221 protein-coding genes and 1 riboswitch (2 of these 222 only partly in view) are annotated in these 223,317 nt (G+C 72.8%); of the genes, 125 read left to right on the top strand and 96 right to left on the bottom strand.

From position 1 onward, the window contains the following. On the top strand, positions 1-562 hold the 3' portion of the coding sequence (locus AB0J97_RS15170) for a CAP domain-containing protein (protein ID WP_364088533.1). Its footprint begins 167 nt before the window's first position; the window shows 562 of its 729 coding nt (coding positions 168-729); its start codon lies beyond the left edge, outside the window; the stop codon is at positions 560-562. A gap of 197 nt (positions 563-759) precedes the next feature. Here the strand turns inward: AB0J97_RS15170 and AB0J97_RS15165 are convergent, their stop codons facing one another. Continuing rightward, positions 760-1,629 carry a hypothetical protein gene (locus AB0J97_RS15165; RefSeq protein ID WP_364088531.1) on the bottom strand — a complete coding sequence of 290 codons (870 nt, stop codon included), beginning with the start codon at positions 1,627-1,629 and terminating at the stop codon, positions 760-762. Positions 1,630-1,811: 182 nt separating this feature from the next. Here AB0J97_RS15165 and AB0J97_RS15160 point away from each other — a divergent pair, with 182 nt between their 5' ends. Then, the gene (locus AB0J97_RS15160) at positions 1,812-2,522 is read left to right on the top strand and encodes a DUF6082 family protein (protein WP_364088529.1); all 711 of its coding nucleotides are present in this window, start codon (positions 1,812-1,814) and stop codon (positions 2,520-2,522) included. 118 nt (positions 2,523-2,640) lie between these two features. Here the strand turns inward: AB0J97_RS15160 and AB0J97_RS15155 are convergent, their stop codons facing one another. From AB0J97_RS15155 to AB0J97_RS15140, 4 genes are all read right to left on the bottom strand, one after another. Then, entirely contained in the window at positions 2,641-3,606 is a 966-nt protein-coding gene (locus AB0J97_RS15155; protein WP_364088527.1) for a tyrosine-type recombinase/integrase, read from the bottom strand. Next, positions 3,603-3,896, bottom strand: coding sequence for a hypothetical protein (locus AB0J97_RS15150; RefSeq protein ID WP_364088525.1), 294 nt, complete (start codon positions 3,894-3,896; stop codon positions 3,603-3,605). Before AB0J97_RS15150 ends, AB0J97_RS15155 begins: the two co-directional genes overlap by 4 nt. Positions 3,897-4,263: 367 nt before the next feature. Then, positions 4,264-4,518 (bottom strand): hypothetical protein, encoded by a 255-nt coding sequence (locus tag AB0J97_RS15145; RefSeq protein WP_364088523.1) that lies wholly within the window; start codon positions 4,516-4,518, stop codon positions 4,264-4,266. Positions 4,519-4,590: 72 nt separating this feature from the next. Beyond that, positions 4,591-4,902, bottom strand: a complete 312-nt coding sequence (locus AB0J97_RS15140; protein WP_364088521.1) for a helix-turn-helix domain-containing protein — start codon at positions 4,900-4,902, stop codon at positions 4,591-4,593. 149 nt (positions 4,903-5,051) lie between these two features. On the opposite strand from AB0J97_RS15140, the gene AB0J97_RS15135 reads away from it, so the two are divergent. After that, on the top strand, positions 5,052-5,414 hold the full coding sequence (locus AB0J97_RS15135; RefSeq protein ID WP_364088518.1) for a hypothetical protein: 363 nt from the start codon (positions 5,052-5,054) through the stop codon (positions 5,412-5,414). Between the two features lie 32 nt (positions 5,415-5,446). Here the strand turns inward: AB0J97_RS15135 and AB0J97_RS15130 are convergent, their stop codons facing one another. Both AB0J97_RS15130 and AB0J97_RS15125 read right to left on the bottom strand, forming a co-directional pair. Then, on the bottom strand, positions 5,447-6,544 hold the full coding sequence (locus AB0J97_RS15130) for a recombinase family protein (protein WP_364088808.1): 1,098 nt from the start codon (positions 6,542-6,544) through the stop codon (positions 5,447-5,449). Continuing rightward, complete coding sequence (locus AB0J97_RS15125) at positions 6,504-9,758, bottom strand: efflux RND transporter permease subunit (protein ID WP_364088516.1); 3,255 nt, start codon at positions 9,756-9,758, stop codon at positions 6,504-6,506. The genes AB0J97_RS15130 and AB0J97_RS15125 overlap by 41 nt, the downstream gene beginning before the upstream one ends. Before the next feature lie 98 nt (positions 9,759-9,856). On the opposite strand from AB0J97_RS15125, the gene AB0J97_RS15120 reads away from it, so the two are divergent. Next, entirely contained in the window at positions 9,857-10,309 is a 453-nt protein-coding gene (locus AB0J97_RS15120; protein WP_357709741.1) for a MarR family transcriptional regulator, read from the top strand. A gap of 89 nt (positions 10,310-10,398) precedes the next feature. Here the strand turns inward: AB0J97_RS15120 and AB0J97_RS15115 are convergent, their stop codons facing one another. Further along, a complete protein-coding gene (locus AB0J97_RS15115; RefSeq protein ID WP_364088514.1) occupies positions 10,399-12,687 on the bottom strand; it encodes an ATP-binding domain-containing protein in 2,289 nt (762 codons plus the stop codon). 138 nt (positions 12,688-12,825) lie between these two features. Between AB0J97_RS15115 and AB0J97_RS15110 the strand changes: the two genes are divergently transcribed. Next, positions 12,826-13,587: an SDR family oxidoreductase gene (locus tag AB0J97_RS15110; protein ID WP_364088512.1), complete on the top strand. Its 762-nt coding sequence runs from the start codon at positions 12,826-12,828 to the stop codon at positions 13,585-13,587. A gap of 40 nt (positions 13,588-13,627) precedes the next feature. Here the strand turns inward: AB0J97_RS15110 and AB0J97_RS15105 are convergent, their stop codons facing one another. Then, on the bottom strand, positions 13,628-14,143 hold the full coding sequence (locus AB0J97_RS15105; RefSeq protein WP_364088510.1) for a CGNR zinc finger domain-containing protein: 516 nt from the start codon (positions 14,141-14,143) through the stop codon (positions 13,628-13,630). A gap of 128 nt (positions 14,144-14,271) precedes the next feature. On the opposite strand from AB0J97_RS15105, the gene AB0J97_RS15100 reads away from it, so the two are divergent. After that, positions 14,272-15,120, top strand: coding sequence for a hypothetical protein (locus tag AB0J97_RS15100; RefSeq protein ID WP_364088508.1), 849 nt, complete (start codon positions 14,272-14,274; stop codon positions 15,118-15,120). Between the two features lie 21 nt (positions 15,121-15,141). Here AB0J97_RS15100 and AB0J97_RS15095 read toward each other — a convergent pair whose 3' ends face one another. Beyond that, entirely contained in the window at positions 15,142-15,483 is a 342-nt protein-coding gene (locus AB0J97_RS15095; RefSeq protein WP_357709729.1) for a VOC family protein, read from the bottom strand. 65 nt (positions 15,484-15,548) lie between these two features. Here AB0J97_RS15095 and AB0J97_RS15090 point away from each other — a divergent pair, with 65 nt between their 5' ends. Both AB0J97_RS15090 and AB0J97_RS15085 read left to right on the top strand, forming a co-directional pair. After that, positions 15,549-15,884 (top strand): metalloregulator ArsR/SmtB family transcription factor, encoded by a 336-nt coding sequence (locus AB0J97_RS15090; RefSeq protein ID WP_364088806.1) that lies wholly within the window; start codon positions 15,549-15,551, stop codon positions 15,882-15,884. Then, positions 15,881-16,306, top strand: a complete 426-nt coding sequence (locus AB0J97_RS15085) for an SRPBCC domain-containing protein (RefSeq protein WP_364088506.1) — start codon at positions 15,881-15,883, stop codon at positions 16,304-16,306. Before AB0J97_RS15090 ends, AB0J97_RS15085 begins: the two co-directional genes overlap by 4 nt. Here AB0J97_RS15085 and AB0J97_RS15080 read toward each other — a convergent pair whose 3' ends face one another. The 3 genes from AB0J97_RS15080 to AB0J97_RS15070 form a co-directional block, all read right to left on the bottom strand. After that, entirely contained in the window at positions 16,307-16,519 is a 213-nt protein-coding gene (locus AB0J97_RS15080; RefSeq protein WP_352328267.1) for a hypothetical protein, read from the bottom strand. A 40-nt stretch (positions 16,520-16,559) separates the two neighbouring features. Beyond that, the gene (locus AB0J97_RS15075) at positions 16,560-17,171 is read right to left on the bottom strand and encodes a LysE family translocator (RefSeq protein ID WP_364088503.1); all 612 of its coding nucleotides are present in this window, start codon (positions 17,169-17,171) and stop codon (positions 16,560-16,562) included. A gap of 67 nt (positions 17,172-17,238) precedes the next feature. After that, complete coding sequence (locus AB0J97_RS15070) at positions 17,239-18,210, bottom strand: transcriptional regulator (RefSeq protein ID WP_357709721.1); 972 nt, start codon at positions 18,208-18,210, stop codon at positions 17,239-17,241. 8 nt (positions 18,211-18,218) lie between these two features. Here AB0J97_RS15070 and AB0J97_RS15065 point away from each other — a divergent pair, with 8 nt between their 5' ends. Both AB0J97_RS15065 and AB0J97_RS15060 read left to right on the top strand, forming a co-directional pair. Further along, positions 18,219-19,007, top strand: coding sequence for a DeoR/GlpR family DNA-binding transcription regulator (locus AB0J97_RS15065; protein WP_364088500.1), 789 nt, complete (start codon positions 18,219-18,221; stop codon positions 19,005-19,007). After that, the gene (locus tag AB0J97_RS15060) at positions 19,004-20,137 is read left to right on the top strand and encodes an MFS transporter (protein WP_364088498.1); all 1,134 of its coding nucleotides are present in this window, start codon (positions 19,004-19,006) and stop codon (positions 20,135-20,137) included. The genes AB0J97_RS15065 and AB0J97_RS15060 overlap by 4 nt, the downstream gene beginning before the upstream one ends. 78 nt (positions 20,138-20,215) lie before the next feature. Here AB0J97_RS15060 and AB0J97_RS15055 read toward each other — a convergent pair whose 3' ends face one another. Both AB0J97_RS15055 and AB0J97_RS15050 read right to left on the bottom strand, forming a co-directional pair. Continuing rightward, positions 20,216-20,977 (bottom strand): TSUP family transporter, encoded by a 762-nt coding sequence (locus tag AB0J97_RS15055; RefSeq protein WP_364088496.1) that lies wholly within the window; start codon positions 20,975-20,977, stop codon positions 20,216-20,218. Between the two features lie 177 nt (positions 20,978-21,154). Beyond that, positions 21,155-22,192 carry an FAD-dependent monooxygenase gene (locus AB0J97_RS15050; RefSeq protein ID WP_364088494.1) on the bottom strand — a complete coding sequence of 346 codons (1,038 nt, stop codon included), beginning with the start codon at positions 22,190-22,192 and terminating at the stop codon, positions 21,155-21,157. Positions 22,193-22,270: 78 nt separating this feature from the next. Between AB0J97_RS15050 and AB0J97_RS15045 the strand changes: the two genes are divergently transcribed. Continuing rightward, positions 22,271-22,858: a TetR family transcriptional regulator gene (locus AB0J97_RS15045; protein WP_364088492.1), complete on the top strand. Its 588-nt coding sequence runs from the start codon at positions 22,271-22,273 to the stop codon at positions 22,856-22,858. A gap of 163 nt (positions 22,859-23,021) precedes the next feature. Here AB0J97_RS15045 and AB0J97_RS15040 read toward each other — a convergent pair whose 3' ends face one another. Next, complete coding sequence (locus AB0J97_RS15040; protein WP_364088490.1) at positions 23,022-23,639, bottom strand: ATP-dependent Clp protease proteolytic subunit; 618 nt, start codon at positions 23,637-23,639, stop codon at positions 23,022-23,024. Between the two features lie 2 nt (positions 23,640-23,641). Next, a complete protein-coding gene (locus AB0J97_RS15035) occupies positions 23,642-24,205 on the bottom strand; it encodes an ATP-dependent Clp protease proteolytic subunit (protein ID WP_357709708.1) in 564 nt (187 codons plus the stop codon). A gap of 144 nt (positions 24,206-24,349) precedes the next feature. Between AB0J97_RS15035 and AB0J97_RS15030 the strand changes: the two genes are divergently transcribed. Both AB0J97_RS15030 and AB0J97_RS15025 read left to right on the top strand, forming a co-directional pair. Continuing rightward, positions 24,350-25,579, top strand: coding sequence for a histidine kinase (locus AB0J97_RS15030; protein WP_364088488.1), 1,230 nt, complete (start codon positions 24,350-24,352; stop codon positions 25,577-25,579). Between the two features lie 117 nt (positions 25,580-25,696). Continuing rightward, positions 25,697-26,335, top strand: coding sequence for a response regulator transcription factor (locus tag AB0J97_RS15025; protein ID WP_364088486.1), 639 nt, complete (start codon positions 25,697-25,699; stop codon positions 26,333-26,335). Here the strand turns inward: AB0J97_RS15025 and AB0J97_RS15020 are convergent. Further along, on the bottom strand, positions 26,305-27,183 hold the full coding sequence (locus tag AB0J97_RS15020) for a DUF2268 domain-containing putative Zn-dependent protease (protein ID WP_364088484.1): 879 nt from the start codon (positions 27,181-27,183) through the stop codon (positions 26,305-26,307). The genes AB0J97_RS15025 and AB0J97_RS15020 overlap by 31 nt on opposite strands. Before the next feature lie 45 nt (positions 27,184-27,228). After that, entirely contained in the window at positions 27,229-27,990 is a 762-nt protein-coding gene (locus AB0J97_RS15015; RefSeq protein ID WP_364088482.1) for a hypothetical protein, read from the bottom strand. A 55-nt stretch (positions 27,991-28,045) separates the two neighbouring features. Between AB0J97_RS15015 and AB0J97_RS15010 the strand changes: the two genes are divergently transcribed. The 7 genes from AB0J97_RS15010 to AB0J97_RS14980 all read left to right on the top strand — a co-directional run bounded on the left by AB0J97_RS15010 (position 28,046) and on the right by AB0J97_RS14980 (position 34,509). Then, a complete protein-coding gene (locus tag AB0J97_RS15010; protein ID WP_364088480.1) occupies positions 28,046-29,047 on the top strand; it encodes a MoxR family ATPase in 1,002 nt (333 codons plus the stop codon). Beyond that, positions 29,044-29,976, top strand: coding sequence for a DUF58 domain-containing protein (locus tag AB0J97_RS15005; RefSeq protein WP_357709690.1), 933 nt, complete (start codon positions 29,044-29,046; stop codon positions 29,974-29,976). The genes AB0J97_RS15010 and AB0J97_RS15005 overlap by 4 nt, the downstream gene beginning before the upstream one ends. Continuing rightward, complete coding sequence (locus AB0J97_RS15000; protein WP_357709687.1) at positions 29,973-30,920, top strand: VWA domain-containing protein; 948 nt, start codon at positions 29,973-29,975, stop codon at positions 30,918-30,920. Before AB0J97_RS15005 ends, AB0J97_RS15000 begins: the two co-directional genes overlap by 4 nt. An 11-nt stretch (positions 30,921-30,931) precedes the next feature. Then, complete coding sequence (locus tag AB0J97_RS14995; protein WP_364088477.1) at positions 30,932-31,522, top strand: methyltransferase; 591 nt, start codon at positions 30,932-30,934, stop codon at positions 31,520-31,522. Then, positions 31,519-32,058: a TrmH family RNA methyltransferase gene (locus AB0J97_RS14990; protein ID WP_357709681.1), complete on the top strand. Its 540-nt coding sequence runs from the start codon at positions 31,519-31,521 to the stop codon at positions 32,056-32,058. Before AB0J97_RS14995 ends, AB0J97_RS14990 begins: the two co-directional genes overlap by 4 nt. After that, complete coding sequence (locus tag AB0J97_RS14985) at positions 32,055-32,894, top strand: glycerophosphodiester phosphodiesterase (RefSeq protein ID WP_364088474.1); 840 nt, start codon at positions 32,055-32,057, stop codon at positions 32,892-32,894. The genes AB0J97_RS14990 and AB0J97_RS14985 overlap by 4 nt, the downstream gene beginning before the upstream one ends. 181 nt (positions 32,895-33,075) lie before the next feature. Continuing rightward, positions 33,076-34,509: an MFS transporter gene (locus tag AB0J97_RS14980; protein ID WP_364088472.1), complete on the top strand. Its 1,434-nt coding sequence runs from the start codon at positions 33,076-33,078 to the stop codon at positions 34,507-34,509. A 6-nt stretch (positions 34,510-34,515) separates the two neighbouring features. Here the strand turns inward: AB0J97_RS14980 and AB0J97_RS14975 are convergent, their stop codons facing one another. Next, positions 34,516-34,974, bottom strand: coding sequence for a hypothetical protein (locus tag AB0J97_RS14975; protein WP_364088470.1), 459 nt, complete (start codon positions 34,972-34,974; stop codon positions 34,516-34,518). Positions 34,975-35,087: 113 nt separating this feature from the next. Next, positions 35,088-35,567, bottom strand: a complete 480-nt coding sequence (locus AB0J97_RS14970; protein ID WP_357709670.1) for a helix-turn-helix domain-containing protein — start codon at positions 35,565-35,567, stop codon at positions 35,088-35,090. Between the two features lie 33 nt (positions 35,568-35,600). On the opposite strand from AB0J97_RS14970, the gene AB0J97_RS14965 reads away from it, so the two are divergent. The 3 genes from AB0J97_RS14965 to AB0J97_RS14955 all read left to right on the top strand — a co-directional run bounded on the left by AB0J97_RS14965 (position 35,601) and on the right by AB0J97_RS14955 (position 37,320). Then, complete coding sequence (locus AB0J97_RS14965; RefSeq protein ID WP_357709665.1) at positions 35,601-36,095, top strand: nuclear transport factor 2 family protein; 495 nt, start codon at positions 35,601-35,603, stop codon at positions 36,093-36,095. 112 nt (positions 36,096-36,207) lie between these two features. Continuing rightward, a complete protein-coding gene (locus tag AB0J97_RS14960) occupies positions 36,208-36,822 on the top strand; it encodes a hypothetical protein (RefSeq protein WP_364088465.1) in 615 nt (204 codons plus the stop codon). Positions 36,823-36,975: 153 nt separating this feature from the next. After that, complete coding sequence (locus AB0J97_RS14955) at positions 36,976-37,320, top strand: RNA polymerase-binding protein RbpA (RefSeq protein WP_043625492.1); 345 nt, start codon at positions 36,976-36,978, stop codon at positions 37,318-37,320. 60 nt (positions 37,321-37,380) lie between these two features. Here the strand turns inward: AB0J97_RS14955 and AB0J97_RS14950 are convergent, their stop codons facing one another. The 4 genes from AB0J97_RS14950 to AB0J97_RS14935 are packed head-to-tail and all read right to left on the bottom strand — an operon-like array spanning position 37,381 to position 42,952. After that, entirely contained in the window at positions 37,381-38,364 is a 984-nt protein-coding gene (locus AB0J97_RS14950; RefSeq protein ID WP_364088462.1) for a DUF2804 domain-containing protein, read from the bottom strand. Then, positions 38,351-40,057, bottom strand: coding sequence for a sugar-binding domain-containing protein (locus AB0J97_RS14945; RefSeq protein ID WP_364088460.1), 1,707 nt, complete (start codon positions 40,055-40,057; stop codon positions 38,351-38,353). Before AB0J97_RS14945 ends, AB0J97_RS14950 begins: the two co-directional genes overlap by 14 nt. Further along, positions 40,054-41,664, bottom strand: a complete 1,611-nt coding sequence (locus AB0J97_RS14940) for a glycoside hydrolase family 13 protein (protein ID WP_364088458.1) — start codon at positions 41,662-41,664, stop codon at positions 40,054-40,056. The genes AB0J97_RS14945 and AB0J97_RS14940 overlap by 4 nt, the downstream gene beginning before the upstream one ends. Before the next feature lie 37 nt (positions 41,665-41,701). Next, positions 41,702-42,952, bottom strand: a complete 1,251-nt coding sequence (locus AB0J97_RS14935) for an MFS transporter (RefSeq protein ID WP_364088456.1) — start codon at positions 42,950-42,952, stop codon at positions 41,702-41,704. A gap of 72 nt (positions 42,953-43,024) precedes the next feature. Here AB0J97_RS14935 and AB0J97_RS14930 point away from each other — a divergent pair, with 72 nt between their 5' ends. The 9 genes from AB0J97_RS14930 to AB0J97_RS14890 all read left to right on the top strand — a co-directional run bounded on the left by AB0J97_RS14930 (position 43,025) and on the right by AB0J97_RS14890 (position 52,212). Continuing rightward, complete coding sequence (locus AB0J97_RS14930) at positions 43,025-43,660, top strand: TetR/AcrR family transcriptional regulator (RefSeq protein WP_364088803.1); 636 nt, start codon at positions 43,025-43,027, stop codon at positions 43,658-43,660. A gap of 76 nt (positions 43,661-43,736) precedes the next feature. Beyond that, on the top strand, positions 43,737-44,861 hold the full coding sequence (locus AB0J97_RS14925) for an alcohol dehydrogenase catalytic domain-containing protein (protein WP_364088454.1): 1,125 nt from the start codon (positions 43,737-43,739) through the stop codon (positions 44,859-44,861). Positions 44,862-44,891: 30 nt separating this feature from the next. Beyond that, positions 44,892-46,250: a sugar ABC transporter substrate-binding protein gene (locus tag AB0J97_RS14920; protein WP_364088452.1), complete on the top strand. Its 1,359-nt coding sequence runs from the start codon at positions 44,892-44,894 to the stop codon at positions 46,248-46,250. After that, positions 46,247-47,131, top strand: coding sequence for a sugar ABC transporter permease (locus tag AB0J97_RS14915; protein ID WP_364088450.1), 885 nt, complete (start codon positions 46,247-46,249; stop codon positions 47,129-47,131). The genes AB0J97_RS14920 and AB0J97_RS14915 overlap by 4 nt, the downstream gene beginning before the upstream one ends. Then, positions 47,125-47,943: a carbohydrate ABC transporter permease gene (locus AB0J97_RS14910; RefSeq protein WP_357704931.1), complete on the top strand. Its 819-nt coding sequence runs from the start codon at positions 47,125-47,127 to the stop codon at positions 47,941-47,943. The genes AB0J97_RS14915 and AB0J97_RS14910 overlap by 7 nt, the downstream gene beginning before the upstream one ends. Positions 47,944-47,950: 7 nt before the next feature. Then, on the top strand, positions 47,951-49,111 hold the full coding sequence (locus AB0J97_RS14905; RefSeq protein WP_357704928.1) for a mandelate racemase/muconate lactonizing enzyme family protein: 1,161 nt from the start codon (positions 47,951-47,953) through the stop codon (positions 49,109-49,111). 14 nt (positions 49,112-49,125) lie between these two features. Next, positions 49,126-49,791, top strand: coding sequence for a GntR family transcriptional regulator (locus tag AB0J97_RS14900; protein ID WP_125637421.1), 666 nt, complete (start codon positions 49,126-49,128; stop codon positions 49,789-49,791). Next, the gene (locus tag AB0J97_RS14895) at positions 49,784-51,187 is read left to right on the top strand and encodes an NAD-dependent succinate-semialdehyde dehydrogenase (RefSeq protein WP_364088446.1); all 1,404 of its coding nucleotides are present in this window, start codon (positions 49,784-49,786) and stop codon (positions 51,185-51,187) included. Before AB0J97_RS14900 ends, AB0J97_RS14895 begins: the two co-directional genes overlap by 8 nt. Before the next feature lie 11 nt (positions 51,188-51,198). After that, positions 51,199-52,212, top strand: coding sequence for a DUF2804 domain-containing protein (locus tag AB0J97_RS14890; protein ID WP_364088441.1), 1,014 nt, complete (start codon positions 51,199-51,201; stop codon positions 52,210-52,212). 7 nt (positions 52,213-52,219) lie between these two features. Here the strand turns inward: AB0J97_RS14890 and AB0J97_RS14885 are convergent, their stop codons facing one another. The 3 genes from AB0J97_RS14885 to lnt all read right to left on the bottom strand — a co-directional run bounded on the left by AB0J97_RS14885 (position 52,220) and on the right by lnt (position 55,008). Continuing rightward, positions 52,220-52,702: an FxsA family protein gene (locus tag AB0J97_RS14885; RefSeq protein ID WP_357704919.1), complete on the bottom strand. Its 483-nt coding sequence runs from the start codon at positions 52,700-52,702 to the stop codon at positions 52,220-52,222. Between the two features lie 84 nt (positions 52,703-52,786). Further along, complete coding sequence (locus AB0J97_RS14880; RefSeq protein WP_357704917.1) at positions 52,787-53,533, bottom strand: polyprenol monophosphomannose synthase; 747 nt, start codon at positions 53,531-53,533, stop codon at positions 52,787-52,789. Continuing rightward, positions 53,530-55,008 carry an apolipoprotein N-acyltransferase gene (gene lnt / locus AB0J97_RS14875; protein WP_364088800.1) on the bottom strand — a complete coding sequence of 493 codons (1,479 nt, stop codon included), beginning with the start codon at positions 55,006-55,008 and terminating at the stop codon, positions 53,530-53,532. Before lnt ends, AB0J97_RS14880 begins: the two co-directional genes overlap by 4 nt. Before the next feature lie 112 nt (positions 55,009-55,120). Between lnt and AB0J97_RS14870 the strand changes: the two genes are divergently transcribed. Continuing rightward, a complete protein-coding gene (locus AB0J97_RS14870) occupies positions 55,121-55,294 on the top strand; it encodes a pentapeptide repeat-containing protein (RefSeq protein WP_364088797.1) in 174 nt (57 codons plus the stop codon). A gap of 533 nt (positions 55,295-55,827) precedes the next feature. Here the strand turns inward: AB0J97_RS14870 and AB0J97_RS14865 are convergent. Then, complete coding sequence (locus tag AB0J97_RS14865; protein ID WP_364088438.1) at positions 55,828-57,993, bottom strand: ATP-binding domain-containing protein; 2,166 nt, start codon at positions 57,991-57,993, stop codon at positions 55,828-55,830. A 341-nt stretch (positions 57,994-58,334) separates the two neighbouring features. On the opposite strand from AB0J97_RS14865, the gene AB0J97_RS14860 reads away from it, so the two are divergent. Genes AB0J97_RS14860 through AB0J97_RS14835 form a run of 6 tightly spaced genes read left to right on the top strand, consistent with a single transcriptional unit; the run spans position 58,335 to position 65,015 of the window. Continuing rightward, positions 58,335-59,531 carry an ROK family transcriptional regulator gene (locus tag AB0J97_RS14860; RefSeq protein ID WP_364088436.1) on the top strand — a complete coding sequence of 399 codons (1,197 nt, stop codon included), beginning with the start codon at positions 58,335-58,337 and terminating at the stop codon, positions 59,529-59,531. Positions 59,532-59,591: 60 nt separating this feature from the next. After that, positions 59,592-60,923, top strand: a complete 1,332-nt coding sequence (locus tag AB0J97_RS14855) for an ABC transporter substrate-binding protein (RefSeq protein ID WP_364088434.1) — start codon at positions 59,592-59,594, stop codon at positions 60,921-60,923. Between the two features lie 6 nt (positions 60,924-60,929). Continuing rightward, positions 60,930-61,898: a sugar ABC transporter permease gene (locus tag AB0J97_RS14850; protein ID WP_364088432.1), complete on the top strand. Its 969-nt coding sequence runs from the start codon at positions 60,930-60,932 to the stop codon at positions 61,896-61,898. After that, positions 61,895-62,785 carry a carbohydrate ABC transporter permease gene (locus AB0J97_RS14845; protein WP_357704903.1) on the top strand — a complete coding sequence of 297 codons (891 nt, stop codon included), beginning with the start codon at positions 61,895-61,897 and terminating at the stop codon, positions 62,783-62,785. Before AB0J97_RS14850 ends, AB0J97_RS14845 begins: the two co-directional genes overlap by 4 nt. Next, positions 62,782-64,041 carry a 6-phospho-beta-glucosidase gene (locus tag AB0J97_RS14840; RefSeq protein ID WP_357704901.1) on the top strand — a complete coding sequence of 420 codons (1,260 nt, stop codon included), beginning with the start codon at positions 62,782-62,784 and terminating at the stop codon, positions 64,039-64,041. Before AB0J97_RS14845 ends, AB0J97_RS14840 begins: the two co-directional genes overlap by 4 nt. Beyond that, complete coding sequence (locus tag AB0J97_RS14835; protein WP_364088429.1) at positions 64,041-65,015, top strand: BadF/BadG/BcrA/BcrD ATPase family protein; 975 nt, start codon at positions 64,041-64,043, stop codon at positions 65,013-65,015. The genes AB0J97_RS14840 and AB0J97_RS14835 overlap by 1 nt, the downstream gene beginning before the upstream one ends. 13 nt (positions 65,016-65,028) lie before the next feature. On the opposite strand, the gene AB0J97_RS14830 is transcribed toward AB0J97_RS14835, so the two are convergent. The 5 genes from AB0J97_RS14830 to AB0J97_RS14810 form a co-directional block, all read right to left on the bottom strand. Then, positions 65,029-65,514 carry an Lrp/AsnC family transcriptional regulator gene (locus AB0J97_RS14830; RefSeq protein WP_364088427.1) on the bottom strand — a complete coding sequence of 162 codons (486 nt, stop codon included), beginning with the start codon at positions 65,512-65,514 and terminating at the stop codon, positions 65,029-65,031. Between the two features lie 23 nt (positions 65,515-65,537). Continuing rightward, positions 65,538-66,131 carry an ATP/GTP-binding protein gene (locus tag AB0J97_RS14825; RefSeq protein WP_357704895.1) on the bottom strand — a complete coding sequence of 198 codons (594 nt, stop codon included), beginning with the start codon at positions 66,129-66,131 and terminating at the stop codon, positions 65,538-65,540. Positions 66,132-66,378: 247 nt separating this feature from the next. Further along, entirely contained in the window at positions 66,379-67,245 is an 867-nt protein-coding gene (locus AB0J97_RS14820; protein WP_364088424.1) for a terpene synthase family protein, read from the bottom strand. A 240-nt stretch (positions 67,246-67,485) separates the two neighbouring features. Further along, complete coding sequence (locus AB0J97_RS14815; protein WP_364088422.1) at positions 67,486-68,253, bottom strand: protein phosphatase 2C domain-containing protein; 768 nt, start codon at positions 68,251-68,253, stop codon at positions 67,486-67,488. A gap of 5 nt (positions 68,254-68,258) precedes the next feature. Continuing rightward, entirely contained in the window at positions 68,259-69,374 is a 1,116-nt protein-coding gene (locus tag AB0J97_RS14810) for a Xaa-Pro peptidase family protein (protein ID WP_357704889.1), read from the bottom strand. A gap of 176 nt (positions 69,375-69,550) precedes the next feature. On the opposite strand from AB0J97_RS14810, the gene AB0J97_RS14805 reads away from it, so the two are divergent. Continuing rightward, complete coding sequence (locus AB0J97_RS14805; RefSeq protein ID WP_364088419.1) at positions 69,551-70,798, top strand: SpoIIE family protein phosphatase; 1,248 nt, start codon at positions 69,551-69,553, stop codon at positions 70,796-70,798. A 10-nt stretch (positions 70,799-70,808) separates the two neighbouring features. Further along, positions 70,809-71,702 (top strand): 5'-3' exonuclease H3TH domain-containing protein, encoded by an 894-nt coding sequence (locus AB0J97_RS14800; RefSeq protein ID WP_357704951.1) that lies wholly within the window; start codon positions 70,809-70,811, stop codon positions 71,700-71,702. Here the strand turns inward: AB0J97_RS14800 and menD are convergent. Continuing rightward, positions 71,692-73,353, bottom strand: coding sequence for a 2-succinyl-5-enolpyruvyl-6-hydroxy-3-cyclohexene-1-carboxylic-acid synthase (menD, locus tag AB0J97_RS14795; RefSeq protein ID WP_364088417.1), 1,662 nt, complete (start codon positions 73,351-73,353; stop codon positions 71,692-71,694). The two genes, AB0J97_RS14800 and menD, sit on opposite strands and share 11 nt — an antisense overlap. Beyond that, positions 73,350-74,276: an o-succinylbenzoate synthase gene (locus AB0J97_RS14790; RefSeq protein ID WP_364088415.1), complete on the bottom strand. Its 927-nt coding sequence runs from the start codon at positions 74,274-74,276 to the stop codon at positions 73,350-73,352. Before AB0J97_RS14790 ends, menD begins: the two co-directional genes overlap by 4 nt. Before the next feature lie 49 nt (positions 74,277-74,325). Here AB0J97_RS14790 and AB0J97_RS14785 point away from each other — a divergent pair, with 49 nt between their 5' ends. From AB0J97_RS14785 to AB0J97_RS14775, 3 genes are all read left to right on the top strand, one after another. Further along, a complete protein-coding gene (locus AB0J97_RS14785) occupies positions 74,326-75,471 on the top strand; it encodes an AMP-binding protein (protein ID WP_364088410.1) in 1,146 nt (381 codons plus the stop codon). A gap of 44 nt (positions 75,472-75,515) precedes the next feature. Further along, the gene (locus AB0J97_RS14780; protein ID WP_357704879.1) at positions 75,516-75,830 is read left to right on the top strand and encodes a hypothetical protein; all 315 of its coding nucleotides are present in this window, start codon (positions 75,516-75,518) and stop codon (positions 75,828-75,830) included. Between the two features lie 173 nt (positions 75,831-76,003). After that, positions 76,004-77,329 (top strand): RNA polymerase sigma factor, encoded by a 1,326-nt coding sequence (locus tag AB0J97_RS14775; protein ID WP_364088408.1) that lies wholly within the window; start codon positions 76,004-76,006, stop codon positions 77,327-77,329. Positions 77,330-77,528: 199 nt separating this feature from the next. On the opposite strand, the gene AB0J97_RS14770 is transcribed toward AB0J97_RS14775, so the two are convergent. Continuing rightward, entirely contained in the window at positions 77,529-77,906 is a 378-nt protein-coding gene (locus AB0J97_RS14770) for a hypothetical protein (protein WP_357704876.1), read from the bottom strand. Positions 77,907-78,036: 130 nt separating this feature from the next. Here AB0J97_RS14770 and AB0J97_RS14765 point away from each other — a divergent pair, with 130 nt between their 5' ends. Continuing rightward, positions 78,037-78,597 carry a TetR/AcrR family transcriptional regulator C-terminal domain-containing protein gene (locus AB0J97_RS14765; protein ID WP_364088405.1) on the top strand — a complete coding sequence of 187 codons (561 nt, stop codon included), beginning with the start codon at positions 78,037-78,039 and terminating at the stop codon, positions 78,595-78,597. A gap of 198 nt (positions 78,598-78,795) precedes the next feature. After that, positions 78,796-78,993, top strand: coding sequence for a DUF5999 family protein (locus AB0J97_RS14760; protein WP_125637444.1), 198 nt, complete (start codon positions 78,796-78,798; stop codon positions 78,991-78,993). Here the strand turns inward: AB0J97_RS14760 and AB0J97_RS14755 are convergent. After that, positions 78,950-79,585 carry an alpha/beta family hydrolase gene (locus AB0J97_RS14755; protein ID WP_364088403.1) on the bottom strand — a complete coding sequence of 212 codons (636 nt, stop codon included), beginning with the start codon at positions 79,583-79,585 and terminating at the stop codon, positions 78,950-78,952. The two genes, AB0J97_RS14760 and AB0J97_RS14755, sit on opposite strands and share 44 nt — an antisense overlap. Positions 79,586-79,667: 82 nt before the next feature. On the opposite strand from AB0J97_RS14755, the gene AB0J97_RS14750 reads away from it, so the two are divergent. Continuing rightward, complete coding sequence (locus AB0J97_RS14750) at positions 79,668-80,024, top strand: hypothetical protein (RefSeq protein ID WP_364088401.1); 357 nt, start codon at positions 79,668-79,670, stop codon at positions 80,022-80,024. Between the two features lie 20 nt (positions 80,025-80,044). Here the strand turns inward: AB0J97_RS14750 and AB0J97_RS14745 are convergent, their stop codons facing one another. The 8 genes from AB0J97_RS14745 to AB0J97_RS14710 form a co-directional block, all read right to left on the bottom strand. Further along, positions 80,045-80,845, bottom strand: coding sequence for a hypothetical protein (locus AB0J97_RS14745; RefSeq protein ID WP_357704867.1), 801 nt, complete (start codon positions 80,843-80,845; stop codon positions 80,045-80,047). 126 nt (positions 80,846-80,971) lie between these two features. Beyond that, on the bottom strand, positions 80,972-83,803 hold the full coding sequence (gene gcvP, locus AB0J97_RS14740) for an aminomethyl-transferring glycine dehydrogenase (protein WP_364088398.1): 2,832 nt from the start codon (positions 83,801-83,803) through the stop codon (positions 80,972-80,974). Positions 83,804-83,969: 166 nt separating this feature from the next. Then, positions 83,970-84,066, bottom strand: a riboswitch (glycine riboswitch). Between the two features lie 48 nt (positions 84,067-84,114). Continuing rightward, a complete protein-coding gene (locus tag AB0J97_RS14735) occupies positions 84,115-84,735 on the bottom strand; it encodes a MerR family transcriptional regulator (RefSeq protein WP_357704863.1) in 621 nt (206 codons plus the stop codon). A 147-nt stretch (positions 84,736-84,882) separates the two neighbouring features. Next, positions 84,883-85,353: a bifunctional nuclease family protein gene (locus AB0J97_RS14730; RefSeq protein WP_090771501.1), complete on the bottom strand. Its 471-nt coding sequence runs from the start codon at positions 85,351-85,353 to the stop codon at positions 84,883-84,885. A 132-nt stretch (positions 85,354-85,485) separates the two neighbouring features. Next, positions 85,486-86,112: a MerR family transcriptional regulator gene (locus tag AB0J97_RS14725; RefSeq protein ID WP_357704861.1), complete on the bottom strand. Its 627-nt coding sequence runs from the start codon at positions 86,110-86,112 to the stop codon at positions 85,486-85,488. A gap of 23 nt (positions 86,113-86,135) precedes the next feature. After that, positions 86,136-86,648, bottom strand: a complete 513-nt coding sequence (locus AB0J97_RS14720) for an FHA domain-containing protein (protein ID WP_357704859.1) — start codon at positions 86,646-86,648, stop codon at positions 86,136-86,138. Between the two features lie 262 nt (positions 86,649-86,910). Further along, the gene (locus AB0J97_RS14715) at positions 86,911-89,415 is read right to left on the bottom strand and encodes a mannose-1-phosphate guanyltransferase (RefSeq protein ID WP_357704857.1); all 2,505 of its coding nucleotides are present in this window, start codon (positions 89,413-89,415) and stop codon (positions 86,911-86,913) included. Positions 89,416-89,419: 4 nt separating this feature from the next. After that, complete coding sequence (locus AB0J97_RS14710; RefSeq protein WP_364088394.1) at positions 89,420-90,001, bottom strand: CDP-alcohol phosphatidyltransferase family protein; 582 nt, start codon at positions 89,999-90,001, stop codon at positions 89,420-89,422. A 166-nt stretch (positions 90,002-90,167) separates the two neighbouring features. Here AB0J97_RS14710 and AB0J97_RS14705 point away from each other — a divergent pair, with 166 nt between their 5' ends. Continuing rightward, positions 90,168-91,802 carry a hypothetical protein gene (locus AB0J97_RS14705; protein WP_364088392.1) on the top strand — a complete coding sequence of 545 codons (1,635 nt, stop codon included), beginning with the start codon at positions 90,168-90,170 and terminating at the stop codon, positions 91,800-91,802. A 25-nt stretch (positions 91,803-91,827) separates the two neighbouring features. Here the strand turns inward: AB0J97_RS14705 and AB0J97_RS14700 are convergent, their stop codons facing one another. The 5 genes from AB0J97_RS14700 to AB0J97_RS14680 form a co-directional block, all read right to left on the bottom strand. Beyond that, positions 91,828-92,577, bottom strand: coding sequence for a GNAT family N-acetyltransferase (locus AB0J97_RS14700; protein ID WP_364088390.1), 750 nt, complete (start codon positions 92,575-92,577; stop codon positions 91,828-91,830). Further along, positions 92,570-93,160 (bottom strand): phosphoribosylanthranilate isomerase, encoded by a 591-nt coding sequence (locus AB0J97_RS14695; RefSeq protein WP_364088388.1) that lies wholly within the window; start codon positions 93,158-93,160, stop codon positions 92,570-92,572. The genes AB0J97_RS14700 and AB0J97_RS14695 overlap by 8 nt, the downstream gene beginning before the upstream one ends. A gap of 10 nt (positions 93,161-93,170) precedes the next feature. After that, positions 93,171-93,590, bottom strand: coding sequence for a hypothetical protein (locus tag AB0J97_RS14690; RefSeq protein WP_364088386.1), 420 nt, complete (start codon positions 93,588-93,590; stop codon positions 93,171-93,173). Between the two features lie 62 nt (positions 93,591-93,652). Continuing rightward, on the bottom strand, positions 93,653-94,351 hold the full coding sequence (locus tag AB0J97_RS14685; protein ID WP_364088384.1) for a response regulator transcription factor: 699 nt from the start codon (positions 94,349-94,351) through the stop codon (positions 93,653-93,655). Beyond that, the gene (locus AB0J97_RS14680; protein ID WP_364088382.1) at positions 94,348-95,940 is read right to left on the bottom strand and encodes a histidine kinase; all 1,593 of its coding nucleotides are present in this window, start codon (positions 95,938-95,940) and stop codon (positions 94,348-94,350) included. The genes AB0J97_RS14685 and AB0J97_RS14680 overlap by 4 nt, the downstream gene beginning before the upstream one ends. A 128-nt stretch (positions 95,941-96,068) precedes the next feature. Between AB0J97_RS14680 and AB0J97_RS14675 the strand changes: the two genes are divergently transcribed. After that, complete coding sequence (locus AB0J97_RS14675; protein ID WP_357704841.1) at positions 96,069-96,659, top strand: SAM-dependent methyltransferase; 591 nt, start codon at positions 96,069-96,071, stop codon at positions 96,657-96,659. A 26-nt stretch (positions 96,660-96,685) separates the two neighbouring features. After that, positions 96,686-97,867 carry an acyl-CoA dehydrogenase family protein gene (locus AB0J97_RS14670; RefSeq protein ID WP_364088379.1) on the top strand — a complete coding sequence of 394 codons (1,182 nt, stop codon included), beginning with the start codon at positions 96,686-96,688 and terminating at the stop codon, positions 97,865-97,867. 6 nt (positions 97,868-97,873) lie between these two features. On the opposite strand, the gene AB0J97_RS14665 is transcribed toward AB0J97_RS14670, so the two are convergent. The 4 genes from AB0J97_RS14665 to AB0J97_RS14650 are packed head-to-tail and all read right to left on the bottom strand — an operon-like array spanning position 97,874 to position 100,855. Beyond that, positions 97,874-98,425 carry a hemerythrin domain-containing protein gene (locus AB0J97_RS14665; protein WP_364088377.1) on the bottom strand — a complete coding sequence of 184 codons (552 nt, stop codon included), beginning with the start codon at positions 98,423-98,425 and terminating at the stop codon, positions 97,874-97,876. Positions 98,426-98,468: 43 nt separating this feature from the next. Continuing rightward, positions 98,469-99,248: an enoyl-CoA hydratase/isomerase family protein gene (locus tag AB0J97_RS14660; protein WP_364088374.1), complete on the bottom strand. Its 780-nt coding sequence runs from the start codon at positions 99,246-99,248 to the stop codon at positions 98,469-98,471. Further along, the gene (locus AB0J97_RS14655; RefSeq protein ID WP_364088372.1) at positions 99,245-100,159 is read right to left on the bottom strand and encodes an alpha/beta hydrolase; all 915 of its coding nucleotides are present in this window, start codon (positions 100,157-100,159) and stop codon (positions 99,245-99,247) included. The genes AB0J97_RS14660 and AB0J97_RS14655 overlap by 4 nt, the downstream gene beginning before the upstream one ends. A gap of 9 nt (positions 100,160-100,168) precedes the next feature. Next, positions 100,169-100,855 (bottom strand): gamma-glutamyl-gamma-aminobutyrate hydrolase family protein, encoded by a 687-nt coding sequence (locus AB0J97_RS14650; RefSeq protein WP_364088369.1) that lies wholly within the window; start codon positions 100,853-100,855, stop codon positions 100,169-100,171. A gap of 341 nt (positions 100,856-101,196) precedes the next feature. On the opposite strand from AB0J97_RS14650, the gene AB0J97_RS14645 reads away from it, so the two are divergent. After that, entirely contained in the window at positions 101,197-102,315 is a 1,119-nt protein-coding gene (locus AB0J97_RS14645) for a globin domain-containing protein (protein WP_357704829.1), read from the top strand. Here AB0J97_RS14645 and AB0J97_RS14640 read toward each other — a convergent pair. Further along, a complete protein-coding gene (locus tag AB0J97_RS14640) occupies positions 102,312-103,082 on the bottom strand; it encodes a helix-turn-helix transcriptional regulator (RefSeq protein ID WP_364088367.1) in 771 nt (256 codons plus the stop codon). The two genes, AB0J97_RS14645 and AB0J97_RS14640, sit on opposite strands and share 4 nt — an antisense overlap. A gap of 213 nt (positions 103,083-103,295) precedes the next feature. Here AB0J97_RS14640 and AB0J97_RS14635 point away from each other — a divergent pair, with 213 nt between their 5' ends. Together AB0J97_RS14635 and AB0J97_RS14630 are read left to right on the top strand one after the other, a co-directional pair. Continuing rightward, positions 103,296-104,375 (top strand): exo-alpha-sialidase, encoded by a 1,080-nt coding sequence (locus tag AB0J97_RS14635; RefSeq protein ID WP_364088365.1) that lies wholly within the window; start codon positions 103,296-103,298, stop codon positions 104,373-104,375. Between the two features lie 3 nt (positions 104,376-104,378). Next, a complete protein-coding gene (locus AB0J97_RS14630) occupies positions 104,379-104,699 on the top strand; it encodes a hypothetical protein (RefSeq protein ID WP_357975558.1) in 321 nt (106 codons plus the stop codon). Positions 104,700-104,703: 4 nt separating this feature from the next. Here AB0J97_RS14630 and thyX read toward each other — a convergent pair whose 3' ends face one another. From thyX to AB0J97_RS14610, 4 genes are all read right to left on the bottom strand, one after another. Then, positions 104,704-105,486: an FAD-dependent thymidylate synthase gene (gene thyX, locus AB0J97_RS14625; RefSeq protein ID WP_352350875.1), complete on the bottom strand. Its 783-nt coding sequence runs from the start codon at positions 105,484-105,486 to the stop codon at positions 104,704-104,706. A 133-nt stretch (positions 105,487-105,619) separates the two neighbouring features. After that, complete coding sequence (locus AB0J97_RS14620; RefSeq protein WP_364088360.1) at positions 105,620-108,259, bottom strand: M4 family metallopeptidase; 2,640 nt, start codon at positions 108,257-108,259, stop codon at positions 105,620-105,622. Between the two features lie 180 nt (positions 108,260-108,439). Further along, on the bottom strand, positions 108,440-109,585 hold the full coding sequence (locus AB0J97_RS14615) for an amidohydrolase family protein (RefSeq protein ID WP_364088357.1): 1,146 nt from the start codon (positions 109,583-109,585) through the stop codon (positions 108,440-108,442). A 90-nt stretch (positions 109,586-109,675) separates the two neighbouring features. Further along, a complete protein-coding gene (locus AB0J97_RS14610) occupies positions 109,676-111,802 on the bottom strand; it encodes an anthranilate synthase component I (RefSeq protein WP_364088355.1) in 2,127 nt (708 codons plus the stop codon). Between the two features lie 239 nt (positions 111,803-112,041). Here AB0J97_RS14610 and AB0J97_RS14605 point away from each other — a divergent pair, with 239 nt between their 5' ends. Continuing rightward, positions 112,042-113,481 (top strand): glycosyltransferase family 39 protein, encoded by a 1,440-nt coding sequence (locus tag AB0J97_RS14605; protein ID WP_364088353.1) that lies wholly within the window; start codon positions 112,042-112,044, stop codon positions 113,479-113,481. Positions 113,482-113,619: 138 nt separating this feature from the next. After that, the gene (locus AB0J97_RS14600) at positions 113,620-117,117 is read left to right on the top strand and encodes a S8 family serine peptidase (RefSeq protein WP_364088351.1); all 3,498 of its coding nucleotides are present in this window, start codon (positions 113,620-113,622) and stop codon (positions 117,115-117,117) included. 85 nt (positions 117,118-117,202) lie between these two features. Here the strand turns inward: AB0J97_RS14600 and AB0J97_RS14595 are convergent, their stop codons facing one another. Further along, complete coding sequence (locus AB0J97_RS14595) at positions 117,203-118,003, bottom strand: SGNH/GDSL hydrolase family protein (RefSeq protein ID WP_357704812.1); 801 nt, start codon at positions 118,001-118,003, stop codon at positions 117,203-117,205. 88 nt (positions 118,004-118,091) lie between these two features. Between AB0J97_RS14595 and AB0J97_RS14590 the strand changes: the two genes are divergently transcribed. Together AB0J97_RS14590 and AB0J97_RS14585 are read left to right on the top strand one after the other, a co-directional pair. Beyond that, positions 118,092-119,693 (top strand): CocE/NonD family hydrolase, encoded by a 1,602-nt coding sequence (locus AB0J97_RS14590; protein WP_364088347.1) that lies wholly within the window; start codon positions 118,092-118,094, stop codon positions 119,691-119,693. Then, positions 119,675-120,619, top strand: coding sequence for a WYL domain-containing protein (locus tag AB0J97_RS14585; RefSeq protein WP_364088344.1), 945 nt, complete (start codon positions 119,675-119,677; stop codon positions 120,617-120,619). Before AB0J97_RS14590 ends, AB0J97_RS14585 begins: the two co-directional genes overlap by 19 nt. A 72-nt stretch (positions 120,620-120,691) precedes the next feature. Here AB0J97_RS14585 and AB0J97_RS14580 read toward each other — a convergent pair whose 3' ends face one another. After that, entirely contained in the window at positions 120,692-121,612 is a 921-nt protein-coding gene (locus tag AB0J97_RS14580) for an SDR family oxidoreductase (RefSeq protein WP_364088342.1), read from the bottom strand. A 48-nt stretch (positions 121,613-121,660) separates the two neighbouring features. Between AB0J97_RS14580 and AB0J97_RS14575 the strand changes: the two genes are divergently transcribed. The 4 genes from AB0J97_RS14575 (at position 121,661) to mctP (ending at position 124,886) form a co-directional block, all read left to right on the top strand. Next, positions 121,661-122,221 carry a VOC family protein gene (locus tag AB0J97_RS14575; RefSeq protein WP_364088339.1) on the top strand — a complete coding sequence of 187 codons (561 nt, stop codon included), beginning with the start codon at positions 121,661-121,663 and terminating at the stop codon, positions 122,219-122,221. Further along, positions 122,221-122,850 (top strand): carboxymuconolactone decarboxylase family protein, encoded by a 630-nt coding sequence (locus AB0J97_RS14570; protein ID WP_364088337.1) that lies wholly within the window; start codon positions 122,221-122,223, stop codon positions 122,848-122,850. Before AB0J97_RS14575 ends, AB0J97_RS14570 begins: the two co-directional genes overlap by 1 nt. Positions 122,851-123,081: 231 nt before the next feature. After that, positions 123,082-123,294, top strand: coding sequence for a DUF3311 domain-containing protein (locus AB0J97_RS14565; RefSeq protein WP_357704800.1), 213 nt, complete (start codon positions 123,082-123,084; stop codon positions 123,292-123,294). Next, positions 123,291-124,886, top strand: a complete 1,596-nt coding sequence (gene mctP, locus AB0J97_RS14560; RefSeq protein WP_357704798.1) for a monocarboxylate uptake permease MctP — start codon at positions 123,291-123,293, stop codon at positions 124,884-124,886. The genes AB0J97_RS14565 and mctP overlap by 4 nt, the downstream gene beginning before the upstream one ends. A 3-nt stretch (positions 124,887-124,889) precedes the next feature. Here mctP and AB0J97_RS14555 read toward each other — a convergent pair whose 3' ends face one another. After that, a complete protein-coding gene (locus AB0J97_RS14555; RefSeq protein WP_364088330.1) occupies positions 124,890-125,234 on the bottom strand; it encodes a DUF6285 domain-containing protein in 345 nt (114 codons plus the stop codon). Positions 125,235-125,575: 341 nt separating this feature from the next. Here AB0J97_RS14555 and AB0J97_RS14550 point away from each other — a divergent pair, with 341 nt between their 5' ends. The 3 genes from AB0J97_RS14550 (at position 125,576) to AB0J97_RS14540 (ending at position 128,032) form a co-directional block, all read left to right on the top strand. Next, positions 125,576-125,761, top strand: coding sequence for a hypothetical protein (locus AB0J97_RS14550; protein ID WP_357704794.1), 186 nt, complete (start codon positions 125,576-125,578; stop codon positions 125,759-125,761). A 100-nt stretch (positions 125,762-125,861) separates the two neighbouring features. After that, positions 125,862-127,052, top strand: coding sequence for an acyl-CoA dehydrogenase family protein (locus AB0J97_RS14545; protein WP_364088325.1), 1,191 nt, complete (start codon positions 125,862-125,864; stop codon positions 127,050-127,052). Further along, positions 127,049-128,032, top strand: coding sequence for a phosphotransferase family protein (locus tag AB0J97_RS14540; RefSeq protein WP_364088321.1), 984 nt, complete (start codon positions 127,049-127,051; stop codon positions 128,030-128,032). The genes AB0J97_RS14545 and AB0J97_RS14540 overlap by 4 nt, the downstream gene beginning before the upstream one ends. Positions 128,033-128,041: 9 nt before the next feature. Here AB0J97_RS14540 and AB0J97_RS14535 read toward each other — a convergent pair whose 3' ends face one another. Then, positions 128,042-128,644: a TetR/AcrR family transcriptional regulator gene (locus tag AB0J97_RS14535; RefSeq protein WP_357704788.1), complete on the bottom strand. Its 603-nt coding sequence runs from the start codon at positions 128,642-128,644 to the stop codon at positions 128,042-128,044. Beyond that, positions 128,641-129,060, bottom strand: coding sequence for a hypothetical protein (locus AB0J97_RS14530; protein WP_357704786.1), 420 nt, complete (start codon positions 129,058-129,060; stop codon positions 128,641-128,643). Before AB0J97_RS14530 ends, AB0J97_RS14535 begins: the two co-directional genes overlap by 4 nt. A gap of 55 nt (positions 129,061-129,115) precedes the next feature. Here AB0J97_RS14530 and AB0J97_RS14525 point away from each other — a divergent pair, with 55 nt between their 5' ends. The 5 genes from AB0J97_RS14525 to AB0J97_RS14505 are packed head-to-tail and all read left to right on the top strand — an operon-like array spanning position 129,116 to position 134,442. Beyond that, complete coding sequence (locus AB0J97_RS14525; RefSeq protein WP_364088318.1) at positions 129,116-129,796, top strand: class I SAM-dependent methyltransferase; 681 nt, start codon at positions 129,116-129,118, stop codon at positions 129,794-129,796. A gap of 50 nt (positions 129,797-129,846) precedes the next feature. After that, entirely contained in the window at positions 129,847-130,617 is a 771-nt protein-coding gene (locus AB0J97_RS14520) for a hypothetical protein (RefSeq protein WP_364088316.1), read from the top strand. Then, entirely contained in the window at positions 130,614-131,744 is a 1,131-nt protein-coding gene (locus tag AB0J97_RS14515; protein WP_357704780.1) for a hypothetical protein, read from the top strand. Before AB0J97_RS14520 ends, AB0J97_RS14515 begins: the two co-directional genes overlap by 4 nt. Continuing rightward, complete coding sequence (locus tag AB0J97_RS14510) at positions 131,741-133,168, top strand: hypothetical protein (protein WP_364088314.1); 1,428 nt, start codon at positions 131,741-131,743, stop codon at positions 133,166-133,168. Before AB0J97_RS14515 ends, AB0J97_RS14510 begins: the two co-directional genes overlap by 4 nt. Further along, positions 133,159-134,442 carry an AAA family ATPase gene (locus tag AB0J97_RS14505; RefSeq protein ID WP_364088312.1) on the top strand — a complete coding sequence of 428 codons (1,284 nt, stop codon included), beginning with the start codon at positions 133,159-133,161 and terminating at the stop codon, positions 134,440-134,442. The genes AB0J97_RS14510 and AB0J97_RS14505 overlap by 10 nt, the downstream gene beginning before the upstream one ends. A gap of 17 nt (positions 134,443-134,459) precedes the next feature. Here AB0J97_RS14505 and AB0J97_RS14500 read toward each other — a convergent pair whose 3' ends face one another. Next, positions 134,460-135,389 (bottom strand): GNAT family N-acetyltransferase, encoded by a 930-nt coding sequence (locus AB0J97_RS14500; RefSeq protein ID WP_364088309.1) that lies wholly within the window; start codon positions 135,387-135,389, stop codon positions 134,460-134,462. A gap of 68 nt (positions 135,390-135,457) precedes the next feature. Between AB0J97_RS14500 and AB0J97_RS14495 the strand changes: the two genes are divergently transcribed. The 3 genes from AB0J97_RS14495 to AB0J97_RS14485 all read left to right on the top strand — a co-directional run bounded on the left by AB0J97_RS14495 (position 135,458) and on the right by AB0J97_RS14485 (position 136,950). Beyond that, on the top strand, positions 135,458-135,778 hold the full coding sequence (locus AB0J97_RS14495; protein ID WP_357704772.1) for an STAS domain-containing protein: 321 nt from the start codon (positions 135,458-135,460) through the stop codon (positions 135,776-135,778). Between the two features lie 99 nt (positions 135,779-135,877). After that, the gene (locus AB0J97_RS14490; RefSeq protein ID WP_364088306.1) at positions 135,878-136,426 is read left to right on the top strand and encodes a helix-turn-helix domain-containing protein; all 549 of its coding nucleotides are present in this window, start codon (positions 135,878-135,880) and stop codon (positions 136,424-136,426) included. A 92-nt stretch (positions 136,427-136,518) separates the two neighbouring features. Next, positions 136,519-136,950 (top strand): ATP-binding protein, encoded by a 432-nt coding sequence (locus AB0J97_RS14485; RefSeq protein ID WP_357704768.1) that lies wholly within the window; start codon positions 136,519-136,521, stop codon positions 136,948-136,950. Between the two features lie 90 nt (positions 136,951-137,040). On the opposite strand, the gene AB0J97_RS14480 is transcribed toward AB0J97_RS14485, so the two are convergent. Together AB0J97_RS14480 and AB0J97_RS14475 are read right to left on the bottom strand one after the other, a co-directional pair. Next, on the bottom strand, positions 137,041-137,397 hold the full coding sequence (locus tag AB0J97_RS14480; RefSeq protein WP_357704766.1) for a hypothetical protein: 357 nt from the start codon (positions 137,395-137,397) through the stop codon (positions 137,041-137,043). 58 nt (positions 137,398-137,455) lie between these two features. Continuing rightward, positions 137,456-138,415, bottom strand: coding sequence for a Ppx/GppA phosphatase family protein (locus tag AB0J97_RS14475; RefSeq protein WP_364088303.1), 960 nt, complete (start codon positions 138,413-138,415; stop codon positions 137,456-137,458). Positions 138,416-138,561: 146 nt separating this feature from the next. On the opposite strand from AB0J97_RS14475, the gene AB0J97_RS14470 reads away from it, so the two are divergent. Both AB0J97_RS14470 and AB0J97_RS14465 read left to right on the top strand, forming a co-directional pair. Continuing rightward, positions 138,562-139,485 (top strand): formylglycine-generating enzyme family protein, encoded by a 924-nt coding sequence (locus AB0J97_RS14470; protein ID WP_364088301.1) that lies wholly within the window; start codon positions 138,562-138,564, stop codon positions 139,483-139,485. A 4-nt stretch (positions 139,486-139,489) separates the two neighbouring features. Continuing rightward, on the top strand, positions 139,490-140,716 hold the full coding sequence (locus tag AB0J97_RS14465) for a UDP-N-acetylglucosamine--N-acetylmuramyl-(pentapeptide) pyrophosphoryl-undecaprenol N-acetylglucosamine transferase (protein ID WP_364088299.1): 1,227 nt from the start codon (positions 139,490-139,492) through the stop codon (positions 140,714-140,716). On the opposite strand, the gene AB0J97_RS14460 is transcribed toward AB0J97_RS14465, so the two are convergent. From AB0J97_RS14460 to AB0J97_RS14450, 3 genes are all read right to left on the bottom strand, one after another. Continuing rightward, on the bottom strand, positions 140,686-141,591 hold the full coding sequence (locus AB0J97_RS14460) for a hypothetical protein (RefSeq protein WP_364088296.1): 906 nt from the start codon (positions 141,589-141,591) through the stop codon (positions 140,686-140,688). The two genes, AB0J97_RS14465 and AB0J97_RS14460, sit on opposite strands and share 31 nt — an antisense overlap. Positions 141,592-141,663: 72 nt before the next feature. Then, complete coding sequence (locus AB0J97_RS14455) at positions 141,664-142,551, bottom strand: hypothetical protein (RefSeq protein ID WP_364088294.1); 888 nt, start codon at positions 142,549-142,551, stop codon at positions 141,664-141,666. A gap of 225 nt (positions 142,552-142,776) precedes the next feature. Continuing rightward, positions 142,777-144,213, bottom strand: coding sequence for a hypothetical protein (locus AB0J97_RS14450; protein WP_364088292.1), 1,437 nt, complete (start codon positions 144,211-144,213; stop codon positions 142,777-142,779). A 156-nt stretch (positions 144,214-144,369) separates the two neighbouring features. Between AB0J97_RS14450 and AB0J97_RS14445 the strand changes: the two genes are divergently transcribed. Continuing rightward, positions 144,370-145,026 carry a response regulator transcription factor gene (locus AB0J97_RS14445; RefSeq protein ID WP_357704752.1) on the top strand — a complete coding sequence of 219 codons (657 nt, stop codon included), beginning with the start codon at positions 144,370-144,372 and terminating at the stop codon, positions 145,024-145,026. Further along, positions 145,023-146,159 carry a HAMP domain-containing sensor histidine kinase gene (locus tag AB0J97_RS14440; protein ID WP_364088288.1) on the top strand — a complete coding sequence of 379 codons (1,137 nt, stop codon included), beginning with the start codon at positions 145,023-145,025 and terminating at the stop codon, positions 146,157-146,159. Before AB0J97_RS14445 ends, AB0J97_RS14440 begins: the two co-directional genes overlap by 4 nt. Before the next feature lie 98 nt (positions 146,160-146,257). Here AB0J97_RS14440 and AB0J97_RS14435 read toward each other — a convergent pair whose 3' ends face one another. Together AB0J97_RS14435 and AB0J97_RS14430 are read right to left on the bottom strand one after the other, a co-directional pair. After that, positions 146,258-149,074: a hypothetical protein gene (locus AB0J97_RS14435; RefSeq protein WP_364088286.1), complete on the bottom strand. Its 2,817-nt coding sequence runs from the start codon at positions 149,072-149,074 to the stop codon at positions 146,258-146,260. A gap of 76 nt (positions 149,075-149,150) precedes the next feature. Continuing rightward, positions 149,151-151,016: a propionyl-CoA synthetase gene (locus tag AB0J97_RS14430; protein ID WP_364088284.1), complete on the bottom strand. Its 1,866-nt coding sequence runs from the start codon at positions 151,014-151,016 to the stop codon at positions 149,151-149,153. Positions 151,017-151,073: 57 nt separating this feature from the next. Between AB0J97_RS14430 and AB0J97_RS14425 the strand changes: the two genes are divergently transcribed. Continuing rightward, entirely contained in the window at positions 151,074-151,712 is a 639-nt protein-coding gene (locus AB0J97_RS14425; protein WP_364088282.1) for a nucleotidyltransferase domain-containing protein, read from the top strand. Continuing rightward, on the top strand, positions 151,709-152,452 hold the full coding sequence (locus tag AB0J97_RS14420) for a nucleotidyltransferase domain-containing protein (protein ID WP_364088280.1): 744 nt from the start codon (positions 151,709-151,711) through the stop codon (positions 152,450-152,452). The genes AB0J97_RS14425 and AB0J97_RS14420 overlap by 4 nt, the downstream gene beginning before the upstream one ends. A 31-nt stretch (positions 152,453-152,483) precedes the next feature. On the opposite strand, the gene AB0J97_RS14415 is transcribed toward AB0J97_RS14420, so the two are convergent. Then, positions 152,484-153,419 (bottom strand): GNAT family N-acetyltransferase, encoded by a 936-nt coding sequence (locus AB0J97_RS14415; protein WP_364088278.1) that lies wholly within the window; start codon positions 153,417-153,419, stop codon positions 152,484-152,486. Between the two features lie 241 nt (positions 153,420-153,660). Between AB0J97_RS14415 and AB0J97_RS14410 the strand changes: the two genes are divergently transcribed. Then, positions 153,661-154,698, top strand: a complete 1,038-nt coding sequence (locus AB0J97_RS14410; RefSeq protein WP_364088276.1) for a hypothetical protein — start codon at positions 153,661-153,663, stop codon at positions 154,696-154,698. Positions 154,699-154,748: 50 nt separating this feature from the next. Beyond that, positions 154,749-155,264 (top strand): hypothetical protein, encoded by a 516-nt coding sequence (locus tag AB0J97_RS14405; protein WP_357704736.1) that lies wholly within the window; start codon positions 154,749-154,751, stop codon positions 155,262-155,264. Between the two features lie 33 nt (positions 155,265-155,297). Here AB0J97_RS14405 and AB0J97_RS14400 read toward each other — a convergent pair whose 3' ends face one another. Beyond that, entirely contained in the window at positions 155,298-156,092 is a 795-nt protein-coding gene (locus AB0J97_RS14400; RefSeq protein WP_364088274.1) for a methyltransferase domain-containing protein, read from the bottom strand. Between the two features lie 153 nt (positions 156,093-156,245). Between AB0J97_RS14400 and def the strand changes: the two genes are divergently transcribed. The 5 genes from def to AB0J97_RS14375 all read left to right on the top strand — a co-directional run bounded on the left by def (position 156,246) and on the right by AB0J97_RS14375 (position 159,741). Next, positions 156,246-156,785: a peptide deformylase gene (gene def, locus AB0J97_RS14395; RefSeq protein WP_364088271.1), complete on the top strand. Its 540-nt coding sequence runs from the start codon at positions 156,246-156,248 to the stop codon at positions 156,783-156,785. A gap of 7 nt (positions 156,786-156,792) precedes the next feature. Next, positions 156,793-157,428, top strand: a complete 636-nt coding sequence (locus AB0J97_RS14390) for an XRE family transcriptional regulator (RefSeq protein ID WP_364088269.1) — start codon at positions 156,793-156,795, stop codon at positions 157,426-157,428. Then, the gene (locus tag AB0J97_RS14385) at positions 157,421-158,833 is read left to right on the top strand and encodes an aminotransferase class V-fold PLP-dependent enzyme (protein ID WP_364088267.1); all 1,413 of its coding nucleotides are present in this window, start codon (positions 157,421-157,423) and stop codon (positions 158,831-158,833) included. The genes AB0J97_RS14390 and AB0J97_RS14385 overlap by 8 nt, the downstream gene beginning before the upstream one ends. Before the next feature lie 131 nt (positions 158,834-158,964). Further along, positions 158,965-159,381, top strand: a complete 417-nt coding sequence (locus AB0J97_RS14380; RefSeq protein ID WP_357704726.1) for a CBS domain-containing protein — start codon at positions 158,965-158,967, stop codon at positions 159,379-159,381. Between the two features lie 9 nt (positions 159,382-159,390). Next, positions 159,391-159,741, top strand: a complete 351-nt coding sequence (locus AB0J97_RS14375; protein ID WP_364088265.1) for an MmcQ/YjbR family DNA-binding protein — start codon at positions 159,391-159,393, stop codon at positions 159,739-159,741. A gap of 60 nt (positions 159,742-159,801) precedes the next feature. On the opposite strand, the gene AB0J97_RS14370 is transcribed toward AB0J97_RS14375, so the two are convergent. Next, positions 159,802-160,656 carry a hypothetical protein gene (locus AB0J97_RS14370; RefSeq protein ID WP_357704722.1) on the bottom strand — a complete coding sequence of 285 codons (855 nt, stop codon included), beginning with the start codon at positions 160,654-160,656 and terminating at the stop codon, positions 159,802-159,804. A gap of 108 nt (positions 160,657-160,764) precedes the next feature. Between AB0J97_RS14370 and AB0J97_RS14365 the strand changes: the two genes are divergently transcribed. Genes AB0J97_RS14365 through ptsP form a run of 8 tightly spaced genes read left to right on the top strand, consistent with a single transcriptional unit; the run spans position 160,765 to position 167,393 of the window. Further along, positions 160,765-161,526, top strand: a complete 762-nt coding sequence (locus tag AB0J97_RS14365) for a DeoR/GlpR family DNA-binding transcription regulator (RefSeq protein WP_357704720.1) — start codon at positions 160,765-160,767, stop codon at positions 161,524-161,526. Further along, positions 161,523-162,518, top strand: coding sequence for a 1-phosphofructokinase (gene pfkB / locus AB0J97_RS14360; protein ID WP_364088262.1), 996 nt, complete (start codon positions 161,523-161,525; stop codon positions 162,516-162,518). Before AB0J97_RS14365 ends, pfkB begins: the two co-directional genes overlap by 4 nt. 33 nt (positions 162,519-162,551) lie before the next feature. Beyond that, positions 162,552-163,745 (top strand): PTS mannitol transporter subunit IICB, encoded by a 1,194-nt coding sequence (locus AB0J97_RS14355; RefSeq protein ID WP_364088260.1) that lies wholly within the window; start codon positions 162,552-162,554, stop codon positions 163,743-163,745. 3 nt (positions 163,746-163,748) lie between these two features. Further along, positions 163,749-164,057, top strand: a complete 309-nt coding sequence (locus tag AB0J97_RS14350; RefSeq protein WP_357704714.1) for a PTS lactose transporter subunit IIB — start codon at positions 163,749-163,751, stop codon at positions 164,055-164,057. Continuing rightward, the gene (locus AB0J97_RS14345; protein WP_364088256.1) at positions 164,050-164,475 is read left to right on the top strand and encodes a PTS sugar transporter subunit IIA; all 426 of its coding nucleotides are present in this window, start codon (positions 164,050-164,052) and stop codon (positions 164,473-164,475) included. The genes AB0J97_RS14350 and AB0J97_RS14345 overlap by 8 nt, the downstream gene beginning before the upstream one ends. Beyond that, positions 164,472-165,476: a zinc-dependent dehydrogenase gene (locus tag AB0J97_RS14340; RefSeq protein WP_357704710.1), complete on the top strand. Its 1,005-nt coding sequence runs from the start codon at positions 164,472-164,474 to the stop codon at positions 165,474-165,476. Before AB0J97_RS14345 ends, AB0J97_RS14340 begins: the two co-directional genes overlap by 4 nt. 11 nt (positions 165,477-165,487) lie before the next feature. Then, positions 165,488-165,811 (top strand): HPr family phosphocarrier protein, encoded by a 324-nt coding sequence (locus AB0J97_RS14335; RefSeq protein WP_364088252.1) that lies wholly within the window; start codon positions 165,488-165,490, stop codon positions 165,809-165,811. Then, entirely contained in the window at positions 165,804-167,393 is a 1,590-nt protein-coding gene (gene ptsP, locus AB0J97_RS14330) for a phosphoenolpyruvate--protein phosphotransferase (protein WP_364088250.1), read from the top strand. The genes AB0J97_RS14335 and ptsP overlap by 8 nt, the downstream gene beginning before the upstream one ends. Positions 167,394-167,411: 18 nt before the next feature. Here the strand turns inward: ptsP and AB0J97_RS14325 are convergent, their stop codons facing one another. After that, positions 167,412-169,916 (bottom strand): ATP-dependent Clp protease ATP-binding subunit, encoded by a 2,505-nt coding sequence (locus AB0J97_RS14325; RefSeq protein WP_357704704.1) that lies wholly within the window; start codon positions 169,914-169,916, stop codon positions 167,412-167,414. 81 nt (positions 169,917-169,997) lie between these two features. Beyond that, a complete protein-coding gene (locus tag AB0J97_RS14320; protein ID WP_357704702.1) occupies positions 169,998-170,642 on the bottom strand; it encodes an SDR family oxidoreductase in 645 nt (214 codons plus the stop codon). A gap of 24 nt (positions 170,643-170,666) precedes the next feature. Here AB0J97_RS14320 and AB0J97_RS14315 point away from each other — a divergent pair, with 24 nt between their 5' ends. Both AB0J97_RS14315 and gndA read left to right on the top strand, forming a co-directional pair. Further along, entirely contained in the window at positions 170,667-171,359 is a 693-nt protein-coding gene (locus AB0J97_RS14315; protein ID WP_364088793.1) for an HAD family hydrolase, read from the top strand. Between the two features lie 68 nt (positions 171,360-171,427). Further along, positions 171,428-172,852, top strand: a complete 1,425-nt coding sequence (gene gndA, locus AB0J97_RS14310; RefSeq protein WP_357704700.1) for an NADP-dependent phosphogluconate dehydrogenase — start codon at positions 171,428-171,430, stop codon at positions 172,850-172,852. Between the two features lie 50 nt (positions 172,853-172,902). Here the strand turns inward: gndA and AB0J97_RS14305 are convergent, their stop codons facing one another. Together AB0J97_RS14305 and AB0J97_RS14300 are read right to left on the bottom strand one after the other, a co-directional pair. Then, on the bottom strand, positions 172,903-173,676 hold the full coding sequence (locus AB0J97_RS14305) for an acyl-CoA thioesterase domain-containing protein (protein ID WP_364088246.1): 774 nt from the start codon (positions 173,674-173,676) through the stop codon (positions 172,903-172,905). A 7-nt stretch (positions 173,677-173,683) separates the two neighbouring features. Then, positions 173,684-174,628, bottom strand: a complete 945-nt coding sequence (locus AB0J97_RS14300) for a YafY family protein (protein WP_364088790.1) — start codon at positions 174,626-174,628, stop codon at positions 173,684-173,686. A gap of 51 nt (positions 174,629-174,679) precedes the next feature. Here AB0J97_RS14300 and AB0J97_RS14295 point away from each other — a divergent pair, with 51 nt between their 5' ends. After that, the gene (locus AB0J97_RS14295) at positions 174,680-175,756 is read left to right on the top strand and encodes an epoxide hydrolase family protein (protein WP_364088244.1); all 1,077 of its coding nucleotides are present in this window, start codon (positions 174,680-174,682) and stop codon (positions 175,754-175,756) included. On the opposite strand, the gene AB0J97_RS14290 is transcribed toward AB0J97_RS14295, so the two are convergent. After that, entirely contained in the window at positions 175,753-176,103 is a 351-nt protein-coding gene (locus AB0J97_RS14290; protein ID WP_364088242.1) for a VOC family protein, read from the bottom strand. The two genes, AB0J97_RS14295 and AB0J97_RS14290, sit on opposite strands and share 4 nt — an antisense overlap. A 161-nt stretch (positions 176,104-176,264) precedes the next feature. On the opposite strand from AB0J97_RS14290, the gene AB0J97_RS14285 reads away from it, so the two are divergent. The 4 genes from AB0J97_RS14285 to AB0J97_RS14270 all read left to right on the top strand — a co-directional run bounded on the left by AB0J97_RS14285 (position 176,265) and on the right by AB0J97_RS14270 (position 180,029). Next, positions 176,265-177,122, top strand: coding sequence for a helix-turn-helix transcriptional regulator (locus tag AB0J97_RS14285; protein ID WP_364088239.1), 858 nt, complete (start codon positions 176,265-176,267; stop codon positions 177,120-177,122). Between the two features lie 43 nt (positions 177,123-177,165). Further along, positions 177,166-177,594, top strand: a complete 429-nt coding sequence (locus AB0J97_RS14280) for a type II toxin-antitoxin system PemK/MazF family toxin (RefSeq protein ID WP_364088237.1) — start codon at positions 177,166-177,168, stop codon at positions 177,592-177,594. A gap of 109 nt (positions 177,595-177,703) precedes the next feature. Then, positions 177,704-179,110 (top strand): FAD-dependent oxidoreductase, encoded by a 1,407-nt coding sequence (locus AB0J97_RS14275; protein WP_364088234.1) that lies wholly within the window; start codon positions 177,704-177,706, stop codon positions 179,108-179,110. A 184-nt stretch (positions 179,111-179,294) separates the two neighbouring features. Continuing rightward, positions 179,295-180,029: a DUF3152 domain-containing protein gene (locus AB0J97_RS14270; RefSeq protein ID WP_364088232.1), complete on the top strand. Its 735-nt coding sequence runs from the start codon at positions 179,295-179,297 to the stop codon at positions 180,027-180,029. A gap of 233 nt (positions 180,030-180,262) precedes the next feature. Here AB0J97_RS14270 and AB0J97_RS14265 read toward each other — a convergent pair whose 3' ends face one another. Continuing rightward, a complete protein-coding gene (locus AB0J97_RS14265; RefSeq protein WP_364088229.1) occupies positions 180,263-180,925 on the bottom strand; it encodes a helix-turn-helix domain-containing protein in 663 nt (220 codons plus the stop codon). 105 nt (positions 180,926-181,030) lie between these two features. Between AB0J97_RS14265 and AB0J97_RS14260 the strand changes: the two genes are divergently transcribed. The 3 genes from AB0J97_RS14260 to AB0J97_RS14250 all read left to right on the top strand — a co-directional run bounded on the left by AB0J97_RS14260 (position 181,031) and on the right by AB0J97_RS14250 (position 184,019). Then, positions 181,031-181,819, top strand: a complete 789-nt coding sequence (locus AB0J97_RS14260; protein ID WP_357704682.1) for an SDR family oxidoreductase — start codon at positions 181,031-181,033, stop codon at positions 181,817-181,819. 87 nt (positions 181,820-181,906) lie between these two features. Continuing rightward, positions 181,907-183,028, top strand: a complete 1,122-nt coding sequence (locus tag AB0J97_RS14255) for an MBL fold metallo-hydrolase (RefSeq protein ID WP_357704680.1) — start codon at positions 181,907-181,909, stop codon at positions 183,026-183,028. 55 nt (positions 183,029-183,083) lie between these two features. Then, positions 183,084-184,019, top strand: coding sequence for a pirin family protein (locus AB0J97_RS14250; RefSeq protein ID WP_364088787.1), 936 nt, complete (start codon positions 183,084-183,086; stop codon positions 184,017-184,019). 91 nt (positions 184,020-184,110) lie between these two features. On the opposite strand, the gene AB0J97_RS14245 is transcribed toward AB0J97_RS14250, so the two are convergent. Further along, positions 184,111-185,106 (bottom strand): hypothetical protein, encoded by a 996-nt coding sequence (locus AB0J97_RS14245; protein WP_364088226.1) that lies wholly within the window; start codon positions 185,104-185,106, stop codon positions 184,111-184,113. Positions 185,107-185,216: 110 nt separating this feature from the next. Beyond that, entirely contained in the window at positions 185,217-186,947 is a 1,731-nt protein-coding gene (locus AB0J97_RS14240; protein WP_364088224.1) for a protein kinase, read from the bottom strand. A 136-nt stretch (positions 186,948-187,083) separates the two neighbouring features. Here AB0J97_RS14240 and AB0J97_RS14235 point away from each other — a divergent pair, with 136 nt between their 5' ends. Then, positions 187,084-187,722 (top strand): GNAT family N-acetyltransferase, encoded by a 639-nt coding sequence (locus AB0J97_RS14235; protein ID WP_364088222.1) that lies wholly within the window; start codon positions 187,084-187,086, stop codon positions 187,720-187,722. A gap of 84 nt (positions 187,723-187,806) precedes the next feature. Here AB0J97_RS14235 and AB0J97_RS14230 read toward each other — a convergent pair whose 3' ends face one another. The 4 genes from AB0J97_RS14230 to AB0J97_RS14215 are packed head-to-tail and all read right to left on the bottom strand — an operon-like array spanning position 187,807 to position 191,271. Next, positions 187,807-188,871: an FAD-dependent oxidoreductase gene (locus AB0J97_RS14230; protein WP_364088220.1), complete on the bottom strand. Its 1,065-nt coding sequence runs from the start codon at positions 188,869-188,871 to the stop codon at positions 187,807-187,809. Positions 188,872-188,930: 59 nt separating this feature from the next. Further along, positions 188,931-189,725: an aminoglycoside phosphotransferase family protein gene (locus AB0J97_RS14225; RefSeq protein ID WP_364088218.1), complete on the bottom strand. Its 795-nt coding sequence runs from the start codon at positions 189,723-189,725 to the stop codon at positions 188,931-188,933. 44 nt (positions 189,726-189,769) lie between these two features. Beyond that, positions 189,770-190,501 (bottom strand): hypothetical protein, encoded by a 732-nt coding sequence (locus tag AB0J97_RS14220; RefSeq protein WP_364088216.1) that lies wholly within the window; start codon positions 190,499-190,501, stop codon positions 189,770-189,772. Between the two features lie 2 nt (positions 190,502-190,503). Beyond that, complete coding sequence (locus AB0J97_RS14215; RefSeq protein ID WP_357704666.1) at positions 190,504-191,271, bottom strand: hypothetical protein; 768 nt, start codon at positions 191,269-191,271, stop codon at positions 190,504-190,506. A gap of 257 nt (positions 191,272-191,528) precedes the next feature. Between AB0J97_RS14215 and AB0J97_RS14210 the strand changes: the two genes are divergently transcribed. Continuing rightward, a complete protein-coding gene (locus AB0J97_RS14210; RefSeq protein WP_364088211.1) occupies positions 191,529-191,870 on the top strand; it encodes a hypothetical protein in 342 nt (113 codons plus the stop codon). 23 nt (positions 191,871-191,893) lie between these two features. On the opposite strand, the gene AB0J97_RS14205 is transcribed toward AB0J97_RS14210, so the two are convergent. Next, positions 191,894-192,445, bottom strand: coding sequence for an Lrp/AsnC family transcriptional regulator (locus AB0J97_RS14205; protein WP_357704662.1), 552 nt, complete (start codon positions 192,443-192,445; stop codon positions 191,894-191,896). Here AB0J97_RS14205 and AB0J97_RS14200 point away from each other — a divergent pair, their 5' ends adjacent. The 11 genes from AB0J97_RS14200 (at position 192,446) to tuf (ending at position 203,801) form a co-directional block, all read left to right on the top strand. Further along, positions 192,446-192,574, top strand: coding sequence for a hypothetical protein (locus AB0J97_RS14200; RefSeq protein ID WP_357704660.1), 129 nt, complete (start codon positions 192,446-192,448; stop codon positions 192,572-192,574). Positions 192,575-192,637: 63 nt separating this feature from the next. Beyond that, positions 192,638-194,218, top strand: a complete 1,581-nt coding sequence (locus AB0J97_RS14195; RefSeq protein WP_364088209.1) for an ABC transporter substrate-binding protein — start codon at positions 192,638-192,640, stop codon at positions 194,216-194,218. A gap of 12 nt (positions 194,219-194,230) precedes the next feature. Then, the gene (locus tag AB0J97_RS14190) at positions 194,231-195,361 is read left to right on the top strand and encodes an ABC transporter permease (protein ID WP_364088207.1); all 1,131 of its coding nucleotides are present in this window, start codon (positions 194,231-194,233) and stop codon (positions 195,359-195,361) included. After that, positions 195,358-196,218 carry an ABC transporter permease gene (locus AB0J97_RS14185; RefSeq protein ID WP_352328927.1) on the top strand — a complete coding sequence of 287 codons (861 nt, stop codon included), beginning with the start codon at positions 195,358-195,360 and terminating at the stop codon, positions 196,216-196,218. The genes AB0J97_RS14190 and AB0J97_RS14185 overlap by 4 nt, the downstream gene beginning before the upstream one ends. Beyond that, positions 196,215-196,997, top strand: coding sequence for an ABC transporter ATP-binding protein (locus tag AB0J97_RS14180; RefSeq protein WP_357704654.1), 783 nt, complete (start codon positions 196,215-196,217; stop codon positions 196,995-196,997). The genes AB0J97_RS14185 and AB0J97_RS14180 overlap by 4 nt, the downstream gene beginning before the upstream one ends. Next, positions 196,997-197,899 (top strand): ABC transporter ATP-binding protein, encoded by a 903-nt coding sequence (locus AB0J97_RS14175; RefSeq protein WP_364088200.1) that lies wholly within the window; start codon positions 196,997-196,999, stop codon positions 197,897-197,899. The genes AB0J97_RS14180 and AB0J97_RS14175 overlap by 1 nt, the downstream gene beginning before the upstream one ends. Next, positions 197,896-198,900, top strand: a complete 1,005-nt coding sequence (locus AB0J97_RS14170) for a M24 family metallopeptidase (RefSeq protein WP_364088198.1) — start codon at positions 197,896-197,898, stop codon at positions 198,898-198,900. The genes AB0J97_RS14175 and AB0J97_RS14170 overlap by 4 nt, the downstream gene beginning before the upstream one ends. 45 nt (positions 198,901-198,945) lie before the next feature. Then, positions 198,946-200,523: a Na+/H+ antiporter gene (locus AB0J97_RS14165; protein ID WP_364088196.1), complete on the top strand. Its 1,578-nt coding sequence runs from the start codon at positions 198,946-198,948 to the stop codon at positions 200,521-200,523. 70 nt (positions 200,524-200,593) lie between these two features. Beyond that, a complete protein-coding gene (locus AB0J97_RS14160; RefSeq protein WP_364088191.1) occupies positions 200,594-201,148 on the top strand; it encodes an acyclic terpene utilization AtuA family protein in 555 nt (184 codons plus the stop codon). A 157-nt stretch (positions 201,149-201,305) separates the two neighbouring features. Continuing rightward, positions 201,306-202,406 carry an o-succinylbenzoate synthase gene (gene menC, locus AB0J97_RS14155; RefSeq protein ID WP_364088189.1) on the top strand — a complete coding sequence of 367 codons (1,101 nt, stop codon included), beginning with the start codon at positions 201,306-201,308 and terminating at the stop codon, positions 202,404-202,406. A 225-nt stretch (positions 202,407-202,631) separates the two neighbouring features. After that, on the top strand, positions 202,632-203,801 hold the full coding sequence (gene tuf / locus AB0J97_RS14150) for an elongation factor Tu (RefSeq protein WP_364088187.1): 1,170 nt from the start codon (positions 202,632-202,634) through the stop codon (positions 203,799-203,801). Between the two features lie 66 nt (positions 203,802-203,867). Here the strand turns inward: tuf and AB0J97_RS14145 are convergent, their stop codons facing one another. The 4 genes from AB0J97_RS14145 to AB0J97_RS14130 all read right to left on the bottom strand — a co-directional run bounded on the left by AB0J97_RS14145 (position 203,868) and on the right by AB0J97_RS14130 (position 210,503). Further along, the gene (locus AB0J97_RS14145) at positions 203,868-206,798 is read right to left on the bottom strand and encodes a glycoside hydrolase family 2 TIM barrel-domain containing protein (RefSeq protein ID WP_364088185.1); all 2,931 of its coding nucleotides are present in this window, start codon (positions 206,796-206,798) and stop codon (positions 203,868-203,870) included. 113 nt (positions 206,799-206,911) lie between these two features. After that, a complete protein-coding gene (locus AB0J97_RS14140; protein ID WP_364088180.1) occupies positions 206,912-208,174 on the bottom strand; it encodes a M20 family metallopeptidase in 1,263 nt (420 codons plus the stop codon). Continuing rightward, complete coding sequence (locus AB0J97_RS14135) at positions 208,171-209,352, bottom strand: amidohydrolase family protein (RefSeq protein WP_364088177.1); 1,182 nt, start codon at positions 209,350-209,352, stop codon at positions 208,171-208,173. Before AB0J97_RS14135 ends, AB0J97_RS14140 begins: the two co-directional genes overlap by 4 nt. Before the next feature lie 62 nt (positions 209,353-209,414). Then, positions 209,415-210,503: an alpha/beta hydrolase-fold protein gene (locus AB0J97_RS14130; protein ID WP_364088175.1), complete on the bottom strand. Its 1,089-nt coding sequence runs from the start codon at positions 210,501-210,503 to the stop codon at positions 209,415-209,417. 78 nt (positions 210,504-210,581) lie between these two features. Between AB0J97_RS14130 and AB0J97_RS14125 the strand changes: the two genes are divergently transcribed. Continuing rightward, entirely contained in the window at positions 210,582-212,306 is a 1,725-nt protein-coding gene (locus AB0J97_RS14125) for a phosphatidylglycerol lysyltransferase domain-containing protein (RefSeq protein WP_364088172.1), read from the top strand. 10 nt (positions 212,307-212,316) lie between these two features. Here AB0J97_RS14125 and AB0J97_RS14120 read toward each other — a convergent pair whose 3' ends face one another. Continuing rightward, positions 212,317-212,925, bottom strand: coding sequence for a hypothetical protein (locus AB0J97_RS14120; RefSeq protein WP_357706455.1), 609 nt, complete (start codon positions 212,923-212,925; stop codon positions 212,317-212,319). 242 nt (positions 212,926-213,167) lie between these two features. On the opposite strand from AB0J97_RS14120, the gene AB0J97_RS14115 reads away from it, so the two are divergent. The 5 genes from AB0J97_RS14115 to AB0J97_RS14095 all read left to right on the top strand — a co-directional run bounded on the left by AB0J97_RS14115 (position 213,168) and on the right by AB0J97_RS14095 (position 218,694). Then, positions 213,168-213,791 (top strand): MFS transporter, encoded by a 624-nt coding sequence (locus tag AB0J97_RS14115; RefSeq protein ID WP_364088170.1) that lies wholly within the window; start codon positions 213,168-213,170, stop codon positions 213,789-213,791. Between the two features lie 138 nt (positions 213,792-213,929). Next, positions 213,930-215,003 carry an ABC transporter substrate-binding protein gene (locus AB0J97_RS14110; protein ID WP_364088168.1) on the top strand — a complete coding sequence of 358 codons (1,074 nt, stop codon included), beginning with the start codon at positions 213,930-213,932 and terminating at the stop codon, positions 215,001-215,003. Continuing rightward, positions 214,996-216,108 carry an iron ABC transporter permease gene (locus AB0J97_RS14105; protein WP_364088166.1) on the top strand — a complete coding sequence of 371 codons (1,113 nt, stop codon included), beginning with the start codon at positions 214,996-214,998 and terminating at the stop codon, positions 216,106-216,108. The genes AB0J97_RS14110 and AB0J97_RS14105 overlap by 8 nt, the downstream gene beginning before the upstream one ends. Beyond that, positions 216,098-216,883, top strand: a complete 786-nt coding sequence (locus AB0J97_RS14100; protein WP_357706460.1) for an ABC transporter ATP-binding protein — start codon at positions 216,098-216,100, stop codon at positions 216,881-216,883. The genes AB0J97_RS14105 and AB0J97_RS14100 overlap by 11 nt, the downstream gene beginning before the upstream one ends. Before the next feature lie 131 nt (positions 216,884-217,014). Beyond that, on the top strand, positions 217,015-218,694 hold the full coding sequence (locus tag AB0J97_RS14095; RefSeq protein ID WP_364088163.1) for an aromatic amino acid ammonia-lyase: 1,680 nt from the start codon (positions 217,015-217,017) through the stop codon (positions 218,692-218,694). Between the two features lie 6 nt (positions 218,695-218,700). On the opposite strand, the gene AB0J97_RS14090 is transcribed toward AB0J97_RS14095, so the two are convergent. Then, entirely contained in the window at positions 218,701-219,669 is a 969-nt protein-coding gene (locus AB0J97_RS14090; protein ID WP_364088161.1) for a TNT domain-containing protein, read from the bottom strand. A 327-nt stretch (positions 219,670-219,996) separates the two neighbouring features. Further along, a complete protein-coding gene (locus tag AB0J97_RS14085; RefSeq protein WP_364088159.1) occupies positions 219,997-221,208 on the bottom strand; it encodes a helix-turn-helix domain-containing protein in 1,212 nt (403 codons plus the stop codon). A gap of 189 nt (positions 221,209-221,397) precedes the next feature. On the opposite strand from AB0J97_RS14085, the gene AB0J97_RS14080 reads away from it, so the two are divergent. The 3 genes in view from AB0J97_RS14080 to AB0J97_RS14070 are tightly spaced (at most 23 nt apart) and all read left to right on the top strand, a layout consistent with a single transcriptional unit that may run on beyond the window. Then, the gene (locus tag AB0J97_RS14080; protein ID WP_364088157.1) at positions 221,398-222,174 is read left to right on the top strand and encodes an ABC transporter ATP-binding protein; all 777 of its coding nucleotides are present in this window, start codon (positions 221,398-221,400) and stop codon (positions 222,172-222,174) included. A gap of 23 nt (positions 222,175-222,197) precedes the next feature. Then, a complete protein-coding gene (locus tag AB0J97_RS14075; RefSeq protein WP_364088155.1) occupies positions 222,198-222,968 on the top strand; it encodes an ABC transporter ATP-binding protein in 771 nt (256 codons plus the stop codon). Then, positions 222,965-223,317: the beginning of a branched-chain amino acid ABC transporter permease gene (locus AB0J97_RS14070; RefSeq protein WP_364088153.1), read on the top strand. Its footprint extends 538 nt past the window's final position; only the first 353 of its 891 coding nucleotides appear in the window; it begins with the start codon at positions 222,965-222,967; its stop codon lies beyond the right edge, outside the window. The genes AB0J97_RS14075 and AB0J97_RS14070 overlap by 4 nt, the downstream gene beginning before the upstream one ends.

The raw sequence follows: 223,317 nt of genomic DNA, 5'->3' as shown, positions 1-223,317 counted from the left end.
CGACACGAACGCAGGCAACGTTTGGTACCGCAGGCAGTTCACAGACATCGAACTGTCGCTGTTCTGCCTGGTGAACGAACTCCGGGCGCAGTACCAAAGGCCGCCGGTGAACCGTGTGCTTCTCCTGTCCGCGAAAGTCAGGGGAATTAACGGGGCTGCGGCCGACCATGCCAGAGCTGCGGCACAACAGCGGTGGTGGGGAACGGTGGAACAGGTTCCCGGCTGCAAGCCCTATCCGCTGGACCCCAGCCGCTGCGACTCCCACTACGACCCTGTGTCGCAAACCGACCCCGTACAGCGGGCAAAGAACAACAAATACGGGAGCTCCTGTCCGACATGGTCGGTCGGTGAGAACACCTATACGGGGTGGGGAGCCGAAAAAGTAACACCTAGGGCGGCCTTCGAAGCCTGGAAGCACAGTCCGCCCCACCTGGAGAACATGCTACGCCCGGAGTTCAAGCAGATGGCCATCGGCACGGCGGCCGGAAGCGCGGACCCGAGTGCCCCCGCCGACTTCTACCCCGCCATCACCTATGTGCAGGATTTCGGGACCTGCGGCTAGCACAGCAGATGGACCAGTACGAGGTCACGCCATGATGGAATGACCAGATCAGGTGTCGCTCAACAGCCGGGACCGCATCACGGTGTGGCAGTATGCCGCACCCGGGTCATCCGGGTCCTGCCGCACCCCGTTCTCGTGATTCGATCGAGGCGGCCCCGCATCTCAGGGTGCGGGGCCACTCGCATGCGGGCGTCGCCTCACGCCGTGGCGGCGCGATGTACCCGGTCCTCCCGGTCGTCGGCGAGCAGGTCGTACACCGTCACCGGCAGACTGAACGTCACCTCGGCCAGGGTGTCCGGCGCGAGCCGCGCCCACCACCGGCGTTCCCGCAGGCCCGCCATCGCGCGCGTCCACTTCTCTGCCGCCGGCAGTTCGTACCAGCCGTCCCACACCGGCTCGTCGTCCTCGTCGAGCGGAGGTTCCCAGCCCGCGATCGTCGCGTTCGGGAACGACTCGCCCGCCGAGTACGACAACACCACCGGCTCGTCATCGCGCTCCCGCAGCAGGGCCAGCACGTCCCCCCAGCCCAGCTCGACCGTCCGCTTCGGCCCGTGCGGCACGGCCTGGGAGGTGAGCTGCTTCCGGAACGGCCCGGCCGCCAAGCCCTGGTCGACGATGTCGGCCGCCCATGCCCGGTCCGGACCCTCGATGAAGGCGTGCTGCGAACCCCACGCGGCGATCTTCGCCGCGAGCCGCATCGGGTCACTGCCGACGGCCAGCGCCGTGTTCAGGTCCACGTTGCCGGTGTTCAACCGGACCCCGGCCACATCCAGGTCCAGCCCGGACAGGCGCATCCGGACCTGTAGCGTCTGCACCAGGCGGTGCCGCAGGGCGGCGTCGTGCGGGTGAGTCTTCGCCTCGGTCAGCAGCTTGCGCAGGTCGGTCGTGCCGTCACCGTCGGCCGCTCTCGCCCAGCCGAGGATCAGCTGTACCCGGTCCAGCGAGCCGGCCCGGTCCAATGCCCACGCCGCTTCGGCAGGCTGTCCGGCCAGGTTGTGCAGCCACGCGTACTCCGCCCCCAGCAGTTCGGCGGTCCGGGTCGGGGTGTGCCAGTACAGACGGCTCACTGGCGCCTCCATGCACGCGCGGGCAGGGCTTGTCCCGGCCACTGACGTCCGGGACAAGTTACGCCAATCCGGGCCCGTCGTGCCGCCCGTCCTCCTCTGACGCCCGCTCCGCGGAGGTCGCAACAGGCACACCACCCGAGAGAGAACATCAGGAGACTAGGTTCAGCGAAGGGGACACAGCCATGACCCGTAAGACTCGGCGAACGACGCTCACTCTTTCTGTCCTGGCAGGGGCACTCCTCGGAGGAACACTGCTGCTTCTGTCACCTCTGGCCGCACAGCTCCTTGCAGAATCCATCCCGGGACTAGACTGGGCGCTTCTCAGCAACATCGGGCAGGCGTACGGGGCCGTCGCTGCGCTACTCACTGCATTGTCGCTGGTAGGCGTCATGATCTCGACGCTCGTCCAAGCCCGAAGCGTCCGCATCGCCAGCGAGCAGACCTGGCGTCTCACGCAACTGGAACTTGCGAAGCTTGTCATCGATGACCCGAAGCTCGTGCAGTTTGAGGGAGTCCCGTGGCACGGCCCAGAAGACGACCTCCCCCTTCGGCTTCGCATCCTCGTCAACCTCTGGCTTGAGCAGTGGCGCTCGATGCACAACTTCGGGCTGATGGATGACTCGGAAATCCATCGGCTTGCTTCAGGTCTCTTCGCAGGTGAGGCAGGTCGGAGACACTGGGTGGAGAACAGCGACGGGTACAGAGCCGACCGGCGAAACGTCCGCACCCGCGCTTTCTCCCGGATACTGGACGAAGAGCTGGCGAACGCTACTCGGGTACCAGCAGTACCCATAACCCTTCCACAAGCCGCACCGGGCAAGAGGCACTGGCGTGCCGCTGCGGTAGCAGGAGCTGCCCTCATCGTCGGCGTTGCGATAGGACGGCTCCGATAGCCCGTTAGGCCCGCCTGGGCACACGGCTACGCCGTGTAGCAGACCACCTGCTGGAACAACGCTGGATCAGCATGTCGGAAGGACGACTACTGATCACAGTCGTGGGCGACCTCGTGGCCTATTCGATCGATGCAGCGACGAGGTCGGATGGATCGTCCTCCAGCCGCCGAGCGGACGTCAGGTAGATGTCCGTGGTCGAGGACTGAGCGTGATCCAGCGCCTCCTGGATCTTCTTCACGCTGACGCCCGCCTCCTCGGCGAGCGTCGCGAACGTGTGCCGCAGCTTGTGCGGGTGCAGCCCCTCGATCCCGGCCTGACGACCGACGCGCCGGACCAGCTCGTACACGTCCTTGCGGTCGAGCCGCCGCCCCGTGGCGGACGCGAACAGCGGGCCGGTCAGCTCCGCCACCGCCACCCCGGCCCGCCCCGCGCGGTCAGCCAGGTACACGTCGATCGCGTGCGCCGCCGCCGGCGGGACCTTGCGCGTCTTCGGCTTGTCGCCCTTGCCGACGATGCGCAAAGTGCGGTGACCGCGCTCGTACCCGAGGTCGTCGATCTGGGCGGCCAGGGCCTCGGTCTCCCGGATGCCGGTCTGCAGGAGCAGCCGGATCAGCGCCGCGGTGCGCAGGCGTTCCCGGCCGTGGTCGTGGTCGGCCGCATGGAGCACGTCGCGGGCTTCGGCGCGGGTGAGACCGACCGTCTCGGAGTGCTGCCGGTTGACCTTCGGGCGCTTCACCCTGTCGAACGGGTTGAAGTCGGCCGCCTCCTCCTCGACCAGGTAGCGGTACCAGGACGACACGGTGGCGAGCCGCCGCGCGAGCGTCTTCGCTGGCAGGGGCTTGTGGGCTTGCAGGTCGAGCCACCGCTTGTAGACGTCGCCGTGCGGGCGTCGCACCTCGGCGATGTCGAGGTCGTGTTCGGTGAGGAAGTCGAACCACATCTCGATGTCGCGCCTGTAGGCGGCGCGGGTGTTCGCGGAGTTGTAGCTGAGGAGCCACGCCTTCGACAGGTCCTGGACGTACCCGAGCAGCTTGGGCGGGAACGCCACCTCGCCGCTGTGCCGCGGGGCCAGCTCGGCCGTCACGGCGCGTCTCCGAAGAAGTCTTCGGGGCGGTAATCGGCAACGATCACTCCCCTGTGCCGGATCTGCACAGCCTCGACCTGAACGTCGACGCGCATGAGATGTGACTTGGCCAAGAGTTCGGCAGGCTGGCGCATGGGCAAGGCGCAGACGATGGTCCATTCCCGCGTGCCGTCCTGGTGTTTTACCAGGACGGCAACCTCATGGAGGTCGTCGCGAGATGCAGGTGTTTCAAGAGTGGGAGGCCGAAGAAACGCATCTGCCTGTGGGGGTAGACCGTGAGGGTCGCTCATGATCAGTTGCTCTCTCGCGGGTATGCAACAGCGATCATGCTATACCCCCATAACGTGGATTATGAGGGGTCGAGAGGAATCATGAAGACACACCCCGACCACACAGCACCATCCGCAAGATCCCGGCTTCGATACGTGCGCAGGCCGGACGGTGTTTGATCACAGCAAGCCCCGCTCCTTAGCAAGCAGGGCCGTCTGAAACCGAGTCCTAGCACCGAGCCGCTGCATTACATTCGCCACGGCGCCTCGATAGGTCCTCGAACTGACACCCAGCGCCTCACCCGACCTGACAGAGAATCGCAGGTCAGCGACAGATCGTTACCGGTCAAAGCTCCGACCGGTAACCTGCTGAGCTGCTGCAGAGCGGTCAGTCGCCGCCGTCGCCCCCATCGCCACCGAAGCCTTCGCCGCCCCGGCCCCCGCTGTATCCGGCGCCCCCCTCGGCCTGGCGGGACTTCCTCACAAGGTTGTCGATCTCCCGCGCGCGCTTCCGTTGGACCCGCCTCGCGTACCTGTTGGCGCTGCGGGTGCTGCCGACCGAGCTACCGCCGGAGCCACTGCCTGAGCCGTCCATCGCCCAGATGACCAGACCGATCAACAGCAGTACCGCCAGAACTTCCACGGTCCACCTCCTCCAGCCACCAAGTCGGCGGCCTTGCACTGAGCTGGTATCCGCATCATCACACAGGCGTGCCTAGTACAGGGTTAGATCGCTCTCCACGGGGCGAACCCGCCGTAGGTTCGTTGCGGGGCGCGCAAGCCTCGCTGCTGCTGGTGAAGACCCCAACTCCTGGCCCAGCCGCCCCAGCTCGTCTGCAGCAGCACGCCGCTCCACATCATCCCGGCGCCGGAACTCCTCGACATCCGCCCGCGCCACCCGCCATTCACCGTCATCCACCCGCGCAGGGATCACGCCCTCCTCCAACAGCGTCACCACGAACGCCGGCGACACGTTCAACATGTCCGCCGCCTGCTGCACCGACAGCTCTCCACGCACATCCGCCACCACAACACCCCCTCGCCTGCAGCGTCTTCCAAGACACGAGACAAACGCAACCACCCCCACCTGCCCCCCCGAAACGTGGCAGACTGGACGGCGCAGCACCAAATACCAAGGGCCAACGCCGTCCCTTCCAGAACCTGGAAGGGACCAGCATGCCCTCCGCTGTTCAGGCCACCCGCGAAGCCATCGACCAGCTCATGCTGCTCATCATCGCCATCGGCGGCCTCATCGCACTCACCCTCGTCATCACCCACCTGACGATCGGCACCTACCGCGCCCTCTTCCCCACCGGCCGCGCACCCCGATTGCAGCGCCGCGCCCGCACCGCACGCTCCACCTGCAACAACCGATCAACACGCACCACCCGCCGGCCCGACGTATCCAACCGCGTCGTCACCCGCCCAGCCGCGTCCGGCCCAAACCACCCCTCCCCCACCCACCGCCGAACCGATCCCACCGACACCCCACACCGCGCAGCCGCACCCACAAGATCCACCCACACACCACCAGCATGAACCAAAAACCCGACACCAACTCCAGGCGCCCGTCAGGCGGGCTGGCGGGGGGTGGGGGCTCGCCGACACGCGGAAGCCGCGCGGCCAAGGACCGCGCGGCTTCCGGTTGGCACAGCTAGTCGGCGTAGCGCTTCACGCGTTGGATGGCGCGCTGCTGCGCGATCCCCTCGCGGCGGACAGCGAAGCGAGACAGCGTGCCGACAACTCCCGCCATCTCCGATGGCGGCGTCTCGTGGTTCTCGCACATGCGGATGAAGCCGGTGAACTCGCGCACCGAGCGCGAGGGGCGCGTGACTTTCGCGTCTCAACTTGACGTACCGATCCCACAGCTCAGCCTCGATGAGCGGTTGGTGCGCCCCGGGCCGGAACACCTTCTGCTGGCAGCGGGCCGCTCTGCGACATCTGCACTCGGGATCATGGATGCGGAGCAGACCGGCAGCGAACCCCTGATCCATGACCTGGCGAAGAGTCTCGGCGCTCCACGGCAGACCACCCTCGGTGGTGTACCCATCCCGGTTGAGCCTGCGGGCCAGGTAGGCGAAATTCTGCTCCGCCATATATGTCTCGTAGCAGCCAGCTAATGCCTCTGCCGCTCCGGAGCCGATGTCGGGTACGTAGCGTTCTTCGCCATCGGCGGGGTTTCGCAGCGTGCGCTTCGGATCCAGCGGATGAGGCTGCCGGCCTCGGCGCACGTACCCGAAGTACTGAGCGCCGAACGGCGGCAGGCCGCGGGCGAGGCGGTTGTGGTACGCCTCAGCCCACTGCTCACCAGATCGGTCGTCTCGAACGCGGGTCAGTTTCCCAACCGCAGTGCTGGCGTCCACCTCTTCGGTCGCCGACACCAGCTCGCCACCGGCGGTTTCCACCCTGGCGAGGTTGAGCTGATTGCCGGTCCGATTCCGGCCGAAACGCGAGTACTTCCAGACGAGGATCGCCTTGGCCAACCCCGACTCGACGTGGGAGACGGCCTCCATGATTGTCCGTTGGAAGCTCCTGCCGGACACGTCCAGGTCTTCGATCCAGCCGCCGTCCGGCCATGCGCCCGGCGGGATGTAGTAGCCCCGCCGGGCGGCTAATGCCTCAATGGCGTCACGCCGGATGGCTGGCGAGATCTTTTCCTCCAGCATCATCGACACTCTCACGTAGCCGATGGCCGGTATGAGTCGGGCGCGGTCCTCGATCGCGCTTCCGAGTTATAGCAACATAGAGGGTAGGCACCAGCACCAGCGTCAGAAGCGTCGACGACACCAGGCCGCCGATCACCACGATCGCCAGCGGCTGCGAGATGAACCCGCCCGACCCGGTCACCCCCAGCGCCATCGGCGTCAGCGCGCAGATCGTGGCCACCGCCGTCATCAGGATCGGCCGCAACCTGCGCCGGCCGCCCTCGATCACCGCCTCCACCACGCCCAGCCCCTGCTCCCGGTACTGGTTGATCAGGTCGATCAGCACGATCGCGTTCGTCACCACGATCCCGATCAGCATCAGCATGCCGATCAACGCCGGCACGCCCAACGCGGTGTCGGTCGCCACCAGCAGCCCCACCGCGCCGGTCGCCGCGAACGGCACCGACACCAGCAGGATCAGCGGCTGGACGAAGCTCCGGAACGTCGCCACCATGATCATGAACACGATCGCGATCGCCGCCAGCATCGCCATGCCCAGATCGGAGAACGCGTCCGCCTGGTCCGCCGACGCGCCGCCGATCTCGTACCGGGCGCCGGCGGCCAGCGCCACCGAGTCCAGCTTCGTCGTCAGCTCCTGCGTCACGGTGCCCAGATCGGCCGCTTCCACCTTGCCCGACACCGTCGCGGAACGCTCACCGTCGATCCTGGTCACCTGCGTCGGACCGGCCACCTGCTTCACCTCGGCCACCGACGACAACTTCACCAGACCCGCCGCCGTCGGCAGCTTCAGGCCCTCGATCGCCTTGAGGTCGTCGGGAGCGTCACCACCGCGCAGCACCAGGTCGCTGCTGCGGCCGTCCAGGGTGATCTGGCCCAGCGGCGCGCCACGGAACGCCTGCGCCACCGCCTGACCCACCTGCGCCTCCGACAGCCCCTTGGCCGCCGCCTTCTCCCGGTCGACCGCGACCTCGATGCGCGGCGCGCTGGCCTCCAGGTTCGACGACAGGTCACGCAGACCCTTCACCTGACCCATCGCGCTCTTGACCGAGTCGGTCGCCGTGCGCAGCGTCTCGGCGTCGGGCGCCTGCACGATCACGCTCACCGTGTCGGAGGAGAACCCGCCCCCACCGGCGCCGCCGACGGTGACCTCACCGACCCCGGACAGGCCCGTGATCTTCTCCCGGAGCTGCTGCTCCACGGTCGCCGGCTCGACGCCGTCCTTGACCGTCACCGAGTACGACGCCCGGTCCGCGCCGCCGCCCACGCCACCCTGCATGGCGTTGCCGCCGCCCACGTTCACCTGGTACGTCTCCACACCGGCCAACCCCGACAGCACGCCCTCCACCTTCTCGGCGGCCTTGTCCGTCGTGGCCAGATCGGTGCCGACCGGCATCTTCTGCGTCAGCGAGATCGTGTTCTGCCCGGAGGAGTCCAGGAAGTTCGTCCGCAGACCGCCCGCCAGGCCCATCGTCCCGACGAACACCGCCACCCCGATCAGCACCGTCACCAGCTTGAACCGCGTGGCGAACCGCAGCACCGGCAGGTACGCCCGCTGCAACGGGCTGCGCAGCTCCTTGGCCTCGGCCTCCTCACGCTGGGCCCGCGCCTGCTCCGGCGACAACGCCGGCGCCTTGAGGAACCAGTACGCCAGCACCGGCACCACCGTCAGCGACACCACCAGCGAGGCCAGCAACGCCACCGCCACCGTCACCGCGAACGGCCGGAACAGCTCGCCCACCATGCCGCCCACGATCGCGATGGGCGCGAACACCGCCACCGTCGTCAGCGTCGAGGCCGTCACCGCCCCCGACACCTCCCGCACCGCGGTCAGGATCGCCTGCAGCTTGGCCTCGCCGTAACCCAGATGGCGCTTGATGTTCTCCAGCACCACGATCGAGTCGTCGACCACCCGGCCCACCGCGATCGTCAGCGCGCCCAGCGTCAGCATGTTGAGCGAGTAGTCACCCGCCCACAGCGCGAGCAGCGCGATCACCACCGACAGCGGGATCGACACCGCCGTCACCAGCGTCGAACGCACCGACAGCAGGAACACCAGGATGACCAGCACCGCGAACGCCAGCCCCAGCAGGCCCTCGGTGGTGAGGTTCTCGATCGACTCCTCCACGTACGGCGCCTGGTCGAACACCACCGACACCTGCGTGTCGGAGGAGTCGCCCAGCGACCGCGTCAGCTCCGGCAGCTTCTCGCGGATCTCACGCGAGATCGTCACCGCGTTGCCGTCGGGCGTCATCGTCACCGACACGCCGAGGCTCGTCTTACCGTCGGTCCGGGTGATCGTCGAGGCGTCGGCCAGGCCACGCTTGATCTCGGCCACCTCGCCCAGCTTGACCGGCTTGAGCGGCTTGGGACGCACCGCCTGCTGCGGCACCGCCGTCCGGCCCGTCTGCGCCGGCTGCCCGGCCTGCGGGCGGCCCTGCGTCTGAGGCTGCTGAGGCTGCGAGGGCTGGGCGACCTGCGGCTGCGCGGGCGTCAGGTAGAGGTTCTTCAGCTTCTCCAGCGAGTCGACCCGCGAACCCACCTGCACGGTCAGCGACCTGCCGTCGGCGGTCAGCGACCCGGCCGGGATCGGCGTGCCGTTCGCCTTGAGCACCTCGGGGATCTGCGCCGCCGACACCCCGGCCAGCGCCATCTTCTTCATGTCCGGCTCGATCGTGACGACCTCGTCGCGGGTACCGGTGACCGCCGCCTCGCGCACCCCCTCGACACTCTGCAACTCCGGCACCATGATCCGGCGCAGCTTGTCGGCCATCGCCCGCTCGTCACCGCCGTCGCCCACCGCCAGCACCAGCACCGGGATGTCATCGGTGTTGCCCGCCACCACCTGCGGATCGACGCCCTGCGGGAGCGTGATCCTGGCGACGGCCTGCTGCATCTTGTTCAGCGACGCCTCGATGTCGGTGCCGTACTCGAAGGCCACCTGGATCTGGGCCAGGCCCTCCTTCGACGTGGAGGTCATCTGCTCCATGCCGGGAATCCCCTGGAAGGAGTCCTCGATCGGCTTCGTCACCTGATCTTCGACGATCTCCGGCGAGGCGCCGGGGAAGGGCGCGATGACGAACGCGCCCGGGAACGCCAACGACGGCAGGAGCTGCTGCTTCAACTGCGGAATCGTGAACGCGCCGAACGCGGTGATCACGACCGCCACCAAGATCACAAGACTGCGGTTGACCAGACTCAACCGGGCGAAAGCGGTCATAGGCTCCCCTCCAAGAGTTCGCCCCAGACTAACACTTTGCCTAATACGAATATTTAGCGTGACCTGACTTTCCTGATAACCTTCTCAGGAAGCGAGAGGTGAGCGTGGACGACGAACGCGAAGACCTGATCCGACGGATCACCGAGACACAGCGAGACCTGGGAAAACTGTTCACACAACAGCAGTCCCCCCTGTTCAGCTCCAATCTCACCATCCGCCAGCTCCACGTCGTCATGCAGCTGTCCACGCACGGCTCCGCCTCGGGCCAGGACCTCGCCCACACCCTCGGCGTCAGCCTGGCCACCGTCACCGGCATCGTCGACCGCCTGGTCGCCCAGGGCCTGGTCAGCAGGCATGAAGACCCCAACGACCGCCGGGTGCGCCGGGTCGAGCTCACCCCCGCCGGCGTCACCCTGATCGCCGAGATCAACGACGCCGGCCTCAGACACTACAAGCGCATCATGTCCCACCTGGACACCGAGGCCCTGCGCGCCCTCGACCACGCCACCCGCCGCATCCGCGAGGTCGCGGACAAGCTCTACAACGAATGACCCGCGCGGCGCGCTCCCGGTAGTCGCTGGTTTTTTGGGCGTGTTCGAGGTGAATTTTCACCGACCCAGCGGCTTTACATTGTAGATTTTCAGGCCAGGCGGGACAACATCGCCGGAAGGTCGCCCTCGTAGGCCACCGTCAGCCGCCGCGTCGCCCGCGTCACCGCCACGTACAGGTCGTGGCCGCCCATCGGCGACTGCGCCAGGATCCCGGCCGGGTCGACCACCACCACCCCGTCGAACTCCAGCCCCTTGGCCTGCGTCACCGTCAGCACCACCAGCGGCGCGTCCAGATCCTCCGCCCCCGGGAACAGCGCCGCCACCCGCGCGTGCAGCCCGTCGGACGTGACGATCCCCAACCGGCCGCCCTCGCCCGGCCCGGACAGCTCGGCCAGCTCCGCCGCCACCAGCGCCGGCAGCTCCGCCACCGGCACCCGCACCGCGCGCGGCTCGTCGCCCCCGTCGCGCACCGACTCCGGCGGCTCCTGCCCCGGCGCCACCGCCGCCAGCACGTCGGCCGCCACCCGCATGATCTCCAGTGGCGTCCGGTAGTTGACCAGCAGCCGCTCCTCCCGCCAGCGCCCCTCCAGATACGGGTCGAGCACCTCGGCCCACGACCGCGCCCCCGCCGCCGACCCCGTCTGGGCCAGGTCGCCCACCACGGTCAGCGACCGCGCCGGAACCCGCCGCACCACCATCCGCCAGGCCATCGGCGACAGCTCCTGCGCCTCGTCCACGATCACGTGCCCGTACGCCCACGTGCGGTCGGCCGCCGCCCGCTCGGCCGTCGTCAGCCCCGTGCCGTCGTCGGCCTGCCGCTCGGCCAGCACGTCGGCCCGGTCGAAGATGCCGCCCTCCAGCAGGCCCGTGGTCTCCAGCACCTCGCGCGCGTACAGCTCCTGCTCGGCCCACTCCTCCCCCGCCCGCCGCGCCGCCACCCGGTCGGCCGAGTCGTCGTGGCCCAGCAGCTCGGCCGCCTCGTCCAGCAGCGGCACGTCGCCGACCGTCCAGGGCGACTCGCGGGGGCGTACCAGCGGCGTCCAGTCCAGGCCGGGCGGGCACACCGACCACAACGTGTCCGGCGCCGAGAGCAGATCGGCGACCAGCTCCTGCGGCGTCAGCTCCGGCCACAGCTCCGCCACCGCCCGCCGCACCGGCTCCTCGCCCCACAGCCGTCCGGCCGCCAGCGCGATGTCCGTCTCGTCCAGGTCGCCCTCCAGGTCCAGCGGCTCGGCCAGCTCCGGGTCGTCGGCCGCCAGCTCCTCCAGGTGCAGCGACTCCTCCAGCGCCCGCGCCTCCGCCCTGGCCAGCTCCTTCAGCAGCTCGGTGACGTACAGCTTGCGCGCCATGTTGTGGGGCAGGCGCACCGCCCGCGCCCGCTCGCGCAGCCGCGCGCACACCGCGTGCGGCACACGCAGCCGCAGGCCGTCGAGCTCCACCTCCAGATCCCCCACCGGCACCCGCTGACGGTCGGCCACCGCCGCGGCCACCACCTCGGCCATCCGCAGGTCGCCCTTGACCACCGCGACCTCCGGCGGATCGGCGGCCACCGCCCGCACCCCCGGGAACAACTCGCCCACCGTGGCCATCACCACCTGCGTCTCCCCCAGCGCCGGCAGCACCTGCCCGATGTAGCGCAGGAACATCGGATTGGGCCCCACCACCAGCACCCCGCGCCGCTCCAGCGTGTCGCGGTGGGTGTAGAGCAGGTAGGCGGCCCGGTGCAGCGCCGCGACGGTCTTGCCGGTGCCCGGCCCGCCCTGCACCACCAGCGCCCCCTGCAACCCCGCCCTGATCACCCGGTCCTGCTCGATCTGGATCGTGGCCACCACGTCGCCCATCCGGCCGGTACGGCCCCGCCGCAGCGCCGCCAGCAGCGCCGCCTCGCCCACCAGCGTGCGCCGGTCGCCGTCGGACATGCCGTCCAGGTCGAACACCTCGTCGTCGATGCCGACCACCGTGCGGTCCTTCAGGTGCAGGTGCCGGCGCCGCACCAGGCCGCCCGGGTCGGTCGCGGTGGCCACGTAGAACGGGCGAGCCGCCGGGGCCCGCCAGTCGATCAGCACCGACTCGTGGTCCTCGTCCCGCAGCCCGATCCGGCCGACGTACGTGCTGAGGCCGCCGGAGTCGTCGATCCGGCCGAAGCACAGGCCGCGCTCGACCGCGTTGAGCTGGGCCAGCCTGCGCGCCTGCTCGGAGGCGGTCACCTCGCGCTCGACCCTGGCCTGCCGGCTGCCCATCGCGCCTCCCCCGGCGTACACCTGGCGCAGCGTGGCCTGCGCCCGCTCCCTGGCCGCGTCGAGCCTGGCGTACAGCCACTGGACCGTACGCTGCTCGCTGTCAAGGGCTTCCGCGAGACCATCTTGACGATTAGCCATTAGCTGCTATACTCCTTTACGGGAGCTCTGTGGAGCCGCTTGCAGAATGTGGAGCTCACGAGCTTAGCCCTCCTTCGCCTGTCCGGCAACCGGCACCGCCCGTCCGGCCCTGCACGGGTGCTGCTAGCTTGAACGGTCGTGTCGGACTATCTGCGTGACCTGTTCTCCCTGCACGGCCGCCGCGCCCTCGTCACCGGCGGCAGCTCCGGGATCGGCCTGGCCATGGCCGAGGCGATCGGCCGGGCCGGGGCCGAGATCGTGCTCGCCGCCCGCCGCCCCGCCGAGCTCGAACAGGCCGCCGACCGGCTGCGCGCCCACGGCGTCACCACCTCCGCCGTCAGCGCCGACCTGCACGACCGCGACGACCTCGCCCGCCTGTGCGCCGCCGCCGGCGAGATCGACATCCTGGTCAACGCCGCCGGCAACAACATCCGCAAACCCATGGCCGAGCTCACCCCCGGCGACTACGAGCAGACCATCGCCGTGCACCTGACCGCCCCCTACCTGCTCGGCCAGCACTTCGGCCCCCGCATGGCCGCCCGCGGCTGGGGACGCGTCATCAACATCGGCTCCCAGCAGACCATCAGCGCCTTCGGCCACAGCGGCGTCTACGGCGCCGCCAAGGCCGCCGTCGCCGGCCTCACCCGCTCCCAGGCCGAGGCGTGGTCGGCGCACGGCGTCTGCATCAACACGATCATCCCCGGATTCGTGCTCACCCCGCTGACCGAACCCGCCCAGGCCGTCCCGGGCCGCGTCGAGGAGCTGGCCGCCCGCCACATGGCCGGCCGCAACGGCCTGCCGGCCGACTTCGCGGGCGCGGCGGTGTTCCTGGCCGGTGACGCCTGCGCGTTCGTCACCGGCCAGATGCTCTTCGTCGACGGCGGGTTCTCCGTGCACTGACGGTCCCGATCGCGAAGGCCCAGCGCCTTTACGTTGTAGATCAGGTGCGGCGGCGGGCGCGGTAGGCGCTGGCCTTGGCGCGGTTCTGGCAGGACAGGCCGCAGAACCGGCGCGAGGCGTTGCGGGTGACGTCGAAGAAGACCACGTCGCAGGACGCCGCCTCGCACGAGCGCAGCCGCACCCCCTGGCCGACGCCGATCACCATGGCCAGGGCCGTGCCGGTGTCGGCCGCCCAGGCGTCCACCAGGTCGGCGTCCGGGCTGTGGAAGGCCAGGACGGGCGGGTCGCCGTGCAGGTTGGGGACGGCGCCGTGCCGTATCAGAGCCTGGTTCAGCACGGCCGGAGCGGCGGGACCGGCGGCGAAGGCGGGGTGCAGCTCGGCGGCCACCCCGGCCAGCCGGTCGGCGTCGGCGCCCGTCAGCGCCCTGCTGGGAACCCACCCGTGCTGGACGAACGCGGCGTCGAGCGCGGCACGCCGGTCGGCGGGCGGCACGACGGGACGGCCGCGCGCCTGGGTGACGGCCAGTTCGTTGACCAGCACGACGGCCAGATCCACCCACCTTCCGACATAACTGTCTATTTGCGATTGACCAGTGATGCGCCACGCGTCTATCGTCACTGGCATAGCTTATCTAGACAGTGAGGTGTTCCGCCGTGAGCGCATGGTCCCGACTTTCCCGCCGCATGTGGCACCAGCTCGAGCCGTTGCACGCCGTGCTGTACTTCGCACCCGAGGCGTTCGCCGAGGCCGCCGCGCTGGGCTACGACGTCGAGTCGCGCTGGCCGAGCTATTTCGCGTACCGCACCGCGCCGCTCGGCCGGGCGGGGACGCACCTGGCGACGGCCGCGTACCACAGCTTCAGCCCGCGGACGGTCGGCGAGCACGTGCCGGGCGTGTGGCAGACCGCCTCCCCGGAGCAGGTGCTGCGGGCGCGGCTGGTGGCGATCGACCGCGTCTGCCGCGGGCTGCTGGGTGACCGGCTGGACGGTCCGGAGCTCGCCGAGGCGGCCGGGCTGGCCCGGCGGGCCGCCGAGAGCGTGACGGTGGCGGGACGGCCGTTCGCCGCCGCCAACCTCGACCTGCCCTGGCCCGACGAGCCGCACCTGGTGCTGTGGCAGGCCGCGACCGTGCTGCGCGAGCACCGCGGCGACGGGCACGTGGCGGCGCTGCTGACGGCCGGGCTGGACCCGTGCGAGTCGCTGGTGTCCTTCGCCACCATCGGGGCCGCGCCGCCGGAGAACTTCGCCGGACGCGGCTGGAGCGGCCAGGAGTGGGCCGAGGCCGCCGAACGGCTGGCCGCGCGCGGCCTGCTGGACGCCGCCGGTCAGGCCACCGAGCGCGGCCGGGCACTGCGCGACCAGGTCGAACGCCTGACCGACGAACTGGCCGCGCAGCCCTGGCAGCAACTCGGCGAGGAACGCACGCAGCGGCTGGCCGACCTGTGCGCGCCGCTGCTGGGCGCGGTGTTCGGGGCCGGCCTGCTGCCCATGACCAGCACGCTCGGCATCACCACGGTCAAGGCCCCCGACTGATCCCGTGAGCGCGCGGGGGTCTCACTCGAAGCCGGGCGCGGGCTGCCACAGGCTGATCTCGGTGCCCTGGTCGTCGGTGCAGGTGCAGCCGCGTCCGGACTTGCTGTCGTAGACCTCGCCGGTCGTGCCGCCGAGCTCGCGCACCCGCTCCACCGCGGCGTCGATGTCCTCGACGTGGTAGTAGAGGTTGGGCTGCGAGGACGGGCCGAAGGCATTCAGGCCCATGGGCACGGAGGTGTTGGTGACGTGCAGGTAGCGCTCGTGCTCGCGCCTGAACTCCCAGCCGAACAGCGGCCCGTAGAAGGCCGCCGCCCGCTCCAGGTCCCGTACGGACAGGGTGTAGTAGCCCAGCTGGACACTCATGTACGCCCCCTCGCAATAATTGCCTCTACCGTTAAGGATCAACACCTTAACGGAAGGAGGCAAAGATTAACAATAACGTTAACGACCTGGACGCCACGCTGGCCGCCCTCGCCGACCCGACCAGACGCAAGGTGATCGACCTGCTGCGCGAGGGCCCGCGCCCGGCCGGCGAGCTGGCCCAGGCCGTGCAGATGAGCGCCCCCGCGCTCAGCAGGCACCTGCGCGTCCTGCGGGCCGGCGGCCTGGTCCAGGCGGAGGCGGGCGGAACCGACGCCCGGCTGCGGCTCTACACCCTGCGCCAGGAGCCGTTCGCGGCCCTGCAGGCGTGGCTGGACCAGGTGCAGGCGTTCTGGGCCGAGCAGCTCGGCTCGTTCAAGGACCATGTGGAGCGCAACCGGTGAACGCCGTACGGGCGGCGGTCGTCGTGCCGGTCGATCCGGCGACCGCGTTCCGCATGTTCACCGACGAGATCGACCAGTGGTACGTGCGCGGCCGCCACAGCTGGGTCGACCCCGACCGCGCGGTGGCCATCCGCTTCCAGGACGGCTACCTGCGCGAGCTGTGGGACGACGGCGGCCACGCGGACATGGGCCGGATCGTGCGCTGGGAGCCGCCCCGCCGCCTGGTCTGGGCCGACCTGCTCAACCCGGGCGGCCGGATGGAGATCGAGGTGGCCTTCACCGCGGTCGAGGACGGCACCGAGGTGCTGCTCGAACACCGCGGCCTGGACACCCTGCCGCCCGAGGTGGCCGGGCGCATCCGCCGCGGCTACTCCTGGAACCTCGTGCTGGGCTGGTTCGCCGCACGGTGGCCGCGGGGGTGATCAGCGCCGGCCGTACTTCTTGTGCACGGCCTGCTTGCTGACGCCGATCGCGTCGGCGATCTGCGCCCAGGGCAGGCCCGCCACCCGGGCCCGCCGCACCTGGACGGCCTCCAGGCGCTCGATCTCGCGCCGCAGGGCGGTGGTGGCGTGCAGGGCGAGCAGCGGGTCGTCGTCCTGCGCCTGCCTCATCAGGGACGCCAGGTCGTTGGTCATGCCCTAAAGGTAGTCCACGATCTCCCGTCCGCTCAGTGGGTCATCGTGCGTCCAGGACCAGGCGCACGCCCAGGCCGATGAGCACGACGCCGGAGATCTGCTCCAGGCGGCGCCTGACGGCCGGGCGGCCGAGGAAGTCCCTGGCCTTGGCGACCGTCCAGATGAGCAGGCCGTACCAGACGGTGTCCACCAGCACCCACACGACGGCGAGGGTCACCAGCGTCAGGGGCACGTTCTGCCCAGACGGCACGAACTGCGGCAGGAACGACATCGCGAACACCGCGGCCTTGGGGTTGGCCAGGCAGGTGCCCAGCCCCGACAGGTACGACCCGCGCAGCCCGGCCACCGCCTCGCCCTCCGCCGGCGGCGACCCCTTGCGCGCCTGCCACAGCGCCTGGACGCCCATGACGACCAGCACGACGGCGCCCGTCACGCGCATGACGTCGTAGGCGACCTGCGAGGCCACCAGCAGCGCCGACAGGCCGAACGCGGCGGCCAGCGCCCACAGCAGGATGCCGGTCTCGTTGCCCAGGGTGGCCGCCAGGCCGGAGCCGCGGCCGGAGCGGAGCGTCTGACGCAGGATGATGGCGGTGCTCATGCCGGGGACCATGGCCACCAGGAAGCAAGCGCCGACGAAAGCCAGAAGGTACATGGTCGGCATGTTGACAGAGAAGACGCCGGGCTTTCCGCTGATTTATCGGGAGAGCTTGCGGAGGGCGTCATCCGTACAGCTTGCCGAGGCCGGCCACCGCCTCGGCCATCAGCACCCGTAGCTCGGCCGGCTCCAGCACCTCGACGTCGGCGCCCATGCGCAGCAGCAGCCAGCGGGCGTGCGTGAGCGACTCGACCGGCACGGTGAGCACCCGCCACCCCTCGGGGTCGGGCCCGCCCGCCGCGGCCAGCGCCGCGGCGACGACGTCGGACCCCATCGTGTACGCCAGCAGGTCCTCCCGGCCCGGAGCCAGCCTGATGACGGCCTCGGCGGTGTACATACGCTCGCGGAACTCCTTGGCGTACGCCCGCCAGAACGCCGCCAGGTCGAAGTCTTCCGGCCTGAGGAACCGGCCGGGAAGCTGCTCGACGGTCAGGATGCGCGAGACCCGGTAGGTGCGCGGGGAGCCGTCGGGCGGCGCGGCGACGAGGTACCACGAGCCGCCCTTGAGCACCAGCCCGTACGGGTGGATCACCCGGTCGACCACCTGCTGGCCCCACCGGCGGTAGGTCATGCGCAGCGGTCGCCGCTCCCACACCCCGTCGGCCACGTCGCTCAGGTGCGGCACGTCGTCGGCCGAGCGGTACCAGCCGGGCACGTCCAGCAGGAAACGCTCGCGCATCCGGGAGGCGTGCGAGCGCGGCTCGGGCGGCAGCGCGGCCAGCAGCTTCAGCTCTGCGGCGGCCGCGACCTCGCCCAGTCCCAGCTCGGCGGCGGGCCCCGGCAGCCCGGCCAGGAACAGCGAGGACGCCTCCTCGGCCGTCAGCCCGGTGAGGCGGGTGCGGTAGCCATCCAGGAGCTGGTAGCCGCCCGCCGGTCCGCGGTCGGCGTACACCGGGACGCCGGCCGCCGACAGGGCCTCCACGTCGCGGTAGACCGTGCGGATCGACACCTCCAGTTCGGCGGCCAGCTCGGGCGCGGTCATGCGGCCGCGCGCCTGCAGCAGCAGGAGGAGGGAGAGCAGACGGCTGGCGCGCATATCCGTCATTGTATTGCGCACATTGTCCGTGTTTGTATGAACACCTGGAACGTTTGACAGCCATCATGAACGCCCTGCGCGCCCACGACAGCGTCTCGGTGGCCGAGCTGGCCGAGGAACACGGCGTGTCGGAGATGACGATCCGGCGCGACCTGGACGAGCTGGCCCAGCAGGGCGTGGTCCGCCGGGTCAGGGGCGGGGCGCTGTCCCTGCTGCTGCGCGGCGAGGAGCCGCCGTTCGGGGTGCGCGAGCGGGAGGCGGTGGAGGCCAAGAGGCGGATCGGCCTCCGGGTCGCGGCCCTGATCGCCGACGGGGAGGCGGTCGTGCTGGACGGCGGCACCACCGTGCTGGAGGTGGCCCGCGCCCTGACCGGACGGCGGCTGACCGTGCTGCCGCTGGCGTTGCAGGCGGTCTCGCTGCTGGCCGCCGCGCCGCGGGTGCGCCTGGTCCTGCCCGGCGGCGAGGTCCGCAAGGGCGAGCTGAACGTCATGGGCCCGCTCGCCGAGAGCTCCATCGCGGCGCTGCGCTTCGACACCGCGGTGATCGGCTGCTGCGGGCTGTCGGCCGAGCACGGCCTGACCGCGCACGACCTTCCCGAGGTCGCGGTCAAGCGGGCGGCCATCGCCGCCGCCCGGCGGGTGATCGTGGCCTGCGACTCGGGCAAGTTCTCCCGTACGGCCTTCGGCGCGGTCTGCCCGATCTCCCGCCTGGACGTCGTGGTGACCGACGAGGGTGTGCCGCCCGAGCAGCGTGACGCGCTCGTCGCGGCCGGGGTGAGCGTCAAGGAGGCCCGGTGAGACGCGAACGGACGGCCGTCTACCTGCTGTTCTTCCTGGCCGGCATGGCCATCGGCACCTGGACGGCCCGCATCCCCGCCATCAAGGAGGGCCTCGGCCTCGACGCGGGACGGCTCAGCCTGGCGCTGCTGGCCATCGCCGCGGGCGCCGTCGCGGGCATGACGACCGTCGGCCGCCTGGTGGACCGCTACGGCAGCAGCCGCGTCATGATCCCGGCCGCCCTGCTCCAGGGCGTGGTGCTGGTCCCGCCCGCCCACGCCCCGAACCTGGGCCTGCTGGCCGCCGCGCTGCTGGTCTTCGGCGTCGTCCACGGCATCCTGGACGTGTCCATGAACGCCAACGCCGTCGAGGTGGAACGCGCCTACGGGCGGCCGGTCATGTCGTCCTTCCACGCCGTCTACAGCATCGGCGGGTTCGTCGGGGCCACGACGGGCGGGGCGTTCGCGCAGGCCGGGCTGCCGCCGTCGGTGACGTTCGGATGCGTGGGGGCGGTGATCGTCGTGCTGGCGGTGTGGGCGTGGCGGTGGGCGCTTCGGTCGGTGCCCGCTCCCCTTCCGGCCGGCGGCACGGGGTCAGGCCGGCCCAAGGGCATCCTGTTCCTCGGCGTGCTGGCCTTCTGCTGCCTGGTGGGCGAGGGGGCGGCGGCCGACTGGAGCTCGGTCTACCTGCGCGAGAACCTGGCCTCCTCGGCGGGGTTCGCCGCCGCCGGATACGCCGCGTTCTCGATCATGATGACCGCGGGACGGCTGGCGGGGGATCGGCTGGCCGCCCGGTTCGGGCCTGTGGCGCTGGTGCGGTGCTGCGGGCTGCTGGCGGCGGCGGGGCTCGGGCTGGCGCTGCTCGGCGGGGGGCCGGTGGCCGGGGTGGTCGGGTTCGGCTGCTTCGGGGCGGGGTTGTCGTGCATCGTGCCGCAGGTGTTCTCGGCCGCGGGGCACCGGGACCCGGCCTTCGCGGGACGGGCGCTGGCGCGGGTGGCGTCCATCGGTTACCTGGGGTTCCTGTCGGGGCCGGTGATCATCGGAGGGGTGGCCCAGCTCGCGGGGTTGCCGCGGGCGCTGGCCGTACCGGCGCTGATGGCGGCGTTCGTCGCGATCACGGCCCCCGCCCTGCGCACCCCCGAGCCCGCCTGACCGCGCTGCGTGTTCACGCACCGGCCGCCTGATCCCTGGCCGCCTCTTGCGGTGGCGGTGTGGCGGCGTGGTCGGAGGTCAGCCGAACTGCTGCCAGCCGAGCCTGACCACCATCGCCACCACCACGCACAACAGCACGACCCGGACGAACGCCGTGCCGCGCCTGATCGCCATCCTGGCGCCGAGCTGGGCGCCCGCCACGTTGCACAGCGCCATGCCGAGCCCGAGCGCCCACTGCACGTGCCCCTGCAGCCCGAACACCGCCAGCGCCCCGAGGTTCGTCCCCACGTTGATGATCTTCGCTGAGGCGGAGGCGGAGACGAAGTCCAGGCCGAGGATGGTGGTGAAGGCGATGATGAGGAACGTGCCGGTGCCCGGCCCCATGATGCCGTCGTAGAAGGCGATGCCCACGCCCGCCACGGCCACGGCCGTCACCACCCGGGCGTTCGTCCGCAGATGCGGCTGCGGCAGCGCGCCCATCGAAGGACGCAACGTGACGAACGCCGCCACGCCGAGCAGCACCACCATCACGACCGGGCGCAACACGTCGGCCGAGATCGCCGCGGCCGCCCACGCGCCCAGCCCGGCGCTCACCGCGGCCAGCGCCGCCCCCGGCAACGCCACCTGACGGTCGATCTTGGTGGAACGCGCGTACGCCACCGCTGCGGAGGCCGTGCCGAACACCGAGGAGAACTTGTTGGTCGCCATGGCCTGGACGGGCGGCATGCCGGTCATCAGCAACGCCGGCAGTTGCACCAGTCCGCCACCGCCGACGACGGCGTCCACCCACCCGGCGCCGGCCGCCGCCGCCAGCAAAACCACAACCTGCTCCAGCGGCACACCAACCCCCCATTTCCCCCAAGAAACGCCCAGAAGACTACAACCCCTCCCCCACCCACCACCGCACCCCCACCCGATCGCCATGCCACAACGGCAGCGGGACGACAGCGGGACAGGGCCGCGACAGCCGCAGCCGGACAACCGCCCCGGAGCCGAACGAGGTCGGCGGCGAGGAGGTCAGGTGGCCAGGAGGCGGAGGAGGAGGTTGCGGGGGCCCTGGAGGTGGTGGCCGGCCACGCGGGTCATCAGGCGGGACATGGCGACCACCCGTTGCGCCGGTCTCCTGCGCAGCCCGTCGTACCGGCGCAGCGCGGAGCCCAGGTCGCGAGCCTCCCCCAGGCAGGAGGTGAGGGCGGCGGCGTCCAGGAGGGCCTGGCAGGCGCCCTGCCCGAGCGAGGGCGTCATGGCGTGCGCGGCGTCGCCCACCAGAACCGCGTTCCCGCTGACGAACGACCGCAGGCGCGGCGACAGGTCGTATATCTCGTGCCGCAGCACGCTCCCGTCGTCGGCCTCGGCCAGGACGCGGACGACACCGGAGTGCCAGCCGGAGAAGCGGGCCCGCAGTTCCTCCAGAGACTCGCGATGCCCTTCCGGGGTGGCGACGGCGGCGTACCAGTTGGTCGAGCCGGGCTCCTGGGGCGTGATGCCGAACACCTGTCCGGCGCCCCACGTCTCGCCGTAGACCGGCGGCTCGAACCCGGCGACACCGCGCCAGGCCACGATCCCGGAGTAGCGCGGACGGGCGGCGGCGCCGAAGAACGCCTCGCGAACCGTGCTGCGCAGCCCGTCCGCGCCCACGACCAGGTCGTACCGGCTGCGCAGGGCCTCGGGGACGGTGATGTCCGCGCCGGTCTCGACCGTCGAACCGCCCACGGCGTCGAGCAGCATCTCCATCAGCGAGACCCGGGACAACATCAGGACGGGCGCGCCGCCCTTGCGCTCGATGCGCTCCAGGGGCAGGTCGGTCAGTCGGCGCCCGTCCGGCCTGCGGATCTGTGCCGAACGGTAGGGCACGGTACGGCGCCGCAACTCCCCGCCCAGACCGAGCCGGTCGAGGGCGGCCTGGGCGACCGGCCGTATGCCGAGCGCCGTGCCCTCCGGACGGATCTCCGGCCAGCGTTCGAGCACGCTCACCTCCCAGCCGGCCCGCCGCAGGCCGACGGCCGTCGCCAGCCCTCCGATCCCGGCACCGACGATCACCGCGGTTCCCCTCATGGCTGCGCCTCCTTCTCGTTTCACCACAACTGTGGTACCACTGCTGTGGTGGTTCGGCAAGCTGGAAGGATGGCGGCCATGGCGGAGAACCGGGACCGGCGCGACCAGCTTCGCGACGCGGCGATCGAGGTGCTGGCCCGGGAGGGCGGCAGGGGCCTGACCCACCGGGCGCTCGACCGCGAGGCGGGCCTGCCGGAGGGCACGGCCAAGAACTACTTCGCCAGCCGCGACGCCCTGCTGCGGGCCGCCGCCGAACGTTGTGTCGAGCGCTACTGGGCCGATCTCCAGGCGGCGCCGGCGCTGGAGATCCGGGGGCGCGACGGGCTGGCCGCGTTCCTGCGCCGCCTGGTCGACCAGGCGGTCACGGCCAACAGGTCGAGGGTCCTGGCCTACGTCGAGCTGCACGCCGAGGCCGCGCGCAGGCCGGAGCTGCGCGAGACGCTGGCCGGGCTCACCCGGGCCGACCTGGCCCTGCATCTGCGCACCCACGAGGCGGCCGGCCTGCCGGCGACCCGGCGCAGCGCCGCGACGGTGACGATGGCCCTGAACACGGCCCTGATCTACCTGCTCACCCAACCCCCCGAAACACTGGCCGACTACGGCCTCGACAACCTCGACGCCTTCCTGCGCGACCTCGTCCACACCGTCTACCCACCGCAGGCATGAGCGACGAGGGGACGCCCGGCTTCCGGCGGACCGCGTGACTGAGCGGCCCCCGAGGTCCGGCTCACCTCGCGCGGACGAAGACCGGCGGGCCGCGCGCCCTTGACACCCGTGCCGTACGGCAGAGGCGGCAAGGGCGGGCAGCCCGCCGGCAGAGCCCCCGCGATCAGCGGGCGGGCACCAGGGAGCGCTTCCTGGAGGCGTAGATGTCGTCGATCAGCCGGTAGCTGCGCGCCTGCTCCGCGGTGAAGATGCGGTCGCGCTCGATGTCCTTCCTGATCTCCAGCACCCCGCGCCCGGTGTGGCGGGCCAGGATCTCCTCCTGCTGGTCGCGCATCCGCATGATCTCCCTGGCGTGGATCTCCAGGTCGCTCGACTGCCCCCTGCCGCCCTCGGTGGCCGGCTGGTGGAGCAGGACGCGCGCGTGCGGCAGGGCAGCCCGCTTGCCCGGCGTGCCCGCCGCCAGCAGGACGGCCGCCGCCGACGACGCCTCGCCGATGCAGACCGTGTGGATCTCCGGCCGGACGAACTGCATCGTGTCGTAGATGGCCGTCATCGCCGTGAACGACCCGCCCGGCGAGTTGATGTACATGTTGATGTCCTGATCGGGATCGAGCGACTCCAGCGTGAGGAGCTGGGCCATCACGTCATTGGCCACCGTGTCGTCGATCGGGGCCCCGATGAACACCACCCGGTCCTCGAACAGCTTGTTGTACGGGTTCATCTCCCGCACCCCGTACGAGGTGCGCTCGGTGAAGGAGGGCAGCACGTAACGACCGCTCATGGTCAGTTCATCCCTTCGGCGATGTGGTCGACGAACCCGTACTCCAGCGCCTCCTTGGCGGTGAACCACCGGTCGCGGTCGGAGTCGGCCTGGATGCGCTCCAGCGGCTGGCCCGTGTGGTGGGCGATGATCTCGGCCATCCTGCGCTTGGTGTAGAGCATGTTGTCGGCCTGGATCTGGATGTCGCTGGCCGAGCCGCCGATGCCGCCCAGCGGCTGGTGCATGACGACGCGGGCGTTGGGCAGGGCGTAGCGCTTGCCCGGCGCGCCCGCGGTCAGCAGCAGCTGGCCCATGGAGGCGGCGAAGCCCATCGCCACCGTCGCCACGTCGCACGGGACGAACTGCATCATGTCGTAGAGCGCCATGCCGGCCGTCACCGAGCCGCCCGGAGAATTGATGTACAGGGTTATGTCCCGCTTGGGGTCTTCGGCCGCCAGCAAAAGCAGCTCGCCGCAGAGCCGGTTGCAAATCTCGTCGTCGACCTCCTGGCCGAGAACCACGATGCGTTCCTTCAGCAGGCGCTGACTGAGCTGTTCAGGCCAGGCCGCGCGCTGGGTCTCCGTCATTGACGTCGCCTTTCTGTCGAAACTAATTCCGGGAAAAACGCTAGACCCGGCGACGGCGAATTCCGGCCCTTTTTCGCTGGGGGCGCATTTCACTCACGGCGCATTACTCCCAGCGCGAAAAAGCATCGACATACAATCCCGGATGTGAGAAGGAACCTCCCCCGCCGATGGGCATGCCTCATCCTGGGCGGCGCGCTGCTGATGCCGTACATGATGGCCGGGGTGCTGGTCGCCGGGGTGTGGAGCGGGGTGTCGGCCGACCTGCTGATGCCGATCCAGATCGGGGTGTTCGTCGCGGTGCTGCCGGTGGTGGCGGTGACCGGGCTGTTCCTGCCGGTGCGCGGCCTGGAGGTGAACGCCGCCCAGGGGCTGCTCGGGGCGCGCGTGGAGACGCCGCCGCGGCAGGCCCGCAGGTCCTGGCAGGAGCGGCGGCGCACCGCGGCGTGGTTCACGGTGCATCTGGCGGTCGGCGGCGTGGTGAGCGGGTTCACGCTGGCCGTGGTGCCGTTCACGGCGTTCACGCTGGCGTTGCCGTTCGTCGGGGAGCCGATGCCGGTGCTGGGTCTGACGGCCGAGCCGGGGTGGCCGTCCCTGCTGTGGGCGGCGGCGGGCGTGGCGGCGCTGGCGCTGCTGGTGGCGGGCGCGGCGGGCGCGGGCGCGTTGCTGGCCGCCCTGGCTCCCCCGCTGCTCGGCCCCACCCCCGCCGAACGGCTCGCCGCCGCCGAGGAGCACGCCCGTACGCTGGCCGAACGCAACCGGCTGGCCCGCGAGTTGCACGACTCGGTCGGGCACGCGCTCAGCGTCGTCACCCTGCAGGCCGCCGCGGCCGGACGCGTGCTCGACCGCGACCCGGCCACCGCCAGGACCGCCCTGGCGGCCATCGAGCAGTCGGCGCGCGCCGCGCTGGAGGACCTCGACCACGTGCTCGGCGTCCTGCGCGAGGACCGCCGCGAAAGCCACCATGAGGACGACCAGGAGGTGGAGGCGCGGCGGGCGCCGCAGGCGACGCTGGCCGACCTCGGCGCGCTGGTGGCCGCCTCCGGCGCCGACGTGCGGCAGGAGGTGGGCGACCTGTCCGGCGTGCCGGCCGTGGTCTCCAGGGAGGCGTACCGCATCGTGCAGGAGGCGCTCACCAACGCGATCAGGCACGGCGGCGGCCCGGTGCGGCTGGCCGCCGCCGTGCAGGGGGACGACCTGCGGCTGGAGGTCAGCAACCCCGGCTCGGGACGCGGCGGGCGCCGCCCCCGGGGCGGCGGCCGGGGCGTGGACGGCATGCGCGAACGCGTGCGCCTGCTCCGCGGCGACCTGCGCACCGGCCCCGACGAAGGCGGCTGGACGGTGTCGGTCCGCCTCCCGCTACGGCCGAGCCCGTGACACCCGCACCGCAGCCGATCTCCTGACACGAGAAACCCCGCCGGTCCCCTCCCGCCAGGATCTAGCCCGTGACACCCGCGACCCCCGGCCGGGCTGGCCACCTCTAAGGTCGTGCGCATGACACTCAAGGTCGTGATCGCCGACGACGAGGACCTCATCCGCGCCGGTCTGCGCGTCATCATCGACGCCGAGCCCGGCCTGGCGGTGGTCGGCGAGGCCGGGGACGGCGCCGCGGTCCTGCCGGTCGTGCGCCGCGAGCGCCCCGACGTCGTGCTGATGGACGTCCGCATGCCCGCCGTGGACGGCATCCAGGCCACCCGCCGGCTGCTGGAGCTCGACGACCCGCCCAAGGTCCTGGTCGTGACCACGTTCGAGAACGACGACCACGTCTACGACGCCCTGCGCGCCGGCGCCAGCGGCTTCCTGCTCAAACGCACCAGGCCGGACGACCTGATCCAGGCGATCAGGCTGGTGGCGGCCGGCGAGTCGCTGCTGTTCCCGGCCGCGATCCGCACCCTGGCCGGCCGCCGCCCGCGCGGCCACGTGCCGGGCATCGACCGGCTCACCGGCCGCGAGGGCGACGTGCTGCGGCTGATGACCAAGGGCATGTCCAACACCGAGATCGCCGCCGAGCTGGTCGTCAGCCAGGAGACCGTCAAGACGCACGTCGGCAACGTGCTGGCCAAGCTGGGCGCGCGCGACCGCACCCAGGCCGTGATCGCCGCCTACGAGTCCGGGTTCGTCTCCCCCGGCTGAGAACGGCCCAGCAGCCGCGCGGCCGGCAGCAGGGTGGCCTCGGCGGCGCTCAGCCCGGTCTCGGCCAGGGCCCGGTCCACCAGCCGCAGCCCCACCGCGTAACCGGCCATGTCGGGAATGCCGCGGGGCTGCTGGCCGAAGAGCCGCACGGCGCTGTCGCCCAGCACGTACGCCGGCGTGTTCCCCATGCCCCGCACGTCGAACGCGTCCATGATCAGCTCGTGGGCGCGCTCCAGCTCCGCCCCGGTCACCATCCGCGACCAGGGGCCCATGGCCTGCGGCCCCGACAGCTCCCGGACGAACGCCTCGGCCAGCCCCTCGGCCACCACGTGCTCGCCCACGGTCACCGACCCGGGGTCCCACTCGACGTTGGCGTAACGCACGTTGTGGTGGAACTCGTGCACCGCGCAGTGCGCGATCCTGCCGATGACCTCCTCCGACGGCCAGCCCAGCAGGTAGAGCCAGCCGGGCGAGCCGCCCATCCCGTAGTAGCCGCCGCTGACCTTCATCAGGTGCTCGTTGCCCGGGTCGCCGAGCACGAACATCACCTGCAGCGAAGAGGCCTGCCTGGCCTCCTTCAGCGCGTGGGAGGCGCGTTCCAGCTCCCGGCGCACCTGGCCGAGCACGTCGGCCTCGATCATCGCCCGTACGGCGGGCAGGTAGCGGGGGTCGTCGGCGTCGACGCGGAAGCCGCCGCCCTGGTGGTGGATGTCGACGATGTCGCCGGGCATCGGGATCGCCGGCCGGATCGGCGCCAGCATCTCCCGCAGCGCCTCGGGCCGGTCGGCGAGCGGCCGGGCGAGCAGGTCGGCCATGGCCGTGAGGGTGTCGTGAACGATGAACTCCATGACGCGGACGCTAAAGCCTCACGTAACGTCAGGCTCAACCGCATGTCAGAGCGGCGACTCGCCCAGTTCGTCACCCGGCGACCGCCCCGGCGTGCCGGGACCGGTACGCGTCGGCGAGGAGGACTGCGACGGCGAGGGCTCCGGCACCGTCGTGGCGGGAGTGGGCGGCGGCGTGGGCACGAACACCGTCGGCGGGAGCTGCCGGGGCATCTGCTCGCTGTCGCGCCTGCCGAACAGCAGCAACAGCAGGATCGTCGTGACCAGCACCAGCAGCAGCGCCAGCGCCAGCGCGGCCAGCAGCACCCGCCGGCGCGTCTCGGTCAGCGGCAGCCGCCGCAGCAGCGGCCCCGGCAGCGCGGGCGCGCGGTCGGTCAGCCAGTACGGCACGAAGTCCGGCCCGTGCGCCTGCCCGATGAACGTCCCGCCCACCATGACCGGGTCCAGGAAGCGTTCGGCCCCCGGCTGCCCCGGCGCGTACGGCACCGCCACCCACGGCGCCGGCCCGTCGTGCACGTCGAGCACCTCGGGCGTCCCGTCGAGCACCGACGCGCGCGCCCGGCCGAGCCCCAGCCACCCGCGGCCGCCCGAACGCCCCGACGCCTCCTTGATCGCGGTCATGAACCGGTCGCGCGCGGCGGCGTCCAGGGCCGCGCCCCGCGTGAGCACGGCCAGCGACACCGCGCGCCCGTCGGGCCCCTGGCCCAGGTAGACGAACCCGGCCGGAGCCGTGTGCAGGCGGGCCTGCACGACGTAGCGCCCCAGCCGGGGCGGATCACCGTACTGCAGGGGACTTGCCACGTTTGCCATGAAAGCACAGACGTGGCGTCGTGCACGTTCGCGGCGCGTTTGGTGGAATGGCGTCATGAGCGTCGCCGAAGAGTTGCCAGGCGGAAACGACGCGGCACTGCTGCGTCAAAGTCTCGACGAGGTCCGGCGTGTCATCGTGGGACAGGAGCACATGGTCGAGCGGCTGCTCGTGGCCCTGCTCGCCCGCGGTCACTGCCTGCTCGAAGGCGTGCCGGGCGTCGCCAAGACCCTCGCCGCCTCCACCCTGGCCACCGTCGTGGGCGGCACGTTCGCCCGGATCCAGTTCACCCCCGACCTCGTGCCGAGCGACATCGTCGGCACCCGCGTCTTCCACCCCTCCAACGAGAAGTTCGATGTCGAGCTCGGCCCGGTGTTCGTCAACTTCCTGCTGGCCGACGAGATCAACCGCGCCCCGGCCAAGGTCCAGTCCGCGCTGCTGGAGGTGATGGCCGAGCGCCAGGTCACGCTGGCCGGCGTCACCCATCCGCTGCCCCGGCCGTTCATCGTGCTGGCCACCCAGAACCCGATCGAGTCCGAGGGCGTCTACCCGCTGCCCGAGGTGCAGCGCGACCGCTTCCTGTTCCGCGTCCGGGTGCCCCATCCCAGCGCGCACGAGGAGCTGGAGATCCTCCACCGCATGAGCGTCACGCCGCCCGTGGCCGACCGCGTGCTCGACCCCGGCCGGCTGCTGGCCCTGCAGCAGGCCGCCGAGCAGGTCTCGGTGCACCAGCTCGTGGCCGACTACGTGGTGCGCCTGGTCATGTCCACCCGCGCGCCCGCCGACTACGGGCTGGGCGACCTGACCGAGACCATCGAGATCGGCGTCAGCCCCCGCGCCACGCTCGGCCTGGTCTCGGCCGGGCGCGCGCTGGCCCTGCTGCGCGGCCGCGACTACCTGCTGCCCGACGACGTGCGCGACGTGGCGGTCGACGTCATGTCCCACCGGCTCATGCTGACCTTCGACGCGCTGGCCGACGGCGTCGATCCCGAGCAGGTGGTCAAGCAGATCCTGCACGCCGTGCCGCCGCCCCTCGTCGTCTGGAACCAGAACCGTTGAACACCGCCGAGCAGGCGCTGCGGCGGCTGGAGCTGACCGTCACCCGGCGGCTCGACGGCCTGCTGCACGGCGCCCACCAGGGCCTGCTGCCCGGCACCGGCAGCGAGGCCGGCGACAGCCGCCTGTACGTGCCCGGCGAGGACGACGTACGCCGCATGGACTGGGCCGTCACCGCCCGCACGACCGTCCCCCACGTCCGCGACCTGATCGCCGACCGGGAGCTGGAGACGTGGGCGCTGGCCGACCTGTCGGCCAGCATGGACTTCGGCACCGCCGACACCGACAAGCGCGACCTGGTCGTGGCCGCCGTCGGCGCGATCGGCTTCCTGGCCAGCCGCATGGGCGACCGGTTCGGCGCGCTGGTGCTGCACGAGGAGTACATCCACCGCATGCCCGCCCGCACCGGCCGCCCGGCCCTGTACGGCCTGCTCAACTCCCTCATGGACGCCCCGCGCGGCCGGGTCGTGCCGGACGCCCCCGACCTGGCCGAGGGCATCGACGTGCTGGCGGCCACCCGGCGTCGCAGGGGCCTGCGCCTGGTCGTCTCCGACTTCCTCGACGCCCGGCCCGAGCTCGACCCCGACGCCGAACGCCCCTGGGAGCGCCCGATCAGGCGGCTGGCCTCCCGCCACCAGGTGCTGGCCGTGGAGGTCATCGACCCCCGCGAGCTGGAGCTGCCGGACGTCGGCCGGGTGGCGTTCACCGATCCCGAGACCGGGAACGTACGTGAAGTGCACCTTTCTCCCAAAGTCCGGCAAGCATATGCAGAAGCCGCCGCCCTCCAGCGTGAGGGCACCCGGCTGGCCCTGCGCCGCGCCGGGATCGCCCACCTGGTGCTGCGGACCGACAGGGACTGGGTGTTCGACGTGGCGCAGTTCGTCCTGCGCCAGCGCCGCATGAGCCACCTCGCCCACCGGAGACCCGTATGACGTTTCTCGCCCCCGGCTGGTTGTGGCTGCTCGTGCTGGTGGCGCTGCTGGTGGCCGGATACGTCGTGGCGCAGTTCGCCCGCCGCCGCTACACCGTGCGCTTCACCAACCTGGCACTGCTCGACCTCGTGGCCCCCGCCGGGCCCAGCTGGCGCCGGCACGTGCCCCCCGCGCTGTTCCTCGTCATGATGTCGCTGCTGGTCGTCGGCGCCGCCAAGCCCGCCGACCAGGTACGCGTCCCCCGCGACCGGGCCACCATCATGATCGCCCTCGACGTCTCCCTGTCCATGGACGCCGGCGACGTCCAGCCCAACCGGATCAGCGCCGCCAAGGCCGCCGCCCAGGCGTTCGCCCGGGAGCTGCCCGACCGCTTCAACGTCGGCGTGGTCTCCTTCGCCCGCTCGGCCAACGTCGTCATCTCCCCCACCACCGACCACCAGGCCGTCGTCACCGCCATCGGCAACCTGACCACCCGCCCCGGCACCGCGATCGGCGAGGCCGTCTTCAACTCCCTCGACTCGGTGCGCTCCTTCGACCAGCAGGCCGCCACCGACCCGCCGCCCGCCGCGATCGTGCTGCTGTCCGACGGCGACAACACCTCCGGCCGGTCGGTGAACGAGGCCATCGACGCCGCCCAGCAGGCCCGTGTCCCGGTCTCCACCATCGCGTACGGCACCCAGGAGGGCACTGTCGACATCGACGGCAGGCCCGTGAACGTCCCGGTCAACAAGCAGACGTTGCAGTCGCTGTCCGACGGCACCAGCGGCCGCGCCTACACCGCCGAGTCCGGCAGCGAACTGCGCGACGTCTACGAGCAGATCGGCACCTCGCTCGGGTTCAAGCTGGTCAGCCAGGAGATCACCCAGTGGTTCATCGTGGCCGCGATCGTGATCGGGCTGCTGGTGGCCGGCGCCGCGGTCTTGTTCGGCACGCGCATCCCGTAACGTTTTCCCACGTGGCCCACTACTTCTCCGAACAACCCGAGACCGCGAGCAGGCCGGGCACGGTCGACCTGGTCCTGCCCGACCTGCATCTGCGGCTGGAGACCGACAGGGGCGTGTTCTCACCCGACCGGGTCGACGTCGGCACGCGCGCGCTGCTGGAGTCCGTCCCGCCGCCGCCGCAGGAGGGCGACCTGCTCGACCTGGGCTGCGGCTACGGGCCCATCGCGTTGACGATGGCCTCGCGGGCCCCTGAGGCGACGGTGTGGGCCGTCGACGTGAACCGGCGCAGCCTGGAGCTGACCGAGCGGAACGCCCAGGCCGCCCGCCTTTACAAAGTAAGACCAGTTCATATCGATGAAGTGCCGGATGACGTGAAATTTCGGGCCATCTGGTCCAATCCCGCCATCCGGATTGGCAAGCCGGCTCTGCACGAGATGCTCACCAGGTGGCTCACCCGGCTGACGCCCGACGGCGTCGCCTACCTGGTCGTCCAGAAACACCTCGGCTCGGACTCCCTGCAGCGCTGGCTCGGCGAGCAGGGCTGGCAGGCCTCCCGAGAGGCCTCCCGAGCCGCCTACCGCATATTGAAGGTGGCCCGATGAGAAGGCAGCTGCGCCCCACCGACGTCAAGCGGCTCAACCGCACCTGGCGCAGGAACACCGACAACCGGCTCGCGCTGATCCTTGAGTCGGTGACGGGCCCGTTCAACGTCGGCTCGATCTTCCGCAGCGCCGCGGCGTTCGGCGTCGACCAGATCTGGCTGGCGGGCAACGCCACGCCCCCCACCAACCCCAAGGCGGGCAAGACGGCGCTCGGCACCGAACGCCTGGTCACCTGGCACGAGCCGGTCCCGGCCACCGACGCGGTCAAGGCCGCCAAGGAGGACGGCTACACCGTGCTGGCCATCGAGCTGACCGGCGAGGCCCTGCCGCTGCACCGCGCCGACCTGGCCCGCGACGTGTGCCTGGTGGTCGGCAGCGAGGACCACGGCTGCTCCCCCGCCCTGCTGGAGGCCGTCGACGGCGTCTGCTACATCCCGCAGGTCGGGCGGGTCGGCTCGTTCAACGTGTCGGTCGCCGCGGCCATCGCGCTGGCCGAGGCCCGCCGCCAGGAGTGGGAGAATCTTCCCGAACCGTGACCGAACCATCCAGCTCCGGAAGGGACACCCCGGTCGTGCTCAGCCGTCGTTTCGCCTTTCTCGACCATCCGGGCCCGCTGGCCTTCGCCCACCGCGGAGGCGCGCTGGAGGGCGCCGAGAACTCCTTCGCGGCCTTCGAACGCGCGGTCGCGCTCGGCTACGACTACCTGGAGACCGACGCGCACGCCACCGCCGACGGCGTGCTGCTGGCCTTCCACGACCACACCCTCGACCGGGTGACCGACCGGCGGGGCCGCCTCTCCGAGCTGCCCTACCGGGAGGTCCGGCAGGCCCGCATCGCCGGCGTGCACGAGATCCCGCTGCTGGAGGACCTGCTCGGCACCTGGCCGCAGGTGCGCTTCAACATCGACGTCAAGGAGGCCGCGGCCATCGCGCCGCTGGCCGAGGTGATCCGCCGCACCAACGCCTACGACCGCGTCTGCCTGACCTCCTTCTCCGACGAGCGCCTGGTCATGGCCAGGGCCGCGCTGGGCCGGGAGGTGTGCTCGGCGCTCGGCCCGCGTGGCGTGGCCGCGCTGCGGGCCGCCGCCACCACCTCCGGCTACGGCCGCCTGCTGGCCCGCCTGTCGCGCTCCGGCATCCCGTGCGCGCAGGTGCCGGTCGGCTTCCGCGGCCTGCGCGTCACCACCCGCCGCCTGGTCCGCACCGCCCACGCCATCGGCATGCAGGTGCACGTGTGGACGATCAACGACACCGTCCGCATGGAGCACCTGCTCGACCTCGGCGTCGACGGCATCATGACCGACAACGTCACCGGCCTGCGCGACGTCCTCGACCGCAGGGGCCTGTGGCACCCGCGCGGCATGGCGGCCTGAGCGGCCCGGCGGTCGTGACCTTCCTCTCATGAGGTGATCACTGTAAGGTCATGGGCACGACACGTGGATGTGACCCACGACCTGCGAAGACAGCCACTTCGTCAGGCTTGACCCCACCCCCCCGTTGCCGGGCAGCGCGAGGCCCGCCGGCCGCCCGGCCGCAGAGGAGCGACACGACACCATGGCCTCCACCGCATCCCCCGCGGAGCTCGACGACTCCCCCGCGGCCCGCCGTCGCGAACAGCGCGGCTGGTACTTCTACGACTGGGCCAACTCGGCCTTCTACACCACGGTCATCTCGGTCTTCCTGGGCCCGTACCTGATCCCGGTCGCCAAGACCGCCGCCTGCGCCAAGGACTTCCCGGCGCTGGCCTCCGACACGTGCGTGTCCCAGTTCGACACGCTGGTCCTGCGCCACCCCGGCCTGGGGTACGTCGACGTGCTCGGCGCCGACATCAGGCCCGCGGCCTTCTTCGGGCTGACGCTGACGGTGGCGGTCTTCCTGCAGATCGTGTTCCTGCCCATCGTGGGCGCGCTGGCCGACCACACCGGCCGCAAGCGGGAGCTGCTCGGCGGGTTCGCCTACGTCGGCGCGCTGGCCGCCATGTGCCTGTACTTCGTCGAGGGCGACCGCTACCTGCTGGGCGGCGTGCTGTTCATGGTGGCCAACCTGGCCTATGGCTCCTCGGTGGTGGTCTACGACTCCTTCCTGCCGCAGATCTCCACCCCCGAGGAGCGCGACGGGGTCTCCTCGCGCGGCTGGGCGATCGGCTACCTCGGCGGTGGGCTGCTGCTCCTGCTCAACCTGGCGCTGTTCCTGCAGCACGACAGCCTCGGGCTGAGCGAGGGCATGGCGGTGCGCATCAGCATGATGTCGGCCGGGCTGTGGTGGGCCACCTTCACGGTCATCCCGCTGCTGCGGCTGCGCAACCGTCCGGTGGCGGCGCACGAGACCACGGCGCTGCGCTCGGTGGGCGGCAGCTTCCGCCAGCTCGGCCGTACGCTGGCCGAGCTGCGGCGTTACCCGCTGACGCTGCTGTTCCTGGTGGCCTACCTGGTCTACAACGACGGCGTGCAGACGGTCATCGGCAACAGCGCGGCGTTCGCCTCCGAGGCGCTCAAGCTGGACAAGACCGTGCAGATCACGGCGATCCTGATGGTGCAGTTCGTGGCGTTCTTCGGGGCGCTGCTGCTGGGGTGGCTGGCGCGCGGCTTCGGCACCAAGCGCACGGTGCTGGCCAGCCTGGTGGTGTGGACGGCGATCGTGGTGGTGGCGATGTTCGTCGGCGAGGGGCAGGCGCTGCAGTTCTACCTGATGGCCTTCGCCATCGCGATCGTGCTGGGCGGCACGCAGGCGTTGTCGCGGTCGCTGTTCTCGCAGGTGATCCCGAAGGGGCGGGAGGCGGAGTACTTCAGCCTGCTGCAGATCAGCGACAAGGGGTCGGCGTTCATCGGGTCGCTGACCGTGACGATCGCGCTGCAGGTCACCAACAGCTACCGGATCGCCATCGTGTCCATGATCATATTCTTCGTGGCGGGCTTCGTGCTGCTCGCCCTGACGAACCTGCCCAAGGCCATCAGGGCGGCAGGCAACGAGGTCCCCTCCCGGATCTGACCCCCGTCAGGGGCCGTAGCGGCGCGAGAGCCAGTACGAGGTGCCCACCAGGGCGCCGGTGCCGAGGATGGCCAGCAGCACCATCGGGCCGACGTGCCCGCCGCCGGTCGTGGTGCCGCTCTCCAGCCGGATCTCGGCCTGCCTGGGGGCCTCCGCCGGGCCGCTGACAGGGTCGTGGGGCCGGGGGTCGCGCGCCTCCAGGCCGGGGATGCCCTCGACGTCGTCGTCGCCCCGTGGGGCGTGCGCCTGCCTCCTGACCGGTTCGCCCCGCCCGGACCGAGGGGCGGCCTCGTCATCGTCATCGTCACTGTCACTGTCATCGTCGCCCTCGTCGTCGTAGGCGGCGGCCAGGACGAGGGCCGCGGAAGGCCCGGCCGCCGCCTGGGCGGGAAGGACCATCCCTCCCCCGCCGAGGACGAACGCGAGCGCGGCGGCCAACGCCGGCCACCGTGGCATGAGATCCATCTACGCCTCCTGATCGACGTCGCGGTCCCCTCAGCCTGCGGGGCCGCCGTGGGGCGGCCGTGAGCGGGCGATGAGAGTCCTCTCACGAAGGGTCGCGCGTCAAACACGGGACGTCACAGATCGGCGGCCAGGACCATGGTGCCCGGCCCCCGGGCGGCTCCCGGGCCGGGCAGCGGCAGCACGGTCTCGGCGGTGGCCTCGCCGCCGCAGTGGGGGCAGGTGACGACCGGCGTGAACTCCCGCCCGCAGGAGTGGACCAGCAGCGCGGGCGGCCCGCCGGGCGGGGTGGACCAGCGGTCGCCCCAGGCCATGAGGGTCAGCAGCGCGGGCACGACGTCACGGCCGGCCTCGGTCAGCAGGTACTCGTGCCGCACCGGACGCTCCTGGTAGGGCCGCTTCTCCACGACCCCCGTGGCGACGAGATGGTCGAGCCGGCGGGCCAGCAGGTTGCGCGAGATGCCCAGGTCCTCGGCGAGGTCGTCGAACCTGCGCAGGCCCAGGAACAGGTCGCGCAGGATCAGCGGCGTCCAGGGCTCGCCGATGACGCCGACGGCCTGGGCGATGGAGCAGTGCATCTCACCGAACCTGTTCATGCACCCACGATAGTGGGTGGATAAAGTGAACCCATGACAGTTCACATTCAGGACTCACCCGCCGCCGCCTACCGCCAGGCCGGCGAGGCACATGACGTCGAAGCGCTCAAGGCCACGCTCGCCGACGACGTGGTGTTCCACTCCCCGCTGAGCTACCGGGCCGGATTCAACGGACTGAAGCAGGTGGGGACGCTGTTCGAGGCCGTCTTCGACGTGCTGTCGGACCTGCGCTACCAGAGCGACCTCGGGGACGCCCGCACCCGCATGCTCACCGCGACCGCCCGGGTCGGCCGCCAGCCGCTGAACGAGGTCGCCCAGCTCGAACTGGACGAGGACGGCCTGGTCCGGGAGATCACGATGTGGATCAGGCCCCTGCCCGGACTGACCGCGCTGATGGCCGCCCTGGGCCCCCGCCTCGCCAGGGACAAGGGCAAGCCCGGCCTTCCGCTGCTGGTGGGGGCGGCCTCCGCGCCGCTGGCGGCGATGACCCGCCTCGGCGACCGGACGCTGGTGCCGCTCCTGGCCTGACATGCGCGGAGGTAGGCGACGCTCTGAACAGAGAGCAGTGCTCTTGACGCGGGGATCCCGTCACGAGAGCATTGCTCTCATCAAAGAGCAACGCCCTCCTCAAGGAGCATTGATGACCTCCCCCCGCCTCACCTCCGCCGCCTTCGCCCTCACCGGCGTCCTGCTGTTCGTGTATCCGGTGGTGCGGCCGTCCACCGACGACGCCGCCGCCATGGCCTCGCCCGAGTGGGTCGCCGGCCACCTGGCCGCGATGCTCGGGTTCGTGCTGCTCGGCCTGGGCGCTCTCGGGCTGCACAAGGTGCTCGGCGACCGCCTGTCCCTGCGCGCGGCCGCGGTGACCTGGACCGGCGCCGGACTGACGCTCCCCTACTACGGCGCCGAGGACTTCGGCCTGCATGTCATAGCCGAACGTTCCCTGCGCGACGGCGCGCCCGCGCTGATGGAGCTGGCCACCCTGTTCCGCTACAACTCGCTCGCGATCACCATGTTCGCCGCCGGGCTGGCGCTGATGGGCGCCGGCGGGGTGATGGCGGCCGTGGCCGTGTGGCGCTCGGGAACCCTGCCCAAGGAGGCCGGGACGGCGCTCGCGCTGGGCCTGGCGCTGTTCATCCCGCAGTTCTTCAGCCCGTACCCGCTGCGGATCGCGCACGGCGCGCTCATCATGATCGGCGGGTTGTGGCTGGCCGCGAGCCTGCTCAGAGCCCCGCGGACGGCCTCCGCGGCCTGAGGACGCGGCCCCCGTAAGAGCGGGCTCGAATACCCGAGGCCCCAAGCGCGATTGGATCACCCCGCGGGTGGGAATCCCATCACGGTACCAAGCGTTAGACACCGTGGGAGACAGACCCCCCACGTATGGGGGCCCTGTAGGAGGCATTTAGACATGGGCGAGCGCGCGCTTCGTGGCACCCGGCTCGGGGCAACCAGCTACGAGAACGACCGTAACACGGATCTGGCCCCACGCCAGGAGGTGTCCTACACCTGTCCTAAGGGCCATCGCTTCGAGGTTCCGCTTGCCGCCGAGGCCGAGATCCCCGCGACCTGGGAGTGCCGCATGTGCGGCGCGACCGCGGTGCGGGTCGACGGTGAGCAGCCGGAGTCGAAGAAGACCAAGCCCCCACGGACCCACTGGGACATGCTGCTGGAGCGGCGGTCCATCGAGGACCTGGAAGAGGTGCTCAACGAGAGACTCGCGGTCTTGCGCGCCCAGCGACGCAAGAGCGCCTGACCACTTCTCACGGTGAAAACCCCCGGGCGACGCCCGGGGGTTTTGCTGTGCCCGCGACGGCTACCAGCGGTTGCGGGCCTCCTCGGCCCAGCCGGTCAGGCCGTCGAGGTCCACCCACACGCCGTCGTCGTCCTGGACGCGGCCGGAGAAGTGGCCGAAGCACTGGTGGGTCTCGCTGCCCACCACGACGAGCTGGGTGCGGGCCACCTTCTCGTGGAAGGGCCGGAACTCCACCTCGACCCGCGGGCCGGTGATCCGCCACGGGCGCAGCCAGTCGCCGCGGTCGTAGGTCCACTCCAGCTCGTCACCGATCTTGTGCAGCCGGCCGCCGGTGAACAGGGCGTTCTCGGTGACGCCGGTGCCGTCGGTCCACTTGCCGCCGAGCTGGACGGCCCTGCCGGGCCCGCTGCCGGCCGCCCAGTTCCAGGTGACCGCGTACGGCCACTTCCCCCGGCCGTGGTCGAGGACGGCGAAGGAGTCCGCGTCGTCGATGGCGAACTCCTTCGTCCCGAGCCGCAGCCGGCCGCGCGCCGGGCGGCCGACGTCCTTGACCGTGTACTGGAACCGGTCGGGCCCCCAGGGCACCACGACGCCGAGCGACTCGTGCCCTTCCGGCAGCGGCACCTCCAGGTCGAGGCGCACGTCGGGGGCGGCGGCGCGGATCACGGTGCCTGCCGGGTCCTGCCGGATGTCGATCGCCAGCCCGGCGCCGCGCACGGACACCGTCCCGGCGCCGCTGCGGTCGGGGAAGACGGCGCCGCGGGCCAGCGGCACCACCACGTCCTTGGCGAACTCCACGCCGGTGGCCCGGTCGAGCACGTAGAGGCCGTGCACCCCGGCGTAGTCCAGCGAGGAGGCCACCAGGCCGATGATGTGGGAGGGGGTGACGACGCCCCAGTACTCCCAGCGCTTACGGCGTCCCCAGCCGCGCAGGACGGCCCGGTGCAGCGGCGTGCGGGTCCAGCCGACCGCGGCGGGGTTCAGCCGCCCGCCGGGCAGGCACAGGTCGGTCGGAGCGGTGATCTCCCGTTCATGGGTGGTCATGGAAGGCGAGCCTCCTGGTGACGGAGCGGACGAGGTCGGCGGGCAGCTTGAGCTCGGCCCTGTCGTAGGTGAGCAGGCCGTTCAGCTCGTCCTCGACGTCGGAGAGCTGGGTGTAGACGGTGGCGCTCAGGCCCTTGGCGATGGCCGGGACGATCTGCTCCTCGTGCAGCCGGACGAACGCCGCGCCCAGCTCCTCGGCCGTGCGGTGACGCCGGTAGCCGAACTCCTTCTCGCCCCAGGTGTGCCCCTCGACGGGCAGGCTGTAGCCACCGTACTCCGACAGCACCAGGACGCGGCCGTCCGGGCGGGGCGGGCGGAAGCGGCGGAAGTACACGTGCAGGCTGAGCAGGTCGCCCGCGCGCTGGTCGTGCCAGCCGCTGGCGTGGTCGATCGTGCGGGTGGGGTCGAGGCGGGCCAGCTCGGCGGCGATCCGGGCGGCGTCGAACTGGCCCCAGCCCTCGTTGAACGGCACCCAGACCGCCAGGCTCACCACGTTGCGCAGGTGCTCGACGGTCTCGCGCAGCTCGGCCTCGAACGCGGCCCGACCTTCGGCGTCGGCCCGGCCGAAGCGGTGGTGGCGGCGGTCGTCCAAGCGCAGCGGCAGCAGCGCCGGGGTGGTGATGACCAGCGGCCGGTAGCTCTCGCCGCCGTTGACCAGGTCCTGCCAGACGAGCATGCCGAGCCGGTCGCAGTGGTGGTACCAGCGCAGCGGCTCGATCTTGATGTGCTTGCGCAGCATGGTGAAGCCGAGCCGTTTCATCATGACGATGTCGTCGACCATGGCCTCGTCCGAGGGCGGCGTGTACAGGCCGTCCGGCCAGTAGCCCTGGTCGAGGATGCCGGCGTGGAAGTACGGCCGGCCGTTCAGCAGCAGCCTGGGCACGCCCTCGGCGTCGGGGCCGACGGAGAAGGAGCGCATGCCGACGTAGCCGCGGACGCGGTCGTCGCCGAGCGAGACGGTCACGTCGTACAGGAAGGGGTCCTCGGGGCTCCACGGGCGGGCGCCGGGCAGCGGGACGCGCACCGGCCGCCCGGCCGGGACGGTGGCGCGCGCCGCCACCTGCCCGCCGGCGAGGATCTCCACCTCGGCCTCGCCGCTCACGGCGTGCACGGTCACCTCGACGCACTCCTCGGCGAGCACGGGCGTCAGCGTGAGCCGTTCCACGTGCAGGGCGGGCACGCGCTCGGCCCAGACCGTCTGCCAGATGCCCGACTGGGCGGTGTACCAGATGCCGCCGCGGCGCAGCCGCTGCTTGCCGCGCGACTGCCACCCGGTGTCGGTGTCGTCCCGTACGGCCACGTCGAGGGTGTTGGCGCCCTCGGTCAGGGCGTCGGTGACGTCGAAGGAGAAGGGCAGGTAGCCGCCGCTGTGGCCACCGACCTCGACGTCGTTGACCCACACCCGGCAGGTCTGGTCCACCGCGCCGAAATGCAGGATCACCCGGCCGCCGGCGGGCCCGGGAGGCGCCTCGAACGAGCGGCGGTACCACAGCGTCTCCCCCGGCCGCAGCTGCCGGCCCACCCCCGACAGCGGCGCCTCCGGCGAGTACGGCACGAGGATGTCGCCGTCGTGGGTCTCCGGCCGCGAGCCGTCGTTGATCGCGTACCGCCAGCGGCCGTTGAGGTTGACGTAGCTGTCGCGGACGAGCTGGGGGCGCGGGTACTCCGGCAGCGGGATCGGGTCGGCGGTCACGAGAGCCACACCGCCGTGTCGGCGGGCAGCGTGCCGCCGTCCAGGGGGCCGCTGGCCAGCAGGACGTCGTGGTGCGGGGGCAGCGGCACCGCGCCGGGGCCGAAGTTGACCATGAGGGTGAAGCCGGGCTCGCGGGTGAGGGCCAGCACGCCGGGCGGGGCGTCGAGCCAGGTCAGGTCGCCGTCGCCGAGCGCGGGGTGCTCGCGGCGCAGGGCGATCGCGCTGCGGTAGAGGGCGAGCGTGGAGGCGGGGTCGTCCCGCTGGGCGGCGACGGTGAGGGGGGCCCAGTCGGCCGGCTGGGGCAGCCAGGTGCCGCCCGTGCCGAACCCGTACGGCGCGGACGTGCCCGACCAGGGCAGCGGCACGCGGCAGCCGTCCCGGCCGATGAAGGCGCGGCCGGTGCGCTCGAACATCGGGTCCTGCCGCGCCTCGTCCGGGATGTCCAGGTACTCGGGCAGGCCCAGCTCGTCGCCCTGGTAGAGGTAGGCGCCGCCGGGCAGGGCGAGCAGCAGCAGCGCGGCGGCGCGGGCGCGCCTGAGGCCGAGCTCGCGGTCGACGGCGATCCTGCCGAGCAGCACGTCGGCGGTGGGCGCGCGGACCAGCTCCTGGTCGATGCCGAACCTGGTCGCCATGCGCGGCACGTCGTGGTTGCCCAGCACCCAGGGGATCGAGCCGCCCGTCTCGCGGGCCAGCAGGTGGGACTCCTCGATGACCGCGCGGAACTCGCCGGCCGACCACGGCAGGGGCATCAGCCGGAAGTTGAACAGCTGGGCCAGGCCGTCGCCGGTGAGGTAGGGCCGGGCCTGGGCGGGGTCGCCGAACCAGATCTCGGCCACCGTGCCGCGCGGGCCCGGGTAGGAGGCCAGGATCTTGCGCCAGGACCGGTACAGCTCCAGCAGCTCGGGCTGGTGCTCGTACGGCACCGCCGACTGTCCGGGCGCCAGCGGGGCGCCCTGGCTGCCGGGGACGACGTCCGGCAGGCCGTCCTGCTTGAACAGCATGGCGGCCACGTCGATGCGGAAGCCGGACACGCCGCGGTCCAGCCAGAACCGCAGCACGTTCTCGAACATGGCGATCACGCCGGGGTGCCGCCAGTTCCAGTCGGGCTGGGCGGAGTCGAACAGGTGCAGGTACCACTGGCCGTCGGGCGCCTGGGTCCAGGCGGGGCCGCCGAACATGGACTGCCAGTTGTTGGGCTCGTCGCGGAAGACGAACCACTCGCGTTCGGGGCTGCCGGGGCCGGCCGCCAGCGCCTGCCGGAAGCGCGGGTGGGCCGAGGAGCAGTGGTTGGGCACGATGTCGACGACGACCTTGAGGTTCCTGGCCGTGGCGGCGGCGACGTAGGCGTCGAAGTCGGCCAGGGTGCCGTAGCGGGGGTCCACGTCGGTGTAGTCGGCGACGTCGTAGCCGCCGTCGGCCAGCGGCGAGGGGTAGAACGGGCTCAGCCAGACGGCGTCCACGCCCAGGTCGGCCAGGTGGTCCAGGCGGGCCAGCGCGCCGGGCAGGTCGCCCTGGCCGTCGCCGTCGGCGTCGGCGAAGCTGCGGGGGTAGATCTGGTAGACGACGGCGTCGCGCCACCAGGCGTCGCCGTCGAAGGCGGCGGACACGGCCCTCTCAGATGCTGCGTTGTCGGTTGCTGCGGATTTATCGGACACTGCGGATTCTCCAGATGAGGCAGGCGCCGAGCGCGGCGAAGGCCGCCGCGACGGCGTACATGAGCGGGTAGCCGCCCGCGGAGGTGACGAGGGGCGCGGCGATCACCGGCCCGAGGGTGCTGGAGGCGGAGTTGGCCAGGCTGACGATGCCCAGGTCCTTGCCGCGGTCGGCGTCGGCGGGCAGGAGCTGGGTGACCATGGCCTGGTCCACGGCGGCGAACATGCCGTAGCCCGCGCCGAGCAGGACGCTGGCGGCCAGCGCGGCAGGCCAGCTCGTCAGGAACGCCAGCACGAGCCCGGAGGCGGCCATCGTGAGGCCGCCGATGAAGACGGCCGGCCGGCGGTTGCCGGACCGGTCCGACAGCCAGCCCGCCAGCAGCGTGGGCACGACACTGCTCAGCGTGAAGACCGCCACCAGCACCACGACGCCCTGCTCGACGGTGGAGCCGGGGAAAAGCGCCTCGTAGCCGACGCCGTCGCGCAGGTAGTACTGCAGGTAGCCGATGGCCATGGCGAGGGTGAGCGTGATCAGGAAGCGGCTCAGCCAGGCCCAGGCGAAGTCGGGATGCCTGCGCGGGCTGATGCGGAAGCCGCGCAGGAGTGAGCGCAGGTCGAACGGGGGCAGGTCGGCCGGCGCGGTGGCGGGCTCCCTGGTGAACAGGCTGAACGGCAGCACCAGCAGCAGGATCAGGATCGCCATGGCCACGAACCCGGCCTGCGAGCCGGTCGCCACGACGGTGACGACGACCCCGCCGAGCAGCGGCCCGGCGAGCTGGCCCACGCCGGCCAGCGCCGAGGCCTTGCCCCGCTGCTGGATCGGCACGAGGTCGGGCACGGTGGCGATGGCGGTGGCGAGCGCGGCGGTGAAGGCGAGCTGGGCGACCGCCCAGCCGACGACCAGCCCGGCCAGCGAGTCCTGGCGGGACAGGAAGACCAGGGACGCGGCGCAGACCAGCGCGCCGCCCGCGACCCAGGGGCGGCGCCGGCCCATCCGGGAGCGGGTGCGGTCGGACAGGGCGCCGAACAGCGGGTTGGCCACGATCGTGCACACGGCGGCGACGGCGAACACCACCGCCAGGGACGCCTCCTTGTGCTGGGGGTCGATGCGCGCCACGTGGGAGGGGAGCAGGATCTGGTTTCCGACGGTCATCGCCATGATGACCCCCATTTGGGCCAGTGCCAGCAGGGACATCCAGCCTGCGGTGACCCGTTTCTCAGGCGCGAGGCGCATTTCGGCCATGCATGTCCTCCGGGGGGAACGTGAGAGGATGTCACGTTAGAACATGACAGGCCGTTATGTTAAGACTTGTCCGTGGAGAACCCGGGCATCCGGCGGCGGCCGGTCCAAAGGCGCAGCATCGACAGGGTCGAACGCATCCTCGACGCCTGCGCCCGCCTGCTGGACGAGGTCGGCCTGGACGCCCTCACGATCTCCGACGTCGCCAGGAGCGCCAAGGTACCCGCCGGCACCATCTACCAGTTCTTCGACGGCAAGCCCGGCATGCTGCGCGAGCTGGCGCTGCGCAACCTGGAGGTCCTGCTGGCCCGGCTGCGCGCCCGGGTCGCCGAGGAGCCGCCGCTGACCTGGCCGCGGGCGGCCGAGCTGGTGCTGGCCGAGACGGTGGCGATGCGCAGGAGCGTGCCGGGCTTCACCGTGGTCGACTTCGCCGACACCCGGCCGGGCGGCGCGTCGTTCCTGCCCGCCGGGAGCGTGCAGGAGAGCGGGGACGTGCTGGCCGAGCGGCTCTACCAGTTCGCGCTGGAGGAGGCGGGGCTGCCGCCGCTGCCCGACCCGTACCGGGTGATGCGGCTGGCCATCCAGTGCACGGCGGCGGTGCTGTACCTGACGTTCTCGGCGACGCAGCAGGGCGATCCGGCCATGATCGAGCAGGGACGCACGCTGCTGCGGGCCTACTTCGTGGACGTGGCCTCAGAAACATTCCGGTAACAAGGATTGACCGTTCAAAACCGGACGAACTACCGTCTTCCACATTCTATAGAAAGCAGAATGCAGGAGGCGGTGCATGGACGCGACGGCACGCGCGGCGATCGTCACCGACGTCGCGGGAGCGGTGGAGGTGCGCGAGTACGCCCTGCCGGAACCCGGCCCGGGGCAGTTCGTCCTGGAGGTGGAGCTGTGCGGCATGTGCGGCACGGACGCCCACATCTACCGGGGACGGCTGGCCAGCGTGCGGTTCCCCGCGCTGCTCGGGCACGAGATCGTCGGCCGGCTGGCGGCGCTCGGTGACGGCGTCGGGACCGACCACGCCGGCCGGCCGGTGGCCGTCGGCGACCGGGTCGGCGTCTTCCCGTCGCTGAGCTGCGGCCGGTGCTTCGAGTGCCAGGTGCGCCGCAGGCCGGGGAACTGCCCGGACCGGCGGCCGTCCTACGGGTTCGCCTCCCCCGCCGACCGGCCACCGTACCTGACCGGCGGTTTCGCCACCCACCTGTACGCCTCCAACGCGGGAACGGTGTTCTACCGGACCGATCTGCCCGCCGAGGTCGCCGTGCTGCAGGAGCCGCTGTCGGTGGCCCTGCACGGCGTGGAACGTTCCGCGATCCGGATCGGCTCCACCGTCGTGGTCCAGGGCGTCGGCGCGATCGGCCTGATGGCCGTGGTCGCCGCCCGCGCCGCCGGGGCGGCCAGGGTGGTCGCCGTCGGCGCGCCCGGCGCCCGCCTGGAACTGGCCGCGCTGCTCGGCGCGGACGCCGTCGTCGGCCTCGGCGAGGAACCCGCCGCGCGCCGCTGGGCGGTCTTCGACGCGCTGGGACGCGAGGGCGCCGACGCCGTCATCGGCACGGCGGGCTCGCCCGAGGCGTTCACCGAGGCGCTCGGCCTGGTCGCCGACGGCGGCGTGCTGGCCGAGCTGGGCAACTTCACCGACCGCGGCGCCGTCCCCTTCAACCCGTACAGCGACCTGCTGAAGCGGGACCTCACGATCGCCGGCGTCTACGGCGCCGGCCCCGACATGCAGCGCCGCTACCACCAGGCGCTGACGATCCTGGAACGCGGCGGCAGCCCCTTCGAGCGCGTGGTCAGCCACCGCGTGCCGCTCGGCCGGGTCCGCGAGGCGCTCGAAGCCCTGGGCTCGGGCCACCCGCTGGACGGCCGGGACGTCGTCAAGCTCGCCGTCGCCCCCTCCGCCTGAAATCCCCCATTCCCCTCCGGGAGGACACAAGTGTTGAACAACACCCGGCTCGTCACGGCCGCGGCCGTGCTCGCGCTCAGCGTCGCCGCCTGCGGCTCGCCGTCGGAGGAGGTCGCGGCCGACGGCGGCGGCCTCGGCACGGCGCAGGCCCCGGTGTCGATCCGCGTGATCGCCAACGACGCGTTCGCCAAGCAGTGGCAGGACAAGCTCGTGCCGGAGTTCACCAAGAAGTACCCCAACATCAAGGTCACCGTCGACGGCGCGCCCTACAACGACCAGCTCCCCAAGACGATGCTGGAGCTGACCGGCACCACCGCCACCTACGACGTGGTGCTCGCCGACGACCCCTGGCTGCCGCAGCTCGCCAAGACCGGCGCCCTGTACGACCTCAAGGGCCCCGAGCTGGCCAAGTGGAACGATCCCGGCTACGACTGGGCCGACTTCAACGCCTCGCCGCTGGCCGCCGGGGAGTGGGAGGGCAAGCAGTACGCCGTGCCCGTGCGCTCGAACCTGCTGCTGATGTTCTACAACAAGGCGCTGTACAAGAAGGCCGGGGTGGCCGAGCCGACCGCGCAGACGACCTGGGAGCAGTACTTCAAAGACGCCCCCAAGCTCGTCCAGGACACCGACGGCGACGGCAAGACCGACTCCTGGGCCGTGGGCACGTACTTCACCAAGGACCCGCTCACCCCCACGGTGTGGCAGACCGTGCTCAACTCCGACGGCGGCAAGATCCTCGACGGGACGAAGGTCGCCTTCGGCACCCCCGCCGGCGTCAAGGCCCTGCAGACGCAGGTGGACCTGCTCAAGTACGCGCCGCCCGGCGCCAGCACGTACCAGTTCAACGAGCCGCTGGAGGCCTTCCGGCAGGGCAAGACGGCCACCATGTTCATGTGGGGCAGCGTCTTCAAGGGCACCGCCGTGGACAAGGAGACCACCACCCTGACCCCCGAGCAGGTGGGCATCACCACCCTGCCCGCCGGATCGGCCGCGCCCGGCGCCCACCGCGGCATCTGGACGGCGGGCATCTCCAAGAAGTCCACGCACCCGGCCGCCGCCTGGACGTGGCTGCAGTGGGTGACCTCCAAGGAGGGCGAGCAGTTCACCGGCAAGGCGTTCGGCACCTTCCCCGCCCGCAACTCCAGCCTCGACGGCACGCCGCCGGCGGAGTGGGCCGGCCCGGTCTACAAGGCGCTCAAGGACGGCTACGACGTCGTCTCCAAGGGTGAGATGTGGCGGCCCAGGCTGCCCGAGTCCGACGCCGTGCAGCAGATCCTGGCGCTGCAGACCAGCCGGGCCATGTCCGGTCAGGCCACCGCGCAGCAGGCGATCGACCAGGCCGCCAAGGAGATCACCGACCTGCTGAAGTCCAAGGGCTACAACCAGTGAGGCGTGCCCGACTGGGAGAGCCGGGCACGGCCTGGCTCTTCCTCGCCCCCGCCCTGCTCCTGCTGGCGGGCATGCTGCTCTACCCGATCCTGTACACGGCCTGGGTCAGCGTGTCCGACTTCGACCTGGCCTCCTTCCAGCCGTCCGGATGGGTCGGCTGGCGCAACTACGAGGCCGTGCTGCACGATCCGGGCTTCCTGGACTCGCTCAAGGTCACCGGGGTCTACCTGGTGATCGCGCTGCCGCTGCAGATGGTGCTCGGGTTCGCCATCGCGTTCCTGCTCAACGTCGCCTGGCGGGGGCGGGGCGTGCTGCGCGCCCTGTTCCTCATCCCGATGGTGGTGGCCCCGGTGGTCGCCGGCGGCGTGTGGCGGATGTTGCTCGACCCGCTGTGGGGCGTGGTCAACTACACCCTCGGCCTGGTCGGCGTCGGGCCGGTGGAGTGGATCGGCGACCCGACGCTGGCCATGGTCAGCCTGATCGTCATCGACACCTGGCGGTGGACGCCGTTCGTGGTGCTCATCGCCTCGGCCGGGATCATGGCCCTGCCCGGCGACGTGTACGAGGCCGCCAGGTCCGACGGCGCCGGCCGCTGGGCGATCCTGCGGCGCATCACGCTGCCGCTGCTGGTGCCGGTGATGGCCGCCGCGTTCGTGGTGCGCTGGCTGGGCGCGGTCAAGATGTTCGACATCGCGCTGGCGGCCACCAGGGGCGGGCCGGGCAACTCGACCAACGTCATCAACCTCTACATCTACGAGAAGGGGTTCCGGAGCCTGGAGTTCGGCTCGGCCTCCTCGATGGCGACGATCGTGCTGGTCCTGACCATGCTGATCACCTTTGTCCTGTTCCGTGTGACCCGGCGTCTGGAGAACCGATGGTGAGACGGTACGCGGCCGTCACCGGGGCCGTCCTGGTGACGCTGGCCTTCCTGTTCCCCGTGCTCTACATGGTCTCGATCTCGTTCAAGCTGCCCAGGGACATCTTCACGGTGCCGCCGCGGTGGCTGAGCGAGTTCACCCTCGACAACTACGTCAGCTACTTCCAGCAGGCGCGCATCCTGCCCCGAATGATCAACACGGTCATCGTGGCGGCGGGCGCCTCGGCCATCTCCATGGTCGCCGGCTCGATGGCCGGGTACGCGCTGTCGCGGCTGCGGATGCGCGGCGCGGGCGTGGTGGGCGGCCTCATCCTGGCCTCCCGCGCGGTGCCGCCGATCGCGCTGGTGGTGCCGCTGTTCCTGGTGGCCAGGAAGCTCGGGCTGACCGACCAGTACATCACCGTGATCCTGGCGTACGTGACCTTCCTGGTGCCGTACGTGGTGTGGCTGATGCGGGCCTTCTTCCGCGGGCTGCCCAAGGAGCTGGAGGAGGCGGCGATGATCGACGGCTGCTCGCGCTTCGGCGCGTTCTTCCGCATCATCGTGCCGACGAGCCTGACCGGGCTGGTCTCGACGTTGATCTTCTGCATCATCCTGGCCTGGGAGGAGCTGCTGTTCGCGCTGATCCTCACCAACGACCGGGCGGTCACCATCCCCGTCGCCATCGCCGGGATCGCGGCCGACACCGAGAAGGGCGGGATGTGGGGGCCGCTGGCCGCGGTCGGCGTGCTGACCGTGCTGCCCGTGGTGGTCTTCGCGCTGCTGGTGCAGAAGTACCTGATCAAGGGTCTCGCGGACGGCGCGACCAAGGGGTGAGGAGCCGATGAGGATCACAGACGTCCGCGCGCGGGTCATCGAACTGCCCTACCCCAGGCCGTTCGTGCCGTCGTGGGCCCCGGAGGGCGCGCACCGGGCGATGTCGGCGGTCATCGTCGAGGTCGAGACCGACGAGGGCATCGTCGGCGTGTCCGGCGGCGACATGGGGCACGGCACCGGGCCGATGCTGCTGGAGGCGATCCACGGCTGGATCCGCCCGCAGCTCGTCGGCCTGGACGCCTTCGACACCACGCACGTCGCCAACCGGCTGCGGTACGTGGCCGAGTACGTCTTCCCCCGGCCGTGGGTCGTCGGCGTCGCCGTGTGGGACGCCGTCGGCAAGGCCTGCGGGCAGCCGCTGTACAAGCTCTGGGGCGGACACTCGGGAGCTGTCCGCGCGTACGCGAGCTTCGGCGAGCTCCGCGACCCGGCCCAGCGGGCCGAGGACGCCCTGGCCGCCGTCGAGCGGGGCTTCCAGGGGATCAAGCTGCGGGTGCACGCGGCCACCGTCGCCGAGGACGTGCGGCAGGTCGCCGCCGTGCGCGAGGCGGTCGGCCCCGACGTCGCGATCATGGTGGACGCCAACCAGGCGGCCGCCCGGTGGCGCTACGCCCCCGACGGCACCCGTCTGATCTGGGACTTCGAGCGCGCCCTCACCACGGCCAGGGAACTGGCCGGACTCGGTGTGGCGTGGCTGGAGGAGCCGCTGCCCCGGCACGACTACCGCGCCCTGTGCGAGCTGACGGCGGCCTCGCCGATCCCGATCGCGGGCTGCGAGCACAACCGGGGCATCGGCCAGCTCGTGCGCATGCTGGAGGATGGTTGCTTCGACATCTTTCAGCCCGACGCGAACGAGAGCGAGGAGATCGGCGCGCTGCGCGACTTCGGCGCCATGGCCGCCGCCCGGCAGCGCAAGGTCATCCCGCACGCCTGGGCCACCGGGCTGGGCGTGGCGGGCAACCTGCAGCTTTGCGCCTCCCTGCCGAACTGCGACTGGCTGGAGTACCCCTACGATCCGCCGGTGATCGTCCCGGAGGTGTTCCACGCCATGCTGACCGAACCGCTGCTGCCCGACTCCCGCGGTCTCGTCGCCGTTCCGACGGGGCCCGGAATCGGTGTAGAGCTGGACCACGCGGCGATCGAGCCGCTCACCGTCCAGCGGGTCTGAAGGGCTCCTCAACCATGGCCGAATCGCGTTCCCCCTTCCGCACCAAGGCGGATCTGGCGGCGGAGCACATCAAACATCTGATCATGAGCGGCGAGGCGCCTCCCGGCACGAAGATCACCACCCGGGTGGTGGCCGAGGCCGTGGGCATCAGCGAGACGCCCGTCCGCGAGGCGATCAAGCAGCTGTGCTCGGAGGACTGGCTGGTCGAGCGGCCGCACGTCGGCGCCGTGGTCGCCGAGCTCACGGTGGCCAACGTGCGCGAGCTCTACAGCGTCCGGGCCGCGCTCACCGCGCTGGCGCTGGAGCTGGGCGGCGTGCCGCTGGAGGGCGCGCGGCTGGCCGAGGTCGACGCGGTGCTCGCCGAGTGCGAGACCGCCGTCGCCCGCGAGGACGTCGCCGCCTTCGCCCGCCTCAACCGGCGCTTCCACTCCCTGCTGTGCGACACCGAGCACAGCAAGCTCACCCACCGCATGCTGCAGAGCCTGTGGTCCCGTACGGAGACCGCCCAGCGCGGCTTCCGCCTGGTGCCCTGGCGGCTGCCCAAGTCGCACGCCGAGCACATCGCCATCAGGAACGCCCTGGTGGCGGGCGACATCCCGCTGGCGGGCAAGCTGCAGCACGCACATGAGATGGCCGCCATGAAGGCGCTCATCGAAGGAATCCAGGAGACACATGGCTGACATCCGCAAGGCTCTCGTCGGAGCCGCATGGCAGGAGGCCGACCAGACCTTCACCGTCCGCTCGCCCGCCACCGGCGAGCCGCTGGCGCAGGTCGCCGACTGCGGTCCCGAGCTGGCCACGCAGGCGATCGACGCCGCCGCGGCCGCGCTGCCCGGGTGGCGGGCCATGCCCGCGCACGAGCGCGCCGACCTCATGCGGGCCGCCGCGCGCGAGCTGACCGAGCGGGCCGATCAGATCGCCGCGATCATGACGGCCGAGCAGGGCAAGCCGCTCGCCGAGGCGACCGGCGAGGTGCTCTCGGGCGCCGACCACCTGCTGTGGGCCGCCGAGGAGACCCGCCGTCTGTACGGCGAGACCGTGCCCGGCGCGCACGAGGGCAACCGCATCTGGCTGCTGCCCGAGCCGGTCGGCGTGGTGGCCGGCATCACCCCGTGGAACTTCCCGGTCTCGATGATCACCCGCAAGCTCGGCCCGGCGCTGGCCGCCGGGTGCACGGTCGTGCTGAAGCCGGCCGAGCAGACGCCGCTCTCGGCGATCGCGGTGGCCGAGGCGTTCGTCGCGGCCGGGCTGCCGCCGGGCGTGTTCAACCTGGTCACCACGTCCCGCCCGGCCGGGTTCGGCCAGGCCGTGATGGGCGACCCGCGGGTGCGCAAGGTGTCCTTCACCGGCTCCACCGAGGTCGGCCGCGAGCTGATCAGGCAGAGCGCCCACGACGTCAAGCGGCTCAGCGTCGAGCTGGGCGGGCACGCGCCCGTGCTGGTCTTCCCCGACGCCGACCCGGTCGCCGCCGCCCGCGCGGTGGCCCGCAGCAAGTTCCTCAACGCCGGGCAGGCCTGCACCTCGCCCAACCGCATCTTCGTCCACTCCTCCCTGGCCGCCGACTTCACCGCCGAGCTGGTACGCCAGGCGCGGGCGGCCGAGCTGGGCCCGCTCATCGACGAGGCGGCCGTGGCCAAGGTCGCCAGGCACGTCGAGGACGCCGTCGCCCGCGGCGCGGCCGTCCTGACCGGCGGGAGCCGTCCCGAGGGGGCGGGCACGTACTACCCGGCGACCGTGCTGGGCGGGGTGAGCGAGGACATGCTGGTCTGCCGCGAGGAGACGTTCGGGCCGGTCGCGCCGGTGCTGGAGTTCGACGACTGCGACAAGGTCGTCGAACGCGCCAACGCCACCCCGTACGGGCTGACCGCGTACGTGTGGACCAACGACCTGACCAGGACCCTGCGGGTGGCCGAGGAGCTGCAGTTCGGCATGGTCACCGTGAACGGCGGCCCGCTGGCGCCGCCGCAGGCGCCCTTCGGCGGCATCAAGAGCAGCGGCTACGGACGCGAGGGCGGCCACCACGGGGTGGCCGACTACCTGGAGTACAAGTACCTCAGCGTGGGGCTGGGACGATGACGGAGAGCACGATGAAGACGAGCCCGCGCGCGGTCGCCGAGCGCGAGATCACCCGCCGGGTCGACCTGTGCCTGCCCGACGGCCGGCTCAACCCGGCCGCGGTCGGCTGGAGCCGCACCCCGCTCCACCGCGCCAACATCCGCGGCTGGGGCCGCACCATGCGCTGGGACTACTGGTGCGTCACCAGCCCCGGGCACGTGTTCGCCTTCAGCGCCAGCAGCCTCGACTACCTGGCCGGCGAGTCGGCGTTCTTCCTCGACCGGCGCACCGGCGAACAGGTCTCCAGCCGGGGGCTGCTCGTCCCGGCCAGGGGCGTGTCCTTCTCCGAGCGCGGCGGCGAGGGCAGCGTGCGCATCGGCGCCGGGCCGGTGCGCATCAGCGTCGACGAGACCGCCGACGGCACCCGGCTGCGGCTGAAGTCCGCCGAGATCACCGCCGACGTGCTCGTGCGGCGGGTTCCGGGCCGCGAGAGCCTGTCGGTCGTGGTGCCCTGGAGCCGTCGCCGCTTCCAGTACACGGTCAAGGACGTCGGCCGGCCCGCCGAGGGCACCGTCCGCGTCAACGGGGTGACCCACGAGTTCGACCCCGCCGACGCCCTCGCCACGCTCGACCTCGGGCGCGGGCGCTGGCCCGGCGACATCCGCTGGAACTGGGGCGCCGCCGCCGGACGGCCCGGCGGCCGCGACGTCGCCCTGCAGATCGGCGGCAAGTGGACCGACGGCACCGGCAGCGTGGAGAACGGCCTCATCCTCGACGGCCGCCTGCACAAGATCAGCGAGGAGCTGGTCTGGCGGTACGACACCTCCGACTGGCGCGCGCCCTGGCACATCGTCGGCGACCGCGTCGACCTGGAGTTCGTGCCCGAGCACGTGCGCGAGGCCGACGTGCGGCGCGCGTTCTACATGCGCAGCCAGGAGGCCCAGGCGTTCGGCCACTACCGCGGCACGGTCGTCGCCGACGACGGCGAGAGCGTGACGGTCGACGGCCTGTACGGCTGGGCCGAGGAGGTCTACCGGCGCTGGTAGCGCAGGGTCAGGCGTCCTGGTCGTCGCGGATGACCTCGCCGTGCACGACCCTGCCGCCCTGCGGAGCCCGGTCCACGCCGGGCGACGACGGGAACAGGTTCGCGTACGGCGAGGCCGCCGCCATCCGCTTGACCCGCCGGTCGAAGAACCACGACGACAGCCGCCGCATCAGCGGCCGGGTGAACGGCAGCACGAAGACGAAGCCGACGAGGTCGGTGAAGAAGCCCGGGATCATCAGCAGCACGCCGCCGGCCAGCACCAGGCCGCCGTCGGCCAGCTCGCGGTCGGGCACCCGGCCCTCCGACAGGGCCGCCTGCAGCCGCCGCCAGGCCCGGCGGCCCTCGCGGCGCACCAGCCAGGCGCCCAGCAGGGTACCGGCGACGAGCAGGCCCACGGTCGGCCAGCCGCCGATCATCGATCCGACCTGGATCAGCAGCCAGACCTCCAGCACCGGGACGCCCAGCAAGGCCAGGAACAGCAGCAGCCGCATCGTTTCCTCGATTCCGCGCACACGTACATCAGGAACAACGTCCGGCGGGCCGCCCGCGTTCCTGGACGCGGATCCCGGTGCCGGTCAGCCGCGCGTGCGGCGCAGGCGGCGGGGCAGGCCGGTGACGCCCCACATGCCGATGCGCCACAACGCCTCGGACATGACCTTGCCGTTCATCTTGCTCTTGCCGACCGTGCGCTCGACGAACGTGATCGGCACCTCCACCACCCGCAGCCCGTGCCTGGACGTGCGGAGCGTGAGGTCGACCTGGAAGCAGTAGCCCTGCGACTCGACCCCGGACAGGCCCACCTTCTCCAGCGTGGAGGCCCGGTAGGCGCGGAACCCGGCGGTGGCGTCGCGCACCGGCAGGCCGAGCATCACGCGGGTGTAGACGTTGGCGCCCTTGGACAGCAGCTCGCGCCGGTGGGGCCAGTTGACCACCTTGCCGCCGGGCACGTAGCGGGAGCCGATCGCCAGGTCGGCGCCGTCGGCCAGCGCCTGCAGCAGCTTGGGCAGTTCCTCGGGCTGGTGGGAGCCGTCGGCGTCCATCTCGACCAGCACGTCGTAGCCCTCGCCCAGCCCCCAGCGGAACCCGGCGATGTAGGCCGCGCCCAGCCCCTGCTTGCCCGGCCGGTGGAGCACGTGGACGTGCTCGTCGGCCTCGGCCAGGCCGTCGGCGACCTCGCCGGTGCCGTCGGGGCTGTTGTCGTCGGCCACCAGCACGTGGGCGTCCGGCAGGGCGGCGCGGACGCGCTCGACGATCGCGGGCAGGTTGTCGCGCTCGTTGTAGGTCGGGACGACGACGAGCACCCGGCCGAGAGTCTCCATCATGAGCCGTTCCCCATTCGGTCGCCTCGCCTGCCGCGCAGTGCGGCGACTCCGACAGCCACCGCTCCCATCAACATCAATGCCCATTCAGGAAGCTCGCCCACCTTTGTGGCGATCGTTTCCTGGGTGCGTACGGGCACCGTGACCACGTTCATGTCGGGGACAAGTTCACGGGTCTGCCAGGAGACTTTACCGTCAGGCGTGACATATGCGGAGATCCCAGTCGTGGCGGCGGTCACGACGGCCCTGTTGTGCTCGACGGCGCGCAGCTTGGACATCGCGAGCTGCTGCGGCGGCAGGTTGGACAGCGCGTAGCTGGCGTTGTTGGTCTGCACCACCAGCGGGGTGCCGCCGGCGCGCACGGTGCCGCGCACGGTGTCGTCGTAGGCGACCTCGTAGCAGTTGACCGCGCCGATCGTGACCGGGCCGAGCTTCAGGTCGCCCGGCTTCGTGCCCGCGACCGACTGCCTGCCGACCAGGTTGGCCCGCTCCCACAGCGCCAGCACGATCTCCTTGAACGGCGTGTACTCCCCGAACGGCACCAGGTGCTGCTTGTCGTAGTAGGCGCCGGGACCGGTCACCGGGTCCCACACCAGGCTGCGCGTGGCCCGGTTCTCGTCGCCGATGGCCACGACGGCGCCGACCAGGGTGGGGACGCCGACGTACCTGACCGACTCGTCGATGACCTGGCGGGCGAAGGCGCTGGTGTAGGGGTCGATGTCGGTGGAGTTCTCGGGCAGGACGACGAGGTCGGGCCTGGGCAGGGTGCCGGCGCGCACGGCGTCGGCCAGGCGCTTGGTCTGCTCGGCGTGGTTGCGCAGGACGACGGCCGGCTCGTCGCCGAGCGGGTGCATGCCGCGCCCCGGGACGTTGCCCTGCACGATGCCCACGTTGATCGAGCGCCCCTCGTCGCCCGGCCTCGGCAGGACGAGCGTGAGCAGCGGCACGGCCAGCGCCAGGGCCACCGGGACGGCCCTGCGCAGGGCGGCCGCGGGGCGCACCAGGACGGCGTGGGCCAGCAGCGCGCCGCACAGGGCGACGGCGAAGGACACCAGCGGCGCGCCGCCCAGCGCGGCGTAGGAGGTGAACAGGGACTCGCCCTGGCTGAAGGCCACCCGCGCCCACGGGAAGCCGCCGACGGGCACCAGGCTGCGGGCCCACTCCATCATCACCCACAGCGCGCCGAACCACAGCGGCCACAGGCGCAGCCGGAACACCAGCGCCGCCAGGGCGGCCATGACGGCGTAGAACACGCTCTCGGTGGCCACCAGCATGACCCAGACGTCGTCGCCGATCGTGCGCACCCAGGCGAGGGTGGGGAACAGGAACACGGCGGCGCCCAGGTAGCCCAGCCACGCGGCCCGGCGGGGACGGGCGCGGTGGAGGGCGGCGACGATCAGGCCGATGCCGACGGGGGCGCACAGCCACCAGTCGAGCGGCGGGAAGGCGGTGTAGAGCAGCAGCCCGCCGGCGACCACGGCCACGACCCGCGCGGCCAGGACCCACCGGCTCTCGCCCTTGGCGGGCACGCCCTTGTCCGCGGAGGGGCCGGTGTCAGCGGGCCCTTCCGGCGCGGCGCCCTCCGGCGCGATGTTCTCCGGCGCGGTGCTCTCGGGAGCGGCGCCCTCCGGCGCGGTGTTCTCCGGCGCGGTGTTCTCCGGCGCGGTGTCGTTCAGGGCGGTGTCTTCCGGCGCGGTGTCGGAGGCGTTCGCCTCGGGAGCCGGTTCGCGCCCGGGGACGGGCGGAAGGCTCGTCTTGTCCTGAACCACGCCGGGTCTCCTCGCAAAATCGCACGCCTGCTTGCGAAAACGCTACCGCCCCGGGGCCGCGCTCAAGCCAGCGGCGCACACCGAGATCGAAAACAGCCGCTCGCAGGCGGTCGGGCGGCCGGCTGGGTGATCCCGTTCGGGACGGGATCACCCGGCGCGATCCGCGATCCAGCGCACGAGAGCGGGAAGAGGGCCCGGAAACCCTTCGGACCGGACCCGTCTCGTCGGCGGCGAGCGCGGAATTCCGTTGTCTACTGGGCTCCCGGACCCGTCCCGGGTCCAACCCCCCAACCGGTCGGGGTGCCCCGACTCGACGGACCGACGGCCCTGCACCTGGCTGTGTGGACGAAGTCACGCTCCGTCACGGACGCAGGATCCGACGATGTCAGAGACGGCCAACCGGCCAAGTCCCGTGCTGGACTGCGCAGCAAACTACCGACTCCACCTCAGATGTCAACCGTGTCCCGATCAGCGGGAACATCAAGTTTCCGCAGGTGGGGCATGTTCGGCCTGCCATCCTAAAGCGGGTCAAAGCCCATTTGCCGACGTCGGGGGCCTGCCCGGCAGCCCCGACAGAGCCTCCGACAGCGGGCCTTCGTGGACGACGCCCAGCCGCTGCGTGGACCGGGTCAGAGCGACGTACAGGTCGCTCGGGCCGCGTGGCGACTGGGCGGCGATGAGGTCCGGCTCGGCCACGATCACCGAGTCGAACTCCAGGCCCTTGGCGTCGGCCACGCCCATCACCGCCAGGGGCGCGTCCAGGGCGGCCGCACCGGCGGCGCGTCCGGCGCCGGGCATGACCACCGCGGCGCCGTCCACGGCCGCTACCAGCCGCGCGCCGATGGTGTCCAGCAGCGCGTCGGGCACGACCACGGCGACCTTGCCGCCCTGCTCGACCTCCGCCCCGGCCAGCCCGTCCAGCGCGGCCAGCGGCGCCGCCCACGGCCGCGCGCCTAGCTCGCGCACGGACGCCGGTGCCTCCAGGGCAGGGTCGATGGTGGCCAGCACCCGCGCGGCCACCTCCATGAGCTCCACGGGCGTGCGGTAGTTGACCGTCAGCCGCTCCTGACGCCAGCGCCCGGCCACGTACGGGTCCAGCACCTGCGCCCACGACCGCGCCCCCGCCGCCGAGCCGGTCTGGGCGATGTCGCCGACGATCGTCATCGACCGCGTCGGGCAGCGCCGCATGACCGCCCGCCACGCCATCGGCGACAGCTCCTGGGCCTCGTCCACGATCACGTGCCCGTAGGCCCAGGTGCGGTCGGCGGCGGCGCGTTCGGCGGTGGTGAGGTAGGGGCCGTCGCCGCGCTGGCGCTCGGCCAGGCGCTCGGCCTCCATGACGTCGGACAGGCCGGTCAGCTCCAGCACCTCGCGGGCGTAGGCCAGCTCGGCCTCGCGCTGGTGCTCCTCGGCCTGGCGGGCCGCGGCCAGCTCCTCCTCGGCCTGCATCGCCGAGGCGCGGAGCACGTGCTCGTCGATGTCGCCGAGCAGTTCGGCGGCCTCGTCCAGGAGCGGGACGTCGGCGTCGGTCCACTCGGCCGACTCGCGGCGCAGCAACGCCCTCTCCGCGGGGCTGAGGACGCCCCCCGCCGCCTCCAGCCGGTCGGGCGACCCGTACAGGCCGAGCAGCAGCCGCTGGGGCGTCAGGTACGGCCACAGCCGGTTCAGGGCCGCCTTGACCACCGGCTCGGTGCGCAGTTCCTCGCGCAGGTCGGCCAGCTCGTCGTCGTCGAGGAGCCCCTTGCCGATCTTGCGGGCCTGCTGCCTGGCCAGCGCGTTCAGCAGCGACCTGACGAACACCGCGCGCGCCTGGTTGTGCGGGCGGCGCGAGCGCACGGCCTTGTTCCTGGCGGCGTCGAGCATGTTGCGGTCGACGGTGAGCGTCAGCCGGCCCACCGTCAGCTCGATGGGCTTGCGCGGCACCCTCTGCCGGTCGCGCACCGCGCGCTCGATCACCCCGGCCATCCGCGCGTCGCCCTTGACCGCGGCCACCTCCGGACGGTCACGCCGGGTGGCGGTCACGCCCGGGTACAGCTCCCCCACGGTGGACAGCAGCACGTCTGTCTCACCGAGCGAGGGCAGGACCTGCTCGATGTAGCGCAGGAAGGTGAGGTTGGGGCCGAGGATGAGCACGCCTCGGCGCTCCAGCCGCTCCCTGTGGGTGTAGAGCAGGTAGGCGGCCCGGTGGAGGGCCACCACGGTCTTGCCCGTGCCGGGGCCGCCCTGCACGACCAGGACGCCGTTGAGGTCGCCGCGGATGACGCGGTCCTGCTCGGCCTGGATGGTGGCGACGATGTCGCGCATGCGGCCGGTGCGGCGCTCGTCGAGGGCGGCCAGCAGCGCGGCCTCGCCGTTGAGGGTGGCGCGGTCGTCGTCGGTGAGCGCGTCGAGGTCGAGCAGGTCGTCGTCGACGCCGATGACGCTGCGTTCCCTGGTCTGCAGGTGACGGCGTCTGGTCAGGCCCATGGGCGCGGCGGGGGTGGCGCGGTAGAACGGCTGCGCGACCGGCGCCCGCCAGTCGATGAGCAGGCGGCGCTGCTCGTCGTCGGTGAGGCCGAGCTTGCCGATGTAGAGGCGCCCCTCGTCGACGTGGTCGAGCCGGCCGAAAACCAGGCCGCGCTCCACCGCCCAGAGCCGGGCCAGGCGGCCGGCGTACATGTCGGCGAAGGAGTCGCGCTCGGATCTGTTCTGCATCGTGCCGACGGCACCCGTGGCCAGCACCTCCTTGAGCCGGCGCTGGGTGCGCTCGCGCAGCTCGTCGAGGCGGTCGTAGAGACCGGTGACGTACGACTGCTCCTTGGCGAGCTCCGTTTGACGAGTTGCCGCCTGACCATTATTGTGGTTAATGGGACACTCCGGGCCATTCTGCTTGTTGTTGCGACAAACGATGACATTAGCACGCCTGTCGAGGCACTCCCATCTTCCCTTCCCCTTCCCGGGTCACGGCTTGGTTTCGCCCTCTTGACCAGCACGGGAGAACTCCCTATGTTCCGGAGTTAGGAAAGTTTCCTAACTTCGACGAAGGAGTCCACCTGATGACCGGTCCGGTTCCGGGAACGCCCAGCCTGCTGCGCGCGATCAACGACCGCGCGGCCCTGCGGGCGCTTCTTGAGCGCGGGTCGCTGACCCGTCCGGAGCTGGGCGCCCTGACGGGCCTGTCCAAGCCCACCGCCTCCCAGCTCCTGTCGCGCCTGCAGGAGGCCGGGCTGGTCGTGCTGGACGGCATCAGGGAGGGCCTGCCGGGCCGTACCGCCGAGGTCTACCGGATCAACCCGGCGGCCGCCTACGTGGGCGCGCTCGACGTCACCCCCGACCGCATCGAGGCCCGCGTCGCCGACATCACCGGCACGGTCGTGGGCTCGTACACGCTGCCGACGCCCCGGCGGCCGGGCGGCGAGCTGGTCGACCGGCTGGGTGCGGCGCTGGCCGGCGCGAACCCGCCGGACAAGCTGCGCAGGGTCGTGATCGGCGTGCAGGCGGCGATCGACCCGGCCACCGGCCGGCTCGGCTACGCCGCCGCCAAGGACGTGCCCGGCTGGCAGATCGACGACCTGGTGCCCACCCTCAGCGCGGGTCTCGGCGTGGCCGTGGACGTGGAGAACAACGTCAACCTCGTCGCCCTGGCCGAGCAGGCGCACGGCGCGGCGCGCGGGCACCCCGACTTCGTGCTGCTGTGGGCCGACGAGGGCATCGGCTCGGCCATCGTGCTCGGCGGGCGCATGCACAGGGGCGCGACCGGCGGCGCGGGCGAGGTCGGCTACATGCCGACGCCGGGCGCGCCGACGGCCCGCGAGGCCGGCCGCTACGCCAACCACGGCTACCAGGCGCTGACCGGCGGTCCGGCCGTGCTGCGGCTGCTGCGCTCCTACGGCGTGCACGGCACCGACTTCCGCCAGGCCATCGCCAAGGCGGTCCGCGTGGCGGAGGGCTCGGGGCAGAAGGCCGACGACGCCAAGGCGGGGCTGCGTGACATCGCCGCCCGCCTGGCGGTGGGCCTGGCGGCCGTCACGTCCGTCATCGATCCCGGGCTGATCGTGCTGACCGGCGGCGTCGTGCTGTCGGGCGGCGAGACGCTGCGCGAGCTGGTCGAGCACGAGCTGCACGCGCTGACCATCCCGCGCCCGGTCGTGCGGCTGTCGCACGTGGAGGGCAACCCGGTGCTGGCCGGCGCGCTCGACCTGGCCCTGGACACCGTGCGCGACGAGGTCTTCAGCTCGACCGTCCCTTCGTGAGCCATCTCTTCCCGTTCCACCCTCACTTCATGATCCCCCCAGCGGCAGGAGGCACCCCCCGTGCGCTTCGTCCCCCTGGCGGCCGTCGCGATCCTCGCGCTCACCGCCTGCACCGCCGGCAGGGAGGCCGGGCCCTCGCTCGGCTCCCAGCCCAGGCCCTCGGGTTCGGCCTCCGCGGCCCTCCCGGCGGCCACGATCCAGCTCTGGCACGGATTCTCCACCGACGCCGAGGTCAAGGCGTTCGAGGAGGCCATCGCCGGGTTCCAGGCCAAGTTCCCGCAGATCACCGTCAAGGCCACCAAGGGCGTCCAGGACGACCAGATCACGCAGGCCATCCGGGGCGGAAACGCGCCGGACGTGGCGGCCTCGTTCACGACGGACAACGTCGCCCAATGGTGCAGGTCGGGATCGTTCCAGGACCTCACCCCGGTGATCAAACAGGACGGCATCGACCTGTCGGTGCTGCCCGAGGTGGCACGTTCCTACACGGGCTTCGGCGGCCGGCAGTGCACGCTGCCGCTGCTGGCCGACGCGTACGGCCTCTACTACAACAAGGCCCTGATGAAGGGCAACCAGCCGCCCAGGACGCTGACCGAGCTGGCCGACCTGGCCAAGAAGCTGACCGTCCGGGACGCGAACGGCGACATCAAGGTGGCCGGGTTCGTCCCCAGCACGCAGTACTACGAGAACAGCCCCAGCCATCTGGCCCCCATGGTCGGCGCCACCTGGTACAACGCCGACGGCACCTCGGCCATCGGCACCGACCCGGCCTGGAAGGCCCTGCTGCGCTGGCAGAAGGACCTCATCGACTGGTACGGCTACGACAAGCTGGAGAAGTTCCGCAAGAGCCTGGGCGACGAGTGGAGCGCCGACCACCCGTTCTACAAGGGCAAGATCGCCATGGTCCTGGACGGCGAGTGGCGCAACGCCATGATCGCCAACGACGCCAAGAGGCTCGACTACGCCACCGCTCCCCTGCCGGTCGCCGACGACAAGCCCGACCTGTACGGCAGCGGCTTCACCGCCGGCACCGTCATCGGCGTCCCCAAGGGCGCCAAGAACCCCCAGCAGGCGTGGGAGCTGGTCAAGTACCTGACCACCGACACCAGCTCGCTGGTGACGCTCTCCAACGCCCTGCGCAACGTGCCCACGACCAAGGCCGCGATGGAATCGCCCGACCTGGCCAAGGACGCGAACTTCGCCACCTTCCTCGACGTCTTCGCCCACCCCAAGACCTCGACGCTGCCGCCGAGCGTCAACAGCGTCTTCAACCAGGAGGCGCTGGCGACCTTCGTCGTCAAGTGGGAGAAGGGCGCGGTCACCGACCTGGACGCCGGGCTCAAGGGCGTGGACAAGCAGATCGACGACAAGCTGAAGCTGTCCGGGGGCTGATCGGCGATGGTCTCCTCCCCCCACGCCGCCCCCCATGCCGCCCCCCACGCCGCGCCGTCGAGGTGGCGGCGCGGCGAGGGCCTGCGCGCCCTGCTGTGGCTGTCGCCGTGGATCGCCGGAGTGTCCATCTTCTTCGTCTATCCGCTGCTGTCCACGGTGTACTTCTCCTTCTACCGCTACGACATGACCAGCACGCCGGAGTTCATCGGGCTGGACAACTACGCGTACCTGCTGCACGACCCGCGGGTGGCGATGTCGGCGAAGAACACGCTGTGGCTGGTGGCGATCATGGTGCCGGCCACCGTGCTGTTCTCCCTGGCCCTGGCCCAGCTCGTGGTCAGGCTCAAGGCCGGAGTCGGCGTCCTGCGGACGATCTTCTACCTGCCGTCGCTGGTCCCGCTGGCGGCCGGGACGATCACGTTCGTCTTCCTGATGAACCCGGCCACCGGGCCGTGGAACAAGTTCCTGGCCCTGTTCGGGATCCACGGCCCCGACTGGTTCGGCGACCCGGCCTGGTCCAAGCCGAGCCTGACGCTGCTGTCGCTGTGGAGCTGCGGCCAGCTCGCCGTGATCTTCATGGCGGCGCTGCTGGACGTCCCCAGGCACCTGTACGAGGCCGCCGCCATCGACGGCGCCGGGGCCTGGCGGCAGTTCCGCAGCGTGACGCTGCCGACGATCGCGCCGGTGCTGATGTTCGCCCTGGTCACCAACGTCATCTACGCCCTGCAGTACTTCACTCAGGCGATGATCGCCTCCCGGGTGGCCTCGGGCGCGACCGACTCCCCCGGCTCGGCCTTCACCCCCGGCTACCCGGACGAGTCGCTGCTGACCCTGCCGCAGTGGCTCTTCCAGTCCGGCTTCCGCGACTGGACGATGGGCTACGCGTGCGTGCTGGCGCTGCTGCTGTTCGCCACGTCCATGATCTTCACGTTGATCCTGCTGCGGCAGTTCCGCCGGGCCGAGGAGGCGATATGAGCGCGACCATGACCGCCCCCGCCCCGCCCGCGGCGCCCGCGCGACGGCAGGGGGTCAGGGCCCGGCGGCGGCGCACGCTGGTGTGGATCGCCACGCACGCGGTGGCGATCGTGCTGGCCCTGATGTTCCTGGCGCCGGTGGTGTTCCTGACGCTGACCGCGCTGATGACCGACGAGCAGGCGCTGACCGGCGACCTGTGGCCGCGCACGTGGAACTTCGACAACTTCGTGGTGGTGTTCGAGAAGTCGAAGCTGCTGCGCTGGGGGATCAACACGCTGCTGTACGCCGGCCTCGGCACGGTGTTCACGCTGCTGTCCTCCGTCCCGGTGGCCTACGCCCTGGCCCGCTTCCGCTTCCGGGGGCGGCGGGCGGCCTTCCTCCTGGTGATCACCGCGATGATGCTGCCGCCGCAGGTCATCGCGGTGCCGATCTACCTGGTGTGGGCCCGGCTGGGGCTGACCGACAGCCTGTGGCCGCTGATCCTGCCGATGTTGTTCGGCGACGCGTTCTCGATCTTCCTGCTCCGCCAGTTCCTGATCACGATCCCGCGCGAGTACATCGACGCGGCGAAGGTGGACGGGTGCTCGGACTTCAGGACGCTGGTCCGGGTGATCCTGCCGATGGCCCGGCCGGCCGTGGCCGCCGTCGCCCTGTTCCAGTTCTTCTACTGCTGGAACGACTACTACGGGCCGCTGCTGTACGCCGGCGTCGAGCAGGAGGGCTGGACGCTCTCGCTCGGCCTGGCCACGTTCAAGGCGTTCCACAGCGTCCAGTGGAACCTCACCATGGCCGCCACCCTGCTGGTGACCGCGCCGGTGATCATCGTGTTCTTCTTCGCCCAGAGAGTGTTCATCGAGGGCGTGACCTTGACAGGAGTGAAGGGTTGAAACTCGCCGTGGTCGGGGGCGGCTCGACGTACACGCCGGAGCTGATCGACGGGTTCGCGCGGCTGCGTGACGAGCTGCCCGTGACGGAGATCGCCCTCATCGATCCGGATCCGTCCCGTCTTGAGCTGGTGTCGGGGATGTCGCGGCGCATGCTGGCGCACGCCGGGCATCCGGCGCGCGTGCTGGCCACCTCCTCGGTGGCCGAGGGGGTCGCGGGGGCCCAGGTCGTGCTGTTCCAGCTCCGGGTGGGCGGGCAGGCGGCCAGGAACGTGGACGAGACGCTGCCGCTGGAGTGCGGCTGCGTGGGCCAGGAGACGACCGGCGCGGGCGGCCTGGCCAAGGCGCTGCGCACGGTCCCCGTCGTGCTGGAGCTGGCCGAGACCGTACGCCGGGAGGCCCCCGACGCCTGGATCATCGACTTCACCAACCCGGTCGGCATCGTCACCAGGGCGCTGCTGGACGCCGGCCACCGGGCCATCGGCCTGTGCAACGTCGCCATCGGGTTCCAGCGCCGCTTCGCCGCCGGACTGGGCGTCGACCCCGGCCGCCTCTCGCTCGGCCACGTCGGGCTGAACCACCTGAGCTGGGAGCGTTCGGTCCATCTCGACGGCCGGGACGTGCTGCCCGAGATCATCGACCGGGCCGGCGAGGAGATCGCCGAGGCGCTCGGGCTGCGGGTGGAGCTGATCCGGCGGCTGGGCGTCATCCCGTCCTACTACCTGCGCTACTTCTACGCCCACGACGCGGTGGTGCGCGAGCAGCGCGCCAAGCCGTCGCGGGCGGCCGAGGTGGCGGCGATGGAGACGCGGCTGCTGGAGATGTACGGCGACCCGTCGGTGGTGACCAAGCCGGAGCTGCTGGACCAGCGGGGCGGCGCGTTCTACTCGGAGTCGGCGGTGGCGCTGATCGCCTCGCTGCTCGGCGACCGGGGCGACGCCCAGGTCGTCAACGTGCGCAACCAGGGCACCCTGCCCTTCCTGGACGACGACGCGGTCATCGAGGTGCCCGCCGCGATCACCGCGTCCGGCGCCGCGCCGCTGCCGGTGCCGCCCGTCGAGCCCCTGTACGCGGGGCTGATCGCGCACGTGTCGGCGTACGAGACCCTGGCCCTGGACGCGGCCCGCCGGGGCGGCGCCGACCGCGTGCGCGACGCCCTGCTGGCGCACCCGCTGATCGGCCAGGACGACGCCGCCGAGCAGCTGACCGGCCTGCTGCTGGAGGCCAACCGGGAGCACCTGCCCTGGACGGTGGGCTAGTGGCCCGCCCGCGCCTGATCCTGGCCGTCGACGGCGGCAACAGCAAGACCGACGTGGCGGTGGTCGCGGACGACGGCGAGGTGGTCGCGACCGGCCGCGCGGGCCCCTTCGAGCCGCAGAGCGCGGGCGTGGCGGCGGCCGTGGACGTGGTGGCCGAGGCGGCGGCCCGCTGCGGCCTGCCGGTCACGGCGTTCGACCACGTCTCGGCCTGCCTGGCCGGGGCCGACTTCCCGGTGGAGGAGGAGGCGCTGGCCGCCGAGTTCACCGCCCGCGGGTTCGGCGACGTGGTGGTGCGCAACGACACCTTCGCGCTGCTGCGGGCCGGCACGTCGGCCCCGTGGGGGGTGGCGGTGGTGTGCGGCGCGGGCATCAACGCGATCGGCGTCTCCCCCACCGGGCAGATCGCCCGCTTCCCCTCGCTCGGCCGCATCAGCGGCGACTGGGGCGGCGGCCAGGGCGTGGCCGAGGACGCGCTGTGGCACGCCGTGCGCGCCGAGGACGGCCGTGGCGCGCCGACGGCCCTGACGGACCTGGTCACGTCCCACTTCGGCACCGCGACCGTCGAGGAGCTGGTGCTCGGCCTGCACTTCGGACGGGTGGACGAGGGACGGCTGCACGAGCTGGCCCCCGGCGTGCTGGCCCTCGCCGCGGCCGGGGACGCGCTCGCCCGGTCGCTGGTCGAACGGCAGGCCGAGGAGGTCACCGTGATGGCCGAGGTGTGCCTGCGACGGCTCGGCCTGCTGGAGACGCCGGTCGAGGTGGTGCTCGGCGGCGGCCTGCTCACGGCCCGGGACCCGCTGCTGACGCCGCTGCTGGAGTCGGGGTTCGCGGCCAGGGCGCCGCAGGCCGAGCTGGTCGTGGCGGACCTGCCGCCGGTGGCGGGGGCGGCGCTGCTGGGGCTGGAGCACCTGGGCGTCCCGGAGCCCGCGCTGAGACGCCTGCGCGACCACTTCGAGCTCCCGGTCACCCGCTGAGGCGGCAGACGGGTCAGGCGGAGGCGTTCTGGTCGGGCTCGGCCGGGGTGACGTCGGAGGCGACGACGGGGGCGCGGTGCTCGTAGGGCGTGCTCAGGACCACGGTGGTGCGGGTGGAGACGTTGGCCGAGGCGCGGATCTGCTGCAGCAGGTCCTCCAGCGCCACCGGGGAGGCCACGCGCACCTTGAGGATGTAGCTCTCGTCGCCGGCGACGCTGTGGCAGGCCTCGATGGCGCTCAGGTGGGCCAGCCGCTCGGGGGCGTCGTCCGGCGCGGCGGGGTCGATCGGCTTGATCGAGACGAACGCGGTCAGCGACAGCCCGATCGCGTCGTGGTCGATGACGGCGGCGTAGCCGCGGACGACCCCGCGCTTCTCCAGGCGGCGTACGCGCTGGTGGACCGCGGAGACGGAGAGCCCGGTCTCCCTGGCCAGGTCGGTGAAACTCATGCGGCCGTCGTGGGCGAGCAGCGTGACGATCCGGCGGTCGATCTCCTCCATCGGTCAAAGGTAGCCGGTGATGGTCACGACATGGTCCCGACGGGAGCGACCCCTCGGTTCATCGCGTGCTCGACCAGGGTGATGAGCACCTGGCGACCGGAGTCGCGCCTGCGGGCGTCGCACAGCACGATGGGGACGTCCGGCTCCAGCCCGATGGCCGAGCGCACCTCGCCGACGGTGAAGGGCCTGGTGCCGTCGAAGCAGTTGAGCGCGATGATGAACGGCTGCTCGCGCTTCTCGAAGTAGTCGACCGCCGGGAAGCAGTCGGCCAGGCGGCGGGTGTCGGCCAGCACCACGGCGCCCAGCGCGCCCATGGCCAGCTCGTCCCACACGAACCAGAAACGTTCCTGGCCCGGGGTGCCGAACAGATAGAGCATGTAGTCGTCGCGGATGGTGATGCGGCCGAAGTCCATCGCGACGGTCGTGGTGAGCTTGCGCTCGACGCCCGACAGGTCGTCGACGTGCGTGCCGACGTGGGTGAGCGCCTCCTCCGTGCGCAGCGGGCGGGTCTCGGAGACGGCGCCCACCATGGTGGTCTTGCCCGCGCCGAATCCGCCGGCGATCAAGATCTTGATCGCGGTCGGCAGCCGCCAACGGTCGACGCGACCGAATTCCATCCAGCACCGCCCGTACAGGTCCCGCGCACGTGCGGCCTTCGCGCTTGGTCAGTGTCATCTGTCAAGACGTGTGGTGAAGGCCGTTCGACGTGCCTGGCATCGAGCCACCCTAGCAACGCCACATTTTCCACTCAAGGTACAAACTTTTACAAGGAACAAAATGTCACGATTTATCGCCGCTAGTCCCATAAATCGCCTGCGCCTTGCGCGGCGGTCAAGGGACTTGTCAGCTTATTCGACGGGATCGTTAGGTAGCGGGGTCGAAGTCCGAAATACCGGTGAAGCCGGCATTGAAGCCGATCCGTCGGCGCAGGTAGGCGGCCGTACGCGGGCTGCATCCGCGCAGCGTCTCGATCAGGCCGCTCGCCTCGCGGGCCAGGCCGGCCATCGCGTCGGCGACCTCGCCGCCGGCGACCCCGAGCGCGAGCGCGTTGAGGTCCCCCCAGCTCAGGTCCCTGCGGTAGGAGGCGAGGTCGCCGAGCAGGTGCAGGTAGCGCTGGACCCGGCGGCTGACCGCCCACAGCTCGTCCAGGTGACCCGTGGTCCAGCCGTCGCCGGTGTAGATCCAGTGGGACAGGTCCACGAAGCAGGAGCCGTGGCTGTCGGCGTTGTCGAGGTAGCGCTCCAGCGTGGGCACCGCCCGCGTGTCCCGCCACACCCAGGCCCTGGCCATCCCGGACAGCGTCCTGGCCAGCTGGTCGCGCCAGAGCTGCTGGGCCACGCCGAACCCCTCGGCGGTGGCCAGCTCGTCACGCAGGTCGGCCAGGAAGCGGGTGACCGGCGAGCGCGGCACCGCGCCGCCGGCGACCGCCAGGCACTCGCCCGTCAGCCGGTCGACCTGCTCGCGGGTGGTGGCGGCATGGTCCACCAGGCGGTCGACGGCCAGCACCCACAGGGCGCTCCGGTTGACCGCCCTCAGCCCGCCCGCGCCGGCCCAGGGGGCGCTGAAGGCGGTGGCCAGGGTCAGGGCCTGGTAGAACTCGGCGTCGAAGGCCGCGCCGGGGAACAGGCCGTCGTACAGCTGGGCGCAGCGCCGCAGATCCCTGCCGCACTCGGCGGCCAGGGCGCAGGTGCGGCCGAGCCTGAACGCCTCGTCCAGCTCCTCGCCGGGCACCCTAGGGCCACCCGCACGGTACGCAGCTCATGGGCGACGCCCCCCAACGGCCGGACGAATGCACCTGCCGGAGAATTGTTTCATGATCACGTAAGGCCGATCAAGGCGTCCCCGCCCTCACCCGCCCACCCCACCGATACCCACGAACGCCCTCCTGCCCTCGCGCCCCCTTCCTGGGACGCCAACTCACGGCAGACAGGTGGGAGGCGGTCAGGGGGGCCGGCAGTCACGGGTGGGCAGTCAGGGGGTGGGCGGGAAGGCGGCCCAGAGGGCGGTGGCGTCGTCGTGTCGTTTGCCGCGCACCGCTCCCCGCTCGACCTCCAGCCCCCGCACGGCCGCGATGAGCGCCCCCGGCCCCCCGCCGGTCAGCTCGGCCAGCACGGACTCCCAGCTCCACCCGTACCACTCCACGAGCCGGGTCACCCCGTCGGTGAACAGCCCGGCCCCCAGCAGCCCGGACGCCTCCACGACCCCGCTGACCGCCTGCCCGGCGGCCTCGGGACGGGTGGAGGCCACCCAGAACCCGCCCTCGGCGTTGCGCATGCGCCGCACCAGCTCCGGCGAGTACGGCCGCCCGCCCGGCAGCCGCTCGACCCGGTCGTCGCCGATGACCTCGGCCCCGCCGCCGGCCCGCGCGAGGACGACCGGGGAGTCACCCAGCACCAGGTACTCCACCACTCCCCCGCCGAAGCGCAGCATGGCCACGGTCGCGGACGGCGAGTCGGGGTCGCCCAGGTCGCACGTGCCGGAGTGGGCGCCCATGGTGACGGAGATGGCCTCGGCCAGGATCTCGCCCAGCGACGAGCGCCCGTCGGCGGCCAGCCCGGCCGCCAGCGCCCCGCCGAGCCGCCCGACCAGCCACGCGACGTCGTGGGCGCACCCGCCGCCGGCCCCGGGCGCCGCCGTGGCCCCGTCGAGCACGACCGCCCACGAGGGCCCGGCCACCGCCAGGTCCTCGTTGGGGTGCGCCGACCCGGGCCGGGTGGCGTACCTGACCTCGGTGAACACGACCGTTACGGCTGGACGATCACCAGCTCGCGCGGCGTGTTGTTCAGCCGCTCGCCGCCGGTCTCGGTGCACACGACGATGTCCTCGATCCGGGCGCCGTGGCGGCCGGGCAGGTAGATGCCGGGCTCGACGGAGAAGGCGAACCCGGCCTCCATCGGCTCGTCGTTGCCCGAGACGATGTAGGGCTCCTCGTGCGTCTCGATGCCGATGCCGTGGCCGGTGCGGTGGATGAAGTAGTCGCCGTAGCCCGCCTCGGCGATGACGTCGCGGGCCGCCGCGTCGATCGACTCGCACGACACGCCCGGACGCACCGCGGCGCAGGCGGCGTCCTGGGCCCGGCGCAGCACCTCGTAGTAGGCGGCGAACTCGGCGGGCGGCTCGCCCACGCTGTAGGTGCGCGTGGAGTCGGAGCAGTAGCCGTTGTGGAGCTGGCCGCCGATGTCGACCACGACCGGCTCGCCGGCCTGGATCACCCGGTCGGACACGTCGTGGTGGGGGCTGGCGCCGTTGGGCCCTGAGGCGACGATGACGAAGTCGACCGTGGCGTGGCCGGCGGCCAGGATCGCCTCGGCGATGTCGCGGCCCACCTCGCGCTCGGTACGGCCGGCGCGCAGCAGATCGGGCACCTGCCGGTGGACCGCGTCGATGGCCTCTCCCGCCTCGCGCAGGGCCGCCACCTCGGCCGGGGACTTGCGCATGCGCAGGTCGCGCAGCACCGTGCCGGCCAGCACCTGCTCGGCCTCCGGCAGCACCTCGCGGAAGCGCAGCGACGACATCGCCCACATGCGGTCGGCCAGGCCCACCTTGGCCACCCGGCCCAGCCGGGAGGCGGCGATGCGGTAGGGGTCGTCGGTCTCGTCCCAGGCCACGAACTCCAGCCCGAGCCGGGCGGCGGGCGAGGCCTGCGCGGCCGGCAGCTCCAGCCGGGGCACCATCATGTACGCCTCCCCCGAGGCGGGCACCACGAGGCAGGTCAGCCGCTCCAGCGGCTTGGCGTCGTAGCCGCTGACATAGCGCAGGTCGGGCCCGGGGGTGAGCAGCAGGGCGTCGAGACCGGCCTTGGCGGTGGCCTCCTGAGCGGCGGCAAGACGGGACACGGGATACAGGTCTGAGGACGTCACGAGCCAAATCTACTCGGACGGCCGGCGGCCTCACTCCAGCAGGCCGCTTGTCCGCCGAGGGCTAAAATCCGCGAAAACTTCTCACAACAAGAGAGCCCATGGCTACACTCCGTTGCACGTTGATCACGTATTGTGGGGTCAATTGTCCAGTTCCACTGCACTTTGAGAGTGAGGCCATGGTCGACTTCGCAGGCGCGGCAGAGCTGGTCAGGCAGGGAGCGCCGCACGGGCGGGCGCGCGGGGCCGGCGCTGAGCTGCTGGCCGTCCGGCTCGCCCACGCCGAGCGGCTGGGCAACATGGGCTGGGCCGAGTGGAACCTGCGCACTGGGGCGGCGCTCTGGTCCGACCAGGTCTACGCGATCTTCGGAAGGGACCGCGAGGAGGGGCCGCTGTCCCTTCCCGACCTGGCCGTCATGGTCGAGCCCGCCGACCTCGACGCGCTCGACCGGCTGCTGTGGCAGGTGGTGGAGGGCGTCGAGGCCGTGCACGCGGAGTTCCGCGTCCGGCGCGGCACGGGCGAGCTGCGCGACCTGCGCGTCGTGCTCGAACCGCTGATGTCCGCCGGCGGCCCGGTCGGCATGCACGGCGTCATCCAGGACATCACCGGCCGCCGCAGGGCCGAGCGCATGATGTCGGAGTCGCGCCGCCAGCTCCTGGAGGCCCGCGAGCAGGCGGCCGAGGAGCGCAACGTGATGCTGGCGCTGCGCGAGGCGATCCTGCCCGCGCCCACCGGCTGCCTCGACCTGCCGGGGGCCAGGATCGCCGTCCGCTACGTGCCGGCCGAGAAGACCGCGAGCCTGGGCGGCGACTGGTTCGAGGCCGCGACCACGCCCGACGGCCGCCTGCTGCTGGCCATCGGCGACGTGTCGGGCCACGGCCTGCCCGCCATCGCCCACATGGCCCACCTGCGCCACGCGCTCGTCGGCCTGACCATGACCGGCCGGCCCGCCGACCGCCTGCTGTCCTGGCTCAACGACCTGGTGCTCCACCAGCTCAAGGACACCACCGCCACGGCCGTCATCGGCCACCTCGACCCCGGCACGCTGCTGTTCACCTGGGGCCAGGCGGGCAACCTCGACCCCATCCTGGTGCGCGACGGCCGGGCGACCCCGCTGGGCAGGCCGCGGGGCGTGCTGCTCGGCGCGGTCTCCGGGCGGCCCTACGAGCTGGCCCACACCCGGCTGCGGCCCGGCGACCTGCTGCTGATGTTCACCGACGGGCTGGTCGAGCGGCGCACCCGCGACATCGACGTCGGCCGGGAGCTGGTCCTGGCCGCCGCCGCCGGTCTGTCCGCCCACGACCTGGAGGCCGGGCTCGACCGCCTCCTGGCCGACATCGGCGGGCCCAACCCCGAGGACGACGCGTGCCTGCTGGCCGTCGCCGTCCCGGAGCCGGACGGGAGGGCGGCGGGAGTGCGACCATAGACGGGTGCTCATGCTTCTGGACACACCGTCCCTCTACTTCCGCGCCTTCTACGGCATCCCGGAGTCGATCAAGGCGCCCGACGGCTCCCCGGTCAACGCGGTGCGCGGCCTCATCGACATGATCGCCACCCTGGTCCGCCGGCACTCCCCGGCCGCGCTCGCCGCGACCATGGACGCCGACTGGCGGCCCGCCTTCAGGGTGGCGGCGATCCCGACGTACAAGGCGCACCGGGTGGCCCACGGCGACGCCGAGGAGGTGCCCGAAGCGCTGGTGCCGCAGATCGCCGTGATCAACGAGGTCCTCGACGCCGTGGGCATCGCCCGTCCCGAGTCGCCCGGCTTCGAGGCCGACGACGTGATCGGCACCCTCACCCACCAGGCCGAGGGCGCCGTCGAGATCGTCACCGGCGACCGCGACCTGTTCCAGCTCGTCGACGACTCGCGCCCGGTCCGCGTCCTGTACACCGCGCGCGGCATCCGCAACCTGCAGTTCGTGGACGAGGCGTTCGTCACCGCCAAGTACGGCATCCCCGGCCGCGCCTACGCCGACTTCGCCACCCTGCGCGGCGACCCCAGCGACGGCCTGCCCGGCGTGCCCGGCGTCGGCGAGAAGACGGCGGCGGCCCTGATCACCCGGTTCGGCTCGCTCGCCGCGCTGCTGGAGGCGCTCGACTCCGGCGTCACCGAGGGGTTCCCGGCCGGCAGCCGCAACCGCCTGGCCGCCGCCCGCGACTACCTCGACGCCGCGCCGGCCGTGGTCGAGGTGGCCTCCGAGGCGCCGCTGCCCGCCGCCGACCTGACGTTGCCGGACAAGCCGCGCGACCCGGAGGCCCTGGTGGCCCTGGCCGACCGCTACGGGCTCGACAGCCCGCTCAACCGCCTGCTGGAGGCGCTCAGGAGTTGAGGAACTCCCGCACGGCGTCCTGGGCCGCCTCGCGCAGGCGGCCGTGCACGGCCGCGTTCTCCTCGCGGTCGGTGCGCACCTCCACCACCCGCGGCCCCTCGCCGCGCATCGCCTTGGGCAGGTCGCCGACGTCCCCGAGCAGCGTGTACGGCGTCCCGGTCGCGGCGGCGGCGTAGGCCAGGTCCACGCCGTGCGGCGTGCCGAAGACCCGCTCGAACGAGTCGCGCACCGTCGCCTGCGGCAGCAGCGAGAAGATGCCGCCGCCGTCGTTGTTGACGACGACCAGGCACAGGTCGGGCCGGGGCTCGCGGGGGCCGAGGATCAGCCCGTTCTGGTCGTGCAGGAACGACAGGTCGCCGAGCAGCGCGTACGAGGGCCCGTTGTGCGCCAGCGCGGCCCCCATGGCCGTGGACACCAGCCCGTCGATGCCGGAGGCGCCCCGGTTGGCCATCAGCCTGATGCCGCGCCGCGGCCGCATGGTCTGGTCGAGGTCCCTGATCGGCATCGAGGAGCCGCAGAACAGCAGCGCGCCGTTGGGCAGCGCGTCGACCAGGTCGCGGGCCAGGCGCGGCTCGGTGGTGCCGGAGACGTCCAGGACGGCGTCGAGGCCCGCCCGGACGGCCGCGTCGGCCTGCCGCCAGGCGTGCAGCCAGCTGTCGTCGCCGGAGGCGACCGGGATCTCCACGGCCTGCGCGACCTGCGTGGCCGATCTGGTCGGGTCGGGCCAGCGGTCGAGGTCGGGGGCGACCACGATGTGCTCCTCGGCCCGCTTCAGCCACGACAGCAGCGGGCGCGACAGTCCGGGGCGGCCCAGCGTGACGACCACGTCGGGGCGGTGGGAGTCGGCGAACTCGGAGGTGCCGAGCAGGTAGTGGTAGCTGGAGATGGAGTGGTCGCCGTAGCGGGCGCCGCCGTTGGGCTCCGAGAGCACCGGCCAGCCCGCCATGCCTGCGGCGGCGACGTACCGCCGGACGTTGGCCGCGCCGTCGCCGACGACGAGCACGCCGCGCCGGGTGGGCGGGATGTGCAGGGCGATGGGCGGGGGCGCGACGCGGGCCCGCACCCAGGGGCCGTTCGCGCCGCCGTCGAGCGGCTCGGACCAGCTCGTGTCGCCGTCGGGGATCAGCGGCTCCCTGAAGGCCATGTTGAGGTGCACCGGGCCGGGGTTGGCCGGGCCGGAGGCGCGCTGGTAGGCGCGGCAGGCCAGCGAACGCCAGTAGGCGACCATGCCGGGACGGTCTTCGGGCACGCCGACCTCGGCGAACCAGCGGGTGGCGGTGCCGTACAGCTTGACCTGGTCGATCGTCTGGTTGGCGCCGGTGCCGCGCAGCTCGGGCGGGCGGTCAGCGGTCAGGACGAGCAGCGGCACGCCCGACTCGTTCGCCTCGATCACCGCCGGGTGGAAGTTGGCCGCGGCCGTGCCGGAGGAGCAGATCAGCGCCACCGGCCGCTCGGAGCGCTTGGCCAGGCCGAGCGCCAGGAAGGAGGCCGAGCGCTCGTCGACGCGCACGTGCAGGCGCACCCGCGACTCGGCGTGCAGCGCCAGGGCGAGGGGGGCCGAGCGCGAGCCGGGCGCGAGCACCACGTCGGTCAGGCCACAGCGCACCAGCTCGTCCACGAGCACCGTGGCCAGCGCGGTTGCGGGATTCAACGTGACGCCTCCTGCATCCGGCGAAGCCACTGGGGAGATTCAATCTCAAATTCCGACAAATGCTGAAAATTCACCGACGGGCGTCGTACCGGGAGCCAGCCGTCCACGGGCGTCAGCGAGTCCTCCACCACGTCGCCCGTCAGCAGCGACATCGTGCCGAGCCCGCACGCGTACGGCAGCGACGGCAGCGCCGCCGCCAGCGCGACCCCCGCCGCCAGCCCCACGGACGTCTCCACGGCGCTGGAGACCACGGCCGGCAGCCCGCAGGCCTCCACCACCCGCAGCGCGGCGCGCACCCCGCCCAGCGGCTGCACCTTGACCACCGCGATGTCGGCCGCCTCGGCCGCCCTGACCCGCAGCGGGTCCTCGGCGCGCCGGATCGACTCGTCGGCCGCGATCGGCACGTCGACCGCCCTGCGCACCGCCGCCAGCTCCTCCAGCGTCGCGCACGGCTGCTCGGCGTACTCCAGGCCGAACCGGTCGAGGCGCTTGAGCCGGGTGACGGCCTCGTCGACCTCCCAGGCGCCGTTGACGTCGACCCTCAGCAGCCCGGACGGCCCCAACGCGTCGCGCACCGCCTCCACCCTGGCCAGGTCGTCGGCGAACGTCTGGCCGCGCTCGGCCACCTTGACCTTCGCCGTGCCGCAGCCCGAGCGTCTCACCAGCTCATGGGCCTGCTCGGCGTCGACCGCCGGGACGGTGGCGTTGACCGGGACGCGGTCGCGCACCGGCTCCGGCCACCCCTCGAAGGCGGCCTCGCGGGCGCACGCCAGCCAGCGGGCGCACTCGCGCGGGCCGTACTCGGGGAACGGGGAGAACTCCCCCCAGCCCGCCGGACCGTGCAGCAGCACGCCTTCTCTGACGGTCTGCCCGCGAAACCGCGTCCGCATCGGAATCCGGAAGACCACGGGAGAACGCGTCACGACCCTACCCTGCACCTGTGTCCGACCTGTCGCCATTAACCTTACGAGCATGTGGAGGAACCCGTCGCATCCGGACCGTCCGCTGCATGCCATTGTGCAGCCTCCGGGACCCGGCCTTTTCACCGCGATCCGCGACGCGCTCTCCGGCGACGGCCCCGCCGTCCTGCCGCTCCAGCCGGGCCACGAGCACCAGGTCCTCCAGGCGCTGCGCCCCACGCACGTCGACGGCGAGCCGCGGCCCGGCGGCGCCGGCGTCCCGGACGACGTGGCGGTCGTGATCGCCACCAGCGGCAGCACCGGCGTCCCCAAGGGCGTGCAGTTGTCGGCGTCCGCGCTGCGCGCCTCGGCGTCGGCGTCGCTGAGCAGGATCGGGGCCGGCGAGGGCGACCGGTGGTTGTGCTGCCTGCCCGTCTCCCACGTCTCGGGGCTGCAGGTGCTGGTCCGCGCCCTGCTGTCGGGCAGTGAGCCGATCATCCATCCCGCCTTCGACGCGCGGGCCGTGCTGTCCTCCGGCGCCGACCACGTCTCCCTGGTGCCGACGCAGCTCCATCGGCTGGTCGAGGCGGGCGCGGACCTGTCGGTGTTCCGCACGATCCTGCTCGGCGGCGCGGCGCCCCGGTCGGGGCTGGTCGAGCGGGCCGTGGAGCTCGGCGCGCGGGTGGTCACCACGTACGGGATGAGCGAGACGTGCGGCGGCTGCGTCTACGACGGCGAGCCCCTTTACGATGTAGATCTCAAAATCGGCGAGGACGGCCTGATCAGGATCGCCGGGCCGGTGCTCTTCTCCGGCTACCGCTTCGCCGGGCAGACGCCGCTCGACGGCGACTGGTTCGTCACCTCCGACCTCGGCGAGCTGAGCGACGGCCGGCTGCGCGTCCTCGGCCGGGCCGACGACGTCGTCAACACCGGCGGCGAGAAGGTCGTGGCCGCCGTGGTGACCGCGGTGCTCGGCGCGCACCCCGAGATCGCCGACGTGGCCGTGGCCGGCCTGCCAGACCCGGAGTGGGGTGAGGCGGTCACCGCGTTCGTGGTGCCGTCCGACCCGGCCGCGCCGCCCACGCTGGCCGAGCTGCGCGCCTTCTGCCGCGACCGGCTGCCCGCCCACGCCGCCCCGCGCGGCCTGCGCCTTCTCCCCCGCCTGCCGCTGCTGCCCAACGGCAAGACCGATCTCGTACGGCTGCGTACAGGAACCTGACGCGCCGCGGCTGCGTCATAACGGGGAGAAGGAAGGGAGCCTTCATGAACCAGACCCGCAAGATGTGGGCGTCCGTGATCGTCGTCGGCGTGATCGTCGTCGGTGGCGCGTCGGTCGCGGCGGCCGCCTCGGCGGGCAGGCTCGACGCGGTCGCGAGGAAGACCCAGGCCGAGATCGAGCAGGCGCCGCCGACCGGCCGGCCGGTCCCCGCGCCCGACCGCACCGAGGGCATCGTGGTCTCCACGGAGGTCAACCCCGACCCGCGCGAGGTCATCGACTACTGGACCGGCAACCGCATGGAGGAGGCCGAGCCGATGCCCATGCCCGAGGCGACCGGAAGCTTCGAGGTGGCGGAGTAGGTTTCCGCCTTCCCGAGGGGTGGCGCGCCCTGCGGGCGTTCCGCCCCTTTTTCATCACCCCGGGAACAAATAGCGATGAATGGCGTTATTGATACTGGTGCGCCGTGCGGAGTGACCACCGCCCCACCACAAACTGCCTGATCGCTTCGACTCCGTACGGAGGAGGTGTCCTCATGCCCAGAACCGCCGTGGCGACCCCGCCCGCGTCTCTCGACCAGCTCATTGAACGAGGGCGAGCCCAGGGTCACCTTTCTCTGGCGGAGCTGCGTGACGCGTTCGCCGAGGCCGGCATCAGCCCCTCTGAAGGCCGCACGATCCTGCGCGAGCTGTCGGAGGCCGGTGTGAGCCTGGCCGCCGAGAACGAGCCGTCCCTGGCCAAGACCGCTGCCAAGAAGACCACCCAGAAGAGCGCTCCGAAGCCGAGGAAGGCTTCTGGGGCAAAGGCTACCGGCCGCACCGCCGCCGAGGCAAAAAACCCGGCGGACGGCAAGCCGGAGCACGAGGAGGACGTGGCCCCCGACGACCTCGAACTGACCGCCGAGGACGTCGAGATCGAGAACGACGCCAATGACCTGGACGACAACCAGTCCGTCATGGGCGACTCGGTGCACACGTACCTGAAGTCGATCGGCCGCCGGACGCTGCTCACCGCCGCCCAGGAGGTCGAGCTGGCCCGCCGGATCGAGGCCGGCCTGTACGCCGAGTACAAGCTGGACTCCGACCCCGACGTGCCGTCGTCCGTACGCGACGACCTGCACCTGGTCATCGAGGACGGCCGGCAGGCCAAGGACCACATGCTGGAGGCCAACCTGCGGCTGGTGGTCTCGGTGGCCAAGAAGTACACCGACCGCGGCATGTCCCTGCTGGACGTCGTCCAGGAGGGCAACCTGGGGCTGATCAGGGCCGTGGAGAAGTTCGACTACACCAAGGGCTTCAAGTTCTCCACCTACGCCATGTGGTGGATCCGGCAGGCCATCCAGCGCGGCTTCGCCGACTCCGCCCGGACGATCCGGCTGCCCGTGCACGTGCTGGAGATGCTCTCCAAGCTGTCGCGGGTCGAGCGTGACATGCACCAGAGGCTGGGCCGCGAGCCCACGCCCGAGGAGCTGGCCGTCGAGCTCGACAGGACGCCGGACCAGATCGAGGAGCTGCTGCGCACCAGCCGCCAGCCGATCTCGCTGAACGCGACCATCGGCGAGGACGGCGAGACCACGATCGGCGACCTCATCGAGGACGTCGACTCGCCGGAGGCGTCGGAGATCGTCGACCGCCAGCTGCTGGGCGACCAGCTGCGCGGCGTGCTCGACAACCTCTCACCGCGCGAGGCGAAGATCATGGCCCTGCGGTTCGGCCTGGTGGACGGCAAGCCGCACACCCTGGACGAGATCGGCAAGCACCTCGGCCTGACCCGCGAGCGCATCCGCCAGCTGGAGAAGGAGTCGCTGTCCAAGCTGCGCCACCCGAGCAACACCCGCCCCCTGCTCGACTGGGCCAGCTGACCCACGACCGCCCCCGGCGCCCTGCCCACAGAGCGCCGGGCCGTACACAGAGCGCCGGGCCGTACACAGAGCCCCGGGCTGTACACAGAGCCCCGGCATGACGCCGGGCTCTGCTCAAGGCCCCGGGTTCCCGCCGAGAGATCCGGAACGCACGAAGAGCCCCGGCGCGCGAGGCGCCGGGGCTTTCGTGTGCCTGTGCTCAGGCGGTGGCGGGCACCGGCCGGGGCACGCGCGGGATGCCCCACATGCGGTTCTCCTCGCGCAGCGTGCGCAGCCGGTCGACCTCGGCCGTCCACAGGGCCCCGGGGGGCGTGGCCTTGGCCTTGCGGCGCGCGATGCGGTCGTCGTAGGACCGCACGCCGAACGTGGCCCGCTGCCCGGCCTCCGCGGCCCGCAGCGCCTCGGTCAGCGCGACGTCGAACGCCCGGCCCGCCGCCAGCAGCTCGATCTCGTCGGCCGCGGCGGCCCGCAGGTCGCGCACGATCGCCTCGGCCTGCCTGGCCTTGTCAAGCAGCTGCGGGAAGCCCTTGGAGATCTCCTGGTCCGCGTGGTAGCGAACCTCGGCCTCACGGCTCACCCGCGGACGGAAAAACGCCATCGACCCTGCCCTTCACGCAGTCTTTGCTGTTCAACCCACAAGGGTACGCCGTCCGACACCGCCTCCGAACACCGGGCGACGGGCGGGGCCGCCCAGTAAGATGATCACCATGCCCGCAAAGAGACCTCCCGTCCCACTCTCCCGCGAGCGCATCATCGAGGCCGCACTCCACATCGCCGACAGCCAGGGGCTGCGCCGGCTCACCATGCGCCGGCTGGGCGACGCCCTGGAGGTGGAGGCCATGGCCATCTACCACCACCTGCCCCGCGGCAAGGAGGCGCTGATGGACGCGCTGGCCGAGCACGTCACGTCGGTGCACGTGGAGCAGGCGGCCACCTGGCAGGAGACGGCCAGGGCGTGGTGCCGGGCGGGCCGGGAGCTGCTGCGCGAGCATCCGGGCGTGCTCGCGCTGGCCCTGACCAAGCCTCCCAAGGGCGCCACCTCCGTCGCCATCAGGGAGCAGACCGAACAGCTCGCCGACGGAGGCCTGGGCGACGCCCCGGAGGCCGTACGGGCGCTGCGGGCGTTCGTGTTCGGCAGCGTGGCGGTCGAAGTCCAGCAATCAGGATGGGCTGACCCAGAAGTTGATGAATGGGTCAGGCGGGACGAAAGGGCTGATGTGGACTTCGAAAGAGGGCTCGACGCTTTGCTCAAGGGGTTGCAAACGTAGTGCGCGTGTCGCGCTTGGCCCGTTATCCTGCATAAGGCACGCTGTGTCGAAGGTCACACGACCGGGGGATCCTCCTGTAACAGTCCGAACGGGCTATGTCGGACCGTGTGACGCACGTCGCACACTTGCCAGAACAACAAACCCGAGCCGCTCCCGTCCCTCTCCCGGGAGCACCCACGAGATATCGGAGGCACGCCGATGTGCCCGCACGACCCGGCCTGTCCGTCTGCCGAGGCGCCGGACCGCGAGGCAGCACGCACCCTCGCATGCCACCCCGAGCAGGGGTGGAGCCTTCTCTGCAACGGCGTCGTCCTGTTCGAGGACACCGGGGAGCTCCTGCCCAGCGGCACCGTCATCGCGCCGCACCGGCCCGACCCCCTGGTGGGCGCCGCCTGACGGCGGCGTAACCACCGATCCACCGGGCCACGACCTCGCCCACCCGGGCGGGGTCCCGCTTCAGGTCGTGGCCCTCGCCCGGCAGCACCACCAGCCGGGCGCAGTCGGCGGGATCCGGCACTCCGAACGGATCCCGGTCCCCGTTGACCACCAGCACGTCCACCCCGGCCCCGCGCAGCTCCTCGGCCCTGGAACGCTCCGGCTTGCCCGGCGGGTGCAGAGGGAAGGCCAGCGCCACCACCGCCGCCGCGCCCACCGCCGAGGCCGTACGGCAGGCCACCCGGGCGCCGTTGCTCCGGCCGCCCTGCACCAGCGGCAGCCCCGGCCACCTGGCGCGCAGCTCGCCCAGCACGATCTCCCAGGCCTCGTCCTGCCTGGCCGCCGAGCCCGGCGCCCGCGCCCCCGCGACCCGGAACGCCTGCGACACCCTGGCCACGGCGGCCCCCGCCCCGAGCGCGGCGTCGCGGACGGCCAGCAGATCGGGCGCGTCCACTCCCCCGGCCGAGCCGTGGGTCAGCACCAGCAGCAGCCGCGGCTCGGCCGCCTCCTCGACCTGCACCAGCGCCGGCCCCCGCGGAGTCATGATCTCCATGGCAGCACCGTACCTGGGGAGGATGCGCCGTTGGCCCCCAGGTACGATGACGGCGCGCCGCACAACCGCCATGATGGTTCTCATGCCAGAGATGCGCCCCATCCGCGATGACCTGCAGGCCACCCTCGACGCCCGCCGCGACCTCGGCCCCGACTACGAGGCCGCGCTCGTCGAGTCCTTCGTCGAACGGCTCGACGCCACCATCGCCGCCCGCGTCCAGGCCGAGCTGGGCGGTCACGGCGTGGCCCCGGTCAAGCCCCGGCAGCGGCAGGGCAACGGCGCCGCCATGATCCCCATCGCGCTGGGCTCGATGGGCCTCGGCATCCCGCTGACCGCCATCGCGGTCGGCAACTCGGGCCTGGTGGGCCTGACCATCACGTGGCTGGCCATCGTCGCCATCAACGTGGCCGCCGCCGTGGCCATCATGCGGCGCGGCTGAGAGCCCTCAGGGGGCCGGGGTCAGGCGTCGCGGTGGAAGCGCAGCCGGACCTCGGCGGCCATGGTCTCGTCCTCGTGTTCGAGGCCGTAGGTCCACACCTGGCCGGCATCCTCGGTGCGCCCGCGCAGCGGCAGCGTGCGGGCCAGCAGCTCGATGGCCAGCGCTCCCGTCTGGGGGTCGGCCCCGCTCTCGACGGCCTCGGCGAACTCCGCGCAGGCCAGCTCCAGGTGCGCGATGCCGAGCAGCACCCGCAGCCCCGGCAGCTCCCGCGCCGGGGCGAACTCCAGCGCGTCCAGCAGCAGGCCGGCCGCCTCGCCCGGATCGCCGTGCTCCAGCAGCGTCTCGGCGAGCTGGCGGGCCGCGTGCGCGGTGGCCTCGGCGTCGCCCACGTCGATGCCCGCGTCGAAGGCGGCGCGCAGCTCCTTGTCGGCCTCCTGCGGGCTGCCGGCCAGCCGGGCCAGCGCGAGGTGGGCCAGCGGCACGTAGGCCGGCGTGCCGACGCCGAGCACGGCCTGCCAGGCGGCCCTGGCCTGGTCGTCGCGGCCCTCACGCTCGAAGCCCTGGGCCAGGTGGCAGGCGGCCTGGGCGGCGTACTCGGGATGGCCGGTGGCCAGCGCGGTGCGGGCCGCGGCGCGGGCGGCGTCGGTGTCGCCGCGTTCGTCGAGCACCACGGCAAGCCCCACGGCCGCCTGGGCCCGGTCGGGGCTGTCGGGGTCGGCGACCAGCTCGGTCAGTATCGCCGCCGCACCGTCGAGGTCGCCGCCCTCGGCCAGGCGGCGGGCGGTGTCGAGAGGCGGGGTCTCCAGCTCTGAGAACGTCAAGAGAGCTCCTTCGGGCGACGGATCGCACCGAGCCTAACGGCTCGTCGCGATCATGTCTGCTCACTTGACGGTGTGGGACTGGGCCGTGCCGGAAGCGGGCCCCCGGGCGGGGACCCGCTTGCGGGATCAGTCCTCGTACGCCTCAAGAGGCGGGCAGGAGCACACCAGGTTGCGGTCGCCGTACGCCTGGTCGATGCGGCGCACCGGCACCCAGTACTTGCCCTCGCGCAGCGAGGCCAGCGGGTAGGCCGCCTCGGTCCGCGAGTACGGGTGCGGCCACTCGTCGGCGGTGACCGACTCGGCCGTGTGCGGCGCGTTGCGCAGCGGGTTGTCGGTCTTGTCGTAGTCGCCGGAGGCCACCTTGGCGATCTCGCCGCGGATGGCGATCATGGCGTCCACGAACCGGTCGAGCTCGTTCAGGTCCTCGCTCTCGGTCGGCTCGATCATCAGCGTGCCGGCCACCGGGAACGACATGGTGGGCGCGTGGAAACCGTAGTCGATCAGGCGCTTGGCCACGTCGTCGACGGTGACGCCGGTCTCCTTGGTGATCTGGCGCAGGTCCACGATGCACTCGTGCGCCACCAGGCCGCCGCGGCCGGTGTAGAGCACCGGGTAGTGCGGGGCCAGCCGCCTGGCCAGGTAGTTGGCCGACAGGATGGCCTGCTCGGTGGCCGCCGTGAGGCCCTCGGCGCCCATCATGCGCACGTACGCCCACGAGATCGGCAGGATGCCCGCCGAGCCGTACGGGGCGGCCGAGACCGGGCCGACCGGGCCGCCGTCGCGCAGCGGGTGGCCGGGCAGGTAGGCCGCCAGGTGGCCGCGGACCGCGACCGGACCGACGCCGGGGCCGCCGCCGCCGTGCGGGATGCAGAACGTCTTGTGCAGGTTGAGGTGGGACACGTCGGCGCCGAACTCGCCGGGCTTGGCCAGGCCCACCAGGGCGTTGAGGTTGGCGCCGTCGACGTAGACCTGGCCGCCGGCCTCGTGCACCTTGGCGCAGACCTCGGTGATCGACTCCTCGTACACGCCGTGCGTGGACGGGTACGTCACCATGATCGCGGCCAGCCGCTCGCGGTGCTTGGCGATCTTGGCGTCGAGGTCGGCCAGGTCGACGTTCCCGTCGCTGTCGCAGGCCACGACCACGACCCGCATGCCCGCCATGACGGCGCTGGCCGCGTTCGTGCCGTGCGCCGAGGACGGGATCAGGCACACGTCGCGCTCGGTGTCGCCGTTGGCCTGGTGGTAGGCGCGGATGGCCAGCAGGCCGGCGAACTCGCCCTGGGAGCCCGCGTTCGGCTGGATGGAGACCGCGTCGTAGCCGGTCACCTCGGCCAGCCAGCCCTCCAGCGTGCCGATGAGGTCCCGGTAGCCCTCGGTCTGGGCCTCCGGCGCGTACGGGTGCACGCCCGCGAACTCCGGCCAGGTGATCGGCTCCATCTCGGTGGTCGCGTTCAGCTTCATCGTGCAGGAGCCGAGCGGGATCATCGAACGGTCGAGCGCGATGTCCTTGTCCTGGAGCCTGCGCAGGTAGCGCAGCATCGCGGTCTCGGAGCGGTGGCTGTGGAAGACCGGGTGGGTCAGGAAGTCCGACTCGCGCACCAGGTCGGCCGGCAGCGCGTCGGCCGCCAGGTCCACGTCCGCGTCCGCGCGCTCGACGCCGAAGGCGGCCCACACCTTGACCAGCTCGGCCGCGCCGGTCTTCTCGTCACAGGCGACGGAGACGTGGTCGTCACCGGCCTGCCACAGGTTGACGCCCCGCTCGGCGGCGGCGGCGACCACCTCGGCGGCCCGGCCGGGCACGCGGACGAGCACGGTGTCGAAGAACTCTCCGTGCACGACCTCCAGGCCGGCCTCGCGCAGCCCGCCGGCCAGCGCGACGGCGTGCCGGTGCACCCGCCGGGCGATCCGGCGCAGGCCCTCGGGGCCGTGGTAGACGGCGTACATGCCGGCGATCACGGCCAGCAGGACCTGGGCGGTGCAGATGTTGCTGGTGGCCTTCTCGCGGCGGATGTGCTGCTCGCGGGTCTGCAGGGCCAGCCGGTAGGCGGGGTCGCCGTCGACGTCGACCGACACGCCGACCAGGCGGCCGGGCATCTGCCGCTGCAGGCCCTCGCGTACGGACATGTAGGCCGCGTGCGGCCCGCCGAAGCCGAAGGAGACGCCGAAGCGCTGGGAGGAGCCGACGGCGATGTCGGCGCCCAGCTCGCCGGGGGCGGCCACGAGCGTGAGGGCCAGCAGGTCGGCGGCGGCCACGACGAGCGCGCCCGCCTCGTGCGCCCTGGCGGCCACGTCGCGGAAGTCGCGCAGGCGGCCCGAGGCGCCCGGGTACTGCACCAGCACGCCGAAGCACTCGGGCAGGTCGCCGTCGAGGTCGTGCTCGACCAGCGTGATGCCGAGCGGCTCGGCGCGGGTGGCCAGCACGGCCTTGGTCTGGGGCAGCGTGTCGGCGTCGACGACGAACACGTCGCTCTTGGACCTGCCCGCCCGGCGGGCCAGCGTCATGGCCTCGGCCGCGGCGGTGCTCTCGTCCAGCAGGGAGGCGCCGGCGACGTCGAGGCCGGTCAGGTCGGAGACGACCGTCTGGAAGTTCAGCAGCGCCTCCAGGCGGCCCTGCGAGATCTCCGGCTGGTACGGCGTGTAGGCGGTGTACCAGCCCGGGTTCTCCAGCAGGTTGCGCCGGATGACGGCGGGCGTGACGGTGTCGTAGTAGCCCAGTCCGATCATGGAGGTCAGCACCCGGTTGCGGGAGGCCAGCTCGCGCAGCTCGGCGATGGCCTCGGTCTCGCTCGCGGCGGGCGGGAGCTGGAGCCGGTCCTTGGCCCTGATGGCCTCGGGGACGGCCACGGCCACCAGATCGCCGACGGACTCGAAGCCCACGGCCTCGAGCATGCGCTGCTGCTCGGACTCCGATGGGCCGATGTGCCGGGACGAGAACGGCGGAGCGGACAGGTCGGTCATGGAGGTTGCCTCCTGAGGCGTGGAGACCGGCGCCGGGGCGCGGGCGAGTGCCGGATCTCCCCCTCTGTCAGCGCGACGTCATCGCGACCTGAGAGCTTCACCCCGCCGTGGGGCTTGCACCGTCGGTGAGGTGCGCCTGGCGGACGCACCTGCTTTCCAGAGTTGCCTCGCCCGAGCGGTACGGGATGCCTGAGAGATTCCGGGGAGGGTTGCTCCTTCGGCGCCCCAGGACCGAGGCCCAGGGACTCTCCCGCACGGGGTCGTCAGCCTTACTCTGTCCTAGATTACTACGGTGTGTTCAGCGGTTCAGCTCACCCCGTGCGGCGTGCGCGACGCCGCTTGGCGAGCTCGTCAGTGGGATGGTCGGCCGGGACGCTGTCCTCGACCGCCGCCCGTTCCCCCGGCAGCTCCGCGAGGGAGCCCTCGACCTCGCGCCAGACCCGGCCGAGCGCGATGCCGAACACGCCCTGCCCGCCCTGGAGGAGATCGATCACCTCGTCGGCCGAGGTGCACTCGTAGACGCTGACTCCGTCGCTCATGAGCGTGATCTGCGCGAGGTCGGCGACCCCGCGGTCACGCAGGTGCTGCACCGCGGTGCGGATCTGCTGCAACGACACGCCCGTGTCGAGCAGCCGCTTGACGACCTTGAGCACCAGGATGTCGCGGAAGCTGTAGAGCCGCTGCGAACCCGAGCCGTGCGCGGCTCTTATCGTGGGCTCCACCAGGCCGGTACGCGCCCAGTAGTCGAGCTGCCTGTAGGTGATGCCGGCCGCCGAGCAGGCCGTGGGCCCGCGGTATCCGATGTCGGCGGGCAGCGTCGTGGGCTGCTCGTCGAAGAGCAGGCCCTGCTCTCCGGCACGCTGCCGCGCGCTCTCGCGCCGCACCGGATCTTCCTGGCCGGCCGTCTTTCCCTCGCCGCTGCTGACCGCCACGCGGACCTCCGGCTTTCTCTCATCCCGCGGCCTGATCTGGGGGTTCGTAAAGGGCGACCACGGGTTTCACTTGCACCGTAGGACCGTGACCATGCTCAGTCAACGATCCGGCTCGGCGCGTCGTGAAGCGTAAATGCACTGAAATACCTACCCCGCCCTGCCGAAGTCCTCGGGAGTGATCGTGTCAAGGAACTCCCTGAACTTCTCCACCTCGTCCTCCTGGTCGTCCGGGATGATCACACCGGCCTCCTGGACCACCTCTTCGCTGGCGAAGATGCGGGCGCCGGTGCGCAGGGCCAAGGCGATCGAGTCGGACGGCCTGGCGCTCACCTCCACGCCGTTGGAGAACACAAGGTCGGCGAAGAAGATACCGTCACGCAGGGCCACGATGTTGACCGCGCGCAGCCCGACGCCGAGCGCGCTCAGCACGTCCCTGAACAGGTCGTGAGTGAGCGGCCGGGGCGGCGGCTCCTCGGCCTGCGCCAGGGCGATCGCGGTCGCCTCGGTCATGCCGATCCAGATCGGAAGGAACCGTTCCCCGTGTGCCTCCTTGAGCAAGACGATCGGCTGATTTGTGGGCATCTCAACTCGAACGCCCACGACCTCCATCTGCAACACGGGCTGCTCCGTATTCGACCGGCCGGTCGCCCGGCACAGCTGTTGACTGGGTCGCTTCTGCTACACGCTTATGCATTTCAACGTAACACCCGGCAGGCCTGGAATGTGCCCCGGCCTTCCAGCTCTGTGCCCTCAGCGGCCCAGGACAGACCTGACCCCGCTGCGCACCAGAGAGGCGTGCAGGTCGAGCAGGAGCTGGGACAGCTCCCTGGCCGCCTCGTCGGCCTCGCCGATGGCTCCGGGGGCGCGCCGCTTGAGTATGGGCGCGACGGTCTGCTCGACCAGGCCGCACTCCCGCTCGGCGGCGGCCTTGACCGCGCGCAGGTGGCGGGCGTGCAGGCCGAAGCGGGCCAGGGCGCCGACGCTGCGCGCGACCTTCAGCGCCTCCTCGTCGTAGCGCCTGGCCACGGGGGCGAGCAGGCCGTAGTCCTCCAGCTCGGCGAGGGTCTCCTCGTCGATGCCGGCGGCTTCCAGCAGCTCGGCCCGGTCGAACCGGATCTCCTGCGTCTGCTGCACCGCGCGCGGAAGGCCGAAGCTCTCCGCCATCCTGTCCTTGATCACCCGCAGCGGCAGGTAGTGGTCACGCTGCTCGGTCAGGATGAAACGCAGTTGCTCGACGTGGAGGTGGGTGAACTTGCGGTAGCCCGAGGGGCTGCGCTCGGGCTCGATGAGCCCCTCACCCTCCAGGAAACGGATCTTGGACACGGTGACGTCGGGGAACTCGCCCTGCAGCAGGGCGAGCACCTCCCCGATGCTCATGTGCGAGCGTGCCGCCTGTGAGCTCATGCGCCGGCGTTGACCCTCATCAGGAAGACGAGGCGGAACTTGCCGATCTGCACCTCGTCTCCGGAGTGCAGGGGGACCTCCTCGATGCGCTCTCGGTTGACGTAGGTGCCGTTGAGGCTGCCGACGTCGCGCACGGAGAACTGGCCGCCGCGGTGGCGGTAGAACTCGACGTGGCGGCGGGAGACGGTGATGTCGTCGAGGAAGATGTCGCTCTCCGGGTGGCGCCCGGTCGTGGTGAGGTCCTTGTCGAGCCGGAACCGGCTCCCCTGGTTGGGCCCCCTGGTCACCGAGAGCAACGCCGTGCCGGGCGGGAGCTGTTCGACCAGCGCCCGTTCGGCCAGGAGCATGTCGCCTGTCTCAGCCTCGTACGCCTCGATTCCCGCGACCGAGATCGTCGATGTGGTGTCCCCGGCGACCTCGGGTCTGGTCAGCGGTGACCCACAGCGGGAACAGAAACGGGCATCCTCGGGGTTGGCGTGCCCGCACTGCGTGCAGTAGACGCTCGGCATCGATCGGCTCGGCCTCCTACCGCGAAGACGCGGCGACGGTGCTGGGGACGCGCCTGCCTTCGCTCTTCAAGTTTGCGAATGCCGCAACTTACGCTGATCAGCGGCAAAGGTCAAGGCGGGGCGCTGGACTGTTGGTTCGGACGCTGACAAAGTTACCGCCGCCCCCACCCCGTGGTCCATGCCGCCGCGCGTTTCTACATTACGATCTTGCGGCACTCCGCGCGCACATCGCGCGCGAAGGGTTTTTCGCTACTCTACGTGATCAGACGGCTGCCTGTTCGACCACGCGGGCCCAGCGTTCGAGCAACGCCTGGGCGCCGTCCATGTCGGGGGCCTCGGCCCACAGGTCGGTGACGGGCTCGGCGGCGGCGGGCAGGATCAGCACCCACGAGCCGTCGTCGCGGGCGACCCGCACGCCGTCGGTGGTGTCCACGCGCCAGCCGCCGGGCTCGGCCTCGGCCGCCTCGATGACCGAGCGCATGACCGCGCCCTTGGCCGCCCACTGGGTGGGGACGCTCCGCCGGAGCAGTTTGACCTCGGGGATCCTGGCGTCGATCTGGCTGAGCGACAGCCGGGTGCGGGCCACCAGCCCCAGCAGGCGCATGAACGCGGCCAGGCCGTCGATGGCCGGGCTGAACTCCGGCACGACGAACCCGCCGCGCCCGTCCGCCGCGAAGATCATGTCGGGGCCCTGGGCGGCGGAGGTCAGGGCGTCCAGGGCGGTCGAGGTCCACTGCACCTGCACGCCGTGGAAGCGGCAGACCTGCTCGGCGACGCGCGTGGTGGTGACCGGCAGGGCCACCCGGCCGCCCCTGCGCTCGGCCGCCACCAGGTCCAGCACGACGAGCAGGGCACGTTCCTCGCTGATGAGCTGGCCGGTCTCGTCCACCAGCGCGATGCGTTCGCCGACCGGGTCGAAGCGCACGCCGAAGGCCGCTCGCGAGGAGCTGACCAGCTCCGACAGGCGTTGCAGGCCCCGTCGGCGCTCGGCCAGCGTCTCGGTGGGCGAGACGTCGTCCAGGCGGGCGTTGACGGTGAGCACCTCGACGCCGGCCCGGCTGAGCAGCGTGGGCATCACCAGGGAGGAGGTGCCGCCGGCGCAGTCGACCACGACTTTCATGTCCTTGACGCCGGTCACGCCGATGGCCCGCATCAGCTCGTGCGTGTAGCCCTCGACGGCCCTGGCCGGGTAGTGCAGCTCGGCGATCTCGCCGGGGAAGGCCCGCCGGTACTCCTGGCGGGAGAAGACGCGCTCCAGCTTGCGCTGGGCGGCCGGGGGCAGGTCGGCGCCGCGATCGTCCATGATGACGATGTCGGCGCTCTGCGGGTCGCCCGGCGTGGTGCGCAGGGCGATGCCGCCGGCGGCCGATTCGCGGGCGGTGTGGAAGCGGGCCACCGGCAGCGGCGCGGCCTCCAGGTCCAGGACGTTGATCGCGGCGGCGGTCAGCGCGCCGATCACGGCCCGTTTGAGCGCCCTGGCGGCCAGGGAGCAGTCGCGGGAGGTGACGACGTAGGCGCCCTTGCGCAGGGTGGTGGCGTAGGCGCCGGCCAGCCGGACGCACAGCTCGGCGGTGATCTCGACGTTCACCAGGCCGCTGACGCCGCGGGGGCCGAACAGGTTGCGCTGGCCGCGCGACTCCCAGATGACGCTGGTGTTGACGACCGCGCCGGCCTCGATGGTCTTGAACGGGTAGACCTTGACGCCGCTGGAGACGTACGCCTCGGCCTCGATGACGCATTCGTCGCCGATGACGGCGTCCTCCTCGACGCGGGCGCCGCCCATGACGTCGGTGCTCTTGCCGATCACACAGCCGCGCAGGTGGGCGCCGGGGCCGAGGTAGACGTTGTCGTGGACGACCGCGCGGTGCAGGAAGGCGCCCTCACGCACGACCGCGTTGTTGCCGAGCACGGTGAACTCGCGCAGTTCGGCGCCCGCCTCCACCTTGGCGTAGTCGCCGATCAGCAGCGGGCCCTTCAGGACGGCGTCGGGGTCGACCGTGGCCGAGTCGGCCACCCAGACGCCCGGGGAGAGCTCGAAGCCGCCGATGTCGAGGCGGACCCGGCCGGACAGGGCGTCGGCCTGGGCCTTGAGGTAGCTGGCGTGGGTGCCGACGTCCTCCCAGTAGCCGTCGGCGACGTAGCCGTAGATGGGGGCGCCGCGTTCCAGGAGGGCGGGGAAGACGTCTGATGACCAGTCGACCGGTTCGCCGTCGGCCACGGCGTCGAGGACCTCGGGCTCCATGACGTAGATGCCGGTGTTGACGGTGTCGGAGAAGACCTGGCCCCAGGTGGGCTTCTCCAGGAAACGCTGCACGCGCCCGTTCTCGTCGAGGATGATGATCCCGAATTCGAGCGGGTTGGGGACGCGTTTCAGGCCGATGGTGACAAGAGCCGAATTTTCGCGATGAAAACGGATCATGTCGGATAAGTCGATATCCGTGAGGGCGTCGCCGGAGATGACCAGGAAGCGGTCGTCGCGGAGGCGGTCGGCGGCGTTCTTGACGCTGCCCGCGGTGCCCAGAGGCAGGTCCTCGGTGGCGTACTGGAGGTTCATGCCCAGCTCGTCGCCGTCGCCGAAGTAGTTGCGCACGAGGGCGGCCAGGAACTGGAGGGTGACGACCGTCTCGGTGATGCCGTGCCGTTTGAGCAGGCGCAGGACGTGTTCCATGATCGGGCGGTTGACCACGGGAAGCAGGGGCTTGGGCTGGTTGGCGGTCATCGGACGCAGCCGAGTACCCTCCCCGCCCGCCATGACGACCGCCTTCACCCGATCACTCCTTCGTGGTCGCGGTTACGAGTTGGCGCACCTGCACCACGTACAGGATCCCTGCCCACCAATACAGGCCCGTGCCCCACAACGCGAAGGCCCACCCGGCAATTCGCGCTATTTCGGCATACCACCCGGTGTGGGAGGCGAGGAAGAGCAGCGGGAAGGCGTACATGAGGTTGAACATGGCGGCCTTGCCCAGGAAATGCACCTGAAGTGCCTTATAGCCGTGTTTGCGAAGTACGGGGAACGAACAGGCGACGAAGACCTCCCGCGCCACGATGACGGCCACCAGCCACCACGGGATGACCTCCCGCAGCAGCAGCGCCAGGATGGTGGCGAAGACGTACAGCTTGTCGGCGGCCGGATCGATCACCCGGCCGAGCTTGCTGGTCTGGTTGAACGCGCGAGCGATCTTGCCGTCGAGCCAGTCGGTGAACCCGGCCACGACGAGGATGCCGATGGCCCACCCGTCCGCCCGGGGGCCCAGGACCAGCCAGAGGAACACGGGGACGCCCAGGAGGCGCAGGAAGCTCAGCAGGTTGGGAACCGTCCAGATCCGGTCCTCGGCGGAAGTTTCGCTCACGCAGAGACCCTACTGCGTGGAACTCCGGCACAGACGCCCCACCAGCGACCATTCCCCGCACGCGGGGAGGCGGGGCGGGAGGAGTGGGCGTTTCGCGGCTTGTGACGGCGGGAAAAGGCTGGGTGATCGATCCCCCCGCGGTGCCGGCCTGGCTTGGGGGGATCGGATGTGGCCCTGGGAGTCCGGCGTGCTGCGGGGCGCGCCGGAGATCGCCTTGTTCCTCTGCCTGGCCCTCGGGTTCGCCCTGGGCCGGATCAGGTTCCGCGGGGTGGCGCTCGGAGGCGTGGCCGGGACGCTGGCCGCGGCGCTGGCCGTCGGGCTGCTGACCGGCGGCGTCACGGTCCACCAGCAGGTGCGCGTGATCGCCTTCGCGATCTTCGCCTTCACCCTCGGCTACACCCTCGGGCCCGCCTTCTTCGCGGCGTTCGCCGGGCGCAACCTGCGGTACCTGTGGTTCACGGTCGCCGAGGTCGTGGGGGCGCTGGCGGTCACGGCGCTCGTGGCCGACGCGTTCGGGCTGGATCCGGGCACCACGGCCGGGCTGATCGCGGGGGCGGCGGCCGGGCCGGTGGCGCTGGGGACGTCGGCCGACGCCCTGCAGGCCGCCGGGGTCGCGCAGGCCGCGCTCGGGCCCGCGTACGTCCTGTCCTATCTCTTCGCCCTGGTCACGATCGCGCTGCTGACCGGCCGGGCCGCGCCCGCGGTGCTGCGGTTCGACCCCGGTGAGGAGGCCGCGGCGCTGTGGCGGCGGCTGGACGGCGCGGAGGAGACGCCGCCGCCGGCGGTGCTGGGCAAGGCCCACCAGGTCACCACCGGCGAGGGCAGGACCGTCGGGCAGGCGGAGATCGCGATGGGCACCCGCGTCTCGGTGGAGCGGCTGCGCAGGAACGGCCGGCCGATCCCGTTCGGCCCGGACACGTTGCTGCAGCGGGACGACGAGGTCGTGGTCGTGGGCGTGCGGCAGGACGTCGTCAACGCGGGCGCGGTGGTCGGGCCCGAGGTGCCCGGCGGGCGGGAGCTCGACCTGGACCTGGAGGTGGCCGACGTGACGCTCGCGGGCCGGCCGCCGGCGACCGTGCGGGACCTGCGCGCCGGGCTGTCCGGCCAGGGGGTGCAGGACCTGCACGTGTGCGAGGTGACGCGGGTGGGGTGCCGGTTGCCGGTCCGGCCGGGCACGGAGCTGTGCGCCGGTGACGTGGTGCGGGTGACCGGGATGAAACGGGACGTGGACCGGGCGGCCGCCTGGCTCGGGGCGCGGACGGACGCCGGACGCCGGGCCGACGTCGTCTACCTGGCCGCCGGGCTCGTCGCCGGGCTCGTGGCGGGGGTGGCGGGCGGCCTCACGGTGTCGATCGGCTGCCTGGTGGCCGGGCTGGTGTTCGGCCGGGCGCGGGCGGGACGGGCCCGCTTCGGGCAGTACGACGCGGGCGCGGCCCGGGTGGTGGGCGAGGTGTCGCTCGGCGTGTTCGTGGCGGCCCTCGGGCTGTCGGCGGGGCCGGCGGCGGTGGAGCTGGTGGGGCGGCACGCCTGGCAGGTGGCGCTCGGCGCGGTCGCCACGGCCGCGGTGCCCGTGGTGATCTCGCTGGCCATGGGGGCCAAGCTGATGATGTTGCCGCCGCCGCTGGTGCTCGGCGCGGTGACCGGGCAGCACGGCCTGACGACCGTCCTGGGCGCGGTGCGGCGGATGTCGGGGAACGGGACGCCGCTGCTGGCGTACACGGTCGTGCACGCGCTGTCGGGAGCCGTGCTGGCCCTGCTGGGCCCCGCCGCGGTGGCCCTGGCCCGCTCGGTGGGCGCCTGACCGGGCCGCCGGCTTCGCGGAAGGGTCAGGTGCGCAGGAAGGCGTGGGTGTGGCCCACGGGGACGAAGCCGAGCCGGCCGTAGAACTCGCGCGGCCAGTCGTCGGCGTCGGCGACCAGGAACGTCAGCTCGGCGCCGGCCGTGGCGGCGAGCAGCGCGGTCAGCAGCGTGCGGGCGAAGCCCCGGCCCCGGTGGCGCTGGCCGGTGTAGACGTTCTCGATCTGGGCGACGCCCTCGTGGACGTAGAGGTCGGCCCGGGCGGCGACCTGCCCGTCGGGGGCGCGTACGGCGTGGAACTCGACCAGGTCGGCGCCGGCCGGGCGGGCCGCGGCGCGCGCGGCGAGCCCTTCGACCACGCCCTCCTCCGCCTGCGGCAGCGACTCGCGCCACTCCTCGCGCAGCACGGGCACCAGCTCGGCCAGGTCGAGCCGCTGGGTGGCGGCGGCGGGCGCGGCGGGGCGGGGGCCGTGGAAGACCATGACGACGTTCGTCTCGTGCTGGTAGCCGGCGGCGCCGAACGCGGGCCGGAACTCCTGCCCCAGCCGGTCGTCGTCGACGCACACCAGCCGGTGGCCGAGCCCGGCGAGCCGCTCGTCGGCCGCCGCGAGCACCGGCCCGGGGGCGCCGCTCCAGACGACCAGCCTGTTGTCGTCGTGCGACATCGGGTAACGCTCGTCGAGCACCGCGAACCCGCCCGGGACCGGCGTGACGACGGGCGCCTTGCGGCGGGCGAAGTCGTGCACGAAGCCCAGGGCCCGCGACAGCTCGTCAGCCACCGCGGGCGGCCCGGAGGAAGGCCCTGATCAGGGCGGAGTCCTTGACCCCCGGCGCGGTCTCGACGCCGCTGGACACGTCGACCCCCCACGGGCCGGCGGCCTCGACGGCCTCGGCCACGTTCGACGGGTCGAGCCCGCCGGCCAGCATCCACCGGCCGGACGGGCGGCCGCGCACCGCCGCCCAGTCCCACGGCTCCCCCGAGCCGGGGCGCGGGGCGTCGACGATGAGCAGGTCTTCGTCGTGGGCGCCGCACCGCAGGTCGGCCGCGGCGTCGACGGCGCGCACGAGCGGGCGGCCGAGGTCTTTCAGCGCGGTGAAGTCGGCGTGGGGGTGGTTGCCGTGCAGCTGGACGGCGCGCACGCCCGAGGCCAGCGCCGCGGCCCGGACCGTCTCAGGGGCCTCCCCCCGGAAGACGCCCACGGTGAGCACGTGGGCCGGGATCGCCGCGGCCAGCTCGGCCGCCCGCTCCGGCGTCACCCTGCGCGGGCTCCGGGTGAGCACGAACCCGATGGCGTCGGCGCCGGCCTCGACGGCGGCCTCGACGTGCTCGGGCTCGCTCAACCCGCAGATCTTCACATACACACCACAGACCTTAGCGGCGCCGGGACGCCGACGGCGACCAGGACCAGATCAGCAGCGCACCGATGAGGCCGAACAGCAGCACCCCGTTGGGCACGTGGGCGCCCAGCCAGGACCAGGTGAAGTGCTGGAGGAGGCCGACGACGAGCAGTGCGACGCTGGCCCACACCGGCCAGCCGGCGCCGCGGCCCGGCCGCCAGACCAGGACGGCCAGCACGATCTGCACGAGCGCCACCAGGTGGACGACCATGCCCGCCATGACGTGCGTCTCGGCCAGCGCGCCGCCGCCCGCCGCCACGGCCTGTCCGGCGAACGAGGCGGCCACGAGCAGCGCGGCAGCCTGGGCGATGATGACGACGCGCAGGCTGTACAGCAGCCCCGCCGGCACCTGTCGTGTCGTGCCGGGGCGCGGCATGACCTGAGTCTCCCCCATGATGTGCATCCTTTCTGCGAACGAAGGACCCACATCGTGTCGAGGGCGGCCCCACAGGGTCGTCAGCCTGCGGGATGACCCCCCGGTCCCCCACGTGGCGGACGGACCGGGCGGAAGGCGGCGTCCACGAGACCGGCGCGGTGGGCGACCACGGCGGCCTGGATGCGGTTGCGCAGGCCGAGCTTGTCCATGGCGGCGGCGATGTGCGTCTTGACGGTGGTGACGCCGACGTGCAGCTGCTCGGCGATCTCGGCGTTGGACAGGCCGGTGCCGACCAGGGCGAGCACTTCCAGCTCGCGTTCGGTCAGCCCGGACGGCGGCGGCACGGCGGCCTGCTCCTCGGAGGCGAGGAAGCGTTCGACGACCCGGCGCAGCACCGAGGGGGCCAGCAGCTGCTCCCCCGCGGACGCCCTGCGCACGGCGTCGACCATGCGTTCCGGCTCGTCGTCCTTGACCAGGAAGCCGACGGCCCCGGCGCGCAGGGCGGCGTGCACGTCGGCGTCCTCGGCGAACGTGGTGAGCACGACGACGCGGGCCGCCGGGCGGGCCGCCAGCACCCGCCTGGTCGCCTCCAGGCCGTCGACGCGCGGCATGCGCAGGTCCATGAGGATGACGTCGGGCACGTGGCGTTCGGCCAGGCGGACGGCCTCGGCGCCGTCCTCGGCCTCGCCCACGACCTCCATGTCTCCCGCGGCCTGCAGCAACATGCGCACGCCCGCGCGGACCAGCGCCTGGTCGTCGGCCACCAGCACGCGGATCACGCGGCGCTCCTGGCGGGCAGGCTGGCCAGCAGCAGCCAGCCGCCGTCGCCGTCGGGGCCCGCGCTGAGGGTGCCCCCGAGGGCGCGCACGCGCTCGCGCATGCCCGCCAGGCCGCGGCCGGAGGAGGGCAGGCGCTCGATGACGGTGGGCGGGCGGCCGTTGCGGATCTCGATGGACAACCCTTCCTCGGCGGGGGCCACGATGACCCGGACCCGGGTGCCGGGTCCGGCGTGTTTGAGCACGTTGGTGAGACCTTCCTGGACGATGCGCGCGGCGGAGGCGCGGGCGATGAGCGGGGCGCGGTCGCTGGCCGGGTCGAGGTCGAGGTCGACGACGAGCCCGGCGGCGGCCATGCGTTCGGCGGATTCGCGGACCACGTCGGCGGGGTTGGCCAGCAGGTCGGGGCCGCGGTCGGGGTCGCGCAGCAGGTCGAGCAGGTCGCGCAGGTCCTGGAGCACCTGGTGGCCGGTCTCGCGGATGTCGGACAGCGCGTCGGCGACCGGCCCGTCGGGCGCAGTGTAACGGGCGGCGCTGGCGCGCAGCACCATGGCGCCGACGTGGTGGGCCACGATGTCGTGCACGTCGCGGGCGATGCGCTCGCGCTCGGCGAGCTGGTCGGCGCGCACCTGGGCGACCGCGAGCCGGGCCGACTCCTCGGCGCGCAGGCGTTCGGCGGCGGCGGCGGCACGCCGCATGCCCAGGTAGCGGCCGATGGCGATGGGCGTGGCCACCAGCGTCATCAGCACGCCGACGCGGACCGGGGTGATCTCGGTGCCGTCCCCGACCACGGCGATGGCCGACAGCAGGCAGCCGGTCAGGTACGCGGCCGCCGTCCAGGCCCAGGAGGCCACGCGCATCGCGAACACGCCGATGGCGATGAGCGTGAGGATCAGGCAGGTGTTGACGGCGTCGTTGAGATAGCTGTCGGCGGCGATCAGCAGCACGGCCTGCAGCAGGAGGACCAGGCCGGGCAGGCGCCTGGCCACGCCCAGCGACAGCCCGCCGACCACGGCGAGCAGGCCGATCACCCACACCGGAAGGGCTCCGCTGTGCCAGGAGGTCCAGGTGCTGAGCACGGTGATCGCCACGCCGCCGGCGGCCAGCAGCGCGTCGGGCGTGACGTCGCGCTCCTCCAGCCGCTCGGCCGAGCCGCGCAGGTAGGCGCCGAGCACGGTGGGGAAGACGGGCAGCAGCACCGAGTAGATCCAGGTGTTGCCGGTCAGCGCGATGCCGGGGTCGGCGATGTTGACCGCGGTGGCCAGGACGGTGGCGCCCACGCCGAGCAGGGCGGGCTTCCAGGCGACGCGGAAGCCGACCACGCCGAGCGCGACGCAGATGAGGATCTGCGCGGTGTTGGAGGTGTAGGAGCCGAGCTGGTCGCTGAGGACGAGGAAGAGGGCCAGGTAGAGGGTGACGGGCAGCGGCCATCGCCGTACCATCCCCATGGGCAGGCCCACCAGGAGGGCCATGGGGATGTTCATCGCCGCCGGCAGGTACGCGGTGTCGCCCGCGTGGGCCGTCGTCAACAGGTCCAGGCCCACACCTGATACCGCGAGCAGGACATCGAGCGGCACACCACGCCAACGCATGGGCTCACGCTATCCACCCTCGACCGATAGCTGATCCTCCGCGCGGAGGACCCCGTCTCCTCCTAGTGGCCGCCGGTTCGTCCAAAGGAGGGAGCACAGGGGGTGATCTTCCCTATACGTTCGAGGCCATGTCCAACGACACCGCAATGTTCCTCGGCCAGTTCCTGCGCGCCCCCGCCGTGATCGGCGCCGTCGCCCCGAGTTCGCGCCGGCTGGCCTCGGCCGTCTGCGCGCCGGTCCCGGAGCGCGGCGAGCCGACCGTGGTGGAGCTCGGCCCCGGCACCGGCCCGTTCACCGCGGAGATCCAGCAGCGGCTCGGCGGGCGTGGCCACCACCTGGCCGTCGAGGTGAACGGGCGGCTCGCGGCGCTGCTCGCCGAGCGTTTCCCCGGCGTGGACGTGGCCCACGCCGACGCGGCGCGCCTGGGTGAGCTGCTGAGCGGGCGCGGGCTGAGCCACGCCGACGTGGTGGTGAGCGGGCTGCCGTGGGCGGCCTTCCCCACGGGGCTGCAGCACGAGCTGCTGGACGCGGTGACGTCGGTGATGAGCCCCGGCGCGGCCTTCACCACCTTCTCCTACATCCACGCCATCCCGCTCAGCTCGGCCCGCCGGTTCCGGGCGTTGCTGGCCGAGCGGTTCGAGGAGGTCGTGCCCGGACGTACGGTGTGGCGCAACACGCCGCCGGCCTTCGTCTTCCACGCCCGCAGACCTCGACCCTGAACAGAACGAACTTCTACGATGGCGTGATGGATTTCACCCTTCCCGAGAGCGCCCAGGCCGTCCAGCGCGGTGTCGCCGAGATCTGCGCCCGCTACGACCTCGGCTACTGGCAGCGGTGCGAGAGCGACAAACGCTGGCCGGAGGAGGTCTGGGCCGACCTCGCCAAGGGCGGCTGGCTGGGCCTGGCCGTGCCGGAGGAGCACGGCGGGGGCGGGCAGGGGCTGCTGGAGCTCGCGGTGGCCACCGAGACGCTGGCGAGCTCGGGCGCGGCGGGCGGCTCGGCCTTCACGTACGTGCTGACCCCCGGTTTCGGCGCGCTCACCCTGGCCCGGCACGGCACCGCCGAGCAGCGGGCCGAGCTGCTGCCCCGGCTGGCCACGGGCGAGATCGAGACGTGCTTCGCCCTGACCGAACCGGACGCCGGCTCCAACTCCCTGGCGATCACCACCTCGGCCCGCCGCGACGGCGGCGACTACGTGGTCAACGGCCAGAAGATCTGGATCACCGGCGTGCAGCGGGCCACCTGGATGTTGCTGGTGACCAGGACGGTCCCGGCGTCGGAGGCCAAACCGCGCACCCACGGGCTGACGGTGTTCCTGGTGAACGTGCCCGAGGCGGTCGCCGCCGGGCAGCTCTCCTACCGGCCTATCCCCAAGATGGGCGCGAACACCACGCCGTCCAACATGGTCTTCCTCGACGACCTGCGGGTGCCCGCCGCGAACGTGGTCGGCGAGGTGGACGGCGGCGCGGCCGTGCTGTGGGACATCCTCAACCCCGAGCGGGTGCTGCTGGCCGCCTCCGCGCTCGGCGGCGCCGAGGTGGCGCTGCGGGTGGCGGTCGGCTACGCCAAGGAACGCGAGGTGTTCGGCCGCCCGATCGGCGCCAACCAGGCCATCGCGTTCCCGCTGGCGCAGGTCAAGGCCAAGATCGAGCTGGCGCGGCTGATGCTGTACAAGGCGGCCTGGTCCTTCGACCGGCGGCTGCCGTGCGGCACCGAGGCCAACATCGCCAAGCTGACCGCCTCCCAGGCCGCGTGGGAGGCGGCCGACGCCGCGTTCCAGACGCACGGCGGCATGGCGTACTCGCTGGAGTACCCGGTGGCCAGGCTGCTGGCCGACGCCCGTATCGGAAGGGTGGCACCCGTGACCGAGGAGCTTCTGCTCAACTACCTCGCGACACAGGTGCTCGGGTTGCCCCGGAGTTTCTGACGGCCCTCAGGCCCTGCCCGTCGCTTTGCGGATCACGTCACGGGCCCTGTCCATGATCGCGGCGGGCGGGCCCGCCAGCAGGTTCTCCGGCGCGGTCTCGACGCCGGCGTGCGGATGCGTGGGCGCGATCGCCTCGGCGGCCTTGACCCCGAGCGCCATCGCGCGCAGCTCCTTCTCGCCGGCGGCCTGCCTCAGCCTGGGGAACTCCTCGCGTTCCTCGGCCTCGGCGTGCTCGACGACGGCCTTGCGCAGCGTGGCCAGGTCGGCCGCGAACTGCGGGTCGTCGACGCCCGCCCGCTCCATCTGGGTGAGCATGTCCTTGGCCGCGTTCTCCTCGGCCAGGCGCTCGTCCACCAGGTCGTCGCCGTCGTCGACGTGGCGGCGCGCGTACGGGTGGACGATCTCCTCCTCCGCTGTCTCGTGGACGGCCAGCAGGCGCACCAGCCTCTGGAAAGCCGCTGCTTTGTCCTCGGGGGCAGCGTTCTCGACCTCCGTGAACTGGCTCCTGATCTGCTCGTGCTGGCGCACCAGCAGGTCGACCACATCGTTGTCCGTCATGAGGGTGCGCCTACCCGAGGCCCGGACAAGCACACGCGCCCGCTCAGCCGAACGACGGCGGCCGCTTCTCGCGCACCGCGCGCACGCCCTCGACCACGTCGGGGCCGGTGAAGCCGAGGAACTCCATCGCCAGCGAGGCGTCGAAGGACGGGCCGGCCAGGCGCAGCCAGTTGTTGAGCGAGTACTTGGTCAGCCGGATGGCCTCCTGGGAGCCCTGGGCCAGGCGGACCGCGATCTCCATCGCCTTGTCGTGCACCTGGTCGTCGTCGACGCACAGGCTGACCAGGCCCATGCGCTCGGCCTGCTCGCCGGTGACGGGCTCGCACAGCAGCAGGTGGTACTTGGCCTTGGCCATGCCGCACAGCAGCGGCCAGATGATCGCGGCGTGGTCGCCGGCGGCGACGCCGAGCCGGGTGTGGCCGTCGATGATCCGGGCGGTGCGGCCGGCGACCGAGACGTCGGCCAGCAGCGCCACCGCGAGCCCGGCGCCCACGGCGGGGCCCTGGACGGCCGAGACGATCGGCTTGGAGCAGTTGAGCACGTTGTAGACGATGTCGCGGGCCTCGGCGAACACCCGCATGCGGGTGGCGTGGTCGCGGGTCATCTCCTCGATCATCGACAGGTCGCCGCCGGCCGAGAACGCGGTGCCCTCGCCCCGGACGACGATCGCCCTGACGGAGTCGTCGCGGTCGGCCTCGCGCCAGATCTCGCTCAGCTCGCGGTGGCCGGTCATGTCGACGGCGTTGAGCCGGCCGGGCTCGCTGATCGTGACGCGCAGCACGCCCTCGGCCGGGGTGTCGAGCTTGAGCTTGTCGAAGGTCACAGGTGCTCCCGCAGACGGTCGGCGATGTACTGCCTGGCCTCGGTCGCCTGGTCGAACAGGCCGGGCAGGCCGAAGAAGCCGTGGACGGCGCCGTCGAACCTGCGCGCCTCCACCGGCACGCCGGCGTCGGCCAGGCGGCGGGCGTAGTGCTCGCCCTCGTCCCTGAGCACGTCGCACTCGGCGGTCAGGATGGTGGCGGGCGGCAGGCCGGTCAGGTCGGCGATGCGCAGCGGGCTCAGCAGCGGGTCGGCCGGGTCGGCGCCGGAGGCGTAGCGCTCGGCGAACCAGGCCATCTCGGCGGCGTCGAGCCCGAAGCCCTTGGCGTAGGCGTGGTAGCTCGGGGTGTCCATGGCGGCGTCGAGCACCGGGTAGACCAGCGCCTGGTGGGCCAGCCGGATGCCGGACCCGGCGGCCCGCCAGGCGGCGACGGCGGCCAGGTTGCCGCCCGCGCTGTCGCCGACGACGGCCACGCTGCCGTTGCTCTGGTAGAAGGCGGGCCTGGCGAAGACGTCGCGCACGACGGTCCAGGCGTCGTCGGCGGCGGCCGGGAAGGCGTGTTCGGGGGCCAGCCGGTAGTCGGCGGAGACGACCACGGCGCCGGTGCGCAGGGCCAGGTCGCGGCCGAGGGCGTCGTTGCGCCTGACGCTGCCGAAGACCCAGCCGCCGCCGTGGAAGTAGACCACGACGGGCAACAGGCCGTCGCCGGGGTCGGCGCGGTAGATGCGGATCGGCACGTCGCCGGCGAGCTCGTCGCGGACGAACGGGAGCGTGGTCAGGGGGCCCCGCTGGGCCGCGAAGCCGTCGTGCGCGCGCATCTCCTGGATGGTGGCCAGGTCGAGCGTGGCCAGGTCGGCGTTGAGGTCCGACGGGTAGAGGGCGACGTAGTCCCGCGCCTGGGGGTGCAGCGGCATGAGCGCAGCCTAGCGGGCCGCCTCGACGAACGCAGCGAAGAGCCGATTGTCCCCGCCGCGTTCGGGATGCCACTGGAGGCCGACGGCGAACCGGTGGCCCTGCAGCTCGACGCCCTCGACGATCTGGTCCTCGGCCCAGGCCACCGCGAGCAGGCCGCCGCCCAGCCGGCGGACGGACTGCCGGTGCGGCGCGACGGTCCTGACGTGCTCGCCGACGGCCTTGCCGAGCCTGCTGGACACGCTCACCCGGAGGTCGTGGACCCCGCCTGGCCGGCCGTGCCGGTCGTGGCCGAGCACCTCGGGCAGCCACGGGATCAGCGTGCCGCCCTGGGCGACGTTCAGGACGTGCATGCCGCGCGCGATCGCCAGGATCGGCAGGTCGGCCCGGATCGCGGCCCCGGCCAGGGCCAGCTCGAACCGGTCGCGGTGGGTCTGCGGCTCGGGGGCGCGTTCGTCCGGCTCGCCGCCGTAGGTGCCGGCGCCGAGGTCGACGCCCCCGGCCAGCAGGACGCCGGACAGGCCGCCGACGTAGTCGCCGATGCTTCGGGGGCCCAGCGGCGGCAGCACCACGGGCGCGCCGCCGGCCCGCTCGATCGCCTTGGCGTAGGAGGGCGGTGACAGCACGGCCTCGCGTACCCAGTCGCCCCAGCGGGCGGCCTCCAGGTAGGCGGTGATGCCGATCAGCGGTCGGGACATGCGGATCTCCAGGGGCGGGGTCAGGGCCGGCGGGTGCGCGTGCCTTCCCAGGTCACCCGCCTGGGGTGGAGGACCGCCATGGCGGGATGCTACGCCTCCGTCGCGCGGCGGGAAACAGCGGAAACAAAATGCGAAAATCACTTTTATTCGTTTTCTTCGCCAGAAAACCCCATACCGCATTTCGGGTGAATCGGTTGCGACGCATCAGAGGTGGTGTAAGGCTCATTTTCGAGCGCGCCGGAAGTGCCGGGGCACGCCGCGCGTTCACGACCCGGAGCTGCCAGGAGGTGGAGGAGGCGGCCGGAATCGAGTGTCCGGCCCAATAGCGTGGGGTTGAGTGCATGTCGTTGAATCCGCGACTGGTGAAGGAGAGCTTCTCACTCGTCGAGCCCGTGGCCGACAAGGCGACCGCGTACTTCTACGGACGGCTGTTCGCCGCGAGCCCGCACCTGCGAGGGATGTTCCCGCCCGCGATGGACGTCCAGCGCGACCGGCTGTTCGGCGCGCTGACCCGGATCGTGTGGAGCCTGGACAGCCCGGACGGCCTGGCCGCCTATCTGGGGCAGCTCGGCAGGGACCACCGCAAGTACGGCGTGGTCGCCGAGCACTACACGGCCGTCGGCAACGCCCTGCTGGCCACGATCCGGCGCTTCGCCGCCGAGGTGTGGAACGACGAGATCGAGGCGGCCTGGGTGTCGGCGTACACGGCGGCGGCCAATCTGATGATCGAGGCGGCCGACTCCGAGGCGGGGGTCTCCCCGGCCTGGTGGCCGGCCGAGGTCGTCGACCACGAGCTGCGGCGTCCCGACATCGCGGTGGTCACGCTGCTGCCCGCGCAGCCGCTGCCGTACACGGCCGGTCAGTACGTCACCGTGCAGACCGCGCGGTGGCCGCGGGTGTGGCGCACGTTCTCGATCGCCAACGCGCCGCGCCCGGACAACACGGTCAGGCTGCACGTGCGCTCGGTGCCGGGCGGCTGGGTGTCCACGGCGCTGACCAGGCACACCAGGATCGGCGACACGGTCATGCTCGGGCCGCCGATGGGCACGATGACGCCGCGCGAGCACAGCGCCCGCGACCTGCTGTGCGTGGCCGGCGGCACCGGGCTGGCGCCGCTGAAGGCGATCGTCGAGCACGTCATCGCCTCGGGCCTACGTCCGCGGATCCACCTGCTGCACGGCGCGCACACCGTGGACGAGCTGTACGACCTGCCCGACCTGCTGGCGATGCAGGCGTCCTTCCCCTGGTTGCAGGTGCTGCCGGTGGTCTCCGGCGACCCCTCCTACACCGGGATGCGCGGCCGGCTGTCGGAGGTGATGGGACGCTTCCACTCCTGGTCCGAGCACGACGCCTACGTCTGCGGCCCGAGTGGCATGGTGGACGCGACCGTGCGCCGCCTCCAGGCCGACGGCGTGCCGCTGTCGCGCATCCACCGCGACGTCGTCCCCGGTGAGCGCTAGGAGGCCGCCGGGTCGCGGCGGAAGGCGGCGGCGGTCTCCTCGTCGGCCGGCCAGAACGTCTCGATGGCCAGCTCCGAGACCGTCACGTCCATGGGCGTGCCGAAGGTGGCGATGGTGGTGAACATCGACAGCACGCGGTCGCCGTCGGCGATGCGCAGCGGCAGCAGGATGTCGCCGGGGCCGGGCACGTGGGCCACGTTGAGGTTGACGCCGGGGTAGGTGTAGGCGGCCAGCTCGTCGTGCAGCTCGGCCAGGCGGCCGTCGGCCGACGCCTCGGCCTGCCTGCGCAGCTGGTGCAGGAGGTAGGCGCGGACCTCGGCCAGGTTCAGCAGCCTGCCGCCCATCGCGTCGGGGTGCAGCGACAGCCGCATCACGTTGACCGGCTCGGCCAGCAGCTCGGCGGGCACGCCGGCCATGAACATGGCGGCCGCCGAGTTGGCCGCCACCAGGTTCCACGCCGCGTCCACGACCAGCGCCGGGTAGGGCTCGTGCCCAGCCAGGATCTTGTCCAGCGCCTGGCGGACGACGGCCATCTCCGGGGCGCGCACCTCGCGCTCGGGGAAGACCGGCGCGAACCCGGCCGCGACCAGCATCCTGTTGCGGTGGCGCAGCGGCACGTCCAGCTCCTCGGCCAGTCTCATCACCATCTCGCGGCTCGGCCGGGCGCGGCCGGTCTCCAGGAAGCTGACGTGCCGGGAGGAGACGTCCGCCTCGATGGCCAGGTCGAGCTGGCTCACCCGCCGCCGCTGCCGCCACGAACGCAACAAATCACCAAATGTCTCTTCTTGTATCGCAAGTGCTCCCATGCCGGAAAACCTACCGGTGACAGGGAAGCGTCACGATTACCTGCCGGGTAATGCCCGTCCTGTTCCCGTCGTCCACCGGCGGCGGGACGGTCGGCGTGCGGCAAATCTCCCAGTGCTCGGCACCGCCGCCGCCCGCGTGGCACGATGGCGGGAAGCGAACATGGGAGCGATGCTATGACTGACGCAGTCCTCGCGATCGGCACCCGCAAGGGCCTGTTCCTCGCCCGCTCGGCGGGCGGCGGCCCGTTCGAGATCGAGCCGATCCGGTTCTCCACGGTCGCGGTGCCCTCGGTGGCCATCGACACCCGGGGGCCCGCACCCCGGCTGCTGGCCGGCATCGAATACGGCCATTTCGGTCCGTCCGTGATGTATTCCGATGATCTCGGCGAGTCCTGGGGCGAGGCGCCTCAGCCGCCCATCGCCTTCCCCGACAAGACCGACACGACGCTGGCCCGGGTGTGGCAGCTCACGCCCTCGCCGTCGGAGCCGGGCGTGGTGTGGGCCGGCGTCGAGCCGGCCGCGCTGTTCCGCTCGGAGGACCACGGCGTCACCTACCGCCTGGTCGAGGGCCTGTGGGACCACCCGCACCGGCCGCAGTGGCGGCCGGGCGGCGGCGGGCTGTGCCTGCACACGATCGTCCCCCACCCCACCGACCCCGAGGTCATGGGCATCGCGGTCTCGGCCGCCGGCTTCTACCGCACCCGCGACGGCGGCATGTCGTGGGAGGCGGCCAACCAGGGCATCCGCGCACCGTTCCTGCCGGAGGGGCAGCAGTACCCCGAGTTCGGGCAGTGCGTGCACAAGGTCTGCCTCGACCCCGCCCGGCCCGACCGGCTCTACCTGCAGCACCACTTCGGCGTCTACCGCAGCGACGACTTCGGCGGGAGCTGGCACGACATCGGCTCGGCCCTGCCCTCCGACTTCGGCTTCCCCATCGTGGTCCACCCCACCCGCCCCGACACGATCTTCGTGCTGCCGCTGACGGCCGACATCGACCGCACCCCGGTCGGCCACCGCTACCGGGTCTGCCGCAGCCAGGACGCCGGCGCCACCTGGCAGGAGCTGGGCGACGGTCTGCCCGAGGGCCCGGTCCACGCCACCGTGCTGCGCGACGCGATGACCGCCTCCCCCGCCGGGCTGTTCTTCGGCACCCGCGACGGCGAGGTCTACTGCTCGCGCGACGACGGCGAGAGCTGGTCGCAGGTCGCCCGCCACCTGCCCGACGTGCTGAGCGTGCGTGCGGCGGTGCTCTGACCGATGGCCAGGTCATTCACCAAGCCCGTGACGATGGTCGTGTTCGTGCTGCCCAGCTCGCTGCGGCGGTGGGTGAGCGGGCGCACCGAGGTGAAGGTGTTCGCGGTCGGCGCCGACCGCGACTCCCCGCCCACGCTCGGCTCGGCGCTCGACATGCTCCGGCGCACCCATCCGCTGCTGGAGGAGCGGCTGCGCGACGACTACGGCCGCATCCGCCGGCACATCAGCATGATCGTGTGCGGGGAGAACGCCCGCGGGCTCGGCGACCTGGACTGTGCCCTGCCGCCGGGCGCCGAGGTCTACGTGCTGCCCGCCCTCGCCTGACGCCTCAGACCTTGCGCCACCCCGGGACCCAGGCCCCGTCCTCGACGACGTAGTCGCCGAACAGGGCGGGCGCCTCCTTGCGCATCAGCTCGCCGATGCGCTGGAACAGCAGGCGGATCTCCTCCTCCGCGCCGACGGCGGTGCGGGCCTCGATCGTGTGCCGCAGCGTGCGCACGTTGGCCGTCCAGACCAGGCCGGTGGCCAGCCCCTCGGGGGCGAACCTGCGCATGAACGAGGTGCGGTGCTTCTTCTCCGAGAACGGCACGCCCTCCTCGTCGAGCCCGAAGTGCCCGGCCATCCAGAGCTGGAACTGCTCCAGCTGCTCCAGCACGGCCGTGGCCCGCTTCATCAGCTCGGGGTCCTGCTGGGCCCACTCGGGGAACCAGAACGGCAGCTCGTCGAGCCGGACGAAGCGCAGCGACTCCTGGGAGATGGCCACGCCGGGCCGGTGGCGCACCAGCTCGTGCGTCAGGACGCGGCTGACGTTGTGCAGCACGAAGCTGAAGCTGACGTGTTCGAGGACCGAGCCGTGCGCGCTGGCCAGGATGTTGCGCAGGTAGTCGTCCTGGTTCTCCCTGATGCGCACCACGTTGGGGTTGAGGCCGGGCTCGAAGGACCGGTAGCAGAGCCGGCCGGCGAACTCGGCGAGGTTCTGGGCGTCGAGGTCGCCGCGGTCGAGCCGCTCCAGCCAGCTCTCGCCGCCGACCTCGCCCAGGTAACGGGCCAGCTCGTCGTAGTCAAGCTCGGGACGGGCGACGATGAAGACCTCGGGTTCGACACTGCGCATATGGGAGCCCCCCGCTCGGGTTCTGTGGTTTGTGACGGGCTCAAGCAAACCAGCTCGCGGGGCTGCGCGCGACTCGGCGCCCGCCGTCCCCCTCCGGAGGCACGGCGGGCGCCGAGCGGACACCCGTGGCAGGTCAGCAGCGGTGTGCGGGCCTGTCGCGGGTCACGAGGTCGGTGTCGCCGGCGGTCCCGTCGATCCACAGGACGCGGCCCGCCGAGCCGGCGGCGAACAGCGACTGCTCACCCCGGTTGCAGGAGTAGCGCTCCAGGGCTCCGCCGGTGACCGCCACCTGGTAGATCTTGGGCAGGTTCGCGTTCTCCAGCGTGGTCCCCTCCGGCTGCAGGCCGACGGTCACCCGCGACTCGCTCGCGTCGAGCCAGTTCGGGTACGGCGCCTGCGGCCCGTCCGCCACGACCGGCGTGCTGCCGGTGCCGTCCAGGGCGGCGCGCATGATGCCCATGCGGCCGTCGCGGTCGGCGTCGTAGAGCCAGACGACGTGCTTGGCGGTCAGCGCCGGGTAGATCGACATCGACGGGATCGTGCGGGTCGGTGGCACCTCGGGCACCACGACCTCGTTTCCGGTCGCCAGGTCGTGCACGACGGGCGTGCTGTGCGTGCCGCCGGTGCCGAAGCTCACCCGGACGTAGACGAGCCTGCCGCCGCTGACGGACGGCATGTACCCGCCCACGCCCTTGTCCGCGGTGAGGTTGACCGGGGCGGCGTTCCCGCGCTTGAGCCACAGCTCGGTCTCGCCGGTCGCCGGGTCCTCGCCGGACCAGGCCACGGCGTCACCGGAGACCACGACGGAGTAGACGTAGCCGGTGCTCTCGTGCAGGACGGTGGAGGGCGCCGAGGCGTCCAGCGGGCGGCTGCGGATCTGCATGACGCCCGCCGCGGGGTCGAGGGCGACCCAGACCGCGCGCCTGCCGTCGGTGGTGGGCGTCCAGTCCCAGCGGCCGTCGTCGGACACGACGGTGGCGCGGCCGCCGCTGACGCGTCCGGTCCGGATGGAGGTCGGGCCGCTCGCCTCGGGGGTGTTGTCGGTGACGACGTACCGGTCGCCGGCCAGGGCGGGCGGGTCGATGGCGTCGGTGAGCCCGTCGATGACGACGCGGCTGTCGGTGCGGATCAGCCGCTCCCAGCCCGGCCTGATGCCGTGTCGCTCGAAGGCCAGCGCGATCGCGAGCCGGTCACGCGCGGGCAGCCCGGCGGCGCGGGCGGCCGACTCGACGGCGCGGCGGCCGTCGGCGAAGTCGTCGAGCGGGGTCATGTACTCGGTCAGCGCCTTGTAGACGACCTTGTCGAAGCCGGCGCCGAGCTTCTCCCTGGCGTCCCACAGCGCGCCGGAGAAGATCGTGGAGTTGAGGTGCACGCCGCCGGCGTCACCGGCGACGGTGACGCCGAGGTAGTCCTCGGCGGCGTTCCGGTCGTCGTCGAGGTCGCGGGTGGCGCACTGGACGGGCGGGAGGCTCTTGCACAGGTCCTCGCCGAGCAGGCTGGCGTCCGGGTCGCTCATGGGGATGCCGAGCGCGCTCGTCTGGATGGCGTTGCCGAAGTAGTCGGCCAGGCCCTCGTTCATCGCGCCCGACTGGCCCTGGTAGACCAGGTCGGCGCTGTGGGTGATGACGCCGTGGGTCATCTCGTGGCCGACGACGTCGAGGCTGGCGGCGAAGGAGTGCAGGTCGGCGCCGCCGCCGCCGTAGACCATCTTGGTGCCGTCCCAGAAGGCGTTCTCGAACGGGCCGCCGTAGTAGGTGACGTTCACCACCGAGTACATGGTGCCGCCCTTGCCGTCGAGCCCGTCACGGCCGAGCGACTTGTAGAACTCGTAGACCTTGCCCGCGCCCCACTGGGCGTCCACGGCGCCGCTCTCGGTGTGCTCGGGGCCGAAGGCGGGCGTGGGCGACTTGGCGAGCTCGGTGCCCGCCGGCACACCGGGGTCGAGGAAGTCCTGGACGTCGGCGCCGGCGGCGTCGTAGGTGAGGATCTCGCCGGTGGTGCCGTTCCACATCGGGCGGGCGCGGTCGCGCAGCTCGTAGGCGCCGTCGGCCCGCTGGTAGGCGTTGAGCGGGACGGACTTGCCGTGCGCGGTCTGCCCGCTGCCGGCCGCCGGGCCCTCCATGCGCAGCCGGTCCAGGGCGAACAGCGGCTGCCCCGAGTGGGCGTCCACGTACGCGTCCAGCAGGACGGGCCGCTTCTTGACCGCGTCGGCGCCGGAGAGCGTGACGTGCCAGGCCAGCACGCCCTTGCCGCGCGGGACCACGAGCAGTTCGCCGGGCGTGGCCTTGATCGTACCGCGCACCTGGTCGTCGCGGACGAGCCGGGAGCGGGCCAGCTTGGCCGCCAGCGCGGGGGTGACCGTGGGCGTGGGGTTCACGTCGAGCTCGGTGAGGAAGCGGCCGCCGGCGCCGGTCACCTCGCGGCTTGCGCCGTCCGTGCGGAAGCGCACCAGGTACTGGGCGCCGAGGACGGGCAGGTTCCGGTAGCGCTGGGCGAACCTGACGGTCTCGTCCTGGCCGTTCACGACCGTGCGCAGCGGCACCAGGTCGGCGGGGTCGAGGTGGTAGCGCGGGTCGGCCAGGTGGGTCTTGGCCGCGGCGACGGGGTCTCCGGCGGCGGCGGGCTCGGCCAGCCCGCTCACCTCGGCGGGGGCCCGGGTGCCGGCCTGGGACTCGACCTGCGGCTGCGGCGGATCATCGGCCGCCGCGACACCGGGGACGGCCAGCGCGAGCGACAGAGCCGCGGCCGTGAGAACGAAGGGACGCCAGGACACGACACCTCCAGGTGTGGCGTAGGGGGTCTGGCGTCCTCGATCATCACAGCAATATTGACAAACAGACAAATCACAATTTGATTACCGGAAATGTAAATTTCCGATTAGCGAAGGAAATATCGTGAATTAATGACTTTTTGTGTCGGCGTCGGCGGGCCGGCCCATTCCGCTTGAGCGAGGTCAGAGCCGGTACACCCGGCGGGCGTTGCCCGAGCCGATCATGTGGGCGACCCTGGCCGCGTCGGACGGGCTCCACTCCCCCGCCTCCAGCCTGGCCAGCAGGGCCGCGCCCAGCGCCTGCCGGTAGTACAGCGCGCCGAGGTAGCCGGTCTCGGCCACGCCGTGGCAGTCGGAGCTGAACAACTGCTTGTGGAAGGGCGCCAGCTCCAGCAGCTCGTCCATGACGCGGGCCGAGGTGGCGGCCGTGTGCGGCAGGGCCAGGCCGACGTCGACGTAGACGTGCGGGTAGACGCCCGCCAGGTAGGCGGCGGTGCGGTGGTAGGGGTAGCAGTGGAGCAGGATGACCGGCACGCCGAGGGGTTGCAGCGCGTCCATGAGGGCGCTGAGCCTGGCCGGGTCCGTACGGTGCAGACCGGGGCCGCGCCCGCCGAACCCGGCCTGGAACTGCACCGGCAGCCCCCGCTCGCGGGCCACGTCGATCGCGCTCCACAGCAGGTGGCGCAGCAGCACCGGGTCGGTCAGCGTGCGCTTGGGGTCCGACAGGCGGCGGTTGGCGGCGGCGATGACCGAGCCGGTGCTCGGCCTGGCCGGGTCGAGGTCGAGCCCGCAGCGCGCGGCGATGACCGTCTTGAGCCCGACCGCCCTGGCGGCCCTGGCCGACAGCTCCTCGGCCAGGCCGTCGAGGTAGTCGACGGCGATCTGCGCCGACTCGGCGACGTCCTGCTCGATCTGCTCGATGCGCACGATCTCGTCGGCGGCGGCGCCGCCGTGGCGGCCCATCTCGGCCGCCGACAGCAGATCCATGTCCTCGTCGCCGGTGTCCACCAGGAACGCCACCACGCCGGCCCCGGCCAGCAGGCGCCGGTTGACCTCGCCGGCGCCCAGCTCGGCCCGGCGGGCGAGGTAGACCGCCGGGGGCGCGTGCGGCTCCAGGTCGAGCAGCGGCGCGCACCAGCGGCGCAGGCCCATGCCGAACGGCGAGTCGAAGTGCGTGGTGCCGGGCGGGGCCGCCGCGCCGCCGGCGTTGATCAGCGGCTCGAACCGGGCCCGGGTCAGGTCGTCCCGGTGCACCCCGTGGCAGTGGTGGTCGACGAGCGGGGCGAGCAGCGCGTCACGCACCGTGTCGGGCAGGGCTACGGGGAGCATGCGGAGACTCTAGGGGAGCTCCGCACGCCCCCGTGGACGTTTTAACCTACGACAGGAACACCCTGCCCGTTCCCAGACGAACCGGCCGGGTCAGCGCCGGGTGAGGCGCAGCACGTTCGCGATGATCTTCGCGCCCGCGCCGCCCTCCTGGGTGAGGATCGACTCCGGGTGGAACTGCACGGCGAAGCGCCGCCGCTCGACGTCCTCGATGGCCATGACGTTGCCGTCGGGCGTGAGCGCGGTCGGGGTGAAGCCGACCACGCCGGGCCGCTTGGCGTGCAGCGAGTGGTAGCGGGCCGCGGTGAACTCGTCGGGCAGCCCGTCCAGCAGTGCGCTGCCGCCGAGCCGGGCGACCTGGCCGCGCTTGCCGTGCTCGGGGTAGTCGAGCAGCTCCAGCGCGCCGCCGGCGTGCTCGACCATGGCCTGCAGGCCCAGGCACACGCCGAAGACGGGCAGGTCGCGGGCGTAGATCTCGTCGATGAGCGCCGCCATGCCGAAGTCGGACGGCCAGCCGGGGCCGGGCGAGAGCACGACCAGGTCGGGCGCGACGTCGTCGATGGTCTGGGCCGGGAAGCCGTGGCGCAGCGTCACCACGTCGGCCCCCTCCTGGCGGAAGTAGTCGGCCAGGGTGTTGACGAAGGAGTCCTCGTGGTCGACGAGCAGCACCTTCATGCCCGCGCCCGGCTGCTCCCTGACCACGGCGGGCGGGACGGCGTCGGGCTGGTTGACCGCGGCCAGGGCGCCGAGCAGGGCGCTGGCCTTGAGCTCGGTCTCGCGCTCCTCGGCCTCGGGGTCGGAGTCGAACAGCAGGGTCGCCCCGGCCCTGACGGTGGCCACGCCGTTCTTGATCTGGGCGGTGCGCAGGGTCAGCCCGGTGTTCATGGAGCCGTCGAAGCCGATGAAGCCGATGGCGCCGCCGTACCAGCGGCGGGTGGTGGCCTCGTGGTCCTCGATGAACTGCATGGCCCACGTCTTGGGGGCGCCGGTGACGGTGACGGCCCACATGTGGGTGAGGAAGGCGTCGAGGGCGTCGAACTCGGGGCGCAGGCGGCCCTCGATGTGGTCGACGGTGTGGATCAGGCGCGAGTAGAGCTCGATCTGGCGGCGGCCGATGACCCTGACCGTGCCGGGGACGCAGATGCGCGACTTGTCGTTGCGGTCGACGTCGGTGCACATGGTCAGCTCCGACTCCTCCTTGACGCTGCTCAGGAGGGTGCGGATGGCCTCGGCGTCCTCGACCGGGTTGCTGCCGCGGGCGATGGTGCCGGAGATGGGGCAGGTCTCGACGCGGTCGCCGTTGACCCGGACGTACATCTCCGGCGAGGCGCCCACCAGGTGCTCGCCGTCGCCGAGGCTGATGATGAACTCGTACGGCGCCGGGTTGCTGTTGCGCAGGCCGCGGTAGAAGGCCGACGGGTCGGTGCAGACGGCGTGGAAGACCTGGCCGGGCACGACCTCGAACAGGTCGCCGCGCTTGAACCGCTCCTTGGCCGCGGCCACGACCTTGGCGTACTCGCCGCGCTCGGGGTCCTTCGGCAGCTCGCCGGGGACGACCTGCGGGACGGAGGAGCCGGTGCGCTCAAGGCCGCGGGTGGTGGCGCCGTCGACGGTGAACTCGTAGCGGTATTCGACGCTGGTCTCGCGCTGCCGGTCGATGACGACGATCCGGTCGGGCAGGTGGAGCACCAGGTCGCGCTGGTCGTCGGGACGGGCCAGCTCCTGCCGGATGGGCTCGAACTGGAAGGCCAGGTCGTAGCCGAAGGAGCCGTAGAGGCCCAGGTGGGGGTCGTCGCCGGCGAAGGCGGCGATGACCTCGCGGATCGCGGTGAAGACGGTGGGCCGGCGGCTGCGCATCTCCTCCGGCAGCAGGTCCTCCGACTCCGGGACGTGCACCTCGACGCGGTCGGGCGTCGGCTCGCTGACCGGCTTGCCCGCGGCGAGCAGGCAGGAGGCCACGGCGGGCAGCACGACCCTGCCGCGCTCGTTGAGCGCCGTCGCCGAGATGACCCGGCCCTTGGCGACCAGTTCCAGGCAGGGGTCGACGTAGCCGAAGGCCCATCGGCTGTAGCGGCCCGGGTAGTCCATGCCCGACGAGAAGGCGCCGCCGCGCCGCTCGCCGAGCGCGGTCACGATCTCTTCCAGCGCCTCCTCGGAGACATCGCGTGCCTCACGCTCGACGCCGACGCCCCCGGCGGTGGTATATCCGCTGCTCTCCACTTGCTGCCCCTTACCACGTCACATCATGAGGCCCCGGGGGCGGACACGAGAAAGGCCGCCATCCGGGGCGGCCGTCCTTTGAGAGGAATGCGAAAAACGCGCCGCCTAGGAGCGGCGCCACCACTGGATCTGAGGGCGATTTCGCATGCCCACAGGTTAACCGCCTGACCAAGATCGCGCAACGCGACATCCCGCTCGGGCAGTGACAGATCGAGAGGAAGGATCTAGCCTCTGCGTTCATGGAGCGGCCCTGGGCGTGGCGTCCGGTGACGGTGACCGCGGTGCTGACCGCCGGGGCGGCGCTCGCGCTGAGCCCGTGGTACGGCTACCACCGCGACGAGCTGTACTTCCGGATCCTGGCCGGCCATCCGGCCTGGGGGTACGTCGACCAGCCGCCCCTGACGCCGATGCTGGCCAAGGCCGCGCTCGGGCTGTTCGGCGACACGGTGACGGCGCTGCGGGTGTTCCCCGCGCTGGCCGCGGCGGTCGTGGTCGTGCTGGTGGCGCTGGTGGCGCGGGAACTGGGCGGCGACCGGCTCGCCCAGACGATGGCCGCCGTGGGCGCGGCGACCGGGGCGTACACGCTGATCGCGGCGCACACGCTGCTGACGGTCAGCTTCGACCTGCCGCTGTGGACGGCGGCGATCCTGTTCGCGCTCAGGGCGTTGCTGCGCGGGCAGCCGCGCTGGTGGCTCGCGGCGGGCGCGGTGATCGGGCTGGCCACCTACAACAAGCACCTCATCGTGCTGCTGGTGCTGGGCCTGGCCGCGGGCCTGCTGATCGCCGGGCCGCGGCGGGCGCTGGGGAGCCCGTGGTTGTGGGCCGGGGCGCTGGTGGCCGCCGTGCTGGCCGCGCCGAACCTGCTCTACCAGGCCACGCACGGCTGGCCGCAGCTCACGATGGCCGCCGCGCTCAGCGCGGACAAGGGCGCCGAGATGCGGGTGATGTTCGTGCCGATGCAGCTCACGCTGTTCGGGCCGGTGGTGTCGGTGATCGCGGCGCTGGGGTTCGTCCGGCTGTGGCGCGACCGGCGGGTGCGGGCGGTGGCGGTGGCCTATCCGGTGACGGCGGTGCTGACGCTGGTCACCGGCGGCCGCTTCGACTACACCGCGGGGCTGATCGTGGCGCTGTTCGCGGCCGGGTGCGTGAGCGTGTCGCGGGCGCGGGCCGGATGGGTGCGCGCGGCGTGGGGTTTCCTCGCGGTCAACGCGCTGGCCTCGGCGGTGCTGGCGCTGCCGCTCGTGCCGGTGGGCGAGCTGGCGGGCACGCCGGTCCCGGCGATCAACGAGGTGGCCCGCGAGTCGGTCGGCTGGCCGGGCTTCGCCGCCGCCGTCGGCGGCGTGCTGCGGGCGCTGCCGCCGGACGAACGGGCCCGCGCGGTGGTCGTCACGGGCAACTACGGCGAGTACGGCGCCCTCGACCGGGCGGGCCTGACCCGCGTGTACTCCGGCCAGAACCAGCTCTGGGAGTACGGCCCGCCGCCGGACGACGGGACCGTGGCGATCCTGGTGAACGCGGGCGGCCGGGCCCGCGCGCTGTTCGGCTCCTGCGAGGAGAAGGCCCGCGTGGACAACGGCGTGGACGTCGACAACGAGGAGCAGGGCATGCCGGTGTGGTTGTGCCGCGACCCTCGGCAGCCGTGGTCCACCACCTGGCCGATGTGGCGACACTTCAGCTGACCACATTACATTTCGGGATTTTTCCGAGCTTGTTAGGATCAGCGCCCTTGCTTTCCCGACAGGATCTCTTCACCCTTCTCGACAGAGGCGGAAAGATCACCTCTTCCTCACCGTCGTGAACGTCGTGAAGGAGAGCACGTGCGCAACACCCTCACCTGGCGTGCGATCCTGACCGGGATCGTCACCGCCGCCGCCCTGGCCGTCCCCCAGGCCCCGGCGCACGCGGCGCCCGAACCCGGCAAGATCTCCCAGGCCGTCCGGGCCGACCTGGACCAGGACGGCAAGGCCACCTTCTGGGTCCGGATGAAGGGCAGCGCCGACCTGGCCGCCGCCCGCCGGGCCGCCACCAAGCGGGCCAAGGCCGAGCTGGTCTACGAGGCCAAGACCGAGCGGGCGAAGACCTCGCAGGCCGGGCTGGTCAAGCTGCTGGACTCCCAGAAGGCCGACTACACCTCGTACTGGATCGTCGACGCCGTACGGGTGACCGCGGACGCCAAGCTGGCCGCGGCGATCAGCGAACTGCCCGAGGTGGACCGGATCGACCCGGTCACCGTCGTCTCGCTGCCCAAGCCCGCGCCCGGCCGGGCCGAGGCCAAGGCGGGCGCGGTCGAGTGGAACATCGACCGGATCGGCGCCCCGCGCGTGTGGAGCGAGCTGGGCGACCGGGGCGAGGGCATCGTGGTCGCCTCGATCGACTCCGGCGTCCAGTACGACCACCCGGACCTGGCCGCGAGCTACCGGGGCAGGAACCCCGACGGCTCCTACACCCACGACTACAACTGGTTCGACCCGGCGCGCATCTGCCCGTCGGCCGCGCCCTGCGACAACAACGGCCACGGCACGCACGTCATGGGCACGATGGCGGGCGCGAACGGCATCGGCGTGGCGCCCGGCGTGCGCTGGATCGCCGCCAAGGGCTGCGAGGTCAACACCTGCACGGACGCCTCGCTGCTGGCCGCGGGCCAGTGGGTGCTGGCCCCGACCGACCTCGCCGGCGGCAACCCGCGGCCCGACCTCGCGCCGGACATCGTCAACAACTCCTGGGGCGGCAACGGGTTCGACCCCTGGTACGTCGAGACCGTCCAGGCGTGGGTGGCCGCCGGGATCTTCCCCGCCTTCGCCAACGGCAACGAGGGCCCGGCCTGCCGGACCAGCGGCTCGCCCGGCCAGTACGCGATCAGCTACAGCGCGGGCGGCTTCGACGTCAACAACGCGCTGTACAGCAGGTCGAGCAAGGGCGAGGGCCAGGACGGCGAGATCAAGCCGAACATCGCGGCCCCGGCCGTGAACGTGCGCTCCTCGGTTCCGGGCGGCGGCTACGACTCCTACACCGGCACCTCGATGGCCTCGCCGCACGTGGCGGCCACGGTGGCGCTGATCTGGTCGGCCGCGCCCCGATTGCAGGGCGACGTGGCCGCCACCCGGCCGCTGCTGGACCGCACGGCGATCGACGTGGCCGACACGAGCTGCGGCGGCACCGCGGCCGACAACAACGTCTGGGGCGAGGGCCGACTGGACGCCTACGCCGCCGTCCAGGCCGCCCCGGACGAGGGGCTGGGCGAGCTGCGCGGGACGGTCACGGCGGCCGGCGAGCCGGTGCCGGGCGTGACGCTCCAGGTCACCGGGCCGCTCGCGCGCACGGTCGTCACCGGCCAGGACGGCACGTACACGATTTCGCGCCTGCTGCCCGGCGAGTACACGATCACGGCCGCGAAGTTCGGCTACGACCGCGGGACCGCCACCGCGACCGTCACCGCCGAGCAGGTCACCACGGGGGACGTGACGCTCACCCGGCAGCCGTCCGGCACGCTGTCCGGCACGGTCACCACGGCCGGCGCCCCCGAGCCCGGCGCGACCGTGACCGCCGGCGGCACGCCGGTGAGCGCGGTCACCGACGCCTCCGGCCGGTACACGATGACGCTGCCGCGCGGGACGTACACGCTGACGGTCACGCCGGTCTCGCGCTGCTCCAGCGGGGCGAGCGCGCAGGTGGCCGTGGACGGCGACGTGGTCAGGGACGTCGAGCTGCCGCTGCGCGGCGACGGCTTCGGCTACACCTGCCGGGCGGCGGCGCAGCCGTACGTGGCCGGGACCGAGAAGCTGGCGCTGACCGGCGACGACGAGGCCGTGCAGGTGACGCTGCCGTTCGCGATCCCGTTCTACGGCGCCGGGCAGGCCAGGGCGTGGATCAGCACGAACGGGTTCGTCACCTTCGCCGCCGACCGGGTCACCACGGGCAGCAACAGCCGCCTGCCGGGCACCGGCACGCCGAACCACGCGGTCTACCCGTACTGGGACGACCTGAAGGTGGACGCCGAGGCGGGCGTCTACACCGGCGTGGTGGGCACGTCCCCGCACCGCCAGTACGTCGTGGAGTGGCGCAACGTCACCTTCTACAGCGAGGCCGGCGAGCGGGTGTCGTTCGCGGCGCTGCTCGGCGAGGACGGGTCGGTCTCCTTCCGGTACAAGGACGTCGAGAGCGAGCGCGACCAGGGCTCCAGCGCCACGGTCGGCATCGAGAACGCCGCCGGCACCGACGCGCTGCTGTACTCCTACGAGGAGGCCGCGCTGGCCACCGGCCGGGGCGTGACGTTCACCGCGAGCCGGCACGGCCTGGTGACCGGCGTGGTCACCGACGCCAACGACGGCGAGCCGCTGGCCGGGGCGTCGGTGAAGCTGGGCGACGCGGCGTCGTTCACGACCGGCGCGGACGGGTCGTTCTTCGGGCAGGTCCCGGCGGGCGACCACGACGTGGTGGTGGCCAAGGAGAACTACGGGACCTTCACCAAGCCCGTCACGGTCACGCCCGGCGCGCTGACCAGGATCGACACCGCCCTGGTCACCGGACGGGTGAGCGCCTCGGCCGCCGAGGTGACCGCGGTCATGCCGGCCGGGGCGACCCGGACGCGGACGCTGGAGCTGACGAACCTGGGCTCGCCCACCGCCTACACGGTGACCGGCGACGCCGCCTGGATGTCGGTCACGCCGCAGGCGGGCGAGCTGGCCAAGGGCCAGAAGGCGACGCTGAAGGTGACGGTCTCCGGCGCCGGGGTGACGCCCGGCGGGACGCGTACCGGCAAGCTGGTCGTCAAGTCCTCCAGCGGGCGGCAGCCGGCCATCGAGATCAAGGTGACCGTGGTGGTGCCCAAGTTCCAGGTGGCCGTCGACGCCGGCGGCTCGAAGGCGCTGACCGACGCCGACGGCGACGCCTGGACGCCCGACCGCCGCTACGCCCAGGGCGGGTACGGCTACGTGGCGACCTCGACCAAGACGGCGAGCACGTCCAGGACCATCGCGGGCACCGCCGACCAGGAGCTGTTCAGGACGGCCAGGGAGGGCATGCTGGAGTACCGGTTCGACGGCGTGCCCGCCGGGACGTACACGGTTGAGCTGGACTTCGCCGAGGTGAAGAGCACGCAGATGGGCAAGCGGGTCTTCGACGTGCTGGTCGAGGGGCAGCTCGCGATCCCGGCGCTGGACCTGGCGCTGGAGGCGGGCACGTACACGGCGGTGGCCAGGCAGTACACGGTGAAGGTGACCGATGGTCAGCTCAACGTGCGCTTCGCCGCCCGGCAGGGGGCCACGCTGGTCAGCGGCGTGCGCGTCTCCGAGCGCCCGGACAAGGCGCTCCCGTGACCGCCCGGGGTCCCGCCGTCCCTGGTGCGGCGGGTCCCCGGGTCTCCGCGCTCAGGCGGCTCGGCCGGGCGTCCCTGATCAGTGGTCAGTGGTCGGCGGTCGTCAGCGGGGCGAGGTCGGGGCGCTTGGGGAGGACCCCGTCGCCCGAGGAGCGCCGGTTGATGCGCCTGCCGATCCACGGGCCGAGGTAGGTCCTGGCCCAGCGCAGGTCCTCGCGGCGGGCGGCCGTCCAGACCGGCGGCCGCCTGACCGGGTACGCCTCGCGCCAGTCCTCGCCCACCGGCACGCCGAGCACCTCGGCGGCCCGCAGCGCCACCCGGCGGTGGCCGTCGGGGCTGAGGTGCAGGCGGTCGGCGTTCCAGGCGCGCGGGTCGCGCAGGACCGGCATCGGCCACAGGTCGACCAGCAGCGCGTCGTAGCGGCGGGCGATGTCGTGGATGTGCAGGTTGTAGACCTCGATCTTGGAGTGCGCCAGCCGCATCACCGGCACGTGCCGCAGGTCGAAGCCGGTGAACATGAGCACCCGGCTGCCCGCCTCGGTCAGCGTCCTGACGCCCTGTTCCAGCCGCCTGGCCACGGACGCGGGCCCGCTGCCCGGCCGCAGGATGTCGTTGCCCCCGGCGCAGAGCGAGACCAGGTCAGCGCCCAGCTCGACCGCCTTCGGCACCTGCTCCGCCACGATCTGGTCGATCAGCCGGCCGCGGACGGCGAGGTTGGCGTACCGCAGGCCGGGCTGCCGGGCCCCGAGGTTGCCGGACTCTGCGTTGTCGGCCGCGATGTGCTCGGCCAGCCGGTCGGCCCAGCCGCGGAAGCCGTACTCGGCCGGGTCTTCCAGTCCTTCGGTGAAGCTGTCCCCTAGGGCGACATACGAGGTGATTCGTCCCATGACCGGATAGTTTGCCAAGGAGATTCTCCTTACGCGACCGTAACCCCCGGCTACCGCCTATCCGGACCCATCTGTTACTGGTTATGACATGAGACGCGTGCGGCTCCGGCGGGACATCCCCGTCCCGATGCCCGACGGTGTGACGCTGCTGGCCGACCACTACGCCCCGGCTCACGGCCGGCCGGCCCCGGCGGTGCTGATCCGCTCGCCCTACGGCCGGCGCGGCCTGTTCGGCTGGATGTACGGCCGCGGCTTCGCCAGGAACGGCTTCCACGTGCTGATCCAGAGCTGCCGGGGCGGCTTCGGCTCCGGCGGCAGCCTCGACCCGCTCGGCGACGAGCACGACGACGGCCTGGCCACCATCTCCTGGCTGCGCGAGCAGCCCTGGTACGGCGGCTCGTTCGCCATGTTCGGCCCCTCCTACCTCGGTTACGCCCAGTGGGCCGTCGCCGCCGAGGCCGGGCCCGAGCTCAAGGCCATGGCCACGCAGATCACCGCCTCCCAGTTCAGGGACGCCGCGTACGTGGGCGGCGCGTTCGCGCTGGAGTCGACGCTGAGCTGGACCACGCTGACCGACACCATGACGCGCCGCTTCGTCGGCGGGGCCGCGATGCTCACCGCCCCCAGGGTGACCCGCCGGGCCGTGTTGTCGGGGCGGCCGGTGGCCGAGCTGGACGTGGCCTCGGCGGGCCGGCCGCTGCGGTTCTTCCAGGACCTGCTGGCCCACCACGCCGATCCGGCCGTGCCGTACTGGCACAAGCGGGACTTCTCCTCCAAGGTCGGCGAGGTGGAGGCGGCGGTCACCATGCTCGGCGGCTGGTACGACGTCTTCCTGCCCTGGCAGCTCAAGGACTACGCGGCGATGCGGGCGGCCGGGCGGCGGCCGTACCTGACGATCGGGCCCTGGTACCACGTCGACTCCCGGCACGGGCGGCCCTCGAAGGCCGAGGCGCTGGCCTGGTTCCGCGCGCACCTGATGGGTGACCCGTCCGGTCTGCGCCCGGACCCGGTGCGGCTCTTCGTCACCGGGGCCGGCGAGTGGCGCGACTACCCCGACTGGCCGGTGCCGGGCATGCGGGAGCAGCGCTGGCACCTGCGGTCCGGCGGTGGGCTGGCCACGCGGGAGCCGGAGGAGGCCGGGACCGACCGGTTCCGCTACCACCCCGCCCATCCCACGCCGGCGATCGGCGGGCCCGTGCTGCTGGCCGACTCCAGGCCGCGCGACCAGCGGCGTCTGGAGGCCCGGCGCGACGTGCTGGTCTACAGCTCGGCGGCGCTGGAGTCGGACGTGGAGATGATCGGCCCGGTGCACGCCGACGTGTACGTCCGCTCCAGCACGCCGTACGTGGACGTGGTGGTCCGGGTGTGCGACGTGCACCCCGACGGCCGCTCGCTCAACCTGTGCGAGGGGGTGCGGCGGCTGGGCCCGCGGGCAACCGGCGACGGGGACGGCGACGGCGTGCGCCGCGTACGGGTGGAGTTGTGGCCGATCGGGCACCGGTTCCGCCGCGACCACCGGATCCGGGTGCACGTGGCGGCCGGCGCGTACCCGACGATCGCCCGCAACCCGGGCACCGGCGAGCCGGTGGCCGCGGCGGGCGGCCCGATGACGCCCGCCGACGTCGAGGTGTTCCACTCCCCCGCCCGCCCCTCGGCCGTGGTGTTGCCGCTGTGCGCGCCGCGCGGCTGATGTCGCTGGTCCTGCTGTTGCAGGCCAGGGGCGGGATGACGGCGGCCGAGCTGGCCAAGGAGCTGGAGGTCTCCGAGCGCACGGTGCACCGGGACGTGCTGGCGCTGTCGGAGGCGGGCGTGCCGGTCTACGCCGACCGGGGGCGCGGCGGCGGCTACCGGCTGCTGGACGGCTACCGCACCCGGCTGACCGGGCTGGACCGGGCCGAGGCCGAGGCGCTGTTCCTGTCGGGGGTGCCCGCGGCGCTGCGCGAGATGGGGTTGCAGGAGGTGGCCGCGACGGCCCGGCTCAAGGCCGCCGCGGCGCTGTCCCCCTCGCTGCGCGACGCGCCTGCCACGGCCGCGCAGCGTTTCCACCTGGACGCGCCCGGCTGGTACACCGCCGACGTGCCGCCGCCCCCGGCCCTGGCGCCGCTGGCCAGGGCCGTGTGGAACGACCTGCCGGTCACGGTGGTCTACAAGGAGCGCACGCGGGAGCTGGACCCGTACGGGCTGGTGCTGAAGGCGGGCGCCTGGTACCTGGTGGCCCGTCTGGGCGAGCGGTTCCTGATCTTCCGGGTGGACCGGATGGGCGACGTCCGGGCGCGCGAGCCGCGCTTCGAGCGGGCGGCCGGCTTCGACCTGGCCGCGTTCTGGGCCGGGCAGGCGGCCGAGTTCAGCCGCTCCCTGCTCAGGGACGTGATCACGTTGCGGCTGACCCCGGCGGGCCGGCGCATGCTGCGGTACGTCGCCGACCCCGCCGCCCTGGACGACGCGCTGGCCTCGCTCCGGCCCGACGGGACCGTGCGGCTGGCCGTGGAGTCGGTGGAGGTGGCCTACACGCAGGTGCTGCGCTTCGGCCCGGAGGCCGAGGTGCTGGCGCCCGCCGAGCTGCGCGCCCTGGTCGCCGACGCCGCCGCCCGCACGGCCGCGCTCTACGAACGCTGACTTGCGGGCGCCGACCCTCGGGCGCTCGACCGCGGGCGCCGAGGGGGATCGCCGCCCGGGGCGGCGTGCGCGTCAGCGGTAGTTCTCCCAGGTGCCGTCGCCGCCCTTCTCGCCGACCTCGTCGAGGTAGCGCCACACCTGCGGCCGGCTGCCGTCCACGTCGGTGATCCCGTACGCGTCGGCCAGCTCGCCGCTGGTGACCGACGATCCCGACCACCGCCGCCGGTCGGGGTCCTGGGCCAGGGCGGCCACGCCGCGGCCGGCGTAGGCGGGGGTCTCGGAGACCATCCACGCGCCGTCCGCCTTGGCCTCGCGCCAGTTCTCCTCGGTGACGCCGAAGCCCTCCAGCATCGCCTCCGAACGCAGGAACCCCGGCGTGACCGCCACCGCCGTCCCGCCGTACGGGCGCAGTTCGTGGGACCAGGCGAAGGCCAGCCGGTTGACCGACACCTTGGCCAGGTCGTAGTAGACGTTCCCGCGGTAACGGGTCCGGTTGAACTCCCAGGTGCCGTCGGTGATCTCCACGACCAGGCCGCCCTCGTGCCGGATCAGCAGCGGCAGCAGGTGCCGGGCGCTGACGAGATGGGTGTCGACGGCCAGCCTGAGCAGGCGCAGGCCGTCGTCCTGGTCCTGCTTCCAGACGGGGGTCTCCCACTGCCACAGGTGGTCGCCGCCCCACACGTCGTTGACCAGCACGTCCAGCCGGCCCTGCTCGCGCTCGACGCGGGCGGCCAGCTCCGCCACCTGCGCCGGGTCCAGGAAGTCGGCGGGGACGGCGATGCCCGTCCCGCCCGCCGAGCTCACCAGCTCGGCGGTCTCCTCGATCGTCTCCGGACGGTTCATCTCCGAACGCCGCTCCCGCGTACTGCGTCCGGCGCAGTAGACCGTCGCCCCGGCCGCCCCGAGGGCGACCGCCATTCCTCGTCCCGTTCCGCGGGTCGCGCCCGCCACCACAACAATCACGCTGACGATCGTGTCCCGGATACCCGCCATCCTCTGTCATGTTTTACGCATGAACGCTGTGATAAGTAGTTGATTACTATGAACAGCGAATTCGAGCTCCGCGGGGTCAACCACATCGCCCTGGTCTGCTCGGACATGAAGCAGACCGTCGACTTCTACTCCGGCGTGCTGGGCATGCCGCTGATCAAGACGATCGAGCTGCCCCTGGGCTGGGGCCAGCACTTCTTCTTCGACTGCGGCGGCGGCAACGCGCTGGCCTTCTTCTGGTTCCCCGACGCCCCCGAGGGCGTGCCCGGGGTCTCCGCGCCCAGGAACCTGCCGGACCGGGGCGAGCTGCTGTCGGCGGTCGGCTCGATGAACCACATCGCCTTCGACGTGCCGCCCGAACGCATCGAGGAGTACCGCGACCGGCTGATGGCCAAGGGCATCGACGTGGGCGTGCTGCTCAACCACGACGACAGCGAGTTCGGCGTGGCGGCCGAGATGCACGAGGGCGTGTTCGTCCGGTCCATCTACTTCAAGGACCCCGACGGGATCCTGGTGGAGTTCGCCGCCTGGACCCACCCGGACGGACGGCCGGACGGGCGGCCCGGCGACGTCCGGCACGAGCCCAAGACGGCCGCCGACAGGACCGTCTGATGCCGCGCCTGCGCCGGGTGCCGCCCGAGGAGGTGACCGACCCCGTCGTCCGGTTCTTCCACGACCGGCTGCTGTCCCCCGACGGCACGGGGACCGCGACCGGCTCGCCGGGCGACTGGTGGACGGTGTTCGCCCTCGACCCCAAGATCTTCCGCCACTGCGTCAAGGGCTTCCAGATCTACCGCGAGTCACGGCTCGACCCGGTGCTGCGCGAGCTGGGGCAGACCAGGGCGGGCTGGGCGCGGCAGAGCCAGTTCGTCTACTCCCAGCACTGCAAGCAGCTCAGGGCGCTCGGCGTACCGGAGGAGAAGGTGCAGGCGGTCGCCTCCTGGCAGGTCAGCGACCGGTTCGGCGAGCTGGAACGGGCGGTGCTGGCCTACACCGACGGGCTGGTGCTGGACGGCGGCCGGGTGCACGACGAGGTGTTCGCCGTGCTGCGCGCCCACCTGCCCGACGAGCAGATCCTGGAGCTGACCTACATCGTCTGCCTGTACGAGATGCACGCCACCATGGCCCGGGCGCTGCGGCTGGAGTTCGACGACCGCCCCGACCCGATCACCGAGGTGCCCGCCCCCGAGGGCTACGGGACGCGCGACATCGCCGACGAAGTGACCGTTCGTCGCGAGTAGCCGACCATTCGCCGATCGCCCGGTTCCGCGCGACGCGGTGGCGACTTAACGTGCCGGGTGCGAGGGGTGGGCTTTGGTCTCGCCTGCCGAGAGTTGATCTCGACATTTAGGCCAAACTGTGATGTTCCGGACATTGGGTTTAATACCACCGGAAAGCTAATCTCCCTCCATTGACTACGTTGTCAGGGGCCGGTCAACAAGCCGCCCCTGATCCCCCCAATCGGAGGGTCGATGACTACCGGGGAATCCGGGCAGCCGCCGCGTACCGACCGCAGCCCATGGAACTGGCTGCTGGTCGTACCGATCGTGCTGCCGCTGCTGACGTTCCTGTTCAACTCCGACGAGCCGCGCCTGCTCGGCTTCCCGCTGTTCTACTGGCTGCAGCTCGCCTTCATCGTGATCGGCGTCGGCTGCACCACCATCGTCTACAGGATGACCAAATGAGCGGGCACGTGACCGAGCTGGTCGTCTTCGCGCTGCTGTTCGTCCTGGTCAGCGGCATGGGCTTCGTCGCGGCCCGCTGGCGGCGGCCCACCGACCTGGCCAGCCTCAACGAGTGGGGCCTGGGCGGCCGCAGCTTCGGCTCCTGGGTCACCTGGTTCCTGGTCGGCGGCGACCTCTACACCGCCTACACGTTCGTGGCCGTGCCCGCGCTGGTGTTCAGCTCCGGCGCGCTCGGCTTCTACGCGCTGCCCTACACCGTGGTGGTCTACCCGCTGGTGTTCCTGGTGCTGGCGCGGATGTGGTCGGTCTCGCACGTGCACGGGTTCGTCACGCCCGCCGACTTCGTCCGGGCGCGCTTCGGGTCGCCGACGCTGGCGCTGCTGATCGCCATCACCGGGCTGGTGGCCACGATGCCGTACATCGCGCTGCAGCTCGTCGGCATCGAGGCGGTGCTGAAGTCGATGGGCATCACCGGGCACCTGCCGATCATCATCGCGTTCGCGATCCTGGCGGCCTACACCTACCAGTCGGGCCTGCGCGCGCCGGCGCTGATCGCCTTCGTCAAGGACGCGCTGATCTACATCGTGATCCTGGCCGCGGTCATCTACATCCCGGCCAAGCTGGGCGGCTGGGGCAACATCTTCGACATGGCCCAGGCCAAGTTCGACAAGACCCCCGCGCCGGGCGACGGCATCCTGCTCAACGGCGCCAACCAGCTCCAGTACGTCACGCTGGCCTTCGGCTCGGCCCTGGCGCTGTTCCTCTACCCGCACAGCCTCACCGGCGTGCTGGCCTCCAAGAACCGCAACGTCATCAAGCGCAACATGTCGGCGCTGCCGGCCTACAGCTTCGTGCTCGGCCTGATCGCGCTGCTGGGCTTCATGGCCATCGCGGCCGGCACCAAGCCGGTCGACGGCGACCCGAACACGATCGTGCCGAACCTGTTCGACCAGCTCTTCCCCGACTGGTTCGCCGGCGTGGCGTTCGCGGCCATCGGCATCGGCGCGCTGGTGCCGGCGGCGATCATGTCGATCGCGGCGGCGAACCTGTTCACCCGCAACATCTACCGCGAGTACATCAACAAGCAGGCCACCGACGCCCAGGAGGCCAAGGTCTCCAAGGTCGTCTCGCTCGTGGTCAAGGTCGGCGCGGTGCTGTGCATCCTCCTGCTGGACCCGCAGTTCTCGATCGACCTCCAGCTCATCGGCGGCGTGATCATCCTGCAGACGCTGCCGTCGGTGGCGCTCGGCCTGTACACGCGCTGGTTCCACAAGGGCGGCCTGATGGCGGGCTGGGCCCTGGGCCTGGCGGCGGGCATGTGGATGCTCTACCTCATCCCCAACCCGGCCAAGGGCAAGGAGCACTTCGGCGGCTCGGCCTTCAGCATGGCGAACCTGGGCCTGGACACCAAGATGACGATCTACGCGGGCTTCCTCGCGCTCATCGTCAACCTGGTCGTGGCCGCGCTCGCCACGCTGATCTTCCGGGCGGCCAAGGTGGCCGACGGCACGGACACCACCCGGCGCGGCGACTACTTCGCCGACGAGGGCGACCCGGACGTCAAGGACCTGGACCTGGCCGGGTCGCACTGACGCTCACGGCCGCTGGAGGTAGCCGGGATCGGCCACCTCCAGCTTGGCCCGTACGGCCTGGACCAGCGCGGCGGTGAGCGCGTCGTCGCCGTCGAAGCGGCCCGCGCGGACGGCGACGGCCAGCTCGGCGTCGTCGGCCACGCCCAGGGCCGCCAGCCGCGCGGCGTGCTCGGCGGCCTGGTCCGGGCCCAGCTCGATCTCCCGCTCCACCATGGTCAGCACGTTGATCGCCACCCGCGTGTGGAAGCGCACCCGCCCCTCGGCCGCGGGCAGCACGTCGTCGCGCAGGAACTCGCGCACGGCCGCGACGAGCTGCGCGGCGGTGGGCACGTCATGGGGCTGCGCCATCGGCGGCACTCCCGTCACCTCGCTCCGGAGCCGTACGCCCGCGCACGGCCTGTCGTGAGCCCAGGCATAAAGATCACCGCCCTCCCTGTCAAGGCCCCGGCGCCCGGATGACCTTTCTCCACCCCCGGGACGACAGACCTCCCCCCGCGATCGGCGTGTCTCTACCGGACCGCCGACACCCCCGGTGGCGGGCCCGCGCGCGACGATGACACGCTTCCCGAGCGGCCCGGCCCTCCGGGGTCACGCGGACGGCCCGGACGGCTGGGAAAGTCGCCCGGCGCAGCTCCCAGGCCCCCGGACCCCCGGGCCGCTCAGCCGCAGTCAACCCGAGGGAGCGCAGCATGAACGACGACGTACGCGTCAAGGCCTGCCGCATCAACGACCACGTGGAGCTCATCCACGACTCCTCCCCTGACGTGGTCCTGGAGATCCCGCGCCGCGACTGGCTGCACTTCCTGGAGGCGGTCAGGTCGGGGGCGTTCGAGCTGGAGGTCCTGCCCCGCAAGGCCGAGGAGAACGCGGCCTGACCCCCGTCCCCTCCGAAGGGCCCGGCGGCCGCTGCCGGGCCCTTTCCCGTCCCGCGCGCCGGCCGTTGACCGCGCAACGGATTTCGGTTGAGATCACCCCATGAGCTTCGCCGTACCCGGGCATGTCCGGCCGATCCGCGACGCCGTGCGCGCGTTCATGACCGAGCGCGTCGAACCGGCCGAGGAGGTGCTGCACGAGGGCGGCCCCCGGGCCGCCGCCACCCTGGCCGGGCTGCGGGACGAGGCCAGGAAGGAGGGCCTGTGGGCCCTCGGCCACCCGCGCGAACTGGGCGGCGGCGGGCTGCCGTTCCTCGACTACGTCTACGTCAACGAGGTCCAGGGCCGCAGCGAGTACGGGCAGCTCGCCCTCGGCTCGTTCACCCTGCAGGACTCGCTCATGCTGCACGAGCACGCCTCCCCCGAGCAGCGCGAACGCTACCTGGAGCCGCTGGTGCGCGGCGACATCTCGCCCAGCTTCGCGATGACCGAGCCGGAGGCAGCCGGCAGCGACCCCACCCGGATCACCACCTCCGCCGTGCTCGACGGCGACACCTGGGTGATCAACGGGCACAAGTGGTTCACCACGGGCGCGTCGGCGGCGGCGTACACGACCGTGATGTGCCGGACCGAGCCGGACGCGCCGCCCCACCGGGCCTTCTCCATGATCCTCGTGCCGACGGACACGCCCGGCTACACGATCGTGCGCGAGACCCCGGTGCTCGGGCTCGGCGGCGCCCATTGCGAAGTGCGCTACGAGGACGTGCGGGTGCCCGCCGCGAACCTGCTGGGCGAGCGCGGGCGCGGCTTCGTCATCGCCCAGCAGCGCCTCGGGCCCGGCCGGATCTTCCACTGCATGCGCTGGCTCGGGCAGGCGCAGCGGGCCTTCGACCTGATGTGCCGGCGGCTGCACGCGCGCACCGCGTCCGGCGAGCCGCTGGCGGCCAAGCAGCTCATGCGGCAGCACGTGTTCGACTCCTACACCGAGATTCAGGCCGCCCGCCTGCTCACCCTCCAGGCCGCCGAGGCCGTGGACGCCGGCTCGCAGGCCCGCGTCGAGATCGGCGCGATCAAGGTGGTGGGGGCGCGCATGCTGCACAACGTCATCGACCGGGCCGTCCAGGTGTACGGCGCGGCCGGCCTGACCCCCGACACCCCACTGGACCGCATGTACCGGCACGCCCGCGCCGCACGCGTCTACGACGGCCCCGACGAGGTGCACGTGGACACGGTCGGCCGCCGCCTCCTGGGCGAGTACGCGGCCGGCGGCAACTGGGAGTTCGGCCTGCGATGAACCGTGCCGAGACGATCGCCCGCGAGGTGTACGGCCCCGGCGCGGCCGTCCCGTACGCGGTCCGGCTGCCCGGCGGGGCCTCCAGGGAGACCTGGGCCCTGGACGTGGTCACCACCGGCGGCGACCGGCACGAGCTGGTGCTCCGGCTCGACGGGCCGGGGGCCGTCCTGGAGGTGGGCGCCGGGCTGGCCGCCGAGGCGCGGCTGATGCGGGCGGCGGCCGACGCCGGAGTGCCCGTACCGCACGTCGTGGCAGCCGCCGATCCGCCCGCCGATCCGTACATCCTGATGACGCGGGTCCCCGGCGAGACCATCCCGCGCAGGATCCTGCGGGACGAGGCGTACCGGGAGGCCAGGGCCGGGCTGGCCGCCGAGTGCGGCCGGACGCTGGCGGCGATCCACCGCATGCCGCTGTCCTGCCTGCCCGCGACCGACGCGGAGACCGGAGCCGGAGCGGAAGCCGGGGCCGGGCCCGGCGACCCGCTGCGGCGCTGGCGCGACGTGCTGGACCTGACCGGCGAGCCGCACCCGGTGTTCGAGCTGGCCCTGCGCAGGCTCGCAGCCGACCGGCCGCCCGCCGCCCCCACGGGCGTCGTGCACGGCGACTTCCGCAACGGCAACCTGATCGTCGGCCCGGAGGGCATCAGGGCCGTGCTCGACTGGGAGCTGGCCCACGCCGGCGACCCGCTGGAGGACCTGGGCTGGCTGTGCGTCAAGGCGTGGCGGTTCGGCTCGCCGCTGCCCGTGGGCGGGTTCGGCGGCTACGCCGAGCTGATCGCCGCCTACGAGGAGGCCGGCGGGCGGCACGTCGACCTGGACGCGCTGCGCTGGTGGGAGACGTTCGGGGTGCTGAAGTGGGGGATCATCTGCGTCATGCAGACCATGCGGCACCTGCGCGGCGGCGCGGCGTCGGTGGAGCTGGCCGCCCTCGGCCGCCGCGTCTGCCAGACCGAGTGGGACCTGCTCGGCCTGCTGGCCTGACCGCGGCGCTCAGCCCCCGGCGACGGCCGCGCCCCGGCGGCCGGGTGCCATGGCCGCCGCGATCACGTCGACCAGCCCCTCCACCACCTGCGAGCGGTCGACCTCCGGATGCTCCAGCCACCAGTCGCCCGTCGCCTGCACCATGCCGACGAACGCGTGGCCGAGCACCTGCGCCCGCACCGGGTCGGGCACCACCCGCTCGGCCGCCAGCACCTGGCCCAGCTCCTCGCCCAGGCCGCGCACGAGCGAGGTCATGTGGGAGCGGATGCGGGTGTCCTCGGCGCCGGCCCGGTGGAACAGGAAGCGGTAGAGGTCGAGGTTGGCCGAGATCAGGTCGAGGTAGACGCCGATGGCGGCCCGTGCGCGGGCCCGCGGGTCGGCGCCGGGCCCGGCGAACTGGGGGCGGAGCCGGGCGATCACCGTGCGCACGTGGCGGTCGGCCAGCGCCTGGTAGAGGCCGCTCTTGTCGCCGAAGTGGCGGTAGAGGATGGGCTTGGTGACGCCGGCCTCGGCGGCGATGGCCGCCATCGACACCTCGGGGCCCTCGGCCAGGATGGCCCGGTCGGCGGCGTCGAGCAGCGCCCTGCGCCGGTCGGGGTCCCGTCTGCTCATCTGCTCAGGATAGATCGCAGGCGCCGCGGCAGCAGCGCCGAGAAGACCAGTAACGCGCCGGTGTAGGCGTACAGGCCGGTCGCCCCGGCGAGGGTGCCGGGCGGCTCGGCCCACGGCGGCTCCCACAGCCCGGGGAGCACGCCCGCCAGGCCGATCGCGGCCCGCAGGTCGAGGGCGAACAGCACGCCCGCCACGGCCAGCGGCAGCCCGCAGGCCAGCGCCGCCGCGGGCCAGGCGGCCAGCACGGCGACGATCAGCGCCGCGGCCGCCAGGAAGCCGAGCCCGGCGGGGGCCGGGGCGAAGGCCGCCTGGCCGGTCCGCAGGGCTCTGGCGCCCGCCTCGGTCAGGTAGTAGACGGGGGGAACGGCGGTCAGGCCCGCGCCGACGCCGATCAGAGCTCGTACCTCACCGGTCACAGAGCCCATCGTCCCCCGCCTGCGCGCGGCTCACTCGGCGGTTAGGTTTTTCGTCATGAAGAACAGTGGCACAGGCCCAGGCGCCATCACCCCCGACGGATCCCCTGTCGACTTCTACACCCTCCTCCGGCCCGGCCGGGACGCCGACCTCGTGATCCAGGAGACCCCGCCCGGCGGGTCCGTCCTGGAACTCGGGGCCGGCGTCGGCAGGGTCACCCACGCCCTCGTCGAGGCCGGGTTACAGGTCGTGGCCGTGGACGAGTCCGCCGAGATGCTGGCGCACGTGCGCGGGGCCGGGACCGTGCACGCGCGACTCCAGGAGCTGCGGCTCGACCGCCGCTTCGACACCGTCACGCTGGCCTCCCAGCTCGTCAACGTCGTCGACGGGGAGGTCAGGCGCGCCTTCCTGGCCGCGTGCGCGCGGCACGTCGAGCCGGGCGGGGCGGTGCTCGTCCAGTGGATGCCGGCCGAGCGGCACGACTCCTGGCGGGCCGGCTCGGGCAGGGCCGACGGCGACGTCACGATCACGCTGGCCGAGGTCGAGGAGACCTCCCCCGGCGTGTTCGCGGCGACCATGCGCTACGAGCACGGCGACCGGGTCTGGACGCAGTCGTTCACCTCGCGGCGGATGACGGACGACGACCTGGCCGCCGACCTGGCCGCCGAGGGGTTGCGGCTGGAGCGGTTCCTCACCGAGGACCGCACGTGGTTCCTGGCCCGGCCCTTTACAAAGTAGATTTCAATGTAAATACTGGGAAATACTGGAACTGTTGATACCCTCGCGCCATGAGTGACCGGCTGGACGAGCTGGAGCGGCGGATCGACGGGCTCCGGGCCGGCGTGCGCAAGGCCATGCGCGTCAAGGACGGCGCGACGGCCCGCGTCCTGCGCGCCGAGCTGCGCGCCGCCGAGCGTGCCTGGGACGCCCTGGTGAGCGGCGAGCAGCCGCGCGGCAGGGCGGAGGGGCCCCGGCTGGTCACCGTGCGCGAGCAGGTGCACCAGGCGCTCGCGCTGCTCGGGGCCGCCGCGCAGCCGCGCCTGGTCGTGGCGGTCAGCGGCGCGTTCTTCGCCGGCACCATCCGCAGCGCCCAGCTCACCAGCCTGCGCCGCGACGAGGAACGCTCGTTCCGGTCCACGCCGCACGGGCGGCCGTACTACCTGTGCGCGGCGCTGACCGACCGCCTCTCCCCCGCCCGCGGCCTGCTGACGCTCAGCACCTGGCCGCTGGAGCGGCGCGTCGTCGGCCCGCTCAGCCCCCGCGTCGACTTCCTGACCTGCGCCATCGCCGTGGCCTCGCACGAATGCGAGGACGAGCGGGCGCTGCGCTTACTGGCGCGGATGGCCAGGAACGTCCCCGGCGCCACGGCCGCCGACCTCGGCCCGCCCGACCGCCGGCGGATCGCCGAGGCGGCCGGGGCCGAGCTGGCCGTGCACGCGGAACGCGACACGCGCGACCGCGCCGAGCTGGCACGACGCGCCACATCCCAGCTCGGTGACGTGGCCAGGCTGTTCGGCGCCGCTACGCTGGGCACGATCAAGGAGGAGACAGCGACGTGAGCGGCTTGAGACGCGAGGACGGCCCGGCCCACCGGCTCGACGCGCTGCGCGGCACGACCCCGCCCAAGCCGCACGACGCCCGGGCGATCGCGGCCCTGGCCGCCAACCCCGGCTGCGCCCGCCGGGCCCTCATGGACGGCGCGGGCGTCGACAAGGACGCCGCCGCCCGCCATCTGGGCTTCCCCGCGCCGTTCGGCCAGTCGCCGTTCGCGATCACCCGCGGGAACGCGTTCGAGGCGCTGGTCAAGGCCGACGGCTGCGCCGAGCTGCTGCGCCTGCTGAGGGAGGTGCTCGGCCTGCCGGTCGCCGAGGTGGCCTACCACGACGTGGAGAACGTCGGCGCCCACCTGCGCCACACCCACACCCGGGCCCTGTTCGACCGGGCGGCGCGCGGCGACCAGGACGCCGGCACGCTGTTCGACCACCCGCTGCTCAGCCTGGAGATCGCCGGCCACACCGCCTTCCTCGAACCCGACGTGGTGGCCTTCCAGCTCGGCGGCCGCTTCCATGTGGTCGAGATCAAGTCGTTCGCCGTGGTGGACGGGCAGGCCGACCCCGGCGCGGTGGCCGCCGCCGCCCGCCAGGCCGCGGTCTACGTGCTGGCGCTGCGCACGATGCTGGAGGAGCTCGGGCACGACCCGCGTACCGTCTCCCACGACGTGGTGCTGGTGTGCCCCGAGAACTTCGCCAACCGGCCCGTGGCGACCCTGGTCGACGTGCGCAGGCAGCTCGCCGTGCTGCGCCGTCAGCTCACCCGGATGACCGGCCTCGACCGGCTGCTCGCGGCGCTGCCCGACGACCTCAGCTTCGACCTGCGGCCCGGCGAGGACGGCCGGCCCACCCGCCCGGTCGCCGAGCTGACCGACGCGCTGCACAGGACGACCGCCCGCTACGCCCCCGACTGCCTGTCCACGTGCGACCTGTGCTACTTCTGCCGCGACGAGGCCCGCCAGGAGGGCGCCTCCGACCTGCTCGGCCGCCAGGTGCGCGACGAGCTGGGCGGGGTCGCCTCGGTGGCCGAGGCGCTGGGCCTGGCCGACGGCCTGCGCGACCCGGCCGACGGCCAGGAGGAGATCGCCGGCCTGCTCCGCAACGCCGAACGCCTGCGCAGGGAGTGCCTCAGTTGAGCCTGCTCACCTCGCTCGCCCGGCTGCGCGCCCTGCAGGAGGGCATCGCCCAGCCCGTCGCCACGGTCCGCCACTGTCACGTGGGCGCTCGGCCGATGGTGTTCGTCCCGCTCAAGCTGTCGGGCGAGGCCGCCGCGCCGCTGGCCGCCATGCTCGGCACCGACCGCGACCGGCCGCGCCTGCTCGTCGTCGCCCAGCCGCGCAACCGCGACCTGCGCTTCGCCTGGGCCGCCGAGCTGGCCGGGGTGCTGCTGCCGTACATCGAGTCGTTCACCGCCGACACCGAGACGGTGGAGCGCAAGAACGCCGACCCCTACGAGCGGGCCCTCGACGCGCCGCAGCTCGTCGTGCCGAACCAGGCGGGGGTCGCCTTCGCCAGGCTGCTCGGCCGCTCCACGCGCTTCCGCAGGCCCGACGGGCCCTACCCGGTGCCGCCGGAGGTGCCGCTGCTGGGGCGGTGGCTGACGTACTTCGGCGAGCGGGCCGCCTACCCGGGCTCGTCGCTGACGCCGGCCGTGACCGAGGAGCTGGGCCGCCACTGGGCCAGCGGGCAGAGCGCCTTGGAGGACGCCAACCTGGCCGCGCTGCTGTCCTGGATCACCCAAGGGCCCTCCGACGACGCCGAGGACCCGCTGATCTGGCCGCCCGCCGGGCCCGCGACCGATCCCGGCTTCGACGCCGAGGTGCTCGCCCCGGCCATCGAGAGCGAGTCGCCCGAACGGGTCGCCGAGGCGCTGCGCACCCAGCTCGAACCCACCTGGCGGCTGATGTGGCAGGCGCTCGACCTGCTGTCCGGGCTGGAGCCGGGCGCGAGCGTGGCCCAGCGCTGGGAGCAGGACCGCGGCTCGTTCAGCGCCATGGCCGCCCACATCGCCGAGGGCGCGCCGCCGCAGGCCAGACGCGACGGCGCGGTGGCCGCCGCGGCCAAGCTGGCCCGCATGGAACGCGCCCAGGCCGCCTACGACGTGCAGCGCGCCTACGACGACCCGCTGGTGATGGCCGAGTACCGGCTGACCGGTGAGGCGTTCGCCGGCGAGGTGGTCGAGACCGTGCCCGACAACGTCGAGGGCGAGGGCCGCTCGCGCAAGCTGCGTCCGCTGGTGGTGCTCAAGACCGACGACCCGGTGCGCCTGGCGCCCGGCGCCTCGCTCGGCACCCCGGAGCGCCGCGGCCAGGGCGCCGAGCTGGTGGAGGCCCGCGACGGCCTGGTCACCCTGAAGATCACCAAGGGCATGGGCCGGGGGAGGACGCCCGTCCCCGGCGCCGTGCCGGAGGTCGGCGAGCGCGTCTGCTACACCTCGCTGACCGACGACTTCCAGGGCTCGCCGACGCTGCCCGAGGCCGAGGCCACGCCGTGGACGCACGGCGGGCCGCCGCAGGAGTACATCCCCGACGACGAGGACGCGCAGGAGGAATGGTCGTGAGCGAGAGCCCGGAGCAGGTGATCGCGAACGTCCTGGCCGACCTGCCCAGGAACCGCGGCGTCGTGGTCGACTCCCCGCCGGGCGCGGGCAAGTCCACCCTGGTCGTGCGCGCCGCCGCGCACATCGCCGCCACCGGCGAGCCGCTGATGATCGTCGCCCAGACCAACGAGCAGGTCGACGACCTGGTGGCCCGCATCTCCGACAAGCACCCGCACCTGAAGGTCGGACGGCTGTCGGCCGGCGGGTACGTGCCCCACCCGCGCATGCTGGAGCTGGCGGGCGTCACGATCGGCACCAGGATCCAGGACCTGGGCGACCCCGACATCGTCATCGCCACCGCCGACAAGTGGGCGTGGATCTCCGGCCGGGTGTGGCCGTGGGCGATCGTGGACGAGGCGTACCAGATGCGCTCGGACAAGCTGCTGCGCATCGCGGGGCTGTTCGAGCGGGCGCTGTTCGTGGGCGATCCCGGGCAGCTCGACCCGTTCTCGATCATCGACGGCGACCGCTGGTCGGGGCTGTCGTGGGACCCGTTGCAGAGCGCGGTGGCGGTGCTGCTGCGGCACAACCCCGGCCTGCCGGTGCACCGGCTGCCGGTGTCCTGGCGGCTGCCGGCCTCGGCCGCGCCGGTGGTGTCGCAGGCGTTCTACCCGTTCACCGGGTTCCGGTCGGGCACCTCCGAGGGCGACCGGCGGCTGGACCTGACCGCCGGCGGCATGGGCACCGTGCACGACCGGGCGCTGGAGGAGGCCGCCCGGTCGGGCTGGGCGCTGCTGGAGCTGCCCAACCGGCACACCGTGCGCACCGACGGCGAGGCCGTGCAGGCCGTGGCGCTGCTGGCGGCGCGGCTGCTCCAGCGCGGGGCCGTGGCCACCTCCGAGCAGGGCGAGCGGCCGGTGACCGCCGACCGGATCGCGGTCGGCGCGGCCCACCGCGACCAGGTCGCGGCGATCAGGAACGCCGGGCTGCCGCCGGAGATCACCGTGGACACCGCCAACCGCCTCCAGGGCCGCGAGTACGACGTGACGATCGTGCTGCACCCGCTGTCGGGCCGCCGCGACGCCACCGCCTTCCACCTGGAGTCCGGGCGGCTGTGCGTGCTGGCCTCGCGCCACCGGCACGCCTGCGTGATGGTGGCGCGGGCGGGCATCGCCGAGCTGCTGGACGCCCACCCGTCGGCCGAGCCGGTGCAGCTCGGGGTGCCGGTGAAGTTCCCCGACGGCTGGGAGGCCAACCAGTCGGTGCTGGAGCACCTGGCCCGCCACCGGGTCTGACCCCGGAGCCGCACGGGTCAGAGGCGGCGCCGCCACACGTCGATGGCCAGCACGCGGCGCATGCCCGCCGACTCGTACAGGCCCAGCGCGGGGGTGGTGTTGTTGCTGTCCACGTGCAGGATCGTGCCCTTGCGGCCTCTGGCGGCGTCGGCGGCGAAGGCGTGGCGGAGCAGGAAGCGCCCCAGGCCCCGGCCGCGGAAGCCCGGGTGCACGGCGAGCGTGGCGACGTAGCCGCAGTCCTCGTCGGAGACGAACTGGTTGCTGCCGATCAGCACGCCGGCGGGCTGCCCGTCGATCCTGGCCAGGGTGAGCTGGCTCCAGTCGGTGACGCTCTGGGCCTGGCGGCGCTCGTACCAGTGGTCGTAGTCGACCGGGACGAAGCCGAAGTGCTCGGCGAAGCCGAGCTGGTGCACCTGGTGCGCCGCGCGGCGCGTCTCCTCGCTCTCGCCCGTGTGCAGGGTGAGGCCGGGCAGCGGGACGGGCGGCTCGACGGGGGCCGCGTGGTCGACGCGCATGCGGTGGAAGCTGGTGCCGGGCTCGAAGCCCTGCTCCTTGGCGTAGGACTGCTTGTCCTGGTCGTCGCGGTAGATGCCGATGTCGATGGTGACGCCGTCGTGGCCGCGTTCGCCGCCCAGCTCGCGGGCGCGGTCGGTGACCGTACGCCACAGCTCCTCCCGCAGGCCCGTCAGGCCGGCGCGGGTGATGACCTCGATGTTGACCAGGTCGCTGTCGCCCACCCGGCACGCCCAGGCCCACCCGGTCAGCAGGCCGGTCTCGTCGCGGGCCAGCCAGCCGTCCCTGTCGAGGTCGAAGCCCGGCTCGACCAGCTCGTCGGCGACGTCGTCGAGGGTCATGTCGGGCGACCCGATGACCTCGGTGTCGTAGGACGCGACCAGCTCGTGGATGGCCGCGGCGTCGTCCACCCGGGGGCGGCTGAAGGTGTGCATGGGGCCGATTGTGCACATATGCCCGCCCCCGCGCCTCCCATTTTTCCGGTGGTGGCTAAGCTGGGCGGGTGGTCGACAGAAAGCCGCTGCACATCGAGGTCGCCACGCCGGGCGCGACGACCGTCTCGCTCGCACTCAGCGGCGACCTCGACTACGAGTCCGTGAGCCGGCTGGCCGAGCTCTCCGTCCCCGCGGGCTGCACCGCGATCGACGTCGACCTGTCCCGGCTGACCTTCGTCGACTCCTCCGGCCTGGCCGGGCTCGTCCGCCTCCAGTTGCAGGCCGCGGACGCCGGCGCCGTCGTACGGGTGGTGGCGCTGACGCCCTATCTGCGCAGCCTGTTCCTGCTGACGGCGATCGACCGGCTGTTCACCCTGCCGCCGGACTGACCGCCTCCGCCTTTAGTTGATCTTGCTTACTTGCCGACCGGCAAGCCTAGAATGGGCGGGACATCAACTTGCCGACCGTCAAGTCGAAACAGGTGCGAAGTGCGGGAAGACACGCGGGCGCGGATCCAGGAGATCGCGCTGAGGCTCTTCACGGAGCAGGGTTACGAGGCGACCTCGCTGCGCGAGATCGCCGAAGAGCTGGGCGTGACCAAGGCCGCGCTTTACTACCACTTCAAGACCAAGGACGACATCGTCGGCAGCCTGGTCGACCTCCGGGTGGCCGAGCTCCAGGAGCTGCTCGACTGGGCCAGGAGCATGCCCAAGACCCCCGAGACCCGCCGCGAGCTGCTGGCGCGTTACGCCGAACGCCTCCGCCAGCCCCGCTACCTGGCCGTCGCCCGCTTCCTGGACAGCAACCAGACGGCCATGCGCAGCCATCCCAAGCTCGCCAAGATGCGCGACACGATGATGGAGCTCACCGCCGAGATGAGCGAGCCCGGCGCCACGCCCACCGAGCGCGTCAGCCGGTCGCTGGCGCTGTTCGCACTGCACGCGGGCAAGTGGCTGACCATGGCCGGCGAGGGGCTCACCGACGAGGAGATCGACAAGGCGTGCATGGAGGTGGCGCTGCGGCTTCTGGAGCAGTAGCCGCCCTCCCGGGCTCCTGATGCCACAACGGACGATTGGCGCCCGGGATCCGGGGAAGAAGGCTCGCACGCATCCAGACGGGAGGAGACGCAGTGGAGGCGACGATAGCGCTCCGACTGCCCAGGGATGCGGCGAGCGTCCCGCTGATCAGGAAGATGCTGGACGGCACGCTGCGGTCGCTCGGCGTCGAGGCCCAGGTACGCGACGACATCGAGCTGATGCTGACCGAGGCGTGCGCCAACGTGGTCAAGCACGCGGCTCCCAGTGACGACTACACCGTCAGCGCCTGCGTGCGCGACGATCTGTGCGTCATCAAGGTCGTCGACACCGGGGGCGGTTTCGACCCGCACAAGGTGCTCGAACCCGGCCCGGGGGCCGAGCACGGCAGAGGACTGCAGATCATGCGCGCGCTCGCCGACGACATCCGGTTCACCAACGTCCGCGAGAACGGCGCGATGGTCTGCCTCGAGAAGAGGCTGCGCTTCACCCCAGGGGCGGCGGGGCAGCATCTCATCGCCAGGTGACCCGCACGAAAGGGGCCGGGGCCGCCGCTCTTCGCGGCGGCCCCGGCCCTTTCTCACTGTTCTCTCACTGTTGGCTGCCGGGAACGGCGGTCATCGTGAGGTGAGACCGGAGGGCCTGCGAAGGCGGGCGCTCCGGCCGGGACGGCTCACGTCGGGCCGCCGGTCGCCCCCGCGGACCACGGGGGCGAGGCGGATGCGGCGGCTCACCAGGGGCGTGCCGCCGCTCAGCTTCGCCCGCAGCCGCGCGGGCATCTCGGGGGCGCTGAACTTCAGCGGCAACCGTGCCCCGCGGCCGGACAGCCGCCGCCACAACGTGTGCCAGTCCACCAACGTTCCGGCCAGCGCCGCCAGCACCAGCATCGCGACCACCGCGATGACCAGGACGGCCAGGACGATGAGGACGAAGACGATCACCAGGGAGCCGATCGTACCGAGGACTGTCAACATTGGGCAAAAAGTGCCCGCTCACCAGCAAACTATGCCGATTTTCTGGGATATATCGGCCTTACTCGGCAATTCCAGTGGACTGGTCCAGTCGTCCCGGCAGGACGTCGAGCCGGCGCAGTATCACGCCCTCGCGCAACGCCCACGGGCACACCTCCAGCCGGTCCACCTCGAACAGGTCCATCGCCGCGTCGGCCACCAGCGCCCCGGCGGCCAGCTGCGCCGCCCGCCCCTCGGACACCCCGGACAGCTCGGCCCGCTCGGCGGACGTCATGCCGGTCAGCCTGGCCGCCCAGCGGGCCATGTCCTCGCGCGAGAGCGCGCGCGAGACGTACGCGCCCTCGCTGGTCGGGGCGGCCCCGGAGATCCTGGCGAGCTGCTTGAAGGTCTTGGAGGTGGCCACGGCGCGGTCGGGCTCGCCGTACCTGGCGACGTCGCCGACCGTGCGGGCGATCTCCGTACGGACGTGCCTGCGCAGCTTGCGCACCTCCTCGGCGGACGGCGGGTCGCCGGTGAACCAGTCGCGCGTCAGGCGTCCGGCGCCCAGCGGCAGCGACACGGCCACGTCGGGCTCCTCGTCCACCCCCGCGGCGATCTCCAGCGAGCCGCCGCCGATGTCGAAGGCCAGCAGCCGCCCGGACGACCAGCCGAACCACCGGCGCACCGCGAGGAACGTCAGCCGGGCCTCGTCACGCCCGGACAGCACCGCGATGTGCACGCCGCAGCGCTTGTCGATCTCGGCCAGCACCTGCTCGCCGTTGGCCGAGTCGCGCACCGCCGAGGTGGCGAAGGCGAGCAGGTCCTCCACCCCCTTGTCCTCGGCCAGGCGCACGGCCTCCTCGACGAACGCGCCGAGCCGCTCGATGCCCTCGGGGGCGAGCCTGTTGTCCGCGCCCAGGTACTGCGTGAGGCGCAGCTCTTCCTTGTGGGAGTAGGCGGGCATGGGCCGCGCGCCCCGGTGGGCGTCGACGACGAGTAAATGGACGGTGTTCGAGCCGATGTCCAGCACGCCTAGTCGCATGGGAAAACGCTACCGGTCTGCGGCTTTTCGGGCGAAGCCGACTCCGGCCCGGCCGAGCGGGGCGAACCCGGCCGGCCACGCGACCCGGACCCGGGACGGCCGCGTCTTCGTACGCATGTTCAGGGGACTACCCTTCCCATGGTGACATGACACGTTTGGGGGGTTTCGTGAGCGCGTGCTGTGGTCCGAGCAGAGGGGCCGCCGCCCCGCCGCGCCAGGTCGAGGTGATCACGCGGCGGACGGCGCCGCGTGGCATGGTGCGCATCCCCGGCGGCGCCTTCCTCATGGGCGGGGACGACCCCGACGGCCGCCCGGAGGACGGCGAGGGCCCGGTGCGCGAGGTACGCCTCGACCCGTTCATGATCGACCCGGCCTGCGTGACTAACGCCCAGTTCGCCACCTTCGTCAAGGAGACCGGGTACGTCACCGAGGCCGAGCGCATCGGCTGGTCGTTCGTGTTCGCACAGTTCGCCAAGGCCGGGGTCATGGACGCGAGCGTGCCGCAGGCCCCCTGGTGGACGGGCGTGGAGGGCGCGACGTGGCGCTCCCCCGAGGGGCCCGGCTCGACGGTCGGCGACCGGCAGAACCACCCGGTCGTGCACGTGTCGTGGAACGACGCCAACGCCTACGCCGCCTGGGCGGGCAAGCGCCTGCCGACCGAGGCCGAGTGGGAGATGGCCGCCCGCGGCGGTCTCGAACGCGCCCGCTACCCCTGGGGCGACGAGCTGACCCCCAAGGGACGGCAGCGGTGCAACATCTGGCAGGGCCACTTCCCGACCGCGCCGAGCAAGGGCACGATGCCGGTCAAGTCGTTCCAGCCGAACGGCTACGGGCTCTACAACGTCTCGGGCAACGTCTGGGAGTGGACGGCCGACTGGTGGGGCACGGCGTGGGAGCCGTCCGCCGACAACCCGGCCGGTCCGGCGGACGGGACGGCCAAGGTGATCCGGGGCGGGTCGTACATGTGCCACGATTCCTACTGCAACCGCTACCGGGTGGCCGCGCGCACGTCGAACACGCCCGACAGCTCGACCGGGCACACGGGCTTCCGCTGCGCGGCCATAGTCTGATCGCATGTCACGAACCCTGCGACTGTTGATCACCGGCGGCGGCACCGGCGGTCACACCTATCCCGCCCTGACGACCCTGTCGGCCGTCCAGCGACGTCAGGTGCCGCACGACGTGCTGTGGGTGGGCACCGAGAACGGCCTGGAGGCCCGCATCACGGCCGAGCACGGCATCCCGTTCAAGGCGATCACCACGGGCAAGCTGCGCCGCCGGCCGAACATCAAGGAGCTCGGCACCAACATCGCCGACGTGTTCCGCATCCCCGTCGGGGTGTTCCAGGCCGTGGGGCACGCCGCCCGCTACCTGCCCGACGTGGTGCTGTCCACCGGCGGGTACGTGGCGGTGCCGATCGGCGTGGCGGCCAAGCTGATCCGCCGTCCGCTGGTCATGCACGAGCAGACCACCGTGGTGGGCCTGGCCAACCGCATCCTGGCCAGGCTGGCGACCCGGATCGCGCTGTCGCACGAGTCGTCGCTGGAGTACCTGCCGCCCTCGGCGCGGGCCAAGGCCGTGGTGACGGGCAACCCGGTGCGGCCGGAGCTGCTGCAGGGCAACCGGGCGGCGGCCTACGACCTGTTCGGGCTGACGTTCGAGGTGCCGCTGATCTACGTGACCGGCGGCGCCCAGGGCAGCAAGCAGATCAACACGCTGATCGCCGAGATCCTGCCGCGGCTGCTGCCGCACGCGCAGGTCGTCCACCAGTGCGGGCCGGCCTGGATCGACCAGATGCGGGCGGTCGAGGTGCCGCCCGGCCTGGCCGACCGTTACCACCCGGTGCCGTACGTGGGGACCGAGTTGCCCGACCTGTTCGCCGCGGCCGACGTGGTGATCTCGCGCAGCGGCGCGGGCACGGTGTCGGAGCTGACCGCGATCGGCAAGCCGTCGCTGCTGATCCCGCTGATCCCGACCGGCGGCGACGAGCAGCGCAAGAACGCCGGCTACCTGGTCTCGGCGGGGGCCGCGCGGGCGCTGCTGGAGCCGCGTCCGACGGCGGAGGACCTGCTGGCCGAGCTGATGCCGATGCTGGCCGATCCGGGGCTGCGCGCGGCGATGGGGCAGGCGGCGGGCAAGCTGGGCCGCCTCGACGCCGCCGACGCCCTGTGCGACCTGCTCCTGGAGGCCGCCCACGGCGGCCAGGGCGGGCCCGGCTTCGGAGGTCAGGGCGCGGGCGGGCAGCGCTTCGGGGGTCAGGGGACGGCCGGTCACGGGCCGGGCGGGCCGGGCTCCAGGTAGCGGAAGGCCTCGTGGGCGGAGCTGACGCTCCGCCTCAGCGCCTGGTCCAGGCGGTCGGCGTCCTCGGTCAGGCGGGTCAGCTCGTCCGTCGTGGTCTCGTCGGCGCCGGTCTCGGCGACGAGCTCCTCGTACTCGTGCAGCCGCGCCCGCAGCTCGGCGATCTGTTGCCGGGCCCGATAGGCGCGTTCGGCCTCGGCGACGTTGGCGGCGTACCGTTCCAGGGCCTCCACCCGGCCCAGGACGGCGTGCTCGCTGCTGTCCAGCGCCTTGGTGAGGGGTTCGGCCACGGCCGCCACCTCGGGCGTGCTCTCCCCCGACAGGGTCTGCCGGTGCCTGGCGCGCAGCCCGGACAGCTTGGCCAGCAGGCGGGCGATCTCCCACTCCTGGGCGGGCAGCATCACCGCGTTGCGCACGTCGTCCAGCAGCCCTTCGGCGTTGACCCGCGACTGCGACACCGCGGCGACCGCCCGCTGGGCTCGGCGCAGCAGCCTGCGCGAGGGCTCGTCGAGGTCGTCGATGAGCACGTACCGGCCCTCATGGCGGACCGCCTGCGCGTGGACCCGCCGCTCGTGCTCGGCCTCCTCGCCCTCCGGCGTCTCGGTGCGGACGAACGTCACGATCATCAGCGGGACGGCGAGGAGCACGAGTAACAGCGGCCCCAGGGAACGGCCGAGCCCGCCGACACCGAGGAGCAGGCCGAGGCAGACGGTCGCCCCGCACACCGCGCCGAGCCTCCAGTACGGCGCGGCGGCCAGGCTCGGGCCGGAACGGTCCGGGACCCACCCCCTGCGCGCCCTGATCAGCAGCCGCCGGTTGTCCCGCAGCAGCCGCGCGTCGGCCGGCGGCAGGGCGGGGTCGACGATCACGTCCGCCATGATGTCGGATCGGATGGGGATTCACCTCCTGCGAGGGCGGAGCGCCTCCCGCGTGTGCCACATGGTCCGATGTCAGCTCTCCAGGTACCGGAACGCCTCGTGCGCCGACCGCACGCTGCGCCGCAGCACCTGCTCCAGCTGGTCGGCGTCCTCGGCGAGCCGGTCGATCTCCGGCACGGCCAGCGCGTCGGCGCCGGTCTCGGCCAGCAGCTCCTCGTAGCGCGGCAGGCGCGCGCGCAGTTCCTCGATCTGGCCGCGGGCGTGGTAGGCGCGTTCGGCCTCGGCGACGTGCTCGGCGTAACGTTCCAGGGCCTCGACGCGGGCGATCATGGCGGCCTCGCTGGTGGCCAGGGCCCGGTCCAGCGGCTCGATCACCGCGGCCACCTCGGGGGCGATGCCCCGGGACAGCAGGGCCTCGTGCTCGGCCCGTAAGGCCGACAGCTTGGCCAGCAGGCGGGCGATCTCCCACTCCTGGGCGGGCAGCATCACCGCGTTGCGGGCGCCGTCGAGCAGCCCCTCGGCGTTGACGTGCGAGCGCAGCACCGAGCCGATGGCCCGCTGCGCCCTGGTCAGCACGTCGGCGGCGTCCTGGTCGAAGTCCTCGGGCAGCAGGTAGCGGTCGCGGAACGGGCGGGCCCGCTCGTACACCTCGCGGTCGCGCGAGCGGTCGTGCTCGGGCAGCTCGCTCATCGAGGCGATCTTGACCAGGACGACGAAGACGAACGCCCCCAGCAACGTGAACCCGGCGGCCGGGTGCGACCAGGCCAGCAGCACGGTCATGAGCGCGACCACCGCGGGCGTGGCGGCCAGCAGCGCGACGCTGGAGACGTTCCTGAACCGGTCCGGACGCACGTCGGCCGGCGGCACCCAGCCCGACCGCATCCTGGACAGCAGCGGAGCGTTGGCCCGCAGCAACCCCGCGACCTCCGGAGGAACCCCCGGCTCGACGACCACACCCACGCTCTGTCCCGGCACCTTGGCGCCCCCAACGCTCGTGATGCAGTGGATATTACGTATTTTTTCGCAAGGATGTCAGCCTCCGCGGGGTCAGGACGGGAAACCACCAGGCCCGCTCCCCCAGCACCTCCATGACCGCGGGCACCAGCACCAGGCACACCCACCGTGGCGTCGAGCAGCACCGCGACGGCCGACCACGCAGGTCCGCGGCGGGCAGCGCGATCGTCCTCATGCCGGGACGGTAGTGCCCTCCTGCTCCGCGCGACACCGCCGTCGCCGTACGCCGGCTACGGCGAGCGCGGCGGACACGCAGGCGAAGGGGATGGCCGGCAGGACGTAGCGGTGGTCGAAGTCGAGGGCGGCCACCGGGGCGAGGAGCAGGAACGCCGCCATCGTCCACGGCAGCAGGGCGGCGCGGCGGCGTCCGGCCGAACCCAGGCCGCCGATCAGGAGCAGCACGCCGAAGGCCGTGCCGTGCAGGAACCACGGGTAGGGGTAGGCGGCCAGGATCGAGGCGTACGGCTCGACGGAGGTCATGCCGCGGATGCCGGGGTCGTACTCGGAACGCACCTTGGCGACGAGGGCCTGCTGCTCGGGCAGCGACCAGGAGCCGCGCGGGAAGGTCGTGGACGGGCTCATCCGGCGCGGGTGGGCGACCGGCTGCCAGGTGAAGGCGAGTGAGGTGTCGCGGGCCACCTCGCGCAGGTAGTCCAGCGGCTGGGCGGCGATGGCGCGCAGGGCGAAGGACCTGGCCAGGTCGTTGTAGGCGAACCGGTCGCCGGGGAGCCGGTTGAGGGACGCGCCGGGGGCCCAGACGTACTCGGAGGCGGCGTCGGCGACGGTGCCGTTCGGGCAGAGCGGGGCCTCGGCGGGCGGCGGCTCGATGATCGAGCAGTCGGCGAAGGTCATGGTGCGGGCCCACAGGGCGACGCCGTCGGAGCCGCTGAGGGCGAAGCGGCCGTGATGCTGGGCGTACCAGCCGGCGTAGGCGGCCAGCGGGAGGGCGCCGGCCAGCAGCAGCGCGGCCACCCGCCGCCAGGGCGCGCGGCGCAGCACCAGCCACCCGGCGGCCAGGGCGATCAGCGGCACGGCGGCGGTCCTGGTCAGCCCGGCGAGCGCGAGCAGCAACCCCGCCACCGCCGCCGCCCGCACCGACGGCACGCCCGGCCACAGCCCCCAGGACGGGCCGTGGCGCCACATGAGGACCGCCAGCGCGGCGGTGATCAGGAAGATGACCTGGAGGTCCGACAGCACGGCGTGCTCCAGCCGGAGGAGGGCCGGGTCGAACAGCACCGGCACGGTCGCCAGGGTCGCCCCCCAGCCGGGCAGCGAACGGCGGCGCAGCAGCGCGTAGATCATGACGCCGATCCCGAGGCCCATCGCGTGCTGCACCCCGGCGACCAGCTCGACGCTGTGGAAGGGCCGCAGCGCCCACAGGAACCACGAGTACCCGGCGGGGTGGAAGGCCGCCTGGGGCCGCAGGTGCACGGCGGTGTCGAGGTAGGTGAAGGAGTCGTACCAGTAGAGCTGCGCGGTGTCGTAGCCGAGCATGACCAGCACGCGCAGCGCGGCGGCCAGGGCCAGTGCGCAGGCGAACAGTCCGTGGCCGGGCAGGCGGCGCGCGGCGGGCGCGTGCGGGCGCGTCCGCGCCAGAGTGACTGCCATGGACTTCTCCCCCGTCGGCGACCGGGCCGGTCCCGGTCGTTCGGAGGGCAGTCCAGCGATCCGCCGATAACCTTGGCGTCACCTGAAATGGTTATGCCCGCGTTATGAGGTCTGGTCCAGACTTGGGGCATTTCGTGATCTTGTTGGGGGCTACGAGTGCGGGTATTGATCGCCGAGGACGAGCGCATGCTCGCCGACTCGATCGCCGAGGGGCTGCGGGGCGAGGCGCTGGCCGTCGACGTCGCCTACGACGGGGAGGCGGCGCTGGAGCGGCTCGGGGTGCACGACTATGACGTGCTGATCCTCGACAGGGACCTGCCGGGGGTGCACGGCGACGAGGTGTGCCGGACGGTGGTGGAGCAGGATCGGCTGGTCAGGGTGCTCATGCTGACCGCGTCCGGGGACGTGCGGTCGCGCGTGGCGGGGTTGTCGCTGGGGGCCGACGACTACCTGTCGAAGCCGTTCGCGTTCGAGGAGCTGGTGGCGCGGGTGCACGCGCTCGGGCGGCGCGCCCGCCGGGCCGACCCGCCGATGCTGGAGCGGGCGGGCGTGCGGCTGGACTGGGCGCACCGGCAGGTGTTCCGCGACGGCGTGTACGTCCCGCTGGCCCGCAAGGAGTTCGGCGTGCTGGCCGAGCTGCTGCGCGCGCAGGGCGCGGTGGTCTCGGCCGAGGTCCTGCTGGAGAAGGTCTGGGACGAGCACATCGACCCGTTCACCAACACCGTGCGGACGACGATGATGAAGCTGCGCAAGAAGCTCGGCGAGCCCCAGGTCATCGAGACCGTGCCGGGATCGGGGTACCGCATCCCATGACCGTGCGCATGCGTTTCGCCCTGGCCTGCGCCGGGGTTTTCCTCTTTCTCGGCGGCCTGGCGGTGACCGGGGTGTACTTCGTCGTCCGGTCGCAGCTGGAGTACCGGATGGACCTGATCAAGCCCGACTTCCCCCGGGAGTACTACGGCGACTCCTACGACCGCGCCTACCTCAACGGGATGCGGGTGCGCGCGGCCTACCAGCGCGAGACGCTGAGCGGCGTGCGCACCGTCGGCGGGATCATCGTGCTGGCCGCCACCGCCGCGGCGTTCGGGCTGGGCTGGCGGGCGGCGGGATGGGTGCTGCGGCCGGTCAAGACGGTGACCGAGACCGCCCGCCGGGTCGCCCAGAGCCACGACCTCACCGAGCGCATCGCCTACGAGGGCCCGCGCGACGAGGTCAAGGAGCTGACCGAGATCTACGACACCATGCTCGGCCGGCTGGCGCGCTCGTTCGACGGGCAGCGCCGGTTCGTCGCCAACGCCTCCCACGAGCTGCGTACCCCGCTGACGATCAACCGCACGCTGGTGGACGTGGCGGTGCGCCGTCCCGACGCCACCGACGACGTCAAGCGGCTCGGCGAGTCGCTGCTGCTGGTCAACACCCGGCACGAACGCCTCATCGACGGCCTGCTGGCCCTGGCCGAGGGCGAGCAGGCGGTGCTGGACCGGCGGCCCTTCGACCTGACCGACGTCGCCGAGCACGTGCTCGACCAGGCCGGGGAGGAGGCGGCCGAGCGGGAGGTGACGATCCACCGGCTGCTGGACGCGGCGCCGACGACGGGCGAGGCGGTGCTGGTCGAGCGGCTGGTGCAGAACCTGGTGGAGAACGCCGTCCGGCACAACCATCCCAAGGGCGAGGTGTGGGTGACGACGCGGCGGCGGGCCGAGCAGGTCGAGCTGGTGGTGGCCAACACCGGGCTGCACGTGCCGCCGTACGAGATCGAGACGATCTTCCAGCCGTTCCGGCGGCTGCACGGCGACCGGCTGCGCTCGGAGCGGGGCAGCGGGCTCGGCCTGTCGATCGTCCGGGTCATCGCCGAGGCCCACGACGGCACGGTCACCGCCAGGCCGCGCGACGAGGGCGGCCTGACGATCACCGTGGAACTGCCGGTGGACCAGTCGGCCCCCTGACGATCACCGCGGAGCCGGTGGACCAGTCGGCCCCCTGACGATCACCGCGGAGCCCGTGGACCGGTCGGCGCGCTGACGACCGTCGCGGAGCCGGTGGGTCAGTCGGCGCCCAGGCTGATCTGCCAGAGCTCCTCCTCCGGCACGCCCGCCCTGACCAGTTGCTCCCAGGTGGCGACGCGCTCGGTCGGGTCGGCCAGCACCAGGACCAGCAGCGGGCGCAGCTCGGCGTGGTCGGCGCCGTCCTCGCGCCACAACGCGCCCAGCGCCCGGTGCACCGCCGGGGACCGCACCTCCCCGGCCTCCAGCAGCTCCCGCAGGACGGCCACCCGGTCGCGGAAGCGCAGGGCGCGCCCCTCCCCCACGGCGAGCATCAGCAGGTCGAGCAGCCTGCGGTGGCGGGGGGCGTGGCCGGTGGCGGCGGCGACGATCACGTCGCCCATGGCGGTGCCCTCGGTGCCGCCGAGGATCACCTCCTCCCTGCCCTGCCCGGCGACGCGGTGCGCCGACAGGGCGTTGACCAGGCCCGTCCAGCCCTCGTGCCCGAGCTGGCCCTTCCACAGGTGGCCGAAGGAGGCCCAGCGGCCCAGCGGGTCGGGCCCGCCCAGGATGTGCGAGACGGGGACGGGCTCCTGCGAGGCGGCCACGATGAGCAGCGCCAGGTTGGCCGAGTAGGCGGCCAGGCGGCGGGTGACGGGATGGCGTACGGGCTCGAAGCCGGTGAAGCAGCGGCGGCGGCGCTCGTACAGGGACCGGCGCAGCAGCCCGGCCAGGTGGGTCACGCACCGGGCGCGTACGGCCGGCGGCACCTCGTCCAGCAGCTCCAGGATGAACCCGACCGTCGGCCCGCGCTCGGCCAGGCAGGAGAACGACGTGACCGCGTACAGCAGGTCGTCGTCCACGCTCTGGGCCAGGGCCAGCGGCTCGTCCCCGGCCAGGCGGCGGCGCCGGTCGAGGTCGCGCAGCGCGTACACGGTCAGCCAGGCGGTCAGGAACTCGCCGAAGGTGGAGTGGAGGAAGGAGTGGCCGTCGCGGCGGATGAAGAAGAAGCGCTCGGTGGCCCGGCGGGCCCAGTCGACGGGCGGGCGCGGCTCTTCGGGCTCGTCCTCGCCGCCCTCGCACAGGGCGGGCAGGTCGCGGCCGAGGTCGTCCTCGGTGATGACCTGGCGGCCGCGGGCGAGCATGGACAGGGCGACCGTGCCGAGCAGGACGAGCTCGCCGTCGATCAGCACCCGTTGCGGGGCGGCGGTCTCGCGTTCGGTGAAGTCGCGCAGCAGCACCTCGTACAGGCGGGCGCGGCCGATCGGGCGGTGCTCGCGCTGGAGGGCGTTGCCGCCGGCGTCGTAGAGGGCGAGCAGCAGCAGGAGCAGCGGCTGCCTGGCCATCTCGCCGTGGGCCAGGGCGGTCGCCGCGGGCAGGGGCTTCAGGTCGCGCCGGGCCAGCAGGGCGCGGTTGGCCTGGTCCCAGATGTCCAGCCACTGGCGCACCTGGTCGTCCTCGAACGGCTGGAGCTGCAGCGCCAGCAGCCCGTCGGGGAACCTGATGCGGTCGGCCACCACGGTCCGGCTGGTCACGATCACCACGACGGGCCGCCCGAGCGCGGCCTCGCGGCGCTGGAACTCCTGGACGTGCCCGAGGTAGTCGTAGCGGTTGACGCCGCCCTGCAGCAGCTCGTCGAAGCCGTCGAGGAGGATCACCGGCAGCGCGCCGTCGCCCGCGGCGACCAGGTCGGCGTAGGCGACCTCCTCCTCCAGCACGGCGGCGACGGCCTGCTCGATCTGCTCGGTGACCGGCGCGCGCGGCGAGACGCGCGGCAGCTCCACCCTGATCGGCAGGAACTCCGACCTGGCCAGGCGGGCGCCCAGCACCTCGGTCAGCTTGGACTTGCCCGAGCCGGGCTCGCCGAGCACGAGCAGCGGCGCCTGGGTGGCGCGCAGCGAGGTGAGGTGGCCGACGAGGAACGCCTCGGCGTCGGGCAGCACGCGCTGGTCCCGCCACCAGCCCACGGAGGAGGGGTCGGACTCGCCGGTCAGCTCGGCGACCCGGCAGCGCGGGCTGAGATAGCCCTCGCCGAGCAGCGGGAGCGAGACGTCCTCGGGGAGCTTGCCCGCGGCCAGCAGGGGCCGGTCGAGGGCGTTCGCGGCCATCCTGGCCCGGTGGATCATGGGACGGTCGCCGACCCGCGGCGGGGCCAGCTCGGCCAGCAACCAGGCCACCCGCGACAGGCCGGTGCCCGGCGTCTGGCGGTCGGTGACCAGGCTGCGCACGCCGAACTCGTGGCTGTCCAGGGACAGCGAGCGGAAGTCCTCGTCGTAGATGCGCAGGGCGTGCGCGGGCGGGCCCTCGGCGAGCATCCGGGGTAACAGGAGCTGGTCGTCCACGGGCAGCTCGTCCCACACGCTGAGGCCGCCGACGAACCCGGCCATCACCTCCGACATGCGCAGGTGGGCGCGTTCGACGGCCTGGCGGGTCTCGGCGAAGGGCACGTGCGGCTCGGGGGTGGGCAGGCGTTCCATGAGGAGACCGGCCACCAGGCGGGCGAAACGCTCGGGGGTGGGCACGCCGTGGGAGATCTTGTCGGCCCGGTCGAGCTGCTCCAAGGTGAAGGGCAGCTTGGCCTCCCCGAGCGCCTCGAACCAGGCCGAGACGACGATCACGGCGTGCGCGGCGGCCAGGCGCTGGGTGCGGGTGTAACGGTCCACGCCGCCCTTCAGCTCGGGCATCCGGCGGATGACCTCCTCGCCGTAGCGCACGACGTCGGAACGCATGTCGGCCAGGCCCATGGTGAGCAGCCCGCCCCCGGCCAGCGCCCAGCCCGTACGGGCGGCCGCCGCGGCGAAGCCGACCACCTTGACGAGCCTGCCCTCCTTGCAGCCGAGCACCCTCAGGGCGTCGGCGTAACTCGGGGTCTCGATCATCAGCCTTCTCTCCGGGACCGGGAGGTCCCATCATGCGCCGGGCCGCGCCCCCGGCGCCGCCCTGATGCACGCTCCGCTATGGGCCTTTCACGGCGTCGGCGATCTCCGGCAGCACGCCGGGGTCCTCGATGGTGGACGGCGTGGCGTACGGCCGGCCGTCGGCGATGTCGCGCATCGTGGCGCGCAGGATCTTGCCCGAGCGCGTCTTGGGCAGCCGGGCGACCACCACGGCCCGGCGGAAGGCGGCGACCGGCCCGACGCGCTCGCGCACCAGGGCGGTCAGCTCGCGCTCGACGTCGGCCGGGTCGCGGGCGGAGCCGGACTTGAGCACCACGAACCCGACCGGGAGCTGCCCCTTGAGCGCGTCGGCCACCCCGATCACCGCGCACTCGGCGACGTCGGGATGGGCCGCGAGCGCCTCCTCCAGCGCGCCCGTGGACAGGCGGTGGCCGGCCACGTTGATCACATCGTCGATGCGGCCCATGACGAAGAGGTAGCCGTCGGCGTCGATGTGGCCGCCGTCGCCGGTCAGGTAGTGGCCGGGATAGCGGGACAGGTAGGAGGCCGTGAAGCGCTCCTCGTCGCGGTAGAGGGTGGGCAGGCAGCCGGGCGGCAGCGGCAGCCGGACGGTGACCGCGCCCTCCACGCCGGGCGGGCACTCGCGGCCCTCGGCGTCGAGGACGCGCACGTCGTAGCCGGGGACGGGTTTCGTCGGCGAGCCCGGCTTGATCGGCAGGGTCTCGATGCCGACGCAGTTGGCCGCGACGGGCCAGCCGGTCTCGGTCTGCCACCAGTGATCGATGACCGGGACGCCGAGCAGGTCGCTCGCCCAGTGGTAGGTGTCGGGGTCGAGGCGCTCGCCGGCGAGGAAGAGATGCCGCAGCCCGGACAGGTCCCACTTTTTCGCGAAGTTCCCGGCGGGGTCCTCCTTCTTGATGGCCCTGATCGCGGTGGGCGCGGTGAACAGCGTGCGCACGCCGTGCTGGGCGGTCACCCGCCAGAACGCGCCGGGGTCGGGCGTGCCGACGGGCTTGCCCTCGTACAGGACGGTCGTGCAGCCGGTCAGCAGCGGCGCGTACACGATGTAGGAGTGGCCGACGACCCAGCCGACGTCGGAGGCGGCCCAGAAGACCTCGCCGGGGGCGGCGCCGTAGACGTTGGTCATGCTCCAGCGCAGGGCGACGGCGTGGCCGCCGTTGTCGCGCACCACGCCCTTGGGCAGGCCGGTGGTGCCGGAGGTGTAGAGCACGTAGAGCGGGTCGGTGGCGGCCACGCTCACGCACCCGGCGGGCTCGGCGGCGCGTACGGACGCGTGCCAGTCGAGGTCGCGGCCCGGCGTGAGCCCGGCCGGGCACTGCGGGCGCTGGAGGATCACGCAGTGGGCGGGCCGGTGGGCCGACTGGCCGAGGGCGGCGTCGAGCAGCGGCTTGTAGGCGACGGTCCGGGCCGGCTCGACGCCGCAGGAGGCCGAGAGCACCACCTTGGGCTCGGCGTGCTCGATGCGCAGGGCGAGCTCCCTGGCCGCGAAGCCGCCGAACACCACCGAGTGCACCGCGCCGAGCCGCGCGCAGGCCAGCATCGCGACGACCGCCTCGGGCACCATCGGCATGTAGATCACGACGGTGTCGCCGGCCGTCACGCCGAGCGCCTTCAGCATGCCCGCCGTCCGGGCCACCTCGTCGAGCAGCTCGGCGTAGGTGATCGTGCGGACCGTGCCGGTGACCGGGCTGTCGTGGATCAGCGCCGCCTGCCCGCCGCGTCCGGCCGCGACGTGCCGGTCGACCGCGTTGTGGCAGGTGTTGAGCCGTCCGTCGGGGAACCAGCGGCTCCCGTCGGTGACCACGGCGGGCGCGACGTCCCAGTCGATGTCGCGTGCCGCCTCGGCCCAGAACTCCTCCGGGTGCGAGATGCTGCGCCGGTAAGCCTCGTCATAGCCGCCCACTTTTCGATCAGATCAGCCGCCGGCCCCCGAACGCAAGCCCCGTGGGAGGGTGTCCGGATGAACTCTGACCTCATCCTGTCCGTCGTGACGGGCTCCCGGGCGTACGGGCTGGAGACCGAGGGCTCCGACACCGACCGGCGCGGCGTGTTCGCCGCCCCCACCGCGGACTTCTGGCGGCTGTCCAAGCCGCCCACCCACCGCGACGGGCCGCTGCCCGAGCAGTTCTCCTGGGAGGTGGAGCGCTTCTGCGTGCTGGCGCTGGAGAACAACCCGACGGTGCTGGAGTGCCTGTGGTCGCCGATCGTGGAGGTCGAGACCCCGGCCGGGCGGCGGCTGCGCGAGCTGCGCGAGGCGTTCGTGTCGCGGCGGGCGCGGCAGACGTTCGCCGGGTACGCCGACGACCAGTTCCGGCGGCTCGACCCGCGGGCGCCCAAGTGGAAGCAGGCCATGCACATGGTGCGGCTGCTGCTGAGCGGCCTGCACCTGGTCCGGCACGGCGAGCCGCTGGTCCAGGTCGGCCCCCACCGGGCACGGCTGCTGGCGGTCAGGCGCGGCCAGGTGCCGTGGGCCGAGGTGGACGCCTGGCGGGGGGAGCTGGCGGCGGAGCTGGCCGCCACGCCCTGCGTCCTGCCGGAGCGGCCGGACCGGGAACGTGTGGAGGACTTCCTGGTGGGCGTGCGGAAGGAGCACCTGTGAGCGCGCTGCCGTCCTGGCTGCCGGAGATCCCCGGCGAGCAGCCGTACCCGGTGGCGTTCGCCACGGTGAGCGGCGCCCACCTGTACGGCTTCCCGTCCGTGGACTCCGACGTGGACCTGCGCGGCGTGCACGTGCTGCCGGCCGAGGAGGTGGTCGGGCTGCGCACCGGGCCGCAGACGCTCGACCGGACGTGGACGCGCGACGGCGTCGAGGTGGACCTGGTCACGCACGACCTGGCCAAGTTCTGCCGCCTGCTGCTCGGCCGGAACGGATACGTGCTGGAACAGCTCCTGTCGCCGCTGGTGGTGACCTCCTCGCCGCTGCACGACGAGCTGGTGGCGCTGGCGCCCGGATGCGTGACGCGGCACCACGCCCACCACTACCTGGGGTTCGCCCGTACGCAGTGGCGGTTGTTCGGGCGTACCGGGGAGCTGAAGCCGCTGCTGTACACCTTCCGCGTGCTGGCGACGGGCACCCATCTCATGCGCAGCGGGGAGCTGGAGGCCGACCTGACGCGGCTGGCGGCGTACGGGCCGGCGTACCTGCCGGAGCTGGTGGCGGCCAAGAAGGAGGCCGAGCACGGGCACGCGCCCCAGGTGGCGGGCGTGGCCGACGACGTGGCGCGGATGACGGCCGCGCTGGAGGCGGCGCGCGAGGAGTCGGCGCTGCCCGAGCGGGCCGCCGCGGACGACGCCCTGCACGATCTGGTCGTACGGGCGCGCCTGGCGGCCCGTCCCTGACGGGGGACGCCGTCAGGGACGGGCCGGAGGGTCAGGCGGCGGCGGGATCGGCCGACAGGACGAGCCGGACCGAGACGTTCTCGTACCCGGCGCGTTCGAACGCCCGCGCCATCGGGACGTTGCCCGCGTCGGTGTCGGCCATGATGCCCGGCACGCCACGCTCGGCGTGGAAGCGGGTGATCTCGCCGAGCAGCTCGTCGACGTAGCCGCGGCCCCGGTGCGCGGGCACCACGCCGAGGTAGCCGACCACGGGCCCGGCGTCGTTGGCGGAGGGCAGCGCGACGCCCACCAGCTCGCCGCTCTTGTCGAAGGCCAGTCGCCACCAGGACCGCTCGCCCCGCATCGAGCGGTTGTCGCGGACGTCCTCGCGGGCCTGTTCCACGGGGTCCATGGTCATCAGGGCCTGGCGGGTGTGGAAGTCGAGGGTGCCCTCGGCGACCTGGCGGAAGGCGTCCACGAACACCTCGTCGTCGTCATCGCCGCGGAAGACCAGCCGGTCGGACGGCTCGGGCACCGGCGAGCCGGGCGTCCAGGCGTAGCGCAGGCGTTCCAGCTCCTCGGTCAGCCCGGCGCGGCCGGCGGCCTCCCAGCGCCAGGCGATGGCCGCCGACGCCTTCGGGTCCTCACGCCAGCCGTTGGAGACGAAGACGTGGTACTCCGGCGTCCGGCCGAACGCGGCGTGCGCGTGGCGCAGCAGCTCGGCGGCCAGGCTCACGCGGTCCTCGACCGAGGGGTGGACGTAGACGCAGTCGAGGGCGAGCGGTCGCTCCTCGCCGGCGAAGCCCCACCAGACGGCGCGGGCCAGGATCTCGCCGTTCTCCTCGGCGACCCAGATGCGGTCGTAGCGGTAGTTACGGCTCTCCAGGAAGGAGAGCAGCCGGTCGGGATGGGCCCAGCTGATGGATTCGTCGACGACGCAGCTGAGCAGACGGTCGAGGTCAGCCTCGACCGCGGGACGGAAAAGCACAGTTCCTCCGAGAAATGAAAATCACACTTACACTGCCAAACATCTCAGTGCCTCCCTTCTCCCGACATTTCGCAGCACTCTAGCCCAGCTTGCCGTCGCCCGCTCACCGTTTTCCCGGACGTGATCTTTCCCTCGTGGCCGGAGGACGACGTGAGTACGCTGGACCGCGTCCAGTTTCCGGCGTTTCGCGATCCGGCGGGACGATTCCGATCCGGCCGACGATGAGGACAGGATGGGCTCCGTGAGGTCCTACGACGACGACACGCTGCCGCTGCAACCGCCGATCCGGCTCCCCGACGCCGCCACCCTGGCCGCCGCCGTCCGCGCCGCCCCGCTCTCGGGCGAGCTGAAGGCGCTGCTCGACAGGCAAGACGAGCGCGCGGACGGGAGCGAGGGCGGGAGCGAGGGCGGGAGCGAGGGCGGGAGCGAGGGCGGGAGCGAGGGCGGGAGCGAGGGCGGGGGCGGCGACGACGCCCGGGTGCTGGAGGCGTGGGCCGAGGTGTGCCGGGCGCGGCTGGCCGCCGACCAGCGGCTGCTGCTGGAGCTCATCCGCATGTTCCTGTCCAGGGAGCCGGTCGCCGGGCGGGTGCCGCGGGCGCTGACCGATCTGGGGCTGGTCCGGCAGGCGGAGCCGTACACGCTGAGCTGGCTCGGGCTGTGGGTGGCGCGGCTGATCATCGCCGAGACCGCCGGGCAGGAGATCCCCGTCATGGGGACGCTCGCCGACGCCGACGCCGCCACGCTGCTGCACGGCCTGCGCTCCTACCCCGAGGCCGAGCGCGGCGAGGAGCTCGCTGGCTGGCTGGCCGGACGCGACCGCGAGCGGGCCGCGGCCGAGATCGCCGGGGCGCTGCCCGGTGTGAGCCCGCTGAGCAGGGCGGTCGGCGTGGAGCTGCTGTCGTCGGGCCTCGGCGAGGAGGGCCGCCGGGCGCTGCGCGGGCTGCTGGAGGAACCCCGCCTGGGCGCGGTGGTCGCGGCCAGAACCGGCCGCGAGGAACGGCGTCCCTCTCCCGACGAGATCGCCTGGGTGCTGGTGGACATGGCGGCGGCGCTGCTGGAGTTCGGCGGCGGCGAGGCGGGTGAGGTGATCGAGTCGATCGCCATGGGGATGGACGCCGAGGAGCAGGCGGGCACGATCGCGATCCTGGCCTTCGGCGACCACCCGTGGACGGGCCGGGTGCTGCGGGTCATCATCGACCATCACCCGGACGAACGCGTCACGGCGTCCGCCCGCAAGGCCCTGCGCCGCCTGCACGGGCTCGCCGACGTCCGTGCCTGACGGGACGCGGGCCCACGGAAGGGGCGGCCGGGGCCGGTAGAGTCGGCTTGATGACGAAGCATACGATCTCGCCGCAGAGCGGCATGCTGGGCGACGGCTTCGGCTGCGACTGCGGCGCGGTGCTGGCCGGACGGATGGCGGCCGAGCTGCACGCCGCCGAGAACGGCCAGTGCTCGGCCTGTCTCGGCTCGGCGGTGGAGCAGGTGGCCCCGGGCCTGACGCGGGGCTGCACGGTCTGCGCGGCGACCGGGGGCCGTAAGGAGCAGATCACCTGGCAGCTCGCCCACACCGAGGCCGAGGAACTGATCACGATGACCGTGGTGCGCGGCATCGTGGCGGGCCTCGACGGGCCGTTCCACCTGTCGGAGATCGCCGACACGGTGCGGGCCGGGTTCGGGCTGCCCGCCGGGCGGCTGCCGGTGGGGCCGCGGGTGCGCGACCTGCTGCTGCAGCTCCAGGCCGCGGGCGAGATCGCCATGCTGTCGGCCCCCGACGAACTGCTGGGCACCGACCAGGTGCTCTACCGCGACCCCCAGTGGCAGCGCACCCGCACCCTCGGCCTCTGACCTGACGCCCCGCCCGGTGGCCCGTCCGGCGGGTCAGGGGCGGCAGAGGATCTCGCCGTGCAGGACCGAGAGCCAGGCGTCGTCGTCGGCGGCCCATTCCCGCCAGCCGTCGGCCATGCGCCGCAGGTCGGACTCGGTGGCCGCGCCCGTGGCGAGCGCCTGCCGCGCCATGGCCGACTCCCGGACGCGGTCGGCCCACATGCCGCCCCACCACGCGCGGTCCTCGGGGGTGGCGAAGCACCAGGTGGAGGAGGTGGCGGTGACGTCCTGGAAGCCGGCGGCGCGGGCCCAGGACAGCAGGCGCCGCCCGGCGTCCGGCTCGCCGCCGTTCTCGCGGGCGAGCCTCCGGTAGAGGGCCATCCAGTCGTCCAGGGCGGGCAGGCGCGGGTACCAGGCGAAGGCCGCGTAGTCGCTGTCCCTGACCGCGACGTACCCGCCCGGTTTGGTCACCCGGCGCATCTCGCGCAGCGCCCGCACCGGGTCGCCGACGTGCTGGAGCACCTGGTGGGCGTGGACCACGCAGAAGGTGTCGTCGGGGAAGTCGAGGGCGTGCGCGTCGGCGACGGCGAAGTCCACGTTCCCCAGCCCCCGCGCGGCGATCTCGGCCCTGGCCAGCGCCAGCGCCTCCTCGGTCACCTCCGACGCCGTCACGTGCGCCACCCGCGCGGCCAGGTCCGCGGTGATCGTGCCGGGCCCGCTGCCCACGTCGAGGACCTTCATCACGGGCTTGAGGTGCGGCAGCAGGTAAGCGGCCGAGTTCTCCGCGGTGCGCCACCGGTGCGAGCGCAGGACGGACTCGTGATGCCCATGGGTGTAGACGGCGTCCATCGAAAGACTCCTTCACGACGATGTGTACTCCGCACATTAGCGCGTATCTCATCTTTCGAGAGGATATGTCTTGTTATATGAGACTGGATCGACCGGCGCGGCGTCGCTCATAGACTGGTCGCGGCAAAGTCAGGTCAAAAGGAAGGCGTGGTCGTGGGAGAGGTCCGGCCGATCGTGCACGTGGGCGATCCGGTGCTGCACAATCCGTGCGAGCCGGTGACCCGGTTCGACGGCGAGCTGGCGGCGCTGGTCGACGACATGTTCGCGAGCATGTACGCGGCCGACGGCGTGGGCCTGGCCGCCAACCAGATCGGCGTGCCGCTGCGCGTGTTCGTCTACGACTGCCCCGACGCCGAGGGCGTCCACCACAAGGGCGTCGTGGTCAACCCCGCCCTGGAGCTGCCCGCTCTCGGCGAGCGCCGTCTCGACCCCGACGAGGAGGGCTGCCTGTCGGTCCCCGGGCAGTTCGCCCCGCTCCCCCGTCCCGACCACGCCGCCGTCCACGGCTTCGACGCCGAGGGCGCGCCCGTCACGGTCGAGGGCACCGGCCTGCTGGCCCGCTGCCTCCAGCACGAGACCGACCACCTCGACGGCTACCTGTACATCGACCGCCTGTCGGCCAAACGCCGCAAGCAAGTTCTCGCAGGCTACGAGGCAACGAAGGCCGCTAAAGAGGATATTTCTCCGCTATAGTGGAGGAATGCAAGGTGAAGGCATCCTGTCCGGCGGCCTGTCCCTGGCCGAACTGGGCGGGCGCATCCGCGCCGAGCGGCGCGGGCGCGGGCTGTCCGTCGAGCGGCTGGCCGAGCTGAGCGGCGTCAGCCGGAGCATGGTCTCCGACATCGAGCGCGGCGCCAAGTCGCCGACCGTGCTGGTGCTCGACCGCCTGGCCACGGCCCTCGGCACATCGATCTCCCGGCTCCTCGACGAACCGGCGCACGAGGCCGTGCGCGTGCTGCGGCACGACCGGCAGCGGGTGCTGCGCGACCCGTCGGGCTGGGAGCGGCGGGTGTTGTCGCCGGTGCTGGCCGACGTGGAGTTCGAGTTCATGCGGACCACGATCGGCCCCGGCGTGGACGCGGGCGAGTTCGCGCCGCACGCCCGGGGCTCGCGCGAGTACCTCGCCGTCGAGCGCGGCACGCTGCGCCTGACGATCGACGACCGCCCGTACGAGCTGGAGGCCGGCGACTCGGCCTCCTACCCCGGCGACCACCGGCACGCCTTCGCCAACGACGGGACCGCCGACTGCGTCTTCTACCTGGCCATGGAGCTGAGTGGCGGCGGCCACCACGAGACCCGGCACCACGAGACCCGGAGGGAATCCCCGCATGGATGAGCTGCGCCGCGCCGGCGTCAGGGCGGCCGAGATCGCGGCCGCCCACCTGGAGGGAGTCGCGGCCGGGCCGGTCTGGCAACCGGTGCCCGCCGCCGAACGCGCCTGGCTGGGCGAGCTGCCGCTGCCCGCCGCCGGGCGTCCGCTCGACGCGCTGCTCGACGACGTGCGCGCCCACGTGCTGCCGTACCCGATGGGCAACGGGCACCCGCGCTTCTTCGGCTGGGTGAACTCGCCGCCCTCCCCCGCCGGCGTGGTGGTCGAGCCGCTGGCCGCCGCGCTCAACCCGAGCTGCGCGGGCGGCGACCACGCGGGCCCGCTGCTGGAGCGTACGGTGGTGCGCTGGCTGGCCGAGCTGGTCGGCTTCCCCCATCCGCCCGGCGGCGGCCTGCTGACCAGCGGCGCGTCGATGGCCACCATCGTCTGCCTGGCCACGGCCCGCCAGCACGCCGCGCTCGCCGACGGCTGGGACGCCCGCGAGGACGGCCTGCACGGCCGCCCGCCCATGATCCTGTACGTCACCGAGGAGGGCCACAGCTGCCTGCACAAGGCGGCCCAGCTCCTCGGCCTCGGCGCCCGGAACGTCCGTAAGGTCCCGGTGGACGCCTCCTTCCGCATGGACGTCGGCGCCCTGCGCACGATGATCGCCGACGACCTGGCGGCGGGCCTGCGGCCGTTCTGCGTGGCGGGCAGCGCGGGCACCGTCAACTCCGGCGCGGTCGACCCGCTCGACGCCATCGCCGACGTGGCCGCCGAGCACGGGCTCTGGTTCCACGTGGACGGCGCCTACGGCGCGCTCGGCGTGCTGGACGCGGTGTCGGCGCCCGCCTACGCGGGGCTGGACCGGGCCGACTCGCTGGCCCTCGACCCGCACAAGTGGCTCGGCGTGCCGGTCGGCTGCGGCTGCGCGCTGCTGCGCGACCCGGCCGCCGCGCGGGCCGCCTTCAGCCTGGTGCCGTCGTACCTGGTGGACGACAGCGCCGACGACCTGGGCTGGTTCGCCGAGTACGGGCCCGAGCAGACCCGGCCGTTCCGGGCGCTGAAGACGTGGGCGACGATGTCGTACCTGGGCAGGGAGGGCGTCACGCGGCTGGTGGAGCACACCAGCGGCCTGGCCCGCACGCTCGCCGCCATGGTCGAGAAGGCCGCGGACTTCGAGCTGCTCGCGCCGGTCGCCACCTCCATCACCGCCTTCCGGCACACGCCCACGACGACCGGGCCCGGCGGGCTCGACGCGCTCAACAGGGCCCTGCCGGGCGCGGTCCAGGCGCGCGGCAACGCCTTCCTCACCGGCACCCGTCTCGGCGGCCGGGACGCCCTGCGAGCCTGCTTCCTGCACCCGGACACCACCGAGGACGACCTCGCGATCCTGCTGGAGGAGATCCGCCTGGCGGCGAAGACGCTCTGAGGTCCGGTAAAGGGGTCCTCCACGGACGTACCGGACATGCATGGCCGGACGCCGGAATCCGACAAAACCCTGTGAATGGTTCACCGGCCCGGGTAGGTAGCCGCCGGGACGTGAGCATTCAGGAGGACCCCATGGCAGAGACCGTGGCAGACGTCATGACTTCCCACCCGGCGACGGTCGAGTGCGACCAGGCCGTTTCGGTCGCCGCGGCGCTCATGCGCGACAACGACGCGGGGGCGGTGATCGTCAACGAGAACGGGCGCATGAAGGGCATCGTCACCGACCGGGACATCACGATCCGCGTGGTGGCCGACGAGCGGGGGCCGGACACGCCGGTCAGGGAGGCGTGCAGCCCGTCGGTCGAGGCGGTCGGGCCCGACACGAGCATCGACCAGGCCGTGCAGATCATGCGGTCGCACGCGGTACGCCGCCTCCCGGTCGTCGAGGACGGGCGTCCGGTCGGCATCGTGAGCCTGGGCGACCTGGCGGTGGAGCGCGACCCGGACTCCGCTCTCGCCGACATCTCGGCCGCGGAGGGCAACCGCTAACGTGGCCGTGTGATCACCGTCGAGGACGTCCGGCGCTTCGCGCGCACCCTTCCGCGCTCGTCCGAGCATCTGATCCGGGACCGGGTCAAGTTCCGCGTGGGAAAGATCGTCTACGTGGCGTTCTCGCGGGACGAGACGCTGATGGGCTTCGGGTTCCCCAAGGAGGAACGCGAGGCCCTGGTGGCGGCCGAGCCCGGCAAGTTCCTCATGCCCGGCGAGTCCGACCTGCGCTTCAACTGGGTGGTCGCCCGCATGGACGCCCTCGACGCGGCGGAGATGCGGGAGCTGGTGCTGGAGGCGTGGCGCATGTGCGTGCCCAAGAAGGTCCGCCTGGAGCAGCAGCTCCAGACCGGCCCCTGAGCAACGGCCCCTGAGCACCGGCCCGCGCGGGCCAAGCCCGCGCAGGCAGAGCCTTCGCGGCTACGACACCGAGCGGTGGAGCGCGGCCGTCAGGTCGGTGACGCGCTTGACCGAGCCGCTCCACGCGCTGCCCGCCGGGTGGGCGGTGAGCACCGCCATGACCAGGCGGTCGCCGGCGCCGGCCAGGCCCGTCGTGTGCAGCACGGGCCGCCCGTAGTCGGGCACGCCCGAACCGGTCGCCCGCTGCGCGATCCACGAGACGGGGGCGGCCACGCTCTTGGCGTCGCACTTGCCCGGCGGCGTCGTGCCGAATCCCGACCAGCCCTGCTTGACCGCCCACGGCCTCGGGACCGCGCGCGGGATGCCGAAGGTCTGGTCGAAGCCGTCGGTGCCGCACGGCGTGGAGGCGCGCAGGTGGCCGAGGACGAGGTCGCGCACCCGGGCGTCGGCGGTGTCGAGCAGGTAGCGGTAGGTCCTGACGACGTCGTACGCGCTGAGCGAGGTGTAGCCCCAGAAGCCGGGCTTGGAGGCGGGCGGCGGCGTGGTGTCGGACAGGCCGAGCCTGCGCGCCGTCCGGACGATGATCTGCCCCTTGCCGCCGCGGTCCCAGAACGCCGAGGCCGCGTCGTCGTCGCTGGAGCGCAGCATGATCTTCAGCAGCCGGGCGTCGGCCGCCGGGACGCTCTTGCGCCGTTCCAGGTAGTCGATCGCGATGAGGATCTTCACGACCGACGCCGAGCGGAACTTCCGATGGGCGTTCCGGACGGCGACGATCTTGCCCGCCTTGCGGTCGAACACCACCCAGGCCGCCGTGGTGCCCGCGGGCACGCGGATCGGCCGCGCGGCGGCGGCGTGGGCCGGCGTGGCCAGGGCGACGACGGGGACGACCGCCGCCACGGCGGCCAGAGGCTTCATTCGCACCCGCCTATAACTACCAGATTGTGCCGTCCCCCTCTTGACCGTCCCACGAAAGCGGGTATAAACACAGGAGAAACCAACCAGAAACGGCGGTGAACCAACATCATGTACGCCGAGGAGCGGCAGCAGGAGATCCTCCGCAGGGCGCGGAACGCGGGCCGCGTCGACGTGGTGACGCTGGCCGCCGAGCTCGACGTGACCACCGAGACGATCCGCCGCGACCTGACCGCGCTGGAGCGGGCGGGCGTGCTGCGCCGGGTGCACGGCGGCGCGATCCCCGTGGAACGGCTGGGGTTCGAGCCCGCGCTCGCCGCCCGCGACGAGGTGATGACCGCGGAGAAGGAGCGCATCGCCAAGGCGGCCCTGGCCGAGCTGCCCGAGGACGGCTCGGTCATCATCGACGCCGGCACCACCACGGGCCGCCTGGTCCAGGCGCTGCCCGCCGACCGCGAGCTCACCGTGATCGTGAACTCGCCGCCGCTGGCCACCGTCCTGGCCTCGCGGTCCAATCTGCAGGTGATCGTGCTGGGCGGGCGGCTGCGCGGCAAGACGCTGGCCACGGTCGACGACTGGGCGCTGCGCCCGCTGGCGCACCTCAACGTCGACGTCGCCTTCATGGGCGCCAACGGCTGCTCGCCCGCCCGGGGCCTGACCACGCCCGACCCTGCCGAGGCGGCGATCAAGCGGGCCATGGTCCGGGCCGCGCAGCGCAGCGTGCTGCTGGCCGACCACACCAAGTTCGGCAACACCTACCTGGCCACGTTCGCCGAGCTGGGCGAGATCGACGTGGTCATCACCGACGCCGGGCTCGACCCCGCCCTGGCCGCCGACATCGCCGCCGCCGGGCCGGAGGTGATCCGCGCGTGATCCTCACGCTGACGCTGAACCCGAGCCTCGACCGCACGATCGAGATCGCCGCCCTGGCCCGGGGAGCGGTGATCCGCGCCGCACGGGCCCGGCTCGACCCGGGCGGCAAGGGCGTCAACGTCTCGCGGGCGCTGCTGGCCAACGGCGTCGCCGCCCGCGCGGTGGTGCCCTTCGCCGGGGACGAGGGCGCGCAGCTCGTCCGCCTGCTGGCCGCCGAGGGGCTGGACATGGTCACCGTCCCCGTGGCGGGCACGACCCGGTCCAACGTCACGCTCGCCGAGCCCGACGGAACCGTCACCAAGATCAACGAGCCGGGTCCGGCGCTGTCGGCGGCCGAGCTGGACACGATCGCCGAGACCGTGCTGGCCGCGGCGCGCGAGGCGAACTGGGTGGCGGACTGGGTGGTGGCCTCGGGCAGCCTGCCGCCCGGGGTGCCCGCCGACGTCTACGCCCGGCTGTGCCGCCGCTTCGCCGCCGCGGGCCTGCACGTCGCCGTGGACACCAGCGGCCCGGCCCTCGCCCGCGCGCTCGGAGCCGGTCCGGCCCTGGTCAAGCCCAACCTCGACGAGCTGGCCGCGGTGACCGGCGTGCCGCTCGTCCGGGTGGGCGACGTGGTCGAGGCGGCGGCCGAACTGCGCGCCGCGGGCGCCCGTACGGTGCTGGCCAGCCTCGGCCCCGACGGCGCCGTCCTGGTCGAGGACGGCGGCGTCTGGTACGGCGAGGCCCCGGTCACCGGGCCGCGCAGCTCCGTCGGCGCCGGCGACGCCATGCTGGCCGGATTCCTGGCCGCCGGCGGGCACGGCGTCACCGCCCTGGCCGAGGCGCTGGCCTGGGGCGCGGCGGCGGTCCGGCTGCCCGGCAGCAGGATGCCCGGCCCCGCCGACATCGACCGCGCCGGGGTGCGGACGGGAGTCCCCGACCCGGCCCGGCCGCTCACCGTCCCGCAGGCGCCGCCCGTCCCGGAGCCGGTCGCCCCCTCGCCGCACGGCTGATCCACTGCTCATCCCCCCCGAAGGAGCACGTCCATGGCCGACAGCTACACCCCTCCGGTCTACGGCACCGGAGTCAAGGCCACCATCCAGCGCTTAGGCGGCCACCTGGCCGGGATGATCATGCCGAACATCGGCGCGTTCATCGCCTGGGGCCTGATCACCGCGCTGTTCATCCCCACCGGCTGGCTGCCGAACAAGGAACTGGCCGCGCTGGTCGACCCGGTCATCAAGTCCCTGCTGCCGATCCTCATCGCCTACACCGGCGGCCGCATGGTCCACGGCCAGCGCGGCGCGGTCGTCGGCGCGGTGGCGGCGATGGGCGTCGTCGTGGGCTCGGACATCCCGATGTTCCTCGGCGCGATGATCGTCGGCCCGCTCGCCGCCGTAATCCTGAAATATGTGGACAAGTTCACCGAGCAGCGGACCAGGGCCGGGTTCGAGATGCTGGTGGACAACTTCACCGCCGGCATCGTGGGCGCCGCGATGGCCGTGGCCGGGGTGCTGGGCATCGGGCCGGTCGTCCGCGTCGTCACCGACGCGGCGGGCGGCGCGGTCGAGTGGCTGATCACCAACAACCTGCTGCCGGTGGCCTCGGTGCTGATCGAGCCGGCCAAGGTGCTGTTCCTGAACAACGCGGTCAACCACGGCGTGCTGGGGCCGCTGGGGGTGGCCGAGGCGGTGCGGCAGGGCAAGTCGATCCTGTTCATGCTGGAGTCGAACCCGGGGCCGGGGCTCGGGCTGCTGGTGGCGTACCTGCTGTTCGGGCCGCGTCCGCTGCGGCCGAGCACGCCCGCCGCGATGATCATCCACTTCTTCGGCGGCATCCACGAGATCTACTTCCCGTACGTGCTGATGAAGCCGCGGCTCATCCTGGCCGTCATCGCGGGCGGGGCGGCCGGCGTCTTCACGTTCATGATCACCGGGGCGGGCCTGGTCGCCACGCCCTCGCCGGGCAGCATCTTCGCCTACCTCGCGGTGACGCCGCGCGGCGGCTGGCTCGGCTCGATCGCCGGGATCGCGGTGGCCACGGCCGTGTCGTTCGCCGTCGCCGCCGTGCTGCTCGGCTTCGGCCGGGGCGAGAAGGACGAGGAGCCGGACGCCCTCGGCCCGCAGGACACCGTCGCGGACCCGGCGACCCCGGCCCCCGCGACCAGCCCCGACCCCGCCACCAGTGACCCCGCGAGCAGCGAACCCGTCAGGACCGAACCCGTCAGCAAGGAGGCGTGAGCCGTGGCCGGCATCGACAGCAAGGACATCCACAAGATCGTCGTGGCCTGCGACGCGGGCATGGGCAGCAGCGTCATGCTCGCCTCCCAGCTCCGCAAGCAGCTCAAGGAGAGCGGCGTCACCGTCGAGCACACCCCGGTGAACTCCATCCCCGGCGACGCGGACGTCGTCGTGTGCCACTCCGGGCTGGCCGCCAGGGCCAGGGCCGCCGCGCCCGGCAAGCCGCTGGTGTCCTTCCAGGTCTTCCTCGGCGACCCGGCGGTGACCAGGCTGGTGAACACCATCAGGAACGGCGGCACCGTCGATGCGTGAGGGTCTGCTCGACCGGCGGGCGATCCTGCTGCACGAGAGCGCGTCCTCGCGGGAGGAGGCCGTGCGCAGGTGCGGGCAGGTTCTGGTGGACGTGGGCGCGGTCGCGCAGCCGTACGTCGAGGCGATGCTCGAACGCGAGCGCACGATCTCCACCTACGTCGGCGAGGAGGTGGCCATCCCGCACGGCACGGCCGCCTCCAAGCAGGACGTCGGGCGCGACGCGATCTGCGTCGTGCGCTTCCCCGGCGGGATCGACTGGGACGGCGAGCGGGTCACGCTGTGCGTGGGCATCGCCGCGGCCGGCGACGGGCACGTGCCGCTGCTGGCGGCCCTGGCCGAGATCCTGCTCGACCCCGACCGGGCCAGGGCGTTGCGCGAGGCGACGGACCCGGCCCAGGTGCTGAAGGAGCTCACGTGAAGGTAGCCAGGTTCCACGCCCCCGGCGACATCAGGATCGAGGACGCGCCGGAGCCGCAGGCCGGGCCGGGCGAGCTGAAGATCCGGGTGCGCAACTGCTCGACCTGCGGCACGGACGCCAAGATCTTCCGGTACGGCCACCACCACATCAGGCCGCCGCGGGTGATGGGCCACGAGATCGCCGGCGAGGTCGTGGGCACGGGCGCGCGGGTGCAGGTGATCGCCGCCATCCCGTGCGGGACGTGCGCCGAGTGCCGCCGGGGCCGCCTGACCGTCTGCGCGAACCAGGAGTCGATGGGCTACCACTACGACGGCGGCTTCGCCGAGTACCTGATCGTCCCGGCCAAGGTGCTGGCCGTGAAGGGGGTCAACACGATTCCCGACGGTGTCGGGTTCGCCGAGGCGTCGGTGGCCGAGCCGCTGGCCTGCGTGCTCAACGGCCAGTCGCTGGCCGGGGTGGGCGCGGGCGACGACGTGGTGGTGATGGGCGCGGGCCCGATCGGCTGCCTGCACGTACGGCTGGCGCGGGCGCGCGGCGCATCCCGGGTCTTCCTCGTGGACGTCAACGCCGAGCGGCTGGCGATGGCGGCCGAGCTGGTGCGTCCCGACGCGGTGATCGACTCCGACGCCGTCGGGCAGGTGCTCAAGCTGACCGGCGGCCGCGGCGCCGACGTCGTGATCACGGCGGCGGCCTCCGGCGCGGCCCAGGAGCAGGCGGTGCGGATGGCCGCCCGGCAGGGGCGCGTGAGCTTCTTCGGCGGGCTGCCGAAGGACGACCCGGTCATCGCGCTCGACGCCAACCTGGTCCACTATCGGGAGCTGACCATCGTGGGCGCGAACGGCTCCAGCCCCGCGCACAACGCCGAGGCGCTGCGCCTGGTGGCCGAGGGCGCCGTCGTGGTGTCCGACCTGATCACGCACCGGCTGCCGCTGCCCCGGGTGCTCGACGGGATCGATCTCGTCAGCACGGGCACGGCCATCAAGGTGACGATAGAACCCTGAGGAGGTTCGGGATGGCGAGTCGAACGGTGGCCGTGGCCTCGGCCAGTGGCCTGCACGCGCGTCCGGCGAAGGTGTTCGTGCGGGAGGCGGCCCGGCTCGGGGTGCCGGTGCGGGTGCGGCTCGGGGAGAAGTCGGTGCCGGCCGGCAGCATGCTGGGGGTGCTGTCGCTGGGCGCGGTACGGGGCACGGTGGTGACGCTGGAGGCCGACGGCGCGGGGGCCGAGGAGGCGCTCGACACGCTGGCCGCCCTCCTGTCCCGCGACCTCGACGCCCCCGACACCCCCGACGCGGCGGGGGCGGCTGGGGCTGGGGACGGTGGGGCGCTCGATGCCTGAGGCGACGCTGAAGGGGCTGGGGGTCAGCCAGGGCCGGGCCGCCGGGCCCGTGGTGCGGATGGCGGCCCCGCCGGTGCTGCCCGCCCCCCGCCGGGTGACCGATCCCGGCGCCGAGGCGGCCGTCACCGCCGAGGCCCTGGACGCCCTGGCCGCCGACCTCGGACGCCGCGCCGGCCACGCCACCGCCGAAGGGGCCGAGATCCTGGAGGCGCTGGCCATGATGGCCGCCGACCCGGTGCTGCGTGAGCAGGCCGAGGCGCACGTGCGCGACGACGGCCTGGACGCCGCCCACGCCCTGGACGCCGCCTTCACCGCGCACCGGGAGGCCCTGGCCGCGCTGGGCGGCTACCTGGCCGAACGGGCCGCCGACCTCGACGACCTCAGGTCCCGGGCGGTGGCCGCCGCCCTGGGCCTGCCCATGCCGGGCGTCCCCGACCCCGGGCATCCGTTCGTGCTGGTGGCCGAGGACCTGTCCCCCGCCGACACCGTCGGCCTGGGCCCGCGGGTGCTGGCGCTGGTCACCGAGCGCGGCGGGCCCACCAGCCACACCGCGATCCTGGCCCGCGGCCGGGGCCTGCCCGCCGTCGTGGCGTGCGCGGGCGTCCTGGACGTCCCCGACGGGACGCTGGTCGGCGTGGACGGCGTCACCGGCGAGGTCACGGTCGGCCTCACCGGCGAGGAGGCCGACGGCGTACGGGAGTCCGACCGGCGCGACCGGGCCAGGCTGGCGGCGAGCACCGGTCCCGGCCGGACCGCCGACGGCCACCCGGTCAGGCTGCTGCACAACATCGGCTCGGCCGCGGACCTGCGTCCCGGCGCGGAGGGCGTGGGGCTGTTCCGCACCGAGTTCCTGTTCCTCGACCGCAGGCAGCCGCCCTCCCACGAGGAGCAGGTGGCCGCGTACGCGGAGGTGTTCGCCGCGGCGGGGCCGGTGACCGTCCGCACCCTCGACGCCGGCACCGACAAGCCGCTGCCCTTCCTCGGCCTGCCGCCCGAGCCCAACCCGGCGCTGGGCGTGCGCGGCCTGCGCGTCGACCGCGTGCTGCCCGGCGTCCTGGACACCCAGCTCGACGCCATCGCCGAGGCCGCCCGCGCCACGGGCGCCGACGTGCTGGTGATGGCCCCGATGGTGACCACCGCGCGGGAGGCGGCCGACTTCGCCCGCCGCGTCCGCGAGCGCGGCCTCCCCCGCGCGGGCGTGATGGTCGAGGTGCCCGCCGCCGCCCTCCAGGCCGACGAGCTGCTGGCCGAGGTGGACTTCCTCAGCGTCGGCACCAACGACCTGGCCCAGTACACCTTCGCCGCCGACCGGCAGCATCACGGCCTGTCCGACCTGCTCGACCCGGCCCACCCCGCGCTGCTCCGGCTGGTCGGCATGTGCGCCGAGGCCGGGCTGCGGGCGGGCAAGCCGGTCGGGGTGTGCGGCGAGTCGGCCGGCGATCCGGCGGTCGCGCCGCTGCTGGTGGGGCTCGGGGTGTCGAGCCTGTCGATGGCCCCGGTGTGCGTGCCCGTCGTCCGCGCGGCCCTGGCGGCCCTCACCTTGGAGGAGTGCCGCGAGGCCGCCCGCCCGCCGCGGCCTTGACGGCGGGCCCTCGCTTTCTCAGCCGACCGGCTCCGGGTTGTGGGCCCTGAGCCGGAGTTCGTCGCCCTCGACGTCCACGGTGACCTTGCCGCCCTCGCCCACCTCGCCGGTCAGCAACATCGTGGACAGGCGGTTGTCCAGTTCCCGCTGCACGGTGCGGCGCAGCGGGCGGGCGCCGAACTCGGGCTGGTAGCCGCGCCGGGCCAGCCAGTCCTTGGCCTCGTCGCTGACCTCCAGGGTGACGTCCTGGCCGCGCAGCCGCTGACGGGTGCGCTCCAGCAGCAGGTCCACGATCTGGCGGAGCTGCTCGCGCTCCAGCCGCTTGAAGACGATCACCTCGTCGATGCGGTTGAGCAGCTCGGGGCGCAGGGAGTGGCGCAGCAGGTCCATGAGCTGGTCCTGGAGCTGCGCGGAGTCGCCCTCGGCGTCCAGGATGAGCTGGGCGCCGATGTTGCTGGTCATGATGACGATGGTGTTGGTGAAGTCCACCGTGCGGCCCTGGCCGTCGGTCAGGCGGCCGTCGTCGAGCATCTGGAGCAGGATGTTCATGACGTCGGGGTGAGCCTTCTCGATCTCGTCGAGCAGGATGACGCCGTGCGGGCGGCGGCGTACGGCCTCGGTGAGCTGGCCGGCCTCCTCGTAGCCGACGTACCCGGGGGGCGCGCCGATCAGCCGGGAGACGGTGTGCCGCTCCTGGAACTCGCTCATGTCGATGCGCACCATGTGGTCCTCGCCGCCGAACAGCGCGGCGGCCAGCGCCCTGGCCAGCTCGGTCTTGCCGACGCCGGTCGGGCCGAGGAACAGGAAGCTGCCGATGGGCCGGTTCGGGTCCGACAGGCCCGCCCTGGCCCTGCGCACCGCCTCGGCGATGGCGACGACGGCCTCGTCCTGGCCGATCACCCGCTCGTGCAGGTGCTCCTCCAGCCGCATCAGGCGCTCGCGCTCCTGCTCGGTGAGCTGGGTGACGGGGATGCCGGTACGCCGGGAGACGACCTCGGCGATGTCCTCCACCATGACCTGCGGGACGGCGTCGTGGCCCTGCCGGGCGCGGTCCAGCTCGGGGCGGAGCTTGTCGATCTGGACCGTGAGCTCCTTGGCGCGGTCGAAGTCGTCGGAGGTGACCGCCTGGTCCTTGTCGCGGCGCAGCGCGTCGAGGCGTTCCTCCAGCTCGCGCACGTCGCTGCCGGGGGTGCGCGAGCGCAGCCGGACCCGGGCCGAGGCCTGGTCCATCAGGTCGATGGCCTTGTCGGGCAGGAAACGGTCGGAGATGTAGCGGGCCGAGAGGTTGGCGGCGGCGTCCAGGGCCTCGTCGGTGATGCGCACCTGGTGGTGGGCCTCGTACGCGTCGCGCAGCCCGGCCAGGATCTCCACCGTCTGCTCGACAGTAGGCTCGCTGACCAGGATCGGCTGGAAGCGGCGTTCGAGCGCGGCGTCCTTCTCGATGTTCTTGCGGTACTCGTCGATGGTGGTGGCGGCGATGACGTGCAGCTCGCCGCGGGCCAGGGCGGGCTTGAGGATGTTGGCCGCGTCCATGCCGCCCTCGGCCGAGCCGGCGCCGACCAGGGTGTGCACCTCGTCGATGAAGACGATGGTCTCGTCGGCGTGCGCGCGCACCTCGTCGATGACCTTCTTGATGCGCTCCTCGAACTCGCCCCGGTACTTCGACCCGGCGACCATGCCGGTCAGGTCCAGCGCGACGACGCGGCGGTCCTTGAGCGTGTCGGGCACGCTGCCGTTGACGATGCGCTGGGCGATGCCCTCGACGATGGCGGTCTTGCCGACGCCGGGCTCGCCGATCAGGCACGGGTTGTTCTTGGTGCGGCGCGAGAGCACCTCGATGGCCTGCTCGATCTCGTCCTCGCGGCCGACGACCGGGTCGATCCTGCCCTGCCTGGCCTCCTCGGTCAGGTCGCGGCCGTACTCGTCGAGCGCGGGGGTGTCGGTGGGCTGCCGCCCGTCGCCGTGCTGCTGGCGGGAAGCGCCGGACATGATGGCCTGCTGCAGCTCGTTGGCCGAGACGCCCTGCTCCTGGAGCAGGCGGGCGGCGCCGGAGTCGGGGTTGGCGGCCACGGCGAGCAGCAGGTGCTCGGGGCCGATGTAGGACGACTGGAGGGCCCGGGAGATGCGCTGGGCGTCCAGGACGGCGCGTTTGGCCGCCGGGGAGAGCGTGGTCGGCGGCTCGGTCCCCGTGCCGGGCCCGGTCAGGGCGTCGATGCGGTCGCGCAGCCTGCCGAGGTCGATGCCCGCCGCCTGCATCAGCGGGCGGGTGGCGTCGGACTCGGTCAGCGCGTCGAGGATGTCGAGGACGTCCATGTCCTGCGCGCCGCGCTGCCCGGCCACCTCCAGCGCCCGGCTGAGCACTTCCCTCGCCGAGGCGCTGAGCAGCTTGCCCACGTCGACCCGCTGTACGCCGGGACGCGACGGCGGCCAGCCTTCCATCCCGCCGAACACCCGCCCGGTGAGCTCCTCGAACCCCCTGAACGGATCTCCCCCGAAGAACGACCTGAACGGCATGTCCGACATTTGATCTCCCCCTAGTGCATCAGGGGGACATCTAGCCGAAGAAGCCGCAAGTCATAGCCAGCAATCGGCAAAGGGGACGCATTACTCAGTGGCCACCAGATCGATGACAGGGGTTTCGCCCGAAACAAGCTCCAGCGTCCGATGCGCGGTGCCCGGATTGTCCAGGAGCGCGAGGACGACGGCGGCCACGTCGTCGCGGGGCACCGAGCCGGGCGGCACCTCGGGGGCCAGCCGGACCAGGCCCGTGCCCGGCTCGTCGGTCAGGCGGCCGGGGCGCAGGATCGTCCAGGCCAGGCCGTCGCGGGCGCGCAGGTCGTCCTCGGCGGCGGTCTTGGCCTCGATGTAGGCGGCCCAGACCGCGTCGCTGCCCGGCGCGGGCGGGCGGCCGGCGCCCATGGAGGAGATCTGGATGAAGCGCCGCGCGCCCGCACGCTCGGCGGCGTCGGCCATCAGCACGGACGCGGCCCGGTCGACGGTGTCCTTGCGGGCCGCGCCGCTGCCGGGGCCCGCGCCGGCCGCGAAGATCACGGCGTCGCCGCCGCGCAGGATCTCCGTCACCTCGTCGGCCGTGGCCCTCTCCAGGTCGCACAGCACGGCCTCGGCCCCCGTGGCCTCGACGTCGGCCACGTGCGCGGGGTTGCGCACCAGGCCGACCGCGCCGGACCCGAGCCGCTCGGCCAGCCTCAACGCGATCTTCCCGTGCCCACCCGCGATGATGATCCGCATGCCTCCCATGGTGTCATGGACGTCATGAACGACTTCCCGCAGGCCCCCACGCCCGCGTTCCTGTTCGACCTGGACGGCACCCTGATCGACAGCGTCTACCAGCACGTCATCGCCTGGCGGCAGGCGCTGTCCGGGATGGGGATCGACCTGTCGGTGTGGCGCATCCACCGGCGCATCGGCATGAGCGGCGGCCTGTTCGTCAGCGCGCTGCTGCGCGAGACCGGGTTGAAGCTGACTCCGGAGCAGATCGACGAGCTGCAGGTCACCCACGCCGAGGCGTACGAGCAGCAGGTGGAGTCCGTGCGGCCGCTGCCGGGGGCCGCCGAGCTGCTCGGCGAGCTGAGCGCGCGCGGCGTGCCGTGGGCCATCGCGACCAGCGGCTACGCCCGTACGGCCCGGCTCGCGCTGGGCATGCTCGGCCTGCCGGAGGACACCCCGATGGTCACCCGCGACCTGGTGCGGCGGGCCAAGCCGGACCCGGATCTGTTCCTGGCCGGTGCGGCGCTCGTCCAGGTGGACCCGCTGCATGCGATGGTGGTGGGCGACAGCGTCTGGGACCTGCTGGCCGCCCGCCGGGCGGGCGCGCTCGGCATCGGGCTGCTGTCCGGTGGATATGGCAGGGACGAGCTCGAACGCGCCGGGGCCTTCCGCGTGTACGCCGACCCGGCGGACATGCTCGACAGGCTGGACGAGCTCGGCGTGCGCTCTCCCTCCTGAGCGACGGGGGAATATCTCGCCGAGCCTCCCAGCTTGATCGTGCGTATCCCCCACAGAGGAGCGTTGAGATGGATTTGGCAGACATCGGCGTCACCGGCCTGGCCACCATGGGGCGGAACCTGGCCAGGAACCTGGCCAGGCACGGGTACGCCGTCGCCGTGCACAACCGCACGACGGCCCGTACCCAGCAGTTGGTCAGGGAGTTCGGCGGGGAGGGCACGTTCCTGCCGGCCGAGGAGCTGGCCGCGTTCGTGGCGTCGCTGAAGCGACCGCGGCGGGCGATCATCATGGTGAAGGCCGGTCCGGGCACCGACGCGGTGATCGACCAGCTCGCCGAGTTGATGGAGCCGGGCGACATGATCGTCGACGGCGGCAACGCGCATTTCCAGGACACCCGGCGGCGTGAGGCGGCGCTGCGCGAGCGTGGCATCCATTTCGTCGGCACCGGCATCTCCGGCGGCGAGGAGGGCGCGCTGCTCGGCCCGAGCATCATGCCGGGCGGCTCGAAGGAGTCGTGGGAGGCGCTGGGCCCGATCCTGCAGGACATCTCGGCCAAGGTGGACGGGGTCCCGTGTGCGGTGCACGTCGGTCCCGACGGCGCCGGGCACTTCGTGAAGATGGTGCACAACGGCATCGAGTACTCGGACATGCAGCTCATCGCCGAGTCCTACGACCTGCTGCGCCAGGCCCTGGGCGCGACGCCGGCCGAGCTGGCCGAGGTGTTCAGGGAGTGGAACCGGGGTGAGCTGGACTCGTACCTGATCGAGATCACCGCCGAGGTGCTGGAGCAGGTGGACGCGGCCACGGGCAAGCCGTTCGTGGACGTCGTGGTGGACCAGGCCGAGCAGAAGGGCACCGGCCGCTGGACCGTGCAGAGCGCGCTCGACCTGGGCGTCCCGGTGACCGGCATCGCCGAGGCGGTCTTCGCCCGCGCGTTGTCGGGCCACCCCGAGCAGCGCGCCGCCGCCGCGTCGCTGGAGGGCCCGAAGCTGTCCGGCGTCGGCGGGCGCGAGCTGATCGAGGACGTCCGCCAGGCACTGTACGCGTCCAAGATCGTCGCCTACGCGCAGGGCTTCGACCAGATCGCCGCCGCCTCCAAGGAGTACGGCTGGGACGTCGACCCCGGCGCCATGGCCACCATCTGGCGCGGCGGCTGCATCATCCGGGCCAAGTTCCTCGACCGCATCCGCACGGCGTACGACGCCGACCGGCAGCTCCCGACGCTACTGGCCGACCCCACCTTCGCCGCCGCGCTGAACGCCGCGCAGGAGGCGTGGCGGCGCGTGGTGACCACGGCCGTGCGGATCGGCGTGCCGACGCCGGGCTTCTCCTCCGCGCTGGCCTACTACGACGGGCTGCGCCGCGACCGCCTGCCGGCCGCGCTGGTGCAGGGACTGCGCGACTACTTCGGCGCGCACACCTACCACCGGGTGGACCGGGAGGGCGCCTTCCACACCGACTGGTCGGGCGACCGCACCGAGAGCCCCGCCTGACCTCGCTCGCCGGGAGTTCGCCGGGTGGTCGCCGGGTGGTCGCCGGGAGGTCAGCGGCCGGTCAGGGCGACCGGGTTGGCGACCGCCGTGACCACGCAGAACCCGATCGGGCCCGTCGTGTCGTGCAGGGTGACCTGGCCGGTCGCCACACCTTCCGCGCTGAGGTGGCCGCCGGCCTCGACGCCGATCAGCTCGCCCTCGGGCAGGCGGGCCAGCGTCAGCGTGTAGTCGGCGTTGATGAAGCTGACGCCCGCCGAGCCGACGTTGGCCAGCGGGCTGGCGAAGTCGGCGGCCAGGGCGGCGCGGGTGAGCGGCGTCAGCGGCTCGTCGTCCATCAGGGGGTGCGTCTCCCGCAGCCACACCCGGTCGCGCCCGCCCTGGCCCCAGTCGGTCAGCCGCCACAGGTCGAACGGCGGCTTCCAGCCCTGCCCCTCGGCCGGGGCGCCGGCGGGCGGCGGCTCGTCCCAGGCGGGCGTGTGCGGCAGCCTGCCGCCGGGCTGCTCGCCCTGCCGGAGCAGCACGGCCGAGGCCCGGCCGATCACGCCCTGCGCGGTGGAGAGCACGGCGTCGGCGACCCGGATCCGCCGCCCGTCCCTGACCAGGGTGGTCTCCACCGTCACCGGCAGCATCGGGCTGTTGCGGAACAGGTCGACGGTCAGCCTGGCGAAGTGCAGGCCGGGCTCGGCGTGCCGCTCCTCCAGGGCGCTCGCGGCCAGGCCGCCGAGCAGGCGGCCGTGGAGCATGTCGGGGGACCAGGGGCTGCGCGCGTGCGGGGCGGGCACGAACTCGCCCTCCTTGCGCGTGAAAAACGCTGACGTCGCCATCACCGAATCATATTCTAGAAGAGAGCAGCCGCCGTCCCAGTGCGCGCAGGCGCTCCTTCAGCTCGGCCGGTTCGAGCACCTCGAAGTCGACGTCGAGGAAGGCCACGGCCACGGCCATCAGGTGCAGGTCGTCGCCGCGCATGGTGAGCACGCAGCGGGCCTCGTCCACGGGCTCGACCTGACCGGCGACGCGGCCGGCCAGCCATGCGGCGGGCGCGTGGATGAGGAAACGGGCCTGGACCGGCCACATCTCGTGGCCGAGCCGGTGCCGCACCCAGGCGGCGACGTCGGCCTCCGGCGGCTCGCGCGGGGCGAAGCGCGGGCCGTTCGGCGTGCGCACCTCGATCCGGTCGGCCCGGTACGTGCGCCAGTCCTGGCGGTCGACGTCCCAGCCGACCAGGTACCAGCGGTTGCCCTTGCTGACCAGGCTGTGCGGCTCGGCCTTCCGCAGCGTGACGGCGCCCTCGTGGTCGGTGTAGTCGAAGCGGAGCTGCTCGCGGTCGCGGCAGGCGGCGGTGATGCGGATCAGCAGCTCGGGATCGACCGTCGGGCCCTGCCCGCCGACGCGCACGGTGTGCGTCTGCAGGGCGTTCACGCGCTGCCGCAGGCGGGCGGGCAGCACCTGTTCGAGCTTGGCCAGGGCGCGCAGCGAGGTCTCCTCGATGCCGGTCACCGTGCCGCCCGCGGCCGTGCGCAGGCCGACCGCGACGGCCACCGCCTCCTCGTCGTCCAGCAGCAGCGGCGGCAGCTCCGCGCCCGGACCGAGCCGGTAGCCGCCGGCCACCCCCGGCGTGGAGCCCACCGGGTAGCCGAGGCCGCGCAGCCGTTCGATGTCGCGGCGCAGCGTGCGCGGGGCCACGCCGAGCCGGTTCGACAGCTCCGCGCCGGTCCACTCGCGCCGCGTCTGCAGGAGGGAGAGCAGGCGCAGAAGCCGCGCCGAGGTGTCGAGCACACTGTCCATTGTGGCCCGTTCCTGACCGCAATGGTGCCTAGCGTGGGTGGCATGAACCAATTCGTCATCGACGTCCCACAGTCCGCGATCGACGACCTGCGGGCGCGGCTGGACCGTACGCGCTGGCCGGACGCCCTGGACGGGGTCGGCTGGTCCTACGGCGTGCCGCCCGCGGCCGTGCGCGAGCTGGCCGCGTACTGGCTGGACGGCTACGACTGGCGGGCGCACGAGGCGCGGCTCAACGAGCTGCCGCAGTACACGACCGAGATCGACGGCCAGCGCGTGCACTTCGCCCACGTACGCTCGCCGCGCCCGGACGCGCTGCCGCTGCTGCTGACGCACGGCTGGCCCAGCACGTTCGCCGACTTCTCCCGGGTGGCCGAGCCGCTCGCCCGGGACTTCCACCTCGTCATCCCGTCCGTGCCCGGCTTCGCCTTCTCCGGCCCCACCACCGAGACCGGCTGGGGCGTGCGCCGCGTCGCCGCCGCCTGGATCGAGCTCATGGACCGCCTCGGCTACGACCGGTACGGCCTCCAGGGCGGCGACTTCGGCTCGCTCGTCTCCCCCGCGCTGGCCCGGATGGTCCCCGACCGGGTGGTGGGCGTGCACCTGAACGCGCTCACGGCCTTCGTCTCCGACGACCTGTCCGGACTGACCGACGCCGAGACCGAGCGCGCGCGGCGGATCGAGCGCTGGCACCGCGAGTTCTCCGGCTACGCCGCCGTCCAGGGCACCAGGCCGCAGACCCTGGCCTACGCCCTGGCCGACTCGCCCGCCGGCCAGCTCGCCTGGCACCTGGACGCGTTCGCGAGCTGGGGCCAGGACGTCGGCGGGGTCGCCCCCGACGACGTCCTGACCGATGTCACCATCACCTGGCTGACCGGCACCGCCGGCTCCTCGGCGCGCCTGTACCGCGAGAGCGGCGGCGACTGGGCGCCGCCCGCCGAGCCCGGCAGGACGCCGACGGCCGTGGCCGTCTTCCCGGGCGACAGCACGGTCCGCCGTTACGCCGAGCGCTCCCACAACGTGGTGCGCTGGTCGGAGCCGGCGCGCGGCGGTCACTACGCCGCCCTCCAGGCCCCCGATCTGCTGGCCGAGGACGTCAGGGCGTTCTTCGCCGGGCTCTAGCCGGCCATCACGCAGAACGGGTGACCCTCGGGGTCGAGCACCACCGTCCACTCGTCACCGCCCGGCTGCTGGTCGGGCAGGGTGGCGCCCAGGGCGACCAACGTCCGCTTCGCCTCCGCGACGTCGGGGACGGTGAGGTCGAGGTGCAGGTGCTTGCCGTCGTTCGGCCAGCCCGGGCCCTGGTAGCCGTCGATCCGCTGGAAGGCCAGCTGCACGGGGCCGCCGGTGACGGTGGCGTACTCGGGGTCGGAGTCGGCGACCTGCCAGCCGGTCGCCTTGGCGTAGAAGGCCGCCAGGGCGACGGGGTCGGCGCAGTCGACGACTATGGAGGAAATCATTGTTGTCATGTCGCCCACCTTGCCGGTGACGACGACACCGGGTCTTGAACATCCTTGCACCCCGCCCCACGCCTCCGCCGCGCACCCCCGCCGATGCCATGCCCCCAGGCGCCACAGGCCCCGGGCCGTGGCGGGGGAGATTGTCGGAGGCGGCGCGTAACGTTCGGCGGGTGCGATCCTCCAGACAGCTGGCCCGTGGGAAGGGCTTCACCCTCGACCTGGTGACCTGCGTCGACGACCACCGAGGCTGGTCACGGCCCGAGGTCGGCCGCGCCCACCGCATGGTGCTGGTCCACCGCGGCGCGTTCCGCCGCATGGCCGACGGCCGCCCGGCCGCCGTGGACCCGACGATGGCCTACCTGGGCGCGCCCGGCGAGGAGGAACGCTTCGCCCACCCGGCGGGCGGCGACGTCTGCACCTCCCTGTCCCTGTCCCCCGCGCTCTGGCGCACGCTGGCGGGCGACGGCACCCGGCTCGCCCGCCCGACCGTCTACATCGACGCCCGCTTCGAGCTCGCGCACCGGCGCCTGCTGGCCGCCGCCCGCGCGGGAGACCCCGACTTCGCGCTGGTCGAGTCCCTCCTGTCGCTGACCAGCGCCACCCTCACCCAGCTGGCCGGGCCCGCCACTCCGGCCGCCGCGCCCACGTCCGCCCCCGGTCCTGCCGGCTCCCCCGCCCGTTCCCTTGTCCGCTCCCCCGCCGCCATCGCCGAGGCCGCCCGCGAGGCGATCTCGGCCGATCATCCGGCGGCCGCCGGGCTGTTGCCGCTGGCGGAGCTCCTGGCCGTCTCCCCCTACCGGCTCAGCCGGGCCTTCACCCGCGAGCTGGGCGTCTCGCTGACCCACTACCGCAACCGGGTGCGCGTGAGCCGGGCGCTCGACCGGCTGGAGAGCGGCGAGACCGGCCTGGCCGCGCTCGCCGCCGACCTCGGGTTCGCCGACCAGGCCCACCTGACCCGCACGGTTCGCCGCCACGTCGGCCACACCCCGGCGGCCTTACGCCGTCTGCTGGCCTCCCCCGTTCCCTGAGGCCGGGTGGATTTCGGGCGGCCCGCCGCCGTAGGCTCCCACAATGCGTGATCTAGGTGAGGACCCCCGGCCCGACCGGGGCGTCGTACGCGAGGTCCACTCGCTCAACGGGCCCGTCACTCTGGCCTACTCCCCCGACCTCGACGGCCTGGCCGATCCGGGGGAGATCGTGTGGGCGTGGGTGCCGTACGAGGAGGATCCGGCGCGGGGCAAGGACAGGCCGCTGCTGGTCGTGGGCCGTACCGGGCGCAGGCTGCTCGGCATGATGTTGTCCAGCAAGGGCGACGACGGCCCCGACTGGCTGGAGGTCGGCGCGTGGGGCCGCGACGGGCGGGTGTCGTACCTGCGGCTCGACCGGGTCTTCGTGCTCGACGAGGCCGACATCCGCCGCGAGGGCGCGGTGCTCGACGGCGACCGGTTCGCGCGGGTGGCGTCCGTCCTCATGCAGACGCACGGGTGGGGCGTGGGCTGACCGCGCCGCCGGGTCCCTGACCCCATGGATGGGCGTGAGGGAGTATCCGGATGGTAAGCGCACGATCCGGTCATCGCCCGAGGTCACCCACGCCTGCGATCATGGGTCCATGCGTGTTGTGGTGATCGGCAGCGGGATCGTCGGAGCGAGCGCGGCCTACTACCTGAGCGGCCGTGGCGTGGCCGTGACCGTGGTGGACCGCGGTTCCCAGGGGCAGGCGACCCAGGCGGGCGCGGGCATCGTGTGCCCCTGGGTGGACCATCCGGAGGACGACGCCTGGTACCGGCTGACCAGGGAGGGCGCCCGCCACTACCCGGCGCTGGTCGAGGCCCTGGGCGAGGACATCGGCTACGCCAAGGTCGGGGCCCTGCTCGTGGCGGAGGACCCGGTCGACCTCGAACCGGTGCGCGCGCTGCTGCGCCGCCGCTACGCCGACGCGCCCGAGATGGGCGAGGTCACCGACGTGCTCACGCCGTCCGACCTGTTCCCGCCGCTGTCCGACGACCTCAGCGCGCTGCTCGTGCCCGGCGCCGCCCGGGTGGACGGCGGCGCCGTGCGTGACGCGCTGTTGCGCGCCGCCGTCGCCCAGGGCGCCGAGGTGCTGAGGGGCGACGCCGTCCTCACCCCCGACGGGCGGGTACGCCTGCATGCCGCCGACGAGGAGCCCCCGGCGGGCGACGGGCGGCAATGGACCGGCCCCGGTGCCGAGGCGGCGGGCGGCGAGACCGCCTCCTGGCGGCAGGCCGCCCCTCTCACGCCGTCCTCCACCGGGGACCTGACCGAGAGCCCCCTTGAGGCGTCCGCCGAGGGGCCGGTCGCAGCGGCGGGCGACGCCCCCTTCGGCGGTCCCCCTGACGGCTCCCCGGAGGGCCCCGCCCCGATCCCGCCCGCGCCCGCCGAACCCGTCCAGCCTGCCGCGCCCGTCCGGCCAGCCCGTCCGGCCGAGCCCGCCGGGCCTCCCGCGGCCGATCGGGCGCCCGCCGACGAGGGCGTCCCGCTGGAGGCGGACGTCGTGATCGTGGCGGCCGGGGCGTGGACCGGCGAGGTGTGCCGTCCGCTCGGGGTGGAGCTCCCGGTGTTCCCCCGGCGGGGGCAGATCCTGCACGCCACGCTCGACGGCGTGGACACCGCGTTCTGGCCCATCGTGCTGCCCAGGAGCGGGCCGTACCTGCTGGGGTTCCCCGGCTCGCGGGTCGTGATCGGCGCGACCGTGGAGGACGTCGGGTTCGCGCCGCGGGTCACGATGGGCGGGCTCGACGAGGTGATCGCGGCGGGGTTGCGGGTGGCGCCCGGCCTGTTCGGGGCGACGGTGTCGGAGACCAGGGTCGGCCTGCGCCCGGTCAACGCCCCCGGCCCCGCCCTCATCGGCCGGCTCACCCCCCGGGTGGTGGTGGCGACGGGCCTGAGCGCGTACGGCCTGACGGCCGGCCCGTTCACCGGCGAGCTCGTGGCCAGGCTGGCCCTCGACGAACAGTCGCCCATCGACCTCACCCCCTACGCGCCGCCCGCCGTCTGACCCGCCCGCGAGTGACCGGCCGGACGCCGCATGAAGGACGGCCGGGAGGCCATCCGTGGCTGGGCCGCGTCCGGAAGGGGGTGTAGGCGGGTAGGCCGGCGTTGGCCGGACCCCGGCATGATCCATGCGGCACTGCGCGGATATGGTGGATTCCTCCCCATCGTGATCTCGTGGGGAGGCCGCGTTGCCGCTGCTCGCGCTGCTGATCATTGTGCTGCTGGCGGCCGGATGCGCCTCCGCCCCGGAACGAGCGGACGGGCCCGAGGGCTCTGGAAAGCGGACCACTCCCGCGCCGTCCGTCACGCCTCCGCCCCGTCCCTCCGTCCCCGCGCCGACTCCGCTTCCCGCGGAGCACGTCAAGGTGCCGTACGCCGCTTCGGGCTCGTACGCCGTGGTGCCCGGCGGCGCGGCCGCCCGGCCCGGAGAGGGTGAGGTGGTGCGCTACCTGGTGGAGGTCGAACGCGGCCTGCCGATCGACGGGGCCGTGTTCGCGGCGGCCGTGCACCGGACACTCAACGACCCGCGCGGATGGGCCCGCTTCCAGCGCGTCGACCACGGTCCGGTACGGGTCCGGGTGGCGTTGTCCAGCCCGGAGCTGACCGTCCGCCAGTGCCTGCCGCTGCGCACCGGCGGCACGTTGTCGTGCTGGAACGGGACCCGCTCGGTCATCAACGCGGTCCGCTGGGCGGACGGCGTCCCCCAGTACGACGGCGACCTGGCCGCCTATCGCGACTACGTCATCAGCCACGAGGTCGGCCACAGCCTGGGACACGGCCACCGCGCCTGCCCCGGCCCGGGCCGGCCGGCTCCGGTGATGGTCCAGCAGTCCAAGTCGCTGGGCCGCTGCCGTCCGAACCCATGGCCCCACCCCGAACGCCGGCCGGAGGAACGCCGCGACGCCCTGACCCGCAAACCCTGAGCGAAGCACGGCGGGCGACACGAGCACCGGGTCGACGGGCCACTCTCGGACGGGCTCAAAGCTCCCGACGGCGAAGGGATCGGTAGGCGCCCAGCCTGGCAGGCGGCGCGAGCAGCCGGGGCGGCGGGCTACCCCTCAGACGGGCTCGAAGCTCCCGCCAGCGGAAGGGCCAGGAGCCGCCCGGCCCGCCGGGCGGGCTCACCGCGGAGGAAGGGGGCGCGGTCGGGGCGGAGTCAGGGGGCGGGCGCGGTGGGGTCGGGCGCAGGGGGCGCGGTCGGGGTGGGCGCGGGAACAGAGGGCGCGGTGGGGGCGGGTGGGAGGCCGGGGCCTGGGCCCAGGCCCCGGAGCATGGTGTCCACCAGCCGCGCGGCCAGCGCCTCCGGCTCTCCGTCCCGGCTCTGCGCCGCCTCGTGGATCAGCGCGTAGTAGACCCGCCGGGCCCACTCCGGCTCCACGTCCTCCCGCAGCACCCCGGTGGTCCGCGCCTGCCGGAACAGCTGGTCACACCTCGCCTCGACCTCGGAGTGCACCCGGGCCACCTCCGCCCCCGCCACTCCGGCCACCGACGCGCGGCTCATCGCGAACCCCCAGTCGATCTTCACCCGCAGCACGTTCGCCGTCACCTGGTAGAGCGCCACCAGCGGCGGCGCCTGCTCGGGACGGGCGGCGTCCACGGCGGCGGCGAACTGCCGGGTCGCCCACTCCGCCATCGCCTCCACCAGAGCGTCCCTGGAGGCGAAGCGCCGGTGGACGGTCGTGCGCGCCACCCCGGCCGCCTCGGCGATCTGCTCCATGCTGGCCGCCGGGTTCCTGCTGAGCACCCGTTCGGCGGCCTCCAGGATCGTCCTGACCGTCCGCTCCGCGTCGGACCGCAGGGCCCGCGTCGTCCCACTCACAGCTCAGAGGGTACAGGACAGTTCCTCTTCCAGCCGAAGTTGCGTCATCAGTGTTGCAAGTTCTAGAGTCATCGCATCACCACTGATGCAAGAAAGGCGTTTCTCATGGACATGCGACTCACCGGCAAGACCGCCGTCGTCACCGGGGCGAGCAGGGGGCTGGGGCTGGCGATCGTCGAGGCGCTGAGCGCCGAGGGCATGCGGGTCGTGGCCGCGGCCCGCACGATCTCCCCCGAGCTGGAGCGCACCGGCGCGACCGTAGTGACCGCCGACCTGTCCACCGCGGCGGGCCCGGCCGAGCTGGTCGAACGGGCGCTGGCCGAGCTCGACGAGATCGACCTCCTGGTCAACAACGTGGGCGGCGGCGACAGCGGCCAGGGGCAGCTCGGCGGCTTCCTCGGCTTCGACGACGACGCCTGGCGCCAGGCCTACGACCTGAACTTCCTCAGCGCCGTGCGGGCCACCAGGGCCGCGATGCCCAGCCTGCTGCGCCGGCGCGGCACTGTGATCAACATCTCCTCCAACGGCGCCCGCGCGCCGCACATGGGGCCGATGGTCTACACCGTCGCCAAATCCGCGCTGACGGCGTTCGGCAAGGCCCTGGCCGAGGAGTTCGGCCCGCAGGGGGTGCGCGTCGCCACCGTCTCCCCCGGCGCCGCGCGCACCGCCCTGTGGGAGGCCCCCGACGGGTACGGCGCCGCCCTGGCCGCCTCGCTCGGCATGGAGCACGAGCAGTTGCTCGCGGGGCTGCCGTCGGTCACCGGAATGACGACCGGTAGGTTCGTCGAACCGGAAGAAGTCGCCACCTTGGTGACGTACCTGGCCTCGCCGCACGCCGGAAGCGTGAACGGCGCCGACTACGTCATCGACGGCGGAGCGATCAAGACGGTTTGAACTATCGCGATATATCGTAGAACGGGAACACCGGGGAATCCCGTCCGGTTGGGCGGGATGGACATCATCTCCAGGGGAGCGTGGGCAATGGCAGGAATGCGGACCGCACGGCGGATCCTCGCGGGCGGCGCGGTGGCCGCCGCGGCCGGATGGGCGTTGCGCGGGATACCGGCCGAGCTGGGCGTGCGGCCTTTGACGTCAGGGCCGGACCGGGCGGGCAGGATGCGGCGCTCGCCGCAGTTCAGGGGCGACACCTTCGTCAACCCCATGCCCGAGCCGACCACCTTGATGACCACGCCGCCCGTGGGGCTGCTCGCCGAGCTGGGCAGGAACAAGGAGCAGCGGCATCCGGCCGGGCCCATCCCGCTGCGCCTGCCCCCGTCCGGCCCGCCGCCCGCCGACGGCCTGCGCGCGGTCTGGTACGGCCACGCCTCCACGCTGGTGGAGATCGAGGGCAAGCGGGTGCTGTTCGACCCGGTGTGGAGCAACCGGGTCTCCCCCTCCCAGCTCGTCGGCCCCAAGCGGCACCACCCGCTGCCGGTCGACCTCGGCGAGCTGCCGCAGGTAGATGCGATCGCGATCTCGCACGACCACTACGACCACCTGGACATGGCCACCGTACGCTCGCTCACGCGCACCCAGAAGGCGCCGTTCCTGGTCCCGCTGGGCATCGGAGCGCACCTTGAGCGGTGGGGCGTGCCGCTGTACCGGATCATCGAGCTCGACTGGGACGAGGAGGCCGAGGTGGCGGGCCTGCGCTTCGTCGCCACCGCCGCCCGGCACTTCTCCGGACGCACCTTCACCAGGAACGACACTCTGTGGGGCTCGTGGGTGGTGGCCGGGGCGAACAAGCGGGTGTTCTACGCCGGCGACTCCGGATACTTCCAGGGCTACCGGGGCATCGGCGCCGCTCACGGGCCGTTCGACCTGACGCTGATGCCGATCGGCGCCTACAGCCCGGCCTGGCCCGACATCCACATGAACCCGGAGGAGGCGGTCAACGCCCACCTCGACCTGGGCGGCTCGCTGCTGCTGCCGGTCCACTGGGCGACGTTCACGCTGGCGCTGCATCCGTGGGCCGAGCCGGTCGACCGGCTGTGGCGGGAGGCGAAGGCACGAGACGTCGAGATCGTGGTGCCCCGGCCGGGCGAGGGCGTCGACGTGACCGCCGTCCAGGCCGTTGACGGCTGGTGGGAGACCCTGGGGTAACGGTCCGGGACGCGTAGGGGGTCGTACGGCCCCCTACAGTCATGGGGTGAGCAACATGGAACGCGACCCCCAGGAACTCCGCTGCGCCGCCGAAGCCGACAGCCGCGGCGAGGTGCTGACCGGGCGCGAGGTGCCCCTGGGCGGCCCCCGCGCGATGCGGGTCAGCAGGACGCTGCCCGGCGTGCACCGCCGGATGATCGGCGCCTGGTGCTTCGTCGACGCCTACGGCCCCGAACCGGCGCTGATGCGCGTGCCGCCCCACCCGCACACCGGCCTGCAGACGGTGACCTGGCTGGTCGCGGGCGAGGTGCTCCACCGCGACAGCGTGGGCAGCCTGCGCCGGGTGCGCCCCGGCCAGCTCAACCTGATGACAGCCGGGCGCGGCATCTCGCACTCGGAGGAGTCGCCGGGCACGACCCTGCACGGCGTGCAGCTCTGGGTGGCCCTGCCCGACGCCCACCGTCGAACGGCCCCCGCCTTCGAGCACCACACCACCCTGCCCGTGCTGTCCGGCCCCGGCTTCGAGGCCACTGTGATCATGGGCGAGCTCGGCGGCGTGACCTCGCCCGCCACCGCCCACAGCCCCCTGGTGGGCGCCGAGATCGCGGTGGACGGCACGGGCGAGGTGCCCCTCGACCCCGGCTTCGAGCACGGGCTGCTGCTGCTCGACGGCGAGGTCGAGCAGGCCGTGCCGGGCGCGCTGCGCTACCTGCCGCCGGGCCCCGGCACGCTGCGGCTGTCCGGGCGCGGACGGGTGCTGCTGATCGGCGGCGAGCCGTTCGGCGAGGAGATCGTCATGTGGTGGAACTTCGTGGGACGCTCCCACGAGGAGATCGCCGCCTTCCGCGAGGAGTGGATGGAGGGCGAGGGCTTCGGCTCGGTCGAGGGCTTCGACGGCGACCCGCTCCCCGCCCCGGCACTCCCCTCCATCCGGCTCAAGCCCCGCGGCCGCGTCCGCGCCGAGCACCCAGCCGGCCCCCAGAATCAGTAGACCCGAGCGCCCAACCACCCCCGAAGATCAGTAGGCCGAGCGCCCAGCCACCCTCGGAGAATCAGTGGGCCGAGCACCCGGCCCCCGCGGATCAGTAGACCGAGATGTGCGGGTGGTCGAAGTGGTTGGCTGTCGTGCCGCCGCGATTGGACATCGTGCGCCAGGTGCCGGTCCTGGAGTGCCAGATGCGCTGCCGGTAGATGATGTACATGATGCCCAGGCGCCGGGAGTTCTTGATCGCCCAGTTCGCGATCTCGTAGCCGCGCTTGACCTCGGCCGGCGAGGGCATCGCGCCGCCGTGGCTGAGCATGAAGTCGCAGGCCCGGCCGAGGGGGTGCTCGCCGCCGTCCTGGATCGTCCGGTAGCAGCCGATCCCCATCGGCACCGCGAACCGTTCCTTGATCAACGTCTTGACCAGGCGCATGCGCGGCGTGATGTTCTCGGAGCCGTCCGGGAGCTGCGGCACCCACGTACCGTCCGGACGCCGCACGCCCGGCGCCGTGTACAGCTTGTCGATCCGGTCCCTGATCCGCTCGATCAGCTTCTCGGCCTTCTCCTTGCGCCGTTCCAGGTCGGCCACCGCCGTCCCGAGCTCCTCGGAGCGGGCCGCGGCCTCCTCCTCGGCCTTGCGGCGCTCGTCCCTGACCTGGGCGTAGCCGCGCAGACGGGCGTCCTGGACGTCGATGAGGTGACGGCTGAGCGCCAGGCGGCGCAACAACCCGTCCGGGTCCTCGCTGGCGGTGAACAGGGCGACCTGGTTGGGTTCGCCGCCGATGTACTGGGCCACGGCCAGCGTCCTGAGCTGGAGCGACTCCCGGTCGTAGACCTCCTGGGCGGCGGCCAACCGCTCGCGCGCGGCCTTCTCCGTCCTCTCGGCCTGCTGCTGGGCGCGGCGGCCGTTGTAGTACTCCTCGATCAGCCGGTCCGACTCCTTGCTCAGCGCGGCCAGCTCCTTCTTGAGCTGCTTCACGGAGGGCTTGGGGGCCGCGAGCCCCGCTGAGGCGTTGCCCGCCATCAGGACCAGCCCGGTCAGGACGGCGACCATGGCCCGCGCGACGTGACCCACGGCGGGGGAGGCGACCGCCACTGTCCTCCTTAGCCTGAGCCGCAGGGCAGTTCCGGTCAGGAGCTAATCAGACTCCGGGACGCCCTCTATCCGACGCTGATAGTAGGGGATCAAGCATCCTTCCCCGCAACTTATGACTTTTCCTGACTACGGGCTTTTCGTATGCGTCTGACCGCCATACGCCCTCCGACCAGCGCCGATCCGGGCACCACGAGCATGCCGAGCAGGCTGGAACCGAGCCCGACGTCGAGGTCGGCGTCCAGCAGCCCGCCTCCACCGCCGAGCAGGGAGCCGCCGAGCGACAACCCGACCGAGACCGACAGGAGCGGCCTGTGGGTCTTGGCGGGAGGCGGCTCGGGAGCGGGCGCGCTCGTGGCGGGCGGACTGGGCGCGGGGGCGCTCGTGGCGGGGCCGCCGGTGGACGGCGGCCGGGTCGAGGGCGGGTCACCGGCGGGCGGACGAGTGGCGGGCGGCCGGGTGGACGGCGGCGCCGAGCGCGTGGGCGGCGACCCGGTCTCCGTCCGCCTGCCGGTCGGCCTGCCGGTCGGACCCGGCGGCCGGTCGCCGGCGGTCGCCGAGGCGGGAGGCGTAGCAGGCGCGGACGAAGCCGGCGCGGACGACGCGGGCCCCGCCGTGACGGGCGGCCCGGTCGGCTGCCCGCTGGGCCCGACGGTGACGATCACCGGCGGCGAGACCGTCCCGGACCCGCTGGGCACGGGCGTAACCGGGGTCACCGGCTCCGGCGAGACGGACGCCGTCATCGAGGCGGTCCCCGTGGACACGGGGGGCAGCGCGGTGCCGCTGTCGGTCGAGGGCGAGGGCGACCCGCTCCAGATCACGAACGTCGACGCTACCGCCGCCGCCGTCGCCAGCACCAGCCCGCCGGTCACCGCCGACTTGGCCGGCGCCCCCAGCGAGCTGCGCACCACGCCGGTGGCCGTAGAGGCCCCACTCGCCGCACCGCTGTCCACGCCGCCTTCCAAGATGCCGCCCGCGCCGGTCCCGGCCGACGGGAGCAGCGCGGCGAACGGCATCGCCAGCACGGCCAGCCCCGACCGCCCGCGCAGCTCCCACCCCGCACCGTACGTCCCGTGCGCCACCTCCTCCAGCTCGGCCAGGAACGCCTCGGCCGAGGCCGGCCGGTCGGCGGGGTCCTTGGCCAGGCCGTGCTCGATCAGCCCGCGCAGCCGTCCGTCCACCTTCTCCAGCGGGGGCGGCATGTGCTGGTGCTGGAAGGCCAGGGCGGCCAGGTTCGCGGCGGTGAACGGGCGGCGGCCGGTGAGGCATTCGTAGCAGACCAGGGTGGCGGCGTACACGTCGGTGGCCGGGCCGGCCGGGGCGTCGTCCCACTGCTCGGGGGCCATGTAGGCGGGGGTGCCGGCCAGGGCGCCGGTCTCGCCGAAGCGGGCCGCCACGCCGAAGTCGACCAGCTTGCTGTCGCCGTTCGTGGTGACGATGACGTTCTCGGGCTTGAAGTCGCGGTGCACCACCCCGCGCCGGTGCGCCTCGGCCAGGCCGAGCAGCGCCCCCTTCAGCACGGTGAGCGCGGCCTCCACGCCGGTGCCGCCCTCCCCGGCGATCAGGCGGCGCAGCGTGACGCCGTCGACCAGCTCCATCACGATGGCGGACGCGCCCCCGGCCTCGACATAGTCCAGCAGGCGGGCGGTGTGGGGGCTGTCGATCTCGCCGATGACCCGGGCCTCGGCGCGGAAGCGGGCGGCGAACTCGCCGTCCTCGCGCAGGTTCTCGGACAGGTGCTTGATCGCGACCGGTAAGCCGTCGGAGTCGCGGACGGCGAGCATGACGCGGCCGGTCCCTCCGTGACCGAGTTCCCGGATCTCCGTGTAACCGGGAACAGCCATGTCGGGCCCTCCTGACCGGATATAGATCCTTATGTCAGGACGCTAGCCGAATGTAACACGCCGTGTCGAGCCCCTTCGCGGGAGTAACCAGACCCCTATCTCAATCGGTATTTTTCCTACTTCCTATAGTAGATCCGTGGCTCTTACCGATCATCTGCGCGAATGGCTCGGGGCCTGGCCCCCCACGGGAAACCTCGACGTCACAGGCTCGCCGCTGCGTACGCTGCCCGCCTGGGACGGCCGCGTGCACCCTGCCCTCGGCGTCGGCACCCCGGAGGGGGCGGTGTTGTCGGTGCCGCCCGAGCACGTCGCCCGGGTGAGCGCCGTACGCACGCTCCGGGAGATCCCCGCGCTGATCGGATATGGGGATCGCGGCTGGTTCGACGCCGTCTTCCGGTGGACCACCGAGCCCGCTCCCCTGCCCGACGCCGGGCAGTGGATCCCCGCGACGGACGACACCGTCCCCGGATGGCTGCGCGTGTTCGGCGGCGAGGTGCTGGTGGCCGTGGACGCCGAGACCGGTGAGCACCTGGCCGGGGTGGGCATCAAGCGGCACGACCGCTTCGGACGGGAACTGTCGGTGGTCACCGCTCCCGAGGCCCGGGGGCGCGGCCTGGCCAGACGGCTGGTGGCGCAGGCGGCGCGGCGGGTGCTGGACGAGGGTGCGGTGCCGACGTACATGCACGGGGTCGGCAACACCGCCTCGGCCTCCGTCGCCAAGGCGGCGGGCTTCCCCGACCTCGGCTGGACCGCCTTCGGCGTCGCCGAGAACTGATCCCCGCGCCAGAGGGAGCGAGGGTGGGGCCGACGCATCCGATGACCAGCCCCCAACCGATCCCCGCGCCTGAGGGAGCGAGGTTCAGGCCGCCGGGAGGGCGGGGCGGGAGGCCAGCAGCGCGCGAATGTTGCGGGCGGCGGTGCGGCCGGCGCGGTTGGCGCCGACCGTGCTGGCCGACGGCCCGTAGCCGACGAGTTGCAGCCGCGGCTCCCTGACGACCCGCGTCCCGTCCACCTTGACGCCGCCGCCCGGCTCCCGCAGGCGCAGCGGCGCGAGGTGGTCGAGCGCCGACCGGAAGCCGGTGGCCCACACGACGACGTCCGCCGCCTGTCGCCGCCCGTCCGCCCACTCCACGCCGTACGGGGTGAGGCGGCCGAACATCGGCAGCCGCTCCAGCGCCCCCTTGGCCAGCGCCTGCCGCACGACGACGCTGTAGCCGAGCCCGGTGACGCCGACCACGCTCTGCGGCGGCAACCCGGCCCGTACCCGCGCCTCCACCAGGGCGACGGCCTCCCGGCGGGCGTCCTCGCCGAAGTCGCCGTCCCTGAAGACCGGCGGGCGGCGGGTGACCCAGACGGTCTGCGCCGCGACGTCGGCCACCTCCGACAACACGTGCATCGCCGAGGCCCCGCCCCCGACCACGACCACCCGCCGGCCCGCGAACGCCTCCGGCCCGCGATAGCCCGCGTAGTGCAGCTGCTCACCCAGGAAGCCCGCGGCCCCCGGGTAGTACGGCCAGTACGGCCGGGTCCAGGTGCCGGTCGCGTTGACCACGGCCCCGGCCGCCCACTCCCCCGCGTCCGCCGCCACGACCAGCCGCCCGCCCTCACCCTCGCGTACGGCCGTCACCTTGACCGGCCGCAGGACCTCCAGCCCCACCCGCCGCTCGTAGTCGCCGTAGTACTCCGGGACGACCTCCGCCGCGGGCCGGTCACCGGCCGCCTCCAGGCCGCCCGGCGCGCCGGGCAGGTCGAAGACGCCGTGCACCTTGCCCATGGTCAGCGACGGCGACCGGTGCCGCCACGCTCCCCCGGGCCCCTGCGCCGCGTCGAGCACCAGCGTCTCGATCCCGAACCGCCGCAGGAAGTACGCGCTGGACAGACCCGCCTGCCCGGCGCCGATCACCACAACCTCGGTCGTCTCCACGATCGACTGCAACCCCGCGCGACGCCCCCCTCTTCCCGCCCCGGCCCGGGAGCCGGTGCCTACCGGGGACGCGGCTCCGTGAGCGCTTCGGCGAACAGGGCGCGGTGGCGCAGGACGTGCTCGCGGTCCACGCCGTACAGGACGTCGTCGCCGCGGGCGAGGTGCGCGGCGAAGGCCAGGTCGCCCGCCGCCGCCCGTTCGCGCATGTGCCGGACGAGGTGGTCCAGCCGTTCGGCGGCGACGGCGGGCAGCGCCGGACGGTCGCCCTCGGCCAGGCCGTAGGCGTCGGCGAACAGCCGCAGCCGGCGCGCCTGCTCAGCCACCGGACCGGCCCCTTCGTGCCGCGGGTCGCCCAGCGGGACGAAGCGGTAGGCGGCGTAGGCCACGTCCCACAGGCGCGGCCCCGGATGGGCGGTGTCGAAGTCGATCAGGGCCACCGGCCGCCCGTCGCGGAACACGCAGTTGTACGGCGCGACGTCACCGTGGCAGATCACCTCGGCGGGTTCGCGCGGCGGGAAGTACCAGGTGGCCGCGCCGTCGAGCGGGAAGTCCTCGGTGGCGTCGTGGTAGCCGCGCAGCAGCCGGGCGACGGCGCCGAGTGCCGCGTCGGACCGGGCGTAGCCCGGCAACGGATCATTGGGCACCTCGCCCGGGACGAAGTCGACCACCTCCCGGCCCTGGACGTCGATCCCGTGCCCGGCCGGCGCGCCCGTGAAGCCGCGGGCGGCCAGGTGGCCGAGCAGCGCGTGCACGGCCGGTGTCCAGGGACCGGTCGGGCGGCGCACGGTGGCGCCCACCCGCACCACCAGGTTGACGCCGCCGCCGGTCAGCAACTCCTCGTCGCGCTCGCTCACGCCCGCCAGTCTCGCACCCCGGCGACGACGCCCGGCGCGACCGGTCAGCGCACCCTGAACGCGACCGCGGTCGTGGAGGCGATCGCCGTGACGAGGACCACCATGATCAGGACCGTGCCGAGCGGGTTCTTGCGCCGCGGCACAGCCTGGATCTGCGCGATCCGCCTGCGCGCCGCGACCCTCGGGGTCGGCGTGGGCGTCGGCGTCACCTTCGGGGAGGGCACCGGCACCATGCGTACCGGCCGAGGGGTGTGCCGAGGCACCGGCCGCGGCGTGGAAGACGGCACCGGCCGCGACGACCGAGGCGGCGGCGAAGGGGACGGCGGCGGGGGCGGCTTCGGGGACGGCGGCGGCGGCGGGGACGGGCGCACATGGCAGTCGCCCACCTCCACACCGCCGCCCGGCCCGTACACGCACACCGAGTCGGGGCCGATCGACACGTGCGGCACGGAGACGCCGGTCGTCGGCGCAGGCCCGCCGGACCGCGTCGACGCCGCCCCCCGTGGCCTCGGGCCGTCGCCGATGCGCACGCCCGGCACCGACACGACCGGTTGCGGATCGTCCCAGATCGCCACGCCCGGCACCGACACCACCGGCTCGGGACGCTCGTCGCTCACCGGCGACCCGTGGATCGTGATCCCCGGCTCCGGGACGTGCGGCGGACGTGCGTGCACGGTGCCGGGGGCCGGGGGTTGCAGGTCGGCTGCCGCCGGGCCGGCCGCGCCGGCGGCGAGCAGAGCGGCGGCCAGCAGCAGCGGCGCGCGCCTGGCGCCCACGGTCACATTCCCCCGGCGATGCGGGAGAACTCCTGCAGCGCGCCCTGGAACGCCTGCGGCCCGACCGCCAGCGGCCCGGCGAAGGCGTGGGCGATGTCCCAGGTCAGGTAGGTGCCGAAGCCGAGCATCGCGGCCATCGCCAGCAGCGGCAGCACCGCCAGGCCACGCGGCCGGGCGCCGGCCAGGTAGGGGAAGACGATGACCAGCAGGCCGGTGAGCACGGTCAGGAACAGCAGCCCTTGGGGCGGGGTGGCGGCGGCGTCCATGGAGCGCTGGGACCGGGCGGCGGCGATCGCGGCGACGCGTTCGAGCACGGCGTCGCGGGCGTCCTTGTCGTCGTCGGTCTTGGTGACGACGGCGCTGACCCGGCTGCGCATGGCGTCGAGTCTGGCGGCGCCGACCGGGTCCATCCGGCCCTCGGCCATCAGCGGCCACTCGTCCCTGACCACGAAGGTGACGTAGTCGCGCAGCGCGGTGCGGACCGTCTGGGGGGCCGTGCCGGGCAGGTCGGCCGCGGCCCAGTAGGCGTCGATCGCGGCCTGGCCCTCGGCCTGGGCGTTCTGGCGGGCGGCGTCGGCGGTGGTCCAGGGCACGATGATCGCGATCGCGAACACCAGCAGGAACAGCGCCGACAACATGGACCCCGCATGACCGGCCGAGACCCCGTCGGGCTCGGCGTCATCGCTGCCCTTCTTCGTGAGCCGGAACACCAGCGCGGTGAGCGCCACCACGCCCACGGCCGCCACGATCGAGAGCGTGTACGCCAGCATGAAGATCTCCCAAACCTTCTCGAATACACAGTGTTACATGACTATCACACTATGCAACGCTGGCGTCAGCTACCGGCAGGTAAAGTCGCGGGCGGGCGCTCGGGGCCGCCGCCGTACGCCGCCGGAGGTCGAGAACCTGCTCGCACGGCGGTCCCGGGCAGGGCCGGCGCTGGACGGATCGTTGATCATGACCGGCCGTTCTGACCAAACGTCCAGCCGGTCGGTGATGATCCGGGAAAACGGTGACTATGGACGGCGTGAATCTCAACGGCCGTAAATTCGTGATGGTGAGCTCGACGGCGAGCGCGGTGGACCCCGACAGCCCGACGGAGTTCCTGTACTGGGAGGCCGACGGCGTGGTGTGGGGCAGCTACACGGGCGACACCGTGACCCACGGCCGCTTCGTCGGGACGCGCGACGGCGCCGACGTCTCCATCTCCTACGCGCACGCGCTCAAGGCCGGCGGCAAGGCCGGCGGCCAGAGCAGCAGCCGCGTCGAGCAGGGCGAGGACGGGCTGCTGCGTCTGGTGGAGGAGTTCCGGTTCGACGGCGACGACACGCTGCACGTCAGCGTGTGCGCCGAGGTCGCGTCCTCCTGACGCCTCCTGAGGGCGGGCGGGGCTCAGCCGTCCTTGCGCAGGGCGGCGCGCCCCTCGGCGGCTCCGACGAACCGCATCTTGCCGAGCGGAACGTCGCCCTGCGTCTCCTGCGGCGTCCGCCGGACGGGACGGGAGGCGTCCCGGTCGGACGGCAGCACGTACGGCCGTCTGAGCACTTCGTCCAGGATGAACACGGTCTCGGTGGCCTTGACCGCCGGGATGTTGGCCAGGCGGTCGGTCACCATGCTGTGCACGGCGGCCACGTCGGAGACCCGTACCTGGATCATGGCGTCGTGCTGGCCGGTGGTGATCGCGCAGTACTCGACCTCGGGCATCCGGGCCAGTTCGGCCCTGAACTGCTTCCACATCTGCTGGCGCACGGTCACGAAGATCAGCGCGGTGATGCCGAGCCCGGCCCGCACGTGGTCGATCTCCGCGGTGAAGCGCTTGATCGCGCCGTCGGCGCGCAGCGCCTCGAAACGCGTGTAGGCGTTCGCGCGGGAGATGCCCACCCGTTCGGCCAGCGCGGCGACCGAGATCCTGCCGTTCTCGCGCAGGACCTCAAGGATCTTCATGTGGACGTCGTCCAGTTCGAGACCGATGCCGATCCGTCCAGGCTGACCGCTGCCGCTGGCACCATTTCTGGAAATATCACTCATCATTACACCTCGACCATTTATATCCGTCTCACGGACCGCACATGACCTGGACGTTCTGCCGGACAATCCTCGACATCCTTCTCCCGAACGTCCAATTTGGAGGACCCCATGGCGACCCGCTCGCAGACGGCGGCAGTGCTGCTCGCCGGTGCGCTCGCCCTTGCCGCCTGCGGAAGCGGCGGCACCTCGCAGACCCCGGCGGCCTCCGGTGGCGGTGGGAAGACGCTCGTCATCGACACGTCGTTCGACCTCAAGACGGCCGACCCCGGCCGCACCTACGAGCCGACCGGGCTCATCGTCGGCAAGGCCGTCTACGAGACGCTGCTGACCTTCGACGGCGCCGACGTGACCAAGCCGGTGCCGGCGCTGGCCGAGTCCTACGAGCTGAGCGAGGACGGCAAGACGCTGACGCTCAAGCTCAAGAAGGGCCCCACCTTCGCCGACGGCTCGCCGATCACCGCCGACGACGTGGTGTTCTCGCTCAACCGCGTGCGCGACATGAAGGGCACCCCGTCGTTCCTGCTGGACGGCGTCGAGGTGGCCAAGACCGACGACTCGACGATCACGCTGACGTCGAAGGCGCCGAACCCGGCGCTGCCCTACATCCTGCCGAACCCGGCGCTGGGCATCCTCAACAGCAAGGTCGCCAAGGAGCACGGCGCGACGGCCGACGCCCAGGACAAGGCCGAGCAGTACCTGAACTCGTCCTCGGCGGGTTCCGGGCCGTACACGATCGAGGCGTTCAACGTGAGCAGCCAGGTCACGCTCAAGGCGAACCCGAAGTACTACGGCACCAAGCCGGCCTACGACAAGGTCGTCATCCGCAACGTCGAGGCCGCCACGCAGAAGCTGAACGTGCAGCGCGGCGACAGCCAGGTGGCGCTGAACCTGTCCGGTGACCAGGTCACCAACATGCCCTCCACCCTGCAGGTCAAGAAGACCGCCTCGGCGAACGTCATCTTCCTGCTGGCCAACCAGGACTCGGGCGTCAGCAAGACCACGCCGAACGCCAAGTTCGTCGAGGCCGTCCGCAAGGGCGTGGACTACGCGGGCCTGCTGGAGCTGGCCGGCGAGGGCTCGACGCAGGCGCCGGGCATCATCCCGTCGCAGCTGCTCGGCGCGCTGCCGCCGGAGCAGGCCCCCAAGCGGGACGTCGAGGGCGCCAAGGCGGCCCTGGCGGCCAGCGGCGTGTCGAACCCGACCGTCAAGCTGGAGTTCCCGAGCGAGCTGACCGTCAACGGCCTGTCGTTCCAGCCGCTGGCCGAGCGCATCCAGGCCAACCTCAAGGAGGTCGGCATCACGGTGGACCTCCAGCCCGCGCCGGTGACGACCGCGCTGGACAACTACCGCAACGGCAAGGAGGAAATGGGCCTGTGGTACTGGGGCCCCGACTACCCGGACCCGAGCGACTACCTGGCGTTCGCGCCGGGCAAGACCGTGGGCCTGCGGGCCGGCTGGAAGGAAGGCGCGGCCAAGGAGATCGAGGCCGCCGCTGACAAGGCCGCGACCGCGATCGGCGACGAGCCGCGCAAGACGGCCTACGCCGACCTGCAGACCAAGCTCAACGCCTCCGGTCCGTTCGTGCCGCTGATCCAGCCGAGCCAGAACATCGTGTCGGCCGCGTCCGTGACGGGCCTGGAGTACCACCCGGTCTGGACCGTGGACGTCGCCGACCTCGGCGCGAAGTAAGGAGACCGGCAGGTGTCCGACAACCAGGGCGCGGCGGGCTCGCCGCCGCGCCCCGGCGCCGGCTCCCCGGGCGGCTCTCCGGCAGGGACGACCGCCACGGCGGCGCCGCGGCGGCGGGGAGTGCCTCCGCTGGCGCGCTTCCTCGTCCGGCGCATCCTCATCGCCGTGCTGCTGGCCTGGGGCATCACGCTCGTCACGTTCCTGCTGACCAACCTGGTGCCCGGCGACCCCGTGGCCGCCAACCTGGGCCAGCGGGCGCTGGGCGACCCGGCCATCGTGGCGCAGTGGCGGTCCGAGCACGGCCTGGACAAGCCGCTGTGGCAGCAGTACGCGATCTATCTGCAGGGCCTGGTCCAGGGCGATCTGGGCACCAGCCAGCAGAGCCACCGTCCGGTCAGCCAGGACCTGGCCGAGTTCGTCCCGGCGACGCTGGAGCTGGCGGGCGCGGCGATCCTGATCTCGCTGGTGCTGGGCGTGGCCTTCGGCGTGATCGCCGCGCTGCGCCGGGACCGGCTGTCCGACCACGTGCTGCGGCTGGTCAGCCTGATCGGCATCTCGGTGCCGACGTTCTGGCTGGCGCTGGTGGCGTTCTACGTGTTCTTCTTCCGGCTGCAGATCACGCCGGGCAGCGGGCGCGTGGACGCGGCGCTCGGCTCGGCGCCGGCGGTGACCGGGCTGCAGACGATCGACGCGCTGCTGGCGGGCCGGTGGGACATCTTCACCTCGGCCGTCGGCCATCTGATCACGCCGGCGCTGGTGCTGGCGCTGTACACGATCGGCCTGCTGACCCGCTTCACCCGTTCGGCGGTGCTGGAGGTGCTGGGTCAGGACTACGTCCGCGCGGCCCGCGCCAAGGGGCTGCCGGGCCGGGTGATCCTGTTCCGGTACGTGCTGCGTTCGGCGCTGGTGCCGATCATCACCGTGGCCGGTCTGGCCTTCGGCAGCCTGCTGTCGGGCACCGTCCTGGTCGAGGCGATCTTCGCCTGGCCCGGTGTCGGCCAGTACGCCTACAAGAGCGCCACCAGCCTCGACCTGCCCGCCGTGATGGGCGTCGGCCTGGTCGTGGGCGTGGTCTACCTGGTCATCAACCTGATCGTGGACGTGCTGTACGGCGTCATCGATCCCCGAGTGAGGCTGCAATGAGAGGCAAGGGGCTGCTGGGCAGGCTGCCCGAGGCGTGGCGGCAGCCGCTGGCCGTCGCGGGCGCCGTCCTGGCCGTGGCCTGGCTGGTGATCGCGCTGGCCGCGCCGTGGCTGGCGCCGCACGACCCGCTGGCCCAGGACCTGCCGCGGCTGGCGCCTCCGGGCCCCGGCCACTGGTTCGGCACCGACCAGCTCGGGCGCGACATCCTGAGCCGCGTCATGTACGGCGCGCGGGTGTCGATCCCGCTGACGTTGCTGCTGGTCGTGCTGTCGGTGCTGGTCGGCGGCCTGCTGGGGGCGTGCGCCGGGTACTTCGGCAAGTGGGTCGGCGAGACGATCATGCGGATCGCGGACCTGGTGTTCGCGTTCCCGACCGTGATCCTGGCCATGGTGGTGGCCGCGGCGCTGGGCGCGAGCCTGGGCAACGCGGTGCTGGCCGTGCTGGTGGTGGCCTGGCCCGCCTACGCCCGCGTCACCCGCGGGCTGGTGCTGGGCGTGCGCGAGCGGGAGTTCGTGCTGAGCGGGCGGCTGCTGGGCTTCTCGGTGTGGCGTTCGCTGCGGGTGGACGTGCTGCCGAACGTGACCGGCCCGATCCTGGTGCTGGCCACGCTCGACATCGGCACGGCGCTGCTGCTGCTGTCCGGCCTGTCGTTCCTGGGCCTGGGGGCCAAGCCGCCCTCGCCCGAGTGGGGCGCGATGGTGGCCTCCGGCGTCGAGGTGTTCGACAGCTGGTGGGTGGCGACGTTCCCGGGCCTGGCGATCCTGACCGTGGTGCTGGCGTTCAACTTCCTCGGCGACACGCTGCGGGACGCGCTCGACCCGCGGACGGCCCGCGCGATCAAGGAGCGTGCGTTGTGACGCTGGACATCACCGACCTGAAGGTGTCGATCGGCGGCAAGGAGATCCTGCGCGGCGTCGACCTGAAGCTGGCCGCCGGGCGCGTGCACGGCCTGGCCGGCGAGAGCGGGTCGGGCAAGACGATGACGGGCCTGGCCGTCCTGGGGCTGCTGCCGCACGGCGCGCGGGTCTCGGGCCGGATCGGGCTCGGCGAGCGGGACCTGCTCACGCTGCCGCCCAAGGAGCTCAACCAGGTGCGCGGCGGCGAGGTCGCCATGGTGTTCCAGGACCCGGCGACCAGCCTGCACCCGATGCTCACGATCGGCCGGCAGCTCACCGAGCACATGCGGCACCACCTCGGCCTGGGCAAGGCCGAGGCGAAGGCGCGGGCGGTCGAGCTGCTGGGCAAGGTGCGCATCCCGGGCGCCGAGGAGGCGTACGGGCGTTTCCCGCACCAGTTCTCCGGCGGCATGCGGCAGCGCATCGCGATCGCCGTCGCGCTGGCCTGCTCGCCGAAGGTGCTGATCGCCGACGAGCCGACGACGGCGCTGGACGTGACCGTGCAGGCGGGCGTGCTGCGGCTGCTGCGTGGGCTCTGCGACGAGCTGGGCCTGGCCGTGCTGCTGGTCACGCACGACCTGGGCGTGATGTCGGCGGTCGCGGACGAGGTGAGCGTGATGAAGGACGGCCTGGTCGTGGAGACCGGGCCGCGCGGGCGGGTGCTGCGCGACCCCGAGCACCCCTACACGCGCGCGCTGCTGGACTCGCTTCCTGATTCTGCTTCGGACGTGGAGGGCTGATGCTGGACATCAAGGACCTGGTCGTCGAGCACCGCTCCCCCGGGCGTCCGGTGGTGCGGGCGGTGGCCGGGGCGAGCCTGTCCGTACGGGCGGGCGAGGTCGTGGGCCTGGTCGGCGAGTCGGGGTGCGGCAAGTCCACCCTGGCGCGGGCGGTCTGCGGGCTGAACCCGGTCACGCACGGGTCGATCGCGTTCGAGGGGCAGCAGGTCACGCCGCTCGGCCTGCGGCGCAGGAAGCTGACCGGCATCCAGATGGTGTTCCAGGACCCGTACGCGTCGCTGAACCCGCGGCGCCGGGTGGGCGACCAGATCGCCGACGGCCTGCGCACCGCGAACGACACCGCCACCGACCCGGCCGACCTGCTGGAACGGGTGGGCCTGCCGCGCGCCTTCGCGGGGCGGCATCCGCACGAGTTCTCCGGCGGCCAGCGGCAGCGCATCGCGATCGCCAGGGCGCTGGCGGCCCGGCCGCGGCTGCTCATCGGCGACGAGCCGATCTCGGCGCTGGACGCCTCCGCGCAGGCGCAGGTGGCCCGGCTGATGCGCGACCTCGCGGTGGACTCGGGGGCCGGGCTGCTGTTCATCAGCCACGACCTGTCGGTGGTGCGGCTGATCGCCGACCGGATCGCCGTCATGTACCTCGGCAAGATCGTCGAGGTGGGCGGGACGGCCGAGGTGTGGGACGACCCGAAGCACCCGTACACCAGGGCGTTGCTGGGGGCCATCCCCAAGCCGGACGGGATGGGCGTGCTGCCCGCCGAGCTGGCCGGGGACGTGCCGGACCCGGCGAACCCACCGGGCGGCTGCCGGTTCAACCCGCGTTGCCCGCTGGTGATGGAGGTGTGCCGCGAGAAGGAGCCGGACTTCGGTCCGGTCGCCTGCTGGCTGCACGAGCCGGCGTGAGCCGGGGCCACGCCGCGCGGGTGGCGGCCGTGCGGCGGGCGATGGCCGCGGAGGGCATCGACGTGCTGGTGCTGCGGCCGTCGCCGGACTTCCGGTTCCTCAGCGCCTCCCGCGCCTGGCCGGACGGCGGCGCCGGGGAGGGCGTGTTCCTCGTGGTGACGGCCGACGCGGTCGTCGAGACCCGCGATCCGGCGGGGCTGGTGCCCGCCTCCGCGCGCCGGGTGGGGGTGGACCCGGAGATGCGGGCGGGCGAGCTGTTCCGGCTGGCGATCGCCGCCGAGCTGGTGCCCGCCTCCGCGGTGCTGGCGCCGCTGCGGCTGCGCAAGGACCCCGCCGAACTGGCGGCGCTCGGCCGGGCGGTCGCGGCGGCGGAGTCGGTGCTCGCACAGGCGGGCGAGCTGGCCTGGTTCGGCGCGACCGAGCGGGCGATGGCGCGCCGGCTGCGGCTGCTGGCGCTGGAGTCGGGCTGCGAGGAGGTGATCTCGCTGCGCGTGTCGGCGGGCGAGCACACCGCGCGGCCCGCGCACGTCCCGGGCGGGCGGGTGATCAATCCGGGTGACGCGCTGCTGGTGTCGCTGTGCGGGCGCTGGGACGGCTACTGCGCCGAGGTCGGCCGGGTGTTCGCGGTGGCCGAGCCGCCGGAGGACTACGAGGCGATGTACTCGGTGGTGCTGGCCGCCCACCGCGCGGCCCTGTCGGCGCTGCGGCCGTCGGTCCCGTTCGCGGAGCTGGCCAGGACGGTGAACGAGGTCATCGACGCCAGCGGGTACGGCCGCTTCGCCTCCCTGCACGTGGGCCGCGGGGTGGGCCTGGGGCACGACGAGGGGCCGCGGGCGGGCGAGGAGGCGGTGTTCGCCCCGGCGATGACGTTCTGCCTGGAACCGGCCATCTACGTGCCCGACCTGTTCGGCGCCCGGGTGGCCGACGTGGTGGCCTGCACGGCCGCCGAGCCGGTGGCGCTGGGCACGAGCCCGCACACCCTGCACGTCCTCGACCGCTGAGGCGGCCCCGCATACGCTGGGTGACGACGATCACCGGGGGGCGTCGTGGACCAGTTCGTGCTGCTCATGCTGGTGCTGCTGGGCGCGCTGATCACGGTTCCGCTGGGTGAGCGGCTGGGGCTGCCCGCGCCGGTGCTGATGACGCTGCTGGGCATCGTCATGGCGGTGCTGCCGTTCGTGCCGAACGTGGACATCCCGCCGGGCATCGTGCTGCCGTTGCTGCTGCCGCCGTTGTTGTACGCGGCGGTGCGGCGTACGTCGTGGCGGCAGTTCGCGGCGAACTGGCAGCCGATCTTCCTGCTCGCGGTGGCACTCGTGTTCGTGACGACGGCGACCGTGGCGGCCACGGCGCACGCGCTCGTCCCCGGCCTGCCGCTGGCGGCGGCGGCGGCGCTGGGCGCGCTGGTGGCGCCGCCCGATCCGGTGGCGGCCACGGCGGTGGCCGGGCGGCTGGGCCTGCCGCGGCGCATGGTGTCGCTGCTGGAGGGCGAGGGCCTGTTCAACGACGTGACCGCGATCGTGCTCTACCACGTGGCGGTCGCGGCGGTCGTCACCGGCGTGTTCTCCTGGCCGGGCGCGCTGGGCGAGTTCGTGCTGTCGGCGGTGGTGGCCGTGGCGGCGGGGTTCGCGCTGGGCTGGGCGGCCGGGCGGCTGATGGCGCTGCTGGGCGACGCGACGTTGCAGGTGGGGTTGTCGCTGGTGGTGCCGTTCGTGAGCTACGCGGTGGCCGACGAGCTGGGCGGGTCGGGCGTGCTGGCCGTGCTGACCACCGCCTTCTACCTCAGCGACCGCATGTCGGACGCCGACGACGTGTTCGGCCGCTTCGCCTCGGCGACGTTCTGGCAGGTGGTGGACACGCTGGTGACGGGGATCGCGTTCGGGCTGATCGGGCTGGAGCTGCACACCGTGTTCGGCACGGTCCACGGACGGTTCGGGGAGGTGCTGTGGTGGAGCGCCGCCGTGGTGGTCGTCGTCGTGGGCGTGCGGCTGCTGTGGCTGCTGCCGGCGGCGTGGGTGGCCAAGAAGGGGCGGCGCGAGGACACCGAGGTGCCGATGAGCTGGCGCGAGACCGTCGTGATGTGGTGGGCCGGCATGCGCGGCGTGGCGTCGGTGGCGCTGGCGCTGGCCATCCCGCTGCGGACCCACGACGGTCAGCCGTTCCCGCAGCGGCCGGTGATCGTGTTCATCGCGTTCGCGGTCATCCTGGTGACGCTGGTGGTGCAGGGGCTGTCGCTGCCGTGGCTGGTGACGCGGCTCGGCGTCAAGGCCGACACGGCGGCCGAACGCGACCTGGAGAAGCGCCTGGCCGTCCGGGCCGCCCACGCGGCCAAGCGGCGGCTGCGGGAGATCGACGAGGCCGAGGACCTGCCCGAGGACGTCGTCGAGCTGCTGGGCAGGCGCATGGTGGACCTCGGGCTGCGGATCAGCCCCGAGGCCGCCGACGACGAGCGGCGCGAGGCGTTCGAGCAGCGGGCGCAGCGGGCGCGGCTGGTCCGGCGGGTGCAGGAGGAGATGATGTCGGCCGCCCGGCAGGCCGTGCTGGACGCCCGCCGCGACCCGCGGGCCGACCCCCAGGTGGTCTCCCGGGTGCTGCGCGCCCTCGACGCCAGGAGCCTGCGCTGACCAGCGCGGATCCGTCCCGGACGGCGTTGACGGTGTGTGATCGGGGGGCGCGGAGGGTAGTCATGTCGATATGCTGCGGATCGGCACGCTGGGCTCCGCCCCGTCGGTCGGCGTCGTCGCCTGTGGATGGCACGACAGCGATCCAGGTCCTTTCACCACCGGCATCAAGCTGATCTACACCCTCGGCGGCCCGCTGCCGGAGCTCCCCGGGCTGCGGATCACGCCCGTGGCCCTGCGGGGCGCCGAGCAGATCGCCACCGCCCTGCTCCAGGGGCTCGACGTGGTGATCACCGAGCCCGCCTGCCCGGCCGCGCCCGTGGTGGCGGCCGGCATGTGGCACTACGGCTGGACCAGACGCGACGTGTCGGCCCTGGCCGGGGCGACGGTCGCCGGTCTGGCGCTGGCCACGCAGCCGGGCGCGTGCGTGGCGGAGATCGGGCGTGACGGCACCAGCGCGATCGACGGCCAGATCCCGGCCGCGTTCGTCCGGGCCCGCCTGGCGGCGGCGTTCTCCGGCGGCCGGTACCGCACGCCGGAGGTCACGGTGCCGCTGGAGGCGGTGCGGCTCAGTGAGGACACGCCGTGCCGGATCCGGATCGCCCGTACGCCGGGGATCGTCGTCTGAGGCCGTGGTGACCGCTCCAGGACGGTCCCGGACCGGCTTCTAGGACTCCGGGACGAAGAACCGCCCGCCTTTGTGGTGGCCCGGCACGAATCCCGGCGTCGCCGCATGTCGTACGGTCACCAGGGAGCACCTGTGCGTCGACCGAGTTGGAGAGAGTGTGAAGATCACCGGAGTAGAGCTGCGCCGGATCGCGATGCCGCTGGTGTCGCCGTTCCGCACGTCGTTCGGCACCGAGACCGCCCGGGACGTCCTGCTGGTCAGGGTGGTGACCCCCGACGCCGAGGGGTGGGGCGAGTGCGTGGCCATGTCCGAGCCGCACTACTCCTCCGAGTACGTCGACGGCGCCGCCGAGGTGATCCGCCGGTTCCTGCTGCCGGCCCTGCCGAAGAACGTGGACGCGTACGGGGTCGGCCACGCCCTCGAACCGGTCAAGGGCCACCGCATGGCCAAGGCGGCGCTGGAGACCGCCGTGCTGGACGCGCAGCTCAGGGCGTCCGGCGAGTCGTTCGGCCACTTCCTGGGCGCGGTCCGCGACCGGGTGCCGTGCGGGGTGTCGGTGGGCATCATGGACTCGATCCCGCAGCTTCTCGACGCCGTGGCCGGCTACGTCGAGGAGGGGTACGTCCGCATCAAGCTGAAGATCGAGCCCGGCTGGGACGTCGAGCCGGTGCGCGCGGTGCGCGAACGCTTCGGCGACGACCTGCTGCTCCAGGTGGACGCCAACGCGGCGTACTCGCTGAGCGACGCCCGCCGGCTGGCCCGGCTCGACGCGTTCGACCTGCTGCTGATCGAACAGCCGCTGGCCAACGACGACCTCGTCCAGCACGCCCGCCTGGCCCGCCAGTTGCGGACGCCGATCTGCCTGGACGAGTCCATCGAGTCGGCCGAGCACGCGGCGGCCGCCATCGCGCTCGGCTCGTGCTCGATCATCAACATCAAGCCGGGCCGGATCGGCGGCTACCTGGAGGCGCGGCGCATCCACGACCTGTGCCGGGCCAACGGCGTGGCGGTGTGGTGCGGCGGCATGCTGGAGACCGGTCTCGGGCGGGCGGCGAACGTGGCGCTGGCGGCGCTGCCGGGGTTCACGCTGCCCGGCGACACCTCGGGGTCGCGCCGGTACTTCGCGACCGACGTGACCGAGCCGTTCGAGCTGGTGGACGGTCATCTTGAGGTGCCGTCGGGGCCGGGGCTCGGCGTCGAGCCGATCCCGTCCGTGCTGGAGGAGGTCACGACGTCCACCGAGTGGATCCCGCTGTAGGCCCGGGCGGAATAATGCGTTGCGCGGGCGTGCTGAGCACCGCACCATGTTCTTCATGTTCCTGCACGCTCGCCGTCTCGCACCCGCCGCGCCGGGTGTGTTCGAGCGTGCCTGCGACGGCCTGGAGCGCTGACCTCTCCTCGTAAGTCCTGATGTGACCCGGCGGGGGGAGGTTGCCGACCCGACACGGGTCACACACGGTCCCAGGTCTTCAGGGAAGGAATCATGGCCAAGCAGGCCTATGTGCGGAACAAGCCGCATCTCAACATCGGCACGATGGGGCACGTCGACCACGGCAAGACCACGCTGACGACGGCGATCACGAAGGTGCTCGCCGAGCGCGGGCAGGCGACGTACACGCCGTTCGAGCGGATCGACCGGACGCCGGAGGAGGCGTCCAGGGGGATCACGATCAACATCTCGCACGTCGAGTACGAGACCGACACCCGCCACTACGCCCACGTCGACATGCCGGGCCACGCCGACTACGTGAAGAACATGATCACGGGGGCGGCGCAGCTCGACGGCGCGATCCTCGTCGTGTCCGCGCACGACGGCATCATGCCGCAGACCAGGGAGCACGTGCTGCTGGCCCGGCGGGTCGGGGTCGGGCACCTGGTGGTCGCCGTCAACAAGGCCGACGGCGCCGACCCGGAGCTGACGGACCTGGTGGAGCTGGAGCTGGCCGACCTGCTGGCCGAGCAGGGCTACCGCGACGTCCCGATGGTCCGGGTGTCCGGGCTGCGGGCGCTGGAGGGCGACCCGGTCTGGACGGCGTCGGTCGAGGCGCTGCTGCGGGCCGTGGACGAGCACATCCCCGTCCCGGTCCGGTACCTGGACGCGCCGTTCCTGATGCCCGTGGAGAACGTGCTCACGGTCACCGGCCGGGGCACGGTCGTCACCGGGGCCATCGAGCGCGGCACCGTGCGCGTGGGCGACACGGTGGAGGCGGTCGGGTTCGGCGACGGGTTCACGGCGGTGGTGACCGGCGTGGAGACGTTCGGCAAGACGATGGAGCGGGGCGAGGCCGGGGACAACGCGGCCGTCCTGCTGCGCGGGGTGCGCCGCGAGCAGGTGCGCCGGGGCATGGTCCTGGCCGCGCCCGGCAGCCAGAGCGCCCGCACGTCGTTCACCGCCCGGGTGTACCTGCTGACCCCGGAGGAGGGCGGGCGGCGGCGTCCGATCGCCTCGGGGTACCGGCCGCAGTTCTACCTGCGGACCACCGACGTGCCCGGCGAGCTGGCGCTGCCCGCGCCCGCCGAGCCGGGCCGGACGGTGGAGGTGACGGTCGAGCTGGGCCGGGCGGTCGCGGTCGAGCCCGGTCTCGGGTTCGCCGTCCGCGAGGGCGGGCTGACCGTCGGCGCGGGCACCGTCCTCACGGTGCCACCCGCCTGACGGTGCCACCCGCCTGACCGCCGGGAGGCCGGGGTCCTGAGGGACACCGGCCTCTGGTGTGCGTGGTCAGGACGGGGTGAAGCGGAGGTGAAGGGTGGCCGGGGCGGCGTGCAGGTCGTACCGGGGCAGGGTGCCGGGGCCGCAGGTGGCGGTGCCGATGCCCTGCTGGGCGAGGTCCAGGTGGAGGTGCACCCGGTCCCCGGCCACCAGGTCGGGGCGGTGACGGGCGGCCTCCAGCTCGGCGGTGCTCCACCGGCGCGCGGTCAGCCCGAACACCGGGTCACCCTCCACCCGGAACCCGGGCGTCCCGTCCGGGCCGCCGAACTCGGCCCACCGCACGTCGCCGCGGCGCCCGTTCTCCTGCGGGTAGACGTAGGGCGTCTGGAGGTCGTCGACGGTGGCGCTCCAGCGGCCCACGCGGGCGGCCATGCCGGTGTCGGGGTACGCCTCCCCCGGCCCCCGGCCGAACCAGATGACGTGCGCGATCTCGCCGGGCAGCGTCAGGTGCACGCCCAGGCGCGGGATCGGGTCGGGCCACTCGCCCTCGGGCTCGACGTCCACGGTCAGGTCCAGGGTGTCGCCGGAGGTCGCGGTCCAGGTCCAGGTGGCGCGCATGCCGAGGTCGGTGGCCGCGGGGGCGACCCTGGTGCGGACGGTGAGGCCGTCGCCGGTCTCGACGCCGTCCACGCGGTGGGTGAGACGGTGCAGGCCGAGCTGCCGCCATGTGCGGCCCAGGCCGCCGTAGCGGTCGTTGTCGGTGGGGGCGCGGTAGAGGTCGAGGCGCGGGCCTTCGACGTCCAGGCCGAACAGGCGGGCCAGTCGACCGGTACGCGCGTCGAACTCGCCGCCGCCCAGCACCAGCCGCCCGCCGTCCGCCGCCTGCCGCTGGGCGGCGGGAACGGGGGCGAGCAACGGTCCCGCCCGGTCGGCCGGGCCGGGAGCCAGGTCAGAGGTCGGGCTGGAAGCCGTGCCGGGAGCCAGGTCAGAGGTCGGGCCGGAAACCGGGCCGGAAGCCGCGTCAGGAGCCGGGCCGGGGGTCGGGCCGGAGGCCGGGGTGGGCAGGGGGGTTTGGGACCAGGCGAGTTCGTGGCCTGCGGGGGCCCAGGGCTGGTCGGCGGTCAGGGTGGCGCGGATCGTGAGCCAGCGTTCCCCCGCGCCTTCCCCGGGCGGCAGGGCGGGCAGCTTCACCTCACCGCCGGACGCCGGCACCTCCAGCGGGAACTCCGCCACCGGGACCCCGTCCTCCTCGACGACGGCCAGGAAGCCGAGATGGGCGAGATCGCGGAAGTCGTACCGGTTGTCCACCCGGACCACGCCGTCGCCGAACGCGAACCGTACCGGCTCGAACACCTTCTTCAGGTCCAGCAGGCCCGGGGAGGGCGTGCGGTCGGGGAACACGAGCCCGTCGATGACGAAGTTCCCGTCGTGCACGGGCTCGCCGTAGTCGCCGCCGTAGGCGTACTCGTGGCGGGAATGGGTCAGGCCGTGGTCGATCCACTCCCACACGAACCCGCCGGCCAGCCTCGGGAAACGTTCGTACAGCTCCTGGTACTCGGCCAGGCCGCCGGGCCCGTTGCCCATGGCGTGGGCGTACTCGCACTGCAGGAACGGCATCGCGCGCCGCCGCGCGTCCAAGGCGGGGTCGTCGAGCGGGTCCTCCTCGCCGCGCCCGATGGCCTCGACCTCGGCGTGGGTGGCGTACATGCGGGAGTAGACGTCGGTGTGGGCGCACGACCAGTCGCCCTCGTAGTGCAGGGGCCTGGACGGGTCGCGCTCGCGTGTCCAGTCCGCCATGACGGCGAGGTTGCGGCCGACGCCCGCCTCGTTGCCCAGCGACCACATGATGACGCTGGGGTGGTTCTTGTCCCGTTCGACCATACGGCGCATGCGGTCGAGCAGGGCGTCGGCCCAGCGCGGGTCGTCGGTGGGGTTGCGGCGCCAGCCGACCTGGCCGAAGCCGTGCGTCTCCAGGTCGCATTCGTCGATGACCCACAGGCCCAGTTCGTCGCACAGGTCCAGGAAGTCGGGGTGCGGCGGGTAGTGGCTGGTCCTGACGGCGTTGACGTTGTGCCGCTTCATGAGCAGCACGTCCTCGCGCATGGTCTCGTACGGGACCGCGCGGCCGTGGCGGGGGTGGAACTCGTGCCGGTTGACGCCCTTGAGCAGCAGCGGGCGGCCGTTGGCCAGGAGCACGCCGTCCGCGACGGAGACGGTGCGGAAGCCGACGCGCAGCCGTACGGTCTCGTGCGGGGTGGTGAGGACGGCCTCGTACAGGCGGGGTGTCTCGGCGGTCCACGGTTCGGCCTCGACGGTGATCTCGACGCCGGGTTCCAGGTCCCGTACGCCGAGTTCGGGCACGCTCAGGCGGCCCTCGGCGGCCTCGAAGCTCAGCCTGCCGTCGTGGGAGGCCCGCACGAACACGTCGGCGGCCGAGCGGGTGAGGGTGACGTCCCGGAAGATGCCGGGCAGCCACCACATGTCCTGGTCCTCCAGGTAGCTGGCGGCCGACCACTGGTGCACGCGCACGGCCAGCACGTTGCGTCCCGGACGCAGCCACGGCCCCGCGTCGAACTCGACGGGCAGCCTGCTGCCGGTGGAGAAGCCCAGCTCGTGGCCGTTCAGCCAGACCCTGGCGAAGGAGTCGACGCCCTCGAACCGCAGCCGGCCGCCGCTCCAGCCGTCCGGCAGGTCGAAGGCGCGCCGGTAGTCGCCGGTCGGGTTCTCGCCGGGGACGTGCGGCGGGTCCACGGGGAAGGGGTAGGAGACGTTGGTGTAGGCGGGGGCGCCGTGGCCGTGCAGGGGCCAGTGGGCGGGCACCGGCAGCTCGTCCCAGGCGGCGTCGTCGAAGCCGGGCCGGGCGAAGTCGTCGGGGACGTCGGCCACGGGCGAGAGGCGGAAGCGCCACAGGCCGTTGAGGTCGAGGGCGGGGGCGTCGGAGCGGAGTGCCGCGCGGGGTTCGAGACGGCCCGAACCGGGGGCGAAGGTTTCGAGATCCATCCCTTTCGACACTAGAGGCCGTCGGCGGTTTCGTCAGCGATGCCCCTTCTGGGGGTGCTTGGACTTCCCTGACGCGGTTGTTGGAGGAATGGACGCGACAGGGTGGCAGGGGTTCAGGCGTTCCTGGAGAACAACATCCCGTTCACTCCGGCGGGGCCGGGCAGCGCGGACGCCGCCGCCAGGTAACCGGCCAGCAGGCTCTCGGCCACCGCGCCCACGGCGGCGTCGCCGGGCAGGAACTCGGGGCTGTGCAGGCCGGCGGCGGTGTCCACGCCGACGAACATCATGAGCGACGGCGCCACCGAGGCGTAGTGGGAGAAGTCGTCGGCCCCGCACGAGCGCAGGCCGCCGTCGACCGTCCAGCCCTGCTCGCGCAGCAGCCCGCCCGCGCGTACGGCCAGCCCGGCGTCGTTGACCAGCACCGGCTCCCCCGGCAGGATCGTCACCTCGGCCACGCAGCCGCACGCCCTGGCGACGTCCTCGACCACCTGGGTGAACCGTTCGTGCAGCTCCTGGCGCCAGGACTCGGACATGGCCCGGAGCGTCCCCCTGGCCACGGCCTCGCCCGGCACGGCGTTGGGCGCGGTGCCGGCGTTGACCGTGCCGAAGGTGACCACGGTGGGCATCATCGGGTCGGCGGACCGGCTGACGACCTGCTGGGCGGTCACGATGACCTGCGCCATGGCCACCACCGGGTCCCTGGTGAGGTGGGGGTAGGCGGCGTGGCCCTCCGCTCCCCTGACGACCACCCTGAACTCGTCGGAGGAGGCGTTGACCGCCCCCGGCACGGAGGCGACCACGCCCTCCGCCAGGAGGGGCTGCACGTGCGCGCCGATCATGGCGCCGACCCGGTGGCGGTGCAGCGCGCCCGACGCCACGACGTCGGAGGCCCCGGAGGGGAAGCCCTCCTCGCGCGGTTGCAGCACGACCAGCAGAGGCGGGTCGGCGCCGAGCCGGTCGAGGGCCCTGGCCAGGGCGACCACGGCCGCCATGTGCACGTCGTGCCCGCAGGCGTGCATCGCGCCGCCGCCGGCGGCCCACTCGACGCCGGTGCGCTCGACCAGCGGCAGGGCGTCCAGCTCGCCGCGCACGCCCACGGCCGGGCCCGGACCGCCGACGCGCAGCACCGCGCCGGTGCCGGCCACGTGCTCGACCGTCCCGGCGGGCAGCGCGTCCAGCAGCCGCGCCCGCGTCGGGCCCTCCTGGCCCGACAGGCGGGGCGCGGCGTGCAGCTCGCGGCGCAGCGCCTGCGCGGCGGGCAGCTCCCGCCACAGTCCTTCCCGCAGCACCGCGTAGGCGGTGCCCTCCGTCGTGCCGTTCCCGATGACGGCTCCGTCGACGGGCCCGTTGATCGTACGGCCCCCGAGGTCGTTCACCCCGTGCTCTCCTCCCGTGTTCCCAGTCCGTAGACGCGTCGCGCGTTGTCCGCGCCGACCATCGCCGCCACCCGCATCGCCTGCGCGGCCGACCACTCGCCGTCGAGCACGAGCCGGCCGAGCACCCGCGCCATCGCCCGCCGCCACAACACCGCGCCCAGATGGTGCAGCTCGGCCGGCCCCCACCCGTCGGACGAGAACAGGACCTTGGCGAACGGCGCCACCTCCAGGCTCTCGGCCACCAGCGCCACGCTGCGGGCCCCGGTGTAGGTCACCCCGAGCCCCACGTCGAAGAAGACGTGGGGATAGGCCTGCGCGAGGAACCCCGCGTGCCGCTGGAACGGGTAGCAGTGCAGCAGCACCAGCGGCACTCCGGACGGCTCGGCGCGTTCGACGAGGCCGCGCAGCAGCAGCGGGTCGGCCCGGCGAAGGTCGAGGTCGGGGTCGCCGAGGCCGGTGTGGAACTGGATCGGCAACCCTCGCTCGATCCCGGTCCAGATCACGTGTCGCAACAGCACCGGGTCCGTCAGCTTACCGCCGCCTGAGCCCAGCCAGCGCCCGGCCGCCTCGGTGACCTCGGCCCGGCTCGGCGGCTCGGGGTCCAGGTCGAGGCCGTGACGGTAGGCGGCGACGCTCTTGAGCCCGCGCGCGCCGCCGGTGCGCGCCCACAGCTCGCGCGCGAACGCGTCGGCGAACGAGGACGCCTCGCAGCCGCCGGCCGCGACCTGCTCGGCCACCGTCTCCAGCCGCACCACCTCGTCGGCGGGCACGCCGGTGAGCTCCGCCATGCCGGACGGGCCCACCAGCTCCTCGCTCCGGTAGCCGGTCTCGACCAGATAGTGGGCCACGCCCGTGGCGCCCAGCAGCAGCCGGTTCACCTCACCGGCCCCCAGCCGGGCCCTCCTGGCCAGGTACTCCTCCGGCGTGCAGTGCGGTTCGAGGCCGAGGACGGGCGCGCAGTGGCGCAGGATGGCGTACCCGGTCTGGGAGTCGAACTGCGTCATCCACTCCGGCACCGGCCGGTCGGACTCGGTGATCAGCTCCTCGAACGCGCTGCGCGACAGGTCGCGGGCCACCACGCCGTGGGTGTGGTGGTCGACCAGCGGCAGCTCCTCGATGGCCCGGACGAACCCGGCCGGGGCGAGGTCGAGCTCGGCGGTGGCGTACACGTCGGTCACGGAGAGAGCTCCTCCCCCGTGGGCGCGAGGATGAACCACCCCGTCCCGGTCCGGCCCCTCGTCTAGCGGGCCGTGGCGGGCTCGGCCAGCTGCTGGACCAGCCACGGCAGCGCCTGCGGCAGCTCCCGGTTCCAGGTGTTGAAGTTGTGGCCGCCGCTGGGCAGGATCAGCGACGAGGCCCGCATGGGCGGTTTGACCGCGTTCAGGAACCGCTCGGTCGGCAGGTAGTCGGCCTCGCCCTTCCTGCTGCTGGTGACGAGCACGTCCACGGGCGGGGCGGGCAGGTGGGCCAGGCGCCACATCAGGTCGTTGCGGTCGGCGAGCCCCTTGTCGCCGTGGAACAGGTCGCCGGTGGTGCCGTCCACGATCGTCTTGTAGTAGCCCGACAGGGAGACCGCGGCGGAGAACGCGTCAGGACGGCTCATCGCCAGCTTCAGCGCGCAGTAGCCGCCGGTCGAGCCGCCGAGGACGCCCCAGGAGTCGCCGCCGGGCGCCGCCCGGTAGTGCGCGGTCACGGCCTGCCGGACGTCGGTGGCGAAGTACGTCAGCACCTGCGGGCCGCCCGGCACGTCCACGCACTCGGTGTCGCGCGGCAGCACCACGCTCGGCCGCATCATGACCAGGACGGCCGGGTTGACCTGGTGCAGGGCGATGGCGTGCGCCAGCCGTCCGGGCAGGTCCATCCGGGTCATCAGGTTGCGCGGGTCGCCGGGGTAGCCGGTGAGGGCGAGGATCGCCGGGAACCTGCGCCGCGGGTCCTTGAAGTAGGCCGACGGCAGGAACACGTACGCCTCCTCGCTCAGGTGCGTGGTCGCGCCCGGCAGGACGACCTCCTCGACGCGCCCGCCGGGGACCGCCCGGCTGTCCAGCACCCGCAGCCCGGCCGCGGCCCCGGCGGCGGTGATCTGGGCGGTGCCGGTGTCGGAGCCGAGCAGGTCGGCCCAGGAGCCGTAGAAGCCGAAGTAGTAGTTGACCAGCAGCGCGAGCGCCGCCACGGTGAACGTCTGGCAGGCGGCCAGCAGGCCCGCCCGGCCCAGCACCGGCGGCAGCCCCCGCCCGGCCAGCCGCGGCCACACCCAGACGGTGCCCGCGAGCGCGGCCACCGCGAGCACCGCGGCCGCCGCCAGCAGCGCGATCGAGGTCAGTCCCATGAACAGCAGGAATATCCCGGACGGCGTAAGCGCGTGGTTAACGGCGAGATTAACCGGCAGGAGTTTCAATCAGTATTTGTGAAGCGTCCTTGGATCCCCGCGCTGGCGGGTTACGCGTCGCTGGTCATCGGCCTGCTGGACATCCTCAAGGCCGTGGCGCCGCGGCTGGAGCACACGCGGATGGGGCAGTGGTCGGACCTGCTGCCCGGGACGGTGACGACCGTGGCGCGGGCGACGTCGCTGGTGGTCGGCATCATGCTGGTGATGATCGCGCACGCGCTGCGGCGCGGGAAGGTGCGGGCCTGGCGGGCGGTGGTGGTGCTGCTGCCGCTGAGCGCCGTCATGGGCGTGCTGCACCTGCGCCCGGTGACCGCGGCGATCAGCGTCGTGCTGCTGGCCGTGCTGGTGGCGGGCAGGCGGGAGTTCACGGCGCTGCCCGACCCGCGCTCGCGCTGGCGGGCGCTGTGGAACCTGCTCGTGCTCGGCGCGATCGACCTGGGGCTCGGGTACGTGATCGTGAGCGCCCGGCCGGGCGCGCTCGTGGACCATCCCGGGGTGGCCGACCGGCTGGAGCACGTGGCGCTGGGGCTGGCGGGCATCGAGGGGCCGGTCACGTTCAAAGTGGAACGCGTCTCCGACCTGGTCTACTTCTCCCTCGTCGCGCTGGGCGCGCTCACCGCCGTGACGACGCTCTACCTGGCGCTGCGTCCCGAGCGGCCGGTCGCCGAGCTGACCGCCGACGACGAACGCCGCCTGCGCGCCCTGCTGGCCGTCCACGGCGAGCGCGACTCGCTCGGCTACTTCGCGCTGCGCAGGGACAAGAGCGTGATCTTCTCGCCGTCGGGCAAGGCGGCCGTGGCCTACCGCGTCGTCTCCGGCGTGATGCTGGCCAGCGGCGACCCGATCGGCGACCGCGAGGCGTGGCCGGCGGCGATCGGCGCGTTCATGGCCGAGGCGCGGCGGCACGCCTGGGTGCCCGCCGTCATCGGGTGCGGCGAGACGGGCGGCGAGGTCTGGACGCGGGTGGCGGGGTTGTCCGCGCTGGAGATCGGCGACGAGGCGATCGTCGAGGTCGCCGACTTCACGCTGGAGGGCCGCGCGATGCGCAACGTCCGGCAGATGGTCAACCGCACCCTCCGCGCCGGGTACGTCTGCCGGGTGCGTCGCGCCCGCGACGTGCCCGAGGAGGAGAAGGAGCAGATCCGCCACGCCGCCGGCCTGTGGCGCGGCACGCAGACCGAACGCGGCTACTCGATGGCGCTCGGCCGCTTCGGCGACCCCGCCGACGCCGAGTGCCTGGTGGCCACCGCCTGCAAGGACGGCGACCTCAAGGCCGTGCTGCACTTCGTGCCGTGGGGGACGCGGGGCGTCTCGCTGGACCTGATGCGCCGCGACCGCGACGCCGACCCGGGGCTCAACGAGCTGCTGATCGCCGAGACCCTGCGCGCCGCGCCGTCGCTGGGGATCACGCAGGTGTCGCTCAACTTCGCGATGTTCCGCGCGGCGCTGGCCCGCGGCGACCGGCTCGGCGCGGGGCCCGTGCTGCGGGCCTGGCGGTCGGTGCTGGTGTTCCTGTCGCACTGGTTCCAGATCGAGTCGCTGTACCGGTTCAACGCCAAGTTCCGCCCGATCTGGGAGCCGCGCTTCGTCGTCTACCCGAACGCCCGCGACCTGCCCAGGATCGGCGTCGCGGCACTGCAGGCCGAGGCGTTCATCCCCTCGGGCCTCCCGCTGCGCGCCCGCCTCCGCCTCCCCCGCCCCTTCCACCACGACCCCGCCACCGCCGCCCCCCAGACCCCGTGAGCCGCCCGGTTCAGAGCGAGGTGGCGGTGCCCGGGGCGGGCCACATGGTGTTGAGGCGGCCGGCGGTGGCCTGGTAGGCGCGTTCGGCCTCCGGGGTGAGGACGATGTCGGCGCCAGGGCCGGCGGCGGCCAGGCGTTCGCGCAGGACGATGGAGTCGGCGGTGTCGGCCAGGTCGAGCAGGCCGGTGAAGCGGGCGGCCGCCGAGACCAGCTCGGTGGCGGGCAGGTCGGTGCCGACCGCGTCGAGGGCCTGGCGGACGACGCCCTTGCCGACCGCGCCGAGGCCGAGCGCCACGGCGGCCGCCGACAGGGTGGCCACGTCGAGCGGGTCGACGTCGACCAGGCGCAGCGGCACGTGCTCGACCCGGCCGCCGGGGGCGTACAGGCGGCCGGCGAGGCGGGAGGCGGCGGCGCGCCTGCCCTGCGTGGGGCCGATCACGCGCCAGAGCCGGCGCAGCGCGCTCAGGGCGATGCCGCCGGCGAGCGGGCCGGGCAGCGGCGAGCCCACGGACTCGGCGGCGCGCAGCACCAGCAGCAGCCGCTCCAGCTCGCCCACCGCGCGGGCCAGCTCCTCGCCCAGGTCGGGGACGAGGACCGCGCGCGGGCCGAGGCCGGTCATGTGGGGCTCCTCACGGAGCCCTCGTCGTCGAGCGGTCGTCAGGCGGCGGAGCAGTCAACCGGAGGGTCACCATCGGAGCGTACGCCGCCCCGCCGACGCCGCACACCCCAGCGGGAGACGCGTCCCCGGCCGCACCGCACACCCCGGCGGAAGGCACGCCCTCGCGGGAGGTGCACGGGCCCCGTGCACGCAGCACCCCGTAAGAAGCGGGCGGCCCAGGCGTGTGGGAGGATCTGGCCTCGATGGGTCCATGGTCGGTGGTGCGGTGGCTGCGTGCGGCGAGCTTCGCCGGCACGTGTGCCGCCCTGGCCGCGCTCGCCCACCTGGCGGGCGGCGGCTGCTTCGACCCCGGGGCGCTGCTGGCGGGGTTCCTGCTGGTCCTGGCTCCGGCCCTGGCGCTGACCGGGCGGGAGCGCACGCTGGCCGCCATCGTGCCCGCGACGGGCGCCTCGCAGATCGTCCTGCACGTGCTGCTCTCCTTGAGCTGTGACCATCCCGCCCCCGTGCCCGCCCCGGACGCCGCGAGTCTGGGTCACCTGCACGACACGGGCGTCCCGGGATTCGGGATGCTGCTCGTGCACGCGGCGAGCGTGCTGCTGACGTCGGTCTGGCTGCGCTGGGTGGAGTCGGGGCTGTGCGCCCTGGTCCGCGAGCTGGCCGGACGGGTGCTGCGCCCGCTGCTGGTGCTGTTCCTCGCCGTGACCGGGTGGGCCGCGCCGGCGCGCACGCCGGTGACCGGGCGCGACGACGTCACCGCGCGCGTCCGGCTGTTCCTGCGGCACGTGCTGGTGCTGCGGGGGCCGCCCGCCGCCGGACCGGAGCCGTGGTGCCCGGTCCGTCCGACGGTCGTGGGCCTGCCCGCCTGAGAGCGCGCCCGCGGTCCCTCGCGCGCCCGTCCTCCGCGGTTCCTCCGACGACATTCCCGGCTCGCCGCCGTGCCCGCCCCCTGGCCGGGGGCCGATGCGGCGTGCGCGCCTCCGGACCCGACTCTGAGGACATCACCCATGAGACCTTCCCGTACCCGCCGGGCCTCGGCGATCGCGCTGGTGCTGCTGGCCGCGGCCTGCGGCGCGCCCGCGGCGACCGGCGGCGAGACGGCCACCGTCGCGCCGGCGTCCGCCGGCCGGACCGTCTACCCTCTCACCTTCGACAACTGCGGCACGCGGGTCACCTTCCGCCGCCCGCCGCAGCGCGTCCTGATCCTGAACGGCACCAGCGTGGGCGAGGTGGAGAGCTTCCTGCTGCTCGGGCTGGACCGCAGCATCCTGGCCAACGCCCAGAGCTACGGCGTGTCCGACGACCCGTCCATGACCGCCCGCATCAAGGCGCTGCCGACCGGCGGGCTGACGATGAACAAGAACTTCGACGTGCCCGCCGAGCAGGTGCTCAGGCTCAAGCCGGACCTGGTGGTGTCCACCTGGTCGGGCGGCTTCGACCCTGCCAGGGGCTTCGCCACCCGCGAGCAGCTCGCCGCGGCCGGCATCACCTCGCTGGTCAACCCGGTCAACTGCGCGATGGGCAAGCCGGAGGCGACCGAGCAGGAGAAGCGCGCCTACCGCAACCAGTCGATCAACTCCTCGCTGGAGTTCCTCAGCCTGCTCGGGCGGGTGTTCGACGTGCAGCGCAAGGCGTTCGACCTGATCGGCGAGCTGCGGGCGCGGGTGGAGTCCGTACGGGCCCGCGTCGCGGCGCTGCCGCCCAGGAAGGTGCTGGTCGCCTATCCCGGCATGGCCATGATGAACGCCAACGGCCTGCCCGCCGTGATGACGGGGGGCATCTACGACGACGTCATCAGGGCGGCCGGCGGGGTCAACGCCTTCGCCGGGCAGACCGCCGACATGACCCGCACCCTCAACCGCGAGCAGTTGGCCACCGCCCAGGTGGACGTGCTGGTCGTCGGGCTGTTCACGCCCGAGGAGAAGGGCGAGGAGGCGGCGGCGAAGCTGTTCGCCGCCTACCCCCACTGGGCCGCGGCCAAGTCCAGGACCTTCACGGTCGTCTCCGACGGCGTCTACCTCGGGCCGCTCAACGCCTGGGCCGTGGAGAAGATCTCCAAGGTGGTGCATCCCGGTGGCTGACGCGCTGACCGCCCCGCCGCGCCGGACGGCGCCCGTCCCGCCGCGGCGGCCGCACGCGGTGTCCGGGCGGGGAACCGGGTTCCTGCTGGCCGGTCTCGGGGCCGCGCTGGTCGTGGCCCTGGTGATCGGGATCTCCGCCGGGTCGGTGAACCTGCCGCCGGACCAGGTGTGGGGGGTGGTGTGGGCGTACCTGACCGGGCGGGGCGGGCAGGCCGATCCGCTGCTCGCGCAGGTCGTGTGGGAGATCCGCACGCCCCGGGCGCTGCTGGCCGCGCTGGCCGGGGCCGCGTTGTCGGTGGCCGGGGTGGCGTTGCAGGCGCTGGTCCGCAACCCGCTGGCGGACCCGTACGTGCTGGGCGTGTCGTCGGCGGCCTCGCTGGGGGCCGTGCTGGTGCCCGCGCTCGGCGGCGGCGCTCTGGCCGGGCTGACGGGGGCGCTCGGCGTCACCGGGGCCGCCTTCGCCGCCGCGCTGCTGTCGGCGCTGGTGGTGTACGTCCTGTCCCAGCGTTCCGGGCGGCTGCTGGACTCGTGGCTGGTGCTGACCGGCGTGGCCGTCGGTTACCTGTGCTCGGCGGCCACCACGTTCGTGCAGCTCCAGCTCAACCCGACCGAGCTGCAGGGCATGATGTTCTGGCTGATGGGCAGCGTCGCCGGGGCGTCCTGGGCCGATCTGGGCGTGCCCGCGCTGCTCGTCGTGTGCTGCGTGGCCTGGCTGTCCTCGCAGGCGCGGGCGCTCAACGCGCTGCTGGCCGGTGAGGAGGCCGCCGTCGCGATCGGCGTGCCGGTCGCGGCGCTGCGGATCGGGCTGCTGGCGGCCGGGTCGCTGCTGACGGCGACGGTGGTCAGCGTGGTCGGCGGCATCGGGTTCATCGGGCTGATGGTCCCGCACATGGTCCGGTTCGTGGTCGGGGCCGACCACCGCCGGGTGCTGCCGGTCTCGCTGCTGGCGGGCGCGGTGTTCCTGGTGCTGGTCGACCTGGCGGCGCGGGTGGCCGACCGGCCGAACGAGCTGCCGGTGGGGATCTTCACCACGGGGCTCGGCGTGCCGTTCTTCCTGTGGCTGCTGCGCCGGCGACGGACGGGCGGAGGCGGCGATGCGGCTTGACCTCGCGGGCGTCAGCGCGAGCATCGACGCGCGGCCCATCGTCACCGACGTCACGTTGAGCGCCGGGCCCGGCGAGTTCGTGGCGCTGGTGGGGCCCAACGGCAGCGGCAAGTCCACGCTGCTGCGCACCGTCTACCGGTCGCTGCGCCCGTCGGGCGGCGTCGTCCGGCTGGACGGCGACGACCTGTGGCGGATGCGGCCCCGGCACGCCGCGCGGCGGCGGGCGGTCCTGCCGCAGCACAACCCGGCCGGGGACGGGTTCTCCGTGGCCGAGGTCGTCGCGGCCGGGCGGCACAGCCACAAGGGGGCGCTGGACCGGGAGAGCGCCGGCGACCGGGCGGTGGTCGCCACGGCCCTGGAACGGGTCGGCATGGACTGGGCGGCCGACCGGCTGATGACCACGCTGTCCGGCGGCGAGCGGCAGCGGGTGCTGCTGGCCCGCGCGCTGGCCCAGGAGGCGCCGCTGCTGATCCTGGACGAACCGGGCAACCACCTGGACGTGGGCTCCCAGCTCCTCCTGCTGGACCTGATCCGCTCGCTGGGCCTGACGCTGCTGGCCGCGCTGCACGACCTGGACCAGGCCGCCGCCTACGCCGACCGGATCGTCGTCCTGCGCGACGGCCGGGTCGCCGGGCAGGGGCCGCCTCTGGAGGTGCTGACCCCGGCGTTCATCGAGGAGGTCTTCGGCGTGCTGGCGCACGTCGGGCCGCATCCGATCACCGGGCGGCCGCACGTCGCGGTGGCGTCCAGGGCGGGAGGTAAGCGCCTGCCCTAGGGCCGGTCAGCAGTCGTCCCCCGGTGCGGAGCCGTACCCGGCGCCGTCCGTCCGCCCGGCTATAAACGGAGCGGAGTGGATCTTCGTCGTGAAGGGGCCGGGAGACCGTGTCGATCAGCAAAGTAGGACGAATGGCAGCCGGTGTCGGCCTGCTCGCGGCGGTGTGCGTGCCGGAGCGGGCCGTCGCCGTCCCGGCGCGGCCCCCGCTCCCGGCCCCGGTCGGGGTTCCGGCTGCGGCGCCGGTGCTGAACCTGGTGCTGGACGGCGGCCGGTTCGCGCTCCGCGACGCCTTCGCGATCCTGGCGGGCCGTCCGGTGCTCGCGCGGGTGTCGGACGCCGCGCGGGCCCGGATGGCCCAGTCGCGGACGGGGGCGCTGGCGGCCCTGAGCGGCCAGCGGGTGTACGGCTGGAACCAGGCGCTCGGCCCGTTGAAGGACCGGCCGCTCTCGCCGGATGAGGCCGAGCAGTTCCAGCGCAACGTGCTGCGCTCGCACGCGGCGGGCGTCGGCCCGGCGTTCCCGGACGACGTGGTCAGGCTGGCCCTGGTCCTCAAGGCCAACCAGCTGGCCAGGGGGAAGACGGGCGTCCGGCCGGAGGTTCCGCAGCGGTTGTTGTCCCTGGTGAACGCCGGGGTCGTGCCGGTGATGCCGCAGATCGGCTCGCTCGGCACCGGCGACCTGCAGCCGCAGGCGGCGGCCGGGCTGGCCGCGCTGGGCGAGGACGCGCCGGTGCGCTACCGGGGCGAGGTGGGGCCGGCCTCGGCGATGTTGCCACGGGCCGGGCTGCCCGCGAGCTTCACCTTCGAGGCCGGGGAGGCGCTGCCGATCGTCAGCGGGAGCACGGTGGTGGCGGCCACGCTGCTGCACGCCGTGCACCGGGCCACGATGCTCGCCGACCAGGCCGAAGGGGCCTTCGCGCTGTTCATGGAGGCGACCAGGGCCGAGCGCGGCTCGCTGGACGCGCGGACGCACCGCGAGCGGCACATCCCGGAGGAGGACGCGATCGCGACGCGGCTGCGGGCCATGGTGGCGGGCTCGGGGTGGATGACCGAGGAGGGCCGCAGGCGGCTCGACCCGGCCGGTTACACCCCGCGCGTGCAGGACGCGGTGTCCGTGCGCGCGGCCCCGCACATCATGGCCGGGCTGCGGCAGGTGCTCGCCGCCACCCGCCGGACGCTGGCCCGCGAGGCCAACTCCTCGACCTCCAACCCGCTGGTCTTCCGGCGCGAGCGCGGCCCCGGCTACGAGTTCGTGATGGGCGGCAACTGGGACGGCTCGATCATGGGCCACCTCGCCGACAGCCTGAACGCCGAGATCACCGACCTCGGCGTCCTGTCCCAGGAGCTGTCGGGACGCCTGCTGTCGCCCCGCTGGAGCTACGGCCTGCCGGCGAACCTGGCCGGCGGCAGCGTGGGCCTGAACTCCGGGATGGTCCAGGCCCAGTCGGTGGCCGCGGCGGTGGTCCCCGAGATGCAGGTCAGGGCCCACCCCGCGGGCACGTTGTCGCGTCCGGTCAAGGACGGCCAGGAGGACCACAACACGATGGCGATGGCCTCGGTCCGCGACCTGCACGAGAACCTCGACCGCCTGGAGATCGTGCTGGCGGTGCAGTACCTGATGGCGGCGCAGGGCATCGACCTGATCGCGGCCCGGATGACCGGCCTGCCGCTCGGGACGGTGACCCGCGCCCTGCGCGACGAGCTCAGGCAGTACGTCGCGCCGCTGGGCGACGACCGCTACCTGACCCCCGACCTGCAGCGGACGATCTCGCTGGTGCACGAGGGCCGGCTCACCCCGTACCCCGCTCGCTGACGCCGCCTACGGCCGCCTGTACGCGGACGGGCGGCCCGCCGGGGTGGGCCTGCGGGACGTGACGTACGTGCCGCGGTTGACCGCGTCGCGAGCCGTGCCGCGGGCGGCCGTGTCACGGGCGGACACGTCCTGGGCCGCGGGCGCGCCCTGGGCCACGGTGGCGTCCTGGGCCGTCGTGGCTTCCTGGGCCGTCGTGGCGTCGTCGGTCCTGACGGTGGTCACCAGGATCGGCTCGATCTCCTCCAGGTAGCCGTTCGCCAGCAGCCAGCTCACCGGAACCTCGTCGCTGGTCTGCGGGGCCTCCGGAATGTACCTGCTGACCACGTGGTACTGCGTGCCGCCGCCCTGCTGCTCGAACGCGGGCGCCGCCGGGCCCACCTCGACGCGGAACGACTTGAGCACCCGGAACGCGTGGTAATTGCACAGGTGCTGCGGATCCTGCGGATTGGTGTTCAGGTTGCGGGGTGGCAGTGCGCGCTTGATGAACTGGTCGCCCAACGGCGACAGGAACGCTCCGGTGTACCCGCCGAAACGGTCGAGCCTCATGCCGATCTGCAGAAACGTCGTCTTGAGCAGGAGTCTTCCGTTGGGGTAATTACCGGAACGGGCGAATCCGGAGTCGGGCGGGAATCGGTAATTGCCCGTGGCGTAGTCCCAGTAGCGCGAGAGGAAGTGCTGCGGGTTGAGGCCGCCCAGCGGCACGTAGTCACGCAGCAGGGCGCCGAGGTAGCCGGTCCTGGGCAGGATCGTCGGCCCCAGGTCCGGGTCGCCGGTCACGTACGGAGGCCCGCAGACCAGCCCGCCGATCTCCGCGCTTCCCGTGCCGGGAGGAGGCGCGGGCTGGGCGGCCACCGGCCGGATGAGCGGGGCGGTTTGCCGAGGTGTGCTGTCGGCATGCGCGGGCACGCCACCCAGGGCGTCGGCCACCAGGGAGATCGCGGCGGCCAGGACGGCGCTTCGTCGAAGATATCGCATGACTTTTCCCGTTGATTCGTGCGGAAGAAGCGAATGAAGAGAGATCACGAGCGATTCAGTGACACCCACGACGGCGGCCTGGACGCTATGTCCGGATATTCATCAATAATGTCCGCGCGTGCGTAAGTCAGGTGTCGAATACGTTGATCGACAGCTACATTCCCCATCGTCGCCCATATCGCATCTTCGGCATCGCCAGAGAAGAGCAAAGAGTGCAGCCACGAAAGCGGCTATTCTCGCCAAAGGCGAAATATCCCCGAATGACGCGCTACGCGAGCTTCGCCGCGCCGGGCCGACCCCGACACCCCTTCGCCGCTCCGGGCCCGATCAGCCCTTCGCCGGAGGCGCGGCGGGCAGCAGGCGTATCGCGTCCAGGGCCAGGGCGAGGTCCACGATGTCGCGCGGCCGGGTGAGCGAGCGCCCGGTGAGCTGCTCGATCCTGCGGACCCGGTTGATGATCGTGTTGCGGTGGCAGAAGAGCCGCCCGGCGGCCCTGGCGGCCGAGCCGTCGCAGGCGAGCCACGTCTCCAGGGTGCTCAGCAGCGTGTCGCGGTCGGCCGGGTCGAGCGCGAGCAGCCGCCCGAGCGCGCCGTCGACGAGATGACGGGCGACGCCGGGCTGGCCGATCATCAGCACGGCCGGCACCCGCTCGTCCAGGCGGGCGATCTCGGGGCCGCCGTCGGCGCAGGTGCGCATGGCGAGGGAGGCCAGCTCGTGCGCGGTGCCCAGCTCGTCCAGGCCGGTGACGACGGGGCTGACGCCGGCGACGCCGCTGACGATCAGGCTCAGCTCCTGGCACAGGTCGTCCAGGGTGGCCCGGCCGAGCGCGACGACGGCGACCTCGTGCCCGGTGCGCATGCGCCACAGCAGCCGCAGCGCGCCCAGGGTCGCCGGCAGCCGGACGTCGTCGTGGTGCCGCCCGCCGGGGAAGCGCACGGTGACGACGGCGTAGCGGGCGCGTTCGGGCAGGTCGAGGGAGTCGGCGGCGGCGCGGACGACCCCCGCGTCGGCGGCGCCGTCGAGCAGGGCGTCCAGCAGCGCGTTGACGCGTTCCTTGCTGCGGCCGAGGATCTCCTGCTCGCGCCTGCCGTAGACGTCGCAGGCCACCAGCGACTGCCGGTCGATCGCGTGCCAGACGTGGCCGGCGGCGCGGACCAGGACGTCGAGGCGGTCGGGCCGCTCGCGTTCCATGTGGTCCACGATCGCCGACCAGGTGACCTGGCCGGCCAGGCGGTACATGCGCAGCAGCGACTCCAGCGGGAGCCCCTGCTCGGCCCGGCGCTGGGCCATCGCCCGGGTGAAGACCAGGTCGCGCCGCTCGGACGGCTCCTGGAGGATCGCGGTCAGCCCCAGGCGCACGCCTTCGAGGGTGCTCTTCCAGTGCTCGTCGTAGGGGACGCAGGCGCTGTAGACGTCGTCGCCGCCGCGCGTCCTGGCGACCAGCTCGCCGGTCAGCTCGGGCAGGCGTTCGAGCAGTGCCCTGGCTGCGGTGCGTAACGTCTGGCGGACGTCCTCGTCCACGACCGTAGGGGGACGCATTCCCCCGAGGCTGCCACCGGCCGCCGTACCAGAACAAGGCTCTGTAGCGTTTTGTGACCTCGCGTTGTGCGGCTGCACAACGGGCCCCCGGCCGCGGTGGGCAGGGAGCCCGACTTCGCCGCCGACTCTGGACGGCGGCCCCGGACGCCGGTTTGGGTGGGCCGCCATGGGGTCCTGTGAGGAAGACGAATGGCCGAGCTGAGGGTGGACGGTCTCGTGGTGGACTACGGTCCCGTCCGCGCCCTGGACGGCGTGTCACTGAGCGTGCCGTCCGGGGCGGTGGTGGCCGTGCTGGGCGCGAACGGCGCCGGGAAGTCGACGCTGCTGCGGGCGGTCTCGGGCACGCTGCGGTTCCACCGGGGCCGGATCGCCGCGGGCGGCGTCACCGTGGCCGGGACGCGCGTGGACGGGCAGGCGGCCTCGGCCGTGGTGCGGCGCGGCGTCACGCACGTGCCCGAGGGCCGCCGGGTGTTCGCCCGCATGACGGTGGAGGAGAACCTGCGGGCCGGCGGGCTGGGCACGCCGCGCGCGGCCGCCGCGCGGGCCAGGGAGCGGGTGCGCGAGCTGTTCCCCGTGCTGGCCGAGCGGGCGCACCAGCGCGCCGGGCTGCTGTCCGGCGGCGAGCAGCAGCTGCTGGCCATCGGCCGGGCGCTGATGGCCGCGCCGTCGGTGCTGCTGCTGGACGAGCCGACGCTCGGCCTGGCTCCCCGGGCGGCCGCCACGATCGCCGCCACGATCCGGGCGATCAACGCCGCCGGCACCTCGATCCTGCTCGTCGAGCAGAACGCCGCCACGGCCCTGGCGCTGGCCTCCCACGCGTACGTGCTGGAGGTCGGCGCGGTCGCGCTGGAGGGACCGGCGGCCGAGCTGGCCCGCGGCGACGAGGTGCGCCGCCGCTACCTGGGCGTGGACGACGCGGCCCCGGTGGCGCGGACCAGGGCCGGGCTGTCGAGGTGGTCCGCGTGACCCCCACATACCAACCGGATGGTATGCCCGCTCTGGAGGTGAGCGGCGTGACCGTGCGCTTCGCCGGCCTGACGGCGCTGGACGGCGTCGGCTTCACGGTCGCGCCCGGCACCGTGCACGCGCTCATCGGCCCGAACGGCGCGGGCAAGTCCACCTGCTTCAACGTGCTGTCCGGCGTCTGCCGGGCGGCCTCCGGCAGCGTCAGGTTCGGCGGGAGCGAGCTGACCGCGCTGCGCCCGCACCGGATCGCCGCGCTCGGCGTGGCCCGCACGTTCCAGAACCTCGCGCTCTCCCCCGGCCGGCCGGTGCGGGACAACCTGCTGCTGGGCCGCCACCGGCTCACCCGGGCCGGGTTCGTCTCGGCCGGGCTCGGCCTGCCGGGCGCGCGCCGCGAGCAGCGCGCCCACGCGGCCAGGGTCGCCGAGATCGCCGCGTTCGCCGGCCTGGCCCCGGTGCTGGACACGCCGGTCGGGCTGCTCCCGTACGGGGTGCAGAAGCGGGTCGAGCTGGCCAGGGCCCTGGCCATGGAACCGCGCCTGCTCCTGCTGGACGAGCCGGTCGCCGGGATGAACGGCGGCGAGCGGCTGGAGATGGCCGAGCTGATCGGGTCGGTACGGGAGAGCCTGGGCATCTCCGTCCTCCTGGTCGAGCACGACATGGGCCTGGTCATGCGGCTGGCCGACCGGGTGACCGTCCTGGACTTCGGCCGCCGCATCGCCGACGGGCCGCCCGCCGAGGTGCGGGACGACCCGGCGGTCGTCGGCGCGTACCTGGGCGTGGAGGAGACGCGGTGATCACCTTTGTGGAGCTGCTGGTCAACGGGCTGTCCCTCGGGGCCGTCTACGCGCTGATCGCGCTCGGCTTCGTCGTCATCTTCAAGGCCACCGAGGTGGTGAACTTCGCGCACGCCTCGCTGCTGCTGGCCGGCGGGTACGTGGTGGCCCGGCTGCACCCCCACCTCGGCTTCTGGCCCGCGCTGCTGGCCGGGGTCGCGGCGGCGGCGGTCCTCGGGGCGCTGGTGGAGTTCCTGGTCATCCGCCGCTCGAAGGCGGGTTCGCACAGCGTGCTGGCCATCGTCACCATCGGCGTGGACATCGTGCTCACCACCGAGCTCACCCGGCGGATCGGCGCCGAGGTGCTGGC

Source organism: Nonomuraea sp. NPDC049607, from assembly GCF_040675375.1.
Taxonomy (GTDB): Bacteria; Actinomycetota; Actinomycetes; order Streptosporangiales; family Streptosporangiaceae; genus Nonomuraea.
This window is presented reverse-complemented; position numbering and strand designations above follow the sequence as displayed.

Coding starts and splice junctions, on each gene's coding strand:
- AB0J97_RS15160 (WP_364088529.1), top strand. CDS start 1,812: ATGACCCGTAAGACTCGGCGAACGACGCTCACTCTTTCTGTCCTGGCA.
- AB0J97_RS15150 (WP_364088525.1), bottom strand. CDS start 3,896: ATGAGCGACCCTCACGGTCTACCCCCACAGGCAGATGCGTTTCTTCGG.
- AB0J97_RS15135 (WP_364088518.1), top strand. CDS start 5,052: ATGCCCTCCGCTGTTCAGGCCACCCGCGAAGCCATCGACCAGCTCATG.
- AB0J97_RS15130 (WP_364088808.1), bottom strand. CDS start 6,544: ATGATGCTGGAGGAAAAGATCTCGCCAGCCATCCGGCGTGACGCCATT.
- AB0J97_RS15125 (WP_364088516.1), bottom strand. CDS start 9,758: ATGACCGCTTTCGCCCGGTTGAGTCTGGTCAACCGCAGTCTTGTGATC.
- AB0J97_RS15115 (WP_364088514.1), bottom strand. CDS start 12,687: ATGGCTAATCGTCAAGATGGTCTCGCGGAAGCCCTTGACAGCGAGCAG.
- AB0J97_RS15100 (WP_364088508.1), top strand. CDS start 14,272: ATGTGGCACCAGCTCGAGCCGTTGCACGCCGTGCTGTACTTCGCACCC.
- AB0J97_RS15095 (WP_357709729.1), bottom strand. CDS start 15,483: ATGAGTGTCCAGCTGGGCTACTACACCCTGTCCGTACGGGACCTGGAG.
- AB0J97_RS15080 (WP_352328267.1), bottom strand. CDS start 16,519: ATGACCAACGACCTGGCGTCCCTGATGAGGCAGGCGCAGGACGACGAC.
- AB0J97_RS15075 (WP_364088503.1), bottom strand. CDS start 17,171: ATGTACCTTCTGGCTTTCGTCGGCGCTTGCTTCCTGGTGGCCATGGTC.
- AB0J97_RS15070 (WP_357709721.1), bottom strand. CDS start 18,210: ATGCGCGCCAGCCGTCTGCTCTCCCTCCTCCTGCTGCTGCAGGCGCGC.
- AB0J97_RS15050 (WP_364088494.1), bottom strand. CDS start 22,192: ATGAGGGGAACCGCGGTGATCGTCGGTGCCGGGATCGGAGGGCTGGCG.
- AB0J97_RS15045 (WP_364088492.1), top strand. CDS start 22,271: ATGGCGGAGAACCGGGACCGGCGCGACCAGCTTCGCGACGCGGCGATC.
- AB0J97_RS15040 (WP_364088490.1), bottom strand. CDS start 23,639: ATGAGCGGTCGTTACGTGCTGCCCTCCTTCACCGAGCGCACCTCGTAC.
- AB0J97_RS15035 (WP_357709708.1), bottom strand. CDS start 24,205: ATGACGGAGACCCAGCGCGCGGCCTGGCCTGAACAGCTCAGTCAGCGC.
- AB0J97_RS15025 (WP_364088486.1), top strand. CDS start 25,697: ATGACACTCAAGGTCGTGATCGCCGACGACGAGGACCTCATCCGCGCC.
- AB0J97_RS15020 (WP_364088484.1), bottom strand. CDS start 27,183: ATGGAGTTCATCGTTCACGACACCCTCACGGCCATGGCCGACCTGCTC.
- AB0J97_RS15015 (WP_364088482.1), bottom strand. CDS start 27,990: ATGGCAAACGTGGCAAGTCCCCTGCAGTACGGTGATCCGCCCCGGCTG.
- AB0J97_RS15010 (WP_364088480.1), top strand. CDS start 28,046: ATGAGCGTCGCCGAAGAGTTGCCAGGCGGAAACGACGCGGCACTGCTG.
- AB0J97_RS15000 (WP_357709687.1), top strand. CDS start 29,973: ATGACGTTTCTCGCCCCCGGCTGGTTGTGGCTGCTCGTGCTGGTGGCG.
- AB0J97_RS14990 (WP_357709681.1), top strand. CDS start 31,519: ATGAGAAGGCAGCTGCGCCCCACCGACGTCAAGCGGCTCAACCGCACC.
- AB0J97_RS14980 (WP_364088472.1), top strand. CDS start 33,076: ATGGCCTCCACCGCATCCCCCGCGGAGCTCGACGACTCCCCCGCGGCC.
- AB0J97_RS14975 (WP_364088470.1), bottom strand. CDS start 34,974: ATGGATCTCATGCCACGGTGGCCGGCGTTGGCCGCCGCGCTCGCGTTC.
- AB0J97_RS14970 (WP_357709670.1), bottom strand. CDS start 35,567: ATGAACAGGTTCGGTGAGATGCACTGCTCCATCGCCCAGGCCGTCGGC.
- AB0J97_RS14965 (WP_357709665.1), top strand. CDS start 35,601: ATGACAGTTCACATTCAGGACTCACCCGCCGCCGCCTACCGCCAGGCC.
- AB0J97_RS14960 (WP_364088465.1), top strand. CDS start 36,208: ATGACCTCCCCCCGCCTCACCTCCGCCGCCTTCGCCCTCACCGGCGTC.
- AB0J97_RS14955 (WP_043625492.1), top strand. CDS start 36,976: ATGGGCGAGCGCGCGCTTCGTGGCACCCGGCTCGGGGCAACCAGCTAC.
- AB0J97_RS14950 (WP_364088462.1), bottom strand. CDS start 38,364: ATGACCACCCATGAACGGGAGATCACCGCTCCGACCGACCTGTGCCTG.
- AB0J97_RS14935 (WP_364088456.1), bottom strand. CDS start 42,952: ATGGCCGAAATGCGCCTCGCGCCTGAGAAACGGGTCACCGCAGGCTGG.
- AB0J97_RS14925 (WP_364088454.1), top strand. CDS start 43,737: ATGGACGCGACGGCACGCGCGGCGATCGTCACCGACGTCGCGGGAGCG.
- AB0J97_RS14910 (WP_357704931.1), top strand. CDS start 47,125: ATGGTGAGACGGTACGCGGCCGTCACCGGGGCCGTCCTGGTGACGCTG.
- AB0J97_RS14905 (WP_357704928.1), top strand. CDS start 47,951: ATGAGGATCACAGACGTCCGCGCGCGGGTCATCGAACTGCCCTACCCC.
- AB0J97_RS14900 (WP_125637421.1), top strand. CDS start 49,126: ATGGCCGAATCGCGTTCCCCCTTCCGCACCAAGGCGGATCTGGCGGCG.
- AB0J97_RS14895 (WP_364088446.1), top strand. CDS start 49,784: ATGGCTGACATCCGCAAGGCTCTCGTCGGAGCCGCATGGCAGGAGGCC.
- AB0J97_RS14890 (WP_364088441.1), top strand. CDS start 51,199: ATGAAGACGAGCCCGCGCGCGGTCGCCGAGCGCGAGATCACCCGCCGG.
- AB0J97_RS14885 (WP_357704919.1), bottom strand. CDS start 52,702: ATGCGGCTGCTGCTGTTCCTGGCCTTGCTGGGCGTCCCGGTGCTGGAG.
- AB0J97_RS14880 (WP_357704917.1), bottom strand. CDS start 53,533: ATGATGGAGACTCTCGGCCGGGTGCTCGTCGTCGTCCCGACCTACAAC.
- AB0J97_RS14870 (WP_364088797.1), top strand. CDS start 55,121: ATGTTCTCCGGCGCGGTGCTCTCGGGAGCGGCGCCCTCCGGCGCGGTG.
- AB0J97_RS14865 (WP_364088438.1), bottom strand. CDS start 57,993: ATGCAGAACAGATCCGAGCGCGACTCCTTCGCCGACATGTACGCCGGC.
- AB0J97_RS14860 (WP_364088436.1), top strand. CDS start 58,335: ATGACCGGTCCGGTTCCGGGAACGCCCAGCCTGCTGCGCGCGATCAAC.
- AB0J97_RS14850 (WP_364088432.1), top strand. CDS start 60,930: ATGGTCTCCTCCCCCCACGCCGCCCCCCATGCCGCCCCCCACGCCGCG.
- AB0J97_RS14845 (WP_357704903.1), top strand. CDS start 61,895: ATGAGCGCGACCATGACCGCCCCCGCCCCGCCCGCGGCGCCCGCGCGA.
- AB0J97_RS14830 (WP_364088427.1), bottom strand. CDS start 65,514: ATGGAGGAGATCGACCGCCGGATCGTCACGCTGCTCGCCCACGACGGC.
- AB0J97_RS14825 (WP_357704895.1), bottom strand. CDS start 66,131: ATGGAATTCGGTCGCGTCGACCGTTGGCGGCTGCCGACCGCGATCAAG.
- AB0J97_RS14805 (WP_364088419.1), top strand. CDS start 69,551: ATGGTCGACTTCGCAGGCGCGGCAGAGCTGGTCAGGCAGGGAGCGCCG.
- AB0J97_RS14800 (WP_357704951.1), top strand. CDS start 70,809: ATGCTTCTGGACACACCGTCCCTCTACTTCCGCGCCTTCTACGGCATC.
- AB0J97_RS14785 (WP_364088410.1), top strand. CDS start 74,326: ATGTGGAGGAACCCGTCGCATCCGGACCGTCCGCTGCATGCCATTGTG.
- AB0J97_RS14780 (WP_357704879.1), top strand. CDS start 75,516: ATGAACCAGACCCGCAAGATGTGGGCGTCCGTGATCGTCGTCGGCGTG.
- AB0J97_RS14775 (WP_364088408.1), top strand. CDS start 76,004: ATGCCCAGAACCGCCGTGGCGACCCCGCCCGCGTCTCTCGACCAGCTC.
- AB0J97_RS14765 (WP_364088405.1), top strand. CDS start 78,037: ATGCCCGCAAAGAGACCTCCCGTCCCACTCTCCCGCGAGCGCATCATC.
- AB0J97_RS14760 (WP_125637444.1), top strand. CDS start 78,796: ATGTGCCCGCACGACCCGGCCTGTCCGTCTGCCGAGGCGCCGGACCGC.
- AB0J97_RS14755 (WP_364088403.1), bottom strand. CDS start 79,585: ATGGAGATCATGACTCCGCGGGGGCCGGCGCTGGTGCAGGTCGAGGAG.
- AB0J97_RS14750 (WP_364088401.1), top strand. CDS start 79,668: ATGCCAGAGATGCGCCCCATCCGCGATGACCTGCAGGCCACCCTCGAC.
- gcvP (WP_364088398.1), bottom strand. CDS start 83,803: ATGACCGACCTGTCCGCTCCGCCGTTCTCGTCCCGGCACATCGGCCCA.
- AB0J97_RS14725 (WP_357704861.1), bottom strand. CDS start 86,112: ATGAGCATCGGGGAGGTGCTCGCCCTGCTGCAGGGCGAGTTCCCCGAC.
- AB0J97_RS14720 (WP_357704859.1), bottom strand. CDS start 86,648: ATGCCGAGCGTCTACTGCACGCAGTGCGGGCACGCCAACCCCGAGGAT.
- AB0J97_RS14705 (WP_364088392.1), top strand. CDS start 90,168: ATGTGGCCCTGGGAGTCCGGCGTGCTGCGGGGCGCGCCGGAGATCGCC.
- AB0J97_RS14690 (WP_364088386.1), bottom strand. CDS start 93,590: ATGGGGGAGACTCAGGTCATGCCGCGCCCCGGCACGACACGACAGGTG.
- AB0J97_RS14680 (WP_364088382.1), bottom strand. CDS start 95,940: ATGCGTTGGCGTGGTGTGCCGCTCGATGTCCTGCTCGCGGTATCAGGT.
- AB0J97_RS14675 (WP_357704841.1), top strand. CDS start 96,069: ATGTCCAACGACACCGCAATGTTCCTCGGCCAGTTCCTGCGCGCCCCC.
- AB0J97_RS14670 (WP_364088379.1), top strand. CDS start 96,686: ATGGATTTCACCCTTCCCGAGAGCGCCCAGGCCGTCCAGCGCGGTGTC.
- AB0J97_RS14665 (WP_364088377.1), bottom strand. CDS start 98,425: ATGACGGACAACGATGTGGTCGACCTGCTGGTGCGCCAGCACGAGCAG.
- AB0J97_RS14655 (WP_364088372.1), bottom strand. CDS start 100,159: ATGCCGCTGCACCCCCAGGCGCGGGACTACGTCGCCCTCTACCCGTCG.
- AB0J97_RS14650 (WP_364088369.1), bottom strand. CDS start 100,855: ATGTCCCGACCGCTGATCGGCATCACCGCCTACCTGGAGGCCGCCCGC.
- AB0J97_RS14645 (WP_357704829.1), top strand. CDS start 101,197: ATGTCGTTGAATCCGCGACTGGTGAAGGAGAGCTTCTCACTCGTCGAG.
- AB0J97_RS14635 (WP_364088365.1), top strand. CDS start 103,296: ATGACTGACGCAGTCCTCGCGATCGGCACCCGCAAGGGCCTGTTCCTC.
- AB0J97_RS14630 (WP_357975558.1), top strand. CDS start 104,379: ATGGCCAGGTCATTCACCAAGCCCGTGACGATGGTCGTGTTCGTGCTG.
- thyX (WP_352350875.1), bottom strand. CDS start 105,486: ATGCGCAGTGTCGAACCCGAGGTCTTCATCGTCGCCCGTCCCGAGCTT.
- AB0J97_RS14615 (WP_364088357.1), bottom strand. CDS start 109,585: ATGCTCCCCGTAGCCCTGCCCGACACGGTGCGTGACGCGCTGCTCGCC.
- AB0J97_RS14605 (WP_364088353.1), top strand. CDS start 112,042: ATGGAGCGGCCCTGGGCGTGGCGTCCGGTGACGGTGACCGCGGTGCTG.
- AB0J97_RS14595 (WP_357704812.1), bottom strand. CDS start 118,003: ATGGGACGAATCACCTCGTATGTCGCCCTAGGGGACAGCTTCACCGAA.
- AB0J97_RS14590 (WP_364088347.1), top strand. CDS start 118,092: ATGAGACGCGTGCGGCTCCGGCGGGACATCCCCGTCCCGATGCCCGAC.
- AB0J97_RS14580 (WP_364088342.1), bottom strand. CDS start 121,612: ATGGCGGGTATCCGGGACACGATCGTCAGCGTGATTGTTGTGGTGGCG.
- AB0J97_RS14575 (WP_364088339.1), top strand. CDS start 121,661: ATGAACAGCGAATTCGAGCTCCGCGGGGTCAACCACATCGCCCTGGTC.
- AB0J97_RS14570 (WP_364088337.1), top strand. CDS start 122,221: ATGCCGCGCCTGCGCCGGGTGCCGCCCGAGGAGGTGACCGACCCCGTC.
- AB0J97_RS14565 (WP_357704800.1), top strand. CDS start 123,082: ATGACTACCGGGGAATCCGGGCAGCCGCCGCGTACCGACCGCAGCCCA.
- mctP (WP_357704798.1), top strand. CDS start 123,291: ATGAGCGGGCACGTGACCGAGCTGGTCGTCTTCGCGCTGCTGTTCGTC.
- AB0J97_RS14555 (WP_364088330.1), bottom strand. CDS start 125,234: ATGGCGCAGCCCCATGACGTGCCCACCGCCGCGCAGCTCGTCGCGGCC.
- AB0J97_RS14550 (WP_357704794.1), top strand. CDS start 125,576: ATGAACGACGACGTACGCGTCAAGGCCTGCCGCATCAACGACCACGTG.
- AB0J97_RS14545 (WP_364088325.1), top strand. CDS start 125,862: ATGAGCTTCGCCGTACCCGGGCATGTCCGGCCGATCCGCGACGCCGTG.
- AB0J97_RS14540 (WP_364088321.1), top strand. CDS start 127,049: ATGAACCGTGCCGAGACGATCGCCCGCGAGGTGTACGGCCCCGGCGCG.
- AB0J97_RS14535 (WP_357704788.1), bottom strand. CDS start 128,644: ATGAGCAGACGGGACCCCGACCGGCGCAGGGCGCTGCTCGACGCCGCC.
- AB0J97_RS14525 (WP_364088318.1), top strand. CDS start 129,116: ATGAAGAACAGTGGCACAGGCCCAGGCGCCATCACCCCCGACGGATCC.
- AB0J97_RS14520 (WP_364088316.1), top strand. CDS start 129,847: ATGAGTGACCGGCTGGACGAGCTGGAGCGGCGGATCGACGGGCTCCGG.
- AB0J97_RS14505 (WP_364088312.1), top strand. CDS start 133,159: ATGGTCGTGAGCGAGAGCCCGGAGCAGGTGATCGCGAACGTCCTGGCC.
- AB0J97_RS14500 (WP_364088309.1), bottom strand. CDS start 135,389: ATGCACACCTTCAGCCGCCCCCGGGTGGACGACGCCGCGGCCATCCAC.
- AB0J97_RS14480 (WP_357704766.1), bottom strand. CDS start 137,397: ATGTTGACAGTCCTCGGTACGATCGGCTCCCTGGTGATCGTCTTCGTC.
- AB0J97_RS14475 (WP_364088303.1), bottom strand. CDS start 138,415: ATGCGACTAGGCGTGCTGGACATCGGCTCGAACACCGTCCATTTACTC.
- AB0J97_RS14470 (WP_364088301.1), top strand. CDS start 138,562: ATGACACGTTTGGGGGGTTTCGTGAGCGCGTGCTGTGGTCCGAGCAGA.
- AB0J97_RS14465 (WP_364088299.1), top strand. CDS start 139,490: ATGTCACGAACCCTGCGACTGTTGATCACCGGCGGCGGCACCGGCGGT.
- AB0J97_RS14460 (WP_364088296.1), bottom strand. CDS start 141,591: ATGGCGGACGTGATCGTCGACCCCGCCCTGCCGCCGGCCGACGCGCGG.
- AB0J97_RS14450 (WP_364088292.1), bottom strand. CDS start 144,213: ATGGCAGTCACTCTGGCGCGGACGCGCCCGCACGCGCCCGCCGCGCGC.
- AB0J97_RS14440 (WP_364088288.1), top strand. CDS start 145,023: ATGACCGTGCGCATGCGTTTCGCCCTGGCCTGCGCCGGGGTTTTCCTC.
- AB0J97_RS14435 (WP_364088286.1), bottom strand. CDS start 149,074: ATGATCGAGACCCCGAGTTACGCCGACGCCCTGAGGGTGCTCGGCTGC.
- AB0J97_RS14425 (WP_364088282.1), top strand. CDS start 151,074: ATGAACTCTGACCTCATCCTGTCCGTCGTGACGGGCTCCCGGGCGTAC.
- AB0J97_RS14405 (WP_357704736.1), top strand. CDS start 154,749: ATGACGAAGCATACGATCTCGCCGCAGAGCGGCATGCTGGGCGACGGC.
- AB0J97_RS14400 (WP_364088274.1), bottom strand. CDS start 156,092: ATGGACGCCGTCTACACCCATGGGCATCACGAGTCCGTCCTGCGCTCG.
- AB0J97_RS14390 (WP_364088269.1), top strand. CDS start 156,793: ATGCAAGGTGAAGGCATCCTGTCCGGCGGCCTGTCCCTGGCCGAACTG.
- AB0J97_RS14385 (WP_364088267.1), top strand. CDS start 157,421: ATGGATGAGCTGCGCCGCGCCGGCGTCAGGGCGGCCGAGATCGCGGCC.
- AB0J97_RS14380 (WP_357704726.1), top strand. CDS start 158,965: ATGGCAGAGACCGTGGCAGACGTCATGACTTCCCACCCGGCGACGGTC.
- AB0J97_RS14370 (WP_357704722.1), bottom strand. CDS start 160,656: ATGAAGCCTCTGGCCGCCGTGGCGGCGGTCGTCCCCGTCGTCGCCCTG.
- AB0J97_RS14365 (WP_357704720.1), top strand. CDS start 160,765: ATGTACGCCGAGGAGCGGCAGCAGGAGATCCTCCGCAGGGCGCGGAAC.
- AB0J97_RS14355 (WP_364088260.1), top strand. CDS start 162,552: ATGGCCGACAGCTACACCCCTCCGGTCTACGGCACCGGAGTCAAGGCC.
- AB0J97_RS14345 (WP_364088256.1), top strand. CDS start 164,050: ATGCGTGAGGGTCTGCTCGACCGGCGGGCGATCCTGCTGCACGAGAGC.
- AB0J97_RS14335 (WP_364088252.1), top strand. CDS start 165,488: ATGGCGAGTCGAACGGTGGCCGTGGCCTCGGCCAGTGGCCTGCACGCG.
- ptsP (WP_364088250.1), top strand. CDS start 165,804: ATGCCTGAGGCGACGCTGAAGGGGCTGGGGGTCAGCCAGGGCCGGGCC.
- AB0J97_RS14325 (WP_357704704.1), bottom strand. CDS start 169,916: ATGTCGGACATGCCGTTCAGGTCGTTCTTCGGGGGAGATCCGTTCAGG.
- AB0J97_RS14320 (WP_357704702.1), bottom strand. CDS start 170,642: ATGCGGATCATCATCGCGGGTGGGCACGGGAAGATCGCGTTGAGGCTG.
- AB0J97_RS14315 (WP_364088793.1), top strand. CDS start 170,667: ATGAACGACTTCCCGCAGGCCCCCACGCCCGCGTTCCTGTTCGACCTG.
- gndA (WP_357704700.1), top strand. CDS start 171,428: ATGGATTTGGCAGACATCGGCGTCACCGGCCTGGCCACCATGGGGCGG.
- AB0J97_RS14305 (WP_364088246.1), bottom strand. CDS start 173,676: ATGGCGACGTCAGCGTTTTTCACGCGCAAGGAGGGCGAGTTCGTGCCC.
- AB0J97_RS14295 (WP_364088244.1), top strand. CDS start 174,680: ATGAACCAATTCGTCATCGACGTCCCACAGTCCGCGATCGACGACCTG.
- AB0J97_RS14290 (WP_364088242.1), bottom strand. CDS start 176,103: ATGACAACAATGATTTCCTCCATAGTCGTCGACTGCGCCGACCCCGTC.
- AB0J97_RS14280 (WP_364088237.1), top strand. CDS start 177,166: ATGCGTGATCTAGGTGAGGACCCCCGGCCCGACCGGGGCGTCGTACGC.
- AB0J97_RS14275 (WP_364088234.1), top strand. CDS start 177,704: ATGCGTGTTGTGGTGATCGGCAGCGGGATCGTCGGAGCGAGCGCGGCC.
- AB0J97_RS14260 (WP_357704682.1), top strand. CDS start 181,031: ATGGACATGCGACTCACCGGCAAGACCGCCGTCGTCACCGGGGCGAGC.
- AB0J97_RS14255 (WP_357704680.1), top strand. CDS start 181,907: ATGGCAGGAATGCGGACCGCACGGCGGATCCTCGCGGGCGGCGCGGTG.
- AB0J97_RS14250 (WP_364088787.1), top strand. CDS start 183,084: ATGGAACGCGACCCCCAGGAACTCCGCTGCGCCGCCGAAGCCGACAGC.
- AB0J97_RS14240 (WP_364088224.1), bottom strand. CDS start 186,947: ATGGCTGTTCCCGGTTACACGGAGATCCGGGAACTCGGTCACGGAGGG.
- AB0J97_RS14215 (WP_357704666.1), bottom strand. CDS start 191,271: ATGCTGGCGTACACGCTCTCGATCGTGGCGGCCGTGGGCGTGGTGGCG.
- AB0J97_RS14205 (WP_357704662.1), bottom strand. CDS start 192,445: ATGAAGATCCTTGAGGTCCTGCGCGAGAACGGCAGGATCTCGGTCGCC.
- AB0J97_RS14195 (WP_364088209.1), top strand. CDS start 192,638: ATGGCGACCCGCTCGCAGACGGCGGCAGTGCTGCTCGCCGGTGCGCTC.
- AB0J97_RS14185 (WP_352328927.1), top strand. CDS start 195,358: ATGAGAGGCAAGGGGCTGCTGGGCAGGCTGCCCGAGGCGTGGCGGCAG.
- AB0J97_RS14175 (WP_364088200.1), top strand. CDS start 196,997: ATGCTGGACATCAAGGACCTGGTCGTCGAGCACCGCTCCCCCGGGCGT.
- AB0J97_RS14160 (WP_364088191.1), top strand. CDS start 200,594: ATGCTGCGGATCGGCACGCTGGGCTCCGCCCCGTCGGTCGGCGTCGTC.
- tuf (WP_364088187.1), top strand. CDS start 202,632: ATGGCCAAGCAGGCCTATGTGCGGAACAAGCCGCATCTCAACATCGGC.
- AB0J97_RS14145 (WP_364088185.1), bottom strand. CDS start 206,798: ATGGATCTCGAAACCTTCGCCCCCGGTTCGGGCCGTCTCGAACCCCGC.
- AB0J97_RS14130 (WP_364088175.1), bottom strand. CDS start 210,503: ATGGGACTGACCTCGATCGCGCTGCTGGCGGCGGCCGCGGTGCTCGCG.
- AB0J97_RS14120 (WP_357706455.1), bottom strand. CDS start 212,925: ATGACCGGCCTCGGCCCGCGCGCGGTCCTCGTCCCCGACCTGGGCGAG.
- AB0J97_RS14115 (WP_364088170.1), top strand. CDS start 213,168: ATGGGTCCATGGTCGGTGGTGCGGTGGCTGCGTGCGGCGAGCTTCGCC.
- AB0J97_RS14110 (WP_364088168.1), top strand. CDS start 213,930: ATGAGACCTTCCCGTACCCGCCGGGCCTCGGCGATCGCGCTGGTGCTG.
- AB0J97_RS14100 (WP_357706460.1), top strand. CDS start 216,098: ATGCGGCTTGACCTCGCGGGCGTCAGCGCGAGCATCGACGCGCGGCCC.
- AB0J97_RS14095 (WP_364088163.1), top strand. CDS start 217,015: ATGGCAGCCGGTGTCGGCCTGCTCGCGGCGGTGTGCGTGCCGGAGCGG.
- AB0J97_RS14090 (WP_364088161.1), bottom strand. CDS start 219,669: ATGCGATATCTTCGACGAAGCGCCGTCCTGGCCGCCGCGATCTCCCTG.
- AB0J97_RS14085 (WP_364088159.1), bottom strand. CDS start 221,208: ATGCGTCCCCCTACGGTCGTGGACGAGGACGTCCGCCAGACGTTACGC.
- AB0J97_RS14080 (WP_364088157.1), top strand. CDS start 221,398: ATGGCCGAGCTGAGGGTGGACGGTCTCGTGGTGGACTACGGTCCCGTC.
- AB0J97_RS14075 (WP_364088155.1), top strand. CDS start 222,198: ATGCCCGCTCTGGAGGTGAGCGGCGTGACCGTGCGCTTCGCCGGCCTG.